The sequence below is a fragment of the Polaribacter sp. R2A056_3_33 genome (genome assembly GCF_019278485.1).
GTDB lineage: Bacteria > Bacteroidota > Bacteroidia > Flavobacteriales > Flavobacteriaceae > Polaribacter.
The window spans coordinates 2652889-2883574 of the sequence record NZ_CP058984.1; the positions used below are offsets into that span (position 1 = coordinate 2652889).

Consider the following 230686-nt stretch of genomic DNA (forward strand, 5'->3'; position numbering starts at 1 on the left):
AATGGCGTCGTTTTTACTTTTGAAATTTCAACTTTTGGCTTTATTTCATTATATTCTTCTTTATTAAGACCAGATAGGTAAATATCCAAGCATTTCATTTCAGTAAGATTATTTTTCATAGTGTTATTCCTTAGGTTCAATATTATTGCAACGCCTATGTGAAAGCTTTGTTATGTGTTTTGAGTAGTGAATGCCACAAGTTAGCTAAAAGTCAAACGTCATATTTAAAATTACTCCTTTTTATATTTCTTATGTTCTATTTTCTTTTTCTCTAAAATCGCATAAAATTTTCGTGGCGAGATTTTCAAATCTTTTGTTATTTCACTCACTTTTTTCTTTCCTTTTTTATACAGCGTTAAATTTTTGTTTACTTCTTTGTCAAAATAGTGTTTTTCTAGTTTTTTAACAATTTGTAATTCAGTCAGATTTGAATCATTTGCATATTTTTCAATTTCTGATTTTATGTCTTTTAAATTACTCATATTTGTCAATTTTAATGGTTCTTCCCAATGAATTCTAAGGTTGTTTTTTTCATTGTTCTCCCAAATAACATCCTCGATTGTTGCTTTTGAATAGCATATTTTTTTCGATAGTTCTATTAAATTTTCTATTTCGTGCTGATTATCATAAGCCATTAATAATTCGTTCCTTATTGATAAAGAAAAAATCATAATAAGTGTGTGAAAATTTTGGTTTGTCGTTTATCTCGTTTTTTCCTATCTCACTTTTGAAATGAACACAAATTCGCTTATTTGTCTTAAGAATATAGTGTCCTAATATTTTTGACTATTCAATCTATCTATTCTTGTATTTCCTCATTTGCCATTGTGATGATTAGTGTTGGATAACTTATTACCCTTAAAGTTTTATTTTTTCTTTCAAATCAACAATCATCTTATCTTCAACTCCCAAATATCGCTGGCTACCTAAATATCTATTTTTATTAAATTCATCATAATTAGCTTCATCAGCGTTCATAGAACTCAAATGCACATTTCCTGCAGAATGGATAAATTCCATTTTATCATTTCCTAACCAAATTCCTACGTGAGTAACACGTTGTTTGGTATCAGCAGTTGCTTTTTTTCCAAAGAACATTAAATCTCCTTTTTCTAAACCTTCAAATTTTAAATCTTTATCTACCGTTTTACCTGCATTTATTTGTTGAGAAGCATCTCTAGGAATGATAAAACCATTCATTAAATACACCATTTTAGTAAAACCACTACAATCAATTCCTTTGCTAGAAGTTCCTCCCCATAAATAAGGGAAACCAGTCATAGTTTTCGCAGCAGTTTCTATATTCTCTTTTGAAGCAACCACACTTTCTAACCAAGAATTGTATATAACAGCTTCATTTTTTTTAAGAAATGCTATTCTATTATCAGGATATTTTACTTCATAAAAATCATTATCTTCAGAAACATATTGCAATAATGCACCTAAAGTAATATCAGAAACAATTTTAGAATTTTCAGATTTATCAGCATAAGTATATCCATAAGTTTCTGTAAAAATTACTTTTTTAGCATTGTTCCAAGCATTAAATTCACTTTTATTCATTAAATGAATTCCGCCTCTATCTACCCAAGAAATGTATTTATCCGGAGTCTGAATTCTATAGAAATCACCTTTTTTATCCAATACTTTTACAGACATTCCAAGTAAACCTTGCGTGCCTAATTCGGCAGAATGTTTTGGGTTAGAACGAATATTAATAACCGAATTTCTTGCGACTGCATATTGTTGTAAACCAACTACATTATCAGGTAAAATTCTCACATTGTTGGTAAATTTTACATTTCTGTTTTTTAAACTATCTAATAAAATAGAAAAAGCTTCTTTAGAAGTAGTTTCTCCTTCTAAAATAAGTTGGTTGTCTACTTGCTCAAAATTTATATCAAACAATTCTACACGTTTGTCAGGAGCATAGGTTGTTTTTAACGTTGCGTAAATGTTTGTTAATTCGTCTGTAGAGTTGTTCTCCTTTTTACAAGATAAAGAAATAAGAAGTACAATTAAAAATAAGTGCTTTAAGGGTTTCATTCGTGTTGGTTTTGTGTAAAAATACAAAAAATGAGTATTAATTTAGAAGCTTTATAGTTCAATATTATTGAAACTTATTTAGGATTGTTTTATATTTGGAATAAATCAACTTTTATTAGATGCAGTATCAAAATTCGTTAGCGTTTGCCAAACAGCAAGATAAAGAAGATTCACTTTCTTATTTGCGAAATCAATTTCATATTCCGAAAGATAAAAACGGAAACGATTGGTTGTATTTTACAGGGAATTCTTTAGGCTTACAGCCAAAATCTACCAAAGAATACATCAATCAAGAATTAGAAGATTGGGCAAATCTAGGTGTAGAAGGTCATTTTGAAGCAAAAAATCCGTGGTTAAATTACCATGAATTGTTAACCGATAAAATGGCGAAAATTGTTGGAGCAAAACCAATTGAAGTTGTGGTAATGAATACACTAACAACTAATTTGCATTTGTTAATGGTTTCGTTTTACAGACCTACAAAAACCAAGTATAAAATTGTCATAGAAAGTGATGCTTTTCCTTCGGATAGATACGCAGTGCAATCTCAATTAGAATTTCATGGATTTTCTAAAGAAGATGTAATTGAGTGGAAACCAAGAAAAGGAGGGGAATTATTAAATATTGATGATTTAGAAACCATTGTTGAAGAACAAGGTGATGAAATTGCTTTGTTATTAATTGGTGGTGTAAATTATTATACTGGTCAGTTTTTAGACTTAAAGCGAATCGCAGAAATAGGACACTCAAAAGATTGTGTTGTCGGAATCGATTTAGCACATGGAGCAGGAAACATTAAGCCAGATTTACATGAATCAGGAGTCGATTTTGCATCTTGGTGTACCTATAAATACTTAAATTCAGGACCGGGAAGTTTAGCAGGCTTATTTGTTCATGAAAAACACGCAAAAAATAAAGACTTACCTCGTTTTTCTGGTTGGTGGAATCATAATAAAACTACGCGTTTTAATATGAGAATGCCTTTTGATGTGATGGAAGGAGCAGAAGGTTGGCAGTTATCCAATCCGCCAATATTATCTATGGCAGCAATTTTGGCTTCATTAGATATTTTTGAAGAAGTTGGTATGGATGCTTTGCGTCAGAAATCAGAAAAATTAACTGGTTATTTCGAGTTTTTAATCAATGAAATTGGTTCTGATGATATTAAAATTATTACTCCTTCAAATCCAAAAGAACGTGGTTGTCAATTATCCATTCAAGTTAAAAATGCCGATAAAAGTTTGCATACAAAACTAACAGAAAAACATATTATTACAGATTGGAGAGAGCCCGATGTTATCCGTTGCGCACCAACACCAATGTATAACACTTTTGAAGATGTGTACAGAATGGTTTCAATTTTAAAAGGATTGTTATAAAATGAGTGTTTTTAATAAATTGATTAAAGGAGAAGATATTTTAGTGAAATTAAAAACTAAAAGTGATATTGGTTTTTGGCAATATCAAGTATTTGGAATTCTAAGTTTGTTTATGGAAAAAGGAAGCGACTATTTTATAATAACCGATAAAAGAATTTTAATATGTATTAGAGAAGATATAAAAGTTAATTTTATTTATAAAGACTTCATTAAAATAAAATTTAACACAAAAAATGACTTATTAAGTTTTATAAATGAAGATAATGAAATGCAAAAAATATCATTATCTAATCTTAAATTGGAATATGATGATTACCAATTTTTAAAAAATAAGTTACATTAGTTTGAAGAATAAATGATGAATAAAACAGATAAAATATTAGTAATAGGCGCAGGTTTATGTGGTTCTCTTTTAGCTTTAAGATTAGCACAAAGAGGTTATAAAATTGAATTATACGAAAGCAGGCCAGATTTAAGAACTACAGATATTTCTGCAGGTAGATCTATCAATTTAGCATTGTCAGATAGAGGTTTTAAGGCATTACGTTTATGCGGAGTAGAAGAACAAGCAAGAGAATTTTGCATACCAATGTATGGACGATTAATGCACGACAGAGCTGGAAATACTTTTGCTTCTAATTATTCTGGTAGAGAAAATGAGTATATCAACTCCATTTCTCGTGGCGATTTAAATGCATTGTTATTAAACGAAGCAGAAAAGCATATAAACGTTAACATTCATTTTAATAAAAAATGTAAAAATGTTGATATAGAAAATAATACAGCACATTTTAAAGATTACAAAACCAAGCAAGAATTATCTATAAAAGCAGATGTAATTTTCGGAACAGATGGTGCAGGTTCTTCACTAAGAAAAAGCTATTATTTAGAACGTAAATTTCTGTTTAGCTACTCTCAGAATTATCTAAATCACGGTTATAAAGAATTAGAAATCCCTGCGGATAAAAATGGAAAGCATCAAATAAGTAACCAGCATTTACACATTTGGCCTCGTGGTGATTTTATGTTAATTGCCTTACCAAATTTAGACGGAAGTTTTACGGTTACACTTTTCTTAAGTTATAATGAAGGCGAATTTAATTTCGAAAACTTAATATCAGAAGAAAAAATAACACAGTTTTTTGAGCAAGAGTTTCCAGATGCTTTAATAATCATTCCTAATATAAAAGACGAATTTATAAACAACCCAACAGGTGCTTTAGGAACCGTAAAATGTTCGCCATGGTCTTATCAAAATAAAACGGTTTTATTAGGCGATTCTGCGCATGCAATTGTACCGTTTTACGGACAAGGTATGAATGCTTCGTTTGAAGATGTTACTGTTTTCGATGAAATTTTGAATCAAGGTTTAGATTCTTGGAAAACTGTTTTTAAGACTTATGAAAAAGCAAGAAAACAAGACACAGATGCTATTGCAGATTTAGCAATTGATAACTTTCATGAAATGAGAGATCATGTGTCAAATGCTATTTTTAAGGAGAAAAGAAAGATAGAAATGGATTTAGAAAAGACGTTTCCAACGGAGTATTTCTCCAAGTATTCCTTAGTCACTTTTAATGCAAATATAGGGTACAATGAAGCCATGAAAAAAGGTAGAGCGCAAGACAAAGCTTTATTGAATTTAATTGCAGGAGATGAATTTCACACGCATTTAAACATGACAAAAGACGAGTTAAAAGTTATTTTAGAGAAAGTAAAAACAGAAACAAATAACATTTTAGAAGAAGATAAAATTGCAGGGATGTAGTTTTTTTTAGAAGCTATTTCCTGCTTTACGCACTCGCTTTTTTTATTCAAAAAAGAATAAAAAAGAGCTCAAACAAATGCTGCAATCAGGGCTAAACCAATTCATAAGAGCTATTAATTGTAGGTAATAAATAGACCATTTATAAAGTAAATGAAAAAATATATAGTTTTATTAAGAGGAATAAATGTATCAGGAAAAAATATTCTTCCATCGGCAGAACTACGTGATTTATTAAACGATTTAGGTTTTAAAAACGTACAAACATACATTCAGAGTGGAAATATTATTTTAGAATCAGACGAAGGTAAATCTGTAATTTGTAAGAAAATTAATGAAGGAATTCAAACTAAATTTGGTTACGATGTTCCTGTAATTGTAAGAACAATTCCTCAATTTAAAAAAGCATTTGCTAATTACCCTTTTCCAACAGACAACACCAAAATAGTTGCCTTTGTTTTCTTAAACAAAAAAGTATATGAAACAAAAATAGACGTTAAAGGTATTGATAACGATCAATATTTAATCGATAATGATATGGTATTTATTCATTGCGAAACTGGCTTTGCTAAAACAAAACTTTCTAATAAATTATTTGAAAGAAAGTTGAATGTAAGTGCGACAACTAGAAATTATAATACCACATTAAAGTTATTAGAGTTGGCAGAAAGTAATTAAAATCGGTATGAAATATACAATTATTGGCGCAGGAATTGGTGGGTTAACTACAGCTTTGGCTTTTGAACAAAAAGGAATCAACTATCAGATTTTTGAAAAAGCAGCTGTTTTAAATGAAGTCGGAGCTGGAATTTGGTTAGCGCCAAATGCATTACAGGTTTTAGAAAGTTTAGGTACTTTAGAAGACGTAATTGCCAACGGAAATTTTATTGATAGAATTACCATTGGTAAACAAGATTTATCTCCAATTTCAGATAGTAATCAAGATTTTATAAAAGATATTTTTGGCTACACAACTGTTGCAATTCATAGAGCTGCGCTTCAAAAATTACTGTTTGATAAAATTCCGAAAGAGAAAATATTTTTAAACAAAGGATTTGAATCTTTTAAAGAAGTAGCTGCTAATAAAATTGAAATTACTTTTAATGATGCATCTAAAACAATAACCGATTTTTTAATAGCTGCAGATGGCATCAACTCTAAAGTTAGGCAACAATTATTTCCGGAAAGCAAGAAAAGATATTCTGGTCAGACTTGTTGGAGAGGTATTACAAATAGGGTTTTAGATGACGATTTATTGCATAGAGGGTTTGAACTTTGGGGAGACAAAATTAGATTCGGAATTTCTAAAGTAACTAAAGATAAAACCTATTGGTTTGCAGTTGCTTTAGCAACCGAGAATGAGCAAATTGAGGTTAGTTTGGTAAAAGCGAAGTTATTGAAAATGTTTTCTGAATTTGATCCTTTAATAACTGATTTAATTGCTGAAACAGAGGTTCATCAAATTATAAAAAGTGACATTCACGATTTAATGCCGCTTAAAAAATGGCATAAAAATAATATTTGTTTAATTGGAGATGCAGGGCATGCCACCACGCCAAATATGGGACAAGGTGGTACACAAGCTATTGAAGATGCGTATTATTTAAGTAATTTAATTGCTGAAAATAAAGACAAAAATATATTCGAATTGTTTCAACAAAAAAGGCAGAAGAAAGTCAGTTTGGTTGTTAATCAATCTTGGATGACTGGTAAAATGGCACATTGGAAATACGGCCAGGGTTTTCGGAATTTTATCTTAAAAAGTGTACCGAAAGCAATTATAAATAAGAAAATGATAGCATTATATCAGCTAGAAAAATAAAATATGAATACAGAAATAAAAGAAAAAATAATAGCAGTTTGTGATGAAAAAATAGCTAAAAAAGGAACCAATGTTGGTTTGTCTTTTTATGCCTTTTTCAAAAATAAAAATGATAATCCGGTTTTGTTAATGGAAGTTGCAAAATGGTGGATAGAAACGCACAAATTAGATCATTTTGAAAAAGCTATTAAGATTAAACAGATGGTTTTGGATAGTAAATAGAACAAAGAAGGATGAAAAGAGGGAAAGACGCAAAATGCATAGATATTAATTCATAAATTTAGTTTTAGATGAACTTAAACATACAAAATAAAAATGCTTTAGTTTGTGGAAGTACGCAAGGAATAGGAAAAGCAACTGCAATTTTATTAGCGGAAGAAGGAGTAAATGTGACTTTAATTGCTAGAAATGAAGAAAAGTTAAAAGCAGTTTTAGTCGAATTACCAAATAAGAATCAAAAGCATAATTATTTGGTGGCAGATTTTTCTAACCCAGAAGAGTTGCAACAAGTTTTAGAAACTACAGATTTAAAGTTTCATATTTTAGTAAATAATACAGGCGGTCCAAAAAGTGGAGATTTAATTTCTGCAACTTCATCAGATTTAATTAATGCGTTTCAAATGCATGTTATTTGCAATCAGATTTTGGTACAAGTTTTAGTTCCGTTTATGAAAACAGAAAAATTTGGTAGAATTATTAATGTGATTTCTACGTCTGTAAAAGAGCCTATTCCTGGTTTAGGAGTTTCTAATACGATTAGAAATGCAGTTGGTAATTGGGCAAAAACATTGTCTACAGAGTTGGCGGCGTTCCAAATTACAGTAAATAATGTATTGCCTGGTTTTACCAACACTGCTCGTTTAGATGAGATTATTAAAATAAAAGCTAAAAAAGAAAATACAACTGAAGCTGAAATGGTTGCGATTATGAAGAATTACGTGCCAGCAAAACGCTTTGCAAAACCCGAAGAAACTGCTGCAGCTGTTGTTTTTTTAGCAAGTGAACAAGCAAGTTATATTAATGGAATTAACCTTCCTGTTGATGGAGGTAGAACCAAGAGTTTATAAAATTAACGGATTTTGCGTTAGGGATTGAAACGGCATCCTTTTTGCTTTTTTGCAGAAAGATATAGTGTAAAGCCCGACCTTTAGGGAACGCCATAATAGTAATAAGAATTAAGAATAAAGATTTTAAAACGAAGACATTTTAGACTAACTTTATAAAGTATAGATTTTTGTTTTAAACATCTAAATACCTAAACAATATGAGCAATTTAGTACAGCCTTTAAATTTTAAAAAGTGGATTGATGAACATCGTCATTTATTAAAACCGCCAGTTGGTAACAAGCAGGTTTGGGATAATGGCGAGTATATTGTAATGGTTGTTGGTGGGCCAAATAATAGAAAAGATTATCATTATAATGAAACTCCTGAGTTTTTCTATCAGGTAGAAGGAGGCATGATTCTAAAGATCATTGATGATAAAGGCAAGCAAATTGACGTAGAAATTAATGAAGGTGATATTTATTTGTTGCCAGCAAAAGTGCCACATTCTCCGCAAAGAAAAGAAAATACGGTTGGTTTGGTTATAGAATATCCGCGTTCTGAAGGGATGTTAGATGCTCTAGAATGGTATTGTGAAAACTGTGGAAACCAGTTGTATAGAGAAGAATTTGCATTGGGAAATATTGAAACAGATATGCCCGTTATTTTTGATAGATATTATTCTGATAAACAAAAATGTACTTGTGATAATTGTGGTACAGTAATGGAAGCTCCGAAAAAAGTTAAATAAATCGTGTTCGTCATTACGAGGAAGAATGACGAAGTAATCTCTTATTAAAAGATTGCCACGGCTTGTGCCTCGCAATGACAAAAAAATATGGAAAAAAGAAAACTACGCATAAACGGACATTCACATTTATTACCTTATCCAGAAGAAATTCCTGATTTTATGAAGGAAAAGGAGATTTTTTGGGTAGATGATGAGCGTAAACACATGTTACAAAAAGGGTGGAGAAGACCTGTAACGCATTCTAGTTTTTTCTTAGATGAAAAATTACTTTGGATGGAGAAAAACAAGCTAGATCATGCGGTTGTGTTGAATCTTTCTCAGTTATACGGGAATGGTTTGCGTTTAGAAGAAATGAAAAAAGCGTTGCGTTTTCAGAATGATTTTAATGCAAAAGTGCAGCGAGAACATCCGTCTAAATTTACCTGTGGCTTTGTAGTGCATCCTGGTTTTATTTATGGTGCTTTAGATGAAATAAAACGTTGTGTAGAAGAATTAGGCTTAAAAGTTTTGTGTTTACCAACACATTTTATGGATTCGATTGGGCAATGGCGTTGTGTTTTTGACGAAGAAAATGATGCTATTTTTGAATTAGCTGACAAGTATAAACTGGCAATTGAAATTCACCCGTATGATGGTGATAAAATGATAAAATTAGAAAATACCAATTGGCGTTTTCATTTAATTTGGATGTTGGCACAATGTGGCGATGCGTATCATTTTTATACCTTAAACGGAATGCAAGAGCGTTTTAAAAATATTAGAACTTGTTTTGCGCATGGAGGTCAATTGGCACAAATGAATTTAGGAAGAAGGATTCAGGGTTTTGATGGAAGACCTGATTTGTTTGAAGGTAAAACGCATCCTAGAAAATCCGTTGGTCATAAAAATATCTTTTTTGACACGTTGGTGCACGATACAGATTCTTTAAAATTAATGTTTAAAAGACAAGGCACAAGTCAGGTTTTAATGGGCTTAGACGATCCGTATCCGTTAGGAGAAATGGAAAGTGATGCACAGTCTTCTTATCCTGGTAAAATATTAGATTTAGCAATACGTGAGAATATTATTACTGAAACAGAAAAAGGACAAATTTGGGAAGATAATGTGTTGCAGTGGTTGTTTGGTGATGATGAGGTTGCTAAGCAAGAGTTGATAAAAAAGATACTCTCTTAATAAGTTGACAGTTTACAGTTGCAGTATTCTGTTAATAATTAACTGAAAACTGCAACTGAAAACTGAATACTATTTCTCACACTGTTTTAAAAGGTTTTCAGCTCTTTCTAACATAAACTTTGGGTAGAATTCAATATCAATTTTTTCTTTTTTACCTAGCTCAATGGCGCGTTTAATTTCTGCACAATATGGTTTTGTAGATTTTCCGAAGAAACGAGCAGACCCCATATTCCATTCTGCATTTCCTAAAATAACTCTTGGGTTGTTGGGTGCAATTTGTAATGCTTTTGCATATAGTTGACTGGTTTCTCCTGATAAAGTCATCCCGTACTTTTGTCCATCAAAAGCAATATAACCGAGGTTTAATAGTGCTTGGGTAATTATAATTTCTGGATTATTTTCTGAATTTGATTTGGCGACATCTAAAAATTCTTGAGCCTTTGTTAATTTCGATTTTAAAACAGTTTCATCTGTTAAACCGAAGCTACTTAAAATCTCTACCGTTGCGGTATAATAAGCTGGCATCCATTTTTTGGGTTCAGCCTTAGAGATTCTTTCAAATAATTGAGAAGCTTCCGTCATGTTTCCTTTTTGCCAGAGTCCGAATGCTTTTTGCATTCCTTTTTGATATTTTGTTTGCGCAGAAATTCCTGTCGCAATGAAAATTGCGATCATTAAAATAGATTTTTTCATCTTAAAAAGTTTTAGGTAGTTGGGTTATATTTTAATTTCAATTGTTTTGTTTGCTGTTAATTGAAATTTAGCATCATCGTATTTTGGAGGTCCCATAAAGCCTCTTGCGTTGTTTGAGCAACCATAGTCTTCTTTAGGAATTTTAAACATGTTCGTGTCCATTTTTTTGTTATCATTTTCATCATGAACAAATGAAACGGCATATTCACCTTTTGGTAAATTTTTAAAAATGACTATAGATTTTTTATCTTTAATATTTGCGGTATCTGCTTTATATTGCTTTTTTAAGAAATGGTCTTTCTTGTTGTAAAGACCAACTAATAACATTCCTTTATCAGAATTTAAACCAGCAATGTTAATGGTTAAATCTGCGGTTTCTTCTTGGGCATTAGTAGATAAGATTCCACTAAAAACGATGGCTAGTATTAAAAGTAATTTTTTCATAATTGTTTTTCTTTTTTATTGATATTTCAAATATCTGATGTTTCTACGTAAAATACACAAGAATAATACCGAATTGTTCTTTTTTGTTTCTGAGTTGTGGTTTAAGCTTCGTTTCAAAGAAGAGAAGTATGAACGATGGGAAATCTTTTTTTATGAAGGGATTCCTTAATAGCCCAAGAAGCTCATTTCGGAATGACAAATTACTACAAATTATCTAACTGATTTGTCTTTTTATTGTCACTAATTGTCCAGAAGAAACCTACAAAAAAGAAACTATCAGCATTTGGTATAATGGCTTGTCGCTCAAAATTTCCATTCGGTTCTGCACTGGTTTTATAGTTATAACCAAATACATTCTGAGTAGCCAAAACATTGTTAACAGAGAAATATAAAATCTTTTGTTGATCTATTAAATAGGCCCAATTTACACTTAAAGAGTTATAGTTTTTAGTCTGATTATTTAAAAAACCAGTTTCATTTGGGTTGGTGTAATTTCTGCCGGAAGCAAAATTGTAACTAAATCCAACTTGACTTTTCCAATCTGCTATCCAATGTTTAGCCACCACAGATAAATTGTGCTTTGATGCAAAATTAGGAGTTGCAGCAGTTGGATAATTTTTATAATCTCTTTTGGTGTCTAGATAGGAGTAAGAAACCCAATAATCAGTATTTTTTATTTTACCATTTTGTCTCCAGAAAATATCAAATCCTTTTGCGTAACCATTTCCGTTATTGTTAAATTTACTTGTAAATATTGGTCGGTTATCGTCATATTTTACCAAGTCTTTATATTCTTTTAAATAGGCTTCGATTCTAAAAATTTGACCTTGTTTTGTATGTTGATAATTGGCAATTAAATGTGAGGTGTTTTCGGCTTTAAAATCTTGACTAAATTTTAAATATTCATTTTTAGGATTCTGATAAAACTGACCATAAGCCAAGGAAAATTGTGCGTTTTTATTCACTTTATAAGCAATAGAGGTTCTAGGAGAAATTGTAGATTCATTTAATAACTCAGAATGTTCTGCACGGACTCCTATTTTTGTTGCTAAATTTTTAGAGAAGAAAATATCTGTTTCTACAAACGAAGCAAAGATGTTATTTTGAAACCCAAATTCTATTTCCTTGCTATTATTAGCAGTGTAACCTTCGTTAAAATTGGTCATAAAATATTCTGATCCAAAACTTACTTTAAATCGATTAGAAAACTGTTTTTTTAACTTCACTTTTAAGTGCATGGAGTTTTCATTGTCAGTTACTAAATCGTCAATAATTTTAAGGTTAGAATGATCGTTGGTGAAACTAAACCCCGTTTCTATTCTCCAATTATCTCCAAATTTATTCTTGTAAGAAGTATTAAAGTAAAGATTTCTATTTTTTAGCCCGAAACGAAATCCATCCACAAAATTAATATCATCTTGTATGACATCGAAATTTGTATAACTAAATGCGCCGTATAATTTTAATAAAGATTCATTCTTAAATTTATGTCTATATACCATCTCTCCACTTAAGGATTGTACTGGTTTTTTCCATGTATTTCTATTAGGAAAAGCTTCTTGATAGGGTGCTAAATTGATGTAAGAAGTATTTACACTAAATGAATTGTTTTCCCAAATTTGTGTATTACCAACACCCAAGCCTAAAGTCATAAAAGACAAATCTGTTTTTTCTTCTATAGGTTCATCAATGGTATTTAATCGTAAAACGCTCGATAATGCTTGTCCGTATTCTGCAGAATATCCACCGGTGGAAAAAGAAATTCCTTTAAATAAGAAAGGAGAGAAGCGTCCACGAGTAGGAATGTTTCTTGCGGATGGAGTGTAAGGAGTAAAAACACGAATTCCATCAACAAAAATCTGAGTTTCTTCTGCTTCACCACCACGCACAAATAACCGTCCATCTTCATCTACTGTAGAAGTTCCGGGAAGTGTCTGTAAAGCGCCCATAACATCGCCTAAAGCACTTGCTGTAGTTACAATGTCTAGTGGTTTTAGAACGGTAACTTTTGCTTTTTCTCCTGCTTCAAACGTTCCAGCGTTTATAACAACAGCGTCTAAAGAATTTACATCATCTCTTAATTTAATTTTTAAATTTTTGAGAGATGAAACATCCGCTGTTTTTATAAAGGGTTCAAAAGAAATAAAAGAAATGATTAAAGTTTGTGTTCCTTTTTCATCGGTTTTGAAAAAGAATTCTCCTAGTTCATTCGTTGAGGTTCCATCATACGTCCCGTCTAAATAAACATTTGCTCCATTGATAGGTTTGCTTTTAGAATCTGTTACTTTTCCGGAAATGGTAGTTTGTGCAATTGCTGATAATTGGCAGCTTAACAATATTAAAAGTAGAATATGTTTCATCTTGTTTGGTTTGGTGCTACAAAGATGTGGTGTTATTTATGTTAAAAATAAAAACAAATACTGAGTTGTAATTTTTGAATGATGAGTTGTAAAACTTTTATAAAATAAGTATAACTGCTTTTAATTTTCTTAATAAACGCTTTTTAAATGTGATGAATATCTTTTTTCCTAAATTTAGGAAAGCCTTTTAAGGTCTTATTAGTTATGCCGTTTTAGTTTGTTGAAAATGAGTGACCTATCTTAGGTAGGCTTTGTTATGAAAGGATTAGTGCCCATCTTTTCTTTATGTTTACTTAATACTATAGCTTCAATTTCACGTACCCGTTAATATTTAATTAATGTTTTTAACAGTAAGGTTACTCAAGATTAAGGGAACCGTAATGCTTAGTTAATATTTGAGAAGGCTTCAAAAGATATTTTTGTGATCAATTAATTAACCTTTATAAATTAAATGATGAACAAGTACTTTAAATTATTTTTATTCCTTTTTGTTGTAACTTCTGTAAGTACAGTTTTTACGAGTTGTAATCCTGAAGACGGTGTGGATGGTATTGACGGTGTTGATGGCGTTAATGGATCGGACGGTGAAGATGGTGAGGATTTTACACCTTCTCCAGAAATGTTTTCTAACAAATCTTCTTTAGCTCCTTTAGTAACAATAAATTCAGACTTTAGTTCAGTGGAAGCTTTTTCTTTAATAAGTTCTACCGATGTACTTTCTAACGGTTTTCGTTTAGTTGGTGCACAAGACGGTGCAGGGTTTTTAAAAGATGGAGATGAGTACATCTATGTTGTAAATGCAGAAGACGATTACGCAGTTTCTAGAATTCGTTTTGACAAAGACTTAAATCCTATAGAAGGAGATTGGTTATTAAATAGTGGTGTTGCAGATTATGCAAGACAATGTTCTGGAACTATGTGGGAAGCAGCTATACATGGTGGTGATAAAGATATCTTTTTATCGGCTTCAGAGAGTTATGCTTATGATGTAAAGGGTATAGACCCTTGGATTGAAACACCTACACCTACAGCAGATTTTGGTTTAGATGCATTAGGAGAATTCTCTTGGGAAAATGCAGTGCCTTTGCCACAAGGAGCATATGCTGGTAAAACAGTAATTGTTGGTGGTGATGATGATTCTAGTGGTTCTGAAGGACAAGTTATTATGTATGTTTCTGAAAATGGTGATGCTGATTTAGAAAACGGAAAAGTATATGTTTTAAGATTTAAACAAGTATCTGATGGTGCTGGAGGAACAATGGATGTTGCAGCGAATACTGTTTACAACGAAGGAAGTTTAGATTTCTCTAAATCGTATGATGTAGAATTTGTTGAAATTGTTGATGGTGCTAGTTTAACTAAAAACGAAATGGAAACAGCTTGTACAAATGTGTTTGCTTCTCAGTTTATGAGAGTAGAAGATGTAGATTATAGAAAAGGTAGCGATGCTAACGCAAGAGACGTATTTTTTGCCGTAACAGGAAGAGGTCCCGGAAGAGGAACTTATAATGATTGGGGTACCGTTTATAAAATTGAATTAGATGCAACCAACCCATTAGAAGGTAAATTAACGCAAATTATTAGTGGTAATACAGATACTAATAATAAAGACGGTAATGTATCAGAATTACAAAGTCCAGATAATATTTGTGTAACAGAGAACTTTATTTATACGCAAGAAGATCCAAACTCTTTTGCAAGAAATCATGCTGCTCAAATTTATCAAAGTGATTTAAGTGGAAACAATACAAAAGTTGTTTTAGCATTAAAAATTGAAAATAATTTAGCCCCATCTGGTTCATCTGGTTTTTCTGGGGAGTTTGGTGCATTAACAGATATATCTGATAAAGTTGGAGTTCCAGATACTTTTATTTTAAACCTACAACCACATTATTGGCAAAGTGATGATTTCGTTTCAAGCAGTTTACCACATAACCAAGGTGGGCAAATTGTTTTATTAAAAGGATTGGAAAGATAATACACAAACTATATTTTTAATACTAAGAATCTTCATTTTTACAATGAAGATTCTTTCATTTTTTAGAACTTTCAATATGTTTAAATATTTTAAATCGTTATTTTTTTTATTAATGGGTGTTCTTTTTATGTCTTGTAATCAAGATAAAAAAGAAATGATTCCTATCGTTAATTGGTCTTTTGCACAAGAGTACTATGCTCAAAATTTAGATGTTGCTTTGCTGTATATCGATAGTTTAGAGGTTTCAGGAATGCATGGAGAAAAATCAAAAAAGTATTTTGAATTATCTAGAGCTGCATTTAAAAAAGCAGAGCCTTATGCATCTTATTTAAACCCCGAAGTTGGCCACAGAGCTAACGGACCAGCCTTACCAATTTATAAGGAAGATACAGGTAAAATAATAAAACCAGTAGGTTACCAAAAAATAGAAGAAAGTATTTTTGATAATGAGACGTCAGAAGCCGATTTTACACAAGAATTGTATGTGCAAAAAGGCTTACTTTCTAATCTTAAAAAAGGGATTATAAAACGACCATTAAATCCGCAACGTTTTTTTATAGCAACACATCAACAACTTTTAAGAATTATAAGTTTAGCTATTTCAGGTTTCGATACACCCGTGAGTCATTTAGGAATTAAAGAAACGATTATTTCTTTAAAAAGTTTGCAAACTGTTTATGAGCAAACAATACAGAGTGTTGTAAAAGAGAAAAATAAGGAGTTAGATGCTGCTTTTAATAGTAATATTGAAAGCGCTATTTCGTTTATTAAAAAAAATGAAGATTTTGATACTTTTGATCGTTTTACTTTTACAAGAGATTACATGAACTCGATTACTAGAAATTGGGTTGAAATAAGAAAAGTGAGTGCGCTTTGGAAGCCCATAAATACAACTCCTTTTAATTTTGATGCGCCTACCTTTTTTGAAGACAATAGTTTTAGTTTAAATTATTTTACGCCAGCTATCAATCAAAATCCAACCAATAAACAAATAGCTTTAGGTAGAAAATTATTTTCAGACCCTAAACTTTCTAAAAATGGAAAGATGGCTTGTGTAACTTGTCATTTACAAGACAAAGGTTATGCAGATAATGTCGATTTTAATATTGATAATCAAGGGAATCCTTTAGAACGAAATACACCAACACTTATAAATACCGCTTTTCAACAAAGTTTCTTTTTAGATGGAAGATCAAATACATTATTAGATCAAATTTCAGCTGTTTTTACAAATGATAAAGAGTTTAACTCTAATGTGCATAAATTTTCTAATGCTATTTTAAAAGATTCGACGTACACGCCTCTTTTTAAAGATGCTTTTGGCAAAGTGTCATCTAATAATACAGATGTTATAAAAGCAATTTCATCTTATGTTTCAACTTTAAATGGTTTCAATTCTAAATTTGATAAAAATATGAGAGGAGAAGAAAATAATTTTTCTAATGAAGAAAAACTTGGCTACAATTTATTTATGGGAAAAGCTTTATGTGCCACTTGCCATTTTATGCCATTAACAAATGGTACAGTGCCTCCTTTTTTTACAGAAACAGAGAAAGAAGTTATTGGAGTTCCGGAAACAGCAGAAAATAAAAAATTAGATGATGATTTAGGGTTTTATTGGAGCTTTAAAGAAGAACTGCATAAAGGAATGTTTAAAACACCCTCTATTAGGAATATTGAATTAACTGCTCCGTATATGCACAATGGTGTTTACAATACTTTAGAGCAGGTTGTTGAGTTTTATAACCTTGGCGGTGGCGGCGGATTAGGTTTTGATTTAGAGCACCAAACCTTACCTTTTGATGAATTGAACTTAACTGCAGAAGAACAAAACGCCATCGTTGCTTTTATGAAAACGTTGACGGAAACACTTGATGAAAACCATGAAGAGTCTAAATAGTAATTAAATGTATTTTATTTCTTTATATCTTCTTTAGAATACTTTTTTTGATTAGTCAAAAGAACTTTCTAAAGAAGATTTTTTTTGCAATAGCACTTGTATTAAATGCGCATGTTTTATTTCGAAATTTTATCAGTTTTCATCTTTTGAAGGTAGTAGAATAGAAGTCCGCTTGCAAAATAAAGAAGAATATCTACAATATCTGTGGTATATCTTGCTAAGTATTTAGGGAAAATAAACTCGAATAAAAGACTATAAATAAAACAAACGTATAGAATTATAGGGAAACTCAACGTGTAACTTTTATCGTTTTTAGACCATTTTAAAATTTGTAAACTGATGTATAAAACAATCGGAATGATTAAAAAATCATTCACATAAAAACTAATGAATTTAGGTAAAGGAAAGGAAAGATATTGAAGAAGATAGATTGTACTTCCTATCAATAAAGAAATCAAAAAATAGTGAAAGAGTATTTTTTTCATCTTAACCCGCAGCAACCATTGCAATAAACCAAGCCAAACCAGCACCAATAATACTAACAATTGTAAAGGCAGAATACAAAATCCAGCCGGTAATTTTATACAAAATATTAGGATGTTTTTTTAATCTTTCTGTTAAATTGGGGTTTTCTCTTTCATGAATAACCTTGTCAATTTCATTTTGTTTTACAACATTGGCTTTGAGTTCTCTTTTCTTTTGATGAGAAATTAGGGTGTTGCAGTTTGTGCAATATTCTTTATTGGTGTTAAAAACCCCACAGTTCGGACACTTTATGATTCTTTTTTCTGCCATTTATTTTCTAAAACTAAAGCTGTTTTTATTTTTATAAGGTCTAATAATTAAACGAGTTTCTCTATCGAAACGAATATAATTATATACCCAATTTAGAAAAACAATCGCTTTGTTTCTAAATCCGATTAAAGAAAACAAATGAACAAACATCCAAACAAACCAAGCAAAAACTCCTTGAAATTTCCAGTTTTTTAAATCTACAACGGCTTTATTACGTCCAATAGTCGCCATAGCTCCTTTGTCTTTATAAATAAATGCCTTTTGTTCTTTATTGTACAATTTCGCCAATATATTTTTTGAAACTAACCGACCTTGTTGAATAGCAGGTTGTGCCATCATTGGGTGTCCGAAAGGAGTTTTTTCTGAAGACATACAAGCAACATCTCCAATTGCATATACATTTGGGTGCCCTAAAACTTGATTGTATTCATTTACTTTTATTCTAGCAGCTCTTTCAATAATACATTCAGTGTTTAGACCATCAATCATTTGTCCTTTTACGCCAGCAGCCCAAATAACGGTTTCCGCCTTAAAATGATCTTCTCCATTTGTGGTAACTATTTTTTCATTATAATCTAAAACACGTAAGTTTTTCCAAACATTTACACCTAGTTTTATTAGAAAATCTTCTGCTTTTTCAGAAGCCTTAGCACTCATTCCTTTTAACAAACAATCAGAACTTTGAATTAAGTTAATCTGCATTTGACGGATATCTAAATCAGGATAATCTTTAGGCAAGATTCCCTTTTTCATCTCTGCTAAAGCACCAGCTAATTCTACACCTGTTGGTCCACCACCAACAATTACAAAATTCATCAAAGCGTTTCTTTCTTCAATATTAGAGGTTAATAAAGCTTCTTCGAAGTTTTCTAAAATTAGACTTCTAATATTTAAAGACTGCGGAATGGACTTCATTTCCATCGTATGTTTTTGGATGTTTGTATTTCCAAAAAAGTTGGTTGTAGAGCCTGTAGCAATAATTAACTCATCATACTCTAAGTTTCCAATAGCAGTTTCAATAGTATTGTTTTCTGGATTTATTTTTTCTACTTCAGTCAATCTAAAATAGAAATTTTCCACATCGTTAAAACGTTTTCTTAAAGGAAAGGCAATAGAATCTGGCTCTAAACCACCTGTTGCAACCTGATATAATAAAGGTTGAAATGTATGGTAATTGTGTTTGTCAATTAACACAACTTGCAGTTCTTGCTCTTCTAACCCTCTAGCTGCAGCTAAACCAGCAAAACCACCACCAATAATTACAACTCTTGGAAAACTAGTTTGTGGTATGTTCATATAGTATATTTTAACATCAAAAATACAATATGTTTACGTAAAAAAAGAGAACAGCCTAAGACTAATTCTTAAACTGTTCTGTTTTTATTAAACTGTGGTTGCTACTCTTTCTCTCATTAATTTTGCAGAAGCAACTAAATTTTCTAAAGCCAATTTTGTTTCTGGCCAATCTCTTGTTTTTAATCCGCAGTCTGGGTTTACCCAAATGTTTTCTTGAGGTAATAAATTTGTTGCTTTTATGAGTAAACTTTCTATTTCATGTACGTTTGGTACCCTTGGAGAATGAATGTCATAAACTCCAGGACCAATTTCATTGGGATATTTAAAATCGACAAAAGCATCTAATAATTCCATTTCAGAACGAGACGTTTCTATGGTAATTACATCGGCATCCATATCTGCAATATTTGCAATAATATCGTTAAACTCAGAATAACACATGTGTGTGTGAATTTGGGTTTCATCTTTAACAACACTTGCCGATATTTTAAACGCATTTACCGCCCATTTTAAATAGGCTGCCCAGTTATCCTTTCTTAAAGGCAAGCCTTCTCTTATTGCAGGTTCATCAATTTGAATAATTTTTATGCCTGCTTTTTCTAAATCGGCAACTTCGTCTCGTATGGCCAATGCAATTTGATTACACGTTTGTGTTCTTGGTTGATCATCTCTAACAAAAGACCATTGTAAAATTGTTACAGGCCCTGTAAGCATTCCTTTTACGTATTTTTGAGATAAACTCTGCGCATATTCTGTCCATTTTACAGTCATAGGGTTTTCTCTAGACACATCACCAAAAAGAATAGGAGGTTTTACACACCTTGTACCATAACTCTGCACCCAACCAAAACTAGAAAAAGCAAAACCAGCTAATCTTTCTCCGAAATATTCTACCATGTCATTACGCTCAAACTCACCATGAACTAAAACATCTAAGCCAATATTTTCTTGAAATTTGATAGCACTAGTTATTTCTTCTTCTAAAAAGGAGTTGTATTTTTCTTCGGATATTTGCTTTCTTTTATACTGTAACCTTAAATATCTCACTTCTTTAGTTTGTGGAAAAGAACCAATAGTTGTGGTTGGAAAAAGAGGTAACTGTAATTCTTGTTGCTGTTTTTTCTGTCTTTCTGCAAAAACACTTTTCCTTAAACTATCTGCCTCTGTTAATGCATTTATACGTTGTTTAACTTTGTTGTTATGTATAAGTGTAGATTTTTCTTTGTTGATAAAAGCGAGTCTGTTGGCTTCGATTTCTTTAATGTCTGATGCTTGTAAATTATCTTGAGCTATTTTTTTAAGCAAAACAATTTCTTGTAACTTCTGTTTAGCAAAAGCCAACCATTGTGTTACTTCTTCTAGAATGGAACCATCTTTTTCGTTATCTAAATCATACGGACTGTGCAATAAAGAACATGAAGAAGAAATCCAAAGGTTATCACCTTTAATTGCCTTTGCTTTGTTGATGATTTCTATGGATGTATCAAAATTATTTTTCCAAATATTTCTTCCATCAACAATACCTAAAGACAGTATTTGGTTTTTATTTTGATGAACTAAAATGGAATCTAATTCGTCTAAACCTCTCACTAAGTCTACATGTAGAACATCAACTGGTAAAGATAATGTTAGATTTAAATTATCGTTTAGATTTCCAAAATAGTTAGCTAAAATTAATGTAATCTTAGGAAATTTAGCTTTTAAAAGAGTGTAGGTTTTAAAATAAGCCTCTTGTTCTTTAAGTGTTAAATCTAAGGATAAGTAAGGTTCATCAAACTGAATATTCGTTACTCCTTCGTTTTGTAATTCTTCAATTAATTGAATATAAGTAGGTAATAAACGATCTAATAACTCTAATCGATGAAAGCCGTTTTCCTTTTCTTTTCCAACCAATAAATAAGTTAAAGGTCCAATTAATACAGGTTTTGTATTGATGCCTATTTGTAAAGCTTCGCGATATTCGCTAATAATTTTACAAGAATTCAATTCAAATTGTTGCTCTTTTTCAAACTCAGGAACCAAATAATGGTAATTAGTATCAAACCATTTAGTCATTTCCATTGCAACAATATCAAAACTATCTTTTTGAAAACCACGTGCCATTGCAAAGTATAAATCGACAAAAGATACCTTATTTTTTAATTCTTTAAATCTTTTAGGAATACAATTTAAGGTTAACGACATATCTAAAACTTGGTCGTATAAAGAAAAATCATTTGAAGGAATAAGGTCTATTCCTATTTCCTTTTGATTCAACCAGTTTTTCTTTTTAATGTCGCTGGCAACTTTTAATAGCGTTGTTTCATCTATATTTTCTTTCCAGTAACTCTCAATTGCTTTTTTTAGTTCTCTTTTTTCTCCAATTCTTGGATGCCCTAAAATAGTAGTTTTCATTGTTATAAGTTTTAATTACTGTACAAACCTATAACTTATAAATAAAAATAATGTATTTTGATTCATATTCAGAATATAAAACTATTTTTGAGTCAAAGACAGTGTAAAATACTTTTATGTACTGCAGTTGAACTTAAAAAAGAAAAATATTCTATGTATCAAGTTGATGAAATTGATTTACAACTACTTCGTTTATTGCAAAAAGACGCAGATATTACTACAAAAGAACTTGCTCAGCGTGTAAATCTTACAAATACGCCTGTTTTTGATCGCATAAAACGATTAAAAAAAGAAGGTTATATAAAAAAAACAACGGCTATTTTATGTAGTGAGAAGTTAGATGTTTCTTTAATTGTATTCTGTAATGTGAAGTTAAAGGAACATACCAAAGAAATAGGAAATCAGTTTGTAAAAGATATTATGTTTCTTAAAGAGGTAACAGAATGCTATAATACTTCTGGCGATTTTGATTTTTTATTAAAAGTGATGGTAAAAGATATGAAACATTATCAATCTTTTGTTTTACAAAGTTTGGGGTCTGTTAAAGGTATTGGAAGTGCTCATAGTACATTTGTGATGGGAGAAATTAAGAATAACCACGGAATTCCTTTATAGCTCTCGTTTAATTTGTTGTAAAGTTTTATCGATTAATCTAGTTCAAAAATTGATTTAAAGTTTTGTATAAAAATAAGACTTCTCTTTCTTGTTCCGTTATAAGTTGTATGGTAAGGGTGGTTTAATATTAAACTATCATTAACTACAAATGTTTTCGGGTTTCCAATTAGCTTTAAACCTGTTTTTTTATAAAAATTTATAATATCAGTATTAAACCTATCATCATATTCAGACTCTGCAATAGGAGGGAATGTGATAAATAAATGAGCTCCTTTTTTTTCGATTTCTTTTTTTGCTTTTAAAATATTTTTTTTAAATTCTGTGCTTATTACATGATTGTAATTATATTTTTCATACCTACTTATTTGACTAGCATTCCAAGTTCTTTTTTCATTTTTGTGATGAATATAATCACCTCTTGAATTGTATTTTTTTAAATCGTTGTATAAGTTTGGTTTAAAAAAGGATTTTAATTTTCTGTAAGAAAGTAAAACATTCATTTTAGGAATATTGTATATAAACTTTATTTTTTGTTGAAAATTTTGATATTTAAAAAAAGAAGAATTATTGTATACCGAAGCTAATTGTGCTGTTGAGATAGAGTTGTCTTGGTCATAATAATTATCAAATTCAGGTCCATAAACAACAATATCTCCTTTTTTTACTTTGTCTGATATATAATTTAAAATAAAGTTAGATTTATGCGATAAAGTAAAAGAGGTATTAAATACTTCTCTATTTAATTTTTTTGAAACTAACTCGGAGTCAAAAGAATTCCCCATGCTAGAACCAGCAATAACGTAAATAGGTTTTTCTATTGTGTTGTTAAAAAAGCTTGCTTTTTTTGTTTCCATTGGAGTAATCCAACTTCCAAGACTCAATAAAATATAAATTATAAGATTAATACTTATAATTATGCTAGATATTAGGAATATTTTGGTTCTAAATTTTTTCATTAAAATTGAAAATATATAAAATCTACTACTTTGTTAGAGACTGTGTAGAATAAGATTGATTGAACAATTATAAAATAGAAAGCATAACGTAAAACTTTATTTTTAATTTTTAAAGTCTCTGTTTTTCTAGAAAACCATTCTAATAATATAAATAGTAAAATTATAAAGTTAAACTTTTCTATTGAACTATTTGTTTGAACAGTATTATAGAAAATTCTAGTTATATAATCTATTGCTGTAGTAACTGTTTCTGCTCTAAAGAATATCCATGCAAATGTTACTAAAATAAATGTTGTTAGCATTTGTAAGAATTCTTTAATAGATGGTAAGTGTTTTTCTTGAGCAACCATGCCTGTATTTTTTCTATTTTTATTGGTTAATAATAAAGGTAAAAAAAAGAGTGCATTTAGTCCTCCCCAAAATATAAAAGTCCAATTTGCTCCATGCCAGAAACCACTAACTAGAAAAATAATAAATACGTTTCTAATTTGTTTAAATTTATTTCCTTTTGAACCTCCTAACGGAATATAAAGATAATCTCTAAACCAAGTAGAAAGAGAAATATGCCAACGCCTCCAAAACTCAGCAATATCTCTAGAGAAATAAGGGTAATTAAAGTTTCTCATTAAGTTAAAACCAAACAGTCTAGAGGTTCCAATAGCAATATCCGAATAACCAGAAAAATCCCCATAAATTTGAAACGTAAAATAAATGGCTCCGAGTATTAGTGTTAAACTAGATTGGTGTTGATAATCTCCAAAAATTTCATTAGCATACATTGCAGAGTTGTCTGCTATTACTATTTTTTTGAATAGTCCCCACAAAATGAGTTTCATTCCAGAAGCTGCTAAATCATAATTAAATGATCTTTTTTTGTAGAATTGAGGTAACAAATTAGTTGCTCTTTCTATTGGTCCTGCAACTAGTTGGGGAAAAAAAGAAACAAAGCTAGCAAAAGCAATAAAATTTTTTGTTGGTTTTAATTGATTACGATATACATCTATAGAGTAACTTAATGTTTGAAAAGTATAAAAAGAAATCCCGACGGGTAATATAATGTTTAATGAACTTTTATGCATTGTAATACCAATGCTAGACCATGCATCGACCCAATTTTCAATAAAAAAATTAAAGTATTTAAAAAAGCCTAATAAGCCTAAGTTAAAACCTAAACTTAACCATAATAAATATTTTCTTTTATGGCTGTTTTCTGTTTTGTTTAATTGTAGACCAATACTATAATCTACAAGAGTACTTAGTAATATTAACGATAAAAACCTCCAATCCCACCAGCCATAAAAAATATAGCTAGCTACTAATATTAATAAATTTTGTACTTTTAATTTTTTTAAGACAAACCAATATAGTGTAAAAACAGTAGGTAAAAAGAGTAAAAACTCTAATGAATTAAATAGCATAAGATAGCAGACCTTTATTGCAAAAGTACATTTTTATTATTTTTGTTCTCTTTTTATTTGTTGTAATGTTTTATTGGTGTTGATGAATTCTGTGATAATTTTAAAACGGGTAGTTTCTATATCATCTTCAAAATAGTTTGCCCATTTTGTTTCTTTAAATAAAATGGAAATCTGTTTTATTTTTTGTTGCGCTTCATTTAATGTAATAAGAAGATTGTTGGTTTCTTCTTTTTTAGGTTGAATATTGGCTGTTTTTTCTTCAAAATTTACAGCAATAAAAAATATTTTTTCTGTTGAATTGATAGGGTAGAAGTCGCTCCATTTTGAAAATCCAATCACTGTTTGTTGGTTTTTATAATTTTCGTTAGCTATTAACTTCCATCTACAATTAGCAACGCGTCCCCAATGATTAGATTTTCTATACACACCTTCTTTGGTATAAAAATACATACTTTCAGATTTACTTTTATAATTGGTGTCTTCAGGGAATTCAAAGTTTTCTATTTGTTTGAATTCACAAAAAGTATGTTTAAAGAAGTTGGTTTTGTTGTATTGCTTCAAAAGTTTTTTATAATTTAGATCCTTCAGGTTTTTAAAACCTGAAGGATCTCTTTGTTGTTGCAAATTTAACAAAGGAATTTGAATTATCATAGCGATTAAGTAGCCTCACTTGTATATTTTAAAACAAAAAAACGCAATCAAATTAATGATTGCGTTTTAGTATTGTAAGAAAATATGTTTTTCTTTTAGAAGATCCCTCTTTTCATCGGGGTAAGTTCAATAGTGAATTTTGATTTATCAAAATTTTATTTCACTTATTTAACTTCTTCTAATGTAACTGATGCTGATATTCAGTGTGTTGTATGTTTATGGTACAGATATGAGTGCTTTGTCACTGTGGTATTTCTAATGAATACCCCTGTTTTAATAAATGTTATGCACAAAAAACCTCAGATAGTATCTGAGGTTGTTTATTTTTTTTGAGTACAACACTAATGGAAATGACTAATGGTACACTTTTATTCTTTATAATATACTTTTAATCATTTCTTGATGCTAACATTTTCATTGGTGAAACTATTGGCAATATCATTCCTTTAAATTTAGTCTCTTGTAACTGCTGAAAAATTAAGCCTCTTGCAGTAGAAAAACTTATTCCTAATAATGTTGCTATAAATTGACCTGAAAACATTGGTGTATTATTTTCATTTAAATTGTATTGTTCTTTTAAATCTTCTACAGCATAATGAAAGTCTATATGAAATTTAACGCCAATATCTTCATTTGAAATTAGGTTTACAAACAATTCAATTTTAACACGTTCGTCTTTTAAGTTATGTTTTGTATTGTGAGCAACACTAAAACCAAGGTTTAAATTTTCATTAATTGTATCGTCATTAATATATGTATTGACAACATCAATTTGAAATAACTTTATTTTCTCTGGTATTATTGAATTTTCTGACATTACACAGCTTCTTGTGTATAATAACTTTGTTCGTAATCGTCTTTAGCAGAAACCAAATCTTGTGAACCACCCGCTACCATTCCTAAATACACATATTTACGTTCTGGATTCATTAAATCTACACCTAATGCCACTTCCATTTTGGTTATACTTTTTAAAGTTAGATTATGTAAGCCAGAAAGCCATTTTGTAATTTCAGAAGGCTTTTTATTTAACATTTTTGCGAATTCAATTTTTTTGATACCTCTTTGCTTTAAAATAACACATACCTTTTGTGTAATCTCTAAATTACGTTCTATGAATCTATCAATTTCTGCGTTTTGGTTTTCTTCTAACCAAGTATCAAGTATGTTTTCTTTAGGAAATTCCATTTTTGTTTTGTTTTAATAATAAAGTATAAATTCTTCACTACAACTAATTAAAGTACAATTTTCGTTCCAAATAATTTCTTTTTCACGAAAAGCATTATCAATTGCTTTTGTGAGATTATTTGCTAATATAAAATGACTTTTAACATTTGGACAATCTTGTGCTTTTTGTTTTGTTTTAATATCGCCACTGAAAAGAAAAACGACATTTGAATTTGCTCGTAAACAATATAATCTAAGATTATTTGCTTTTTTCTTACCATATTCTACATAATAAGGTTTTCTGTCTGTACCTATTGGTGGTAATGCTGAAGTATCTGCATTTTTTGCTTCATTTCTAAAAAAACGATTTTGTGCGCCATATTTTTCACCTATTATTTTCAACCATTTTTGAATATGATATAATTTATTTTTATTCTCAAAAGTGTGTTTTTCTACAAACTCTTGATATAATGTTTTTTCATTATCACCCAAACAAACAGAATAATACGCAACTGTTTTGTATTTGAATAATGGTTTTATTTGTGCAAAGTTATCCACTTTTAAGTTAATTTACAAATTAATTTCACTTTTAAGTTAATTTTATGATATTAATATTTCTTCTATATTGATAAAATTCACTACAAAGATGATTATTTTATTTAATATGATAACATTTAACCCTCTACATTTGTTGCTTTTCCTGCCATTTATTTCTTATTTCATCGCTTTTAAAAAAATATATAACTCATTCTAATCTTCATTAATATCACTAATCAAATCAATAATTTTCTTATTACTAAATTGAGTTTTAAAAGTAATTTTTACAGCACCATCAAAAAACATTTCAGCATGTTTTATCTTTTGCTTTTCTTCATCTCTTAAACTTTCTTCTTGTGCATTTTTGGTTTCTACAATAAAGTAAAGTTTCTTCTTTCCATCTTCAAAATTTAAAACATAAGCAAAATCGGGAGAATAACTTTTACCGCCTGCAACAGGTATTTTTATTGAATTCTTGGGTATTTTACTAAATATTACAACTTCCTCAATTTTAGTTTTAATATTTTCCTTTTCTAATTCTGAATCATAAAACAATTCACTAAAAAGGTAATTAGAAGCAACATCTTCATCAGAAGATAAAACACCTACATCAGAAGCGTTTATTTCTGTTTTTACTGTACCATCAGGTTTCGTGATTTTTGTAGGATGAATAGAGCTTGAAACGGTTTTATAGTCTACTTCAAACTTACTGAAAGCCTTATACATTAAATAATTATCGAAACTTTGCTTGATAATTCTTATTGTAGAAGCATTTAAAAAATCATTAATTTTAATTTTAGATGCTATAAAACTCTGGTGTAATGTTTTTAAATTAACATTAATCGCTTTAGATAAATCTAATAAAAACACATCGTATTTCATTGTAGAAACCTGTGTTATTTTATTGTCTAAAACAGATATTCCATCAACTGCAATGGCTTTATTATCTTCTATCTTTATTTTTAATTTACGCCCCTTTACACCTTCAATAGAAAAATTATCTTTTTGCTCATTTAGAAAGTCAATTAAAATTGATTTGAATTTAGTTTCATTCTCAAACTTATATTCTAAAACAACTTTTTCATTTAACTTTTCCCACAAGTCTTTTAGTTGTGCATATTTTTCTGTTCTTATGCTAACTTTTTTCTTTTCATCGGTTGCTTTTCTTACTTTATTAGAACCAACACCTTCAAATATTAAAGGATAATTTTTCTTGATATAATCAAAACCATTTTCTTTAAATTCATTTTTTCTATTTATAATATTATTATCATCTAAATCTTCCAATAATTCATCTTCTGTGATAGCGTATTTATCACAAATTTGCTGAATCATAGTATCATGCAATTTGTCTGGAATCTCTTCAATAGATAAAGCGCCAGATTTTTCATTGATTTCATTAACTAACCTATCTACAAAATCACTTTCTGTAAAATCTACAAAGTAGTTCAAATAAAACTGTTCGTCTTTTACTCGGTTATTATATTCATTTACAGGTAATCTTAATCCCCTACCAACTTCTTGAAGTTTAGAAATATCACTACCACTACTACGAAGTTTACATATTTGAAAAACATTTGGATTATCCCAACCCTCACGAAGCGTCCATTTAGAAAAAATAAATCTTCTTGGGTTTTCTAAATCAAGCATTGCTTGTTTATCGTGTAATATTTCATTAATCTCTTTCTCTATAGCTTCATCTTTCTCGCTATTATCTTTAGAGAAATAACCACCATGTGTTTTAGAAATATCAACCAATGTTTTTTCTAAATATGTTTTATAAAACCCTTTTTTCTCTGTTTTTAATAAAGCTTCTACTTCTGCTTTTATATATTTTTCTACAGCTATTTTTATGCTTCCTTTTTCATTTCTATATTCTTCAATATTATCAATAAAAAAGAGAGTAAGCGGTTTTATTTTAACGTCTCTTGTTAAGTATTCTTTTTCTAGTTTAAAATGGCTTTTTATGGCCTTTTTAATCATAATATCTTGTAAAGTAACAGCGTAAGAATATGGGTTTATTTTATCTCCTTTTTTTATGGTTAAACCGTTAGACAATAATACGGTAGTCTTATTTAAGTTTTCAATTAATAAGTCACCCATTGCGGAATGTACTTTCTCTAAACTTTCTTTTTTAGTAATTTTAAAAGTCTTCTTTTTAGTACCTTCATTTAGTTCAAAAGTTACTTCTGTACCATTTGTACTAATTAATTTTACAATACTGTTTTTACCACTTTCAAATTCTGTAATATGCCCAATAACACCTTTTACTAAATTCTGATTAAAAGAATCTACAGCTGTTAGGCTGTAAATAAGATTTTCATAATCTTTAAATGTTGCACCATACCTTAAAATAAATTGAGGTGTCATTTTTTGAATGTTCTGCCAAGTTTTATTAACGGTAGCAAACTTGTGGGGTTCATCTACAATTAAAAAAGGTTTTACCGCTGATAAAGCATCAAACGGAACAGCGTATTTATCAAACAAACTTTTATCGAAACTTTTTTGCATCGTTTCACTATTAATCATACCTGCATTGATGATTAATACTTGAATTTGATTTTTCTCGAAAGTACCTGCATTAACAAAACTATTTACAGCAGGTGGCATATAAAATTTTTTACTTTTATTTCCTTTTTTACTTTCTACAATATGCAATTTTAGAGTTTTACCATATTGTTCTTTAAAATGTTGTCTTGCACTTGGCGACTTTAAAAAGTTAATAGTACCTGCTTTAATAGATAGTGTAGGTACAATAATTACGAATTTAAAAATATCGAAATTTTTATTTAATTCAAAGATAGTTTTGGTGTAGGTATAGGTTTTTCCTGTACCTGTTTCCATCATAATATCTACAATGTTGCTACCTGCTTTTATATCACTTTTAACACCATTAAAACTTTGTAGCTTACCAATGTTATCATAATACTGTTTAAATGTTTTATTTAACTCTATAAATGGATTAACACATTGTTTTTCTGTGCCAATAGGTTGGTTTATGGTTAAATTCTCAAATACAGCAACGGTACTTTCAACTGCTTTAGATTGGTGTTTTAGGTTCTTTTCAAAATTAAATCCTTTCATATTAATATCGTGTTATAAAGTCAATATCAATATTTTTCTTATTGGCATAAGATTTAATATTCTCGCTTATTTCTCGTAAATTTTTACTTTCAAAATGATACCCAAAAGCAATAATACTAGCTGGGTTTATTTTTTTATTAGTATCAATTAACTCTAATAATGTTTTAAGGTTATCGGTTGTAAAACCTTTATCCATTAAATACATTTTATCTTCAAAATAGTAAGCTGTGTATTTGCCTAAATCTATGGTTTCTAAATTATCTGTAAGTGCAATACCATCATTTGTTTTCCAAGTAATTAATAAGGCTTTTATATCTTCTTTTGTCAATTGCAATTCATCAAATAATTGTAATTTTTCATCAAAGCTATCTGACTCTAAATTGTAATCTTCCCAAATTGGGGTTGTTTCAAAAACTTTAAAACCTAAATCAATTTTTGTGTCCTTGTTTTCTTCTTTTATTTTTTTAGCAGCTCTTATTAATCTTTCTTTTGTGATATCAAAAATGGTGGGTTCAGATACTTTCAATTCATTCTTTACAAAATCGTAAGCTATCTTATTAGTTTTTTTATCAATTTTCTCAGGTAATTGTGCTAAAATAAATTTTCTTTTTCCATCATCCTCTGCGTTTAATTGCATAACAGCATCTCCTGTTGTTCCCGAACCTGCAAAGAAATCTAATATTAAATCATTATCCTTAACAGAAATTTTTTGTAATGTTTTTAAAAGTTCTAATGGCTTTGGAAATGAAAAAATCTTAGCTTTAAATAAGGTTTCAACTTCTGATGTTCCATGTCTCCCACTAAATGTTTTGTCAAGTAACATTGACCTTACAATTTTGGTGGTATGTCTCATTTTTCTTACCACTCTGTATTCGCCTGCTTGATTTTGATAACCAATAATTTCAATATTAATATTTTCAGCAGCTTTATCTTTTCCCCACCTCCAAACAAATTGTATTTTATTTTTTGAACTAAGAGGAGGATATACTTCTATAGAGTATTCATTCTTTTTTTCAAGGGAAATTTCCATAAAACCATCCTTATCTTTAGTACTTGTATTTATATAAAAAGGGTAATATAGGTTTGGTCGATTTTTATAATGAAAAGATTCATCACTGTTATATAGTGGATGAGTATTAAAGCCTCCTTGTGTATCTTTATATTCGAATTTTTTATCAACTTCCAACTCAAAAGTAACTGCCAAATCAGAATTCTTAGCATACATCAGAACATATTCATGCATTTTTCCAATGTGACCATAATTTCTAGCATTCGGTGTTGACTTGACAATAAATGAGCCTAGAAAATTTTCCTCTCCAAAAATTTCATCCATCAATAATTTTAATTGTGAAACCTCATTGTCATCAATAGAAATAAAAATAACGCCATCCTCTTTTAAAAGCTGTTTTGCAATATACAGTCTTGGGTACATAAAAGTTAACCAAGCAGAATGAGAGTTACTTTTACTATCAACAAAATTTAATATTTTTTTTGCAGCATCTTCATCAACTCCTGCAAGATGTTTAAACTCGTTTACCGTAAATTTTCTATCATCTTGATATACAAAACCATCACTACCTGTATTGTAGGGAGGGTCTATGTAAATCATTTTTATTTTCTCGTAATAAGCATTTGAAAGGTGTTTTAATACTTCCAAATTATCACCTTTTATTAATAAATTATCTGAGTTTCTGTTTTCTTCTTTTGCGTTAAAAATTGCATCTTCTTTTAAAAGTGTAGTTGCATTATCACTAGCTAAAAGCCGTGCATAAGATTTACCCAACCAATCCATAGCGTAACTTTCTTTGGAGAAATTTACTTCATTTTCTGATAATTCCTTTTTAAATTTATCAAAATCAAAATCTCCATTTTTATCAAAACAATGAGAGAAGTGCTTTTGTAAAACTTCTAAATCTTTATTTGAAGCTGTTATATTTTGGGTTGTATATTGCTCTTTTTCCATTTCTCTATTTTGTTCTGGTTTCATCATCAACTAATAATTCTTTTACATTTACGCCTAATATTTCAGCAATTTTATAAAGAGTTTCTAAACTCGGTTGTTTTCTATTCTGGACGTAACCATTTACAGTATTAAAGCTTTTAGCTAACTGTTCTGCAAGCCAAACTTGCTTGATGCCTTTTTCTTCTAGAACTACCTTAATTCTGTTCATTTTGAGTTTTGTTAGTGGTTATAAATATATGATTTTAGGATGATAAGTACACTGTATTACGTTATGTATTTATAAAGTAACTATTGAGTTTAAAATTGCTTTGTATTAGATGTATTAATCCTCAAGACTTTAAACGTAAGTACTCATTACTTCCGTTAACTGAACGAGGGTAATTTTATTGAAAAATTACCCTCGTTTTTAATTTATGTAAAGAAAATATGTTTCTCCTTATGATTTAATCACAAAGCTTCCAGCCATCGGTAGTTTTTCTAAAAGGTACCGTTTTTATAATTTCCTTGGGATTACCTTTTTCATTACTTTCTTTAAAGAAAGGCGTTTCATTATAACGTTCAAAAGCCACTTTTACTTTGGCTTGGTTACGATCTGAAATCTCTTGTATTTCGATAATCTCCTTAATTTTATATTCACAAGATTTAAATTGAGCAGATAACTTTCCGAAAAAGTTTTCGACTCTCCCTACAAGGTATTCCTCGCCCTGTGGTGTTAATGTTATTTCTACAATACCATTTTTTGATTTACCAAATTGACGATTATCCTTTTTTGTGTCATTGATGCTCACAAACCCTAGTTCTTCCATTTTTTTATGCTTGTCTAAAAAATTAGAGAAGTTGGCATTGCTTGAATCTGGAATATCAATTACTCCATAGGTGTATTTATTCGTTTTGAATATTTCTTTTCCCGACTTCTCTTGACATTGATTAATTATAGATTTAGCTTCATCTTTAGATAATTGCTTTGAACCACATGACAATAAAATAATAGAAAGTAAAAGAGTGATTTTAATACTAATGGTTTTCATAGTTTATATTTATAGATTAATATTTTTAAGAAACAACAACTCCGTCTCTTATAATCATGTAGATTAAACCACTAGAATCGTAGCATTTATGGCACAATTGAAAGTCTGCTCCATGATAGACGTGAAAAGCCTCTCGACTTCCAATGTTTACATCATGGGGGGCAGTACAGTGATAACAATTTATAGTGTAAATTGCATACAGCTTTTGTGAATCCCATTCTTTAAAACAATCAGTGTCTTTATATTTATCACAAATTTCTTTTTCAGTCTTTACAAAACCAGTAATACCATTAACTGTCTGGGTTTGTAAATACTCTTTAATCATTTCTACAGCAACAGTGCTTAACGTTCCTTTGGTTACTATTTCTTTTTGTTTCATAATTGGGTATAAAAAAAGCGTGGGACTGAATCTTAATGAACTAGAGGTATCGCCAAACACCCTTTCCTCCAAATAAGAACAGCCCACGCAAAACGTGGGCGTCTTAGTTTTGAATGTGGAGGGTTTAAAAATTGGCGATTTCCTAGTTCCAAATCAAAAGCTAAACGCTTTATATTTTAATATTTATTTGTTTATTTATCTATACTTTATGTTTTATAATAATTACAAATTTAGGAATTTATATTTCAAGTTATCTTTAATCGCTATTATTCTTTTCTTTATTAAGCATATCGTACAGTTCTTTTTTATTATCTCTTATTGAATTTAAAAGTACATTAATACTCTTGGTTTGATTTTCTCTAATAAGAATGAATTCTTGAAAAAGAATTAAAAATTCATTCTTATTATCATTATGAAGCGACTTATGAATATTTACATGTTTTGCTATTTGATTAATATTATTTTCAACCATAGCATTCCTCGAACGCATTTTATTGATTTGGTTAAAAATTAAAATACTCTCTTTTATACTTAGTCCACTCAAAGAAATTGAATATAAATAATCACTAACACTTTTGTAACCTAACACTTCGGCAAGCCTCTTAATCTCTTTTTTCTCATTTGCAGAAACACGAAAACTGATCCTTTTATTTTTACTCATTTTAAATTTATTATTAAAAAACAACTCCAATTTCGCTAGAAATTGTTTCCCTATTTTAGGGCAAGTCGGTGCGGTGAAAGTACTTTTGTACGTACAAAGCACACTACTTGCATAGCCATTCCCATCAAGGTATTTACAGGAATCTTCTATTCAGAAAAGTTGTTAAGTTTTGTTTAATTTTTACTTTTTTAGATTCTCTTTTTTATTGATTGAAATTAGAAAGTCATTTAAATCGTTATGGTTTTTATAATAACTTGAACAATCTAAAAAGTTGTTGTTGTAATTTATTCTTATAATTTCCATTGCTTTTTTTCCTGAATCATCTGTGTCAAAAAACACCTTCACGTTATTATAGTTTGATAATAATTTAATTGTTTTTCCAACTAGAGCTGTGGAATTTATAATTAAAAAATCTTCATTCTCTTTCTCTGGTGACAAGGTTAAATATGATATGAAATCAAAAAATCCCTCGAATAAATTCAAGGTGTCTGAATTGTTTTTTATCGTTGTCATAGCTTTAATCTTCAAACAACCTTTGAAAAATTTATTTCTAACTTCATAGCCTCCTGAATCATTTGCGAAGCCAATCGAAAAAAATGGCATCTTTTTTTTTTCAATAGCACATTTTTTTTCAGAGGATGACTTGTTTCGATAATTGTAGTAATGAATTTCCTTGCAGTATTTTTTTGCTAAAGAAATATTTATTCTTCTTAAATGTAGATAGTTTATTAATGCAGGATGCTTAATTGGCTTAATACTTAATATTTTTGCTTCTATTTTTTTTTCATCAGCAAAACAATCGTTAGTATGCTGGTGAAAAGAAAAAATAAAATCTTCATTGCTCAATATTTTTAAAGCTTCTCTTATGTTACATTTATAATATAGCATTATAAAATCTAAAACATTGCCACCTTTACCGCTTCCAAAATCAAACCAAATGTTCCTGGTAGTATCAACTTTAAAAGACGCAGTTTTCTCATTACTAAATGGACTTAAATACCATACTTCACGTTCTGTGTTTTTCTTTTTTACTACTCCAATTTTATCTAAAATGGAAACTAAACTAATTTGCTTTACTTTTTTACAATTCATTTTTTTCTTTTTTTCTTTTTGTCTTTTTATCTTACCCATCTTACCTTTTTAATTAAAAAGGTAAGATGGGTAAGATGATTTAGGAAAACTATTATTTTTCTCTAAGCTTAATCATATAACCTTTATACCCTGTATTTTGATTATTGATTCTTCTAAATCCCATTTTATTTAGTTCTTTTCCAATCACTATATGATTGACGTATTTGTGGTCTTTTTTAATAATATTTGTTATTTCGGTTGCTGTCATAAAATGCTCTCGTTTATCAGATTTTTCAAATAGTTGATTAATTAAATCCTCTTCTACAGTAAAAGCTTTGTATTTTTCATTTCTTTTCTCATTTTCAGCAACATCATGATGTGTAAGTTCACTATCGTAACTTTGATCATTGTAAGCAAGATGATAAGCTTGTGCCCAAACTTTATTAATGTCAATGTCTTTAGAATAATTGAAATCAATTTTTTCAATTAATTCAAAACAAAGCCATCGTACGTTTCCTGTTTCGTCTTTTAAAAAATTAATTTGATTAGTAGAGCCTATAAATGAACAAGTTCTTGATAGAGATGAGTTCTTTTTAGCATAGGGCAACCTTATGTTTATATTAGTTCTTGAAAAAAAGGATTTATAAGCGTTAATAGCCTTGCTATCAATTTTATCAATTTCATCTAGGTTAATAATAAAACTTTTAGCGAGTTGAATTAAAGCATCCTTATCATACCCAATATTTTCAGCGATATATTTTGATAAACGACTAGGACAAATAAAACGACAAAATGTAGTCTTACCAGAATTTTGTTCTTTTTGAGCCAACACTAAACATTGTTTATTATATTTTTTTCCTTCCAAAGCACATTCTACACTTCTTACTAGCCATTTTTTAAAATGATATTCAAAAAGAATGTCATCATCTGTTTTAAGATAGCTACATAAATTTTTGATATGGTCTATTCCATCCCAAGATTCATTCTTTTTAAAGTATTCCTTAAAAGGGTTTATTTTAGGTACAAATTCAGAGTTTAGATACGTTTCTAGCTTTGTTATTCTTACTTCTAAATCAGCTTTAGCAAGTTCTATTGTTAAAGAGCTAATATTTAACTCATTCCATTTATTACTGTTTATTAATTTGATTAAAAATTCATGTGAAATCTCATTAAAAACAAGAATGTATTTATTAGTTATATAAGTATGTAGTTTATCATAAATAGTTTCTTTTGTAGAATCCTTATTTACATATAGTTCTTCTTCCATTTTTATAAATAGAGTTTAAACCGTATCTTTACAATACGGTATAGGTTAATACTGTTTTAAAAAAAAATAATAAAGCGTAAAAGAGTAGGAGCTCCTTTACGCTTTTCTTTTGTATTCAAAATAACTTTGTGAATCATCATTGATTTCTTGCAAAGTCTTTCTTCTACCATTTTCTATCCATTCTAAAAGTTCGTCTCTGAAGAAGTATAGTTTTTTACCATTTTTATAAGATGGTAAAATACGCTTACGAACAAGCGTGTAAACTGTAGGTTTAGCTTTACCTATCAATTTACACGCTTCATCTATCCCAATAGGGATTCGTTGTTCTTTTACTTGTGGTCTTTGGTTTTTTTCTACTAAAGACTTAATTGTTTCAAGCTCATTAACTAAATGTGCTACCGCTTGTGGCAGGTTGTCAAAACTAATGTTGTTTTTGTCCATAACTATTGGTTTTTGTTGTTATGGTGCAAATGAAGTAGATGTTTTTAGCTTTTTATGATGCCATCTAAATGCCATCGTAAAAACATTATTAATGCTAATCTGTTATACTCTTTTGTAATTAAAACAAACCTTCTCTTTTAATTTTAATAGAGCCTTGTTTCTCGTCTTTTGTTAAGTTTTTCTTGATTGTTTCAGCTTCTATATCTTGAAATAAGTCTTCAAATACATTTTTAATAAAATCAGCTAGTTTAGTTTGATTAGTAACCTTATTAAAATGTTTCCATATATTCCATCCAAAATGATAGATGTCTAAAGCTTTTAATTCATTTACTTTAACAGGTTTAATATTTTCTAAGTTTCCTTTTTCTGAATATAACTGAATATTTTCACATAAATTATTTAAATCTTCTCTTGTAGCATATGAAGCAAACTCTTCTTTTGTATATTGAATTGCGATTTCTAATTTTTTCTTTTTAAGTGCTAGGTTTTCTTTGTTTTTTTTATCATATATTTTTGAAAATTCTTGCTCTTCATCTGCAATTTTCTCCATCTTTTTATTTTCACCCGCTTCTTTATTTATAATTTTATTTTTGGAAAATAAATTTAAGACTGCTATTAATACTATTTGTATCATTGAATATAAAGCAATACCGAGTATAATAAATACAAAAAATATAACATTTGCTGTAAAGTGATCACTACCAATAGTAATAGAAACATAGCGAGTTAGGGTTGCAAATATTAAGATTGTAACTCCTACAACACCGTAGATGAATATTCTCTCTAAAAGACTCTGATTTTCCATAACTTAATTATCTATATTTATTTGTATTACTTGTGACGCAATGTCTTTTTTGTTATCTATTACTTTTGAATAAATCTGTGTAGTTGATACGTTAGTGTGCCCTAACATTTTAGATACTGTGTAAATATCTGTTCCATTTGCTAATTGAAGTGTTGCATATGTATGTCTAAAGCAATGAAAAGTTATATTTTTTTGAATACCAGATGCTGTAATCCATTTTTTTAAAGGTCTTGAAATCCATGATGAATTAGGTAAATCTTCAAAAACATATTTTTCAGGTAAACTAGGTGTTCCGCATAATTCTAATGCTTGATTTGAAATAGGAGTGTATTCAACTCCTTTAGTTTTCTTTTGTGTAAACAATAGTTTTCCTTTTCCATTTTCAATTACAACTTCTTTCCATCTTAATTTTTGAATATCTGAAAGTCTTAAACCAGTTAATGCAGAAAAAAGTGATGCCCTTCTTAACACTTGCATTTCACAAGGTGTCGATGCTAGTTTATTTAGTTCGTCAATTGTAAGATATGCTCGCTTTGATTGAATTACACGAATACCTTTTATTTTTCCAGATAAATCAATTGTTAAATATCCATCTATAAAAGCTTGTTTTAAACATGCTTTAAATATTGAATAGTATGTGGAAGATGTAGAGTTAGAAATAATCCCTTTTTTACCACCACCACAAGGAGCATTTTTTATAAAATTCTTAAAATCTTCTGCTAAAGATAAATTTAACTTTGAAAACGGTAAATATTCTCCGTAAAATAACCTTAATAATTCAATTGTTCTCTTCCAATTAACTTGAATAGAATTTGAACTGTTTTTATGGCGTTTTCGTAATGTGTCTTTAAAGTATTGTATAAAGTTTTCTTTTAATTTTTCCTTTTGTGCTAAGTATTCTTTTTCAGTATCATTATACAGATTAGCATTATCATATTCTTTTTGTCTTAATTTTCTAACACCATCAGCGTATAAACAATTCTCTTTATCGATATCACTTTTACATTGAATAACTCCATTAATATCTCTTTTTACTTTGTAGGTTTTAGTTCCATCAACCTTTGTTCTAGCCGTTCTTTTTTTATCCCAAATTGGAGTAGTAATTGTCCTGTTTAAATACTCTCTAATTCTTTGTGGTTTTTCTTTATTAGGAATAATAACTGGATAACTTTCTATATATAAGTACCATTCATTATGGTATTCACTTTTTCGAAGCTTAACAGCAACCTTTGTGTTTTTAATATGTTTTTTCATTACTGCTTAAGTTATTTGTAAATATTATCTATTTCTGCTTTAGGAGCATAAACACTTTTTCCTAATTGACGTGTAGGAATCCCGTATTTACGAATGTGTGTGTATACAGAAGTTTCTGAAATCCCATACTTTTTGGTAATATCACCAATACTGTAACAATCTTCTTTTTCTAATCTATATGTTTTTACTTCTTTTTTAGCTGTTATAGTTTCGGTTATAGGTTTTAAATCAAAAAGCTCCGCTAAATCTTTTCGATAAACCTTCGTTAATCTCTTTCCTAAATTATATTTCGTAATTTTTTCACTTCTTATTAATCGGTAAATCGTATCACGGCTAACATCATATAATGCTACAGCATCTGCAACTGATATATATTCTTCTTCGTTTGATATTTTTAAAGCCTTTTCAATTTTTAGTTTTTTAATATTTTCTACTTTTCTCTTTTTTGCATATGCTGATTTAGAACATTTTGGTGAGCAGTATATTGATGTAATGGTTTTAGCAAGAAACAAATTACTACAAAATTTACATTCTCGAGATATTTCAAATTTAGCAGATGGCATATTTTTAAGTTTTTAACATTAAGTTGCACATTATCGCAATTTAAGTCGCGGTACATATATGGTACAAATTTATGATTAAAAACGATAATTATACATTAATAGTAATTAAAGTTTTTAACAAAAAAAAAGCAGTAAACGTTTAGTTTACTGCTTTTTACTATGTATTTAGTAATTGATGTTAATCGTAATTACTTTACTTCTTCGAAATCTACATCTTCAACATTGTCTCCTTGAGCATCTGCTTCTGGTTGACCTTGTTGTTCAGCTCCAGGATTTGCTCCTTCAGCACCACCTTGTGCAGCATACATCTCTTCAGATGCAACTTTCCAAGCTTCATTGATAGTTGCCAATGCAGTATCAATTGATGCTAAATCTTTAGATTCATGTGCAGCTTTTAATTCAACTAAAGCAGCTTCGATTGGTGCTTTTTTATCCGCAGATAATTTATCACCAAATTCTTTTAATTGCTTTTCTGTTTGAAAAATCATAGAATCTGCTTCGTTGATTTTTTCTGCAGTTTCTTTTGCAGCTTTATCAGCATCCGCATTAGCTTCTGCTTCTTCTCTCATTTTCTTGATATCATCTTCAGATAATCCAGAAGACGCTTCAATTCTAATCTCGTGAGATTTGTTTGTTCCTTTGTCTAAAGCAGAAACTTTAATAATACCATTGGCATCAATATCAAAAGTTACTTCTACTTGAGGTACACCTCTCTGTGCTGGTGGTAAACCATCTAAATGGAAACGACCAATTGTGTTGTTATCTGCAGCCATCGCTCTTTCACCTTGTAAAACGTGAATTTCTACTGATGGTTGATTGTCTACAGCTGTAGAGAATACTTGAGATTTTTTTGTAGGAATAGTAGTGTTTGCATCAATTAATTTTGTGAAAACATTCCCCATAGTTTCAATACCTAAAGATAAAGGTGTAACGTCTAATAACAATACATCTTTTACATCTCCAGATAAAACTCCACCTTGAATTGCAGCTCCTAAAGCAACAACTTCATCAGGGTTTACTCCTTTACTTGGTGTTTTTCCGAAGAATTTCTCAACAGCTTCTTGTACCGCAGGTATTCTTGTAGATCCACCAACCAATACGATTTCATCGATATCAGAGATTGTTAAATCTGCATTTCTTAAAGCAGTCTGACAAGGCTCGATAGTTCTTTTTACTAAATCGTCAATTAATTGCTCAAATTTAGATCTAGATAAAGTTCTTACTAAGTGTTTTGGTCCGCTAGCAGTAGCAGTAACATATGGTAAGTTAATTTCTGTAGAAGCAGAAGAAGATAATTCAATCTTCGCTTTTTCTGCAGCTTCTTTTAAACGTTGTAAAGACATTGGATCTTTACGTAAGTCTAAATCTTCATCCGCTTTAAACTCTTCTGCTAACCAGTTAATGATTTTTTCATCAACATCATCACCACCTAAATGTGTATCACCATCTGTAGCTAATACTTCAAAAACTCCGTCTCCTAATTCTAAGATAGAAACATCATGTGTTCCACCACCAAAATCAAAAACAACAATTTTCTTATCATCGTTAGATTTGTCTAAACCATACGCTAAAGCAGCAGCAGTTGGCTCGTTTATAATTCTTTTTACAGCTAAACCTGCAATTTCACCAGCTTCTTTTGTAGCTTGACGTTGTGCATCGTTAAAATATGCTGGTACTGTAATAACTGCTTCAGTAACCTCAGTTCCTAAATAGTCTTCAGCAGTTTTTTTCATTTTTTGTAACACCATTGCAGAAATTTCTTGTGGTGTATATAAACGACCATCAATATCTACTCTAGGTGTATCATTATCTCCTCTTACTACTTTATAAGGAACTCTTCCTGCTTCTTTAGAAGACTCAGAAAATTTGTTACCCATAAAACGTTTAATAGAATAAACAGTTTTTGTTGGGTTTGTTACAGCTTGTCTTTTAGCTGGGTCACCAATTTTACGTTCTCCTCCTTCTACAAAGGCAACGATAGATGGTGTAGTTCTTTTTCCTTCTGCGTTAGGGATTACAACTGGCTCATTTCCTTCCATTACAGAAACACAAGAGTTTGTTGTACCTAAATCAATTCCAATTATTTTACTCATAATATTTATTTTAATAAATTTTAATTCAATTTTACATTTTCTATTAGGCAAATGCTGTGCCAACCCCTTTTTGACTAGCAAATGTCAGTTATTTTAAAAAAATATTTTAAATTGATGTGACATTATGACATAAAGTGTATCTAATATATTGGATAGGAAGAATATTTGAATATAATTTTTAATTCCTTATATTTGGATAGTTCTATTTCAGACAAAGTAAATCTATAAGTTATAAATCTAAAATTCTAAAAAAAATCATGAGTAAATTTGACGAAAAAGTAGCACAGTATTCTAAGTTTATGGACGATAAAGGTCTAAAATATGATTCAGACTTATTAAAAGCTGTAACAAAAGGACTAGGGCCATCTATTTATAAAAAAGATGCCGAAACCGTATCTGGTTCAGATGCAAAAGAATTGTTAACTGTTAAAAATAATTTTTTAATTAAAAAGTTAGGTCTAGCGGATGGTCCAAAATTAGATGAAGCGATTAATAAAGTTGTGGAAACAATTGGTAAATCTGAAAGAAATAAATATAGAGCTGTCGTTTACTATATGTTAGCGGTAGAATTTGGTAAGGAATCGATATATAACTAATATAAAATATATTTTTGATAATAAAATCCAACTCATTGAGTTGGATTTTTTACATTTACCGCTATTCTTAATTAAACCTTACGAATGTCGCAATTTATTAGTGTTTTTGATATGCTCAAAATAGGTGTTGGTCCCTCAAGTTCTCATACACTTGGCCCTTGGCGAGCTGCCGAACAATGGATCCTTCAATTAAAAGAAAATAATAACTTTGATTTGGTTGATGCTATTCAGGTAGATTTATATGGGTCTTTGTCTTTAACAGGAAAAGGACACGCTACCGATTTGGCAATTCAGTTAGGTTTAAGCGGTGCAGATCCAGAATACTTACCTATAGAAAACATTGCTACTATTATTGATAATATTAAAGATAAAAAAGTACTTTCATTAAATGCAGAAAAGGAAGTGCCTTTCTATAAAGAATCAATTGTTTTTAATAGAGCCTTTTTACCTTTTCATGCAAACGGAATTACTTTTAGAGGTTTTTTTAATGGTGATGAAGTTTCTACACAAACGTATTTTTCTATTGGAGGAGGTTTTATTGTGCAAGAAAATGATCATCTAGAAGAAGAAATAGAAATCAATAAAAAGAACTTTCCTTATCCAATCAATAGAGCTATACAGCTTGAAGAATATTGTGAAAAAGAAAATTTATTAATTTCTGATATTGTTCTTTTAAATGAGTTAGAATTAAACTCTGCAGAACATATAGATAAAGAGTTGCACAGAATTTGGGATACGATGTTAGAATGTATGCATACAGGCTGTCATACAGAAGGAAGGCTTCCTGGAGGTTTAAATGTAAAAAGACGTGCTTTTGATACGCATAAAAAATTAATAAAAGATACCAGTTATACAAACCCTAAAGAATGGCTTACTGCCATTAGAAGTACAGAAGTAAAATTTAGAGAGATTTTAAAATGGGTAAGTTGTTTTGCCCTTTCTGTAAATGAAGTAAATGCCGCTTTGGGTAGAGTAGTTACAGCGCCAACAAACGGAAGTGCTGGCGTAATACCTGCTGTTTTAATGTATTATATGGTGATAGAAAATCACGAAGCAGATTTTAGTCACGTTAAAAAGTTCTTATTAACAGCTGGCGAAATAGGGAGTATTTTTAAGAAAAATGCTACAATCTCTGCAGCAATGGGAGGTTGTCAGGCAGAAATAGGAGTGTCTTCTGCAATGGCAGCAGCTGCTTTAACAGAATTATTAGGCGGTACAGCAGCACAGTGTTTGTCGGCTGCAGAAATTGCTATGGAACATCATTTAGGTTTAACCTGCGATCCTATTGCTGGTTTGGTACAAGTGCCTTGTATAGAACGTAATTCTATGGGTGCTATAAAAGCAATTCATGCCGCAGAAATTGCCTTAGAAACAGATCCAAAAGAAGCTTTGGTACATTTAGACAGTGTAATAGATACAATGTGGGAAACTGCAAAAGACATGAACAAAAATTACAAAGAAACGTCGGAAGGTGGTTTGGCAGTTACGGTTAGAATTGTAGATTGTTAATCATTTTGTAGGCAGTTTACAGTCTGTTTGTAACTGTTTACTGAAGACTGTTAACTGCGTACTGAATAACCTAAACTATTTTTACCTCGTAAAAACCAAATCATTTCCAGAAGATAATTCTTCAGAGAAACGGTATTTATCAACATTAAAACCTTTTAAATCTTCTATAGTTTTAACGTTGTTATCTATTATATAGCGCACCATTAGACCACGAGCCTTTTTAGCGTAGGTCATCACAATTTTATATTCTCCATTTTTAAAATCTTTAAAAACAGGTGTAATCATTGGTACTTTTAAAACCTTTTTAGGAATTACTTTAAAGTATTCTGTACTTGCTAAATTTACTAATAATTCACCATCTTCTAATTCGTCATTCAAAGCATTTGCAACAGTATCGTCCCAAAATTTATACAAATTATCTTTGGTACCTACTTTTAAACGAGTTCCCATTTCTAAACGATAAGGCTGAATTAAATCTAAAGGTTTTAATAAGCCATACAAGCCAGATAGAATTCTTAAGTTATTTTGTAATAATGGTATTTTCTCTTCTTCAATAGAATTCACATCAATTCCTTGAAAAACGGCACCTGTAAATGCATAAATAGCTTGTTTTGCATTTTCGGTTGTAAAGGGAGTTGCCCAAGATTGATTTCTATCATAATTTAAAGCAGACAAATCATCAGAAATTTTCATCAATTCAGATAAGTTTTTCTTAGAAAGTGTTTTTAGTTTCTTATTTAATTTTTCAGACTTATCTAAAAAACGAGGTTGCGTATGCAGACTTGTTGGTACTTTACTTTCGAAATCTAAAGATTTTGCTGGGGATATTATGATTTTCATTGTATGCTTTTATTGTAGTGTAAAAATACAATGGATAAGATAAATCGCAAACTTTTTAATAATGTAATAACTGATACTTAAATAATAATTGTTTATATCTATTTTTTAGTTAGTTTTAAGTCTTAAAATCGACCAACATAACATGGGCAAATCTTTACTTTTTTTACCGGATATTTCAGGATTTACAGAATTTGTTCAAACCACAGAAGTGGAACACAGTCAGCATGTAATTTCAGAATTATTAGAAGTTTTAATAGCAGCAAATACAGAAGAGTTACAGTTAGCAGAAGTAGAGGGTGATGCTTTATTTTTTTATAAAGAAAATGATGTGCCGTCTTTAGAACGATTATTGGCTTTGTCAGAACATATATTTACCGCGTTTTATAGTCATTTAAAATTATTAGAAAAAAATAGAATCTGTCCTTGTAGTGCTTGTTCTTCTGCTCCTAAATTACAATTAAAAATTATTGCACATTGTGGCGAATTACAGTTTTTAACGGTTCAGAATAATAGAAAACCCTTTGGTAGTGAAGTTATTGAGGCGCATCGTTTAATGAAAAATTCTGTTGATAGCGATAATTATGTTTTGTTTAGTAAAGAGTTAGCAAATACTATTGGTTTGTCTGGCAATTATCAATCAAAATTATACAAATTTGAAGAAGGGACTGATATTTATGATGGTAAGCGATTAGATTATTTATTTTCTGTTATTGATAATAATAACTTAAAATTGAGATCATTTCTTACTGCTAATAAAGTTGTTTTTAACAAACCACCAAGTTTTATTCTAGAGCAGGAGTTTCCTGTTTCTGCTGCAGAATTGTTAGAAACTTTAACAAATTATGGGTACAGAAGTAAATGGAAGGAAGGTGTTGATGAAATTATATTTAATGTAAATGAAGTAACAAGATTAGGTTCTGAGCATGTGTGTGTGGTTAATGAAAAACATTTAGACTTTGTGGTAATCACTAAAGAAGTGAAACCAGGACAGTTGGTGTATGGAGAAATGACTAAGAGTCCAGTTCCTTTAGATGCATTATATCAATTTTATATTATAACACCATTAAGTGCTGATCGTTGTAAGTTGGTTCTAGAAATGTATTTAGAAGCAAAATCACCTTTAAAAAAGTTGGCTATTTTCTTAATAGTAAAAGCTGTGTTTAAGAAAAATGTAGCAAAAGGAATAGATACATTATTTGAATTATTAAGTTCTAAAAATGCAGTAAGTGAAACGATGTATGTAAAATAGATTTTTAGTATAATTGGTTAAATATAAAAGAATTATAAAATAAAACAGTGATTTGTATCAAAATACAAATCGCTGTTTTATTTTATAAAATGGAAAGTAAAGCTATTTACTCTAAATCTACATCTTTAGAATTCTCAGAGTAGGTTCTCCATTTTTCTAGACATTCTGTAATATCTGTAGGTACTTCAGAATTAAAACGTATAAATTCTCCCGTTTTTGGGTGCGTAAACCCTAATGTTTTAGCATGTAGCGCTTGTCTAGGTAACACTTTAAAACAGTTATTTACAAATTGCTTGTATTTGGTAAATGTTGTTCCTTTTAAAATATCATCTCCACCATAACGCTCATCGTTAAAAAGTGTGTGTCCAATATGTTTAAAGTGTGCTCTAATTTGGTGCGTTCTTCCTGTTTCTAATTTACATTGCACTAATGTTACGTATGTTAAACGCTCTAAAACCTTATAATGTGTAACTGCATGTTTTCCAAAATCACCATCAGGAAAAACAGACATTTGTAAACGATTTTTTAAACTACGTCCTATATTTCCTTCAATAGTACCTTCATCTTCTTCTACATTTCCCCAAACTAAAGCATAATATAAACGCTCTGTAGTTCTGTCGAAAAACTGTTTAGATAAATGAGCTAAGGCAAATTCGGTTTTTGCAACCACTAATAAACCACTAGTGTCTTTATCAATTCTATGCACCAAACCTGGTCTTTCGTTAGAATTTGTTGGTAAGTTTTCTATATGATGAATTAAGCCATTCACCAAGGTACCAGAATAATTTCCGTGACCAGGATGTACTACCATACCTGCAGGTTTGTTCACTACAATTACTGTGTCATCTTCATAAACGATGTCTAAAGGAATGTCTTCTGCCACCAATAAATTTTCTGCTGGTGGATATGCTAAAACAACTCTAACTACATCATTTGGTTTTACTTTATGATTCGATTTTACAATGGCATCATTCACCAAAATATTTCCTGCTTTTGCAGCTTGTTGAATTTTATTTCTGGTGGCGTTTTCTACAAAATTCATCAAAAATTTATCTACTCTTAAAGGTTCTTGCCCTTCACTAGCTGTAAATCTGTGATGTTCGTATAAATCGTCGTTTTCTATATCTTGAGGTTGATTTTCTTGCAAAATTTATTTTTTAAGTCGAAGTGGATATTCATCGAATATCAACCTTTAACAGTTTAATTTTTTATTTTTGAATACTGAATACTAGTTTCCGTTTCCGTCACCTAAAACTAAGTCTACGATAGAGTTTAGAGGTAATTTATCTCCGTGATTTAGAATTTCTCCTTTGTAGCGTAATCCACGTACAACATCTTTACCAATATCTCTTACAGAAATTGGGTTTGTACCAATATTAAAACCAATAGATCGTAAATGAGAAGTAGCTTGTCTTTTTGTTCTTCCGTTTAAATCTGGAACAGTAACATCTCTATATTTAGAAGGATTTAATGTTAAGTAAATTTTACGTTTTTCTTTTACAAAATCTCCTGTTTCTGGAGATTGCTCAATTACAGATTTTTTTGGATAATCTGGATTATAACTCGCGCTATCTATAACAATAAAATCTAGATTTAATTCTTCTAACTTTAGTTTTACATTTTCTAAAGACATTTTATGCAAGTTAGGAACTTGAATTTTTTGATCGTGATTGGTAGAATAACCTAACCAATATTTTAAAGCAAAAATAAAGACCAACAAACCTATACCTGCAATAATAACTTGTATAAAGAAGGACTTACTTTTAATAAATTGAAAAACACTCATTTTTTGATTTTTAGAACGCACAAAGATATAAAAACTAAACGTTGCTATTTCTATAATTATTTTGATAAATTTGTTTTATTATTTTAGAATTTATGAAACAGAATATTGCAATTGTAATGGGTGGTTATTCATCCGAAGTTAATATTTCGCTTACCAGCGGAAATGTAGTGTACAAGCACTTAAATAAAGAGAAATACAATCCGTATAGAGTCCATATTTTAAAAGATAAATGGGTTGCTTTAGATGATGATAATCAAGAATATCCTATAAATAGAAGTGATTTTTCTTTTTCATTGAATGGTACTTCTGTTATTTTCGATTGTGTTTTTAACGCAATACATGGCGCGCCCGGAGAAAACGGAACCTTGTTAGCGTATTTTAATTTGATCAATTTAAAACACACTTCTGCACCTTTTTATCAAATGGCATTAACATTTAATAAGCGAGATACTTTAAGTGTTGTGAAAGAATATGGTATTAAAACGGCCGTTTCTGTGTACTTAAATAAAGGAGATGTTGTAGATTTAGATGCTATAATTAACAAAGTAGGGTTGCCTTGTTTTGTAAAACCTAATAATGCGGGATCTAGTTACGGAATTTCTAAAGCGCACACAAAAGCAGAAATGTTACCTGCTCTAGAAAAAGCATATAAAGAAGATTCAGAGATTTTAATTGAGTCTTTTTTAGACGGACCAGAAGTTTCTGTTGGTGTAATTCATTATAAAGGAGAAACAACAGTATTGCCAATTACAGAGATTGTTACAGAAAACGATTTCTTTGATTATGAGGCTAAATACGAAGGGAAATCTCAAGAGATTACTCCTGCTAGAATTTCTGATGAAGAAAAAATGAAAGTAGAAGAAATAGCAAAAAAGGTATATAAAATTTTAAATATGTCTGGTTTTTCACGTTCAGAATATATTTTAGTCAACGGAGAACCACATTTCTTAGAAATGAATACGGTACCAGGTTTAACCGAAGAAAGTATCTTACCACAACAAGCAAAAGTGGCAGGTATTTCTTTAGAAGAGTTATTTGAAAGTGCGATTGAGTCGGCTTTTGTATAGAAACACGATTTATTTCAAGAGTCTTTGTTCGTGGTTCAAAAACATCATGATTCAAAAAAATCTAAAAACATCAAATAAAAAAAATGAAAAGAGCAATTTTCCCAGGATCATTTGATCCAATAACATTAGGTCATTTTGATATCATTGCAAGAGGTGTAAAATTGTTTGATGAACTAATTATTGCCATTGGTGTAAATGCGGATAAAAAATATATGTTCACTTTAGAAGAACGTAAAAAATTTATTGAAGACTGTTTTGCACACGAACCAAAAATAAAAGTGGTTACCTATAAAGGGTTGACAGTTCATTTTTGTCAAGAAAACAATGTCGATTTTATTTTAAGAGGTTTAAGAAACCCCGCAGATTTTGAGTTCGAGAAAGCAATAGCGCATACCAATAGAGATTTAGCGCCTATAGAAACCGTTTTCTTACTAACCGCAGCAAGCACCTCTTATATTTCTTCATCTATTGTAAGGGATGTAATTAGAAATGATGGAGATTATACAAAATTAGTTCCTAAAACTGTAAGAATTAAATAAATATGTGTAGACCTTTTAGAGCATTTTTTTTAGTTACTATTTTACTGTTGCTATTTTCTTGTGATCAATTATCCAAAGAAAAAAAAGATTTTACAACGCTTTTCGAAAAGTCTAACGGAACAGAAACGCCAGAATACAAAGACATCATTTCATATTACAAAGGTTTAGCTGAAGCGCATTCTTCTATATCTTTATTTTCATTCGGACAAACAGATTCCGGAGAACCTTTGCACCTCGTTGTTTATAATAGAGAAGGAGTTTTTAATGTGGATGAAATTAAAAAATCATCCAAAAATAGAATTCTCATCAACAACGGAATTCATCCCGGAGAATCCGACGGAATTGATGCATCCATGTTGTTGCTTAGAGATATTGTAGAAAATGATTCTTTAATAGAAAAATATAAAAACACTGTAATTTGTGTGATTCCTGTGTATAATGTTGGCGGTTCTTTAAATAGAAATTCGCACACAAGAGCAAATCAAAAGGGACCTATAGAATATGGTTTTAGAGGGAATGCAAGAAATTATGATTTAAATAGAGATTTTATAAAACAAGACTCTAGAAATTCAGCAGCTTTTGCAGCAGTATTTCATACTGTAAATCCAGATGTTTTTATAGATAATCACGTAAGTAATGGAGCTGATTATCAATATGCAATTACACATTTATTTACACAACACAATAAACTAGGAGGAAAGCTAGGTGACTTTTTAGAAACCAAAATGCGTCCGAGTATAGAGAATTCACTAGAGCAAAAAGGAATTTCAATTACACCTTATGTAAATGTTTGGGGTACTACGCCAGAAGCAGGTTTTTCTCAGTTTTTCGATTCTCCTAGATATTCAACAGGATACACAACCTTGTTTAATACTTTAGGATTGATGGTAGAAACACACATGTTAAAACCTTATAAAGTAAGGGTAGAACAAACGTATGAATTGTTGTTTTCTGCGTTAGATTTTACAGAAGATAATGCTGATAAAATTAAAGAATTAAGAGCGAATGCTGTAGATGAGGTATTGGCACAGAAAACCTATCCTATTACTTTTAAGGTTGATACTGAAAACCCTACAGAATTACAATTTAAAGGCTACGAAGCAGAGTATGTCGATAGCAAAGTAACTACAGGAAAACGTTTGTTTTATGATACTACAAAACCATATACAAAACCTGTGAAATATTATAATAATTTTATGGAGACTCAGTCTGTAGAAATTCCGAAAGGGTATATTTTAGAACAAGGTTGGCATAAAGTTTTAGAGCGATTAAAAAACAATCAAATAGAATTTACACGTTTTAAAAACGATACAATAATTACTGTTGAAGTAAATCATATTGATAAGTTTGAAACACGTAAAACGGCGTACGAAGGTCATTATTTACATTATAATACTACGGTAAAAACAGCAACTCAAGATTTTCAATTTAGAAAGGGAGATATTTACATTCCTACAAATCAAAATGGAGTTCGGTATTTGCTAGAAACGTTGGAAGCTGCAGCAACCGATTCGTTTTTTAACTGGAATTTTTTCGACACGGTTTTACAACAAAAAGAAGGGTATTCTGCTTATGTTTTTGAAGATATTGCAGCCTCTTTTTTAGCTGAAAATCCATCAATAGAAAAAGAGTTTTTAGAAAAACGGAATACAGATACTGAGTTTGCAAATAATCCAAGAGCACAACTAGATTTTATTTACAAAAAATCACCTCATTACGAACCAGCACATTTACGTTTGCCAATTTTTAAAATATTTTAAATTATGAAAGCACTACCAATCGTTTTGTTATCCCTATTTTTCTTCGGATGTAAATCTGAAAAAGTTAAAACAGCAAAAGTAAACACAGATGTCAAGACTAATTCCTTTTATGTTGGTACGTATACTAATAAAAATTCTAAAGGAATTTATAAATACCAACTTTCTGAAAAAGGAGAATTACAAAAAATAGGCTTGGTTGCAGAAACGATAAATCCTACTTTTTTAACAAAATCTAACGATGATAAAACTCTTTTTGCAGTGGAAGAAACCAATGTAAACGGAACAGGTTTTATAAAATCTTATAGAATAGAAAAAGATTCTTTACAATTGATAAGTAACGAAAAATCTGGAGGAGCAGGTCCTTGTTTTGTTGCTATAAATGATGATAATTATTTGGTTACGGCAAATTACGGTGGTGGAAGTGTTGGTTTGTTAAAAGCAGATGCTTCTGGTAAATTGTCAGAATTATTAAATGTGCAACAACATATTGGTAAAGGAACAACAGACAGACAAAAAGGGCCTCATGCACATTCTGCTTGGTTTCATCCAGTAAAAAAAGAAGTTATTTCTGTAGATTTAGGAACCAATGAATTGTTGTTTTCTAACATTGATGAAGATAAACTTGTTTATACAAAGCAAAAGTCTTTAAAAATGGCAGAAGGAGCAGGCCCAAGACATGTAACGTTTCATCCAAATAATAAATGGATTTATGTTTTAAATGAATTGGACAATACGGTTTCTTTGGTAAAAGAAAAAGAGGAAGCGTATTTTGTAGATTTTACAATTTCTACCTTGCCAAAAGAGTTTACGGAGTTTAGCAAAGCAGCAGATATTCATATTTCTAAAGGCGGAAAGTTTTTGTATGCTTCCAATCGCGGACATGAATCTATTGTAATTTATGAAGTAAATGCTGAAGATGGAATGTTAACGACAATTGGTTACGAACCTGTTTTAGGAAAAAATCCTCGTAATTTTTCACTTTCTCCGGATGAACAATTTTTATTAGTTGCAAACCAAGATACCGATAATATAGTTTCGTTTAAAAGAGATATTGCTACGGGTAAGTTAATTTTTGTAAGTGAAGTTGCTGCACCTATGCCTGTTTGTATTTTATTTTAGCTTGTAGTAGTTACAATTCAGTTAATGCATTTTCTGACTGATTTTGTCAAAGACTTTTTAGCGTGGTAAAAATCCTTGGACAAGCTCAGGAGTACATTGTGAATTTAAATTGGATTCAGATACATTATAACATACAACTTTTGTTTACTATGTGTCAATTTTTTCAAGAGTTATCGGATTATACGCAATGCTAGTGTGAGCGTCTTGTTCGTACTTTCTGATTTCTATTTACAAAAAAAAATATATAGATTGTTATCCGAGAATTATTGTCGATTGCACGAGCGTGACGCTCGCGTTAGCGGATATTTATATATGAGCCTGTACATTTAAAATGGTTTTAATTTTATAACATAAAAACTATGTTTTCTATGTATTTATGTGGTCAATTTTTTTAATAGTTATCAGTTAAAACTCAATGGAATGCTATTGTGAGCGTCTCGCTCGTACTTTGTCATGTTTACTATGTACCTATGTGTTTAGCTTTTTAAAGTGTTGTTAGTTCAAGTATAGTTGAGAACAATTCGATATTTAACGAAGTAGAAAATTATTTTATTCGTAACTTGTAATCTCTAAAATCAATTTTAAAATAACACATGCTTTTAATTTTAATTAATTGGATTTATATTTTTATATCCTCCTTAAGCTTTGGTTTTTTATTAAAAAAACTATTTAAAATTGACAATCATAATTTTACCATCCACCATATTTTAGGATTATTCTCTATCACGCTATTTAGCTGGTCGTATGCTTTTTTCTTTCCTTTAGATATTGTTTTTTATGCAATAATGAATTGTATAAACATTGCAGGTATGTTGTATTTTAAAAGAGAATTTAAAATGCAATTGAACCAATGTAGGATAAATTGGTTGTCATTTAGTAAAATATATAAATTTGGGTTCCTTTTTATTTTTATCATTGCTTTGGCAATGTCTTCGGTTACACCTTCTATTTTTGATAATGAAAGTTATTATATACAAACCATTAAGTGGTTAAATGAATATGGTTTTGTAAAAGGATTGGGTAATTTACATATCTTTTTTGCCCAAACATCTAGTTGGCATATTTTACAAGCAGCGTTTACTTTTCCGTTTTTAGAAACGAATTTTAACGATTTGAATGGTTTCTTTTTAACTGTCTTTTCTTTTTACTGTTTTCAGCAGTTGTGTCAATTTAAGTCAACCAAAAAAATACATCAATTATATATAGGAAGTGTGTTGATTGGTTTGCCTTTTATGATATTTTTTATCAACGCACCATCGCCAGATTTACCGGTGTTTTTAATCAGTCAATTGTTGTTTTATCTTTTTATGAAATATTTTAATAAGATTGATTACTCTAATTTTATTCTCATTCTATTACTCACAATTTTCTTGTGTGTTATTAAAATCACAACGTGTGTATTGGTTTTATTACCATTAATTTTATTTGTAAAACATTATAAAGTGCTGAAAATTAATTTAGTGAAACCAATTGTGATCTCGCTTTTTGTAGTTGGGTTGTTTTTAATGAAAAACGTTGTTCTAACGGGCTACTTGTTATATCCGTTACAAATTTTAGATGTTCTAAATGCAGATTGGAAAGTCCCCACAGAGCTTATTAAATTGTTTAAGGTAGGTACGTATAATGCTGCTTTTGATTATCAAGATTTAAACAGTCTTTCTACTTATCAGTTATTTATTGCGTGGATAACCTCGTTTAAATTCAATGGAATTATCAATATCATATTTGTGGTTTTATTGGTGTCTTTTCCTTTTTTATGGTATTTAAAAAGCAAAGAAAAATCAGTTTTTATTTTGTATTTAATTGGTGTTTTAAACTTTGTATTGGCTTGGGTTTTCTCTCCTCAATATCGATTCTTCTTTTTTTATATGTTATTCTTTGCCATGCAAATTTGTGTTTGGTTTTTTAGAAAAGAAAAAATAATCATGCTGTTTACCTACTTGAGTTTGTTGCTAAGTTTGGTTCCTTTTTTAACCGAATTAAAATTGAGTAATTATACTACCATTAAAAAAACGAATATCAAAACAAGTCTGTTAAAACCAAAAAACATTTTACAACCAAATGTAAATTCTAGCATGAGTGCCGACTTTGAGCAACATATAGAAAACGGATTTCATTACAATTCACCTACAAAAGAAAGTTATTTCTGGACAGTAGGAGATATTCCTTTACCTGCGGTTAATGTGAAACAAATTTCTTTTATAAAAGAGCACTATAAAATTGTTCCTAGTTTAAGAACAGGGAATATCGAAGACGGTTTTAATAGTGTGGATTGTGAATAGTTGATTGTTTTGGTGGCTTTTAAATGGTTTTAATGTTAATTGTTATATTTAAAAAGAATATTGTATATTAGTTTTTACGATTTTTAATTAAATAAAAAACATAATCAATTGCATTTTAGATGATTATAGGTGAGGAAGGGAAAGTTTATATAGATTTATTTGCTGGTTGTGGAGGTCTATCATTAGGTTTACATAATGCAGGTTGGAAAGGTGCGTTTGCTATTGAAAAAAGTGCAGATGCTTTTAAAACACTTGAACATAATTTAATTAAAAAGAAAAAGCATTTTGATTGGCCAAATTGGTTGTCACAAAAACATCACGATATTAATGAAGTTTTAGATAATAATTCTGAAAATTTAATTTCATTAAGAGGGAAAATAGATTTAGTTGCAGGAGGTCCACCATGTCAAGGTTTTTCTATGGCAGGAAGAAGAGTTGAAAATGATTCTAGAAATGATTTAATAAACTCTTATATCAACTTTATTGATCAAGTGCAACCTAAATTAATCTTTTTCGAAAATGTAAGAGGTTTTACCCAGGGGTTTAAAAGGAATGATAAAAAAGGAAGAGCTTATTCATTGTATGTAATTGATGAGTTAGAAAAGAAAGGATACACTGTTCAGGGACATCTTATAAATTTTGCAGATTATGGAGTTCCACAAAAAAGAACACGCTTTATTTTAGTTGGTATTCAAAATCAATTTATAAAGAGTAATTCTAACTTAACTAAAGAAACTTTTTTTGAAAGAATTGAAAAAAATAAAGAAGAGTTTCTTGTTAGTAAAGATCTTACAGTAAATCCTACTTTAGAAAATGCAATATCTGATTTATTGCAATCTAATGGGCAAATAGAATCTGAAACTCCAAATTTTAAAGCAGGTATTTATGGTGATAAAGCTTCTAGCTATCAAAAGTACCTAAGAAGATATAAAAAACAAGAAAGCAAAGTTGATAGTCATCGATTTGCAAAACATACAGAAATTGTTAGGAATAGATTTCAAATAGCTTTAAATGAAAACTTGACAAGTGCTGCTTATAGAGAGCGATTTAAATTAAAGAAAAGTAGTACTAAAATTTTGGAAGGAAATAAACCAACGCCTACAATTACGACTTTACCTGATGATTATATTCATTATTGTGAACCAAGAATTATGACTGTTCGTGAATATGCTCGTATTCAATCATTTCCTGATACATACCAGTTTAAAGGTAAATATACAACTGGTGGTAAAAGAAGAACTCAAGAAGTTCCTAGGTATTCACAAATTGGAAATGCTATTCCACCATTATTTGGAGAACAAGCAGGTTTAGTTTTAAAACAACTAATTCAATAATGGGAGACGAATTAGAGTTTAAAATTAGTACAGGTTTAAAAGATATTATCGGTAAAGATTTAATAACGGATGAATTTATTGCTGTATTCGAATTGGTGAAAAACTCTTATGATGCTTTTGCTAAAAATGTAATAATTACAATTGAAGATAACAAATTAATTATTTCAGATGATGGAAAAGGAATGTCTCTGGATGATTTAAAAAATAAATGGTTATTTGTTGCATATTCAGCAAAAAAAGATAATTCAGAAGACAATAACCTTAGCGGTAAAAATGAATCTTACAGAGATTTAATTCAAGAAAGAAAACACTATGCAGGGGCCAAAGGTATTGGTCGATTTTCTAGTGATAGATTAGGGAAGTCTCTTACTATTAGAACAAAAAGGAATGACTCCATAAATATTGAAGAACTTATTGTTGATTGGTCAAGGTTTGAAAAAAATCAAAAAAACACATTTGAAACAGTAAAAGTAAATCACAATACTATTACTAAAAATACTGTAAAATTTCCAGAAAACTCTAATTCTGGAACTATTTTAGAAATATCCAATCTATACAATGTTTGGGATAGAACAAGAATATTATCATTAAAACATTCTTTAGAAAAACTTATAAATCCTTTTTCTGAAAAAAACGATTTTAATATACAAATTGTTTGTACAAGAGAATTAGATGAAGACAAGAAAGGTTTTTACACAAAAGGTAAGAAAGAAAAGAAAGGTAAAAAGTATTTCGATAGAGACAAAGTTAATGGTACTGTAAAAAACGCAATACTTGATATTTTAGAATTAAAGACTTCGCAAATTACTTTTGAAATATCTAAAGGTAAAATTGAAACTAAAATAATTGATAGAGGAGAATTAATTTATCATATAAAAGAATCCGCTAAAGAGTTTGAAATTATTGAAAACTTACAAATTGATTTATACTTTTTAAATCGTTCAGCTAAGCATAATTTCTCCTTAAAAATGGGAATTCAGCCAATACAATTTGGCTCTATATTTCTATTTAAAAATGGATTTAGAGTACAGCCTTTTGGTCAAAAAGGAGATGATAGTTGGGGAATTGACTTTAGAGCACAACAAGGATATAATCGGTTTTTAGGAACCAGAAATTTATTTGGTAGAGTTTCGATTTCTACTAATAACACTGAACAATTTAAAGAAGTTTCAAACAGAGAGGGTGGTTTAATAGAAACACCAGGTTATCATGAATTAATTAATGCTTTTGATTTAGCTCATAGAAGACTGGAAAGATATGTTGTTGGAGTACTTTGGGGAGAAGGGTTTAAAAAGCAAAAATATTTTGGTGATGATATTGATAAAGCAAGTCAATATAGACTTGAATTATCAACCGATAAGGATTCTGAAAACCTTGAAATTGCTAAATCGAATTTAGGAAGTAAGCTAGATTTTATTCAAATCATTAAAAGTTTATCTTCAAACAAGGACATTAAAGTAATTGACTTTAATAAGGGGTTTGTTGATTTAGTGAACGAAAAAATTGATGACACACAAATTAAATTTATTTCTGATTTAAAAGATATTGCAGATAAAACAGATGACCCTAAACTTCTTGATAACGTAACTGATATAGAAAAAGCTTTTGAAAGACTAAAAAAAGAAAAGAAAGAAGCTGAAAATAAAGTGCTTCAAGAAGAAAGAAAAAGAAAAGAAGCTGAAGCTAGAGCTTTGAAAGAGGAAAATGCTCGTAAAGAAGCTGAAAACAATGCAAAAAAAGAAGAGGAGAAAAGAAGAAAAGCGGAACTAGGTGCTTTAAAAAAAGAAAAAGAAAGGGCTCTTGAAGAATTAGCAAAATTAAAGGCTGAAAAAAAATCAAAAGAAGAGAAAGAAAAAAGAATAACCACAGAAAATTCTTTAAAATTTGAAAAAGACAAAAACTCTTATTTAAGCGCTACTAGAAGAACTTTAAGTGAAGATGCTGAAGATTTAATCCATAGTATAAAAGTTTCTGTTATTGGTATTGATTCTAGTTTAGAAAAAATCCTTGAAAACCTAGATGTTTCTAGTAATAGCAAACAAAAAGAGTTATTTACAGAAATAAGTGACATTAAATTCATTACGGAAAAAGTTATGAAGTTAAGCATGTTAATTACCAAATCAAACTTTAAAGCTGATTCTGATTTTCAAAAAGTTAACGTTGCTAAATATTTTAAAGAATATATAGAAACTTACAGTTATGCTTATAAAGATAAAGTTAAAATAACTTTTAAAGGTCAATCTAATTTTATTACTAGATTAAGTCTATTAGATTTATCAATTGTAATTGACAACCTTATTTCTAATTCAATTAAAGCGAAAGCAAATAAAATATTAATTGAGGCAATTGATGAAGGAAAGAAATTATCTATTGTATTCGCGGACAATGGTGTTGGTTTAAATGATGAATTTATTAAAAGCCCTTTATCTATTTTTGAATTAGGTGTAAAATCTAATATAGAAGGCTCTGGAATTGGTCTTTACTCGGTAAAAAAGAAAATGAATGAAATGTATGGAGATATTGAGTTTAAAGGCAATAACATCGATTTTAAAGGAGCTTGCTTTAAATTAATTTTCAAATAAATATGGAAAAAGCTTTACTTTTAATTGATGATACCAAAGAATATATTGGAGTCTTAGGTAATATTTCTAATCACTTATCTAAACGGGAATCTGTAAATGTGACTACAAAATACCTAAACCCCAATTCAAGAGATTACTTTGACGAAAACAAAGACCCTAGTTTGCCTAAAGTTCTTTCTGGTGTTTCTAAAAAGTTATCTTCCCTTAAACCAAGCCTAATTATAGTTGATCAATACTATAGTGGTAATGATAATTTTGATGGTCTTAAAATAATTGAAGAATTAAGGAAAATATCAAAATTTAAAAATTGTCCTATTTTTTTAATATCTGGTAAAAGAGATAAAATAGTACGTGATATTTTCTCCATCGATGGAGTCAAGGATAAAGAAAAAGTAAAACAATTATCAAAAATAATTAGTTTTAAAATAGATCAATTTTTAGATAAGAATTTTAAAGATGAGGCAATTGCATTATTAAAAAACAATAGTATTTCTGATATTTTACCTTCAAAATTAAGAGAATTCGAAAATGTAAATGCACAAATAAATGTTTTTTCACCAAAACATAAAGTCTATTCCTTTTCAGAGCTTTCGGATTTAATTGAAAATAATCATCCTGATTCAGTAATAATTTTAGATGAAATTTTCGATATGACATTATCTCATTATATAGAGTTAAATGAAAAGTTATAAAAAAGTAGTTATAATCTTTCCTAAAGATACAAGTATAGATTTTTTGAATCCAATTTTTGAATTTGCTAAAAATATTTTCAAAAATGCTACTGTAGATAGACCAGAGCCTAACTCTAACTGTAATTCTATTGATGATGAAACTGACCTAATTATTTTTCTTGGACACGGTACAAGTCGTGTGCTTTTTGGCAGTACAGATGAGAATAATCAAAAGACTAGCTTTATAAGTATAAATAATGGCTCAAGATTATTTGATGAATGCACAACGATACTTTTTTCTTGTAACTCAATAGATTTTTTAAAAAATATAAAAGCAAATCCTGTTATTATAAATTCTTTTGTTGTTTTTGGTGATATGCCTACAGATGAGCCTCACGTGTATCATAACAAAGCTAATAATAAAAATTATTGGACAGAATATGATGAATCACAATTAATATTTTACAAACAAACTCTTGTTGAGTCATTTATAAATGGATTACGTTTTGGATATAATTCAGATTCAATTAAAGGATTTTACAAAGGAGTAAGTTTTATTATTAATAAAAGAATAAATTATATTATATTAAATTCAACATGGAAGCGAAATCAAAAACTTCAGTTGATAGAAAGACTCATTGAATTTAAGAATGAAATAAAATATTCGGAATCAATCTAAAAAACATTCTTTAAGTGCATAAATTAAAAAGCTCAACTTTTAAAAGTTGAGCTTTTTTTATGATGTATTTATATTCTTTAAAACTTATACTCACCCAAAGGTTTTGGGAAATCTTCTGGATTGGCTGCTAAATGATAACGAGGATCATCAATATCTTCTAAAATAACTTCAGAAAAAACAGGGCTCGATTTGTATAGTAATAATTTACAATCTTCACTTAAGTGTTTTAGCGTTACTTTTTTACCAGCTGCTTGGTATTTTTCAACCAAATTAAAAATTGCTTCTATGGCAGAATGATCGGTAACACGTGCTTCTACAAAATCTATTTCTACAACATCTGGGTCATTTTTGATATCAAACTTCCCGTTAAACTCCGTAATACTTCCAAAGAAAAGAGGTCCCCAAATTTCGTAAATTTTTGTTCCGTCTTCTTTAAAACGTTTTCTAGCTCTAATTTTCTTAGCACTTGTCCAAGCAAAAGATAAAGCAGAAATAATAACCCCTACAAATACTGCAATGGCTAAATCAAAAAATACAGTTACTGCAGATACTATGATTAATACAGCTGCATCAGACATTGGTATTTTCTTTAAAATTCTAAAACTAGACCAAGCAAATGTTTCTATTACCATCATAAACATAACACCAACAAGCGCTGCAATAGGCACTTGTTCTATATATTTATCAGCAAATAAAATAAAAGTCAATAACGTTAAAGCCATCATTATACCAGATAAACGTCCACGTCCGCCAGCATTAATATTAATTACGGTTTGCCCAATCATACCACATCCACCAGTACCTCCAAAAGCACCACTTACAATGTTTCCTGCACCTTGTGCAATACATTCTTGATTTCCGTTTCCTCTAGTTTCTGTTAATTCATCTACTAGATTCATGGTCATTAAGGTTTCTATTAAACCAACCGATGCTGCTAAAAATGCATACGGAGCAATAAACTTTAAAGTATCTAAGTTAAAAGGAAGGTTGCTCCATAATTCTAAAACATTTAAGTTTTTAGAAAGTTCTGCAATACCATTTAAACCAGCTCCACCACCGTCTCTAATAAAATCTCCAACATTAATAGAGTTTAATCCGCTAAAAATAGAAACTAAAGTAACAATTAAAATAGCTGTTAAGGCTGCTGGTATTTTTGTTGTAATTTTAGGTAAACCCCAAACAATTAACATGGTTAATAGTACCAAACCAATCATTACATATAAGGTGTTGCCTTGCATACTGTATTTTACAACTCCAGAATCTTTTACAGAATAAAAGCCTTCGTCAGAAACATTAAAAACAACTTTTTTAGTATTGATATCAAAAACTTGACCTTCAGAAATTAAAAATAACTCTTCGTTTGTAGTACTGTTTTTAACGATATTATCATCAATAGTAAATATTACTGTGTTAGAAACTAGATCTTTAACTTGGTTGTCAGATACATTGTAAACCAATTCTTTAGATTCTGTTTTACGCATATTTTGTCCGTAGAAATCTTTTTTGTTTTCTTTAAACATTCCTAATTGTGCCATAAAAATAACAATCGCCAATCCGTTTACAAACCCCATCATTACTGGATGCGGAATTAGACGTACAAATTTCCCTAACTTAAATAGGCCTGCAAAAACTTGTATCACACCCATTAGCACTACAGCAGCTAAGAGATAAAAATAACCCATGTTTTCAACAGGGGTGTCAAATAGTAAGCCTTTTGCATGTCCTTCTTGTATCATGTGTACAAAAATTACAGCTACAGCACCTGCTGCACCAGAAATTAAACCTGGTCTTCCACCAAAACTTGCTGAAATAATTCCTACTACAAAAGCACCGAATAATGCCACAATAGGACTTATTTGTGCTACAAAGGCAAAAGCTACAACTTCTGGTATCATTGCTAAAGAAACGGTTATTCCTGCAAGTACATCATCTTTTGCGTTTGGTAATATTTTTCTAATAAATTCAGTCATAATTTGGTGATTTTTAAAGTCGGCAAAGATAGACGGTTTTTTTAAAAAACTATCTTTCTTATGAGTATTGTTAATCCATACAAATGTATTTATCAGATAAGTACGCTACCAATTTATGAATACGAACTAGTTAAAAAAGAAATGTTTAACGGAGTTAACGTGAAAAATAATAAAAAAAGGCAGTTTAACCTTCAGGTTTAGTCTAGAATAAATGTTAGTACTTTATTAATTAGTGGTTTCTAAATAGGTGTTATACACTAATTGAATATTTGCATAGGTGTTTTTTAAAGCAGTCTTAATTGTTGTTTTATTTTTAAAAACAACTTCGGTAATACCTTCTTCTAATTGAGGGGTTAGTTTTTCTGAATAATTAGAAGTCATTAAGTACCAATAAGTTTGTTTTAATTTAACTCCTTTATGAAAATAAATATGATAGGTAGTAATTAATGGCTTGATAAGTTGTAGGTTAGAAATGCCACATTCTTCTTCTACCTCTCTAATTGCAGCCGTTTCTATGGTTTCTCCTTTTTCAATCCATCCTTTTGGTAAATCCCAAACACCGTTTCTAAAAATAAATAAAACTTCTTTTTTAGGGTTCAGCACTAATCCGCCAGCGGCGGGAATAAGCTTCATATTTGTTAAAAAAGATTTCCAATCATTCTCTAAGTCAGTAGAGTATAAATTAACACCTTGTAATTCTTTATTGTTCAGTTTATGAAGGATTTCATCAATAAGAACATTCTTAAAATTGTAAACAGGAAAAATATTTTCTTTTTTTGAAGAAGAAGTGATAATTATTGGCGTATCATTTACAAAAACTTTATACATTTGCGGTATGATTTTAAACAAAGATACGGCAAAAAAAACAGCTGAACTTTTGTTGCAAATAAAAGCAATAAAGTTAAGCCCAAATGATCCCTTTAACTGGGCGTCAGGTTGGAAGTCTCCAATATATTGTGATAATAGAGTTACGCTATCTTATCCTCCAGTTCGTGTTTTTTTAAAAGAAGAAATATCAAGAATTGTAGAATTAGAATATGGTAAACCAGATGTAATTGCTGGTGTTGCTACAGGTGCAATCGCTATTGGGGTTTTAGTTGCGCAACAATTAGGGGTTCCTTTTATTTATGTTAGGCCAGAGCCAAAAAAACATGGTAGAAAAAACCAAATTGAAGGGCACTTAGAAAGCGGACAAAATGTTGTTGTAATTGAAGATTTAATAAGTACTGGTAATAGTAGCTTAAATGCAGTAGAAGCTTTAAAAGAAGCGGGTGCTGTTGTAAAAGGTATGGTTGCTATTTTTTCTTATGGATTTGATATTGCAAACAAGAATTTTGAAGAAAAAAATGTAGGATTAACTACTTTAAGTAATTACGAAAACTTGTTAGAACAAGCTTTGGATAGTAATTATATTACAGATAAAGAGTTAATTACATTAAATGATTGGAGAAAGAATCCAAGTGAGTGGAAACAATAAAGTTTAAAAAATGAATATAAACGGAAATACAGTTACTATTGACAAATCTGCTGAAGAAGTGTTTGCATTTTTTTCTGATTTAAAGAACTTTGAGCAATTAATGCCAGAAAATATTCAAAAATTTGAAGTTGATGGTGAATCTTTTATATTCGGTTTACCTGGTATGCCAGAAATTAGACTCGTTTTAAAAGAAAAAACACCGTTTACTAATATTACATTAGGTGCTGCAAGTAGTAAATTGCCTTTTACTTTAGCTGCAGATCTTAATGAGATTGCAGAAAACAAAACCGAAGTAAGCTTAAAATTTGATGGTGAATTTAATGCAATGATGGCAATGATGATTAAAAAACCATTGACAAAATTTGTAGATACACTTACCGAAAATATAGGGAAACTTTAAAGGAAAGAAATTTCTTTAAGTCCAAATTCTTTGATGACATCGTCTTCTAACTGAACTTGTAGCTTTCCGAAATCTGAAATTCCAGAAATCATTCCCATAAAAATTTCATCCTTACTATTTTTAAACATAGTAGGGATATTTTTTTTATACAATACGTCTAAATATTTTTCTTCTAAAAGGTTAAAACTTTTTGAAGTTAAGCGTTTTATATTTTTTTTAATTTCTTCTAAAATAGCTTTTAGTAAAAGATCTAAATCATATTCTAGACCGGTTTCTAATTTTAAAGAAGTAGCGTTGTTTAAGTATGCTGGAAAAGTTTCTTGATTTATATTTAACCCAATTCCTACAAAAGAATTTTTAATACGGTCGCCAGAAAACGTGTTTTCTATTAAAATGCCACAAATTTTCTTGTTTGCTGACAGAATGTCGTTAGGCCATTTTATAGACGGTTTTGGTAAATTATTAGCAAATAAAACATCATAAATAGCTAAAGAGATTGCAAAGTTTAAATATTTTTTTTGAACTACTTTTAAATCTTTAAAGCTAATAAAGACACTGAATGTAAGGTTTTTGTAAGGTTCGGATACCCACTTGTTTTGTTGCTGACCTCTCCCTTTTATTTGGTTTTGAGTAACAACAGTTGTAAAATTCTCTAGTGTAGAATTTTGAGCTAAATCCTTTAAAAAAGAATTCGTAGAATCGGTGGCACTAAGTTTGATTGTTTTCAAGTGTTAAATAAAGTGTAAACTACTGTAATAATACACAAAATACTCGCAAAAAAATAATAACTTTGCGTTAAATATAGAAAAAAGTTAATGACAAATAAAAAAGTAAGTACAGATGATTTAATTGCTTTAATTATTAAAGGGATTGATGAGGTAAAAGGAGAAAATATTCAATTATTAGACTTACGAGATATAGAGAATACTGTATGCGATTATTTTATAATCTGCTCGGGGAACTCAAATACACAAGTAAATGCAATTTCTGGTTCTATTCAAAAAATAGTAAGCAAAGAACTTAAAGACAAACCTTGGCATATAGAAGGTCAAACAAATTCTGAATGGGTTTTAATGGATTATGTAAACGTAGTGGTGCACATTTTTCAAAAACAAGTTCGTGACTATTATGATATTGAAAGTCTTTGGGGTGATGCAAAAATTACAGAGATAAAATCAGTTTAATCTTTTTATTTTTTAAATAAATGAGTGATTCAAAAAAAGATAGTAATTCTAATATGCCTAAATTTAAGTTTAACGCGTATTGGATATATGGTGCAATATTTGTAGTAATAATGGCATTCCAGTTTTTTAGTAGTGGAGATTTAGCTACTAAAAGTATTTCTAAAAATGAGTTTAATGACATTTTAAAAGACAATGATATTTCTAGAATTGTTGTTTTAAATAATAATTTAGCTCAGATTTATATTAAAGAAGAAGCACAAAAAAAACAGCGTTATAGTAAGATTATAAATTCTGCTTTTTATACACAAGGCTCTTCTTTTTATGACTACAATTTTGGGGATTTACAAAATTTCGAAAATAATATTGAAAAAGCGAGACAAGCGAACGAGTTAGACTTTGATATAAAAAATGAAAACAAAACAAGTATTTTTGATACTATTTTAGGTTTTTTACCTTTTATAATATTAATTGCTGTTTGGTTGTTTTTTATGAAAAGAATGTCTGGTGGCGGCGCTGGATCTGGTGGTGGAGGTCAAATTTTTAGCATTGGTAAGTCTAAAGCTAAGTTATTTGACAAAGACACAAAGGTAAAAACTACATTTGAAAATGTTGCCGGATTAGAAGGTGCTAAAGAAGAAGTACAAGAAATTGTAGACTTTTTAAAGAACCCAGAGAAATATACTTCTTTAGGAGGTAAAATTCCAAAAGGAGCTTTATTAGTAGGACCTCCTGGAACAGGAAAAACATTATTAGCCAAAGCAGTTGCAGGGGAAGCTGATGTTCCTTTTTTCTCATTATCTGGTTCAGATTTTGTTGAAATGTTTGTAGGTGTAGGTGCTTCTCGTGTAAGAGATTTATTTAAAAAAGCTGCAGAGAAATCGCCTTCTATTATTTTTATTGATGAGATAGATGCTATTGGTAGAGCTCGTGGAAAAAATAGTATGACTGGTGGTAATGATGAGCGTGAAAATACGTTGAATCAATTATTAACAGAAATGGATGGTTTTGGTACAGATGTAAATGTTATTGTGTTAGCAGCAACAAACAGAGCAGACGTTTTAGATAGTGCATTAATGCGTGCTGGTCGTTTTGATAGACAGATCTATGTAGATTTACCAAACATCAACGAAAGAAAAGAAATTTTTGAAGTACATATTAAACCTTTAAAATTAGCGGAGGATGTTAAGATTGAGTTCTTAGCACAACAAACACCTGGTTTTTCTGGAGCTGATATTGCAAACATGTGTAACGAATCTGCATTAATTGCTGCCAGAAATGGTAAAAAAGCAATTCATCATCAAGATTTCTTAGATGCTGTAGATAGAATTGTAGGTGGTTTAGAAAAGAAAAATAAAGTAATTACACCAAAGGAGAAAAAAGTAATTGCTTTTCATGAAGCAGGTCACGCAACTATTAGTTGGATGTTAGAGCATGCTGCACCATTGGTAAAAGTTACTATTGTACCAAGAGGACAATCTTTAGGAGCTGCTTGGTATTTACCAGCAGAAAGAATGATTGTGCAGACAGAGCAGATGTTAGATGAAATGTGTGCTACCATGGGAGGTAGAGCTGCAGAAAAAGTAATGTTTGATAAAATATCTACAGGAGCTTTAAGCGATTTAGAAAAAGTGACTAAGCAAGCAAAAGCAATGGTTACTGTTTATGGTTTAAATGAAGCGGTTGGTAATGTAACGTATTATGATTCTTCTGGAAATGATGGATTTGTAAAACCTTATAGTGAAGAAACTGGGAAAACAATTGATCAAGAAATCTCTAAAATTATTGAAGCTCAGTATCTAAGAGCTATTCATATATTAGATGAAAATAAAGATAAATTAACGACTCTTGCAGAATTATTATTGGAAAAAGAAGTTATTTTTAAAGACGATTTAGAAAAGATATTCGGTAAAAGACCTTTTGAAGAGCCTCTTGAAGTAGAAATCGTTGATGATAAAAAAGACATTCCTCCAGTAGAATTAAAAACTGAAGAATAATAAATGAATTTTTTTAAAAAGCTATTCAATATACCCAATAAAGAAGAAAATGACATCCAAAGACAAGAAGTAGATCTTTCTTTGGATGATCTTTTTGTACATAATTTCCTTGAAAAAGGAGGTAAGTTTTTATATTGTTTAAAAGAAAGTGAAGTTGTAGAGAATTTAAAGAACATTTTAAAAGAGAATAATTGGAATCAATTAACACTTTTAGATGACAAGTTATCTTCCTTTTTAAACAGACATGAGGTGGCAATGAATAGAAATTTCAATTCAAATTTTCCTGTTTTCTTGAATTGTGAGCATTTGATTGCAGATAATGGAGATATTTTATTTTCATCGAAACAATTAAAAAGTATTAAGTTGTCAGAAATGCCTCAAAATTTTATAGTTTACGCAACTACGAGTCAGTTGGTTAAAGATATGGGACAAGGGTTAACTGGTATTAAAATTCATCATAAAAATGATTTGCCTACCAACATTTCTGCCATAAAAAATTATAACATTCATAAAAATGATGATAATTTCTTAAACTACGGAAACAGTAACTCAAAAAACTTATATTTGCTGCTATTAGAAGATTTATAATATGAGTAACCTTTTAAAAAGGAGTCTTTCAGGCATAATTTACGTTTTAATTTTTATATCAGCGATTCTTTTTTCTAAAGAATCGTATGTTGTTCTAACAACTATTTTTGGATTGTTGTGTGTTTGGGAATTTTCTAAACTCATCAACTTTAAAGGAATGATAGGGTATATTTTCTTTTGCTTAACGTTATTTTTAATGTTAAAAAGACCAGAAAGTTATGCCGTAATTATTATTTTAGGAATTACCATTATTTCCTCGTTATCTTTAATTTATTACTTATTTACTAAAAAAGAAATCTCATTTTCTAATGATAGGTCTAAATCTGGTTTACTAATTAGGTATCCTATTTTTTCAATGATCTTTTTAATCCTTCTACCTATTTATAAAGATGGTTATAACCCTCATTTAATTATTTCTATTTTAATTATGATTTGGGTAAATGATAGTTTTGCTTTTTTAGTGGGTAAAAATTTCGGAAAAAGAAAGTTGTTTATTTCGGTTTCACCCAAAAAGACACAAGAAGGTTTTTTAGGTGGTTTGGCTTTTGCTTTAATAGCTGCCTTTATAATTAGTAAATTTAACACCGATTTTACAGTAGTAAATTGGTTAGTGATAGCTGTTATTGTTAGTGTAATTGGTACGATTGGAGATTTAGTAGAGTCTAAATTTAAAAGACAAGCCAATATTAAAGATAGTGGTACTATTATGCCTGGGCATGGTGGTATTTTAGATAGATTGGATAGCTTGTTATTTGCAGCACCATTTGTATATTTGTATATTAATTTTATAATTTAAGTATGATTCGTTTTCACAAAGAAGGGTATAAAATAATTGTTATTACCTTTATAATAACAATTGTAGGTGTATTACTAGCCGATAATTTAATAAATATACCTTGGCTTGTTAAAGTAATTCAAGTTGTATTACTTGCTTTTTTAGTAATTGTGCTACAATTTTTTAGAAATCCTAAAAGAGTTGCTGCTTTAAATGATAACATAATAGTTGCGCCGGTAGATGGTAAAGTGGTTGTTATAGAAGAAGTAGAAGAACCAGAATACTTTAAAGGAAAAAGATTACAAGTGTCTATTTTTATGTCTCCTATTAACGTACATGTTACTAGATATGCCATGAGTGGAGTTGTAAAATATAGTAAATACCATCCTGGTAAATACTTGGTTGCATGGCACCCGAAAGCATCTACAGAAAACGAAAGAACTACGGTAGTGGTTAATAATGCAGTTTTTGGTGATGTTTTATATAGACAAATTGCTGGAGCTTTGGCAAAGAGAATTGTTAATTATGCAAAAGTTGGCGATACAGCAGTACAAGGCGCAGATGCAGGTTTTATAAAATTTGGTTCTAGAGTAGACCTTTTTCTTCCATTAGGTACAAAACTAAATGTATCTTTAAATGATACAGTAAAAGGTGGAGTTCAGATAATTGCAGAAAAATAATAACGTATGGAATCTGATTTAGATAAAGAGTTTAATGAAGCTTTCTATAGGATTTCTATGTTAGAAGAATCGATTGCTCCAGACATTATGCTAAAATTTTATGCTTATAACAAGCAAGCAAATTTTGGAAATAAGTTTTCATTTAATGATGAGCATAACGTTAGAAGTGCATTTAAGTTAAATGCATGGATGCAATTAAACGGCATGAAATCTGACGTAGCAAAACAAGAATATATTAATTTAGCAAAAACAGTTTTAAATACTAAACAATAACATTATGAAAAGAGTCGTAGTTTTATCATTATTAATGATTGTAGCATTTAATTTTTCATCTTGTAAATCAGATAAAAAATCTGAAGAGAAAAAAGAAGATACAATTAAAACTAAAACAAGTGCAGTAGCTTTTTCTTTAGAGAAGGCACAAAATGAAATAAACTTTGTAGCTTATAAGACTACAGAGAAAATACCTGTAGGAGGTCAGTTTAATAAAGTAGACATAATTTCTGGAGGAGAAGGTAGTTCTATTAAAGAAGCTATTAATAATACTGAGTTTTCAATTCCTGTAAGTAGCATTTTTACGAAAGATACTAGTAGAGATTTTAAAATTCAAAAATTCTTCTTTGGTATGATGGACAATACAAAATTACTTTCTGGTAAATTATTAATAACTGATGAAACCAATGGTGTTGCAGAAATTAAAATGAACGGAGTTACAGAGAATGTAGCTTTTACCTATTCTATAGAAGGGAAGGTTTTTAAGATGAAGGCTACTATGGATATTATCAAATGGAATGCATCTGAGGCTTTAGCATCATTAAATACAGCTTGTTTAGAATTACACAAAGGAGCTGATGGAGTTTCTAAGACATGGAGTGATGTGGCTTTAAATATCACTTCTACTTTCTAAGAAGCATTATAAATTATTCAACGCTTTTTTAAGTGTTTCAAATCGAAAAGAATATCCGTTCTTTTCGATTTTTTTTGCAGAAATTTTACTTCCTTCGAGTAATATTTTTGCCATATCACCAAATACAAGTTTTAAAAGAAAACCTGGAACACCAATTCCTATGTAAGGTCTTTTTATGATTTTAGCTAACTCTTTAGTAAAGGTTTTACTAGTGTGATGTTCTGGAGCAACTGCATTAAAAACACCTTCTAAATTATCTTCAACTGCTTTAACGTATATGGCACATAAATCATCTAAATGGATCCAAGGCAAAAATTGTTTTCCAGAACCTAAAGGAGTTATAATAGCTGTTTTCATTTTATCTAATGCACCACCTTTATCCGTTAAAACAACACCGGTTCTTAAGATTGTTACCGGAATGTTTTTTGTTGAAAATTGATGTGCTGCTTTTTCCCATTTTTGACATACATCACCTAAAAAATCATTAGCTGCTTTATCGCTTTCCTCGTATATTTTATCATTAGTGATCGCTCCGTAATAACCAACTCCAGATGCAGAAATAAAACCTTTTAATTCGATTTTTAATTCGGTTATTTTATCAAAAAGTAAATTTGCAGTTTTTACTCTACTATCAATTATTATCTGTTTTCTTTCTTCTGTCCAACGTTTGTCGGCAATTCCTGCTCCGGCTAAATGAATGATATAATCGGAGTTTACAAGCGCTTTTTCATCAACATAATTAGAAGAGATATCCCATTTAAATTCATTTTCATTTTTGGGATTTCTACTTAAAATTACAACTTCATGATTTTTATCAATTAGTAATTTTGATAATCTTTTGCCGACTAAACCTGTACCACCTGTTATAATTATTTTTGCCATAATGTAAAGATAATTATTTTTTGTTTAATGTTTTTAAAATATTATAAAACAAATTTATGCATACATATAATAAAGCAATGTTAATGTTTATTTTTCATCCGTATAAAACTGTACTTTTATAGTGATGAAAAATAATAACAAAAGAAAAGGTTTTGTTTTTAAAACCTACGAAGCGGAACATCAATCTCCTTTCGAAAAATTATTTGAAATTTTTAAGGAACTGATAACGCATACCTCTGGCGATTTTGATGAAGCCATAGATTGGCTACGTTCTTTAGATAAAGAATACAAGCTGACTGATGAAAATTATACCATTGATGATTTTATTGAAGATTTAAAGAAGAAAGGCTATATAAAAGAGGAGGTAAAAGGTGACGGGACTGGAGGTACTAAAATTACTCCGAAAACTGAACGTGCTATTCGTCAGCAAGCGTTGAATCATATTTTTGGAAAAATAAAAAGGAGTGGTGCTGGTAATCATAAAAGTAAATCTCCAGGAATAGGAGATGAGCATACCGGAGATTTAAGGGCGTATCAGTTTGGGGATGCATTGGATAAGGTTTCAGTTACAGAAAGCATCAGAAATGCTCAAATTAATAACGGAATTGATAATTTCAACTTAACCGAAAACGATTTGGTGGTGGAAGAAACCATGCACAAAAGTCAAATGAGTACGGTTTTAATGATTGATATTAGTCACTCTATGATTTTGTATGGAGAAGATAGGATTACTCCTGCCAAAAAAGTAGCTATGGCTTTGGCAGAATTAATTACCACTCGTTATCCTAAAGATACCTTAGATATTATTGTTTTTGGAAATGATGCGTGGGCAATTAAAATTAAAGATTTGCCATATTTACAAGTAGGTCCATATCATACAAATACGGTTGCAGGTTTACAATTAGCCATGGATTTATTGCGAAGAAAACGAAATACCAACAAACAAATTTTTATGATTACCGATGGAAAGCCAAGTTGTTTGCGTTTGCCAGATGGTCAATATTATAAGAATAGTAATGGTTTAGACAAATACATTGTAAACAAGTGTTATGCAATGGCGCAACAAGCAAGAAAATTACATATTCCGATTACTACTTTTATGATTGCACAAGATCCATACTTAATGCAATTTATAAGAGCTTTTACAAAAGCGAATCAAGGAAAAGCATTTTATACAGGTTTAAAAGGATTAGGAGAAATGATTTTTGAAGATTACGAAACCAATAGGAAAAAGAGAATTAGAGGATAATAATAAGTGACAAAATTGCAAAGTAAAATTGCAAAATTTGTTTCAAATAAAAATATATATGAGCGTAAATACGATAAATTCATTAGGAGAATTAAAAGCATCAGGATACAAATCAAAATCAATTAAAGATGAGTTGAGAGAAAATTTGATTGTGAAAATAAAAAATAAAGAAACTGCTTTTAAAGGAGTTCACGGGTATGAGAATACCGTAATTCCAGAGTTAGAAAGAGCTATTTTAAGTAAGCATAACATTAATTTATTAGGATTAAGAGGACAGGCAAAAACACGTTTGGCTAGATTGATGGTAGATTTATTGGATGAATATATTCCGGTTGTTGCTGGTTCTGAGATTAATGACGATCCTTTAAATCCTATTTCTAGGTTTGCTATTGAGTTGATTAAGGAAAAAGGAGATGATACACCTATATTTTGGTTGCATAGAAATGAGCGTTTTGCAGAGAAATTAGCAACGCCAGATGTTACTGTAGCAGATATTATTGGAGATGTAGATCCTATAAAAGCAGCAAACTTAAAATTGAGTTATGCAGATGATAGGGTCATTCATTACGGAATGATTCCGCGTGCTAACAGATGTATTTTTGTGATTAATGAATTACCAGATTTACAAGCTAGAATTCAGGTGGCACTTTTTAATATTTTACAAGAAGGTGATATTCAAATTAGAGGTTTTAAATTGCGATTGCCTTTAGATATGCAATTTGTGTTTACGGCAAATCCAGAGGATTATACGAATAGAGGAAGTATTGTAACTCCTTTAAAAGATAGAATTGGCTCGCAGATTTTAACGCATTATCCAGAGGATATTGAAACAGCCAAAACAATTACACAACAAGAAGCAAACAAGGTAGGTTCTCAAAAAGATTTTATAGCAGTACCAGAGCTGGCAAAAGACTTGTTAGAGCAGATTGTTTTTGAAGCTAGAGAAAGTGAGTATATAGATGCTAAAAGTGGTGTAAGTGCACGTTTAAGTATTTCTGCTTTCGAAAACTTATTAAGTACTGCAGAAAGAAGAGCATTACTTTCTGGGGATGATAAAACAATGATTCGTTTAAATGATTTCGACGGAATTATTCCTGCAATTACAGGAAAAGTGGAGTTGGTGTATGAAGGTGAACAAGAAGGGGCACAAGTAGTGGCAGAGACATTAATTAAGAATGCGATTAAAACATTATTTCCAAGTTATTTTCCGGAGATAAAAAAGTTAGAAAAGCAAGAAGAAGAATCTCCTTATGACGATATTATTTCTTGGTTTTTTAATGCTGATGAAGATTTCGAACTGTTAGATGAACACACAGAAGCGCAATACAAAGCAGAGTTAGATAAGGTAAAACCTTTAGATACTTTTCTTAAAAAACACCAACCGAATATGAATGAAACAGATGGGTATTTTGTAAAAGAGTTTATTCTTTGGGCATTGGTAGAGTTTAAAAAACTAAGTAAGTATCGTTTTGCAGAAGGAACACAATTTAAAGATCCATATGGAAATTTTATAAGTGGACTATAATTAATTACCTCGTTCCACGAGATTTAATATTTTTACTACACAACCGAATTATTTCTATAATTCGGTTTTTTCTTGTGGTTTCTCTTTTTGCTTGATGTATCCAATATAAATACTGCTTTCTATAACTAGGAGCAAAATTTCTAAAATTGGTAAAAGCTATTTCATTTTTATCAAAGGCAAGTTGTAGGTCATCAGGAATAATTCCTTTTTCGACGGCATCTAAAGCTGTCCAAGATCCATTTTGTTTTGCAATCTCAATAATATCTAATCCACTTTGGTGCATTAAATTATCAGTAATTAAATTTTGAATATAATTTTTATTAACGGCACTCCAAATACTTTTCTGTTTTCTTGGGCAGAAATATTGCCTACGCTTACCATCACCTAAACTTTTTACAGTGGCGTCTATCCAACCAAAACATAAAGCTACTTTTACGGCTTCTTCCCAACGCATAGATTCCTCTATATTTTCTACTTTATAAAATATAAGGTAAACACCTTTAGACAAATTATAATTTTTTGACAGCCAATTGCGCCATTCAATATCATTCTTAAAGTAAAATTCGTCTATTTCTTTCATGATTTTTAGATACTAAAATTACCTTTTGTATTTTTTATGTGATTGTTAGTAATTGAAATTTACAATTAAAGAGTGTTGTTTACAAAGGGAGGTAAATTAAGTAAATAATCTTTATCATTCTCTATTTAGTATTTTTTGATAGTCATAATTATCACAATCATAAAAATGGCAGAACAAATAACGATAGATAGCTCAAGTTTTGGTTGTCCTTAATTTTTTAATTAAATTCAGTGTTATTAATGATTATCTCATAAAAACACAATGAAATGACTGTAAAAAGCTTAAAAAATGAAAATAAAATAAAATTATTGTCCTTTGATATTGACAATACTTTAATTGACTTTCATACCTATAAAAGTAACTTTAGAAAAATATGGGAAAAGTATCATGATCAAAACGATGTGCTTTTAACATATAATACAGGTAGATTAATAGATGACGTCTTAGATTTAATAGATAAAGAGGTGCTTCCAGAACCAGATTATATTATTTCTGGAGTAGGTACACATATTTATAATTTTAAAAAAGGTGCTGTAGAAAAAGAATTTAATGATGTTTTAGATGATGGGTGGAATTTGGAATCTGTAGAAAATATCATTCAAAAAATAAAACACCCTATTAGTGATCAACCAACAAAATTTCAGCATTCTTATAAAAGAAGTTATTTCTTTCATGATGCTAGTAACGATCTTATAGAAAGTATAGAACAAGATTTTGCAGATGCAGATATGGATGTAAATATTGTGTATTCTGGCAATAAGTTTTTAGATGTTTTGCCTAAATGGGCAAATAAAGGAAATGCTTTACGTTGGCTACTAAGAAGATTAAAATTTAAATCTGATCAGGTTTTGGTTGCTGGAGATAGTGGTAATGATTCTGCAATGTTCGATTTAAAAGATGTGTCTGGTATAGTGGTAGCAAATGCACATGACGAATTGTATCTGTATACAAAACATAAAAAGGTTTATCATACAGAAAAAGAAAAAGGTGATGGTATTATAGAAGGACTTATTTTCTATGAAATACTACCAAAAGAAGCGCTTGAAGATACAAATATTGATCACTCAGATGATTTTTTTATTAAAAAAGAGAAAGAAAATATTGCGCAAGAAGATACCGATGAAAAAGTAGCTTTAATTAAAGAAGGATATGTAAAAGCAATTGAAGCTTTAAAGAAAAATATTACACCACTTGGCTTTTCAGCATGTTCAATAAAAGATAATATTCCGAATGGTACAGATGAAAATTATCATAGTGTTTGGGCAAGAGATGGAGCAATTACTGTTATAGGTTCTCTGTCTTTAATTGATGATGAAGAAATTCATACTTGCCAAAGACAAACTTTAGTTACTTTAATAGATAATATTTCTAGAAACGGACAAATACCTGCAAATGTTCGGTTAAAAGATCAAGAACCAGATTATTCTGGAGTTGGTGGAATTTGTTCTATTGATAGTGGTATTTGGGTGGTAATTGCTTTCTACGAATATGTAAATGTTACCAAAGATATTCAGTTTTTAAGAAAATATATTGGAGATATTAAAGAAACCATGCGATGGTTAGGAGCGCATGATAGTAATAATGATGCCCTTTTAGAAATTCCGGAAGCAGGAGATTGGACAGATTTATTTGGTAGAAGTTATAACATTCTATATGACGAAATACTTTGGTATAGATCTAATGTTTGTTTCGGACGTATGTTAGAAATGTTAGGAAATCATGAAGATGCAGGAGAATATATTAGATGGTCTCAGGTAATTAAAAAAGAGATTGTACAAAACTTCTGGCCTTCTACACAGCAAAAATTATTTCAATCGGTTTCATTTGCCGAAAAGCAGTTTACTTTAGGAGATACGTCTTACTTAATTGCACAAACAACACCTTTCGATTTTAGCTGGCGTTGCGATACCCTTGGAAATATTTTAGCCTTTTTACACGGAACCATAGATGCTGAAAAAGCACATCAAACTTTTAAGTTTATGTTGGGGGTTGGAGTTAATGATCCTTTTCCAGTTGCAAATGTATATCCGGTTGTAAGTCCTGGAGATCCTGATTGGAAACCTTATTACACCGTAAATCTCCTGAATTTACCCAACCATTATCATAACGGAGGTATTTGGCCTTTTGTGGGTGGATTCTGGGTGAAATTCGTCAATAAATTAGGGTTTAAAGACATCGCAATAGAAGAACTACATAAATTAGCTTTAATCAATAAAGAAGGAATTAATGAAGAGTGGGAGTTTACAGAGTGGGCACATGGAACTACAGGGAAACCAATGGGGAAAGCCTATCAAGCTTGGTCTGCAGCGCAGTATATATCAGCTTGTAACGATTTAAAAATAATTAAAACTAAAACTAAAAAATAGAAATATGAAATCGATATTAATGATTTCTTTACATGGATATGTAGGGGCACATGCAGAATTAGGAAAACCAGATACAGGAGGTCAAGTAGTATATGTATTAGAATTAGCAGATAGATTTAGTAGATTAGGTAAACGTGTAGATTTGGTAACGCGGCAATTTGAAGATCAACCAGAGTATGATGTTGTAGATGATAATTTTAGTGTTTGGAGAATTCCTTTTGGTGGAAAAAAATTCATCAGAAAAGAAGACATGCACGACCATTTAAAAAAGTTTGTGACCAATACGTTGGCCGCCATAAAAAAAGAAAATAAAAAATACGATGTTGTGTATTCTCATTATTGGGATGCAGGTTGGGCAGGACAAAAAATTGCAGAAGAATTAGGCATTTGTCATGTACATACACCACATTCTTTAGGGTGGTGGAAACAACACTCTATGGGAAGTGATATGGATGAGAAAGAGATGGAGAAAACCTATCGCTTTAAAGAACGTATTAGAAAGGAATATTTTGTGTATCAGATGTGTAATTTTGTGATTGCAACAACACTTCCTCAAGTAGATTTATTGGTACAACAGTATGATGTTTTGTCTAGAAATTGTAGCATGATTCCTCCAGGAATTGACGAAAATAGATTTTTTCCTGTTCCGTCTAAAGAGAATGATAAAATTCGATTGAAATATGATATCAAACCAACCGATATTTTGGCGTTGGGTAGAATGGCGCATAATAAAGGCTACGATTTATTAATACGTTCGTTACCTACGGTTTTTGAACTGTGTCCGGAAGCTAGATTAGTCGCTGCAATTGGAGGAGATTCTCAGCAAGATAGAGACGGAATTGATACTTTAAAAGTATTGGCGAAGGAACTAGGTGTTATGGATAAGATTAAATGGAAAAACTACATTGCTGATGAAGACTTAGCAAACGTCTACAGATCTGCAAGTATTTTTGTAATGCCTTCTAGATATGAACCTTTTGGTATGGTTGCTATTGAAGCTATGGCTTGTGGAACACCAAGTGTAATAACGGTTCATGGAGGTTTGTGTGATTTAATTGATTTTGGAAATCAGGCTTTATTTGCAGATCCACACAGACCAAAAGAATTTGGAGCAATGATGGCAATGCCTTTGTTATACCCTAAATTAAGAAACGAAATGTCTGTTGAAGGGGCACGTTTTGCACGTAGAAATTTTGGATGGACAGGGATAGCAAAAAGGATGTTATCAATTTTTGCAAGTTCAATTAATCAAAGAACATCAGAAACTAATATTTATTAAAGTATGTCTAAAATTGTATGTTTTGGTGAAGTTTTGTGGGATGTTTTTCCTACACATAAAAAAATAGGAGGAGCGCCTTTAAATGTTTCAGTGCGGTTAAAGTCTTTAAATAATGAAGTTGCTATGGTAAGTGCCATTGGTAATGATGACTTAGGAAAGTTGATTTTAAATTACATAAACGATTTAAAAATAAATGCTGATGCTGTTGTAATTTTAGAAGATTATACAACAGGAGAAGTGGCTGTAACGTTAAATGAAAAAGGAGCTGCTACCTATGAAATTGTACATCCGAAGGCTTGGGATAAAATTCCATTTACATCAACAGCGGCAACATTGGTAAAACAAGCAGATGCTTTTGTTTTTGGAAGTTTAATTACAAGAGACGATGTTTCTAAAAATACACTTTACCAACTTTTAGAATTGGCTAAATATACTGTTTTTGATGTGAATTTAAGAGCACCTTTTTATAACAAAGAAATTCTTATTGATTTAATGTGTAAAGCTGATTTTATAAAATTTAATGATGAAGAATTGTATGAAATAAGTGCTTTTTTAGGTTCTCCTTTTCATAATTTAGAACAAAACATACGTTTTATTGCAAAAAAAACTAAAACAGCACATATTTGCGTTACAAAAGGCGAACATGGTGCTGTTTTATTATATAACAATACATTGTTTTACAATAGTGGTTATAAAATTAAAGTAGTAGACACCGTTGGTTCTGGAGATTCTTTTTTGGCCACATTAATTCATCATTTATTAGACAATCATAATCCGCAGAAATCATTGGATATTGCTTGTGCAGTTGGAGCTTTAGTTGCTCAAAATGAAGGAGCAAACCCTATTATTTCTGAAAATGAAATTTTAGATTTTAGCAGATTATAATTTATTCAATTATTTTAATTTATCTAAAAAAGGCTTTAATTCTAATAGCGTTATATCATCACGTTTTCTTAATTCTTTTAGAAACCAAGCTTTGTGTCCGGCACCATAAGTAATTAAAATACGTTTATTTTGAGACTTATATTTCTGTAAAGTTTTCTCAATATTCCAATAATGTGCAATATTAATATTGTCCCAACCACCAAGACCTAATTCTTCATTAAAAAGTCTGTTATAAGCTCCTAATCCAATATTGGAAATACTATCGTAAGTATTGGTGTGTATAAAATAAGGGTCATTTCTGTTACCTGTAATAGCCATAATAGAATCAGATTTTCTATTAGCTTCTCTGTATTGTTTCCAATCAGATTTCCGTAAAGTATCTCTGCTAATGGCTCTTAATTTTTGTTGACGTTCTCTTGCCATAGAAGCAGACCAACCTGCAGTTGGTATAATTTCAAAATCCATAGTTTTTGATAGCGGAAAAATGACTTCTGTATATTCTGGAAAACGAGAAACCCTAGGTTCTGAAATAGAATCATCTCTTTTAAAACCTTTCATCGCTTCTTCAAATCTATTTGGCGGAATTTCAGTTAAAATAAGATCAGGTTTAATTTCTTGAATCAGTTTTGTTAGTTTTTCTATAGAATATTCGTCTGAAGTTAAATGACTACCATGTATCGTTCCTAAAACTAAAACTTCATTCTTTTTATCTTTAGTACAACTAAAAAGTAAAAAGATAAAACTAAGGGCAAAAAGACTTTTAATTATTGTTTTCATATTTATTATCTTAAAATTTTATTAGGAAAAACAACAACACTTTCGTGTCCATTCTCTCCAACAGCTGCCACACCAAAAAAGAAATTATCTATTACAATTCCGTTTAAAGTAAACTCTGTAGATTCTACATATCTAAAATTGTCCCAAGTAGGAGAGGTAGTGTCTCTCCAATAAATTTTATACCCTTTGGCTCCGTCAACTTTATTCCATTTTAACTTTACAGAAGCTTCTACAATACCGCCAATAGCTACTTCTTTTGGCGCTTCTGGAGCCCATGCTAAATTGGCCATTGTAATTGCATTAACAGCGGTTAATTTCTTTGCATACTCAAAATTTACATGCTCAAAAGTATCTCCGTATTTTATACTGTTTTCGGTTCTAATGTCTTGATGTTGTTGTGTGTAGTTTTCATGTGCTTCCATAATTCTAATTCCAGCAAAACCTAAATCGTTAAAAGGTCTGTGATGTCCTCCACGGCCAAATCTATCCAATCTATAAATCATCATCGGATTCATTTCTGGCATATATGTTTTTACATTTTTGTGAATATATCTTGCCAATTGTCTCGAAATTCCATCGACTTCACCACCATAAAACCTACGCATCTTACGTTGGGTTTCTGTTTCGTTTACAGGTACAGGTTCCGAGAAAATTCTAAAACTACGATTGTCAATTACACCATCTACACCTTTTATATTCCCAATCATATCGTTGTTTAAAACACCAATAATATCCCAACCTTTATCTTTAGCGTACTTGGCTAAACCAGCGCCACCAAACAATCCTTGTTCTTCACCGGAAAGACCTACGTAAATAATACTACTTTCAAATTGATACTTGCTTAATACTCTTGCAGCTTCTATGGTTCCTGCCATTCCAGAGGCATTGTCGTTCGCGCCAGGTGCATCTGTGGTAAAATCCATCGTATCGCTTGCACGAGAATCAATATCACCACTCATAATAATGTATTTGTTTGGGTATTTGGTTCCTTTTTGAACTGCCACAACATTTACAATCCACGCATCATGAGGAACTCTTCTATTACCTTTTTTAGTAACAAAATCCTTTTGATAAAAAGTGTTGATGCAATTGTTACAATTGCTAGATATTTTATCGAATTCGGCTTTTATCCAGCGTCTAGCTGCACCAATACCTCGAGTTGTGGAAATGGTATCTGAAAAAGTATTTCTTGTACCGAATTCTGTTAAGGTTTTTATATCAGCTTTAATATTGTCTGCTGAAACAGAGTTTATAATATCATAAATTTTAAGATCTGTTTGTGCAGAAATAGAAATTGACATCAATAAAAATAATAGTGTAATTTTTTTCATCCGAAGGAAAGTTTAGGCTACTAAATTACAAAACAAAAAAGAGAACAGATTAAAAATCCGTTCTCTTTTATTATTTTATTTAAAATGCTATAAGCTGTTTGAGATCTATCTTCAACCTTTAGGTTAAAATAGAGCTTGCAGCATGTACACTATTCATCAATACTAACATGAAATAAAGCATCTCCTTTATTTACGATTGGTGTTTTATTAATACAGAAAATATGACAATCAAACGGCGCATAAATTTTCTTTTTAAACTCACCAAAAGGATCTTGTATTACGCCTAAAACTTCTTTCTTTTTTACAAAGCTTCCGTTTGCTACTCTAATTTTAAACATCCCAGAATCAGATGATCTTATCCACTTTGCCTTATGCACAAAAACAGGAGTTTCTCTAACCGTAATGTCTCCTTCAATAAGACCTAAACGAATTAATACATTTTTAGTTCCGTTAACACCTTCGTTAATAATTGTAGGGTTTAGTTCTTTAGATTTTCCTCCTTCGAAAAGTAAAACGGTTTTACCCATTTTATGTAATGTATCTCTAAGTGATTTTGTAATGTTTTCAGAAAAAACAATCATTGGAGGGTTAAAAACCTTAGCCAATTCTAATGCTTTTTCATCTTCTTTACTACATCTTATTTGTGCAATATTATCGCGATCTCCACCCCCAGTATGAAAATCGATAACATAGTCTACAATCGGAGCAATTTCTTTTGTAAATTGATAGGCAAATTGGCTCGCTAACGATCCACCTGCAGAACCAGGAAACATTCTATTTAAATCACGTCCGTCAGGAAATTCTCTAGTCTGAATTAAATACCCAAAAATATTAAAAACAGGAATGCAAATAATGGTTCCAGTTTTTGGTTTATTAATTTTTAAATTAATGATTTCTCTAATAATTCCTACTCCATTTGTTTCATCACCATGAATACCTGCAAGTAATAAAACAACAGGTCCAGGATTTTGAGAGCGTTCTATAATTATTGGAACCTTAACAGTAGTTCTTGTATGTAATTTTGCTACTTCTAAATCTAAAACGGTACGTTTTCCTAAAGGAATTACTTTCCCTAAAAGGATAAAAGGTTTACTCGACATGAATTTCTAAATAACGAATTATTTCTTTCGCGATATTTTTACCAGTTGCTACCTCAATTCCCTCTAAACCTGGAGAAGAATTTACTTCTAATACCAAAGGTCCTTTAGATGATTGTAACATATCTACTCCGGCAACACCCAAACCTAAAGCTTTGGTTGCTTTTAAGGCAGTTTTTTCTTCTTCGTCTGTCAATTCTATGACAGTTGCATTACCACCTCTGTGTAAATTAGAACGGAATTCTCCTTCTTTTCCTTGGCGTTTCATAGCACCAATTACTTTACCATCAACTACAAAAGCTCTAATATCTGCACCACCAGCTTCTTTAATAAATTCTTGCGCAATTACTCTTGCACCCAATCCATTAAAAGCTTCTAAAACGGAAGTTGCAGCGTTTTTGGTTTCAGCCAAAACAACACCTAAACCTTGTGTTCCTTCCAATAATTTTAAAATTAAAGGGGCTCCACCAACAGATTCTACTACGTGTTCTACATCTTTTGTGTAGTTGGTGAAAACTGTTTTTGGCAACCCAACACCAGCTCTTGCTAAAATTTGTAAACTGCTTAATTTATCTCTAGATTTTACTAAAGCTTGAGAAGAAACTGCAGAAAATACTTTCATCATTTCAAATTGACGAATAACAGCAGTTCCATAAAAAGTTACAGAAGCACCAATTCTTGGTATAATAGCATCAATGTTTTCTAAATATTCACCTTTATAAAATATTTTTGGCGATCTTTTTTCAATTTCAATGTTACATTTTAAATGGTCTACAACCATTACTTCATGACCTCTTTTTTCGGCGGATTCTACCAATCTTCTAGTTGAATACAATTTAGGATTTCTAGACAGAATTACAATTCTCATTATATTTTATTTTTTAATTTGTGTGATAAGTTTGTCTTTGTAGTGTCTATCACGAATTTTTTATTTAAAAATTTTCTTCCAAGCAAGATCGGAAACTTCATGTCTTTACGTTCACTTAATGTTAAATGAATAGGGAATATTTCGTTGAAAATTACAATTTCAGTTTCAACTAAAAACCTTTTTTCTGAAATTCCATTCGAGCTTTTCACCAATTTAGAAGCATAATTTTTTGTAGTAAACTCCTTATTATTGTAAAATGGATGCTCTGGATCTAATAGCTTAAACCTGATGAAATTTTTTCCGTCTATGGTTATTTCTTCAATATTAGAACAATGTATTGATGATGTATAAGCGCCAGAGTCAATTTTTAAATCGATGTCTTCTAAATGGAGTTCCGGGAAATCTGCTTTATCAACACGACCAATGGTTATTTTCATATATTATTTTAAACTGCTGTAAAATTAGTGATACTTATTCGAAATCTTGATAAAATGAAAAAAATTATAAAGAATTATTAAATAACTAATCTAACGATAAGGTTTTTAAAAATTAGATAAATTTTTGATGTTTTAAAACCGATATAAATATCAATTATATTTGAATCTTAAATTTAGATAAATATAGAAAAAAATATAAAACTTTTTTCTTGTTAAGGCTATTCTATTTTAGAAAATGGACTATTCGTTTACAACTTGATTAAAATAGCTATTTATATTTTTTTTATTTTTATTAATGAATTACAAGTCAGAGTATTAAAAATATAAGTTAAACAAATTAAAGAACTAAGGATACTTCTGTTAAATGTTTTTTAAATGCCTATAGATGTATATATTTGCACCCTAATTATAAATTAAAAGAATAAATATGAAAAAACCTACTATCGGATTTATCGGACTTGGCCTTATGGGTGGTAACATGGTTGAAAATTTGCAAAAAAGAGGTTATGAGTTAACAGTAATGGACCTTAACAAAGATGAGGTTGCAACTGTAATAGCTCGTGGTAATGCTACCGAAGCTAGCTCTCCTAAGGAATTAGCAGAAAAAAGTGATATTATAATGTTTTGTTTAACTACATCTGCTGTAGTTGAAAAGATTGTTTACGGTGAAGATGGAATTTTAGCCGGTATTAAAGAAGGTACTGTTTTAATTGATTTTGGAACTTCAATTCCTGCATCTACGATTAAGATTGGTAAAGATTTAGCAGCTAAAGGAGCTGGTATGATTGATGCACCTTTAGGTCGTACACCTGCACATGCAAAAGACGGATTATTAAATATCATGGCAGCTGGAGATAAAGCTACTTTTGATAAAGTAAAACCAGTTTTAGATGAGCAAGGAGAGAATGTGTTTTATTTAGGAGCTTTAGGAGCAGGTCATACAACTAAGTTAATTAATAACTTTATGGGAATGACTACTGTTGTTGCAATGTCTCAGGCTTTTGCTGCTGCAAAACTTGCAGGAGTAGATACACAACAATTGTTTGATATTATGTCTTCTGGACCGTCAAACTCTCCATTCATGAAATTTTGTAAACATTACGCAGTAGATAACGTAAGTGATTTAGGTTTTTCTATTAACAATGCAAATAAAGATTTAGGTTATTTTGTTCAGATGATGAACGATTTAGGTACTACTTCTAAAATAGCAGAAGCTACTTCAGCAAACCTTCAAGCAGCTGTAGCGGCTGATATGGGAAGTGGAAATGTTCCTGAAATTTTCGATTACTTTACAAGTTTAAAGAAATAATTATTTCCGCAATAGCGGAAGTATAAAATAAGTTTTGATTTTAATATCAAAATGAAATGTATAAAAATACCTCGAGGCTTTGCTTCGAGGTATTTTTTGTTTTTATAATGATTTACAAAATGTCAGTCCGAGTAAAATTTCTTTTTTAGAAATTTTGTATCGAGAACTAATTTAGAACTACTATTATATTGTCTAAAGAGAAGATATTTAAAGTCTATAACTTTGCAATTGCAGCTTCTGCACAACGTTCTCCATCCATGGCAGCAGAAACAATTCCACCAGCATAACCACCACCTTCACCACAAGGATATAAACCTTCTATTTCTGTATGTTCTAAACTTTCTTTTCTAGGGATGTTTACCGGTGATGAAGTTCTAGATTCTACTCCAATAATATTTGCTTCGTTGGTATAATAACCGTGCATTTTTTGTCCGAATGCTGCAAAACCTTTTCTTAATCTACCTCCAATAATTTTTGGTAATAAGGAATGTAAAGGAGCTGATTTTAATCCTGGTTGATATGAACAATCATTTAAATCGTTAGAAAGTCTTCCGTCTACAAAATCCACCAATCTTTGTGCAGGTGCTGTTTGTGTTCTTCCTCCAGCAAAAAAGGCTATTTTTTCTAAATCTTTTTGAAATTCTAATCCTTTTAAAGGTCCAAACTGTTCGTATTTCTTAAAATCTTTATCAATATCTAATTCAACTACAATACCAGAGTTTGCAAAGCGGTTATTTCTACGAGAAGGCGACATTCCGTTTACAACAACTTCACCGTTTGCAGTAGCTGCAGGAACAATAAATCCACCAGGACACATACAAAAAGAATATACACCTCTATTATTTACTTGGTGTACCAAGCTATAAGCTGCTGCTGGTAACAATTCGTCTCTTTCTCCTGAACAATGATATTGAATTTGATCTATAATTTCTTGCGGATGTTCTACACGAACGCCCATCGCAAAAGACTTTGCTTTTAAAGCAATCTCTTTCTTGTGTAGTAATTCGTATATATCTCTGGCCGAATGTCCGGTTGCTAAAATAACTGAATTCACAGCCATTTCTTTTCCGTTTTTAAGATGGATAGCTTGTAGTTTATTGTTTTTTACAGTAAAATCGGTAACACGAGTTTCAAAATGAATTTCACCACCGTACTTTAAAATATTCTCACGAACATTCTCGATGATTTTTGGTAATTTATTGGTTCCAATATGAGGGTGTGCATCTACCAAAATTTGTTCTGTTGCTCCATGAAAAACTAAATTTTCAAAAATTCTTCTAACATCACCACGTTTTAATGAGCGTGTGTAGAGTTTTCCATCAGAATAGGTTCCGGCTCCACCTTCACCAAAACAATAATTAGAATCTTCGTTTACAAAATGATCTTGATTGATGGCTTTTAAATCACGCCTTCTATCTTGTACATTTTTTCCACGTTCTAAAACAATTGGTTTGTAACCTAATTCTATACAACGCAAAGCGGCGTACATTCCTGCGGGTCCAAAACCAATAATATGTACTTCTTTGGCATTAGAAACATCTTTATATTCAAAAATATAATCAGATTTCTCTGGTACTTTTTCATTGATATAAACGGCTACTTTGTAGTTAAATATGATGTCTTTTTTACGTGCATCTATAGATTTACGCAATACTTTAACAGCAGAAATTTCACTTTTATCAAGGCTTAATTGCTTAGAAGCTTTGTATAATAAGATGTTTTCTTTACGTTCTTCTATTAAATTTACTCGAAGTTGAATTTCTTTTACCATGTGGCAAAAATAATGAATTTTAAAGTCTAAAAAAGCTACGAATTCATGAATTTATCTTGAATATGATATAATGATAATTTTTAGCGTTAAAAATATTTAAGTTGAGTAGGTGAATTGATGTATCCTGTTTTTTAAGTTTATGGTTGTAAAAGGCCTTTTTTTGTGCTTTTATTTTCTGTTTGAGCGTAGTTGAGATTTAATTACCGACTAAAATAGGTCTTGATTACATGCAAGGAGACATTTATTTCATTTTTTTAATTAGATAAATTTTGTACTGTTTTTGTACCTGAATAAAATGAAACACGTTAACTTTATGCTAAAATTAAGAATTAGATATTTTATTTTTTTTTAATTTTAAATGATGACTATATTGTGAATATAATTATTATAAAATGCTATGAAAATCACGGGTAAAAATCACGATTTTATCTATCTTTAAAAAATATTTGAAAGGATGCTAGACAAGGAAAAATATAAGGTAAAAGGGACTATTCAATTGACTGATTTTAATACAAAAGAAGTAATAGAAAAGTCTAAGAAGAAGCTAAAGAAAATCAGAAAAAAACTGAGTGATATTCAGGATACAATGTATGCAGAAGGCAAATATAGCATGCTTATTTGCTTACAAGGAATGGATACTTCTGGCAAAGACAGTTTAATTAGAGAGGTTTTTAAAGATGTAAATGCACGTGGAGTAGAAGTGCATAGTTTTAAAGTACCAACAGAGTTGGAATTAAAGCACGATTTTTTATGGCGTCATTATATTGCACTTCCTGCAAAAGGTAAAATAGGTGTTTTTAATAGAACACATTATGAAAACGTGTTGGTGACAAGAGTGCATCCTGAGTATGTTTTTGGAGAAAATATTCCGACCATAAATACGTTAGAAGATATCAATGATGCTTTTTTTCATGAAAGAATGGAAAGAATCAATAATTTTGAAAAGCATATTACAGATAGTGGAACCATTGTGTTAAAGTTCTTTTTAAATTTGTCTAAAGACGAACAAAAGAATAGATTATTACGCAGGTTGAATTTACCTGAAAAGAATTGGAAATTTTCTGCAGGAGATTTAAAAGAACGTAAACTGTGGGATAAATACCAGTTCTGTTATGAAGATTTATTAAACAGAACTTCTAAAGAAAATGCACCTTGGTTTATAATTCCTGCGGATGACAAACCAACGGCAAGATTTATTTTAGCAGATATTGTATTAGAAGAATTAGAAAAATATAATTTTAAAGAGCCAACTTTACCTGCAAAAATTCAGGATCAAGTAGCTGCATTTAAAACACAATTAAATAACGAATAGTTCTTGCTTGCGATTTAATAGGTAATTATTTTTACCTGAGCGAAGTAGAGAAATTAAAATATTAAAATGAATTTAGATTTAAAGAAGCCAATCGTATTTTTCGATTTAGAAACAACAGGAGTAAACATTGCAACAGATAAAGTTGTTGAAATTGCCATATTAAAAGTATTCCCAAACGGAAATAAAGAAAGTAAAACTTGGTTGGTAAATCCGGAAATGGAAATTCCACAAGGATCTATAGATGTACATGGAATTACAAATGAAAAAGTAGCTTCAGAGCCAACTTTTAAAGAATTAGCACCACAAATTAATGAGATGATTGCAGATTCTGATTTGGCAGGTTTTAACTCTAATCGTTTTGACATCCCGCTTTTAGCGGAAGAATTAATGAGAGCTGGTATCGACTTTGATATGAAAAATAGAAAAGCAATTGATGTGCAAGTAATTTTTCATAAAAAAGAACAAAGAACATTAAGTGCTGGATATCAGTTTTACTGCGGAAAAGAATTAGAAGGAGCACACGGAGCAGAAGCAGATACTAATGCAACGTACGAAATTTTGTTAGCTCAGTTAGATAAATATGATGACATACAAAATACTGTAGATGCTTTAAGTGAATATTCTACACACGGAGAAAGAGCAGATTTTGCTGGTTTTATTCTGATGAATGATAAAAAGCAAGAAATTTTCTCTTTCGGAAAATACAAAGGTAGAACGGTAGAAGAGGTGTTTAAAGAAAACCCTGGTTATAATAACTGGATGCAGAATGCAGATTTTCCTTTGTACACTAAAAAGGTTTTAAAAGAAATTAAAGAAAGAATGACGGCGCCAAAAAAGCAAATGTCTGACAAAGAAAAATTAGAAGCTTTACAACAGAAGTTTAATTTAAGATAGTTCTTTTTTGTCATTTGGAATGAGTCTTTTTAGGCGATTGAGAAATCTAATAATTAAGATGTATTAAACTAAACTGTCAATTAAACAGTTAAAAAATTACACAACAAACAATGTTTACAGAATATAAAAATTTACCAAATAATTCTCGCGTTTGGATTTACCAATCCAATAGAGAATTTACAGAGAATGAAATAAACTTTATTTCAGAAAAAGCAGAAGACTTTATTAACCAATGGACGCGTCATGGTGACGATTTAAAAGGTTCTTTTACTATAAAATACAACCAGTTTTTGGTGTTGGCAGTAGATGAAAGCTTTAACAATGTTTCTGGTTGTTCTATAGATAGTTCTGTTCGTTTTATTAAAGAATTAGAAAACGAATTACAATTAGATTTAATGGATAAATTGAATGTTACTTTTAAAGATAATGACAATATTAACTTAGTAAAATTGTTCGATTTTCAGAAGTTTGCAGAAGAAAATAAAGTAACTGCCGATACGATTGTTTTTAATAATATGGTAGCTACCAAAGAAGATTTTGAAAACAATTGGGAAATTCCCGCAAAAGATAGTTGGCACAAACGTTTTTTGGTGTAAAAATTGTATTAAAATTATTGAATTCAGTTAGCAAATTGTTGCGTTAAGGATAGAGCGGTCTGTTTGAGCTCTTTTTTAGGTTTCAGTTCGAATGGTTACGCTTTTTAGCGTAATTGTATAGAGAACAACCTAAAAAAAGCGAGTAGCGAAAGCCTGTTAAAACGCCCTAAGAATATGTCCCATAATAATATGAAGAAAGAGTTATTAATAGTCGTTTTTATAAGTTTTGTTTTTAATTTATCTGCACAAAGTGTAGATCCTTTAATAGCGAAAGATGCAGAGGCGCAAGATATTTGGGTAGATAGTATTTTAAAAAATATGTCGATTGATGAGAAGATTGGTCAGCTTTTTATGATACAAGCCTATTCTAATAAAGACAAAAAGCACGAAGCTTATATTACCAATATGATTCAAAAATATCATGTGGGTAATTTAATTTTTATGCAAGGAACACCTGAAAAACAAGCGGTACTTACTAATAAATTTCAAGATTCGGCAAAAGTACCTTTGTTAATTGGTTTTGATGGAGAATGGGGCTTGGACATGCGTTTAAAAGATACCTATAGATTTCCTTGGAACATGACTTTGGGTGCTATTGAAAAAGATTCTTTAATTACTGAATTCGGTAAGCATTTGGGGATGCATTGTAAGCGATTGGGAATTCATGTAAACTTTGCGCCAGTTGTAGATATTAATACAAATCCAGAAAACCCAATTATTGGAAACAGATCTTTTGGTGAAGATAAAGAAAACGTAACCCAGAAAGCGATTGCGTTTACAAAAGGGATGCAAAGTCAAGGGGTTTTGGCAAATGCAAAACATTTTCCGGGGCATGGAGATACCGAAACAGATTCTCACCATACATTACCCGTTTTAAATTTTGATTTAGCGCGCTTAGATTCTGTTGAATTGTACCCATACAAAAGAGTTTTTGATGCTGGTATGGCAAGTGTTATGACGGCACATTTAAGTATTGCTAGTTTAGAACCAGATAGTAGATTGCCTACTTCTTTGTCTAAAAATGTAGTGACTAATTTATTGCAGCAAAAATTAGGCTTCTTAGGCTTGGTAATTACCGATGGTTTAAATATGAAGGGTGCTGCTAATTATGCTACTTCGGCAGAAATTAATTTGGCAGCTATACAAGCAGGGAATGATTTACTGTTAATTCCGCAAGAGATTCCTGCTACGGTAAATATGATTAAAAAGGCTATTGAGTTAAAGACATTAACAGAAGAAAGAATCAATTTTTCTGTTCGTAAAATATTAAAAGCGAAATATTGGGCAGGTTTAAATGAATATAAACCAGTAGTCTTAAATAATTTGCATGAAGACTTAAATTCAATTGAAGATGAATTATTGCATAGAGAATTGGTGAAGAATTCTTTAACTGTTCTCAAAAATAAAAACTATAATATACCTATTACAAATTTAGAAGAAAGAAAAATTGCATATGTAAAATTAGGCGACGATTCTGGATATCCTTTTATTGATATGCTTCAAAATTATGGACAAGTAGATGAGATTTATAGTGAAAATTTAGACGGACTTATAACAAAATTGAAACCTTATAACATGGTAATCGTTGGTTTTCATAAATCGAATGCTAACCCATGGAAAAGTTATAAGTTTACAAATAAAGAATTGGTTTGGTTGCAAGAAATATCTAGAGAGAATAATGTAATTTTAGATGTTTTTGCAAGTCCTTATAGTTTATTACAGGTAAAATCTTTTACAAATATAGAAGGCATTATTGTGTCTTACCAAAATAGTAAATTGGCCCAAGAACTCTCTGCTCAATTAATTTTTGGAGCTTTTGGAGCAAAAGGGAAGTTGCCTGTTTCTATTAAAAGTGATTTTTTAGAAGGTAGTGGTTTCTTTACCTCAAACCTAAGTAGATTTGAATATACCATACCAGAAGCAGCCCAATTATCTTCTATAAAATTAAAAAAGATAGATTCTTTAGCTACCATTATTTTAAAGGAAAAAATGGCACCAGGTTTTCAGGTTGTAGTGGCAAGACATGGTAAAATTGTCTTAGAGAAAAGTTACGGTCATCACACAGATGATACGTCTAGAAAAGTAAAAAATTCTGACGTGTATGATTTGGCTTCCCTTACTAAAATTTTAGCATCTTTACCTTTAGTGATGAAAGCAGAAGAAGAGAAGAAAATTTCTTTAAATGAAAAACTTCAAGATCTTTTACCAGGTTTTAAAGGCTCTAATAAAGCTGCGGTTTCTGTTAGAGAAATCCTTTCACATTACGGACGTTTAAAAGCGTGGATTCCTTTTTACGTGGCAACTCAAGATAGTATAACGCATAAAAATTTACCTGCTTTTTATAGTAATAAACAATCGGAAAGATTTTCACTAAACGTGGCAAAAAACTTATATATAAACAAGAGTTATAAAGACAGTATTTATAAATATATTAAAGATGCAGACCAAAGAACAACTGCAGGTTATAAATACAGCGATTTAGGATATTATTTATTGCAAGAAGCGATAGAAAATACTTATGAAAAACCTTTAAATACCTTGGTAGATGAAGAGTTTTACCAATCTTTAGGTGCTAATAGAACTACTTATTTACCACTTCAAAAGTTTCCTGCAAACGAAATTATACCTACCGAAAAAGACAACTATTACCGTAACCAATTAGTACAAGGTTATGTGCATGATATGGGAGCTGCGATGTTAGGTGGAGTAGGTGGGCATGCAGGTTTATTTGCCAATGCAAACGATGTTGCAAAAATTATGCAGATGTATTTACAGAAAGGATATTATGGTGGTAAAAGGTATTTAAAAACAGAAACCTTAGACAAATTTAACCATCGTTATTTTTCAGATATGCAGGTGCGTAGAGGTTTAGGTTTCGATAAACCGCAGTTAAACCCTAAGGTAAAAGCAACTTGTGGCTGTGTATCCGACGAGAGTTTTGGGCATTCTGGTTTTACAGGTACTTACACTTGGGCAGATCCACAAAGTGGAATTGTATATGTATTTTTGTCTAATAGAGTGTACCCTACAGCAGCAAACATGAGTTTGGTAAGGAGTAATATGCGTACAGAAATTCAGCAAGTTATTCAGGATGCTATTATAAATTAAGAAGTATAAAATATTCTTTTTCAGAAGCTATTTCCTGCTTTTCGCACTCGCTTTTTTTATTCAGAAAAAGAATAAAAAAGAGCTCAAACAATTGCTGCAATCAGGGCTAAACTTGGTTGCTAGCTTTATTGTATTATAGAAAGTCAGATGTTTATGTTATTAATTTTAGATGCGTTGTAGTTGTTTTTTTAATTAATTAACTTCCCGTTTTCATAATTTTCTTGTTTTGTTAATTTACCATTTTCATTAAAATATTTCCATTCTCCTATTTTTTTCATTTTTTTATAAGTACCAATTTTCATAGGTTTTCCATTAGCATAAAATTTTTGAAAATATCCATCAACAATTCCGTTATCATAGTTTGCTATTAAAATAATATTTCCATTTGGGTGATATTTAGTCAAGCTTTTATTTTTAAGGTTTTCTAATGGAAAGGTTGTTAATTTATACAAGTCGCCATTTTCTGTATATTCTTGAATAGTGAATTTTTCTAAACTCCTAAATTTTATTTTTTTAAGTATTTTAGTTGAATTGTATTCTCTTATAGTATCTCCAATATTTGGGATTACTTCTTTTTCAGCCCCATAAGTAATCGTTATTGCTTTTTGTTCTTGGCCAAAAGAGAATGCAGAACATAAGATTATCATTATTAATGCAATCGTTTTTCTCATTTTTTTTTATTTTAAGAGTTAGCTTCTGTATTTGTTGGTGACAACTTGCTATATATAAATATTATAAAACAGCTAAAAGTAAAATAAAAGAGTCCTATTTTGTTGTCAAAGAAATACGAAACTATAAAAGCTTGGAGTGCATAAAAAACAGGTAAAATAAACAAGTTATAGGTAAACCTAAAAGTATCTACAAAATCGATATCCGGATTTTTTTTCGCTTGCTTTTTATAAATTATATAATGAATCAAACTATTTAGGAGAATTAAATAGTACAACGGTTTTAAATAGTTTTTAGAGCCTTCTTTTTTAGGTGGAAATGTATTTGTCTTAATCATCTCTTGTACTTTTTTTACTTCTGTAAAATCTACTTGCGCATCATTTAGCTTCGTTAAAATAGTATCATAATTTTCATCTTTTTCTATATGAACAGAGAGTCCTTTTAATTGATTTACAACTTCGTTTTTTAAAATGTTAATAGATTTACTAGGGATATTGTTTGCGTAAATTTCACTAGCATTAATAGGTGCTCCATAATGCAGCGCTACTTTACAAGGAAAGTGAGATGCATTTTGATACGTAAGTCCAACAGGTACTACTTGTATCTGTAAATCAGGATATTTTTCAATAGCTCCATATACAATTCTAGTAAAACCTTTACTTAAAGGTCTTACGGTTCTGTCTCTACAATCGCTACCTTCTGGGAAAATCATTAAAGATTTTCCTCTATTAAAAATGTCATAACATTTATTAAAAACTTCCTCGTTTTTTGCCAATTGATCGATGCCGTCTCGCATTCTATAAATGGCTATTAGATTTAAAGAATTTAGAATTTTTTCTATAATTGGGTTTTTAAAAGCAGCCGCTTTTACTAAAAAATAACTAGCTCTTGGGTTATTAGTAGTTACAATTAAAGGATCTATCAATCCGTTTGGGTGGTTTATAGCAAAAAGTACAGCTCCTTTTTTTGGTACGTTTTTTAAACCCACTACTTTTATTTCTTTTGTGTAAAAAAAGAGTCCGAGTTTAACGTACAAACGCACTAAACGAAACCATATTTGTGAAATTTCCATATAATTTTAATAATTATTTTAAAGATGATTTTCTGCCCCAATAAGTCGCTAATGCCATGCCAGAAAAGACATCCCAAACTCCCCAAAAAGCAGCCAATAAAGCCATTCCTCCTAAACCTTCAAAGAAACCAAAAATTAGTAACAAACCTAAGCCTCCATTTTGGATACCAGTTTCCATAGCGATTGTTTTACAATCTTTTTTATTCAATTTAAAACTTTTTGCGGTATAAAACCCTAAAATGTAGGCAAAAATATTATGAAAAATAACTAAGAATAACACATGGTGAATATGGTGTATAAAGACGTCTAAATTCTGAGAAAAAGCAATAAAAATTAAAGCGATAAAAACCAACATAGATAATGGTTTTAGAACTTTTTCAATTTTTTGAGCCATTTCAGAGTGGTAGTATTTAATAACCATTCCAAGAATTAAAGGGATTCCTAAAATTATAGAAACGAGTTTAAATAAATCATACGGATTTAAAGAAACTGTTTTTAAAATTATATTGGTTGGTTCATATAAACTTCCCCAAAACTGTAAATTAAGAGGCGTCATTATAATACAAATTAAGGTTGCAAAAGCTGTTAAACTTACAGATAAAGCTGCATTTCCTCCAGCCATTTTACTGAAAAAGTTTGAAACATTTCCACCAGGACACGCGGCAATCATCATCATCCCTAATGCAAAACTAGGATGCGGTTTTAGTATTAAAATAATTAAAAATGTTGCTGCAGGTAATAAAATAAATTGCGATAAAACACCTACAAAAACGATTTTAGGATTTTTAAAAAGCCTTTTAAAGTCTTTTACTGAAATACCCAAAGCAACGCCAAACATAATAATGGCAATGGCTATGTTTAAAACCCATAAACCACTCTCATCAAAGTTTATTTTAATATCGTCTATATCTATGTTGTTTTGCATTTATTTAAATTAGTTTCAAATTTTCTTGTTTTCTTGGTTCTTGGTTCAAAAAAATCTTGTTTTAAATTTTATTTTTTTCTAGCAAAGTTGCAAAGCTAAAAGTTTTTTATTTTTGCTAACTGCTAACTGCTAACTGCTAACTGCTAACTGCTAACTGCTAACTGCTAACTGCTAACTGCTAACTGCTAACTGCTAACTGCTAACTGCTAACTGCTAATTGCTAACTGCTAACTGCTAACTTAATTCTTAAAAGCAAACTCAATAATGTTCGCCCCCATTTTTAAAGCAGTTTCTCTTACACTTTTTGGGTTATTGTGTATAATTTCATCTTCCCAACCATCGCTTAAATCTGTTTCATAATCGTAAAAAACAACCAACCTTCCTTCGTAAAACAAACCAAAACCTTGGGCAGGTTTTTTATTGTGTTCATGAATTTTTGGAATCCCGTTAGGGAATTTAAAAGTCTGATTAAAAATTGGATGATTGGTCGGGATTTCTTTAAACTCTAAATTCGGAAAAACTTTCTTTAATTCTCTTCGTATAAATTCATCTAATCCGTAATTGTCTGAAATATGTAAAAAGCCCCCAGAAATTAAGTAATTTCTTAAGTTATTTGTATCGTCTTCAGAAAATAATACATTTCCATGTCCCGTCATAAATATGATAGGGTAGTTAAAAAGATCTTCACTATCAATATTTACGGCTTGTGGATCTTTAGAAATATTGGTTCCAATATTTTTGTTTGCAAAGTGTACTAAATTAGGAATTGCTGTTGGGTTTGCGTACCAATCTCCACCTCCATTGTATTTTAAAATGGCAACATCCTGTGCATTTGTAGAGAAGATAAGGAAAATTAATACTAGAACTAAAGTTTGCTTCATCAATTATTTTAGTGAGAATTGAAAGCAATATAGTAAAAATTACTGATTGATAAACGAAATGGTATTTACAGCTACTAATGCAGCAGTTTCTGTACGCAATCTACTTTCTCCTAAAGATATAGGAATCATATTTTTTGCCAAACATTTTTTAATTTCATCACTAGAAAAATCGCCTTCAGGACCAATTAAAATGGTCGTTTTTTCTGAAGGTTTTATTACGGATTGTAATAAGTTTTTTTCTTTTTGATCTTCGCAGTGTGCAATACAAACGTTACCTTTAAAATCTTGTTTTATAAAATCATTCAATTTTACTGGTTCATTCAATTTAGGAAGCGTGAATTTTAAAGATTGCTTCATGGCAGACTGAATAATTTTTTCGAAACGTTCTAGCTTTACAACTCTACGTTCTGAATTAGAACAAATAATTGGTGTAATCTCATCGATACCAATTTCTGTTGCTTTTTCTAAAAACCATTCAATTCTGTCATTTAATTTGGTAGGAGCAATGGCAATATGGAGGTAATAATTCCATGGTTTAGGTTTTTCTTCAAAACCAATAACTTCTGCCAAACATTTTTTGTCGCTTGCAAGTATAATTTTTACATCAAACAAAAAGCCTTTACCGTTTGTAATTTTAAGAATGTCATTTTCTTTTTTACGTAAAACACGTACAATATGTTTACTCTCAATTTTATCGAATGTGAGTTGCGTGGTTTCTGTAGAAATTTCAGAATTATAAAATAATTGCATTTTTTAAATTAGTTTCAAGGTTCTTTTTTCTCGCAAAGACGCAAAGTTTTTTAATTTTGCTTTTGCTTTACTGAATACTCTTTCGATATGTTTTTCGTCTTTTATGCGTTACAGGATCAAAGTTTTCCCATAATTTTTTAATAGCTTCATTGTCTTCTAACTCGGGAGTTCTAATACAATTTTCGATGCCTAGAGGCGCAAAAGTTTTTGTGTATTGATCAAATATAATGGCGTGTACACCTTTATTTTGATAATCTGGATGCACACCAATTAAATAAAATGTAACATCTTTAGAGTGCTTTCTTGCTTTTAACAAGTGAAACAATCCGAATGGAAATAACTTTCCGTTTGCTTTTTGTAAAGCTTCCGAGAAAGAGGGCATTACAATGGCAAAAGCTACTAATTTATTATTTTCATCAACCACAAATTTTATATATTCTGGATTGATAAAGCTGATGTATTTCTTCTTGAAAAAAGCAATTTGAGAATCAGAAATTGGCACAAAAGAAGACAGTTTAGAGTAGGAAGCACTAAAAACCTCAAACATTTCATCTACGTAAGGTAAAATGTCTTTTGTCTTTGTAAAATCTAAGGCTTTTAATTTAAAACGTCTTTTTAAAATGTTACTTATTCTATCAAAATAAACACCATCAACATTTTTAAATTTGAATTTATTTTCTAAATATTCTTTCTCTTTTACAAAACCTAATTGCTCTAAATGGTCTTTATAGTAAGGATGATTGTACCAGGTAATCATGGTACCAATATGGTCGAAACCTTCTGTTAAAACACCCGTTTTATCTAGGTTGTTAAAACCTATTGGTCCTTCTATATATTCTAAGTTGTTTTCTAATCCTATTTCTCTAACTTTCTCCAATAGAGCCTTACTTACTTCAATATCATCAATAACATCAAACCAGCCAAAACGCATTTTTTTAATTTGTTGTTTTTCAACCTCAAACCAATTGATTATTGCAATAACTCTTCCTACAATTTTGCCATCTCTTAAAGCAACAAAGAACTGCGCATCTGCATTTTCAAAAACAGGGTTTTTTGCTGGATCAAAATTGTCTATTTCATCTTTAATAATAGGAGGAACCCAATATTTATGGTCTTTATATAACGAAAAAGGAAATGTTACAAATTGTTTCATTTCCTTTTTGGTGGTCATTTTTTTAATTGTAATCATATTACAAAAATAGTATTTCTAATGGTTATTTTAATCTTCTTCTACTTCTTTCTCAAGCTCTTTAATTTCTCTTTCTAATTTTTCTATATCTGTTTCTTCTTTTGCTTTTTTCTTACCAAACAAACCTAAGAAACCTCCTTTTTTCTCTTTTGTAGAAGTCCTTTTTCTACTTCTTTTTCTAACTGATTTTTTCTTGTCTTTTTTCTTGAAAACACTAAATATTCTAGAGAAAAAACCGTTTTGTTTTTTATTGTACCTACTAATTGGCGTGTCTTTAATCACTTGACCGCTATCGTCTAAATCTGTATAAGAATCAGAATGAGTATCTATTCTATAAGAGATACCAAAACCTCCGTAAAAACCTTGTGATTCTCCTTCTTTTAGAAATCTTGCTGAGGTATTTAGTTGAAAATCTTCATTAATAAGATAGGCTAATCCTGCTCCTATGTTTAAATTATTTTGTTCTTTTTTAAAAATTGCTTGGTGTTCTATAAAACCAGACCAATTGTAGTTTAGATTCTGTGTTGCAGTAATGATATATGAAAGTTCAAAGAAGTCGGTTCCTATTTTATCGTAATATCCATTGTAAACGATATTAAATCGATCTGTAATATTTTGCTGTAATAAAACGCCTAATTTGGGTGAAATGCTTTCTGTTTTATATAGATCATCTACAACATCTGTATTTACACCCAAGTAAAAAGCAACAGAAGGAATTAATCGCTTTTTATCAAAAGCATGCCTTTTTCTCCAACTTCTAACTTCTTTTGTTTTATCAGTATATTCTGGTTGAAATAACAAGTATTTTGCACCGATTGTAAATTTACTTAACCCAGAATTTGAATATTGCGATGTGAAAACATTATGAAATGTTACTTCGTCTTTTTGATAGGTTAACTGCGCATTTAATTCTAGTTTTTCAAGAAAAAAACTTGTTCTAAAAAGTAAATCTGCTCCAAAAGATTCTGGTATAGAAAAAGTAGGCTCTATACTGGTGTTTTTGTAGAAAACATTTGTCTCAAATTGATATACGCCAGTACCAACACTGTAAGGACTTTCTGAAAAACCAGGTTTGTTAGAGTTTATTACATCGGTGTATTGTGCTTGTGTAGAGCTGCTTATAAATACGATGAGGGTAATAAAAAATTTCAGGAAAAGGTTTTTCATAAATTAAGATAATATATTATTGGCAGTAACTACCTATTACACAAACATAGTATAAAAATGCTATTTTATAAAAGCAAACGATACTTTTTTGAGTTTAAGAAAGTTTTATAGTTTGTAAACGCTCCAATTGTATTCAAATTGTTATTTTTGATTGATTTTTTTATAAATAAATATTTGAATGGGATTATTAAGAACCATAGCTATTATTGTTTTTTGCTATTATGCGTTTAAGTTTTTAGCAAAATTATTCGCACCTTTTTTAATTAAAAAGGCTGCTGAAACAATTAAGAAGAAAGCAGAACAGCAATACGGTGGCGGACAACAACAAGAACCGCAAAAAAATACTGTGCCAGAAGGGAAAACAGTAATCGATAAAACTCCAGGGAATCAACAGCAAAGTAAAAATTCTGTTGGTGAATATGTGGATTTTGAGGAAATAGATTAATTTATGAAGTTTACTAAAATTTTACCATACATCGGTGCTGTTGCAATTTTTGCTTTGGTATCAATTATCTATTTTCATCCTGTTTTAAAAGGTGAGAAGCTAAACCAATCTGATATTACTCAGTTTACCGGAATGGTAAAAGAGATTAATGATTTTAGAGCAGATAAAAACACAGAGCCTTATTGGACAGGTGCTTCTTTTAGTGGAATGCCGGCGTACCAAGTAAGTGCTTATTATCCGAATGATTTTGTAAGGGTATTAGACAGAACTTTACGCTTTTTGCCAAGACCTGCAGATTATACTTTCTTATATTTTTTAAGCTTCTTTGTTTTAATGATGGCTTTGAAAGTAAATTGGAGGTTGGCTATTTTTGGGGCGCTCGCCTTTGGGTTTTCAACCTATTTAATCATTATTTTTGGAGCAGGACATAATGCAAAAGCACATGCAATTGCTTATATGCCATTGATATTAGCTGGATTGTTATGGGTTTTTCAGAAACGATATATTCTTGGTTTTATGGTAACTGGAGTCGCAATGGCTTTAGAAATTTATACAAACCATCCTCAGATGACGTATTACCTAGGTTTTGCTTTAATTATTCTAGGAATTGTAGAGTTTATCCATGCTATTAAAGAAAAAATTATTCCGACTTTTATAAAACAAGTAGCTATAATTTTTGCAGCAGTTTTATTAGGTATTGGAGCAAATGCACCTCGTTTAATGGCTATGAAAGAATATGCAGATCATAGTACAAGAGGGAAATCTGAATTGACTATTACACCAGATGGGAGTAAAAAAGAAGCTACAAAAGGCTTAGATAAAGCCTATATTACAGAATATAGTTACGCAAAATTAGAGACTTTTAATTTATTCATTCCTCGTTTTATGGGCGGAGGAACCATAGAAAAATTAGGTAAAGATTCTAATTTTTATCAAATTTTAGAAGAAAAAGCAGGAAGAAGTGCTGCAAAAGAATATTCTGAACAAGCGCTTACCTATTGGGGAGATCAAAATATTGTAGAAGCACCTGCTTATATTGGTGCTGTAATTTTCTTTCTATTTTTCTTAGGGATATTTTTGGTAAAAGGACGCTTGAAACAATGGTTGGTTACTGCAACCGTTTTTTCAATTTTAATGAGTTGGGGGAGAAACTTTGATGTTTTAACCAATTTCTTTATTGATTATTTTCCGTTGTACAATAAATTTAGAGCTGTTTCCTCGATACAAGTAATTGCAGAACTATGTGTGCCTATTTTAGGGATACTAGGATTAAAAGAATTCTTTTCGTCTAAGATTTCTTCGGATGAAAAACTAGATGGATTAAAAAAAGCAGTCTATGCTTTTGGAGGATTAATTATCTTAGGTTTTTTATTAGCACACGGATTTTCAACTTTTGAAGGAATAAGAGATGCACAATACAATCAGTTACCGGGTTTAGCAGATGCAATTATTTCTGATAGAAAATCGATGTTATTAGCAGATACATTACGTTCTTTATTTTTAATGATACTTTCTGCGGGTGTTTTATGGTTGTTGTTAAAGGATAAATTAAAACAAGGTGTTGCTATTTTATCGTTAACTGTTTTTTTATTATTCGATTTAATTTCTGTGGATAAAAAGTATGTAAATGAAGATGATTTTGAATCTGCAAGAAAAATTGAGAAACCATTTATAGCATCAACAGCAGATAAAATTATTTTACAAGATAAAAGTCATTATAGAGTTGGTAACTTCACTGTAAACCCAATGAATGATGGTAGTACATCTTACTTTCATCAATCTATTGGAGGGTATCATGCAGCAAAATTAGGTCGTTATCAAGAGTTATTTGATTTTCAAATTGCCAAAAATAACATGCAAGTTTTAAACATGTTAAATACTAAATATTTTATTATTGGTAATGATAAAGGAGAGAAGCAATCGCAATTAAACCCAGATGCTAACGGAAATGCTTGGTTTGTAGAACGTGTAAAAATTGTAGATTCAGCGAATGAAGAAATTCAAGCTTTAGATTCTTTAAATACAAAGAAGGTGGCTGTTTTCTATAACGATGAAGACAATCAATCTACTTTTCCTAGAGAAATTGATAGTACTGCCAAAATAGAACTTTTAAATTACGATGTAACAACGTTAACATATCAAGCTAAAACATTGAAAGATCAGTTTGCTGTTTTTTCTGAAATCTATTATAAAGATGGTTGGAACGCTTATGTTGATGGAAAATTAACGCTGCATGTGCGTGTTAATTATGTGTTACGTGGAATGACAATTCCTGCAGGAGAGCATACGATCGAATTTAAGTTTGAACCTAAAGTAATTCAGCAAGGAAAAATTATTTCATTAGCTTCTTATGCATTGTTAATTTTAATAACAGCTGGTTGGTTTTTTTACAAAAAGAAGAAAGAAAAATAATGAAAATAGGGATGATTTTAGATGCTCCTTTTCCGCCTGATCCAAGGGTAGAAAACGAAGCCGTTTCTTTGGTGAAAGCAGGTCATGATGTTTTTCTGTTCTGCTTAAAATATGCTGAAGAAAAATCGTCTGAAGTTATAAACGGAATTCAGGTTAAAAGATTTACATCAAATAAACTAGAATATAAATTATCAGCTTTAGCGTATACCGTTCCTCTTTATGGCATTTTGATGAAAAAAAAGATTCATCAATTTATAGAAGAAACAAAAATTGATGCGTTACATATACATGACATTAGAATTGCAGAAGCTGTTTTTAATGCAAATAAATCTTTCAATTTACCGGTAGTTTTAGACTTGCATGATAATATGCCAGAAGTGATGAAATTATATCCGCACCTGCAGAAATTTCCAGGAAAGTATATTATTTCACCATCAAAATGGAAAAAGAAAGAAAAAGAATTTATAAAAAAAGCAGATAAAGTAATTTCGGTTTCTCCTGAATTTTTAGAGAATCTAGTAGAAAGAATCCCCTCTGTTAAAGAAAAGTTAGTTTTAGTTCCGAATACCATTAGAGAATCGTTTTATACAGATTATAAAGTTGATAAAACGATTGTAGCTAGGTACAAAGACAATTTTGTACTCTTGTATTTAGGAGATACTCATTTAAGAAGAGGCCTGCAAACGGCTATTGAGTCTCTAACTTCATTAAAAGAAACCATCCCAAATATTAAGTTGGTTATTGTAGGCAGAAATACTACAGATGTTGTTTTAAAACAACAAGTAGCTGACTTAAAATTAGAAGAATTTGTTGATTTTGAAGGTTGGCAAAATGTAGCTTTATTTCAATCTTATATTTTGTCTAGTGCCATTTGTATTTCGCCTTTGCATAGAAATCTACAACATGATGTTGCTTATGCAAATAAGATTTTTCAATATATGAGTTTGGCAAAACCACTTTTAGTGAGTGATGCTACGGCTCAAAAAAGAGTTGTAGAGAATAATAAAACAGGTTTAATTCATAAAGACAGAGATGTTAAAGATTTTTCTGATAAAATTATAACGCTCTATAAGGATGAGAAGTTAAGAAATGAGTTAGGACAAAACGGAAAAGAGTTTATAGAAAATGAATTCTCTTGGGAGCAGACTTCTAAAAAACTGCTACATTTATACAATAATCTACCATCTTGAAAGTATTAATAATTACATATTATTGGCCGCCTGCAGGAGGTTCTGGAGTGCAACGTTGGTTGAAATTTGTAAAATATTTACAAGAATTTGGCATTGAACCTGTTGTATATACAGTCGATGATGTGAATTATCCGAAGGAAGATAACACCTTAATTAATGAAGTCCCGAAAAATATAGAAGTTTTAAAAAAAGCTATTTGGGAACCTACAGATATCCTTTTTTGGAAAAAGAATACACCTCAGAAAAGTGGAATTTCCAATGCAAGTACCGGAGGCGTTTTATCATTCATAAGAGGGAATTTTTTTATTCCGGATCCTAAAGTGTTTTGGGTAAACTCTTCTGTAAAATACTTGCAAAAGTATTTAGACGCTAACAAGATTGATGCAATTATTTCTACTGGTCCGCCACATAGCATGCATTTAATTGCTCAGAAATTACACGAACAAAATAATGTTAAATGGCTTGCAGATTTTAGAGACCCTTGGTCAGATTTGTATTACAATAAAGATTTTAAGCAATTGTCTTTTGCGAAAAATCGAAATAAAAAATTAGAAGAAAAAGTTTTAAAAAATGCAGATTGCGTATTAACGGTTAGTAATGCTTTAAAAACCGAATTTGCTAAAAAAGCAGGTAGGGTAGAAGTGATTACCAATGGTTTTGATGATGAAGTTTTAACCAATAGCATAAGTGCTTTGGATACAGAGTTTTCTATTTCTTATATAGGATTGTTGCCAAAACAAAGCAATCCTAAGGTGTTATTTAACGTTTTAAAAGAACTTTGCTTACGAGATGAAGGTTTTAAGGAGGATTTAAAATTAAATTTTATTGGAGATATTTCTAATGAAGTAAAAGAAGATATTTCTCAAAATAACTTAACTGAGAATTCTAATTTTGTTGGATATGTTGCGCATGAAAAAGCAATAGCATACCAGCAGAAAGCTCAGGTTTTGTTGTTATTAATTCCGAATGTAGAAAAGTCAAAAGGAATTTTAACAGGGAAGTTATTTGAATATCTAACTGCTAAAAGACCTATTTTAGCGATTGGACCAGAAGATGGAGATTTATCTGAAATAGTGAAAGAAACCAATGCTGGTGTTGTGGTTGATTTTGATAATGGAAAAAAATTATCATTAGAAATATTAAAATTATATCATCAATATAAAAAAGGTTCTTTAGAAGTGAATTCTAAAAATATTGAGAGATTTCATAGAAAAGAACTGACCAAAGACCTTGCATTGCTTCTTAAAAGTTTACATTCGTAGCCATGGGAGTTGTATTTAAACAGTCTTTAAAAAACACACTTTTTATTTATCTTGGTTTCGCCTTTGGCGGAATAAATACGTTGTTTTTATATACTCGTTTTTTAGAAGATGAATATTATGGTTTGGTAACTTTTCTATTATCTACTTCTAATTTGTTAATGCCTTTAATTGCGTTAGGAATCCATCATACAATTGTAAAGTTTTATTCTAGCTATTTTACAAAAGAAGAGAGGGATAGTTTCTTATCGTCGGTACTTTTTTTACCACTATTCATTGCAATTCCTATAGCTTATTTTGGAAACTTATTCTATCAAGAAATAGGGGATTATTTATCCGTTGAAAATCCTATTATAAAAGATTATACTGTTGTTATTTACCTAGTAGCAGTTGCTTGTTCTTATTTTGAGATTTTTTATTCTTGGGCTAAAGTTCAATTTCAATCTGTTTTTGGTAATATTTTAAAGGAGCTGTATAACCGTGTAATGGTAATGATTTTGTTATTTGCAGTTTACTTTGAGTTGATAACAAAGCACGAGTTTATTTACTTCTTAACAGGGGCTTATTTTCTAAGAACGCTTATCATGATGTTTTATGCATTTAATTTATATACGCCAAAATTCACCTTTTCTAGACCAGATAATTTTAAGGAAGTAATTCGTTTTTCTGGGTATATTATTTTAGCAGGAAGTGCAGGAGCCATTATTTTAGATATTGATAAATTTATGATACCTGGTAAGGAGTCTTTGGTAATTGCAGCTTATTATTCTGTTGCCGTTTTTATTGGTTCTTTTATAGAAGCACCAAGTAGGGCAATGTTAAACATTTTACAGCCTTTAACATCTAAAACATTAAATGAAGAGAACCATAAAGAAGTTGCTTCATTATATAAAAAGAGTTCTATTAACCTTTTATTAATTAGCGGCCTTTTCTTTGTTTTAATAAATGCAAACGTTGGTCAATTATTTAATTTACTTCCTAAAGAATATGGAGGTGGTGCATTGGTGGTTCTTATGATTTCTGTACTGAAGCTATATAATGGTTTCTTAGGGAACAATGGAGCTATCATAAACAATTCTAAGTTTTATAAAATAACATTACCCATTAGTATTTCTATGGCATTATCGGTTTATCTTTTAAATAAACTTTTTTATTATGAATTAGATATGGGAACAGATGGCTTAGCGTTGGCAACTTTAATAGTAATCTTTTTAGCAAATACGTTTAAGTTATTTTTTGTAAAAAGTAAGTTTTCTATGACACCTTTTACAGACAAGTCGTTAAAAATGATTGTAATAATTACTGTTCTTTATTTAGCTTTTAATTTTTGGGATTTTACTATAAGTGACATTTATTTATGGAAGTTTCCTGTGCACCCTATTATAAATATTGCTTTAAAAAGTATTTTAATTACGGTTGTATATATACTTTTAGTACTTAAACTTAATATTTCTAATGAGTTTGATATACTCTTAAAAAAATACTACAAATAACAATCTATATAATCTGTTATCATATGAAATAAGAGTGCTATACAGAGTATTCTCGTTTTCTTAAAAACCAAACCTACTGCATAAAAGCCAATAGCTATGTAAGAATGCAATGGATGAAAGTTGATACTGCATCTATTCTCTTTAAAAATAGGAGTGGCTAATAAATGATCTAAATCGACCAACATAGAACACAAAAAGATTAAGTAAACCTTTTTCCAATTATCTTTAAAAAATAAATAGGCTATAAGTGCAGGTATTATAAAATGTAGTGAATAGTGTATTATAAATTTTGACATAAAAAAAGGTTTACTCTTTTTACAAAATAAACCTTTTTTTTAGGGGTAGTAATTCTTTGGGGGAGCTTAGAATTCTTACACTGCTAAATTAGATATAATTTGTTTATTAATTCTTTACCTATGTTAATAGATTTATTTTGAATATATTTTTTTTCTAATTCGACTTAATTGCACAGCAGAAATATTTAAATATGATGCTATGTGGTATTGTGGTATAATGTTTTCTATATTAGGTATCTCTTTTTTTAATGCTTTATACCTTTCTGTTGCATCTAAAACGGATAAATTATATATTTTTTTTTCAAATAATAAAAAAATGCTTTCCAAAGCGTTTGCATACATAACAGCAATGTCATTATCAACTAAAGCAAGTTCTTTCAATTTTTTATAATTTATAACAAATAATTCACAATCAGTTAAACATTGATAGGTTAACAAAGAGTTTTTATTAGAAACTAAAGCTCCAAATGAACCTGTAGAACTAAAAGGTACAAATAGACTTCTTATGTATTCTTTTCCGTTTTTATCCTCATAGTAAGATCTAACAATTCCTTTTTTTAAAATATATAAATCCGTAGGTTTATCTCCAGTTTTAGTTAAAACATCTTTATTATTAAATTTTTTCAACTCTGTAAGCTCTAAAAATTTTTGATAAGATTCAGGAGGTAATTTGTGGAAATTATTAATAAAAAAGGATAAAACATTCATTAAAGAAGCGTTTTAGTTAATAAGTTTAAATTTAATGCAATTAATTATAAATAGCTAATGGCATTTGGTCCTTCCATGAAGATTAAGTCTAAAATTGATAAATTAGGAATAAATCCATGTTTATCATCAAACATTTGAATGTAAGAATCGGGTGTTTTTTTTGGTTGATTTTTTACATTTACAAGTTCTCTAAAATCAGGTTCTGTAGTTTCTACAAGGTATTCTTTTGTTTTAGAATATTGTTGAGAAATTTGTAATGCATCTGTAATAAACAAATGTGTGTCTATATTTACGTCTTGTAAAAATGTATATTTTTTATGAAATATTTTTAATAAATCATCTTCATAAAACTCGTAAAAAGGAGAGGTTCTATATGCTGTCTGTAAAGATTTTAAATGATGGTCTTGCCAAAGAGCATCATTATCTACCAGTAAATCTTTTGTTTTTTTACGCTGAGAAGTACCTTTATTTTTATCCTTAACAGGGATGTTTAATAACTGTTTTCCGTTAGAGTTAAAGATGTAACATCTGTTTCTATAGCTTTGTTTTTGGAAGTTGTCTTCCATTTCAAAAACAACAGCATCAGATTTTACAATCTCTGTATACTGAGAAATTGGGCCAAAATATGTAGGTATAAATAGAGACATTTTCTATTGGTTTTTAGATGCTTTTTTTTGTCGAAATCTGTTGTTATTACAAACAGCTATTTAAAACTGAATACTATTTCTTAGCTTTTTTTCCTCTGTAAAAACTATATCCAAAATATAAACCAATTAATGCAAATACAAAATATCTATAAGAAACAGGCTCTCCGTCTCCATGCACAGTTGTAAACATTCTATCCCAACGAATAGATTTTATTTTCTCACCAAAAGATGCCGCATTTGCATCCCAACTAAACCAAACCATTACGGGTTTCCCTAATACATGATCGAAAGGAGTGTAGCCATAATAACGTGCATCTAAAGAGTTGTGTCTGTTATCTCCCATCATCCAATAATAATCTTGTTTAAAGGTATAGGAATCTGCTTTTTTACCATTAATAAAAATATTATCTCCAACAATTTGTAAATCGTTGTTTTCATAATTTTTAATAATTTGCTCGTAATATGGTAAAGATTTGGCATTAATTTTTACAGTTGCTCCAGCTTTAGGAATGTAAATTGGTCCCATATTATCTTGACTCCATTGGTTTTCTTTTATATGAGGAAAAATACCAACATCAGCTCTATAATTAACCTTTTTTACAGATACTGTAGAGGGGTGTTTTTTAAGTTGATTAAATTCGTCTTCGGTTAAATTAATATTTATCTTGTTAGCTACATTCGTCATTTTTAAACGACTTGCTAAATCTTGAGAAACACCACCTGCAACTTCTGTATATAAAGAATCTGAACCTATTTTAGATAAGTTAGCACTCTTTTCAAAAGCTTCTTGAACCTTTGGATTGTTCCAATATTCATTTAAAATTTTATAAACTCCTGTTCTTTCTTTATTGATTAAAAACTGCGGAAAATTGTTTCTATCTATTGCAGACTTCGCTTCGTAAGTATAATAAAATTGAATTTTTGCTCTGTACGGTAATTTGTTTTTTTGTCCGTTTATATAAACGTAACCATCTTTAATTTCTAAAGAATCTCCTGCTATACCAACACTTCGTTTTACGTAGTTGGTTTTTTTATCTACCGGTTTGTAGGTGAATTTTCCAGAAGTATCTCCCCACATAGTTGCCAATGTATCTGCAGGCCAATTGAAACAAACAATATCGTTGTTTTTAATTTTCTGTAAACCAGGTAAACGTGTATATGGTAATTGTGGACTTTTTAAGTAAGAAGCAGTTCCTGTAAATGGTAAAGAATCATGTACCATTGGTGCTGCAATTACTGTAGATGGAACTCTAGCTCCGTAATGAAATTTACTTACAAAAAGATAATCTCCTACCAATAAAGATTTTTCTAAAGAAGAAGTTGGTATGGTAAAAGGTTGCATAAAATAGGTATGTACCAAAGTTGCCGCAATAATTGCAAAAGCAATAGAACTAACCCATTCACCTAGTTCAGAGCGTGGTTTTAAGCTTCTTTCTGCATTGTACTTTGCATCTGTTGCATAATTGATGTAAAAAATATACAAACCTAAAGTAACAATAACTAAAAACGAATCTAATTTTTTATAGAAACCAAAAGTTCTAATAGTTTCAATCCAAATAACAGGAAACATTAATAAGTTTACAATCGGAATAAATAATAAAATGATCCACCATTTAGGTCTCTTTATAATTTGCATTAAAATAATTCCGTTATAGATAGGCACTGCAGCTTTCCAAGCTTTTCTACCAGCTTTAACATATAATTTCCAAGTACCTAAAAAATGAATTACTTGTATTGCTAAAAAAAATATAAACCACTCTAAATAAGTCATAATTGTACTATTTGATTTCTGTTCGAGCGCAGTCGAGAACTTAATGTTTTATACTAAAAATATAAACCTCTCAACTGCGCTCGAGAGGATAAATGATACGTTTATTAGTAGCTTTATTATTAGTTTGTTACAGGGTTTAACCTATGTTTAACACATCTTTCATAGAGAAAACTCCTTGTTTCCCTACAATCCATTCAGCTGCAACAACGGCACCTAAAGCAAAACCTTTTCTACTGTGTGCTGTGTGTTTTATTTCTATAGAATCTACTTCAGAATCGTACCAAACGGTGTGTGTTCCTGGAACTTCAGGAATTCTTTTTGCAACAATAGGAATATTTTCTTCGGATGTTTTTTCATCCAACTCCCAATTGTTTTTAGAAGAATTTTCTATAATTCCCTCTGCCAACGTAATGGCTGTTCCACTTGGAGCATCTAATTTTTTTGTATGATGAATTTCTTCCATAGAGATATTGTAATCCTCTAAAGAACTCATCATTTTTGCCAATTGCTTATTCAATTCAAAGAAGATATTTACTCCTAAACTAAAATTGGAAGCATAAATAAACGCGCTGTTTTTTTCTTTACAAAGAGCTACTGCATCCTCATATTTGTCTAACCATCCTGTTGTTCCAGAAATTACAGGAACGTTGTTATTAATACAGTTGGTAATATTATTATAAGCAGAAGAAGGTACGCTAAAATCAATGGCAACGTCAGCTAACGTAATGTCAATAACGTCATCTACGTCTTTTTTTATTACGATTTCATGTCCACGAGATAAAGCAATTTTTTCAATTTCTTTCCCCATTCTTCCATATCCTAATAGTGCAATCTTCATTTTAAAAATTATATTTAATTGTTAGACCTACTTTTGGAGCTTCAAAATAAGTAGGATCGTTAATAAAAGTAGGTTTAAATGATAAATCATCATCGGTATTAAATTGTAATAAATGTGCATTTACACTTGCTTCTACAATCTGTAAAACGTACAAAATAGCAGTGGTTAATAGAGACATGTCTCTATTTTCGCTTAACTGTTCTTGTGCTCTTTCTAGTGTTTCAAGAGAAAGAATCTCCACACCATCTACCGTAAATTCGTCTACTAAATTATTCTTTCTAAGTTTGTAGGCAGTTCTGTATCTATGGTATTCTTTATTATTGTCTAAATAATAGTAAATACTAGTACCCATAGCACCCCAAACAATGGGTGCTTTCCAATATTTCTTATTGTAAATTTGTCCCATTCCAGGAAATATAGCAGAATAAAATGCTGCTTTAGAAGGAGCTAAAGGATCGTAAACACCACCTTTTTCAATTTTAATATCTCCTTTTATTTTTAAATCTTTCACATTCACAGAATCTTTCTGCCCAAAAATAGATGCAGAAAAGAATGCAAGGAATAAAACAAATATGGTATTTTTAATAAACACTTATTTTAATAAGTTTTTTATTCGATTAAAATCTTCTTCAGAATGAAAAGGAATCGAAATTTTTCCTTTACCATTGTTACCAACAGTAACGTCTATTTTATGACCAAAGTATTCACTAATATCTTTAACACTACTTTTAATGAAACTTGGTACTGGTTTTTTCTTTGGTTTTGCAATGGTACCAGATTTTAAGCTTTTTACTAAATCTTCTGTTTGTCTTACAGATAATTTATCTCTTAAAATTTTCTCGTAAATAGCTAATTGATCTTCTGTATTTTCTACATTAATCATAGCACGACCATGCCCCATAGAAATAAAACCGTCTCGCATACCTGTTTGTAAAATTGGATCTAACTTTAACAAACGTAAGTAATTGGTTACTGTAGATCGTTTTTTACCAACTCTTGTACTTAATTCTTCTTGCGTTAATTGAATTTCATCTATTAAACGTTGGTAAGATAAAGCAACTTCTATTGGGTCTAAATTTTTACGCTGAATATTTTCTACCAAGGCCATTTCTAGCATTTCTTGGTCGTTGGCAAGTCTTATATATGCCGGTACTGTTTTGTTTCCAATTAATTTTGATGCTCTAAAACGACGCTCACCAGAAACCAATTGAAACTTATTTCCTTCTAGTTTTCTAACTGTGATTGGCTGAATTACACCTAATTCTTTTATAGAACTTGCTAATTCTCTTAATGCTTCTTCATCAAAATAAGTTCTAGGTTGAAAAGGATTTACATCAATTAAATCTAATTCTATTTCAATAATACTTCCAACAAGTTTGTCTGCATTTTTATCTGATGCAGAAATTACATTAGAAGATTCTTGCAATAAAGCTGATAATCCTCGTCCTAAAGCTTGTTTTTTGGTTGCTTTTGCCATTTTACGAATTCTTTTTTAATAATTCTTGCGCCAAATTTAAGTAATTTACAGCACCTTTACTGGTTGCATCGTATGCAATAATGCTTTCTCCGTAACTTGGTGCTTCTCCTAAACGTGTATTTCTTCTAATTATAGTATCAAAAACCATACTAGAAAAATGTTTTCTAACTTCATCAACTACTTGATTAGAAAGGCGTAAACGAGAATCGAACATGGTTAAAAGTAAGCCTTCTATATCTAAGTCAGAATTATGAATATTCTGTACACTTTTAATGGTATTTAATAATTTCCCTAGCCCTTCTAAGGCAAAATATTCACACTGAATAGGAATTATTACAGAATCTGCAGCTACTAAAGAGTTTAACGTAATTAAACCTAATGACGGAGCACAATCTATTAAAATATAATCGTAATCGTCTTTTAGATCGACTAACGCTTTTTTTAACATATACTCTCTATCTTCCTTATCTACCAATTCTATTTCAATAGCTACTAAATCTATATGTGCAGGTATAATATCTACATTTGGAGACTCGGTTTTAACAATCGCATCTTTTGCATCAATGGAATGTTCTAAAACTTGATAGGTTCCATATTCTACAGTTTCAACATCAATACCTAAACCAGACGAAGCGTTTGCTTGCGGATCTGCATCAATCAACAAAACTTTTTTCTCTAAAACACCTAAAGAAGCAGCTAAATTTATGCTTGTAGTTGTTTTACCAACACCACCTTTTTGATTTGCAATAGCAATTATTTTACCCATTATAAAAGTTTAGTTTATAGGTAGTAAAATTACGTTTTTTTCTGTCTTTAGAAAATGAAAGATGTTAACAAAAAGATAAAAATGTAATCTACTGTATTTTAGTGTTTTGAGTTTGTTTTTGTTGACTTTTTAAACAAATTTAAGTAAAAAAAAACCGAAGCATAAACTTCGGTTTCTAACAGGTAATATTGTACTATTTCTTTGGAATGTTCTTTAAAATTTCAATTAAAAATTTCCAGAATTTTTGTGTTGATGAAATAGATGCTTTTTCGTCTGGAGAGTGCGCTCCTCTAATAGTTGGTCCAAAAGAAACCATATCCATTTCTGGGTAATTCTGACCTAAGATTCCACATTCTAAACCAGCGTGACAAGCTGCTACATCTGCTTTCTCACCATGTAAAGTTTCATATAAATTAGAAACTACGTCTAAAATTGCTGAGTTTACATTCGGTTGCCATCCTGGGTATTCACCAGATAAATCTACATCAAAACCAGATAATTCAAAAGCAGATTTTAAAGAATTTGCTAAATCTAATTTATTACTTTCTGATGAAGATCGTGTTAAACATCCAATTTTTATGCTTCCATCTTTTACAATTACTCGAGCAATATTATTAGAGGTTTCTACCAATCCTTTAATATCCGGACTCATTCTATAGACTCCGTTATGAGCAGCGTAAATAGACTTTAATAAACCTTCCTGAACGCCTAATTCCATGACTTTATTTGGAAGTGTAGATTCTTGAATATCAACTGTTAAGTTGGGTTCTATTGTTGAAAACTCTTCTTTTATATTGTTGATAAGTAAATTGGTTTCTAAAAGAAAAGCTTCTTTAGAAATGATGTCTACAGTTACAATTGCAGTACTTTCTCTAGGAATTGCGTTACGTAAACTACCTCCATTTATTTCAGAAATTTGTAAACCAAAATTGGTGAAACCATCGAATAATAAACGGTTCATAATTTTGTTTGCGTTTCCTAATTCTTTAATAATATCCATTCCAGAATGTCCACCATTTAAACCTTTTACAGTAATTGAATAAGCGGTAGCATTTTCAGAAACATCTTCTTCAGCATAACTTCTTGTAGCAGTAACATCTACGCCACCGGCGCAGCCCATGCCAATTTCATCATCTTCTTCTGTGTCTAAATTTAAAAGAATTTCTCCTTCTAAAATCCCGCCTTCAAGTCCCATTGCACCAGTCATACCAGTTTCTTCATCAATCGTAAAAAGTGCTTCTAGGTTTGGGTGTTCAATATCATCAGAAGAAAAAATAGCCATAATAGCGGCAACTCCTAAACCGTTATCTGCACCTAATGTTGTTCCGTCTGCAGTAACCCAATCACCTTCAATTAGCATTTTAATACCTTCCTTATCAAAATCGAAAACAGTAGCTGAGTTTTTTTGATGAACCATATCTAAATGGCTCTGTAAAACAACAGTTTTTCTATCTTCTAAACCTTTTGTAGCTGGTTTTTTAATAATGACATTTCCAACTTTATCTACAAAAGTTTCTAAGTTTAATTTTTTACCAAAATCTACCATGAACTGAATTACACGTTCTTCTTTTTTAGAAGGACGAGGCACTGCATTTAAATCTGCAAAGTGATTCCAAACAATTTTAGGTTCTAAATTTCTTACTGCTTTACTCATTTTCTTGATTTTTATTATGAATTTTTAAAGGCATTTAAAGTCTTTAAAAAGTTTAATTCTAGCTAGTAAATTTACAATATTTCTACTACAGTTTCTGTTAAGTCTTTTCTAACTTTTGTTAAATCTTTCATGTAGCAATCGTCGGCTCTAAAACCAACAGGAAGTACTAATACTGATTGTAAATTTTGAGCAGTTAAATTAAGAATTTCGTCGTATTTATTAGGGATAAAGCCTTCCATTGGGCAGGCATCTATTCTTTCTACGGCACAAACTGTCATTAGATTACCAAGTGCAATATATGCTTGGTTTTTATTCCATACGGTTAATTCTTCTTGTGTTTTTTTTTCAATATCTGCAGTTAGAAATTCTTTAAAAGGTTTTATAATTTCATTAGGAGTCTTTCTAATTTTTTGGACCAATGTAAAGTAGTTTTCTACTTCTACACTTGTATAGTTTTTAGGAATGCAAATAACCAAAACATGAGAAGCATCTAATATTTGTGCTTGGTTCCAAGAATGTGAAACTAGTTCTTTTTGAACTTCTTTATTTTTAATTACAATCAACTTTAAAGGCTGCAGTCCGTATGAACTTGCTGTTAAGTTAAAAGCTTCTTTTAAGGTGTTTATTTGAACTTCTGAAAGTTGCTTTTCTGAATCAAACTTTTTAACGGCATAACGCCATTTTAAACTATCTATAATATTCATTTATCTTAATTAGGCTGCAAAAATAAGTCATTATTTTTGATGAATTCTGTTCATGTGATTATAAATATTGATAAAGGTATAAATGATTTTTTGTATCTTGATAGCAAAAAAAAAGACTATGAATGAGGATTTTCTTCATTATGTATGGAAATATCAATTGTTTTCTGTTCACGATTTAAAAACAACTACTAACGAAGACGTTTCTATTTTAAAAGTTGGAATCCATAATTATAACTCAGGTCCTGATTTTTTAAATGCGCAACTTAAAATTGATGACCAATTGTGGGCGGGCAATGTAGAAATTCATTTAAAATCGTCTGATTGGTATGTACATCATCATGAAATTGATGAAAATTATGATGCCGTTATTTTACATGTTGTTTGGGAAGATGATGCAACTGTTTTTATGAAAAATAACAAGCCTTTACCTGTTTTGGTTTTAAAAGATTTTGTGCTTGCTTCTGCTATACATAATTATCGGAATTTATTTTCGACTAAACAAAATTGGGTTTCTTGTGAAAAAGAAATTAGTACTGTAGATGATTTTACTTTGGATAATTGGAAAGAACGATTATTTTTTGAGCGTTTAGAACGAAAATCGATTGAAATGAATAAAGTTTTGTTGGACAATCAAAACGATTTTGAAGCAGTTCTATTTCAGTTATTAGCCAAAAACTTTGGATTGAAAGTAAATGGTGATGTCTTTTTTAATTTGGCAACTTCTTTCGATTTTTCAACTCTTAGAAAAGTAAGGTTTGATGAAACTCAATTAGCTGCTTTGTTATTTGGACAAGCAGGGTTTTTAGAGGAGGTTGTTGATAGCGAATATCATCAGCAATTAAAAACAAGCTACAATTATTTGCAGCATAAATATAACTTAGAACCGATAGGAAAAGTGCAGTTTTCATTTTTTAGAATGCGACCACCTAATTTCCCAACCATTCGTATTGCTCAATTAATTGCTTTATATCATTGCCATCAAAATTTATTTTCTAAAATGATGCAAATTGAAACCTTAAAAGAATTTTATAATTTGTTTGAGATTGATGTACATCCGTTTTGGAAAACACATTATACATTTGAAACCGCTTCAAAATTATCTCCTAAAAAGTTGACAAAATCCTTTGTAGATTTATTATTGATCAACACCATTATTCCACTAAAGTTTTCATATCAAAAAAATAGGGGAGAAGTGAATGAAATGGAATTTTTAAAGATTCTAAAAAAAATAAAACCAGAAAAAAATAGTATTATTTCTAAGTTTGATGAAATTGGAGTTCAATCTAAAAATGCTTATGAAACACAGTCTTTATTAGAGCTTAAAAACAACTATTGCGCAAAGAAACGATGTTTACAGTGCGCAATAGGGGTTCGGTTGTTAAGCGAAAAATAATGTTATTTCTTAGGATTTAAGATTTCATTAATTTTAGCATAACAATCTTTATAATGATATTTTGTAATTGTGTTAACAGCTCTTTTACTTGCTGTGTTTACTTGGTATTTTAAAGCTTCTAATTCTCCTCTTACAATAGAAGAGATGTCGTTATTTTTAGACTCTTCATTATCCATTAAATTCTTCATTTTATCAATATATGATTTTTGAAGAGTTCTTCTTTGTAAGTCAACGTTTTTAGTTGCATTGGTTTCAGAAAAAACACCTTTTCTTAAATCTTTAATCATGTCTGATGCTGCATAAAATTCATCTTGAATTACTTCTGCTTCTATCATTCTATTTAAAGTTTGGTAATTTAATAAAGTGCTTAAAAACCTATTTTGATAACCTGCAAGTTTGTCTGTATAACCAGTTTCTTCAATCTTGTTTAAAATATTTTTATCTAGTAACCAATTTTGCGTTTTAAAAACATTTGCTTGTAACCAAGCCATTGATTCTTTTTGCTTTGCTTTTGTAACAGGAACATAAATATCACCAGTTTGAGATGGTTTTTTATTAAACTCGTAAACACCACCAATATTACCAACAACATGTCCAGAATATCTTCCCCAAACGCTTAATAACTCTCCGTATAATTCACCTAAATCTTCGTAATTGTTTGTTTGATCTGATGTCCAACTTGGAAGATTTTTAGCTACAATTTTTAAGTTTTTAACTCCATAAGTACTTGCTTTTACCTGGTCATTTCCAATTCCTTCAGTTTGTGCAGAAGGATCAAAACGTTGTCCACCAAATCTATAAATTGGGTTATCTGCTTTATCTTCAATCCATTTATCTAAAGTTTTTACTTCGTCTTCAGGAGTATTTGCATTTGGCACAACTCTATATCCCCAATTAATTGCATAATGATCATAAGGGCCTAATTGTCTAACAAATCTTACATCCTTATCACCAGGTTGTGCTACGTAATTGTAACGAGCATAATCCATAATGGTTGCTGCAATTCCGTTTTTCTGAGTAAAACTTCCAGAACGTAAAGAATCTACAGGATAGGCATAACTTGCAGCCATATTATGTGGTAAACCTAAAGCATGACCAACTTCGTGAGAAATTACCATACGCATCATTTCTCCAATATCTTCTGCAGGCGTGTCTAAGGTTCTTGCAGACGGATTTGCTGCTCCGGTTTCTAATAAATATCTATTTCTGTAAGAACGTAAATGGTTGTGATACCAAATAATATCACTTTCTAGTATCTCTCCAGAACGAGGGTCTGAAACACTTGGTCCTGTTGCGTTTCTTGTGGTACTTGCTACATATCTAATAGAAGAATAACGAACATCTTCCATACTAAAGTCTGGGTCTTCTTCTTTTGTAGGTGGCATTTTTGCCATAATTGCATTTTTAAAACCAGCAGTTTCAAAAACTTTAGCCCAATCATCAACACCTTGTTTTATGTCTTTTCTTAGTTTTTCTGGCGTTGCAGGATCTAAGTAATACACAATTGGTTTAATTGGCTCAACTAATTCTCCGCGATTATACGCTTCAACATCTTTTGGTTCTAGTCTCCAACGTCTAATATATCTTTTGCTATCAGCTTTTAAAGCTTCTGAACTATAATCTACATTTCCAATAGAAAAATAACCAACTCTTTTGTCAGATATTCTTGGCATCATTGGTTCTTCTGGTAATAAAATCATAGATTGATTAACATGTAAAGTAATTGTGTTTGTACTTCTGTTACTTGGTGGTTCATCTGCTTCAAAAGTAAAATTTTGTACTACTTCTATGTTTTCTGGAAAACTCTTAATACTATTGATAAAGCTTCTACTAGCATCTAACCTTTTTACTTTGTAGGTTTTTCTAAATCTTGATGATAAACCAGAGATAGCTTTTACATCCGAAGAAAAGAATTTTGTAACATCAACTAACACAGTTGTTGAATCTGTGTTTTGTGTTTTAATATCGAAAGAATAAATAATAGGTTCTAAGTTGTTCGATTTTACAGATTTAAAAATTGGTAAAGAATCATTTGCTATGGCATCATAAGATTTTACTTTTAATAAAATTTTATTTTTATAATGTTCCCAAACCACTACTTGGGTGTTAATTTTAGAACCAGCATTTACGTAACCACCGCCTAAACCAGCAGGTATGTCTTTTAGTCTAGTAACTAATAACATTTCTTTACCTAAGTAAGATTTGGGAATTTCGTAAATAAATTCATCTTTATTAGTATGTACTTTAAATAATCCATCATCAGTTTTTGTGTCTTTGTTTACAAAATCTGAATATTTTGGGAGTTTTGCTTTGCTCGTTTTAGCTTCTGAATTTTCTTTCTTTTTATCTTTTGATTTTCGTTGAGCTTCAAGAGAATTAGAAATTGTAAAAATAGAAAGTAATAATAAGAGTAGTGTTTTTTTCATATTAGAGTTTAATGATGTGTAAGGCACTAAATTACTTAAATGTGCTTGTTATTTTCTTAACGTTTTCTTATAATTATGTTAAAAAAAAAGCTCAAAAAAATAGTTTTTTTGAGCTTAATAGAATTTATGTATTGTGTTTTTTAATACAAACTTTTATGTTTATTAGGATTTGCTTCATTCATAATTTCATAGATTTTCTCGTAAATATCCTCTGCAGATGGTTTTGAAAAATAATCTCCGTCTGTACCGTATGCTGTTCTGTGTTCTTTAGCAGTTAAAGTTGCAGGTTTGCTATCTAAAAACATATAACCATTTTGTTTTTCTACGATTTCTTGTAGAAGATAAGCAGAAGCTCCACCAGGTAAATCTTCATCAACGATTAATAATTTATTCGTTTTCTCTAAGCTTTTTACACAATCATGATGCAAGTCGAAAGGTAGTAAGCTTTGTGCATCTATAATTTCTATGTTAATATCTGCTTGCAGTAATTCTTTAGCTACTTCTTCTACAATTCTTAAGGTAGATCCGTAAGAAACAACCGTTAAATCTGTTCCTTCTTTCACTATTTCTACAACACCTATTTGTGTTTTGTATTCACCTAAATTTACAGGCAATTCTTCTTTTAATCGGTAACCGTTTAAACATTCTATTACTAATGCAGGCTCATCACCTTCTAGTAAAGTATTGTAAAAACCAGCTGCTTTTGTCATGTTTCTAGGCACTAAAACATGAATTCCTCTAACATTATTTATAATTCCGCCCATTGGAGAGCCTGCATGCCAAATACCTTCTAGTCTGTGACCACGAGTTCTAATAATTAAGGGGGCTTTTTGTTTGCCGAAAGTTCTGTAATGTAGTGTTGCTAAATCGTCGCTCATTATTTGTAAAGCGTACAATAAATAATCTAGATATTGTATTTCTGCAATAGGGCGCAGGCCACGCATTGCTAAACCAATACCTTGTCCTATAATTGTTGCTTCTCTAATACCTGTATCTGCAACTCTTATTTCACCATATTTTTCTTGAAGCCCTTCCAATCCTTGGTTTACATCACCAATAAAACCAGCATCTTCTCCAAAAATAATTACTTCTGGATGTTTTTTTAGAATAGCATCAAAATTATCTCTCATTATTATCCGTGCATCTACTAATGTTTTACTATCAGAATATACAGGTTTCTTTTCGGGAACGTTTAATGCACTAAGGTTTGATTCACTATATAAATATGAAGAAAATTTTTCAGAGGCACTTTTTAAAGCGTTTTTTATAAAATTTTGAAGTAATATTTTTTCTGCAAAATTTTCATCACTTAAATATCGTAGTGTTTTTCTAGTAGCAGATAAAACATCTTTTCTACTAGGTTCTACAATAGAAATTAAATCTTTTTTATGTTTGTTGATAAAGCTACTGTTTTTACTTTTTTCAGCAACTTTGTCTAATAATTGACAGGCAGTGTTTACTTCTGTTTTTATTTCATTAATAAAAGTATTCCAAGCATTTCTTTTAGCGCTTAAAACTTCTTTTTTTGCTTGCTTTTCTAAAATAATAATATCTTCTTCAGATTCTACAAAGCGTAAAGTTTCTCCTGATTCAGTTTCTAATTCGAAGTCTAAAATCCAGTTTCGCATTTTTGTAATGCAATCGTGTTCTTTCTCCCAATTTAGTCTTTTCTTACCTTTATATCTTTCGTGAGATCCAGAAGTAGAATGACCTTGTGGTTGCGTTAATTCTTTTACGTGAATTAAAACAGGTACGTGTTCTTCTCTGGCAATTTTTGCTGCTTTATTATATGTGTCTACTAATTGTACATAATCCCAACCGTTTACCACAAATATTTCGTAACCAGCTTTGTCATGTTCTCTCTGAAATCCTTTTAAAATTTCTGATATGCTTTCTTTTGTAGTTTGATGTTTCGCGTGTACAGAAATTCCGTATTCATCATCCCAAACACTCATTAGCATAGGTACTTGTAAAACACCAGCTGCGTTTATGGTTTCAAAAAATAAACCTTCACTAGTACTAGCATTACCAATAGTACCCCAAGCAACTTCATTTCCGTTTGTAGAAAATTTAGATTTATGTTGTACGCTTTTTTCTGTTCTGTATATTTTAGAAGCTTGTGCTAAACCTAGTAAACGAGGCATTTGACCTGCTGTAGGTGAAATATCTGCACTAGAGTTGTATTGTTTTGTTAGGTCTTTCCAGCTGCCATCTTCATTTAAACTGTGTGTTGTAAAATGACCACCCATTTGTCTACCAGCGGACATAGGTTCTGCTTTTATATCTGTGTGTGCGTATAAACCTGCAAAGAATTGTTGTGGAGTTAACTCTCCGATAGCCATCATAAAAGTTTGGTCTCTGTAGTAACCAGATCTAAAATCTCCTAACTTAAATGCTTTAGCCATTGCTAGTTGCGGAACTTCTTTTCCGTCACCAAAAATACCGAATTTAGCCTTACCTGTTAAAACTTCTCTACGACCTAATAAACTGCACTCTCTACTAATTTTAGCTATTTTATAATCATTTAAAACTTCTGTTTTAAAGTCTTGAAAAGATAGTTTTTGTTTATTATCTATAGGTGTTTCTTGCAACATTTTTATGAGCTTTTTAATGTATCACAAAGATAGTTTTTTTAGTTGATAATTAAAAACTTATATATTTATTAAGAATATGGTAATTTTTTTGCTGATTTTTAGTTTTTATTGGGTTTTGTTTAATAAAAAAGAGATATTGTTTTCACAATACCCCTTTTTTTGTATAAACTGTTATTTGGTTAGAATAATCTGCTGCATAAATCTCCGGGAGCTTCAAAGTCACCAATAATAATGTTGTCTGAGTTAAATGTATAATCATATTCATAAGAATTACCTCCAAAATATACTTTGTATTTTTGGGACACTCCTATATGTGCGTTATAGATGTAGCCTTTTCCAGTATAAGTGTATCCAACCCATCTCCAGTATGTATAAGTTCTACCATAGTAAGTGTAGCTTTCTTGTCTGTATAAGTATAAAAAAGGATTTAATACTTTGTCTCCACATTTAGCTTGAAATTGTATGTTGATATTTCTTACGTCCGGCTTCGGAGGAATGGAATTAGAAAATGTAGAACCATCTATATTTATAGTGTTATTACTACAACCATCAAAAGTATCTGAAGTATATAATAAAACTCTATTGCTGTCATATCTACTACCAGAATATAATTTAATTTTTAGGTTTTGGTTAGGTGTTCTGTAATATCCATTAGAATTATCTTTAGTTTTAGATATCTGTATATCCCTATTAGCGATAACTTGACCATTATGTGCATAAACTAGGTCGTAGCTTAAGTTATTGAAATTATCAGAAAGACTTGGTGTTTTCGGGATTGATACTGTTAGTTTTCTGTAATAATCACATCCTCTATAATAGTAGTCTAAGTTATACCAAGATAAATGAGTTGTTGTAAAAGCTACGTTGTAGTTCCCGGAAGTATTCATGGTTACAGTTCCTGTTTTGTGAAAGCCCCATTGACCATCTTCTCCGTATGACCAAATTGGAATTAAATCACCTTCACTTATATTATCTCCAGTTTCAGGATTTATGTAATTATTTGGAATCTCAATACCTACGCTAATTGGCTTAGAAAAGTTTTTAACTTCTTTACCATCTACAAACATATCAATAGAGGTAAAACCTGCTGTGATAAAAGCAACATCTTCAGTTTCTTCTCCGGTTTCGTCAATAACACTTAGTGGAGTTAAACCTCCAGGGAAAGAGGCTATAGCTTCGGGTGTATCTAAACTAAAGTGAGCAATTTCACTTTTTAAGTTAGCTCCAGAGATGTTGTTTCCATTTGCATCTTGAAAAATAGTACCAGATTCAATTGTGATTTCTGTATTTGTTGTTGCTTTTGTTTTTGGTGTTGTAATGATGTAGTTTTCAGAAATTGAGTTGTTAGAAAGTGTTTTAGTGGTTTCAATGAAATCAACTCCTTGTACAGTATTTAATTTGTTTACTATGTTTATAGATTTAGTAACTAAAGTGTCATTTGCAGCTATAATAACAGGTATAGTGGTTGTTAGATAGTTATCGCCTTTAATTTTTAGTAAAACTTTTAAATCTTCAGAACTAGAAAAGTTAGGGTTTACTGCTAAAGATATATTTCCGTCAATTACTTTTAAGTTAGAAATTTTTTCTCCAGAATTTGTTACAAATTTATCAGCATCATCTCCAATAAGTTCTACAGTTAATTTATTTGGGCCCTCAATACTTTCAGGGTTTACAATATCTAAAACACTAATAAGTGCTTCTTGTTTTAATATATTGTTGGATATTTGAATATCAACATCGTCTGTTATTCCTTTAAAATCACAACTTATAACAAGTAGCGTCATAAATGCGAGCGCAATTAATGCATGTAGTTTCTTTAATTTTTTCATTTTTCTTTTTTTTTAAAATTTATAAGCTAATCTTATTTGTATTCTTGGTATAAATTTAAAAGTATCAAGAGCTTCTTTTAAATTTTCTTTTTGGTTTGAAGTCGGTGAAAGTAAATTTGTTGCAGTTAATTCTACATCTGGAGATGAAGTGAAATAAGTACCAAATTCAACACCAAAACCAATTTTTTTCTTAGGTATAGCTCTACCAAAACCAAGCCCTAGATAAGGAGCTACTCCGCTCCAAGTAATATCTGCGTTTATTTCACCAATATTTTCTTTGGTAATTGTAATATCTCCATATTTTACATCTTCTGTATATGTAATTAGGGCATTTGCATTTATTTTAGATAAAATACCTAGACCGGTTGTTAATTTAAATGAAGAGTTTTTAAATGGTAAATATTCAATACCTAAATCTATTATTGAAGATTCTATCGTTGCAAGTAGGTCTACAACGTCATCTTTAATCTCTAGGTCTTCTTTTTCGAAATCTTCTAATTTAAAAGTGTGCCAGACTACTTTTGCATTAAGTTTTGGGCTAATCTTTCTTGCATATTCTAATCCAAGACCAGGTGATCCAACAGAAATTGCAAATGCATTTTTCTTTTCAATTTCTTGTGATTGCCCTAGGAGACTAAAGCTAATAAGAAAAATAAATAATAGTTGTTTTTTTTTCATTTTCATCAATTTTTAATTTGTTAGACAAAATTAATATTTAATGAGAATGTTAAAATACCTACTTATAGGTATATTGACTCTTTAGTAGGTTTTTTGTGAATATTACAAAAATCCTCTCTTAAAAAAGTTGTAAATAGATTTTACATCAGCAGATAATGAGAATCTTATTTTTTCTGGATAAGCATTCTGAGATATTTCCCAACCGTTGTTGGAGTATAGAGGGAAATAAATTTCGAAGATCTCGTGTACAAAGTTGAAACGGATTCCGTTTTCATAGGCAAAATACAGAGGCTGATTTTTATTTTTTAAGAAAGCGACATCATTATAAACCTCTATCCATCTCCATAAACCAATGCTAGAATTATTAGAAACCATAAATTGATTAGCAAATCTAGTAGGTAATACAGATTTAAAACCACCTTCGTTAATAATGTATTGTTGGCTAAAGAAACCAGAGCTTTCAGATCTTCCTAAATAATTTAATTGAAATAGGTAGTCATTACTTCTATCTAAGCCAAAACTAAAATAATCTCCTTCTGTTTTATTATTAAAAAACACACCCGCAAAAAACCTAAAGTCTAATTGAGTATCTGTTGTTGTTAAGGTTCTAAATCTAAGATCTAATGTGGCTTTAGAAAACTTTTTAGCAAACTCTGTGCTAAAGCTGTACCTAAACTCTTTAATAATATCTGGGTTAGAGTAATTGTAACTTAAGCTAAGAACACTGTAGTTATCTTGGTCTGTTCTTATAGCGTCAGGTGCAATTTCTTTATCTATATGAATTAATTTTGCTCTTAAATATTCTGATGAAATGTCTCTTAATGTTTTTCTTTTAAAAGTGATGTCTACATAAGGGGTAAGAGATTTATATGATAAGTTAGGTGCGTAATCAGAAGTGCCTCCAGCCAAACCGTAAGCTACTTTGTATATTTTTGTTTTTTCAAAAAATTGATTATAAAGTAAAGAGAAGCTTCCAATTACTGTATTACTTTTTGTAGCATAATATGGAGCTATTTTAAATTCAAAATTTCTTTTTATCAGCGGTTTGTTGTGTAATTTTACCCCAAGAATTAAACCATTGTAAAAATTATAATTTATATCGGGTTGGTAAAAAACTTGATTAAAATTTGGGCTGCTTATGTCTTTTAAAAATGAAAACTTTAGAGGTTTGTTCAAGATTTTTTTATCAACTGTTTTCCAGTTATTCAAAGTGTTTAATTCTGGATATAGGTTTTCATAATTTAATACAAAAGTATCGTAGTCTCCTTTTTTAAACTTTATTGTCTTAGTACTGTCAACGTCTGCTACCCATTTTTTTAATTTAATTTCTTCGTCTTTTATGGCGTAAAGAGCTAAAGGAGTCGTAATATTTCTTTTATTTTTAATGGTTACAGAAATACTGTCTTTTTCTTTTTTTACGCTTTCAATCTTATGATCTATTTTTTTATTGGTCTTTACAAAATCATTAAAAAACCAATCTAAATCTTTAGTAGTCTTAGAGGAGAGTAATTTGTTAAAATGAGTACTTGAAGTAATTTTTAATTGGTTATTCTGATAAAATTCTTGAATTGTTTGGTTTAAAATACTATCACCTAAATATCCTTTTAAAAAACGAAAACCTAAGCCAGCTTTGTATTTACTAACAATTTTTCTATTAAAATTTGAAAGAGAATCTGCAGAAGTATTTAATGCTTGATCTAAAAATTTACGAGCTGTAAATTGGTATACAAAAGGGTATTTATCATTAAAATCTAATTTAGAAATATTAAATCCTTTGACAAGCCAAGAGTTAGAAACTTTACCTAGAAGTTTTACTTCTGGATAATATTCCTCTACATATTCGATCATTAAATAGTTTTGTATACCGTCTATTAGCCAGTAATCTTTTCTTTTGTTTAAGAGTAAAGTATTTTCTATATACCTTTTTGTAAGTGCTTTAAACATAGTAACGTCCCATTTAAAAGTATCGGAAAATGGACGTAAGAAATTAGGTAATTGATTTAAACCATAGATTGGATTTTTATTTTGAGTAGCTTTGTCAATAAAAATTTCTAAATGAGGATATTTTCCTAAGTATTTTTGAATAAAAAGGATTTCTCTATTTAAGATACTTGTTGTTAAATTGTAATCTAATTCTTTAGAGAAAACATCTGTATGTACAGTAACTGTTTTTGTATTATAGGTTTTTAGTTGTTTTGTTTTGTTGATTCCAAGAATAACATCGGTTTTATTTTTTCCAACTAAATAGTAACTGTTTGTATTTTCTTTTTTTGTTTTATATTGATATAAGTTAGATTCTACTATTAAATCTTTGGGTACATCTATTTCTATTTTAAAATCAGTCCCTTTTTCGTATAAATCATCTAAATTTAAATTACTCATTAATTGCCAGCCATTGTCGTAAATAGCAGGTGTTAAATACCAATTTCTAAGATGATAACCTGTTTTTGTTTTTCCATATTTTGTAAAACGAGCACTGGGTGTTTTTACAATATATGTTATAGATATAGTGATTTTTGAATTTGGATGTAATGGTTTGTCAAGATCTATTTCTATGATGTCTGCTTGTTTGTCTAATTCTTTAAAATAGACATTTTCAAAATCGACAGAAAGACTTTTTATAGTAGATGAACCTAATTCTTGTGGTTTTGCAAAGTATAAATCTTTTCTAAAATCCTTGATAAAACGTTTAGATAATGGCGTTTTTCTGTCTCTGTAACTATTTGCCCAATTATGAAGGTAGACTTTAGTTAATATAGAGTCTGATGGGTTATGAAAAACAATTTCTTGTTGAATTTTAAGCTCGTCTTTTTCGGTATCTAATTTAGATTTTATGCTGATAGAGTTCTGCTGTGAAAACACAAAACTGGATGCTAAGAAGCATATTAGTACTATGTAATAACGATTTTTCAATTAAATCTTTATTGTGTTAAATAGGGTTTATATTATAATAGCCTATCTTACTATAAAAAGACAGGCTATATAAAAGTGTAAATTAATATAATATTTTAGAAATTAGGCTTAAAATGATATTTATCGTAAAAATTATTAAGATGTTCGATAGCTTCCTCTGCAGTATCCACCAATCTAAAAAGGTCTAAATCCTTTTCACTAATATTTCCTTCTTCTAAAAGAGTATTTTTTATCCAATCTAATAAACCACCCCAGAATTTTGTTCCTACTAAAATAATAGGAAAACGACCAATTTTATGGGTTTGTATTAGTGTAATAGCTTCAAAAAGCTCATCCATAGTACCAAAACCACCAGGCATTACTACAAAACCTTGCGAGTATTTTACAAACATTACTTTACGTACAAAAAAGTAATCGAAGTCTAAGCTTTTCCCTTGGTCAATCCATGGGTTGTCATGCTGTTCAAAAGGCAATTCAATATTTAAACCTACAGAACTTCCTTTTCCTCTATGGGCTCCTTTATTTCCTGCTTCCATAATTCCTGGTCCACCACCAGTAATTACACCGTAACCATTGCGGGTTAATTGAAAAGCAACTTCTTCTGCTAATTTATAATATGGATGATCTGGTTTTGTTCTCGCTGAACCAAAAATAGATACTGATGGACCAATTTTACTTAAACGCTCATAACCATCTACAAACTCTGCCATTATTTTAAAAATAGCCCAAGAATCGTTTGTTTTTATCTCGTTCCAGGTTTTTGTTTGTAATTTTTCTTTTATTTTTCTATCATCACTTGTCATTATCTGTAATTTTTTAAAATTTATTTTTCTTTTTTCAAAAAAAAAGAAAGCTTGCTAAAATAGCTCTTTTTTAACATTACACGATGTTAAATGATTAAAATTTAATTCAATTCCTTTTTCAAAAATTTAGCAGTATAACTCGTTTTATGTTTTGCAATTTCTTCCGGAGTTCCGGTGCAAAGTATTTTTCCTCCTTTTTTTCCGCCTTCCATACCAACATCAATAATATAGTCGGCTAGTTTTACAACATCTAAATTGTGCTCTATAATTAGTACGGTATTTCCTTTATTGGCAAGTTTATTTAAAACGTCCATTAAAACCCTAATATCTTCAAAATGAAGTCCGGTTGTAGGTTCATCTAAAATATAGAAAGTATTTCCTGTATCTCTTTTAGATAGCTCTGATGCTAATTTAATTCGTTGTGCTTCCCCTCCAGAAAGTGTGGTAGATTGTTGCCCTAATGTTATGTACCCAAGCCCAACATCTTTAATTGTTTTTAATTTTCTGTGTATTTTTGGTATGAGTTCAAAGAAATCAGTAGCATCTTCAATCGTCATATTTAAAACATCAGAAATAGATTTTCCTTTGTATCTAATTTCTAAAGTTTCTCTATTAAATCGTTTTCCTTGGCAAGTTTCACATTCTACTTGTACGTCTGGTAAAAAGTTCATTTCTATCACACGAACTCCTCCACCTTGGCAAGTTTCACATCGTCCTCCTTTTACATTAAAAGAAAAGCGACCAGGTTTGTAACCACGAATTGCCGCTTCTGGTGTTTTTGCAAATAAACTTCTAATTTCACCAAAAGTACCTGTATAGGTTGCTGGGTTAGATCTTGGAGTTCTTCCAATAGGAGATTGATCGATGTCGATTACTTTATCTACATGCTCTAAACCTTCAATTTTTTTGTAAGGCATCGGTTTTTTGACGCCTCTATATATATGAGCGTTTAAAATAGGGTATAATGTTTCATTTATTAAGGTAGATTTTCCACTTCCAGAAACTCCAGTTACACAAATCATTTTTCCAAGTGGAAATTCTACAGAAACATTTTTTAGATTGTTTCCGGTTGCACCTTTTAGTTTGATGAAATTTCCATTTCCTTCTCTACGTTTTTTAGGAACCGCAATTTCTTTTCTTCCTGTTAGATAATCTGCTGTTAAAGTATTTTGTTTTTTTAAATCTTCAAAAGTTCCAGAGCTTACTATTTCACCTCCGTGTCTTCCTGCACCAGGACCAATATCGAACACAAAATCCGCATGTTCCATCATGTCTTTATCGTGTTCCACGACTAAAACAGAATTACCAATTTCTCGTAATTTTACAAGGGAATCAATTAATTTTTGATTGTCTCGTTGGTGCAATCCAATACTTGGTTCATCTAAAATGTACAAAACACCTACTAATTGAGAACCAATTTGAGTTGCCAATCGAATTCTTTGTGCTTCTCCTCCAGAAAGTGATTTAGAGGTTCTGTCTAACGTTAAGTAATCTAAACCAACATCTAATAAAAACTGAATTCTAGTTCTAATTTCCTTTAAAATTTCAGCTGCAATAATTAGTTGTTTTTTTGATAAACTTTTTTCAATGTTTTTAAACCATTTTGCTAGTTCAGTAGCATCCATTTGTGCTAAATCGCTAATGTTTTTATCGATAATTTTAAAATGAAGCGCTTCTTTTTTTAATCTTTTTCCACCGCAGGTAGAACAAGAAACTTCATCCATAAAACCTTTAGCCCAACGTTTTATTGTGGTGCTTTCTGCACTGTCATATTGGTTTTCTATAAAAGAAATAATTCCTTCAAAATCTATTTTATAATTTCTAGTAACGCCGGCTGCTTTAGACTCAATTTCAAAAGACTCATTTCCTCCATTCAAAATTACGTCTAACGCTTCTTTAGGAATATTTTTTATAGGATCTGTTAATTTGAACTGATAACGTTCAGCAATATTTTCTATCTGTTTAAAAATCCAACTACTTTTTTGTTCTCCAAGTGGAGTAATTCCTCCTTTTTGTATGGAGATAGAATTGTCTGGAATTACTTTTTCTAGGTTAATTTCATTTGTAATTCCTAATCCACTACATTTATTACATGCGCCTTTTGGCGAGTTAAATGAAAAAGTATTCGGTTCTGGATTTGGATATGCAATTCCAGATGTTGGACACATTAATTCTCTACTAAAATAACGAGGTTCATTGTTATCAATGTCAATAACCATCATAATGTTATTTCCAGAATACAATGCTGTTTTTATCGTTTCTTCTAAGCGTTTCTCTATAGAATCATTTATCAAAAGTCTGTCTATTACAACCTCAATATCATGCGTTTTATATCTGTCTAAACGCATTCCTTTTTCTATTTCTTTTATTTCTCCATCAACCCGAACACGTAAAAAACCTTGTTTAGAAATTTGTTCAAAAAGTTCACGATAATGTCCTTTTCTAGATTTTACTAAAGGTGCTAAAACAGCAATTTTTTTATCAGCAAAATCCTTTAAAATAAGTTGTCTAATTTGTTCATCAGAATAACTTACCATTTTTTCTCCAGTATTATAGGAGTACGCATCTGCGGCTCTTGCAAACAATAGTCTTAAAAAATCATAAATCTCAGTAATAGTACCAACGGTAGAACGCGGACTTTTATTAGTTGTCTTCTGTTCAATAGAAATTACTGGCGAAAGGCCATCAATTTTATCAACATCGGGTCTTTCTAATCCGCCTAAAAACTGACGTGCATATGCCGAAAAAGTTTCAATATATCGCCTTTGTCCTTCTGCATAAATAGTGTCAAAAGCTAAAGAGGATTTTCCACTTCCGCTTAACCCAGTTATTACAACTAGTTTTTCACGAGGGATTTTTACATCAATATTTTTTAAGTTATGGACTCTTGCTCCGTATACTTCTATATATTCTTGGTCTTTCAAATGAGATCTTTTTGGAAAAACGCAAAGTTAAAGAAACCAATTTTAATTTAAGGATGATTGTTTAACGCTTTTGATGTTAAACTTTTATAGAAATATTCCATAATAAGAACAGTAATTTAAAAAATGTTGTTATCAATTGATAAAATACTATATTGCATTTAAATTATTTGAACTTAAATGATAGATAGTATTCGACATTTTTTTGAAAGAAATGGATTTCATGTTTCGTCAAGATTAGCAGACAGAATAGGGATGAGAGCCTTAAATGTGCGCTTATTTTTTATCTATGTCACTTTTTTTACGGTAGGTTTGTCTTTTGGTTTTTACTTAACATTAGCATTTTTATTAAAGTTAAAAGATACGGTGTACACTAAAAGAAGTTCTGTCTTTGATCTATAATATATGAAGATAGCCGTATTAGAATCTAAAATTAATAAAACTTTATTTTTAGTTATTGCTATATTATCTTTAGGCACAATAGGGTATATGGTGCTTTCTAATTACTCTTTTATAGATGCATTGTATATGACGGTTATTACCGTTACTACTGTTGGTTTTGGTGAGTTAAGACCATTTTCTCCAGAAGAAAAAGTTTTTACAATATTTTTAATTTTAACAAGTATTACTATTTTTGGATATGCTGTTTCAGCTTTTTCAGAATATTTAGTAAGTGGTAGATTATTTGAACATTTTAAGCATAGAAAAGTGGAAAAAAAAATAGCAAGTTTAAAAGGGCATACCATTGTTTGTGGATATGGAAGAAATGGAAAACAAGCAATTTTAAAGTTAAAAAATTATAATAAAGACTTTGTCGTTATTGAAAAAAGTAAAGAAAGAATAGAAATATTAGATGCAGCTGGGGTTTTAAATATAAGCGGAGATGCAACTTTAGATGAAACCTTATTGAGAGCAGGTATAGAAAAAGCGTCCTATTTAATTACTGCTTTACCCTCGGATGCTAATAATTTGTTTGTAGTTTTAACGGTGAGTCAATTAAATAAAGAGTGCAAAGTAATAAGTAGGGCATCTAATGAGTCTTCTTATAGTAAACTAAAAATTGCAGGAGCAAGCAATGTAATTATGCCGGATAAATTAGGAGGAGATCATATGGCTTCCTTGGTAACTACACCAGATGTTATTGAGTTTGTAGACCGTTTAACTATAGAAGGAGAGACTACAGCTAACTTAGAAGAAATAGCTGTAGACGATTTGCCCGAAAAATATATCAATAAAACGCTCTTAGATTTAGATTTAAGAAAAAAAACAGGGTGTACAGTTATCGGTTTTATAGGTCCTAATAAAGAATACATTATAAATCCAGAAGCCGATTGTCTACTTATTAAAGGATCTCATTTAATTGTCTTGGGGAGACCAAATCAAATAATTAAATTAAGAGCGTTGTTTTAGTTTGATAAAATATGAAAAGAATCTTTGAGGTTATTGATTTTTTTTTTACCTAAAATAAAACGCTAAAAAATATAAAATAAGAAATCTATCTATGATTAAAGTTGTGATTACGGGAAGTAACGGGTTGTTAGGTCAATCTTTATTAGGTTTATTGCTTAAAGAAAAAGAAACTTACCAAGTTTTTGGATTTTCAAGAGGAGATAATAGAAGTGGGAGAAATGATTTTTCTTATGTTTCTATTGATATTACTGAAGAAGAAAATCTTAAAAAAGTATTATTAGAGATTCAGCCAGATTTTATTATCAATACGGCAGCAATGACACAGGTTGATGACTGTGAAAACCAGAAGGCAGCATGTGATTTGTTAAATATAACGGTTGTAAAATGGTTGTCAGAAATATCAGCAGAACTAAATGCTCATTTAATTCATATTTCTACGGATTTTATTTTTGATGGAATAAAAGGAAACTATAAAGAGACGGATATTGCAAATCCATTAAGTTATTATGGAGCTTCGAAATTAAAATCTGAAGCACTTTTATTAGAGTCAAGCATAAATTACACGATATTAAGAACTATTTTAGTTTACGGAAAAGTGTTTGATATGAGCCGAAGTAATATTGTACTATGGGTTAGAGAGATGTTGGAGAAAGGAAAAGAAATTACTATTGTAGACGATCAATTTAGAACACCAACCTATGTAGAGGACCTAGCCTTAGCTTGTAAGATCTCTATGGATAAAAAAGCAACAGGTATTTTTAATATCTCATCAAATGAATTATTAAGTGTTTATGAAATTGCGCAACAAATAGCAGTTACTTTTAATTTAGATAAAAACTTAATTAAACCAATATCAACATCCACTTTAAATCAGACGGCACCAAGACCTGCAAAAACAGGTTTTGATTTATCTAAAACCAATAAAATACTAGAATTTTATCCAAAGTCATTTAAAGAAGATTTACAAAGATTTAAAGAAATCTTAATATAAAATTTGGATTTATCTGCTAAAAGTTGTGAAAAGAGCAAATTTTTAGGATATTGCGAGTTACTAATTGAAAAAACAATAATTTATATATTATGAAGAAACGAATTCTGTCAATGTTTTTATTGGCAATCCCCATGTTAACATTTGCACAAGAAAAAGGACTAGATCAACAAATCGATAAAGCTTTCGGAGATGCAACAGGTTGGTTTGTGAACCTTATTTTCTACCAAATTCCATTTACAGATACAATTAGAATATACTGGGTGTTGTTTCCACTTATTTTAGGAGCACTTTATTTTACGTTTTACTTCAATTTTATAAATTTTAGAGGTTTTTTTACATCAATAAATATTGTTAGAGGTAAGTATGACGATTTAGAAGAAAGAGAAAATCATAAAGTAGAAATATCTAAATCTACATTTACAGATGAAGAAGATAATCCAGATACTATAAGAGTAGAGGGACATGAAGGTGAGGTTTCTCACTTTCAAGCTTTAACGGCAGCATTGTCTGCAACCGTTGGTTTAGGAAATATTGCAGGTGTTGCAATTGCTGTTTCCATTGGTGGTGCAGGTGCTACTTTTTGGATGATTGTTGCTGGGTTTCTAGGAATGGCTTCTAAATTTGTAGAGTGTACACTAGGTGTTAAATATAGAGATATTGAATCGGACGGAACCGTTTATGGTGGTCCGATGTATTATTTAACAAAAGGATTAAAAAATAAAACTTTAGGTAAAATATTAGCAGGTTTATTTGCTGTATTTGTTATTGGAGGTTCTTTTGGAGGAGGAAACATGTTTCAAGTAAATCAAGCTTTCCAATTAGTACAAAACATAACAGGAGGGTCAGAGTCATTTTTAGCCGGTAAAGGTTGGTTATTTGGTCTTGTAATGGCAATCTTAGTAGGTATTGTAATTATTGGAGGAATCAAAAAAATAGCAAAAGTAACAGATAAAATTGTTCCTTTTATGGTAGCAATTTATGTTGCAGCAGCGTTGTTTGTAATCTTTGCAAACTATACTATGATTGGCGATGCATTTTTACAAATATTTAATGGTGCATTTAGTCCAGAAGGTATTGCTGGTGGTGCAGTAGGGGTATTGGTACAAGGATTTAGAAGAGCAGCTTTTTCAAATGAAGCAGGTATTGGTTCTGCATCTATTGCGCATTCTGCTGTAAAAACTAAATATGCAGCAAGTGAAGGTATGGTTGCTTTATTAGAGCCATTTATAGATACTGTTGTAGTTTGTACAATGACAGCATTGGTATTAATTATCACAGGTAATGTTGCAGCAGAAAATGCTTCTTTAAATGATGCGCAAGCAATATTATTAACATCAGGTGCATTCGAATCTGCAATTTCTTGGTTTCCGTATGTGTTAACGGTTGCAGTTGTTTTATTTGCATTTAGTTCTATGATCTCTTGGTCTTACTATGGTTTTCAAGGTTGGGTGTTTTTATTCGGAAGGTCTAAGAAAATGGAATATACATATAAAATAATTTTCTGTATATTCGTAGTAATCGGAGCGGCAGCAAGTTTAGGTTCTGTAATTGGTTTCTCTGATGCAATGGTTTTTGCAATGATGGTTCCAAACATGATTGGTTTAATAATTCTTGCACCTAAAGTAAAAGAAGAACTAAATAAATATATGGCTGCTATAAAGTCTAGGACAAAAGCGTAAATCACTTTTTATGAAAATATTAAAATCCCATTTCTGGTATCACAAAAGCCAAAGAAATGGGATTTTCTTTTTAATACTACTTATCCTTATCATGCAATCTGTAATTGTCTTTGGTAATTTTTCTTCGGATGACAAAATAGACCTTAATTCTAAACAGGTTTTAGCATTTCATGAACAAATAGATAGTATACGAACGATTGAAATAGAAAATAGAAAGCCTAAAATTTATCCATTTAATCCTAATTATATTACAGACAGTAAAGGGGAACAATTAGGGATGTCTATAGAGGAGATAGATCGGTTATTGGCTTTTAGAAAAACAAATAAATTTGTCAACTCAAAAAGTGAGTTTCAAAGAGTAACCCAAATTTCTGATTCTTTACTACATAAAATTGCACCGTATTTTAAGTTTCCAGATTGGGTTGTCAAACAAAATTCTAGCCCATCATCTTCAGGCAGAAAGCAAACTTATTATAAAAAGAATGAAAAAATTGTATCTACTACAGATATCAATAAAGCAACTGCCCAAGATTTTAGAACGATAAGTGGAGTCGGAGCCGCTTTTTCCGAACGAATTATAAACTATCGAACAAAGCTACAAGGCTTTTCTATTGAAGATCAACTAAAGGAAGTTTGGGGATTAGATGTAGAAGTTGCAAATAAAGTATTATCAAAATTTAAAATAGTTGATAAACCAATTATCAATAAAATAAATGTAAATACAGCTTCATTTAAAGCACTTTTAAAGAATCCTTATATTGATTATTCGTTGTGTAAAAAGATTTTTGAATACAGAGATGAAGTAGCCGAACTTCAAAATATTTCTGAATTAAAAAACATCATAGATTTTCCGTTAGATAAATATGATAGAATAGTCTTATATTTGATGGCTGAATAACAAACCACAAACACATTTATTGGCTTATGAGCAGTATGTATTTTACTGAAGAGCACGAAGCTTTCCGTGCAAGTTTTAAAGAGTTTTTGAAAAAAGAAGTAATTCCTCATATAGATAAATGGGAAAAAGAAGGTAGTATAGAACGTTTTATTTGGAAGAAATTTGGAGAAATGGGCTATTTCGGTTTAAACACTCCAGAAGAGTTCGGAGGCTTAAATTTAGATTTATTTTATACAGTTATCTTTTTAGAAGAATTGCAGAAAGTTAATTCAGGTGGTTTTGCTGCTGCAATGTGGGCGCACGAATATTTAGCCATGACGCACTTAACTAAAGAAGGTAATGATTTTATAAAAAATAAATATTTAACACCAAGTATAGAGGGAGATATGATTGGTTGCATGTGTATCACTGAACCATTTGGTGGGTCTGATGTTGCAGGTATGCGTTCTACAGCAATTAAGCAAGGAGATACCTATATTTTAAACGGTTCAAAAACTTTTATTACAAATGGCGTTTATTCAGATTATTTAATTGTAGCAGCAAAAACAGATCCTTCAGATAGATATAAAGGAATTAGCATCTTTGTGGTAGATAGAGCTTCAAAAGGACTTACAGCTACAAAGTTAGATAAGTTAGGTTGGAAAGCATCAGACACCGGAGAAATAGCATTTGATAATGTAGAAATTCCTGCAGAAAATTTATTAGGAGAAGAAGGAAAAGGATTCCCTTATATTATGCAACATTTTGCCTTAGAAAGATTGGTAATGGGTGTAAATGCACATGCTAGAGCAGAATTTGCGCTAGAATATGCTTTAAATTATATGCAAGAACGAATTGCTTTTGGTAAATCTTTAGATAAATTTCAAGTATTAAGGCATAAAATAGCAGAAATGGCAAGTAGAGTAGATATGTGTAAAGAATACAACTACTCAATTACAAAACGTCTCGACGATGGTCAATATGTAGTAAAGGAGGCAAGTATGTCTAAATTACTCTCTACAAAAATGGCAGATGAAGTTATTTACGACGCTTTGCAAATGTTAGGCGGTTATGGTTATATGGAAGATTACCCGATGGCGCGTTTATTAAGAGATAGTAGATTAGGACCCATAGGAGGTGGGACTTCAGAAATCTTAAAAGAGATTATCGCAAAGATTGTAATTGATAAGAAAGAATATAAACCAGCAACATAAGGTTTCCAAAACATTGTAAGTATCAATTAAAAAAAATAATTTTTGAATACACTGGACACTCTTTTTTAGGGCGTTTCCTAAAGGTCGGGCTTTCACTACTCGCTTTTTTCGTGCCTCAAAAGAGCTCAAACAAGTCGTTCAATCCCTAACGCATATGGCTTTTTTAAAATATATTGTAATAACTAATTGTCAATTCATAATTTGTAATTACATTTGCAGTCCAAAAAATAAAAATAATAGTTTAAATACTATTCTAAAATATAAAGAGACTATGAAGGGAGGTGCCAACTTATGTTAATTATACCAATTAAAGAAGGAGAGAATATCGATAGAGCTTTAAAGCGTTACAAGAGAAAATTCGATCGTACAAAAACGATGAAAAACTTGCGTGCTAGAAAGAACTTCACAAAACCTTCTGTAGCAAACAGAGCTCAAAGAATTAAAGCTTCTTACGTTCAGAGATTAAGAACACAAGAAGAAGTAGGTTAGAAATAACTTAATTCTAAGAAATAAAACCCGTATTGAATTTTCAATACGGGTTTTTTGTGTTCAATTTTTTGTAAATTTACTAACACTTAATATCTAACAATTTGATTGATCCTTTTTTAGAATATTTGTCTTTTGAGAAAAAATACTCTTTACATACTATTACTGCTTATAAAAACGATTTAACCTCATTTAGAGATTTTTTAGAGACGGAGTATGGTGAAGAAAGTTTATTAGAAGTGCATTATCCACATATTAGAAGTTGGATTGTTTTTTTAGTAGATACTCAAATATCAAATAGAACCATTAATAGAAAGGTAAGTTCTTTAAAGTCTTTTTATAAATTTTTACAAAAAACCAAACAGGTAGAAGTAAATCCGTTTTCTAAGCATAAAGCCTTAAAAACAGAAAAAAGAGTTCAGGTGCCTTTTACATCAAAAGAAATTAATGAGGTTATCAGTCAAATAGAAAAAGAGGTCGATGTTACTTTTACATCCATTAGAAACAAATTAATTGTTGAATTGTTTTATTCCACAGGTATTAGAAGAGCAGAGTTAATTAATATAAAAGAAAGAGACGTTAGTTTGTCAGATAAAACTATAAAAGTATTGGGGAAAAGAAATAAAGAACGCTTTGTGCCTTTATTAGATACTGTTATTCAAACTTTAAAACAATATTTAAAACTTAAACAAGAATTTACAATTGGTTTAGAGGAGCTTTTTATTACCGAAAAAGGAAATAAAATTTATGAAACTCTTGTTTACAGAATTATTAATACCTACTTTAGTCAAGTCTCTTCAAAGCAGAAAAAAAGCCCACATATTTTAAGGCACTCTTTTGCAACACATCTTTTAAATGAAGGGGCAGATATAAATTCAGTTAAGGAGTTGTTAGGGCATTCATCTTTAGCTTCAACACAAGTCTATACGCAAAATAGTCTTGCTGTTATTAAAAAAGTATATAATCAGGCTCACCCTAAGAGTCATAAAACACAATAAAATATGAAAGTATTCACGCAATCAGTTAATTTTAATGCAGATAAAGAACTTATAGCATATGTAGATGAAAAGGTTTTATCATTAACTAAATTTCACGATAAGATAGTTGACGCAGAAGTTTTTTTAAAAGTGATTAATACGAGCGATAAAGAAAATAAAGTTACAGAAGTTAAGATAAATATACCAGGAAGTGAGTTAATCATAAAAAGAGAGGCAAAAACCTTTGAAGAGGGCGTTAATGCTGCGGTTGATAATTTAAAAAGACAGTTAAAAAGGTCTAAAGAAAAGCTTCGAGGCTCTGTTAATTCATAAAAATGAAAAAAAAAATGAAAAAACTTTAAAAAAAGTTTTGAAAACTGAAATAACTTCGTACATTTGCAATCCGTTAGAAATAGCGGATTGTTTTTTACATCAAAAGCCGATGTAGCTCAGCTGGCTAGAGCAGCTGATTTGTAATCAGCAGGTCGTGGGTTCGAGTCCCTCCATCGGCTCAAAAACAATAAAAATTGCGAAAGCAATTAAGTTCATTGAAATAGTAAATTAAAGGGGAGATACTCAAGCGGCCAACGAGGACGGACTGTAACTCCGTTGACTACGTCTTCGCAGGTTCGAATCCTGCTCTCCCCACAATTTACATATTATTGCGAAAGTAGCTCAGTTGGTAGAGCGTCAGCCTTCCAAGCTGAATGTCGCCGGTTCGAACCCGGTCTTTCGCTCAATTTTATCAGCAAGCCGGTGTAGCTCAGTTGGTAGAGCGCATCCTTGGTAGGGATGAGGTCGTGGGTTCAAATCCCATCGCTGGCTCATATAATATTTATCATTACACACTAAATATAATAAACTAAAGAATTAAAATTAATAATTATGGCAAAAGGAACTTTTGACCGTTCGAAACCACACTTAAACATTGGTACTATCGGACACGTAGATCACGGTAAAACAACTTTAACTGCGGCTATTACTAAAGTATTAGCTGATGCAGGATTTTCTGAAGCTAGGTCTTTTGATCAGATTGATAATGCACCAGAAGAAAAAGAAAGAGGTATTACGATTAATACTTCTCACGTAGAGTATCAAACTGCTAATCGTCACTATGCGCACGTTGACTGTCCTGGTCACGCGGATTATGTGAAGAACATGGTTACAGGTGCTGCTCAAATGGACGGTGCTATTTTAGTTGTTGCTGCTACAGATGGGCCAATGCCTCAAACTAGAGAGCATATCTTATTAGGTCGTCAGGTTGGTATTCCTCGTATGGTTGTATTCATGAATAAAGTGGATATGGTTGATGATGAAGAATTAATCGAATTAGTAGATATGGAAGTAAGAGAATTACTTTCTTTTTATGAGTATGATGGTGATAACGGACCGGTAATTGCTGGATCTGCATTAGGTGCACTTAATGGTGAGCAAAAATGGGTTGATACTGTTTTAGAATTAATGGAAGCAGTTGATGCTTGGATTGAGGAGCCTTTAAGAGAAGTTGATAAAGATTTCTTAATGCCAGTTGAGGATGTATTCTCTATTACTGGACGTGGTACTGTTGCAACTGGTCGTATTGAGACTGGTATTGCTAATACAGGTGATGTTGTAGATATTATTGGTATGGGAGCTGAAAAAATGACTTCTACTATTACTGGTATTGAAATGTTCCGTCAAATCTTAGATAGAGGTGAGGCAGGAGATAATGCAGGTATCTTATTAAGAGGTATTGCAAAAGAAGACATAAAAAGAGGAATGGTAATCTGTAAGCCAGGTTCTGTAACTCCACATGCTAAGTTTAAAGCAGAAGTTTATGTTCTTAAGAAAGAAGAAGGTGGTCGTCACACTCCATTCCATAACAACTATCGTCCACAGTTCTATGTAAGAACTACAGATGTAACAGGTACTATTAATTTACCTGAAGGAGTTGAAATGGTTATGCCAGGAGATAACTTAACAATTACAGTAGATTTAATTCAGCCAATCGCATTAAATGTTGGTTTACGTTTCGCAATCCGTGAGGGTGGTAGAACAGTTGGAGCAGGTCAGGTTACTGAATTATTAGACTAAGATTATTAGTTTTTAATAAATAAATTCTAAGGGTGTTCCGTTTCTAACGGAACGCCTTTAATATTGAATTAAAATACGGGCGTAGTTCAGCGGTAGAGCACTGGTCTCCAAAACCAGCTGTCGGGAGTTCGAATCTCTCCGCCCGTGCAATTAAATATAAGAAAAATGAACTTTATACAATACATCAAAGATTCTTTTGACGAATTAAGCAATCACATGACGTGGGTAACTAAAGAAGAAGCTCAAAAAACTACAGTAACTGTTGCTGTTTTTACGATTGTATTTGCTTTAGCTGTAGCTGGTATAGATTATGTTTTTCAAACAGGATTAGATAACTTTTTTGGAATGTTTAAATCTAACTAATTATGGCAGCTGATTCAGTAATGAAGTGGTATGTTGTTAGAGCCATTGGAGGACAAGAAAATAAAGTAAAAGCTTACATAGAAACAGAAATTTCTAGAGTAGGATTATCAGATTATGTTAGTCAGGTAATTGTACCAACTGAAAAAGTTATTCAGATTAGAAATGGGAAAAAAGTAAACAGAGAAAGAGTATACTTTCCTGGTTATATTATGGTTGAAGCTAATCTTTCTGGAGAAGTTCCTCACGTAATTAAAGGTATAACAGGTGTTATTGGGTTTTTAGGAGAAGTTAAAGGTGGTGAGCCTGTTCCTATGCGTAAATCTGAAGTTAACAGAATGTTAGGTAAAGTTGATGAACTATCAATCCAAGATGAAAATATTGCAATTCCTTTTAATATCGGTGAAACTGTAAAAGTTGTAGATGGTCCTTTTAATGGATTTGACGGAACTATTGAGAAAGTGAATGAAGAAAAGCGTAAGCTTGAGGTAATGGTGAAAATATTCGGAAGAAAAACACCATTAGAATTAAGTTATATGCAAGTAGAAAAAATATAATTGTTACACAAATATATATTGATATCGATTTATTTTTTGGCTTCCAACTTAAAATAAATCATTAAACATTTTTAAAATGGCAAAAGAAGTTAGTAAAGTAGTTAAGTTACAAGTAAAGGGAGGCTCAGCGAATCCATCGCCGCCGGTTGGACCTGCTTTAGGAGCTGCTGGTGTTAACATTATGGAGTTCTGTAAACAGTTTAATGCAAGAACGCAAGACAAACAAGGTAAAGTTTTACCTGTTGTTATTACTGTTTTCAAAGATAAATCATTCGATTTTCTTGTTAAAACTCCTCCTGCAGCAGTTCAGTTACTAGAAGCAGCCAAAATTAAAAAAGGTTCAGGAGAACCAAACAGAAAGAAAGTAGCATCAGTTACTTGGGATCAAATTCAAATTATTGCAGAAGACAAAATGGTAGATTTAAATGCCTTTGAAATTTCTTCAGCAATGCGAATGATTGCAGGTACGGCTCGTTCTATGGGATTAACAGTAAAAGGTAATGCACCAGCATAAACTTTATAAAAAGTAGTAAAATGGCAAAATTAACAAAAAAGCAAAAAGAAGCTCACGCAAAGTTAGATAGCTCTAAATCTTATGATTTAGCAGCGGCTTCAGCGCTAGTCAAAGACATTACTAATGTAAAGTTTGATGCATCAGTAGATTTAGCAATACGTTTAGGAGTAGATCCTCGTAAAGCTAATCAAATGGTTCGTGGTGTAGTAACATTACCTCACGGAACAGGAAAAGATGTAAAAGTTTTAGCATTAGTAACTCCAGATAAAGAAGCAGAAGCTACAGCAGCAGGTGCAGATTATGTTGGATTAGATGAATACCTTCAGAAAATTAAAGGAGGTTGGACAGATGTAGACGTAATTATTACCATGCCAAGTGTAATGGGGAAATTAGGTCCTTTAGGAAGAATTTTAGGTCCTAGAGGTTTAATGCCAAACCCAAAGACTGGTACAGTAACAATGGATGTTGCAAAAGCTGTTACAGATGTAAAAGCTGGTAAAATCGATTTTAAAGTTGATAAAACTGGTATCGTTCATGCTGCAATTGGAAAAGTATCTTTTGATGCGAAGAAAATTGAGGAAAATGCAAACGAATTAATACAAACTATTATTAAATTGAAACCAACAACTGCAAAAGGAACGTATGTAAAAAGCGTTTTTATATCTAGTACTATGAGTCCTAGTATTGCTGTTGAGGTGAAAGCTGTTTAATACGTTAAAACTTATAATTATGACTAGAGAAGAGAAATCACAAGTAATACAAGATTTAACAGCAGTATTAGCAGATACAAATACGTTATATTTAGCAGATATTTCTGGGTTAAATGCACAAACTACCTCTAACTTACGTAGAGCTTGTTTTAAAGCAGGAATTCAGTTATCAGTTGTTAAAAACACATTACTTGCAAAAGCAATGGAAGCTTCAGATAAAGAATTTGGAGACTTACCAACAGTATTAAAAGGTAATACATCAATGATGATTTCTGAAGCAGCTAATGCTCCAGCTAAATTAATCAAAGAATTCAGAAAGAAAACTAAAGATAAGCCTGTTTTAAAAGGTGCATTTGCAGAAGAATCTGTTTACATTGGTGATGATCAATTAGATGCTTTAGTAGATATTAAATCTAGAGAAGAGCTTATTGGTGAAATCATTGGATTATTACAGTCTCCAGCTAAAAATGTTATTTCAGCATTACAATCTGGTGGACAAACAATTTCAGGTATTCTTAAGACTTTATCTGAAAAATAAGTACGCGCACAAATAAACTATAAATAAACAAAATTTTTAAAAACAATTAAAATGGCAGAATTAAAAGATTTCGCAGAGCAATTAGTTAACTTAACAGTAAAAGAAGTTAATGAATTAGCTACTATTTTAAAAGATGAATATGGTATTGAGCCAGCAGCAGCAGCAGTAGCAGTAGCAGGTCCAGCAGCAGGAGGAGAAGAAGCAGCAGATGAGCAAACTGAATTTGATGTTATCTTAACAGCAGCAGGTTCTTCTAAATTAGCAGTTGTAAAATTAGTTAAAGAATTAACTGGTTTAGGATTAAAAGAAGCTAAAGGTATCGTAGATAGCGCACCAGCAGCAGTAAAAGAAGGTGTTTCTAAAGATGAGGCTGAAGGTCTTAAAAAATCTTTAGAAGAAGCTGGAGCTGAGGTAGAGCTTAAGTAAGCATTTTGTCCCGAGTTCGAGTAATCGAAACGGGAAAACAAATTTAGGTTTAGGTACTAAGAACTAACGTTTTTAGACCTAAACCATTTTGTGTATATATTCGTTTTTTATTTTTATTTCAGATTTTAATCAAAAAAATATTCTCTTTTGGCAACGAAAAACACTACTGAAAGAATCAACTTCGCTACTTCTCAAATGATAAAGGAATATCCAGACTTTTTGGATATTCAGGTAAAATCTTTTCAAGATTTTTTCCAACTTCAAACTAAGGCAGAAGAAAGAGGTGAAGAAGGTTTGTACAAAACCTTCATGGATAACTTTCCAATTACAGATACAAGAAATCAATTCGTTTTAGAATTTTTAGATTACTTCGTAGACCCACCAAGATACTCTATACAAGAGTGTATTGAAAGAGGTTTAACGCACAGTGTGCCTTTAAAAGCACGTCTAAAATTGTACTGTACAGATCCAGAACATGAAGATTTCGAAACTATTGTGCAAGATGTATATCTTGGTACAATACCTTATATGACTAACTCTGGTACCTTTGTTATTAATGGTGCAGAGCGTGTTGTCGTTTCACAATTACACAGGTCTCCTGGTGTATTCTTCGGACAATCTTTCCATGCAAATGGTACAAAATTATATTCAGCAAGGGTAATTCCTTTTAAAGGTTCTTGGATAGAATTTGCTACCGATATCAATCAAGTAATGTATGCTTACATTGATAGAAAGAAAAAATTACCAGTAACAACATTATTCAGAGCAATCGGTTTTGAAAGAGATAAAGATATTTTAGAGATATTTGACCTTGCGGAAGAGGTGAAGGTTTCTAAAGCTGGATTAAAAAAAGTATTAGGTCGCAAATTAGCTGCTAGAGTTTTAAAAACTTGGCATGAAGATTTTGTGGATGAAGATACTGGTGAAGTTGTATCTATCGAAAGAAATGAAATAATTTTTGATCGTGATACCATTTTAGATAAAGAACATATTGATGAAATAATAGACGCAGGTGCTAAAACCGTTTTACTTCATAAAGAAGATAACGATATGGCAGATTATGCTATTATTCATAATACTTTACAGAAAGATCCTACGAATTCCGAAAAAGAAGCAGTAGAGCATATCTATAGACAATTACGTAATGCAGAACCGCCAGATGAGGAGACAGCAAGAGGTATTATAGATAAGTTATTCTTTTCTGAACAAAGATATAATTTAGGTGAAGTTGGTCGTTTTAGAATGAACACTAAACTTCAGTTAAATGAACCTATTGATCAAAAAGTATTAACAAAATTAGATATTATAACGATTATTAAATATTTAATTGAGTTAATCAACTCTAAAGCAGAGGTAGATGATATTGATCACTTATCTAACAGACGTGTAAGAACTGTTGGTGAGCAATTAGCAGGTCAGTTTGGTGTTGGTTTAGCTCGTATGGCTAGAACAATTCGTGAGCGTATGAATGTGCGTGATAACGAGGTGTTTACACCTATCGATTTAATTAATGCTAAAACATTATCATCTGTAATTAACTCATTCTTTGGTACCAACCAATTGTCTCAGTTTATGGATCAAACCAATCCTTTAGCAGAGATTACTCACAAGCGTAGATTATCTGCACTAGGACCGGGTGGTTTATCTAGAGAAAGAGCTGGTTTTGAGGTACGTGATGTTCATTATACTCACTATGGTCGTTTATGTCCAATTGAAACTCCTGAGGGACCAAATATTGGTTTAATTTCTTCACTTTCTGTTTTTGCAAAAGTGAATAATTTAGGATTTATTGAGACGCCATACAGAAAAGTTGTAGAAGGTGTTGTTGGAACTGAAGAGCCAACATATTTAAGTGCTGAGGAAGAAGAGGGAATGAAATTTGCTCAATCTAACTTAGAATTAGATTCTGATGGTCGCTTTGTAGCTGAAAGAATGATTTCACGTGAAGGTGGTGATTTCCCGGTTGTTGGTCCTGAAGACATTAACTTTATGGATGTTGCTCCTAATCAGATTGCTTCAATTTCTGCATCTTTAATTCCTTTCTTGGAACATGATGATGCGAATAGAGCGTTGATGGGATCTAACATGATGCGTCAGGCAGTACCATTATTAAGACCAGAATCTCCAATTGTAGGTACAGGTTTAGAGCGTAGAGTTGCAAAAGATTCTCGTATCTTAATTAATGCTGAAGGAGCTGGAGAAGTTACTTATGTAGATGCTAATAAAATTACAATTAAGTATGATAGAACAGAAGAGGAAAAACTTGTTAGTTTTGAATCTGATGAAGTTTCTTATAACTTAATTAAATTTAGAAAAACGAATCAAGGAACAAACATCAACCTAAAACCGATTGTTGAAAAAGGAGATAGAGTTGAAGAAGGACAAGTTCTTTGTGAAGGTTATGCAACACAAAAAGGAGAATTAGCTTTAGGTAGAAACATGAAAGTAGCCTTTATGCCTTGGAAAGGGTATAACTTTGAGGATGCGATTGTAATTTCTGAAAAAGTTGTTCGTGAAGATATATTTACATCTATTCATATTGATGAGTATTCTTTAGACGTAAGAGATACAAAATTAGGAACTGAAGAGTTAACTAATGATATCCCTAACGTTTCTGAAGAAGCTACCAAAGATTTAGATGAAAATGGAATGATTAGAATAGGAGCAGAAGTGAATCCTGGTGATATCTTAATTGGTAAAATTACACCAAAAGGAGAATCTGATCCTACTCCAGAAGAAAAATTATTACGTGCTATTTTTGGTGATAAAGCAGGTGATGTAAAAGATGCATCGTTAAAAGCTTCTCCATCATTAAGAGGTGTAGTAATTGATAAAAAATTATTTAGAAGAGCTGTTAAAGATAAAAACAAGAGATTAAGAGATAAAGAAGCAGTAGCTAAGTTAGAAGCTTCTTTTGTATCTAAATTCGAAGGTTTAAAAGATGTTTTAATAGACAAGTTGTTTTTACTTATCAGTGGAAAAACTTCTCAAGGAGTTTACAATGATTTAGGTGAAGAAGTTTTACCAAAAGGTAAAAAATACACACTTAAAATGTTAAATTCTGTTGATGATTATATTCACTTAACAGGTTCTTGGACAACGGATAAAGACTTAAATAGTTTTGTAGGTGAATTAGTTCATAATTACAAAATTAAAGTAAATGATTTACAAGGTTCTTTACGTCGTCAAAAATTTACTATCTCTGTTGGAGATGAATTGCCAGCAGGAATTTTAAAGCTTGCTAAAGTTTATATCGCTAAGAAACGTAAGTTAAAAGTAGGTGATAAAATGGCGGGACGTCACGGAAATAAAGGTATTGTTGCTCGTATTGTACGTGCAGAAGATATGCCTTTCTTAGAGGACGGAACTCCCGTTGATATCGTATTAAATCCATTAGGGGTACCTTCTCGTATGAACATTGGTCAGATTTATGAAACTGTTCTTGGTTGGGCAGGTCAAAAATTAAACACTAAATATGCAACACCAATTTTTGATGGAGCATCTTTAGACCAGATTAATGAGATTACCGATACAGCAGGTGTACCAAGATTTGGACATACTTATTTATATGATGGTGGAACAGGAAAACGTTTCGATCAACCAGCAACAGTTGGTATCATTTATATGATTAAGTTAGGTCACATGATTGAAGATAAAATGCATGCGCGTTCTATTGGACCATATTCATTAATTACACAACAACCTTTAGGTGGTAAAGCACAATTTGGGGGGCAGCGTTTTGGAGAGATGGAAGTTTGGGCACTTGAGGCTTATGGTGCATCAAGTATCTTAAGAGAAATCTTAACTGTGAAATCGGATGATGTTATGGGAAGAGCTAAAACATACGAAAGTATCGTGAAAGGTGAAGCTATGCCAGAACCAGGTTTACCAGAGTCGTTTAACGTATTAATGCATGAACTTAAAGGTTTAGGTTTAGACGTTAGATTAGAAGAATAAATTTTTTCAGTAACCAATTACCAGTTACAATTTTGTAACTGGTAATTGAATACTGCCAACTGAATACTTATCAAAAGACATGGCAAGAAAACAAGAGAAATACACTGTAAAAAAGTTTAACAAAATCTCAATTGGTTTATCATCACCAGAAGCTATTTTAGAAATTTCTAAAGGTGAAGTTTTAAAACCAGAAACTATAAATTACCGTACGCACAAGCCAGAAAGAGATGGTTTATTTTGTGAGCGTATTTTTGGTCCTGTAAAGGATTATGAATGTGCTTGTGGAAAGTACAAAAGAATTCGCTACAAGGGTATCGTTTGTGATAGATGTGGTGTAGAAGTAACTGAAAAGAAAGTACGTAGAGAAAGAGTAGGGCATATCAACTTAGTTGTGCCTGTTGCTCATATTTGGTATTTTAGATCATTACCTAACAAAATGGGTTACCTTTTAGGTTTGCCATCTAAGAAGTTAGATATGATTATTTACTACGAACGTTATGTAGTAATTCAACCAGGTATTGCAAAGAATGTGGAAGGAGAGCCATTACAAAAAATGGATTTCTTAACTGAAGAAGAATATTTAGATATTGCTGATGAGTTACCACAAGACAACCAATACTTAGATGATTCTGACCCAAACAAGTTTATCGCTAAAATGGGTGCTGAATGTTTAATTGATTTATTAGCACGCATCGATTTAGATGGGTTGTCTTTTGAATTAAGACACAAAGCAAATACAGAAACGTCTAAACAACGTAAAACTGAAGCATTAAAACGTTTAAATGTTGTTGAAGCATTTAGAGATTCTCAGAAAAATAGAGAGAATCATCCAGAATGGATGATTATGAAAGCTGTACCAGTTATTCCACCAGAATTAAGACCTTTAGTTCCTTTAGATGGTGGACGTTTTGCAACTTCAGATTTAAATGATCTTTATAGAAGAGTTATTATTAGAAACAATCGTTTAAAAAGATTGGTTGAAATAAAAGCTCCAGAAGTTATTTTACGTAATGAGAAGCGTATGTTACAAGAGTCTGTAGATTCTTTATTTGACAACACACGTAAATCATCTGCAGTAAAAACTGAATCTAACAGACCTTTAAAATCTTTATCAGATTCATTAAAAGGTAAACAAGGACGTTTCCGTCAGAATTTATTAGGAAAGCGTGTTGATTATTCTGCACGTTCTGTAATTGTTGTTGGACCAGAAATGAAATTATCTGAGTGTGGATTGCCAAAAGACATGGCAGCTGAACTTTACAAACCTTTTGTAATTAGAAAACTAATTGAAAGAGGAATTGTAAAAACAGTAAAATCTGCAAAGAAAATAATAGATAGAAAAGAACCAGTTGTTTGGGATATTTTAGAAAATGTAATTAAAGGACATCCAGTTTTATTAAACAGGGCTCCTACTTTACACAGACTAGGTATACAAGCTTTTCAACCAAAATTAATTGAAGGAAAAGCAATCCAGTTACACCCATTAGCATGTTCTGCATTTAATGCGGATTTTGATGGGGATCAAATGGCGGTTCACTTACCATTAGGACCAGAAGCTATTTTAGAAGCACAATTATTAATGTTGGCTTCTCATAATATCTTAAATCCTGCAAATGGTGCACCAGTAACAGTTCCTTCTCAGGATATGGTACTTGGTTTATACTATATGACTAAAGAGAGAATCTCTACTCCAGAAGTGAAAATTAAAGGAGAAGGATTAACTTTTTATTCACCAGAAGAAGTAACGATTGCTTTTAACGAAGAAATGGTAGACTTAAATGCTGGAATTAAAGTAAGAACTTACGATGTTGATGAGAACGGAGAACAAGTTAGAAAAATAATTAAAACTACTGTTGGTAGAGTATTATTTAACGAGGTTGTTCCTGCGAAAGCTGGTTACATTAATGAGGTATTAACTAAGAAAAACTTACGTGGAATTATTGGTGGTATTTTAAAAGCTACTGATATCCCTACAACAGGAGAATTCTTAGACAATATAAAAAATATGGGATATAAATTTGCCTTCCAAGGTGGTTTATCATTCTCATTAGGGGATATTATTATTCCTAAAGAAAAACAATCTATGATTGATGAAGCCAACAAAGAGGTGGATATCATTGTAGGGAATTATAACATGGGTATGTTAACGCAAAAAGAGCGTTATAATCAGGTAATTGATATTTGGGGTAGAACCAATAACGATTTAACTGAATTATCTATGAAACGTTTACGTGAAGATCAACAAGGTTTCAACTCGGTATACATGATGCTTGATTCTGGTGCAAGGGGTTCTAAGGAGCAGATTCGCCAGTTAACAGGTATGCGTGGATTAATGGCAAAACCTAAGAAATCTACTGCAGGTGGTGGAGAAATTATTGAGAATCCGATTCTTTCTAACTTTAAGGAAGGTTTATCAATTCTAGAATACTTTATCTCTACTCACGGTGCTCGTAAGGGACTTGCGGATACGGCGTTAAAAACGGCAGATGCTGGTTACTTAACTCGTAGATTAGTAGATGTTTCTCAAGATGTTATTATTAACGAAGAAGATTGTGGTACATTAAGAGGTTTAGAAGTAGCTCCTTTAAAGAAAAATGATGAGATTGTAGAATCTTTATCAGAGAGAATTGAAGGTAGAGTTTCATTAAACGACGTATATCACCCGTTAACAGACGAAGTTCTTTTAAAAGCGAATCAACCAATTTCTTATCAATTAGCTGTTGCTGTTGAAAAGTCTGGAATTGATGCTGTAGAAGTAAGATCTGCTTTAACTTGTGAATCTACAAAAGGTATTTGTGCAAAATGTTACGGACAGAGTTTATCTACCCTTAACAAAGTACAAATTGGTGAGGCAGTTGGTGTAATTGCTGCACAATCTATTGGAGAGCCAGGTACACAGTTAACATTACGTACATTCCACGTTGGTGGGGTTGCAGGTAATATTTCTGAAGAGAATAAATTAATTGCTAAGTTTGACGGTAAAGTTGTTATCGATGATTTACGTACAGTTGTTGGTAAAGACAATGAAGGTAAAGATATTGACATCGTAATATCTAGAACCGCTGAGATTAAAATTATAGATAAGAAAACAGGAATTACTCAAAGTACAAATATCCTTCCTTATGGATCTATTATTTTTGATAAAGAAATAAAATCCATTAAAAAAGGAGATGCTATTGTACAATGGGATCCATTTAACGGGGTTATTGTTTCTGAATTTGGAGGAAAAGTTAAGTTTGATAATTTAATACAAGGTATCAATTACTCTGTAGAAGTAGATGAACAAACAGGTTTCCAAGAGATTGTAATGATCGATTCGAAAAACAAAAAAATCATTCCATCTTTAATTATTGAAGATAATGACGGTAATGCTTTACGTTCTTATAGTTTACCTTTAGGTGCACACTTAATGGTTACTGATGGAGATAAAGTAGAAAGTGGTCATACTTTAGTTAAAATACCAAGAAAATCTGGTAAAGCTGGGGATATTACAGGAGGTTTACCACGTGTAACAGAATTATTCGAAGCACGTAATCCTTCTAATCCATCTGTTGTTTCTGAGATTGATGGTGTTGTTTCTTTCGGTAAAATTAAACGTGGAAATAGAGAAATTATCGTTGAATCTAAAACTGGAGATATTAGTAAGTATTTAGTTAAACTTTCTAATCAGATCTTAGTTCAAGAAAATGACTTTATTAAAGCTGGTATGCCATTATCAGACGGAGCTACAACTCCTTCAGATATTTTAAGAATTCAAGGTCCATCTGCAGTACAAATGTACTTGGTAAACGAAATTCAAGAAGTATATCGTTTACAAGGTGTAAAAATTAATGACAAGCATTTTGAGGTTGTTGTTCGTCAAATGATGCGTAAAGTTAAAATTATAGATTCTGGTGATACTTTATTATTAGAGAATCAATTAGTTCATAAAATTGACTTTATCAAAGACAACGATGATATTTTTGGAATGAAGGTTGTTGAAGACGCTGGAGATTCAGAAAACTTAAGTGCAGGTCAAATTATTACTGCTCGTCAATTAAGAGATGAAAATTCCTTATTAAGAAGAAATGATCAGAACTTAGTAACAGCAAGAGAGGCTAAACCGGCTACGGCAGAGCAAGTTTTACAAGGTATTACAAGAGCATCACTTCAAACAAAATCGTTTATTTCTGCAGCTTCTTTCCAGGAAACTACAAAAGTATTAAACGAGGCTGCTGTTAGTGGTAAAATAGATACATTAGAAGGCTTAAAAGAAAATGTAATTGTTGGTAAGAGAATTCCAGCAGGTACAGGTATGAGAGCTTATGAAAACATTCTAGTTGGTCCTAAAGACGAAATAGAAAAAAGTTTCTAAATAAACGAAACGTGTAAACGTTTAAAAGTTTAATTATTAAAAAGTTGAATTGTTTAGGGTATCTCAGGTGCACTATTCAATTCAACTTTTTTCTTTTTATACCTTTTGATAAATATAAAGGTGAAATTTTACGGGTGTAATTCATTTTTTTTTACGATTTTACATGTACTAGAATTAACAAATACACAATTTTAATTATGGAAGAAAATCAAAACAAAGACGGACAAATAAATATTGAGTTAGATCAAGAAATTGCAGAAGGAACGTATTCTAACTTAGCAATTATTAATCATTCTATGTCAGAATTTATTGTAGATTTTATTAATATTATGCCAGGTGTACCAAAGGCAAAAGTAAAATCTAGAATTATTTTAACTCCGCAACATGCTAAGAGGTTAACACAAGCTTTAGCAGACAATGTTAGAAAATTTGAAGAACAACATGGTGAAATTAAAGATTACGAGCAACCTCCAATTCCAATGAATTTTGGTCCTACAGGACAGGCTTAATAAATAGGAAAAAGACTGCTTTTAAAGTGGTCTTTTTTTTTGCTTATATTTCTATAGTAAGTGAATTGATCTTTTTTGTTTTATTGTTTAAAATTTAGATTAATTCATTTTAAAGTTAACGTTAATTCAGGTTAAAACTAAGTATAAAATTAGCTTTTTGTTTTTAATTAGTTAATAATGTTAAGTAAATCAAAATTTACTTTTGCGTTATAAAAAAACTAAATAATGAAACAATTTTATAATTTTAATTTATTTTTATTAACGATGTTTCTGTCGTTAAGTGCGTTTAATTCATTTGCACAAACCAGTAAAATACAAGGTCTTATTACTGATAAAGATGGACTTTATGTACCTGGTGCAAATGTTTTAATAGAATCGTTAAAAAAAGGTGATATTTCTAATTTTGATGGAAAGTTCACCATAGTTGGTGTACCGGCTGGTACGCACACTATAAGAATAACTTATTTAGGATTTAAAGATATTTTAAAAGAAGTTGTTGTAAAAGAAAATGAAACTACTTCGGTAAAAATAGCACTTGTTTCAGAAAGTATTCTATTAGATGATGTTTTAATTACATCTTATAGCTTAGGTAGCCAATCTAAAGCATTAAACACTCAGAAAAATAATTTAAATATTACCAATGTAGTTGCTACAGATCAGATTGGTAAATTTCCGGATGCAAATATTGGGGATGCAGTTAAAAGAATTCCAGGTATTACGATGCAAGTAGATCAAGGAGAAGCTAGAAATATTATTATTAGAGGTCTTTCTCCACAATTAAACTCTGTAACTCTAAACGGAAGTAGAATTCCGTCTGCAGAAGGAGATAACAGAAATGTACAGATGGATTTAATTCCGTCTGACATGATACAGTCTATACAGGTTAACAAAGCGGTAACGCCAGATATGGATGCAGATGCTTTAGGTGGTTCTGTTAATTTAATTACAAGAACTTCTCCGCAAGGTTTTAGGTTATCTGCTACAGCAGGTTCTGGTGTAAATACAATTACAAACAAAAGAATTTTAAATGGTTCTTTTTTAGTAGGAGATCGTTCTAAAAACAAAAAATTTGGTTGGATGATTTCTGCAACTATTAATGATAATGATTTTGGTTCTCATGATGTGGAAGCAGAATGGACTGATGAATTTGCCTATACAAATGATGCAGGAGAAGAAGTTGAAATGGAAGTAAATCCGTATGCAAATGTTTTTGAAGAACGTACCTATTTAGTACAAAGAGTTCGTAGAAGTTTTTCTGCAAATTTTGATTATCAAATTAATGATGACAATAACATCTATTTTAAATCGATGTATAACTGGAGAGACGATAGAGAAAATCGTTTTAGATTAGAACATGGTATTTTAGACGCAGAAGATATAGAACTTGGAGATTTTACCATTACAGATAATACCCCAACAATGTTTCCTGTAGAAGTTAAAAGACAATCTAAAGGTGGTATTGATAACGATCGAAATAAAAATAGACGTTTAGAAGATCAAAAAATGCAAAATTACACACTTGGTGGTAATCATGCTGCAGGTAAATTAAAAATTGACTGGATGACTTCTTTTGCTAAAGCATCTGAAGAAAGATTAAATGAGCGATACGCGGAGTTTGAAACTGAATATAGTATTAATAATGATATTTCTGATACTAGATTCCCTTTGTTTACTGCTGTAAACTCATCAGATTTTAATGATCTTTCTAGTTTTGAGTTCGGTGAAATCACAGAAGAAAATCAATATACAGAGGAAAAAGACTTTAATACTTTTGTTAATTTCGAATTACCATCTGATTTCTTTGGTCATGGAGAAGGATTTATAAAATTTGGATTTAGAGGTCGCTTTAAAACAAAATTAAGAGATAATGATTTTTTTGAATATGATTTAGAAGATGATTATCCTACGTTATCATCTATACCAACCAAAGATTATTCGAATTCAGATTATTTGGCAGGTAGTCAATACCAAGCAGGTTTATTTGCAGATGAGGAGTGGTTAGGTAGCTTAGATTTAACCAACGGAGAAACTATAAGTGATGAGTTTTTAAGAGCAAATTATAATGTAAAGGAAAATGTATTTGCTGGTTACCTTATGACCAATCAAAGATTGTCTGACAAGCTAAGTGTATTGGTTGGTTTAAGATTAGAGTACACAAAATTAACGGCAACAGGAAATAATATTTTAGATGAAGATACTTTAGACGGTACTTTAACCGAAGAAAGTTCTTATTCTAATTTAATGCCAGGTGTACATTTTAAATATGATGTTTCTGATAAAACGGTAGTAAGGTTTGCTTGGACCAATACGTTGGCAAGACCAAATTACGTAGATATTACACCAACTTTGGATGTTGTAACCGGTGACGAAGAAGTCTTCTTAGGAAATCCAGATTTAAAGCCAACAACTTCTATGAATTTTGATGTGATGGCAGAAACTTATTTTGAGAACGTAGGTATTTTATCAGGAGGTTTATTCTACAAAAACATTAAAGACTTTACCTATACTTTTCAATCGGAAACTACTACAGATGCTTTTGGACCAGGAACTACTGGTTTTGAAGTTTATCAACCTTTAAATGGAGATAAAGCAACTATTTTTGGAGCAGAATTAGCAATTCAAAGAAAATTAGATTTCTTACCAGGCTTTCTTAAAAACTTTAGTGTGTATGCAAATTATACTTTTTTAACTTCGGATGCAAACGGAATTCGTAATGAAGACGGTGAAGAAAGAGAAGATATAGATTTACCAAATACAACACCAAATATGGTGAATGCTTCTTTAGGATATGCAGATCAAAAATTTAATGCAAGACTTTCTGGTAATTTTTCTGATGCTTATGTAGATGAAATAGGAGGGAATGCATTTGAGGATCGTTATTACGACAAACAATTTTTCTTAGATTTTAGTACAGGTTATACCATTAATAAGAATTTAAGTATTTATGCGAGTGTAAATAACCTTACCAACCAACCATTACGTTATTACCAAGGAGAAAGTGGTAGAACAATGCAAATGGAATACTATGGTAGAAGAATTACATTTGGTTTAAAATATGATTTATTTAAAAAATAGTAAATAATGAAATTATCAATAAAAAATAGCATCCTATTTTTAGGTACATTAACATTGTTATCGTGTACTACTGGTAGTAAATTACCTGCAATAGCACCAGATGTAATTACAGAAAAATCTATAAATGATACAGATGATCCTGCCATTTGGATTCATCCAACAGATGCAACAAAAAGTATTGTTTTTGGAACAGATAAAGAAACCAATGGAGCAATTTATGCGTATGATTTACAAGGTAAAATTATAGAAGATAAAACCATCAGAAATATAAAAAGACCTAACAATGTAGATTTAGAATATGGTTTTCAGGTAAATGATTCTGTAAAAGTAGATATTTTGATCTTTACAGAAAGAGAAGAACAGCAAATTAGAATGTTTTCTGTACCAGATATGAAGCCTTTAGATGAAGGAGGATTTCCAGTTTTTAAAGATGAAACTATTTCAGAAAACAAATTACCAATGGGAATTGCAATATATAAGAGTCCGATTGATGGTAGTTTTTATGCAATAGTTGGTAGAAAAACAGGACCTAAAGAAGGCTATTTATATCAATATAAATTGGTTTCAGAAAATAGTAAAGTAACCGCTACTTTGGTTAGAAAGTTCGGGGATTTTAGTGGTGAAAAAGAAATTGAAGCCATTGCTGTTGATGCAGAAATGGGTTATGTTTATTATTCTGATGAAGGACATTGTATTCGTAAATATTATGCAGAACCTTCTAAAGGAAATAAAGAAATTGCTTGTTTTGGAAGTGAACTTTTTGAAAGAGATATAGAAGGTATTGCAATTGCTAAATTTGAGAATGAGAAAGGGTATATTATTGTTTCGGATCAACAAAAGGGACAATTTAATTTGTTTGATAGGCAAACAAATGAGTTTGTAAAAGCAGTTAATCTATCAACTACTGAAACAGATGGATGTGATGTGGTTACCGTACCTTTAAACGACACTTTTAAAAGTGGACTATTTGTAGCAATGAATGACGCTAAAGATTTTTATTTTTATGATTTGGATAAATTATTAAAGTAAAAAAATAAAAATTATAAATTAAAAGCGAAACTTAATAGTTTCGCTTTTTTTATATCAAATTAAAAAGTAGTTTCAATTTGCCGGTTATTTCTTTTTAAAACATCATAATATAGAAAATCTATAATTTCTTTTGTACACTCATATATGGGCTTAGAATTCCAGTTATGGCTTCCTTCCTTTATACTATATAAGTAATATGGCTTATTAATAGCCTTTAATTTATTTGCAATTGCTCTAGAACCAAACAAGTTTAAATAACCAGGAGATGCTAACTTACAATAATGGTGAGAAGCGATATAATAAGGAACTAAATTATCTTTTACTCCATGAAATAATTGAGTAGGAATTGCATTATCTGAAGTTATATTATCAATAGAAGTTATTGCTCCAGCCATTGCAATGATACCAGCAAATTTAAAATTCTTGTTTAAAATTTTGTTATCATAAACATAGGCTAAATTTAAAATAGCTTCTGCACCAGCACTAGAACCCACCAAAATAATATTATCTATATCTATTTTAAACTTGTTTTTATGTGCTATTAAATACTTTACAGCATAACTTATATCCTTAGAGACCTCATTAAAAGCAGCTATTTTTAATGATGAGTTTGTAGCGCATCCAAAACCTTTACCTTTCATGGTTAACCTATAAGATATGGATGCTACAGAATAACCATATTGAACCATTTCTTCCGCAAAATCTCTAGACTTTTTATCATTTCTACTTCCTCCTGAAAATCCACCTCCATGAACATAAACTAATAATGGAGTTTTCCCTTTTGCTTTTTTAGGTTTATAAAAATTTAACTTTAAACTTTCCTCATCTTTTAATTGATGATAAGTGTATGTTTTCTCTTTATATTTTGAAAACTTTTCTAAATATCTTTCTTGAGAAAAACCATCGAAAAATACTAATAACAGAATTAAAGAAAGTAGCATTTTCATTTTAGGTTATTTTTTAATTTTATTAAAAACTTTTCTCAATTTTAAATATAAAAAAGTATTTGTTTTCGCGTAATAAAAAGACAATAAGCAAACTACAATTAAGAATAGTATAGCTCCAATAATTGCTTCTGTTGGATTTAGACTTTTACCGATAATTTTTTTTAATCCTAATCCCGTAAAGCTTCCATAAATAATAATGAAATGAATTACATAAATGGATAATGTTTTTTGACCTATTTTTAAAATTAGGGAAGACTTTAAATATTTCTCTAAACTAAAGAAGAAAGCAAAAATTAATAATACATTTCCAAATCTAGTAAACAGATAATTATAACTAGCAGCATCCATTAATAGTTGAGAGTCTGTTAACTTTGAAAAATATACAAGTATTTTTGAAGAACAAAATATTAGAATAAAACCAAAACATATAAAAAAAGTAATGATTATTTTTTTAAAACTTTTTTTGAATACATTTTTATGAAAAATTGTTGCTAAAAATGCACCAAAACAGACAAAACCAGACCAGGGAATAATTGTAAATATAGATCCATTACTTTTAGAAATATAATTATTTATAAAAAGTGGAATAGCCGTTATGTTTAAACTTCTATACAGAGGTTCTGTTATAAATATAGTAATACCAAAGATGAATGTAATTATAGAAAAAAGTATTGTTTTTTTGTTACTGATAAAATAAAAACTAATAATTAATATTAAGCTTAGGCCTATTATTTGTAGCACATCAATAGCTAAAAAAGAAGTATTAAATGTACCTGTTAACCAACTAAAAAGCGGAACTCTTAGTAAGTAACCAATAGCTATTAAAAAGCCCCCTCTGGTAATTCCTTTTATCATTCTTTCTTTTTCTAATCCTTTTTCTTTTGAATTTAACAAAAGATAGGTGAAAATTAATCCCGAAATAGTAAAAAAAGTTGGGGCAGTAATGCCTCTAAAATAAGACCATAGCCTAAAAGTAGGATCATTTAAATCTCTATACGAGTTAGCTAGTAACGTATCTATAAAGTGCCCTTGTAGCATCATTAAGATAGCAAAAGCCCTAATAATATCAATAAAATATAATCGTTTAATATCCACAGAAAAAAAAGTTTTTCCGTTAAAGGTAAATAAATTTACAAGTATTCTATTTCAATCCTTTAAATAGTACGTAAATTATATCTGTCTCGTTTTATTTAACAACCAAAAATCAGCTAATACTAAAGCAGTCATTGCTTCTACAATTGGTACAGCTCTAGGTACAACACAAGGATCATGACGTCCTTTACCTGTAATCTCTGTAACTTCATATTCTGAGTTAATAGTTTGTTGAGAGCTCATAATAGTTGCAACAGGTTTAAAAGCAACTCTAAAATAGATATCCATACCATTGCTTATTCCACCTTGTATACCACCAGATAAATTAGATTGTGTAGAACCGTCTGCATTAAAAACATCGTTATGATCTGAACCTTTCATTTTTGCGCCACAAAATCCACTACCAAATTCAAAACCTTTTACGGCATTTATAGATAACATTGCGCTACCTAATTGTGCGTGTAATTTCTGAAATATTGGTTCACCTAAACCTACAGGTACATTTTGAGCAACACAAGTTACGGTACCACCAATTGTATCACCAGCTTTTCTAATTTCTTGTATTCTGTTGATCATTTTCTCAGCAGAAACTTCATCCGGACAACGAACAATATTACTTTCTGTTTTAGAAAAATCTAAATCTTGATACGGTTTGTCTATAAAAATATCGCCAACAGAAGATGTAAAGGCATTTATATTCATGCTAGCAATTAACTGTTTTGCTAAAGCACCAGCAACTACCCAATTTGCAGTTTCGCGGGCAGAACTTCTTCCGCCACCTCTATAATCTCTGTTTCCAAATTTCTTATCATACGTAAAATCTGCATGAGAAGGTCTATATATATTGGTATTGTGGTTGTAATCTTTAGATTTTTGATTGGTGTTTCTAATAATAAAACCAATAGAAGTACCTGTAGTTTTACCTTCAAAAATACCTGAATGAAATTCCACAGTATCTGGTTCTTTACGCTGGGTAACAATTTTAGATTGCCCAGGTTTACGTCTATCTAACTCATTTTGAATAGCTTCAAAATCTACCTCTAATCCTGCAGGGAATCCATCTATGACGCCACCAATAGCAGTTCCGTGAGATTCTCCATACGTTGTTACTTTTAATAAATTTCCAAAGGAATTAAATGACATAATTATATAATTAGAATAATAAGGGCAAATATAATGAACTACTATACAAGAATTCTTTATTTAGACTTTTTTGTGACGATTTCTAAAAAAAAAATAATAATTTAAAAGACTTGATTTATAGGATGATATGATGTTTTATGTATGATATTCAAAAAAAAAATAAAAATAAATCGTTTTTTGTTTTTGTAAACTAAAAAACCTTTCTATATTTGCAGCCGCAATCAGGTAATACTTGATGAGACGCACTGGAGAAATGGCAGAGCGGTCGAATGCGGCAGTCTTGAAAACTGTTGACTGTAACAGGTCCGGGGGTTCGAATCCCTCTTTCTCCGCCAAAAGCCCCGTAAACGTAATGTTTACGGGGCTTTGTTTTTTTAGGTGTTGTATTGGGTGTTGTTTGTGTGGTTTTTAAGGGGGCAAATCAAAAAGTTGTGGGATTTAGGAATTATGCATAAATATTTGTTATTTAGGCTTCCTGCTTTCTATATTTTGAAATACTTTGCAATTTAAATTATTAAGTATCTTATTTAACAACCTTTCTGAAAGTAATAGACACTCTACGACCTCTTTTAATTACATGATCATTATACTTATCTGATTTTCTCGAAGGAATGCCGTGAAACCAATCATATCTACTCTCCTTTGTCATTATTGTCAATACACGAGGCTCCAATAAAACAGATACCTTGTCTTTACTCTTTATATTTTGTGAAAAGTTCATCACACAACTAGAACCTAGTGACAATGATACAATTGTATCTCCGAAACAAGGTTCACAATCAATATGAGGGGAAATTCCTTGACCAGGTTCATATTCATTTATTATTGCTTGGTCTGGTATAAAATTAATTGCCTTTTTATTATATAATTCTAATGCCAAAAGATTTAACCAAGCAGGTAGTTCTCCTAAATAAGTTGATTCATCAATTTTTCTTGCTCTATAGTCATATTTATAACCATAATGCTGCACTCTTCTTGATAAATCATTTAGCCACAAATTATCATCAATATTTTTCAATAATAACTTCTCTTCTTCTTTTGAAATAATATCAAAATATAATTTCAACCCATTAATCGAAGATGCAGCTTCAAGTGATACCTCTTTATTGTTTTTTTTGTTATTATTAAATAAATCTATTTGCATTAGTTTGTGATTATTTCATAAGTAAATGTTTCGGATGTGTCGTACCAACTATTTTCAGTATTTCTATAACTGACTGTTTCTGATTTTCTAACTATGACGTTATTTAAATTAGTTATAATATTTTTAAATTTTGAAAAATTATGAAACTTATTTACAGGGTTTTGGTATATTAATATGTATTTATTAAGCGGGTGTTTTTCAATCAACTCACTAATGTCATTTGCTAAAGTTATTGTTTGTTCTAAATTAAGGTTTGCAAATAAATATGAAAAGTTTAAGACGACAACATTTGACAATTCAAATAACTCATCAAAAACACCTTGTTCTATTTCTTTAATATTGTGATAAAAATTAAAAGTTGAGTTAGAATTGAAAATTAAAGATTGACTAAACTCAGTTGCCATATCTATCATACCATTAGAAATGTCAATGCCAACATAGTTCATTTTGAAATTTTTATCAATTTTTTTAGCAAATTGATTAAATGCTATTCCAGCTGTTAACGGACCACATCCAAAATCTAAAAAAGTAATTCTGTTTGATACTTGTTTTAATTCTATCTTAAAGAAATCATTAAATGTTTCAAATACTGCTTTATTAGAAAAATAATGTTTTCTCATATTATAATAACAATATAACATCACTTTATCTTTTACACTAAACTCTTGAGTAAACAAATTGGTTTGGTAGGCAAAAACAATATCAAAATCTGCTCTACCATATTCAATGATATTATTTCTAATAAAATTATTAGTTTGCCCTAAAATTAAGTTGGGATATTCAATTGTTCTTTCGTCTGTTTTTAAAGGATTTATTATTAAATCATCAAAAGTATTTTTAAATTCATCGTCTGGCTGATACGTCCTACCTTCAACTGTATTAATTTTATTGAAATAATTAAAATGTAAATTTCCCAAAATTACATCTTCGATCTTATCCCAAACATAACCTCCCTGAGATTTTACAAATTCGATAAGTTTATAGTAAATTAAACTAGATGATAAGATGTCGTCATTCCCAATAATTATTAGTTGCTCCTTAGCCCTGGTTAAAGCAACGTTAAGTTTTCTATCGACAGTACCTTCATCGTTTAGATTTACTAATCCGTTTAATTGATAATGATTATTTATTGCAAATGAAACAATAATGATATCTCTTTGACTTCCTTGAAACCTTTCAACAGTGTCTACAGTAATATCCTCATAGTCCGGAATATTTGCTTCTTCAAGTTTTTGTTTTATAATTGCAATTTGATTTCGATAAGTTGCTATTACACCGATAGATTTCTTATTTGAAAATACTTTATTATTGTAATTATAAATTTTAATAACTTCTTCGATAATTTTTGTTACTAGGTTAGCTTCATGTTCATTAGATTTAGAAAAATGATTTTTTTCATCTGTTTTGCTAGGAAAGAACAATATTCTTTTTTTTGTTAAAAGATCTTCTAATGTATTTTTTGTAGTAGACTTTAATTTCAATTTAGCAACCTGTCTTTCTAGTGTTTTTTTGATATCCTCATCTAAGTTAGGAATGTTATAAGCTTCTTTTAAAATAGAATTATAAAAACTATGGTTAGGAAATAACGCAATTTCTTTATGCATTCTTCCTTGATAAGTTAATGTGTCAAAAGCATGTTTAATATTATTTTTTTCGCAATACTTAAATAAGCGCTCAAATAAAGAGTTTTTACGATTAACTAAACCAATTTGCTCTAATTGTTTTTCATTGGTTAAAGTACTCACTGAGTCTTGTAGTACAATTGCGGGTAGCTGTTTATGGTCGCCTATCATAATAAAGCTTTTTCCCTTAGGAAGAATGCCTATAATTTGAGGTTCTAAAATTTGAGAAGCCTCATCAATTATTATTTTGTCAAAGTTTACTAATTTAAATAAATGAGTTTTACTTGAGATAGAAGCAACTGTTGAAATGTATATTCGTTTACTTGACAGGAATTGTTTTAAATCAGAACGATTACCAATATTTTTACAAGCAACAGATAATAGGTTGTTTTTGTATTTATCATTACACGATAATTCACTACCTATTCTAATGAAATTATAATAACCTTTGTTTTCATTTGTAATATCAGAATTATTAATGATTTCATTTACAGCATCAGTAACGGCTTCACACAACTCATCTACAGCTCTATTTGTATAAGCTAATAATAAAATTTTAGAATCGGAGTTTAATAAAATTTCCTTTACTAATTCTTTTATTATAATTGATGTTTTTCCTGTTCCTGGTGGACCATTTAGTAAGAAATAATCGTTGGCAGATAAAGCTTTACTAATTATTCTATTTTGTTCTACAGAGAGGTGTTTTTTATTAAAACTATATTCTTCAAGGATTTTAGGGAAATCAATAGCCAATAATAATTTTCTTTTTACTTTGTTCGCAGTAATAAAACTATATAGATTTTTATACATGGAATTAAATGAAGCATCCATAAAATCTCTCTCTATAGCCCAATGATGATATCTTTCAAAAAATATAAGATTATTTTGTTTGTATCTAAAGCCAACAACTACTTTGTTGGTGGTAATACTTTTAATATTACATTTAAAAATTTGATTGTCTGTTGCTATGTTATTGGTGTTATTTCTAGGGTACAACACACAAATGTCACCTTTCCTAAAATTCACAAACTTATTATCTGAATTGGTTCTGCTGAAAATAATCTCTAAATCTTTTGTATCAGCTTTGTTTTCTTCGATGACTAAGTCGTAGATTATTTCAAATTTTTCAATTTTTTCATTAAATTGATTTAACCACAAATTAGCTAATCCATTACTTGTTTCATATTGACCATTTCCTAATTTTGATAAATATTGCTCCCTTGATATAAAGCTTATGAATGAATAAAAATATTTTTGCTCTAATTCACTAGAAGCGATAATTTTTTCATTTAATTGAAGTATTTGAGGTTCTAATAATTTTCTAAAATTTGGGTTTATACTATTTTTAATTATGTTGTCTGGAACAATACTGTTTATTAATTCTTTTATTATAACTAAATTATCAGATCCTAAACGAAATTCATTAATAACAATTGCATTTCTTAAGTTCAATATTTCTTGAACCTTTTTTAAATAAATTTCATCATTTCTAAGGTTGTTAGTGTTTACCTTAGAATACAAAATAAATCCTTTTGTTTTTTTAGATATTTCGCTAAAATTTAAATTATTTATTGAACCAACTAGTTGGTAATATAAAAATAACTGAGCTTGATGATTTGGTTTTATACTAGTACCATTATCGGGAAAAGGAGTTCCTCCAGATTTTAATTCGATAATTTTAGACACACCTTTTTCTTTCGGAATACTTTGAAAAATATCTAAACGTCCTTGAATACCATATCTTTTATTTAAAAAAGTTGGTTCTAAAGTTGCTGTTTTAACATTAATATTAACCGCCTCAGAAACAAAATTATTTTCTACAACATTTTTAATATTATTAAATTGAACTCTAGCATTATCAATATATTGTTGAAAATTATCAGTAGAATTTAAATCATTACATGCTGCGTATTCTATTGGATATTGCTTAAAATCTTCTTTTAAAACATTTATAAATTCTATTATTTCATTATTTTCTCTTGAAAATAATTTATCCATTACTAAATTTGCAAAATTTCCTAAACGAATGTATTTTGAATTAGGAATTTCTTCAAATTTTGATTTAATATAATTAAGTTCAGAAGAACCAAAATCTTGAAAGCATTCTGCTATAGCTGAAACATCTACTAAGTAATCTGGCTCGAGTATTATAAAAGTAGGATAAAATATTCCCTTTTCATCAACTTCTATATTAACTAAGTTTATTTGAGCATTTTTCCAAAAAGAGTCTACGTTGTTAAATTCGTTGTTAAATTTTTCGTTATTAATACTAACTTTTATAAAGTCTTCGTCTTTGTTTTCTTCATAATCACAGATTAAAAAATTATTTTGTATTTCAACAATTTCTACTCTTAGCTCCGTAATATTTTTATCTGTTCTTTTTTTATATGAGTTAATGAACTCTTCTTTAGGAAACCCTTGAAGTATTTTTTTTGGAATATTACAATTAAATATATTTTCTATAAAAAGTACAAAATACATGATGTGTGTTTTGTATTCATTGTCTATCACCTCCTTTTTATTGAAAATTACTTCATTTGAAGCAATTCTAAATCGATGAATTTTCCGGCTTGTTTGGTATTTGTCTATAATGAATGTTACTCTTGAAAATAAATTAGAGAAGTTAACTAATTCGTTTTTAGATAGTTCTTTACATATTTTATCTAATAGATTTCTTAATCGACTATATTTTGAAATAATAGATAATGTGTCATCGAAATATATTTCAGATAATTCATCCAAATAATATATTCCTAGATTGTTATGTTCCATTCTAATTTTATTTGGCTATTTTACTTCAATAAAAGATTGTTTTTCATCAAATTGTTTACACTTAACCCATTCTGCTGTTATAGGAAATAACGTTTCGTTAAAATAATATTCATTATTTTCAGGAAATAATTCGTCAATTACAATACAATCCATTTTTATTTTATTCATACAATTTACTATATCCGAAGAAACCAATTTTTCATTTGGAGAAGGTAAAATATATAAAACTGCATATTGATTTTCAAATAAATCAAATTCTAAAATACCAAAAGGGTAGGTAATTAAAAGTTCATCTACTTTTTCTTTAAAAACTAAATAATGTTCACCTTCTGTGTTTTTAAGATTTACAATAAATGTTATGTGTTTGATATTAATTTTTGTAGTGTGTATTTCGTTTTTCATAACGTATTTTTTAAATCATGCTTATCCAATTCTTCTATATCCGTATTTTTATCTATACAGGTACAAAACTTTATTTTTTCAGATATTTTGCACATAATTATCGTGTTAACTTAAATGGGTTTTCTTTTTAAATTGTATAAATAACTATTATAAAAATTTAAAGGTTACGAACTATAGGATAAAACATCAATTATGACTTACCCTAAACTCACCAAATCTTCTTAAAGCATTTATAAAAGCGTTATTACTTCTTTTACCAAAATCACTATCATTGCCAGTTGGTCCATATTTCTCAATATAAAATTCTATGTTTTCAGCTAAATACTCTACAGATATCGCTTCTCTTAAACAAATTTTATTTACTCTTTTTGAATAATCATAAGCAGTTGAAGGATTCCCTGATGGAGTAAACTCACTATACCCTTTATTTATTAAATATGTCTTGAAGTTTTCTAACATAGTTATACGATTTTAATTATTAATACTAAACACTACCACCAACACCTTTAAACTTCTCTACGAACGCAGCAATCTTTTGAAAAACACTTTGCTTTTTAGTTAAGTACTGTGGATTTAAAGGACTCATTTTAGGTAAAATTGAATTTAACTCCGTACCGTTTTCACTGGCATACTCACGTTTTAAAGAAGATGTAATATAGCGTTCTGCTTCTTCCTTATTAAGGTTTTCACCTTCTATTAATACTTTAGCTTCTCTTTTTTGTTTTTCTTGTGCGTATCCAAAGAAAGCGTCTATGATGGTTGCTTTTTCTTGTATTTCATCTAAATCTGTTTCATTGATAAAATCTACAACTAAGCTTTCTTTTGCTCTGTTGCCTATACTTGCACGAATTACACGTCTTATTTCTTCTACTAATTCTTCTTTATTCTTCGTTTGCTTATTGTGATCAAAAATTAATTCCAGAATATAATCTAAATTAATCTCTTGTGATTTTAACAAGTCTATTTCAAAAACTACATCATCCCAATCGATACCAGATTCTTCTGCTTCGTTTCCTTGTTTTTCTCTTCGCAACCAATCTCGAATATCATTATAAGTAGAACGATAATCTTGAATGGTTCTTTCAGCAGGCAACTCTATGCCTTTCATTACTGATATATCTTCATCTGAAACAAAGTGCGTGTCTTTAAACGTTTCGACAGCTATAGGATCGTTTATGTCTACAGATTGAAAAGCTTTCAGGTTTGTAAATTCATCGTAATTTTGAAGTATATTTTCTACACGCAAATATTCTCCAAACAGTTTAGAAAATTCTTTTTTATCCTTTTCTGTTACAATTTCATCAGGATTAGGGAATTTTTCATTTAATTCTTCTATCACTTCAACATAACCACGACGTGCTTTTCCTGTTGCAATATCTGTAAAGCCTTCTAAGTATTCTTTATAGCTTTTTTCTAGTACCACATCTCTTGTGTTGCTATCGCCAAAAAGTGTAATAGCATCAATTGTGGCTTGTTCCAAATCTCTAAAAGTTACAATATTTCCAAACGTTTTAGTAGCATCGTAAATACGGTTGGTACGTGAAAATGCTTGCATTAAACCGTGATAACGTAAATTTTTATCTACAAATAAGGTGTTTAAAGTTGGTGCATCAAAACCTGTTAAGAACATCCCTACTACAATTAATAAATCGACTTCTTTATTTTTAACTTTTTTTGCAAGATCACGGTAATAGTCTTGAAAGCCATTGCTATCAATACCATAATTCATTTTAAAAGCTGCGTTATAATCATCAATAGCTTTTGATAAAAACTCTTTAGCACTGGTATCCATTGCTGTAGGCTCAAAGGTTTCATCTTGTATTTCTCCAATGGCACCTTGTGCTTCATTAGCTGCAAAAGAAAAAATGGTTGCTATCTTTAAAGGCTTCTCACTATCTTTTTGAAGCTTGTTTAACTCTTCATAATAACATTTTGCTGCATCTACACTACTTACGGCAAACATGGCGTTAAAACCGTTGTTAGTTCCTTTTGTTCGATGTGTTTTTTGTCTGAAATGTTTTAAAACGTATTGCGAAATTTCTGTAATACGCACAGGATGCAATAAGGCTCTTTTATTTTCTGCTCCTGATAATTTTTTTAAGTCTTGCTCTGTTTCAACCCCTTTAAACTTAGGGCGCACATTATTATAATCTACTTTAAACTTTAGTACTTTTTCATCTCTAATAGCATCTGTAATAACGTAAGAATGTAGTTCTGTACCAAATACACTTTGGGTAGTTTCTGAACCTAAAGCATTTTCAGGAAAAATAGGTGTTCCTGTAAAACCAAACTGATAGAACTTTTTAAACTTCTTTTTTAAGTTTTTTTGTGCTTCACCAAATTGCGAGCGGTGTGCTTCATCAAAAATAAAGACGACTTGTTTTTTATAAATCGCTAAATCATTTTCACCTTTCATTAAATTATTCAATTTCTGAATGGTGGTAACAATAATCTTATTATCGGTTTTATCTATATTTCTTTTTAAACCTGCTGTACTATCTGAACCGTTTACACTATCTGGTGAAAAGCGTTGGTATTCTTTCATGGTTTGAAAATCTAAATCTTTTCTATCGACCACAAAAAATACTTTATCTACAAAATCTAGTTTGGTTGCTAAACGTGCTGCCTTAAAACTGGTTAGTGTTTTTCCAGAACCTGTGGTATGCCAAATAAAACCACCACTTTCTGTTGTTGCCCAGTTTTTTGCATTAAATGAACTTTGTATTTTCCATAAAATTCGTTCTGTTGCTGCAATTTGATACGGTCGCATTACCAACAATACATCACTAACATCAAACACAGAATAGGTAAGTAATACGTTTAAAAGTGTGCGTTTATCAAAAAAAGTGGTTGTAAAGTCTTTTAAATCTTTAATTAATGAATTATCTGCCTTTGCCCAATTCATTGTAAAATCGAAACTATTTTTATTACGTTCTACGGTGTTGGCAAAATAACGGCTGTCTGTACCGTTAGAAATTACAAATATTTGCAAGAATTTAAACAATGAGTTTGACGTATTAAAACTCTCTTTGGTGTAGCGGTGTACTTGATTAAATGCTTCACGAATAGCAACACCACGTTTTTTAAGCTCTATTTGCACTAAAGGCAAACCGTTTACTAATATAGTAACATCATACCGATTGGCTTGTGTGCCTGTTTGCTCGAACTGAGAAATAACCTGTAATTTATTACGAACCACATTCTTTTTATCTACTAAATAGATGTTTTGAATATGCCCATCATCAAATACAAAATCATGAATATAATTATCGTGTAATTTTCTTGTTTTATCTACTAAATTATCACTTGGTTTATCTAAATACTCTACTACAAAACGCTCCCATTCTTTATCTGTAAACTGCATAGCATTTAGATTTTGCAGTTGTACACGCACATTTGCCAACATAGCGGTTGGTGTGGTTAAATGTTTTACATATTCATAGCCTTGATTTATTAAATCTTTTACGAGTTCTTTCTCTAAATCTGCCTCTGTTTGATAACTTGCAGGTGCTTCATTTAGTTCTGAAAACTTAGTGTACTTGTCTAAGACAATAAAATTATTGGATTCTGCTATGGTTTTGTAGGTGCTCATTATTATTCTGGTTTTGGAAACGTTAACAACATTTCACGGTAATACTCGTATTGTTTTTTACGTAAATCTATTTCTTTTGGTAAACCTTCGCTTATGGATGTTGTAAGGGTGTCGAATTTATCTAGGATAGTTACGATGCGTTCTTGTTCTTCTATTGGAGGGATTGGTATAAGATATTCCATTATCTTGCTTTTATTACCACGAGGCATTTTCGCTCCTTTAGCATGTTGCATATTGTATTCAAAAAAACTATCATCTGCCAAAATTTGATATAAGTATTTTGGAGTTATTTTTGAATCAGTTATACGAATTACTAAAACATCTCCATTGGTACCTCCAATACAATCAGAAAACCATATTTTTTTTAAATATGGTCTGATATTTCCTATTAAAATATCATTTACAATATACTGAGTAGAATTCCCTTTAGTTGGAACTCTAGAAGATACTTTTTTTCCTAATCTATTTTGTAACAAATTGTCAACACCAACATAATTATCCTCATTTAGATTTTCAAAACTAATTCGTGTTTTAGAATATTCTGCAACCTCTCCCAAAGTTTTCCATTCCACTTCACTATCTTCAAAAGTTAGTAATTGCTCACGGTGATAGCTGTACTGTTTTTTACGTGCAGTAAGTTCGGTAGTAAGTTTGGTAGTAAGTTTGGTAGTAAGTTCGGTAAAGGTATCTAAAATACGAACTATTTCTTTTTGGATTTTTAGTGATTTCTCTGGATTATTAGGGCAAGGGATTGGGAATGGAATATTAATTAATTGACCTTTTGTCAGTTTCGCTCTGCCTCCTCCAGATAAAAACGGAATAAAATTTACTATCTGTAAATAGTGATACAAAAATTTTGTTGTTATTTCATTATTACCTCTGATAACGTGGATATGATTATTAGCCCAAAACTTACCAACTGCATATTGTATTGAGTAATTCTCAAGACTTTTAGAACCATCTTCGGCAATTAGTATAAATTTACCTTCATGTGTATACCCCTCAACATAATCTTGAATATTATTAGCTCCATAATACGGTATTTCTCCGGCTATTCTCAATGATGCTTTTACAGGTTTCCTACCGCTATTTGCAATCTCTACAAAATTTTTATTCCCAAGAGTTGACCATTCTACTTCAACACCTTCCAATAATTTATCTAACTCGCTCATCCTTCAATCTCCTTTACAATGTTATCAATATCGGCACGTAGTTGGTCTATTTTTTTTACTGTTTTAGCTACTTCTTTGTTTAACTCAGTAATATCTATTTTTTCACGTGTATCTTCAGCTTCCACATAAGAACTTACAGAAAGGTTGTAATCGTTTTCAGCTATTTTAGAATTATCAATAGTAGTGGCTACGTGTGCTACTTCTTCTTTCCTATCGAATAGGTGCATAATGTTTTCGATATGGGTATCTACTAAAACATTGTTGTTGGTTTCTTTTTTAAAGAAATCTTTACCCGTAGCATCTATAAACTGTGTTTTGGTGTCGGTTTTACTTTTAGAAAGGACTAAGATGTTTACCGCTATAGAAGTGCCAAAAAACAGATTAGGCGCAAGAGAAATCACCGTTTCTACAAAATTATTATCTACTAAATACTTTCTAATTTTTTGCTCTGCACCACCACGGTAAAAAATACCAGGAAAACATACCAAAGCCGCTCTACCTTTACTAGACAAGTAGCTTAAAGCGTGTAATACAAATGCAAAATCTGCTTTAGATTTTGGTGCTAATACACCTGCAGGAGCAAAACGGTCGTCATTAATAAGCGTTGGGTCGTCACTACCTTTCCATTTTATAGAATAAGGTGGATTAGATACAATGGCATCAAAAGGTTTATCATCTCCTAATTGTGGGTTTTCTAGGGTGTTCCCTAACACGATATGAAACTTATCATAATTAACGTTATGCAAAAACATATTCATACGCGCTAAGTTGTAGGTGGTATGGTTTATTTCTTGCCCATAAAAACCTTCTTCAATAATATGGTTATCAAAGTGTTTTTTTGCTTGTAAGAGTAAAGAACCAGAACCCGCTGCAGGATCATAAATTTTATTTACTTTTTCTTGCTTGTGCATGGCTAATTGTGCAATTAACTTAGATACCGTTTGCGGTGTAAAAAACTCACCACCAGATTTCCCTGCATTGGCTGCATAATTAGAGATTAGAAACTCGTAAGCATCACCGAACAAGTCAATTTGATTGTCTTCAAAATTACCAAATTTTAAGGCATCTACACCTTTTAAAACTGCTGCCAAACGGCTGTTTTTATTTTCAACGGTATTCCCTAGTCGGTTGCTTGTGGTGTCAAAATCTGCGAATAAGCCTTTTATATCTTGTTCTGATGGATAGCCATTTGCTGAACTTTCTATAGCAGAAAATATAGCAGCTAAATCGGTGTTTAGATTTTCGTTATCGTTAGCACCTTTAGCAATATTTATAAATAACTGACTAGGATAGATGAAGTATCCTTTTGTTTTTATGGCATCTTCTTTTATTTCAGGAGTTATAACCGAATCTGGTAGTTCTGCATAATTTATGCTTTCATCACCCGCTTCAATGTAATTACTGAAATTCTCACTAATGAAACGGTAGAAAAGTGTACCTAATACAAAATGTTTAAAATCCCATCCATCTACAGAACCACGCACATCGTTGGCTATTTTCCATATTTGATTTTGTAATTCGGCTCTTTGGTTGTTGCTTGTCATTTATTTTTTTAATTATTAAATTTTTATTAGTTTAAAATTAAGCCTGTTCTAAAACAGCCATTAATCTATGATTGAGATATAATTTTTCTTTACCTACTTTTTCGGAAGTTAAAAAGCCTGCATCTTCCAAGGCTATTAAATAATTTCCTACTGTTTTTGGAGTCCCTAGTTTTTCATCAATTAAAAATTGTCGTTTGGTGTATGGTAGTCTGAATAATATTTCAACCAATTCTTTAGAATATGCATTAGGTAATTTTTCTTTAATTTCAGCAGTCATTTGTTCCATTAACTCGGTTACATCTTTTAAACGCTTTAAACCTTTGTTAGCGGTATATTCTACCATTTCTAACATGTATAATATCCATGACTCCCAATCATTATTTTCGGTAACTTCACGTAATTTATTATAATAATCCGCTTTGTTTTTTATAATATACTCGCTTAAATAAATAGCAGGAGTGTCTAATAGTTTTTCTAGTTTTAGGTAGAGTAATAGTAAAATGCGTCCTGTTCTACCGTTACCATCACTAAAAGGGTGTATGGCTTCAAACTGATAATGCATTAACGCCATTTTTATTAATGGGTCTATAGTATCATTTTCATTAATAAACGTTTCTAAATTGGCTAATTTCTCCCTTATAACGGTTTCTCCTGTTGGTGGTGTGTAAATAGTTTCTCCTTTGGCATTTTTTAGAGCAGTACCAGGAGTGGTTCTAATACTTGCTGTGTTTTTTTTGATGCTTTGTACAATTTCAATACACAAATTTGTACTTATAAAAGGGCGTTTTTCTATATCGTGCAAGCCATTGTAAAGTGCTTCTTTATAACTTAGTACTTCCTTTGTTGCTGGGTTATCAAACTTTTTATCGGCGACTAAAGATTTATATAAATCATCGTTAGTTGTAATAATATTTTCAATTTCAGAACTTGCTTTTGCTTCTTGTAGATGGATTGTATCTAAAAATAACGTTGGATTCGGTAAATTAGTTAACATACCATTAAGCTGTGCTAACGCTCTACTGGCATCAATAGTTTTACGTAAAACTGTAGTTGTCTCTAGTGTTTTTTTCGGAGGCAATAGCGGTAAGCTATTGTAGGGTATGTTTCTATCGAAATTTGGCATATTTAACAAGGGTAATATTTACTCACGTTTTATTAACGAGAGTAAATATACTTAAAAATTACCTTTGTTATATGTATAAGTGTAAAATTTACTTCTTAATTTTATTAATTAATCACAAAGTTTCCAACCATCAGTGGTTTTTCTAAAAGTGATTGTTTTTATAAGGTTTTTGGGTTTACCTTTTTCATTGCTTTCTTCAAAGAAAGGTGTTTCATTATAGCGTTCAAAATCTACTTTTACTTTGGCTTCGTTACGATCTGTAATCTCTTGTATTTCGATAACCTCCTTAATTTTATATTCACAAGATTTAAATTGAGCAGATAACTTTCCGAAAAAGTTTTCGACTCTCCCTACAAGGTATTCCTCGCCCTGTGGTGTTAATGTTATTTCTACAATACCATTTTTTGATTTACCAAATTGACGATTATCCTTTTTTGTGTCATTGATGCTCACAAACCCTAGTTCTTCCATTTTTTTATGCTTGTCTAAAAAATTAGAGAAGTTGGCATTGCTTGAATCTGGAATATCAATTATTCCATAGGTGTATTTATTCGTTTTGAATATTTCTTTTCCCGACTTCTTTTGACATTGATTAATTATAGATTTAGCTTCATCTTTAGATAGTTGCTTTGAACCACATGACAATAAAATAATAGAAAGTAAAAGAGTGATTTTAAGACTAATAGTTTTCATAGTTTATATTTATAGATTAATATTTTTAAGAAACGACAACTCCGTCCCTTATAACCGAGTAGATTATACCACTAGAATCGTAGCATTTATGGCACAATTGAAAGTCTGCTCCATGATAGATGTGAAAAGCCTCTCTACTTCCAATTTTCACATCATGGGGTTCAGTACAGTGATAACAGTTTATAGTGTAAATTGCATACAGCTTTTGTGAATCCCATTCCTTAAAACAGTCAGTGTCTTTATATTTATCACAAATTTCTTTTTCAGTCTTTACAAAACCTGTAATACCGTAAACTGAATGGGTTTGTAAATATTCTTTAATCATTTCTACGGCAACATTGTTTGCCGTTCCATTGGTTACTATTTCTTTTTGTTTCATAATTGGGTATAAAAAAAGCGTGGGACTGAATCTTAATGAACTAGAGGTATCGCCAAACACCTTTTCCTCCAAATAAGAACAGCCCACGCAAAACGTGGGCGTCTTAGTTTTGAATGTGGAGGGTTTAAAAATTGGCGATTTCCTAGTTCCAAATCAAAAGCTAAACGCTTTATATTTTAATATTTATTTGTTTATTTATCTATACTTTATGTTTTATAATAATTACAAATTTAGGAATTTATATTTCAAGTTATCTTTAATCGCTATTATTCTTTTCTTTATTAAGCATATCGTACAGTTCTTTTTTATTATCTCTTATTGAATTTAAAAGTACATTAATACTCTTGGTTTGATTTTCTCTAATAAGAATGAATTCTTGAAAAAGAATTAAAAATTCATTCTTTTTATCATTATGAAGCGACTTATGAATATTTACATATTTTGCTATTTGATTAATATTATTTTCAACCATAGCATTCCTCGAACGCATTTTATTGATTTGGTTAAAAATTAAAATACTCTCTTTCATACTTAGTCCACTCAATGAAATTGAATATAAATAATCACTAACACTTTTGTAACCTAACACTTCGGCAAGTCTCATGATCTCTTTTTTATCATTTGCAGTAACACGAAAACTGATCCTTTTATTTTTACTCATTTTAAATTTATTATTAAAAAACAACTCCAATTTCGCTAGAAATTGTTTCCCTATTTTAGGGCAAGTCGGTGCGGTGAAAGTACTTTTGTACGTACAAAGCACACTACTTGCATAGCCATTCCCATCAAGGTATTTACAGGAATCTTCTATTCAGAAAAGTTGTTAAGTTTTGTTTGATTTTTACTTTTTTAGATTCTCTTTTTTATTGATTGAAATTAGAAAGTCATTTAAATCGTTATGGTTTTTATAATAATTTGAACAATCTAAAAAGTTGTTTTTGTAATTTATTCTTATAATTTCCATTGCTTTAATTTTCAAACAACCTTTAAAAAAATATTTCTGATTTCATAGCCCCTAGATTATTTTTGAATTTAATAGCTAAAAAAAAATGACGTTTTTTTATCGCTAAAAGAATCTTTAAAATGCCGCTGAAAAAAAAATAAACTAACTTCATTACTCAATATTTTAAAAATTATTTTATAATGCATTTGTAATATAAGCGTTATAAAATCTAAAACATTCCCACTTTAACTCGATCCAAAATCGTATCATTTTTTTTTTTAAAGTTTCAATGATTATAAAAAACGTGGTATCTTTTTCTAAATAGACTTAAATAGCAAATTTTATTTTGCGTTTTTTTCTGAAAAGCTCCAATTTTATCGAAAACGGAAACTAGATTAATTAGTTTTGTTTGATTAGAATTCATGCTTTTTTTTTCTTTTCAAAAGCTTTTTTTTTGTTTTTAAGCTAACTTATATATTTATTATAGGTTAACCTTATTGTAAACAACAGGAAACCCTTTCCTCATAAGGGTTTGGGGAGTTTTATCACACAGAATGACGAAGTTTATATTATTGAATCACACAAAATGACGTTTTTAATCACACAAAATAACGAAGTTCATCTTCTACATCACACACTTCTTTAATTAAGTGTGATATGTGGTTTCACTTATTAAGCACCCAATTCTTTCAAGATTACTGCCTTTAATAAATTCTTAATATCATCTTTGGTTTTTCTACCCATTGTAAAGTCATCATCTAATCTTAAAAATCGATAATAGGCATCATCAGTCTTACCTGATTCGGCAATTGATTCAGAATAATGCAATGCTTTTGAATCCATTTGATTTGAAAAAAAACGATTTAAAAAGTTATAAATGAAAATATATTGCTCACTTTTAACACCATTGTATTTGTCTTTAATTTCTGTATTTCTATGAAATTTGAAAGAAATGGAATGATACGATTTGCCTTTCTTTTTCAATGAGTAATCAAAAAATATGTCTGCTTTATTTTTAAGTTCTTGTTTTGAATCCTCTAAAAGACGAGCTCTCAAATGTGAAATTTGTTTATACTTACTTCCTGTATTCATTAATAGTCTAAATTCTTCAATTGAGCATTGGTAACCACCTTTATCAATCCAACGACAACAAAACTCATACATACACTTAGATGCATTTTTCGTAAGACTTAAAGCAATAGTTTTCTGAAACCTAGTATAACCGCCACCTATATAACAAAAGAAGCGGCAAGCAGAAGAAGGAACCCAAAAATAAACATATTCAGAATTCCGTTCGTAGGTTAAGCCACTAACTAACGATGTTACACAGTCTTGTATTTTATCTGCTTTATTGCCATTTGGAATATTCATTTCAAATTCTACCTGTTTTGAGCTTAATGATTTTATTGCTTTTTTAATTCGAGAATAATTACGGTTATTATCCAAAAGCTTTAATTTAATAACTATTTTTTGTTCTTTGAAGTCTTGATTCATATCCTTTGTCATTACCTTTTGAAGTTGGCCTAAAACAACATAAATGATGTTCTTTTCCAGCGCAGATAATGTGAATCTAGAGGTCAAGATATGATTAGGTTGCTTTATGGTATCAGAAGTTGTCAATTTGAATTAAATTAAATTAATAATAAGTGATCAGAAGATGTGCTTATCTTTGATATTTAATTGATTTAACTTCATTTAAGGCGTCATATAGCTCATTATGGGGGATGAGTATTCTTCTCCCTATAAAAGTAGCGTTTATTGTTCCTCTGCTTATATGATTGCGTACAGTTTGCCTATCAACTTTAAGTAGATTAGCGGCTTCATTTAAAGTATAAAGCTTGTTAGAGAGGTCGTCTTCTTCTGGTTTACAAAGTAATTTAAGCAGCAAACCCTTTACTTCCGCAATTTCTTTGTGAAGTGGTTCTAGCGAGAATGTGTAATTTGATGTGTTTTCAGTGTTTGTCATAATTGCAGTTTTATATGTTGTTTCTGCAATTTTACGTCTGATAATGTGTTGATTAACTTTATTAAGTTAACGTTTAGTATTTATTATAAATTAATATTACTTAAAATATATATCAAGCTTTTCATAAATAGGAAAATGTTGCATATGTTTAGAAATTCCCGATGAATCATTAAAACCTTTTTTGACCTGGCTATATCTTGCAGAGGAAAGTTTTACATTAAAGAATTTACTTATTTCTGGGATTTGTTTATTTTGATTTTGTAATTTTAATATTCCATTATCTTCAAGTAAGTAAACAAATACAGCTAATTGAGTAGGTGGCTTACTTAGATTAGCTCCTAATGTAATCCATTCATTTTTATTATTAATGACATTATCTTTAATAAGCGAGTTAACTATGAGCTCCCATTTGTCGTTATCAAGAATTATACTTTTATCAAAAGTATTTATTGTTTCAGTATCTTCTTTTTTTGTTGAGATATTAATATCCTCTTGTTGTTTACTTGAAGCTTTAATCGACTCAAGAAAAAATGCTTCTTTTAAGATAAAACTCAAATCTTTTAATATTTTCTTTTTTTCAACGTCATAGGTTTTCTTAGAAATACTTCTAAAGCTACCTTTTTCTACAAGAATATTTCCATTTTCATATACAACTTCGAGATATGAAATAATTAAATGAATAATATTTGTTTTCAATATTTTTTTATCTCGTTCTGTTATAATAAAATCAATTAAATTCTGATAAAATGGATATTTTGTTTTTAACTGATTTACTTGTGTCTTATTTTCAGCTATTAATTCATCACTAAGTTCTAAAGAAATTTTCAAATTCTTAATAGCTGAATCATACTGTTTAGACCAATAAATAACTTCCTTATCTTTTCTAGGAAGCATAATGTTTTTTAATATTTTATTTACTTCCATACGCTTTTCATAAAGTTAATTCTATGTTCCTGATTTGGTCTGTAATAATTATTAAATACCTCAATACTTTTATGCCCTGTATAACTCATAATCACTTTATCTGGCACACCTTCATTTTTCATAATCGTAATAAAAGACCTTCTTGCAGTATGTGAACTTATTCTCTCAGAAAAGGCAGATTCAGTTTCTATAATTTCATTGCCATATCTCATTGTTTTCTTTACAATGTGGTTGTATTCCATTTCTTGAAAAAGTTCTTTTAAATAATCATTGAATTTTTGATTGGAAATTTTTGGAAGCTTATAGTCATACTTTTTTAATATTTCCATCGAGTATCTATTAATAGGAATTGATAATGATTTTGATTTATCCTTTTCGTCTATGACATTGATAAATCCATCAATAATATCATTTTTTTTGACCTTAGAATAGTTAGAATAGCGCATACCTGTGCTACATCCAAAAACAAATAAATCGCGAACACGTTCTAATTTTTCAGCTCCCTTAAGATCGAACTCATAGATTTCATCTACTTGTTCTTTTGTTAATGCTATTTCATCAGTCTTAAATCTCTTTATATTTTTAAAATTTTTGAATTCATCGTTATACGTAAACTTTTTAGCAATTGCCCAATTCATAAATGTCTTGAACAATCCTATATTTCTACTTAGTGTATTTGCTGAATGTTTCTTGGTTTCTACGCAGTAACTAATAAAAGCATTGTAAAAAGTTCTATTAATTGTATTAAATCTTAGGTTATAAGACTTATGCTTTTGAAAGTCCTCTAATAGCTTTTTATTGTACTCATATCTACTAATAGTACTAGTTGTATTTGCTTGATCAGAATTATCATCTCTTTTATCTTGTAAAAAAAGCTCATAGACCTTAAAAAAATCACTTACATTCTTGCTGACTTTCTTAAACTCCACATTGAATTCATCTTTAGTTGTTTCAATCGTTAACTTTTCATTGATTGTTTTGTAACGACTAATAAGCTCTATAAAAAAGTTTGAATATCTAGACAACTGAGTGTCGATTACCCTCCGCAATTCTGCATCCTTTTTTCTCCCAGATAAGTTAGCAGGTCTTTTATTATCAAAATCCCAATCCTTAGGATGGATTTTTTCTCCTGTTGAATAAACAAATGTTTTTCCTTCATCTTTAAAAGAAGCAGTGAAATAAATAAGAGACTCCTTATCTAAATTTGGGTATTTTAGCCTAAATGAATAATTCATTGTAAAATATTGGGTGTCGAATTAGGTGTTGTAAATGATGTGTTTTATCACTAATACAAATATATAATTAAATATAACATTTTCCTAAATCCTTGTAAAATAGGATTTATATATATAATAATCCAAATAATACATACTAGGTTCAAAACCCTCTTTCTCCGCCAAAAGCCTTACATTTATGTAAGGCTTTTTTTATACACCACATTCTTGGATGGTAAAAACCCTTAAACTTTTATAAACACTTATTTCACCTGATAATTTATTAGGGGTAAGAATTTTTAGATTAAATAGATAATATCTTATACATGTACTTAAAAACGCATGTGATAGTTACCTTATGAGTTACCCTAGTTATTTTGAGACACAATAGAGTCTCGGAAATATTGTTAAAGCATAAGATTGTGGAGTAAGCTTAAAAGGATCAATTTTAAATATAGAGAAACTTATTGGTAAGTAAAAATTGACGTTTACCAATACATAAAGAAGTACACTTCGTTATAATTCTGAAATAAATTTTAAAAATGCAATTGATATAGTTATCGAAGTGTTACTTTATAGGATTAAAAAAAAACAGGTTAAATGTAAAAACTATTGTTAGTCTCTGTTCAAAATACTTTTTATCCGTTTAGAAGGGGGGATAATTTGAACTGTTTTTGTATAAAATTTTAGTTCTTCTAAATTTATATTATTTCTTTAACATGTTCTGTATTTGATATTTCCTTTTGCTAATTTTTTAACCTATGTTAGTGTGAGTTTTTAATGGTTGTAAATATATTGGGCTTGTTTTGTTGCTTTCTAAGCAATGTAATTGTTTTCCTTGCGTTAAATTCTCTAAATGAATGATGTCTGATTTTAAATAAAATATAGGGATTCATTTATGAAAGTCAGTTGCCTTGTTTTTCAGTTAAACTTTTCTAAAGTAAAAATTTATTATCAAATTTTGTATACCTTTGCCATTAATATGAAGCAAATTTCACATAAAATAATGTCAATTGTAATGGCTGTTGTAGTTCTATTTTCTACGATGTCATTCACTGCTAGTATGCATTATTGTGGTGATACTTTAGTGGAAACTGCTATGCTTCAAAAGGCAGAAGGTTGTGGCATGGATATGCAAAAACCTGCCACCAAAGATTGTTCAATTACAAAAAAAGATTGCTGTAATGATGAACAAATAGTTGTAGATGGTCAAGACGAATTACAACTACAAGTAGATACTATTTCTTTTGAACAACAACTTTTTATAGCTTCATTTGTTTACACGTATATCAATCTTTTTGAAGGTTTAGAAAATAATGTATCTTCATACGAAGCGTATCAACCACCTCTCATAGACAAAGAACTCTTTAAGCTAGACGAGACTTATTTAATCTGATTTTTTTAACAATAGACTGTATTATCCTATGATTTATTTCATTAGGATGATTTCTTGTATTCGATGTTTTTTCTAACATCACTTTCTAATTGTTTTAAATATCAGGCTTTATGCTAAATAAGATTATTAAATATTTAATAGAAAATAAAATCGTATCGGTTTTATTATTGGTCCTTTTTATTGGATGGGGAACTGTAAACGCTCCTTTTAATTGGGATACTGGCTTTTTACCAAGCAATCCTGTGGCTGTAGATGCCATTCCGGATATTGGCGAAAATCAACAAATTGTCTTCACAAAGTGGGGTGGTCGTTCTCCACAAGATATAGAAGATCAAATTACCTATCCTTTAACAACCACTTTACTTGGTATTCCAGGAGTAAAAACCATTCGTAGTTCATCAATGTTTGGCTTCTCTAGTATTTATATCATTTTTGAAGAAGACATTGAGTTTTATTGGAGTAGAAGTCGAATTTTAGAAAAACTAAACTCCTTACCGAGTAATCTATTACCAGAAGGGATAAATCCTGCTTTAGGACCAGATGCTACAGGTTTAGGACAGATTTATTGGTATACTTTAGAAGGACGTGATTCCGACGGAAACGTAACCGGTGGTTGGGATTTACAAGAATTACGCAGCATACAAGATTACTATGTAAAATATGGTTTATCTTCTGCTAGTGGGGTTTCTGAAGTGGCCTCTATTGGTGGTTATGTACAAGAATATCAAATTGATGTCAACCCAGAATTGATGCGCCAATACAACATTGGATTGAATCAAGTTGTAAAAGCGGTTAAAGAAAGCAATAAAGATATTGGTGCACAGACTTTAGAAATTAATAAAGTTGAATATCTAGTTCGTGGTTTAGGCTATGTAAAATCGATTGAAGATATTGAAAATGCAGTCGTAACTTCTAAAGATTTTACGGCTATTAAAATTAAAGACATTGCTAAAGTTTCTTTAGGTCCTGCCGCTAGACGCGGGATATTAGACAATGAAGGAGCAGAAGTTGTTGGAGGTGTTGTCGTAGCAAGATATGGCGCAAACCCAATGGAAGTCATCACGAATGTAAAAGCCCAAATAGAAGAATTAAAAGGTGGTTTACCTTCTAAAGTTTTAGCAGACGGACGTACATCTCAATTAACAATCGTTCCTTTTTATGATCGATCAGAACTGATTGTAGAAACCTTAGACACCCTTAGTGAAGCTTTAACCTTAGAAATATTAATTACTATTTTGGTGATTATTGTAATGGTCTTTAATTTAAGAGCTTCTCTTTTAATTTCGGGCTTGTTACCTGTAGCTATTTTAATGGTATTTGTTACCATGAAACTCTTTAATGTGGATGCCAATATTGTGGCATTATCTGGTATAGCCATCGCTATTGGTACCATGGTTGATGTTGGCGTCATACTCGCCGAAAACATGATTCGCCATCTCGATGAACAGGAAAATGTCATTCCGACAGAACGAGGCACGAGCGACGAGGAATCTCATAACAAGAAACTATCCATAAACGAAGTTATTTACAACGCTACTGCAGAAGTTTCTGGCGCTATTTTAACTGCTGTTTTAACGACTATTATCAGTTTTGTGCCTGTATTCACAATGATTGGTGCCGAGGGTAAATTGTTTAGACCTTTAGCGTTTACAAAAACAATGGCATTATCAGCTTCTTTAGTGATTGCTTTGTTTATCATTCCGCCTTTAGCAGCTTTTTTATTCCGTAAAACAACCCTAAAAAACGGATTTAAATACATTGTAAGTGGTACTTTAGTTCTTGCAGGAATTGTAATTGTGATCAGCGGATTTTGGTTAGGAACTATTTTAATCGCCTTCGGAATTTTGTCTTTATGGAGTTTGTATTTTAATAAAACTGAAATTAAATTTTCCTTTTTCACTTTTCATTTTTCGCTTTCTAAAAACTTTGTAAATATCATTATCTCATCAATTGCCATTGTATTTCTATTGGCAGAATATTGGAGACCTTTAGGTTTTAATCGCAGCATCTTTATCAACCTTATTTTTGTGTCTATTATTTGCTTCGGAATTTTAGGAATATTCTCTGTTTTCAGAAAATATTACGGCCGAATATTACAATGGGCTTTAGCGAATAAGATGTTGTTTTTAATGGTTCCGATAATGGTTCTTATTTCTGGAATATACATTATGAAAAACACAGGAAAAGAATTTATGCCTTCATTAAATGAAGGTTCTTTTCTACTCATGCCTACTTCTCTTCCGCATGCTGGAGTTGAAGAAAATAAACGTGTGTTGCAGCAATTAGATATGGCGGTTGCGACCATTCCAGAAATTGAAACAGTGGTTGGAAAAGCGGGTAGAACAGAATCGCCTTTAGATCCTGCGCCTTTATCGATGTACGAAAACATGATTCAGTATAAATCGGAATATATGCGTAATTCCGAAGGAAAAAGACAACGTTATAGAGTAAATGCTGATGGTTTGTTTGAGTTGAAAAACGGAATGTCATTGCGAGCAGAACAAAATGAAGCGTGGCAATCTCTTAATGCAAAAGAACAACTTATCGAAGATAACAACGGTGAATATTACAGAAACTGGCGACCAGAAATTAAAAGTCCAGATGATATCTGGAAAGAAATTATTAAAGTTACCAAGTTACCAGGTGTTACTTCTGCTCCGAAATTACAGCCCATAGAAACACGATTGATCATGTTACAAACTGGTATGCGAGCGCCCATGGGAATTAAAGTAAAGGGACAAGATTTAAAACAAATTGAAGCTTTTGGTTTAGAGTTAGAACGCTTTTTAAAACAAGCGGAAGGTGTTAAGGTAGAAGCTGTTTTTGCGGATAGAATTGTTGGGAAACCTTATTTATTAATTGATATTGACAGAGAAAAAATAGCACGCTATGGCATTTCTATAGAGGATGTACAAAGTGTACTAAAAGTTGCTATTGGTGGTATGGCTTTAACCCAAACGGTTGAAGGTAGAGAACGTTACGGCGTTCGCGTACGTTACCCAAGAGAATTACGTGGCAATCCAGAAGACATTAAAGATATTTATATTCCTGTAGAAAAAGGAAGTCCTGTGCCTTTAAGTGAATTAGCGACGATTAAATATGAACAAGGTCCGCAAGTGATAAAAAGTGAAGATACTTTTTTAGTGGGCTATGTTTTGTTTGATAAAATAGATGGTTTTGCAGAAGTAGATGTGGTAGAAAATGCGCAAGCTTTGTTTCAACAAAAAATAGATTCCGGAGCATTAACGGTTCCTAAAGGCATCAGCTATAAATTTACGGGTACTTATGAGAACCAATTGCGAGCAGAAAAAACACTAGCAGTTGTGGTGCCTTTAGCATTGGCTATTATTTTCTTGATACTGTATTTTCAGTTTAAATCGGTAACCACTTCGTTAATGGTATTTACGGGAATTGCGGTTGCATTTGCAGGTGGTTTTATTATGATTTGGTTATACGGACAAGATTGGTTTTTCAATTTTAGCTTCTTTGGCGAGAATATGCGAGACCTTTTCAATATGAAAACCATCAATTTAAGTGTGGCCGTTTGGGTTGGTTTTATTGCCTTATTTGGTATTGCAACAGACGACGGAGTTGTCATGGCAACCTATTTAACGCAAACTTTTGATCGTGAAAAACCTGCGGATAAAATGAGCATTAGAGTTGCTGCTTTAGAGGCAGCTAAGAAACGTATTCGTCCGTGTTTAATGACAACTGTAACTACTATTTTGGCATTATTACCTGTTTTAACATCCACAGGAAAAGGAAGCGATATTATGATTCCGATGGCAATACCGATTTTTGGAGGAATGGTTATTGACATTACCTCCTACTTTATCGTGCCGGTTTTATATAGTTGGAGAGAAGAGTTTAAGTTGAAAAGATTAGATAGAAAAGAGCTTAGAAAATAGATATAAAAATATACAATGAAAAACTATAAATATCATATAACACATAAAGTCGTCTTACTTCTTGGTTCTTTATTCTTTGTTCTACAAGGAAATTCTCAAGAACTAGAAACTTACATTAATAAGGCTTTAGATAATAATCCTGAAATTCAGAAATTTGAGTTACAGTATCGAATTGCTTCTGAAAAAGTAAATGAAGTAAATACCTTACCAAACACCGAATTTAGTGCAGGTTATTTTGTGTTAGAGCCAGAAACACGAACAGGAACGCAGCGCTTTAAAGTATCGGCAAAACAAATGTTGCCTTGGTTTGGAACCATTACTTCTCGTGAAAATTATGCGAGTTCTTTGGCCGATACAAAGTACGAAGATATTGTAATAGCCAAACGAAAACTGATGGTTTCCGTATCTCAATCGTATTATAAATTATATGTAAACAAAGGCAAGCAAGCTATTTTAGTTGAAAACAGCAAACTGCTTAAAACTTATGAAATATTGGCATTAAAATCGATTGAAGTCGGTAAAGCTTCTGCAGTAGATGTTTTAAGATTGCAAATGCGTCAGAATGAATTAGAACAACTCAAATTGGTTTTAGAACAACAGTATTTAGCAGAACAAACCGCTTTTAATAAGCTTTTAAATAGAGAAAATACGATTAAAATTGATGTTGTTGATGCATTAATAATGCCTTCCGAAGATTTTGAAATCAATACTAAAAACCTTGCTTTGCATCCTGAATTGCTGAAATACGACAAACTGTTTCAATCTGTAGCACAATCCGAATTGATGAATCAAAAAGAAAGTCAGCCTTCCTTTGGTTTCGGATTCGATTACATCAATATTAATGCAGGACCTGACATTACTTTTAGTGAAAAAGGAAAAGATATTTTGATGCCAACTGTGTCGTTATCTATTCCGCTTTTTAATAAGAAATATAAATCGAAAACGAAGCAAAATGAGTTGCAACAACAAGAAATTGAAGCACAAAAACAAGAACGTTTAAATACTTTAGAAACGCTATTAGACAAAGCTGTAACTGATAGAATTTCTGCAAGCATCACGTATAAAACACAAGTTAAAAATATACAGCAAGCCAAAGATGCAGAAGATATTTTAATTAGAAGTTATGAAACCGGAACGATCGATTTTAATGACGTTTTAGACATTCAGGAATTACAATTAAAGTTTCAAATGAATCAAATTGAAGCTGTAAAGAACTATTATGTTCAAACCACAATCATCAATTATTTAATCAATTAAATTATGAAAAAATATATCATTTATATAGCTGTGTTAACTGTTGGTTTCCTTTTAGGCTGGATACTTTTTGGAGGTAATACTACATCTACAGAGGCAGTGCACAAACATAATGAAGCTACAGAAACTAATCAAATGTGGACTTGCTCCATGCATCCTCAAATTATGCAACCAGAGGCTGGAGACTGCCCTATTTGCGGAATGGATTTAATTCCTGCTGCAAGCAGTGCAAAAGGATTATTAGCAGATCAATTTAAGCTTTCTAAAAACGCGATGGCTTTGGCCAATATTCAAACATCAATAGTAGGAAAAAGTGTTTCTAATGAAAATTCAGGTTTTATTTTATCAGGAAAAATTACTGAGAATGAGAATGAAACAGCAACAATGCCTGCCCATTTTAACGGTAGAGTTGAAAAACTGTTTGTAAATTCTTTAGGAGAACGTGTTAAAAAAGGACAAGCAGTTGCTCAAATTTATTCTCCAGCATTAATTGCAGCACAGCAAGAATTAATTACAGCTTATAAATTAAAAGCATCGCAACCACAATTGTATAATGCCGTTAAAAACAAGTTTAAAAATTGGATGATTCATGGTAAGCAATTAGAGGAGGTAGAACAAACCGGACAAGTAAAAAATAGCTTCACCATTTATTCGCATGTTTCTGGTGTAGTTACCGAAATCGCTATAAATGTAGGTTCTCATATTATGGACGGAAAACCTATTTTTAAAGTATCAAATTTAAACAGCGTTTGGGCAAATTTTGATGTCTATGAAAATCAAATTAGTCAATTTAAAAAAGGGCAGAATATTGTAATCACAACAAATGCTTATTCTAATAAAGAATTTAAAGGCAAAGTAGATTTTATAGATCCTATTTTAGATAGTAAAACAAGAACAGTAAAATTAAGAGTCGTATTAAATAATAAAAACGAACTTTTTAAACCAGGCATGTTTGTAGAAGGTAAAATTAAAGGAGTTGATTCTTCAATTAAAAAGCAAGTTTTATCCATACCTGCTTCTGCAATTTTATGGACAGGAAAACGCTCTGTTGTGTATCTAAAATCGAATGCAAATGAACCTGTTTTTCAAATGCAAAAAATTACATTAGGAAACCAATTTGGAGATAATTATCAGGTTTTAGAAGGTCTAAATAATGGAGATGAAATTGTAACCAACGGTACCTTTACTGTAGATGCTGCTGCTCAATTACAAGGCAAAAAATCGATGATGAATAAAAAAGGAGGCAAAGTAATGACGGGGCATGAAGGTCATTTAGGTATGAATAATAACTCTTCCGAGGTTAAAAAACCTTTAAATAAAAATGAAAGAATTGCCGTTTCTAAAGAGTTTCAAAATCAATTAAACATCGTTTTTAATACTTATATTGAATTGAAAAATGCGCTTGCAATAGATAATACTCAAAACCTTAAAAAGCAATCGAAACAATTAATAGCTAATTTAGGGAAGGTGGATATGAAATTATTAAAGAGTAAAAATGCACATCAGCATTGGATGCCTTTAGAAAAAGAACTAAAAGCAACTGCTAATTTAATTTCTAATACAGACGATATTAAAGTTCAAAGAACCTATTTTAAGAATTTATCATCAAATATGGCCACTGTGTTAGAAGTGTTTGGTATCCATGAAAAAGTATATCATTTGTACTGCCCAATGTCTGATAATAACAAAGGTGCTTATTGGTTAAGTAAAGAAGAAAAAGTAGTAAACCCTTATTTTGGAGGTGCTATGTTAACTTGCGGAGAAGTAAAACAAGTAATAGAATAATAAAAAATTAAATACTAATAATTAAATCTAAATCAATGAAAAAAGTAATTTTAAGTTTAGCTATTATAGCTACAGTAAGTTTTACAAGCTGTAAAAACGAAACCAAACAAAAAACAAATACTACAGAAGTTTCTAAAGAAGTAGCAAACGCTACACTAACTTTTGGAGTTAGAGGAAACTGTGGAATGTGTAAAAGCACCATTGAAAAAGCTGCTAATGCTCTTGATGGTGTTATAAATGCAAATTGGGATGTAAATAAAAAGAAAATAGAAGTATCTTTTGATGATACAAAAACAGATGCTACTGCCATTCATAAAGCTATTGCAGCTTCTGGTTATGATACAGAAAAAGAATCTGGAAGCGAAGACGCATACAAAGGTTTGCCTGCTTGTTGCAAATATGATCACGAAATGGCTATGAATCAATCTGGAGAAGAAACAGCAGAAGGTCATGCTAATCACAATTAATCTAAAAGAGTACTTTTAGATTTTACTTCTAATATCGTCAGTTTTATATTAAACAAATTACACTCGTACTTTACTGTGTAACTTAAAATTACAGGATTAGACTTTTATCGTTTAATCCTGTTTTGATGTAAAAAAGTAGAGCTAATGTTTGTATATATTTAATTAGCTATTTTTATTCAATAAACAGTTTTTTTTGCATGGGAAAGCCATTGTAAATTAAATTTTAATCTTTTAAAAATACAGTAAGACTTAAGGCGCCGTGGGCACCAATTACTAAAGATTGTTCTATATCTGCCGTTTTAGAAGGGCCTGCAATAAATACACCAAAAGCGGCATTTATGTTGGTTAACTTTTCATACGCTTGATGCATATATGGCACAATGTCTTTTTGTGAAATAACGAGTATTAAATGCTTTGTAATAAATGGTAATACACGCACAGGAATCTCTGAACCTGAGATCCAAATAGCACCATTTTCTGCAACCGCTAATTTACTTTCTAAAATTAAAATATCTAAATCTTCTAAATCGTGTGGCTTCTGTAAAGTTGCTAGTTTTATAGTGTTAAAAGAAGTGGTATCTGCTAAATTAGAATATTTTACTTTTGCATCTGTAAATGTTTTATCTATTTGCTCTATAATTTCTTGATTAGAGTTTATAGAAACAACGTTACCACCAACGATTTCTACTTTTTTAGTAAATTCTTTAAGAAGATCTAAGCCTTCGTCAAAAAGAGAAATATTGATGTTTGGTAAATTGATAAGTGCCGGTTTATTGGCTTTAATTCGGTCTAATATTTGATTTCTGCTACTCATAATTTAACTTTTTTTCTCGTTTTCTCTATCTTTAAACCATTGATCGAAACTTTTCTCTGGGCCCAAAGGTAAATCTCTGGTATGTCCCCAAACATTTGGTTTGGAGTTAATCATTGCTTTTGGTAAGTTTCTTAAAGACCAACGTGCAATTTTACCGACAGTTTCAAAACGATTAGGGTGTGCAAAAATATTTCCCATTGCCTTCATAGCTTGCTTTTTAACAAACGGTTGAGGTGTTTCTTTGGTGATTATTTGTCGCCATTTATACAACTGCGAATGAATATCTATTTTTACAGGGCACACATCGGAACAAGAACCACATAAGGTGGATGCAAACGGAAGTGTACTGTGTTTTGTTAAATCTTTTCCTGGTGATAAAATAGAACCAATTGGTCCTGGAATGGTAGCATCATAACTATGTCCTCCACTTCTTCTGTAAATAGGGCAGGTGTTCATACAAGCACCACAACGAATACAGTGTAAAGAGGCTCTAAAATCAGGTCTACTTAATTGTTTAGATCGTCCGTTGTCTACAATTACAATATGCATTTTTGCACCTTTTCTTGGTTTTTTAAAGTGAGATGAATAGGTAGTTATTGGTTGTCCGGTTGCAGATCTTGCCAATAATCTTAAAAATACACCTAAGTGTTCTTGCTTTGGTATTATTTTTTCTACACCCATACAAGCAATATGTACAGGAGCTAAATGTGCGCCCATATCAGCATTTCCCTCGTTGGTACAAACTACAAAGCCACCAGTTTCTGCAACAGCAAAGTTAACACCTGTAAGAGCTGCATCTGCTTGAATAAATTTGGTTCTTAAGTGTTTTCTTGCTTCACCAGTTAAATATTGTGGATCTCCGTCGCAAGGTTTTGTGCCTAAATGTTCTTGAAACAATTCATCTACCTCATGCCTGTTTTTATGTATGGCAGGCAATACAATATGACTTGGTGTTTCTTTTGCTAATTGTACTATGCGTTCTCCTAAATCGGTATCTATTACCTCAATTCCATCTGCCTCCAAAGCTGGATTTAAATGACATTCTTCGGTTAACATCGATTTACTTTTCACAATTTTTTTAGCATTATTGTCTTTAAGAATTTGAAGTACAATTTTATTGTGTTCTTCTGCATTTGCAGCCCAATGAACTTCTACACCGTTCTTTTTGGCATTTTCTTCGAACTGAATTAAATAGTTGTCTAAGTTAGACAGCATGTGAGCTTTAATTCCATGGCCTAGGTTTCTTAGTTCTTCCCAACCTTTTACATTATGAACAGATAGATCTCTTTTATGACGGACAAACCACAGGGCTTTGTCGTGCCAATCAACCCTTTTTTCGTCTTTATTAAAAATACTTGCTAATTTAGAATGACTCATTTTATAGTATTTTATAGGTTGCTATTTAAAATTTCTGCGATGTGCAAAACTTTTAAAGGTTGTTTGTTTCTATTAATTAATCCTTCTAAATGCATTAAGCAAGAAGTGTCTGTAGCAGTAATTACTTCTGCACCACTTTCTAAATGGTCTTTAATTTTGTCTTTTCCCATTTTAACAGAAACGGCCTCTTCTGTAACTGCAAAGGTGCCTCCAAAACCACAACATTCGTCGCTTCTTTTTAAGGTGACTAATTCTGCTCCTTTTACTTCTTGTAACAATTCTTCTATATAAGAATATTTTTTACCAACCACTTCCGAGCAAGAACCTAAACGCAAACCTCTTAATCCATGGCAACTTTTATGAATGCCAATTTTGTGAGAAAAAGTAGCACCTACGTCTTTAATTTTTAAGATATTTAAAATAAAATCGCACAATTCATATACATTGTCTCTTACTTTTGTAACTTCAGTTGTTTGAGGAATAATGTTGTAATGTTTTTTTACATGATATGCACAACTTCCAGAGGGAGTAACAATATAATCGAACTCTTTAAAATTGTCTACAAAGTTATTACATGCACCAACAGATTCATATTCGTAACCTGAATTTGCCATGGGTTGACCACAACAGGTTTGCCCTGACGGATAGCCAACATCAACATTTAATTTTTCTAAAAGTTCTATAGTTGCAATTCCAACTTGTGGGTATAACTGATTGATGTAACAGGGGATAAATAGACCTACTTTCATGTGGAAATGATATTAATATTTATAGATACAATAGTACAAAAACTGATTATTGGAGTCTTCCTAAATTTTGACCATTAATGATACTTATTTTGCCTTATTATTTAGATTGATATTAGATAAAGCAAATTAAAGCATAGGTATTTGAGTTTTTATCTAGGATTAACTAGATAAAAAGAGAGGGTTTTTCCTTTTAAATTTAATGTTTAACACTATATATTGTAAAAGCTAATGAAATAACGTTAGCACTAATTAATTACTGCCCGGAAATTTTGGATCTATACTTTTTTAAATAGTTAGAAGGAGTAGCATTCATCACTATTTTAAATTGACGATTAAAATTAGATATATTTTTAAAGCCAGATTCATAACAAACTCTGGTAATATTAAATTTGTCTTCCATTAACATTTTGCAAGCGTATCCTATTCTTATTTCAGTAACGTATCTAGAGAACGTTTTTTTATTTATACGTTTAAAATAGCGACTAAAAGCAGCTGTATTCATGTTGGCAATAGAAGCAGCTGTTTCTAAATTAATTTCTTTATTGAAGTTTTTAAATATGTAAGCTTGTACTTTATCTTGTATATCACTTTTAGTAGATTTAAAAGAATTAACAGACCCATCACTGGCTAATTTTTTTGTAGATGTGTGTTTTGCTAGTTTATCTAATATAATTAAAAATGAGATTGTTTTATTAAATCCTTCTAAATCAAGCATTTTTTTAATATCGGTGATAAGGCTAGTATCTACATTTAAGAACTTTATACCATACTTAGCTCTTTCAAAAAGGGCTAATATATGCTTCATTTCTGAAGCTTCAAAAAATGAATCTCCCAAATAGTTTTGCTTAAAATGAATCGCAATAGCTTTTACTAATTTGGTGGCGTTTTGATTAAAATAATCATCACTATTCACCCACATGTGAGGTAGGTTTTTACCAATTAGGATTACATCTCCAACATTAAACTTTTCAATACTATCACCAATGAAACAAGTACCTTCACTTTTTAAGATCACCACTAATTCTAATTCGGCATGATAATGCCATATTTTTAAAAAATAAGGGTATTCATTTACTTTGGTAGTTAAAGAGCTATTACTAATACTGCTTCTATCTAAGCGGTGTAATTTCATGAAAAAAATATTTTGTATAAAAAAAACAGAAATTTAATACCTTAATAAAGGTACTAAATTTCTGTTATAATTAAAAAAATAAAATATTAGTATAAGAAAAATGTAGTCATTATTGTTTGCTATTTTATTAAATGGTTCGGCAAGTTTTTAACATGTTCGCAGCATAATTGCTCCATAACTTGCTGAAATTCTCGTTTCATTAAAGAAATGGTATGGTTACCACCTTCTTTTCCTAATGCACCAACACCATACATAAAACTACGTCCCATAAATGTAAATTCTGCTCCGTTAGCCATCGCTCTTGCAATATCTGGACCTCCACGCAGGCCTGAATCGACCATTATTTTTATTTCATTCTTAAACTTTTTAGCCAAATGCGTCATTGGTACAATAGAAGATTGACCAGCGTCTAATTGTCTTCCTCCGTGATTAGATACAATTAATCCATCTACACCTAAGTTAATGGCTTTTTGTGCATCCATTTCATTTACAACACCTTTTATTACTAATTTACCTTTCCATTGGTCTCTTATAGAAGCAATTCGGTCTTCATTTAATCGACCTGAAAAAGTTACATCCATAAATTCACCTAATTTTTTTAAATTTAAACCTTTAGGCATATACTTTTCCATGGTTTTAAAAGCAGGTTGTCCATGAATTAAAGTTTGGATGGCCCAATCTGGCTTTTTAAATACTTCAAGAATATTTTTTACACTCATAGATGGAGGCATTGCTAAGCCGTTTCTAACATCTCTTGGTCTATAACCAAATGTAGGTACATCTGCTAAAATAACTAAGACATCTGTTCCTGCATTTGCAGCTCTATCTAACAAATCTCTTTTAACACTTTCTTCTGCAGGATGGTATAATTGAAACCAAGATTTTCCTTCTGTTAATTCTGCTACGCGCTCAATACTAGAAGTAGTAACAGTACTTAAGATAAAAGGAACATTATGATCAAAGGCTGCTTTTGCTAAAATTTCTGGAGAATTTGGCCACATTAGCCCTTGAAGTCCAACTGGTGAAATTCCAAAAGGTGCATCATATTCATGACCAAATAATTCTGTTTTTAAATTAGATTTATCAAACTTTGATAAATATTGAGGCATTAACTCTATTTTCTGAAGGTCAGTACGATTTTTATCTAAATTAATATCTTCGTTACATCCACCATCTAAATACTCAAAAGCAAATTTTGGCATTTTAACCATTGCTCTTTTTCTTAAATCTGTTACAGAAGGATATTTAGGGTTTATTTTTATTTCCATTTTTTTATTTATAAATTTTCATTGTTCTGTATCCATAAAGTGCTATAAAACAGAAACAGATAAAAGGTAAAATAAATGAAAAGTTGACTCCCGTAAATGGACCAATTTTTTCCATATCTATCATTGAACCTTGTAATATTGGCATTAAAGCGCCACCTACAATTGCCATAACCAAACCTGCAGCTCCTAGAGCCGAATCCTCTTCACTTAATCCGTCTAAAGCAATTCCGTAAATTGTAGGGAACATTAAAGACATAAATGCTGAGGTTGCAACTAGCATATATAAACCAGCCATTCCTTCAATTAAAATAACTCCGGCAGTGGTAACCATTGCACCAAGTGCGAAAATCATTAGTAGTTTTTTTGCGTTGATATATTTCATCATAAAAGTACTGATAAACCTACTTCCTAAGAAAATAGACATGGCAACAATATTAAAGTTTTGTGCTGTAGATTTAGGGATTCCTAAGTTTCCGGCATATTGGATAATAAATGTCCAACACATAATTTGTGCTGCTACATAAAACATTTGTGCTAAAACACCTTCTTTGTATTTTCCGTTTGCAAATAACCTTTTAAAAGAATCTGCTGCACTAGAGTAGGTTGTAGTTGTGCTTCTTTTTGGCATTTTAGTTACTGCAATTAAAACCAACATTGCTATAACAACAAATCCAAGAATTACATACGGGTTTCTGATAATAGCTAAATCATGTGTTCTAATAATTGCTTTTTGAGCTTCATCTAGCGTACTAAAAATCAATTCACCAGCTTCATTTCTTTTGTCAGAATCTAAAGCGACCAAAATGAACTTAGATGCTACAAACATCCCGAATAAAGACCCAATAGGATTAAAAGCTTGTGCTAAATTTAAACGTTGTGTAGCCGTTCTTTCATCACCCATAGAAAGGATATACGGATTTGCTGTGGTTTCTAAAAACGCCAATCCGAATGTTAAAATATAAAGTGATCCTAAAAAGAAACCGAAGACTTCAAATTGCGCTGCCGGAAAAAACAATAAAGCTCCAATTGCGTATAATGTTAATCCTAAAAGAATTCCTTTTTTATAGCTGTATTTTCTTACAAATAAAGCAGCAGGAATTGCCATTGTTGCGTACCCACCATAAAAGGCAAGTTGTACTAAAGCAGCTTTTGCAGTAGATATTTCCATAACGGTACCAAACGCAGCAACCATGGGATTTGTAATATCATTGGCAAAACCCCAGAGTGAAAATAAAGAGGTAATGATGATGAAAGGAATTAAAACTTCCTTGGAAACTACGGGGATTTTTTTTGACTCAGCCATAAATAAAGTTTTGTTGTGTGTATAAAAAAAGCACTTTTAAAAGATCTATATTGGGGGGAGATCTTTAAATTAAAAGTGCTTTTGTAATATTATGAAATACTACCTATATTGAGCATAGATAACTTTTGTTTGTAAATATTCTTCCATTCCATGTTTACCATCTGCACCACCTAAACCAGATTTTTTCCAACCAGCGTGGAAACCTTGAATTGCTTCAAAATGCTCTCTGTTAATGTACGTTTCTCCGTATTGTAATTCTTCTGCAGCATGCATTACTTTGTTAAAGTTTTCTGAGAATATAGATGATGTTAATCCAAATTCACAGTCATTTGCTAAAGCAATTGCTTCGTCAAGAGTACTAAATTTCATCACAGGTAAAACTGGTCCGAAAACTTCTTCTTGAATAATTTGCATGTTTTGAGTTACGTTGGTTAATAAAGTTGGTTGGTAAAAATAACCTTTATCAAATCCAGGAGTTCTAGTTCCTCCTACAACAACTTCTGCACCTTCTTTTTTAGCATATTCTACCATTTCAGAAACTTTATCCAATTGCGCTTTAGAAACCAAAGCACTCATATCTGGGTTATTCTCAGAAAAAGCATCTTCTACTTTTAAAATTTTCATTTTTGCTGCAACCATATCTAAAAATTGATCATGTATAGACTCTTCTACATATAAACGTTCTGCACAGTTACATACTTGTCCGCTAAACGTAATTCTAGAAGTAACAACAGCATTAACAGCCAATTCTAAATTAGCATCTGCACATACAATCGCTGGCGCTTTACCACCTAACTCTAAAGAAACTTTAGTAATGTTTTTAGATGCAGCTTCCATAACCATTTGACCAGCACCAACACTACCTGTTAAGCTAATAATACCAGTAATAGGACTTTTAGAAAGTGCATTACCAACAATACTACCTTTACCACAAACATAGTTTAATACACCTGCAGGAATTTTTATAGCTTCTATTAATTTAGCAAATGCCATTACCGTATTTGGTGCAATAGAACTTGGGTTTATTACACATGTATTTCCTGTAATTAAAGAACCAGCAACTTTTCTAGCCATTACAAAGAACGGAAAGTTCCAAGGCAAAATACCTACAGCAACACCAATAGGTGCTTTGTGTAAAAAGATATGCTCTTTAGCACGGTCACTTTGTATAATTTCTCCTTCTATTCTTCTTGCAAAACCTGCATAATAGTCAAAGTAATCTGCGGTAACATCAATTTCTACTTGTGCTAAACCCATTACTTTTGCTTGCTCTGCTGCTAACGTTTTTGCCAAGAAAATTCTATTCTCACGAATTACATTAGCCATTTTATTTAAATAGTTAGCTCTTTGAATTGCAGGAAGAGATTTCCATGCATGTTGAGAAGCTTGTGCTGCTTCTAAAGCTAATTGAGCATCCTTTACACTTCCAATAGGCATTAAAGCTAACACCTCTTCGGTACAAGGATTTAAAATTTCAATTACTTCTGTAGAGGTAGATTTTACAAATTTTCCGTTGATATACTGTTCAAATTGCTGCATAAAATATTTTTTAGTTAATTGTTTTTATATTAAATGAAGTCAAAAAAATAAGATAATTTTTAAGCTTCTTCTGCTACTAACATATTGGTCATAAAAGACATTAAGCAAACTTATAAATATAACTGAGTAAAATTTTATCCATAATATGCAATAATATGTATAATTTAAACATAAGTATATTTAAAAAGGTGTAATAACCCTCTAATAATTACTTGTAGAGATGTTTTTTTGTGAATATTATAAAGTTGATTTTGTGTATGTTCTATGAATGTTTTTGTCTGAATTGTGTTTTTAGTTTAAATTAATATGTTACAATGTAATTCCAATTATTTATAGATAATAAAATGTGTCGAGATCATTTTTTTTTTCTATTTTATTGATGATACTTATTCTAATTGAGAACCTTCTTTTAAAATGTTTAATTGTTTAGTAACTATCAATTTTCTTATATAGAAGTCCAATCTAAGGTAGCATAATGGTTTTTTAGATATGCTTTTACAATCGCAATATCATCTTTAGAAGATAAATCTGGTACGTGTTCCGAAAGCGGAATTCCTACAACTTTATTTATAGTTTTTGTAATGTAATTTAAAAGAGAGCTTTGCATTTCCTTTTCATTTCTAATAGGGTGAACGGGACAATTTTTTAAAAATGGATAAAATTCTTTGCCATCAAATTTAAAAATATTCATACTCACTCTTAGCTTTCCGTCTCTGTCATAAAAATTAGGCACCTCTTCTTTCGAAGGTTTTTCAAGAATGTTGATGAGGTTATTTTTAGCATCTAATTTTGTCAATGCAAATTTAGAAATTCGTTCTAACGGAAATTCTAAAGCATCTCTATTATAACTTATAAAAGCATTTTTGTGTTCAGTTTTTCTTAATGTATAAAGTGCTTCTGTAGAGTATAAATTATCGCTATTACAAACCGTATAAAATTGATTATTCAATTCAGGAAATTGTTCTACAGCTTGTAAAAGTGCGTCTGCAGTACCAAAAGGTTTTTCTCTGTTTTTAGGAATATACTGTATTGGAAAAGAAATGTTTAATCCGTTAAAATCGTTATTTTTATCTTTACTACCGTAGAACTCTTTAAACAAACCTCCTTTTTCATTGATAACAATATAGATGTTTTTGTAACCCGCTTTTTTTGCATTATATAACAGATAATCTAACACCGGTCTCCCTGTTTTATCTAAGCTAATTAAACTTTTACTTCTGTTGTTAGCTTGTGCAGTTTCATTAGAATCTATGGTTTTAGAAGTTGCTGGTTTCTTCATTCTAGAAGAGGCTCCGCCAGCTAATATTATCAAGTTATTGTGCATGTAAAATATTGGTTTTTTTTTTGACTTTTTAAAAGTAATCAATTCAAGTTAAAATTGTATTTTTATTTCATGGATTTATTTTCTTCAGAAACAATACAAAATATTTTACCTTATGATGGAGTTACAAATTATCACGGAATAATTCTGGATAAAAAACAATGTGCGTTTTATTATCAGAAATTAATGGAAACCATTAACTTTAAAAATGATGAAGCAATTATTTTTGGTAAAAAGATATTGACCAAAAGAAAAGTAGCTTGGTACGGAGAGTCTGAATATTCGTATACCTATTCTAAGATAACAAAAACCGCCAATATTTTTACAAAAGAATTGTTAGCTCTTAAAGAAATCGTAGAGCAGGAGAGTGGTGAAACGTATAATTCTTGCTTGTTAAATTTATACCATTCTGGTGATGAAGGAATGGCGTATCATTCCGATGGAGAAAAAATGCTAAAGGAAAACGGAGCTATTGCTTCTTTATCTTTAGGAGCAGATCGTAAGTTTTCTTTTAAACACAAAGAGAACAAACAAAGAATAGATATTATTCTAGAAAAAGGGAGTTTATTGGTTATGAAAAAAGGAACACAAACCAATTGGCTACACAGATTACCACCAACCAAAAAGGTAAATTCACCTAGAATTAATTTAACTTTTAGAACAATAGAATTGTAATATTAATTATCAATTTTTTTGATAAAATCGTCTCTATAATTTAATCCAATAGGTATCCAATTATTATCAATAATAATTCTATTTCTTTGCACAGAATAAATGTGTTTTATAGAAACAATGTAGGATTTATGAACACGGATAAAATTCACTTTACCTAATTTTTCTTCAAAATTCTTAAGACTGCTAAGTGTTAAAATAGGTTTTTCTCTATGTGTATGAATTTTAATATAATCTTTTAACGACTCTATATATTTTATGTCTGCTAAGTTTATTTTTAAATTCTCATATTCAGATTTTACAAAAATAAACTCAGGAGTTGTTTCTAAGGTTGTAACAGGTGTTTCTTCTTCCGTTTTAGACTTCAATAAACTTTGTGCTCTTGTTGCCGCTTTTAAAAAACGATGAAAAGGAATCGGTTTTACTAGGTAATCGATGGCATTTAAGTTAAAACCTTCCACGGCATAGTGCGAGTATGCAGTTGTAAAAATAAATAGTGGTTTGTTGTCTAAAGATTTTATAAAATCGATACCAGAAAAATCTGGCATTTCTATATCAGTAAAAATTAAATCTATTTTTTGTGATTGTAAAATAGTTGTTGCTTCAAATCCACTAGAGCAAGAACCTATTAATTCTAAAAACGGAACTTTAGAAATAAAGTCTTCTAATAATTCTAATGCTAGCGGTTCATCATCAATAATTATACACTTCATTTTTTATTTTTTTAAGTTGATTTTTAGATTTACTTCAAATGATTTTTTAGTATTCGTAATCTCTAAAGTATGCGCGTCTGGGTACAATAAATTCAATCTGTTTTGTATGTTTTCTAAACCAATACCAGAGTCTTTGTTTAAGGTGTTTTGTAGTGATGATAAATTGTAAACATTTAAATGTAATTGATCATCATTGGTAGAAATTTTAATAGTAATATCTGTTTTTCCTTTATAATCTGTTCCGTATTTAAATGCGTTTTCTATAAAAGAAATAAGTAGTAGAGGTTCTATTTTGTAGTTTAAATTTCCATGCACGTTTATTTTTACACCACTAGAATCTTTTAATCGTAATAACTGTAAAGAAATATAGTTTTTTATGTATTCTATTTCTTTTTCTAGGCATATATAGTCTTCATTGGCCTCATAAATCATATATCGCATGAGTTCCGAAAGAGTTACAATGGCAACGGTAGTATCATCAGATTTCTTATTAGCTAAAGAATAAATACTATTTAATGTATTGAATAAAAAATGAGGATTTAACTGTGCTTTTAAAAATGATAATTCAGAATTTACTTTTTGAGAAGCGGCAATAGTTCGTTCTTTTTCAGATTTATACCATTCTGCAACTAGCTTTACACAAGTACTTAAAGCAAAAAATATCAGCAGTAAAATAGGTGGTCTTAAATTGAAATTACTTTCTCTAGGTCCTCTAAATTTAGGATTAAATTGGCCTTCCGGAAAAGGTGGTCTTAAAGAAAATTTTAAACAGAATTTTATTATAAAAGTTATAGAAAATATAATTCCTAATGAAATTAGAAGGTATAAAATAATTTTTTTATTCAGTAAAAATTTAGGGATTAACACTAAATAATTCAAATAAAAAACAGCAATAAAAGTGAAGTTTAAAATATAAAACTCATTCGGAATTGTGCTTAATCTAGCATAAGACTGAATGGCGGTTATCACCAAAAAGAAAATCCATATAAGACAATGGACAATTATTATGGTGTTATTTTTTTTTAATAAAGGACTCAATGTTTTCATTATTTAACAAATGCAAAATTATATGAGACGTTTCTTAAAACTCTCCCAATAAACTGTTGTTTTTATCACAAAAAAGGTTGAAAATTAAGTTACTAGGAATAAGTAGCTTAATTTTCAACCTTAAATATATCTTTAAAAGTAAGAAGTGTTAATCATCTTCATTTTCTAATTCATAAGGTCTAAACTCCCAAACATCATCAAAATAATAACTACCGCTTCTACCCATTAATACAAATGCTTTTGTATCAAAAGTAAAAGTAGATGCGTTTTGTCTTGCAGATCCTTCAAATACAGGTAATTCTTCCCAAGTATCTGTTGCAGGGCTATATTCCCAAGCATTGGTGTTGATAGAACCAGCAATACCAGTAGTTACATATCCTTTTCCGTCTAAAGAAAATGCTGCACCACTGCTTAAAAGAATGCTATAATCGTCATCATCATCTTCGTCATCATCTAAATCTGTTAAACGTGTCCAGGTAGTTCCGTTAAAAGCATAAAAATCTTCTTCGTAACCACCATTATGAATTCCTAAACCAATATAAGCAACATCATCTATAGTAAAAACAGAGGCATTCTGACGCTTTTGTCCACCAAAACCTACAGATTGTTCCCAAGTATTAGAAGCAACATCGTATTTCCAAAAATCTTTTTGCTCACTACCATCATACCCGGTTCCAATATACCCATCATTACCAATAGCAAAACCAATAGCACCATATCTTGCAGTACCTTCAAAATCTGCTTTTTGAGTCCAAGTGTCAGACGTTGGGTCATATTCCCAAAAATCATTTAATTTATCTACACCGTCATAACCAGTACCTAAATATCCTTTACCGTTTATAGTAAAACCAACAGCACCACTTCTTGCAGTACCAGGAAATGCAGCTTTCTTTACCCAGTAATCACTATCAGAATTATACTCCCAAGTATCAGCTAAATAATCATCACCATCATAACCAGTTACTAAATACCCTTTAGAACCAATGGTAAAACTTACAGAATTCGCTCTAGAATCACCATCAAAAGTAGAACTCTCCACCCAGTTTCCGTACTCATCATCATCGTCATCATCACTACACCCTATAAAAAATAGAGACATTATTAATGTTGCTAAAAAGAGCATACTACTCCTTTGTATTAAATTTGTTTTTCTCATTAGATTTAATTTATTCATTTGCTTAATTATTAGGCAAACTTAAAAGCTAATAAATAGCTAACATTACAAAATAGACAAACAAGGGTATTTTATAGATAAACATGTAAACCAAATGTTAATTTTCTTAAAAGGTGTTAATTATAGGGTTTAACGATGTTTTTTAGTGGTAAGTCTATAAAAAAAGACTGTTTATATATTTTATGATTTCTGATGACGGCTCTCCTAATATTTTTGCTTGAAAAAGTAAAATGAGGTATTTAATTTTTAGTATTATAGGTATGGTCTTTTTAGCGTCTTGCGCTACCGACGATACTACTTATGAAGTAGGAGGTGATTTTATTGAAAACACTATTCAGGTTAGAGTTTTAGATACATTTTCTATAAAAACAGGAACTTTTAAATTAGATTCTATAATTACTTCTAGCACTAATAGAATTTTAGTAGGTAATGTGGTAGATGAAAACTTGGGTACTTTATCTGCAAAATCTTATCTAGAATTAATAACCTCTAATTTTTCTATAAGTACAGATGCGGTGTATGATTCTATAGGGATGATTTTAAATTATGATAATTACTATTATGGAGATACTACAAAAGTACAAACCTATACATTACATAGAATTACAGAAACAGTAGAGCCAGAAGACGATGCTATTAGTTTTTACAATACATCTTCCTTAGAATACGATGCTGCTATTTTAGGACAACTTTCATTTACGCCAAGACCTAATAAATCTACAGATTCTTTATTTGTTAAAATGGATGATGTTTTAGGAAAAGAAATTTTTGATAAAATTGTAGACAATGATATTAATAATACAGACGATTTTCTACAATATTTTAAAGGATTGGTAATTGCACCAGATACTTCTGTAAGTAGCCATGTTTTAGGTTTTAATGCACAAACTACAACAGGTACAGGGAATTCTATGATGCGATTATATTATTCTATAAATGATGATGACAGTGAAGATAATGATTATTACATAGATTTTGTAATTTCTTCATCAGGACAGCAGTTTAATGAAATACAATCAGATTTGTCTAGTACGGTTTTAGGTGATTTTGAAGATGGTGAAGAAATAAAACTGAGTACAACTACAGATAATTTATTGTTTGCACAATCTGGAACAGGAATTACAGCGAGAATAGAGATGCCGTCTATTAAAAAACTTTCTGAATTGTATGAAAATGCTGCTACTTTAAGTGCCGAATTAACCTTTAACCCGTTAAAAGGAAGTTATAGTGATGACAATCCGTTACCAGAATACTTGTCGGTTTATATTGTAGATCATAAAAATAGAATTATACAACAACTTACGGATATAGATGGTAATATAGCTTCTGCAATTTTAATAGAAGATACAGATGAATTTAATGAAGACACTTATTACTACGTTAATTTAAGTGGATTTGTAGAGCAAATTTTATATTCAGACACCGATTTAAATTATGCCTTAATGATTCAGTCGGAAAACTATTCTAAAGAAGTAAATAACATTGTTATAGAAAATAACGCAAGTACTAATAGAGAAGTAAAGTTATCAGTAAAATATTTAAACTATTAAGATGAGAAAAAAGATATTATTACTAGTATTAGTAGTTTCAGGACACGCTTTGTTTGCCCAAAGTAATACAAATACACCCTATTCATTATTTGGTTTAGGTGTAGAAAATAAAACAGCTACAGGAGGTTTAACCGGTTTAGGAAACACAGGTATTGCACAAGCTAATCCGTTTGAAATAAATTTATTTAACCCAGCGAGTTTAAGTAGTATTTTACCAAAATCTTTTTTATATGAATTTGGTTTAAATGGTACATATTCTACCTTACAAACAAATAGTGTTAGTGAAAGTAGTACCAATGGAAACATCTCTCACCTTGCTATTGCGTTTCCTATAAAACAAGGTTGGGGTATGAGTATTGGTTTGCTTCCGTATACAAAAACAGGGTATAATATAGATGTAGAAAATGCTATTGAAGGTTCTGCAGATACTTATATTACTAGAATTACAGGAGAAGGAGGTTTAAATAAATTTTATTTATCTACGGGTTTTAAAGTGATTAAAAATTTATCTTTAGGTGTAGATGTAGCTTTTCTTTTTGGGTCTATCAATCAAGAAAGTATAGCGTATACAGGTTCTTTAGTTTCTATCAGTGATCAAAATCATTACGGCGGAGTAAAATTAAAAACCGGACTTCAATATAAACTACCATCAATTAAAGGTTTAAAAAACACTATTGGAGCTACGTTAGAATTGCCTTCATCTTTAGGAGGAACACAAACAAGAACTTCTTATAAAACATCTTCTAACGGAACCTCAATAAGTATCGAAGAAGATGTAGAAAATGATTTAGAGAATTTTGAACTGCCGTTTTCCTACGGAGTAGGACTTACTTCTGTGATCAATAAAAAAATTACAACAAGTTTAGATTACCGAAAATTACTTTGGAGCGATACTTCTCAACCGCAAAATAACGAAAGTTATGCAGACCAATCTATTTATGCTTTTGGAGTAGAATACGTGTCTACATCAACAAAATATAATTATTGGTCTAACGTAAAATATAGAGCAGGTATTAATTATAATACAGGTTTTTTAAAAATTTCTAACCAACAAATAGACAGTTATTTTGTGTCTTTCGGACTAGGTTTACCAATGAAAAAATATAGTAATGATAATTTTAATATTTCTTATTCTTACGGTAGAGAAGGTACTTTAGATAGCAATTTAATTCAAGAAAACTTTCATAAAATTACTTTAAACCTAAACTTTGTTGGTCAATGGTTTAATAAAAAGAAAATAGATTAAACAAATAGCTTTGTAATTTAAAATAAGTGCGGTAATCCCTTTAAATAATTTGTATTTTTGCACAAAATTATTTTCTTTTGGATACTACAAATCAAAAATCGACAAACCTTAATAAATATATCAGTTCTTCTGGTATGTGCTCTCGTAGAGAGGCAGAAAAATTTATAAATGAAGGTAGAGTTACCATCAACGGTAAACCAACTCAATTAGGAAATCGAGTTGCTAAAAAAGATGTTGTAAAGTTAGACGGACGATTAGTAGAGCCTAAAAATGTTACGCTATATATTGCTTTAAATAAGCCGGTAGGTATTGTTTCTACTACCGATGATAGAGAACCAAATAATATTGTAAAACACGTTAATTACCCAGAAAGATTATTTCCTATTGGCCGTTTAGATAAACCGTCTGAAGGATTAATTTTTTTAACAAATGATGGAGACATCGTTAATAAGATTCTACGTGCAGGTAACAATCACGAGAAGGAGTACTTTGTTTCTGTAGATAAATCTATCACAGATGATTTTATTGATAAAATGGGGAGTGGAATTCCTATTTTAGGTACTATGACCAAAAAATGTTTGGTAGAAAAAGTAAGCGATAAAATTTTTAAAATCATTTTAACGCAAGGGTTAAACCGTCAAATTCGTAGAATGTGCGAATACTTAGATTACGAAGTAACTAAGTTAAAACGTACTAGAATAATGAATGTTGAACTTGGTTATCTACAATCTGGAGATTGGCGAGAATTAACAGATGAAGAAATGAAAGAAATTAATAAAATGATTTCTAGTTCATCAAAAACACAAGAAGCATCTATAGTAAAAGAGAAGCCTAAAAAGCAAGTTTCTAAGAAAAAAGCAGCGCCAACTAAAAACGATTTCAATAAAAAAAGTGCTTCTTTTAGAAAATCATCACCAAAAAGTAAAAGAAATAATGCTGGTGCTTCCTCTAAAAAGAAACGCTGGTAATCTTTTTTGGGCGTTACCTTGTAGGTCAGGCTTTACGCTATATCTTTTTTAATAGCATGTATGCAAAAAGCATAAATACTATTAAAAAAGGATGCCGCTGCAATCCTTAACGCACGTTTTAGCCAACAAAAATAAACCCTTAACTTTTTGCCTTTTTTATAACAGTTCATTTTATTTATCAATTCTTAAATAATAGTATCTTTGCAGGCAATGAAATGGAATTTATTTTAGAAAATAAATAAATGAAAGAACCAGATAGTTATATAGGTTCTAAAGTTTTGTAATTAATTATAGTTACAAAAATCATCAAAAATTAAACGATTGAAATTCGACTTAAAAATTACCGACCCAAAAAGTAAGGCAAGAGCAGGAGTAATAACTACTGATCACGGAGTAATAGAAACTCCTATTTTTATGCCTGTGGGAACTGTTGGAACCGTAAAAGGAGTACATCAAACAGAATTAAAAAACGACATAAATCCTGATATTATTTTAGGAAATACATATCACTTATACTTACGTCCTGGTTTAGATATTTTAGAAAAAGCAGGTGGTTTGCACAAGTTTATGAATTGGGATAGAAATATTCTTACAGATTCTGGTGGTTACCAAGTATATTCTCTTTCTGGAAGAAGAAAAATAAACGAAGAAGGAGTAAAGTTTAAAAGTCATATAGATGGTTCTACGCATCATTTTACACCAGAAAATGTAATGGAAACGCAAAGAACTATTGGTGCAGACATTATTATGGCATTTGATGAGTGTACTCCATATCCTTGTGATTATAATTACGCAAAACGATCTATGCATATGACACATAGATGGTTAACGAGATGTATCAACCACTTAGATAAATTACCTTATAAATACGGTTTCGAGCAAACTTTTATGCCAATTGTACAAGGTAGTACGTATAAAGATTTACGTAGACAATCTGCAGAATATATTGCAAATTCAGGACAACAAGCAAATGCAATTGGAGGTCTTTCAGTAGGTGAGCCTGCAGAAGAAATGTATGCAATGACAGAGGTTGTTACAGAAATTTTACCAGAAGACAAACCAAGATATTTAATGGGGGTTGGTACACCAATTAACATTTTAGAAAACATTGCTCTAGGTATAGATATGTTCGATTGTGTTATGCCAACAAGAAATGCAAGAAACGGAATGTTGTTTACAGCACACGGTTCTATCAATATTAAAAATAAAAAATGGGCAGAAGATTTTAGTCCGATAGACGATATGGGAATTACAGGAGTAGACACCATGTATTCTAAAGCCTATTTACGCCATTTATTTGCAGCAAAAGAAATGTTAGGAAAACAGATTGCCTCAATTCATAATTTAGGTTTCTATGTTTGGTTAACACGCGAAGCAAGAAAACATATCTTAGCAGGAGATTTTAGAGAGTGGAAAGATATGATGGTAAAACAAATGGATAAACGTTTGTAATTATTTACATATTCTAAATTACAAAATAAAGCTACGCTTTTGAAAATAATAGACTGGTACATATTAAAACGATTTTTGGTAACTTTCTTGTTCACCTTATTAATCTTGATTCCTATTGCTATTGCCATAGATATATCAGAAAAGATTGATAACTTTTTAGAGCATGCAGATTTAGGATTGTACCAAATTATAGATGAATATTACAAGAATTTTATCATCTATTATGCCAATACATTTATGCCTTTGGCATTATTTATTGCTGTAATTTTATTTACTTCTAAACTATCTAATAATACAGAAATTATTGCCATTACAAATGCAAGAGTTTCATTTACACGTTTTTTATATCCTTATTTTGTTGGAGCTAGTTTAGTAACAATTATTTCTTTAGGAATGAATCATTTTGTGGTTCCTAATAGTAGTAAGGAAAGAAAAAAGTTTGAAAGAGAGTATATTAAAAGTAACAGGCAAAAGCACGAGTTAAAATATGTAAGAGAATTTAGTTTGCAACTTACAGATAGCACCTACATTTTTATACGTAGTTTTGATACAGAATCTAATTCAGGTTATGATTTTACATCAGAAGTATATGATGGTATAGAAATGAAATCGAAACTAGTTGCTGATAGAATAAGTTATAAAAAAACCGATTCTACTTCTACTTTTACCTTATCTAATTGGAAATTACGTAAAATTTTTAAAGACAGAGATAGTATATTTTCAGGGAGTAAAATAGATACTGTTTTTAACTTTACACCAAGAGATTTAATTTATAAATCTGCCTTAGCACAAGAAATGCCTTCTGGAGAATTACAAGAATTTATTGGTGTTTCTAAAAAGAGAGGTGTTAAAAACTTAAATGCATATCTAGTAGAGTTTTATAAAAGAACAAGCTTACCAATAGCTTCTTATATTTTAACAATTATTGCTGTTGCTTTGGCTTTTAGAAAAAGAAGAGGTGGTACTGGAGTCAATTTGGCTATAGGAATTGGGCTCATGTTTATGTATGTTTTCTTAATGAAAATAGCTGAGGTTTTAGGTGCTGTTGCTGGTGTTAACTCGCTACTTTATGTTTGGCTTCCGAATATTGTTTTTGGCTGCGTAGCTATTTATCTCTACTATAATGCAAGAAAATAAGTTAAACAATTATTTACAGTTACACCTTATCGTTTTTATTTGGGGGTTTACTGCAATTTTAGGCGCATTAATTAGCTTAGATGCCATACCGTTAGTTTGGTACAGAATGTCTTTAGCGGTACTTTTTATTGTACTTTATTTTATTATCAAAAAAAAATCATTTAAAGTTGACAAAAAAGGACTTTTAAAGTTCTTTGTAACAGGAGTTATCATTGCCCTACATTGGATTTTTTTCTTTAAAGCCATAAAGGTTTCTAATGTTTCTGTTGCGCTAGTAACTATAAGTACTGGGGCATTTTTTGCCGCTTTAATAGAACCTATTTTCTATAAAAGAAGAATTAATCCATTAGAAATGGTGTTGGGCTTAATTGTTATTTTGGGGCTTTATATCATCTTTAATTTTGAGAGTCAATATAAATTAGGAATTATCTATGCGTTAATTGCATCTTTTTTAAGTGCATTGTTCTCTGTGTTTAATGGTCTTTTTATTAAAGAATATGCTGCAAATACAATATCATTATATCAATTAGTTTTTGGGGTACTTTTTATAACTGTTTATCTTTTAGTTACAAATGGTTTCTCGGTCTCTTTTTTTATAATTCCAAATTCAGATTGGATATACCTTTTAATTTTAAGTAGTATCTGTACGGCGTATGCATTTATAGCTTCTGTTAAAATAATGAAATATATATCGCCATATACGGTAATGCTAACCATTAATTTAGAACCTATTTATGCAATTGTTTTAGCATTATTTATATTTGGTGAAAAAGAAAAAATGAATCCAGAATTTTATTTTGGAGCATTTATAGTACTCTTTGTAGTTTTATTAAACGGAATTATAAAGAATAAAACGGTGATAAGAAATAAAATTAAAGCAAAGACTGTTAGAAAAAAGTAACTTCTTTTTAAAAAAAACAACTAATTTTATAGTATGTTTGTCTATTCAAACAACTAAAATCAAATAATTACAATATGGAATATTTAGATTTTGAAATGCCTATTAAAGAGCTTTTAGATCAACTAGATAAATGCCAAATAATTGGTAAAGAAAGTGATGTAGATGTAAGTGCTACTTGTAAGAAAATCGAAAAGAAATTAGACAAAGCTAAGAAAGATATATATAAGAACTTAACACCTTGGCAAAGAGTTCAATTATCTAGACACCCTAATAGACCTTATACTTTAGATTATATTAAAGCTATTTGCGGAAACACCTTTATGGAGCTTCATGGAGATAGAAATGTAAAGGATGATAAAGCCATGATTGGTGGTTTGGGTAAAATTGGAGATCAGTCTTTTATGTTTATTGGTCAACAAAAAGGGTACAATACAAAAACGCGTCAGTATAGAAACTTTGGGATGGCAAACCCTGAAGGTTACAGAAAAGCGTTGCGTTTAATGAAAATGGCAGAGAAGTTTGGTATTCCTGTGGTTACTTTATTAGATACACCTGGTGCATATCCTGGTTTAGAAGCAGAAGAGCGTGGACAAGGAGAAGCTATTGCTAGAAATATTTTAGAAATGACTCGTTTAAAAACACCAATTATTACAGTTGTTATTGGAGAAGGAGCTTCTGGTGGTGCTGTAGGTATTGGAGTAGGTGATAGAGTTTATATGATGGAAAATACTTGGTATACTGTTATTTCTCCAGAATCTTGTTCTTCTATTTTATGGAGAAGTTGGGAATATAAAGAACAAGCTGCTGCTGCATTAAAGTTAACAGGTACAGATATGAAGAAGTTAAAATTAATTGACGGAATTATAGCTGAACCAATAGGTGGAGCGCATACTGATAGAGAAGGAGCTTTTAAAGCGGTACAAGAACAAATTCTTACTGCATTTGATGAGTTAAAAGATTTAAATGATACGGATTTAGTTTCTCAAAGAATGGATAAATATGCTGCAATGGGAGTTTACAAAGAGTAATCTCTTATTACTAAGCACAAAAAAAGGCGAAATCTACATGTAGATTTCGCCTTTTTTAGGAATTTATATTTAATTATATATTATCTAAAGACTCTAATAAAGATTTTAATCTAGGATCTGAAGGTCTTGGTGCATTTGCTTCTACAATATTTCCTTGTGGATCAATTAAAATAAATCTTGGAATACCAGAAATTTGATACGCTTGCTGAAAACTAAAGTCTTGTCCTGCCCAAAGTTGAACACCACTTAATTCTTTGTCTTTTACAAAGTCTCTCCATTTTTTTTCTGCAGCTTCCCAAGAACCACCACTTCTTCTAGACTCGTCAGTAGAAATACTAACAAATTCTATATTTTTATTATGAAATTCTTTTTCTATACTTTTTAAAGAAGGTATTTCTCTAATACAAGGTCCGCACCAAGTAGCCCAAACATCTATATATACATATTTTCCTTTAAAAGAATCTAAAGATTTTTTACCACCTTTAACATCTACATAATTTTCAAATTTAGGAGAAACGTTTCCTTTTCCCATACTTTTATTTGATACATACGTTTTTTCAAAGTACTCAAACATTTGTGTGTTTTGTTTAGAAGCCATATCTACTAAAGAACTATCTAAATCATCATAAGACGATAAAATACTATCAAAATCTTTTTTTAATGAGGTCATTTTAGCTTCGAAAGCTTCTTGGTCTAAAGCAAAAAGATCTGCAGGGTTTCCTATATTCTCACTTTGTTCTAATTGTGCAATGATAAAATTAGAGTTAGAAGATCCAGCTCCTGAATACTTGAAACTTTTCATGAATTCTTCAGAATCACCTTTTACCGTAATGTCAAACCCATTTTTTAAATATAATGGAGCTCTTTTTTGAGCACTAGTTTGAAATGTATAAACATCTACTTTTGGCACTTTTAAGGTGTCTTTAAAAGAACCATCTTTATTAATTGTAATTGTTTTAAGGATACCTGTTCTACTAGAAATTGTTAGAATAGAATCTGTGTTATTTTCTAATTTACCAGATAAAGAAACGTATTCTTTAGAATGTTCTTTTGTACAAGAAGCAATTGCTAATAGTGTAAAAAGTGCAAGTGTTAATTTTTTCATTTTTTTTATGCTTAAATTTAATTACAAATATATGGTATATGTGTAAATAAAATAGTTAAATAATTTACAAGAATGCAATCGAAATTACTTTTAGAATAGCAATTAAAAAAATTAGCAACCTTTTTATTTAAATTCTCTTCTATTAGATTTTACTAAAATTAAAGAATTTTTTCTTCGGATAAAAAAGTTGGCACTTTTGAATACTGAAATGAAAAGAATAAAAAAAAACTCTAGTTCTTATTTAGTTGATAAGATCTAGAGTTTTATAGTAGAAGAAAAGGTGCTTTATAATATGATATTATTGCAATTTCTTAATTTGTTGCTTTTTTAATTATTGGTTTAAGGCAATTGCTTAAGTAAAACCTTAAACTATTTATTTTTTACAAAAATTAATTTGTGTCTGCTCTTGGAGTTTTCTCTTTGGTCTAAGTCAAATTTACCAATAGACTTAATAAGCGGAGTTAATTTGTCAAAACCATAATTTCTTGAATCGAAATTAGGTTGTTTTTTCTGAAGTAAACTCCCTACATCACCAAGAAATGCCCAACCTTCTTCATCAGATAAATCTGAAATAGTAGAAGAGATTAGTTTAATTACTTTTGACGTTATTTTGTCAACGCTATCTTTTTCATTTTCTTTTGTGCTAACACTTTCTTTCTTTTCGGTTTGCTTTCTAAGAATTTCTATATAGATAAATTTATCACAAGCAACAATAAAGGGCGTTGGAGTTTTTTTCTCTCCAATACCAATAACTTGCTGACCTGCTTCTCTTAATCGAGTTGCTAGTTTTGTAAAATCGCTATCACTAGAAACTAAGCAAAAACCATTTACTTTTTCTGAATATAGAATATCCATCGCATCAATGATCATGGCAGAGTCGGTGGCATTTTTTCCGGTAGTATATGCGTATTGTTGTATAGGAGTAATCGCATTTTGTAACAGTAAATTTTTCCACTTAGACAAATGCGGACTCGTCCAATCTCCATAAATTCTTTTAATAGTTGGGTTGCCATACTTTGCAATTTCTTCCATCATTTCCTTAACGTGAGCAGACGGTATGTTGTCTCCGTCTATAAGTACTGCTAAATTTATATTGTTTTGGGCCATTTTTTTGTTTTGTAATTGCATCGAACAGAAGTATGTTCGGCGTCTTCAATTCTATTAATTATAATTTAAAAAGTAAAGTTAGTTTTTTGGTTTCATAAAATCAACAAGTACTAAATATTTGTTTTTTATCAAAATTGAATAATCAAACTAATTTAATGCTTTCATTTTTACTTTAAACATTTTTGCTGCAGATGTGTAGCCTCCTTCTGTACCATCTACAAAGTGTGCATGTTTTGTTTTTCTATCTAACACGTAGCAAGACATTACGGAGGCGTGTGTTACATGGATGCCATAAATAATTTTATTTTCTTTTTCTAGTTGATTTAGGTACGTTGTAAAAAGATCTATTTTAGGTTGTTCTGCTGTAAATATTGTATTAATCATGCCGTCTAACATAAAAGTATGTGATAATTGACCAATTTGATTTAAGTATTGCTTTCCATCTTCAGACATGTTAAAGTACCATTTACCAATCAAAGTTTTAAACCAATTTTTTAATAAATATTTTAAGTTATTATTGGCAAGTGTAACTTTCATTTCTTCCCATATTTTAGAAATGCTAAAATTTAATTTTAAATTTTTCGATTTTATAGGTTGCCTATTGTTGAAGGTGCCAAAAATAGTATCCATTTTTATAAGTACATCTCTATAAATAGCTCTTTGATCATTTTCGTTTACCGTATCTAACAATAAACAAATCACTTTCTTTTGGGTTTGTCTTGGGTTTATTTCTTTCCACCTACATTCCATCCCTTCTAAGTTTAAAAGGTCTTTTTTAAAATCAATATCTTCTATTTTTGTAAAAGTACTTTTAATGATTTCTTCTGCTTTTTTTAAACCGTTTCCTAAAATAATAGGAATTGCTAATTGATCTGTTAGTTGGTGTTTTACTATTTTTAGATTAGCTTTTTTTTCTGATAATTCTTGTATAGAAATATGTCCAACCCTAAGTATTAAATCGATGTTTTTTTTAATATGAAGACTGTAATTTTCTAAAACCAAGGTAATTTTATTTAGAAGTAATGCTGGTATAATAAAAGTAGCGCCATCTCCTCCAAAAAAATATGGAATTTCTATGTTTTTCTTCTCTTTTCTAATGGTGTTTAATACAGAAATTATTGCTCCGGTTGCTGTTAGGTTTATTTGATGATGTTTTCCTTCATCAACAGCTTTGGTAGAATTTTTAATATCAACAACTACTACATGCCAAGTATTTGGTAATTCTGAGAAATCAGATTCATCTGCTAATAAATCAACGAGTGTTTTACTAGAACTTTTTAATTGGGTGTAATATTTTATATTTTCCATTATTGTAAATACAGATTAATGAGATATATGTGTCGTTTGCTAAGTTAGTTTTTTTTAAAATAAATAAGAAGTTAAATAAGATGTGGGTTTGTTAGTATAATGAAAAGGTTGAAACAAAAAAAACTCAAAATGTATATTTTGAGTTTTTTTGAAACTAATTTTATGTTTTAAAAAAGGAACGTTTTTATTCTTTAATTATTTTCTTAGAAATATGTAATCCGTTTGCAAACGTAAAGTTGATAAAATATACTCCAGAAGGTAGTGTGCCTATTCGAATATTTTGATTTTCAACTACGTTATTTATTTTTTTCTGAATCAATTGCTTTCCAGAAATATCACTAATAAACACGTTATAGTCTTCATTATTGTTGGTAACATCAAAATATAAAATATCCTGAGTTGGGTTTGGAAATAGTTTGATGTCAAAATTGTTTGTAGAGATATCATCGATACTTAAAGTACTAGAATTGATATTCCAAAGTGTCGTAGAAAAATGTACGGTTTCATGATTGTCAACTTTAAGTAATGTAGTTTTATCTTCAATAGTTGCTAGTAGTTGATTATTTCCACTCGTTAAATCTTCTTTTGAAATAGAGACCGTATAGTCTTCACTATTTATTACTGTTCCGTTTAAAGTCCATGAAATGTCTAAGGTGTTTGGAAGTGGATTTATAGTGTTTATTGTAAAATCTATAGGTGTAGATAAATCTATAGAACCTGTATTTTGTGGTGAATAGTTTTCTATTACCGAAGTTAAAGAGTGTATTTGCTCTATAGTTCCCTCTGTACAAACTGAACAAAAAGGACTATTTAAAGATTCCATTTTACAATTTTGATGAGGCTTATACCAGCTTGCAGCCGTTCCGGATGTGCCATGCGGATAAATGCCAACTCCATTTAGGTTCATCCAATTTTTCCATTTTACATTTGTAGGGTTCGTCTCTTGGGTCATGTTTATGCCTTCTCTTACATAAATATCTCCGGGGTAATATTCATCAATAAGATTTGCAAAAGAGTGTCCTAGTTCATGTATAGCAATTTGGTTAGCTGACGCATGTAAGGATGCTACTGCAATTTCACCACCACTACCACCATAATACGGACTGTTTACTAACACTAAAACAATGTCGTAATTAGGGAAATTATTAGCTAAAACAGTGTTTACTTTAGCGTTGTTAGCAACCAAAAGTCGATGAACGCCATACGCATCAAAAGTCGATTCAAAATAATTGTCTACAGTAGCTGCAGGTTGATTGTTAGAAGTAGCTTCATCTGATGCTGTACGAGGATGTTTTGCGCCACTTTCATTAGACGGTACTTTTATTGCGTGCACATTAAAATAATTTTTATACTCTTTATAAGGTGTTTCTGCAAACAGAGCATTTGAAAAATTAGTGGCATCTGTTATAAATTGATTCAGTTCTGTACTTTGATATCCGTCTGATAGAATTACAACATTAATTCTACTATCATTAGAGCCAGATTGTGTAATTGTTGTTACATCAAAAGTTTGTGCGGTAACAGATGCGCACAAAAATAGAATAGATAAGAGTAGTGTTTTTTTCATAATTGTATTTTTAAAAGACTGTTATTGGTTTCTCTTAGTAATTTAAGTGTTATAAATTTTGTTTGTGGTTTTAAATCCATTCGAATAGATAGGGTAGTGCTGTCTAATTCGATTGTTTTTCGACTTAATTTACCAGAATCATCTGCGTACTCGAAGTTTTTTATTAATGGATTTTCTATCTGAATACTATCAATAGCTACAGAATTTACATCTTGTTGAATACAGATTAAATCTCCAGGACTACTACTAGTTCTTTTTTTGAAATTCTTTTTAAGACTTCCTACTGTAATTATTTTATCAATAAAAGTAAGTTCTATATTTTTATCCTTAGAAACTTTATAAGTTAAGAAAATAATTTGAGAGTCTATAGGTTTAGTTTCCTTAATGGTAGAATTGTTCGTAGTATTCTTTTTTATAGAAGTACAACTTGCTAAAACTAGAAATAAAAGTAAGTAAATAGATTTCATTTTAATTATAAATAAGCAAAGTTAGCCTATTTCAATTAAAAGACAATATAGAGTAAAATGTTCTTTTATAGAAAAAAGAAATCCCAAACTTTCGTTTGGGATTTTTATAGTTTTTAAGATTCCTTTTCGGTCTCTGTCCTTGTTTCAGGTTTCTTTTCACCTTTTTCAATGGTAATGGTGAGTTTGTTTTCCTTCTCATCCAAATCCATATTTATAGTGTCACCTTCATAGAGTTTAGAGTTTACAATTTCTTCTGCTAAAGCATCTTCAATGTATTTCTGTATTGCTCTTTTAAGTGGTCTTGCTCCATATTTTTTATCAAAACCTTTGTCTGCAATGTAATCTTTTGCTTTTTCGCTTAAGTTTAAAGTGTAGCCTAAATCTGATATTCTATGTAATAATTTATCTAACTCGATATCTATAATTTTATGAATATCATCTCTTTCTAAAGCGTTAAATACAATTACGTCGTCTATTCTGTTTAAAAACTCCGGAGCAAAAGACTTCTTTAAAGCACCTTCTAGTACGGATTTTGCGTGTTCATCTGCTTGTGCTGCTTTAGTAGCTGTACCAAAACCTACACCACCACCAAAGTCTTTTAATTGACGTGCACCAATGTTAGAAGTCATAATAATTATGGTATTTCTAAAATCGATTTTTCTACCTAAGCTATCGGTAATGTGACCGTCATCTAAAATTTGTAGCAACATATTAAACACATCTGGATGCGCTTTTTCTATCTCGTCTAACAAAACTACAGAATATGGTTTTCTTCTCACTTTTTCAGTTAACTGTCCGCCTTCTTCATAACCAACATATCCTGGAGGCGCTCCAATTAAACGAGAGATAGCAAACTTCTCCATGTATTCACTCATGTCAATTCTAATTAAAGAATCGTCAGAATCAAATAATTCACGAGCTAAAACTTTAGCTAATTGTGTTTTACCAACACCAGTTTGTCCTAAGAAAATAAAAGAACCAATTGGTTTGTTAGGATCTTTTAACCCAACTCTATTACGCTGTATTGCTTTTACTACTTTGGTAACCGCTTCATTTTGTCCAATTACTTTTCCTTTAATTAAGGCAGGTAATTCGTGTAATCTATTAGTTTCTGCTTCTGCAACTCTATTTACAGGAATTCCTGTCATCATAGAAACAACTTCTGCAACATTATCTTCAGTTACTATTTCTCTATTTAATTTAGAATCTTCTTCCCATTGGTTTTGAGCAGAATTTAAAGCAGCTTCCATGTTTTTTTCATCGTCACGTAACTTAGCAGCTTCTTCATATTTCTGTCCGTTTACAGCTTTGGTTTTTTGATCTCTAATAATTTCTAACTTAGATTCTAACTCTAAAACTTGTTGCGGAACAACGATGTTTGTAATATGAATTCTAGATCCGGCCTCATCTAAAGCATCAATAGCTTTGTCTGGTAGGTATCTATCGGTCATGTATCTGTTTGTTAATTTTACACAAGCTTCAATAGCATCATCTGTATAATTTACATGGTGATGTTCTTCGTATTTATTTTTTATATTTTGTAAAATCTGTATCGTTTCTTCTACTGAAGTTGGATCTACAATTACCTTTTGAAAACGACGTTCTAACGCGCCATCTTTTTCGATATTCGTTCTAAATTCATCCAACGTAGTTGCACCAATACATTGTATTTCTCCTCTAGCTAAAGCAGGTTTTAGCATATTAGATGCATCTAAAGAACCGGTTGCTCCACCAGCACCAACAATGGTGTGAATTTCATCTATAAAAAGAATGATATCATCATTTTTTTCAAGTTCATTCATTAAGGCTTTCATGCGTTCTTCAAACTGACCACGGTATTTTGTGCCAGCAACTAAGCTTGCTAAATCTAAAGAAACAATACGTTTGTCGAATAAAATTCTTGACACTTTTCTTTCAATAATTCGCAAAGCTAAACCTTCTGCAATGGCAGATTTACCAACACCTGGTTCTCCAATTAACATTGGATTGTTTTTCTTTCTACGACTTAAAATTTGAGAAACTCGTTCTATTTCTTTTTGTCTACCAACTACCGGATCTAATTTTCCTTTTTCTGCTAAATCTGTTAAATCTCTACCGAAATTATCTAATACCGGAGTCTTCGATTTTTTTACAGTTTTTCCCTTTTGAGGTTGGTCAAAAGGATTCGATCTTTCTGAAGCAAATTCATCATCAGAAGGCGTTTCTGCAATAGGGTTTGTCGGTAAATCTATATCATCTACATGTAGTTGTTTGTAAAGCGTTTTAGCTTCATCATAATTTACATGGTATTTGTGAATTAACTTTGTAGTTGGGTCGTTTTCATTTCTTAAAATACAAAGTAATAAATGTGCCGTATCTATAGATTCGCTCTGATATAATTTAGCTTCTAAAAAAGTTGTTTTTAAGGCTTTTTCAGCTTGTCTTGTTAATCGTAAACTCGGCTTATCTGTGCTTTCTGTAAACGTTGGGGTTACAGGGTTTAATTGTTCTAATTTTTTACGCAATAAAACAAAATCAACATCAAATGCTGTTAATATTTCTATTGCTTTTCCTTCTCCTTGTCTTATTAAACCTAGTAAAAGATGTTCTGTTCCAATAAATTCTTGCCCTAAACGTAGCGCTTCTTCTTTACTGAAAGTAATTACATCTCTAACCTTTGGTGAAAAATTATCGTCCATATTTCTATCTGTCTATTATTGATGTGTTGTAAATTTAGTCCTTTTTTTTGTAGATAATTACAAAAAAGATGCCAATGCTAAAAAAACTGACAGTTTGACTAAGATACCAAGGTAGAAAACTCTTGTAAATCAAGCAAATAAATTCTTGTTAAAAATTATGAAATAATGTTGATAACTCTACTGAATTACAAGTGCTAAAACCTTTGTAAAAACAAGTAAAAATAGTAACTTGCCTTGTTTTAAAAAAATGACGTAAAATTAATCAAATATAAATATGGCAGACGGAGAAAAGTTAATTCCGATTAACATTGAAGAACAGATGAAAGCTGCGTACATCGATTACTCGATGTCAGTAATTGTTTCAAGAGCATTACCAGATGTAAGAGATGGTTTAAAGCCAGTTCATAGAAGGGTTTTGTTTGGTATGCACGAGTTAGGGATTAAAGCTACAGGTTCATATAAGAAATCCGCAAGAATTGTTGGGGAAGTTTTAGGTAAGTATCACCCACATGGAGATACTTCTGTATATGATTCTATGGTACGTATGGCACAAAGTTGGAGTGTACGTTATATGATGGTAGATGGTCAAGGGAACTTTGGTTCTGTAGATGGAGATTCGCCAGCAGCAATGCGTTATACTGAGGTTCGAATGCAAAAAATATCAGAAGACATGTTGGCTGATATTGAAAAAGAAACTGTAGATCATCGATTAAATTTTGATGATACTTTGCAAGAACCAACCGTTTTACCAACTCGTATTCCTAATTTATTAGTAAACGGAGCTTCTGGTATTGCAGTAGGTATGGCAACAAATATGGCACCACATAACTTAACAGAAGTTATAAATGGTACCATGGCATATATTGATAATAGAGATATTGAGATCGATGAATTAATGCAGCACATTACCGCACCAGATTTTCCTACAGGAGGAATTATCTATGGTTATGATGGTGTAAGAGATGCATTTCATACAGGTCGTGGACGTATTGTAATGCGTGCTAAAGCTATTATTGAAGAGGTTAAAGGACGTGAGTGCATTGTTGTTACAGAAATCCCTTACCAAGTGAATAAAGCAGAAATGATTAAAAAAACTGCTGATCTTGTAAATGAAAAAAAATTAGAAGGAATTGCGAATATTCGTGATGAGTCTGATAGAAACGGAATGCGTATTGTGTACATTTTAAAACGTGATGCAATACCTAACATCGTTTTAAATAAATTATTTAAGTACACACAATTACAAACTTCTTTTAGTGTAAATAATATTGCTTTGGTTAATGGTAGACCAGAACAATTAAACTTAAAAGAGTTAATTCATTATTTTGTAGAACATAGACATGAAGTAATTGTTCGTAGAACTGAGTTTTTACTTAAAAAAGCAGAAGCTAGAGCACATATCTTAGAAGGATTAATTATTGCTTCGGATAATATAGATGAAGTAATTAAAATTATTAGAGCTTCTAATAATGCAGATGAAGCTAGAGAAAGTTTAATTGAGCGTTTTGAGTTGTCTGAAATTCAAGCGAAAGCAATTGTAGAAATGCGTTTGCGTCAATTAACAGGACTAGAGCAAGATAAATTACGTGCTGAGTATGATGAAATTATGTTAACCATCACTGATTTAAAAGATATTTTAGCAAACGAACCAAGACGATACGATATTATAAAAGAAGAATTAGCACTTATTAAAGATAAATATGGTGATGAGCGTAGATCTGTAATAGAGTTTGCTGGTGGAGATATGCGTATAGAAGATATGATACCTGATACGAAAGTTGTGGTTACTATTTCTAACGCAGGATATTTAAAACGTACAAACTTAGAAGAATATAAGGTTCAGAATAGAGGAGGTAGAGGTCAAAAAGGAGCAACTACAAGAAATGAAGATTTCTTAGAGCATTTATTTGTTGGTACAAACCACCAATATATGATGTTCTTTACTCAAAAAGGAAAAGTATTCTGGATGCGAGTATATGAAATTCCAGAAGGTGGTAAAAACACCAAAGGTAGAGCAATGCAAAACCTTATTAATATAGAGCAAGATGATAGTGTAAAGGCATTTTTAGTAACTCAAGATTTAAAAGATGAAGAGTATGTAAATAACCATTATGTTATTATGGCAACAAAGAAAGGTCAGGTTAAAAAGACTTCTTTAGAGCAGTATTCTAGACCTAGAACAAATGGTATTAATGCAATTACTATTAAGGAAGGAGATGAATTATTAGAAGCGAAGTTAACTACTGGAGACAGTCAAGTAATGTTAGCATTAGCGTCTGGTAAATCTATTCGTTTCGAAGAAGCAAAAACGCGCCCAATGGGAAGAACTGCTTCTGGAGTAAGAGGTATTACTTTACAGCATGAAAATGATGAAGTAATAGGTATGGTTGCTGTAAATGATATGGAGAGCAATATACTTGTAGTTTCTGAAAAAGGGTACGGTAAACGTTCTAAATTAGAAGATTATAGAATTACCAATAGAGGTGGTAAAGGTGTTAAAACTTTAAATATTTCTGAAAAAACAGGTAATTTAGTAGCTATTAAAAATGTAGATGATTCTAACGATTTAATGATTATCAATAAATCTGGATTAACGATTAGAATGGCTGTAGAAGATTTAAGAGTAATGGGACGTGCAACGCAAGGAGTTCGTTTAATTAATATTAAAGATTCAGATAGTATTGCTGCAGTTGCTAAAGTTGCTCATGAAGAAGAGGTCGTAGAAGAGCTTGAAGGAGATGAGCTTGAAGGCGAAACAGAGAATGGCACGGAAATTGAAAATGATTCAAATGAAAATCAAGAATAACAATAAATTAATAATTAGTAAAATGAAAAATCAAATATTAGCGTTAACAGTTGGTTTCTTATCAATAGCTTCTTTTGCGCAAAAAGATGAAATTAAAGCTGCTGAAAAGGCAATAAAAAAAGGTCAATTTAAAGAAGCAAAAGCAGCATTGGCTGGTTTAGAGGCTACAGAAGATTCAATGGATTCAAAATATAAAGCAAAATATTTCTTTTTAAAGGGATCTGCTTATGGTAAATCGAATGCAGAGAAAGCGGCGGCAGCTTATAATAAATTAATTGCTTACGAAAAGGAAATAGGGAAGCAGAAATACACTAAGGAAGCAGAGCCTAAGTTAAATGAATTGGTACAGTTTGTTTCTAAAAATGCAATTAAAGCATACAACGAGCAAGACTATAAAAATGCAACAAGTGATTTTTATTTAACATACAAATTAAGCCCTAAAGATACTTCTTTCTTATATAATGCGGCTTTAAGTTCTTCTTTAGCTAAGGATTATGATGGGGCTTTAAAGTATTATAAAGAGTTACAAGATATTAACTATACAGGTATTTCAACTCAATATATTGCTGTTAATAAAGAAACAGGTGAAGAGGAAGATTTAGGAACTAAGGCTAATAGAGATGCAATGATTAAGTTTGGGAAATATACAAACCCAAGTGATAAAAATACCGAGTCTAAGCAAGCAGAAATCATTAAAAATATTGGTTACATATACGTAAATCAAGGTAAACCAGAATTGGCTGTTGAAGCTTTAGAAGAAGCTAGAAAATCTAATCCTAAAGACATCAATTTATTATTAAACCAAGCTCAAATGTACATTGAACTTGAAAAAATGGATAAATTTGGAGAGTTAATGAAAGAGGCTGTAGAAATTGATCCTACAAACCCAACGTTGTTTTTTAACTTAGGTGTTGTAAATGCTCAGGAAGATCATATTGAAGAAGCAATTGGATTTTATGAAAAAGCGATTGAATTAGATCCAGAATACGGAGATGCTTATTTAAATTTAGGAGTTACTATTTTAAATAAAAGAATAGCTGTTATTAATGAGATGAATGAGAATTTATCGAATGAAAAGAAATATACAGAATTAGAAGGTGAGTTAAAAGTTATTTGTAAAGAAGCTTTACCTTACATTATTAAAGCAGATAAGCTTGATAGAACAGAAGGAACTGTAAGTTCTTTATTAAATATTTATGATACTTTAGAGATGACTGCTGAAGCAGATGCTTTAAGACCAGTTTATAAAGAGATGAGAGGTCAATAATTAAGACTTTTAATTTTATATAAAAAAAACCGAAACTAATTTTAGTTTCGGTTTTTTTTTATATCATTTTTTTTATGATTCTTAACTTGTGTGTATGTTTTTGAAGTTCGGCATTAAAAATACCACTATGATCTAAAGTATCTATTCTTACTTTGCCATGGGCGTGTATAATATGGTAGTCACTTAAAATAATGCCAACATGAATAATTTCTCCTTCTTCATTATCAAAAAAAGCCAAATCACCAGCTTCACTTTCTTCTATAAAACTTAAAACTTCACCTTGTGTAGCTTGTTGATTAGCATCTCTTAAAAGTCGGTATCCACAAAGCTTATATACCATTTGTGTAAAACCAGAACAATCAATACCAAAAGGTGTTTTTCCTCCCCATAAAAAAGGGGTGTTTAAATAATTAAAAGCAGTTTGTGCAATTTTATGTTTAGATTCTTCTTCTGATAAAATAGCACCTTCATATGTGTATAATTCTGAGTTTATTTGAAGCTTACCTGCATTGTAGAAAGGCAAATTAGATCCTAAAGGAATGGTGGTTAACTCATTTTTACTATTGGTGATAAAATCAATCATTTCACCTGAAAAATATTGTTTCTCAGTTTTTAGTTTTGAATAGAAATCAGCAGAGATTTCTGTATACTGTTTATTATCTATAAATCCTTCATAGTTGTCAAAAGTCAAACGAATTTTACTCCATTCTTTCTGTTTTTCAGTCACTTCAAAAACTTCACCAAATAAAACTTGGCTAGTCATTTCTGATTGGTTTGATTCTTCTGCTCTTAAAGGAACAATGCTTAAATTACAAATGCCGTATAACAAGTTCTGGGTTTTGGTTTTTAATGTTAAATTAAATTTTTTACGAAATTCGCTCTATAACGAATGCACTTGCTCCACCACCACCATTACAAATAGCTGCAGCGCCAATTTTAGCATTATTTTGTTTTAATATAGAAGTTAAAGCAATTACTATTCTAGCTCCAGAAACTCCTAACGGATGTCCTAAGGAAACAGCACCACCATTTACATTTACTTTATCATCTGTAATACCTAAAATTTTCATATTTGCTAAACCAACAATAGAAAAAGCTTCGTTTAATTCAAAATAATCTACATCACCTATAGAAATATTTGCTTTTGCTAAGGCTTTTGGTAGTGCTTTGGCTGGTGCAGTTGTAAACCACTCTGGCTCATGTGCCGCATCTGCATAACTAATTACTTTAGCTAGAGGTGTAATGTTTAATTCTTTTGCTTTTTCTGCAGACATTAATACTAGTGCAGCGCCACCATCATTAATTGTAGAGGCATTGGCTGCAGTAACAGTTCCGTCTTTTGTAAAAGCAGCTCTTAAGGTTGGAATTTTATCCATTCTTACATTGCTGTATTCTTCATCCTCAGAAAAAATAATTGGTTCTCCTCGTCTTTGAGGAATTTCAACAGATACAATTTCATCAGCATATTTTCCATCACTCCAAGCTTTTGCAGAACGGTTATAAGATTGTATCGCAAATGCATCTTGATCTTCTCTAGAGAAACTATATTCAGTAGCACAAGTATCTGCGCAAACACCCATTGCAACATTGTTATAAGCATCTACTAAACCATCTTTTTGAAGTCCATCCTCCATTGTTATAGCTCCAAACTTAGATCCTCTTCTTGCATGTTGGTAGTGCGGAATAGAACTCATGTTTTCCATACCACCTGCAACAACAATATCAGCATCACCTAAAGCAATGGTTTGTGCTGCTAACATAATAGATTTCATACCAGAAGCACATACTTTATTTACGGTAGTACAAGGCACTGTATTAGGTATTCCTGCAAAAATGGCCGCTTGTCTTGCCGGCGCCTGACCTAAGCCAGCAGAAACAACATTACCCATAAAAACTTCTTCAACCAAATTAGGGTTTAAGTTTATTTTCTCTAAAGCTCCTTTTATAGCAATTGCCCCTAATTTAGGAGCAGGAATGGTAGATAAACTTCCCATAAAGCTTCCTATTGGAGTTCTAGCTACAGATACAATTACGACTTCTTTCATAAATATAGTGTTTATTTTGAGTAAGATTTGTTGTGCTAAATTAACTATTTTTAATCAATTTAGGTTTTATTATTCAACTTGAATTTTTGAGCTTAACTTTTTTATGGTAAGTTTGTAGTAAGAAGATATGTTCTATGAGTAATATAGTTAATAAACTGTACCAAAACAATGCCATTATTTATAAGGTAATTTTGTTTTTAGTTGCCACTATTGCAATTGTTTATTTGTTTCCAAAAGGAGGACAATTTAAATACGATTTTAATAATGGGCAACTTTGGAAATATGATAATTTATATGCGCCTTTTGATTTTTCTATTCAAAAAACTGCAGAAGAAATTGCATTAGAAAAGAAACAAATTTCAGAGAACTCAAAAGTTTATTTTTTACAAGATTTTGATGTTGAAAAGAGTGTAAAATCAAATTATAAAAGAAGGATTTCGCTATTAAAACAATCCGATTCTTTAAGTTCAGATGAAATTGTAAACATATCTAAAATTGGTCAAAATGTTATAGACAATATCTATAAACGAGGTTTTTTAGAGGTAGTAAGTCAAGAAAAGGTATCAAATAAAAACGAAATAGTTGCGCTTAGAAAAGGGAATGAGGTAGAAGATATATTGTTTAAAAACTTGTTAACGTCTAAAGAGGTTTTAGAAATAATTAGGAGTAATTTAGAAGCAGAAAGATCTTTTTATGGTAAAAAAATATTATTAGATTTATTATCAGAAATTATAAAACCCAACATCTATTTAGATACAATTTATACCGATAAAGTAAATGAAAATGCCATAAAAAATATTTCTTATACGAAAGGAATTGTAGAAGCTGGTAAATTAATTATCTTAAAAGGAGATATTGTAGAGGGAAAAAAATTAGCCATCCTAAATTCTTTAAAAACTGAATCAGAATCTCAGGTTTGGACGGACTCAAATTATAATTGGATTATTTTAGGGTATACAATCTTGGTTTCTCTTGCTTTATTGATGCTTTTATTATTCTTAAAAAAGTATAGAGTAGAAATATATGACAATAATAACCAGGTAACCTTTATCTTTTTCAATGTTTTTTTAATGATTTTTATACAAACGTTGGTTATTAAATATAATGCAGATTATTTGTATGTTGTTCCTTTAAGTGTACTTCCTATAGTTTTAAAAGCTTTTTTTGATGCGCGTTTAGGCTTGTTTACACACGTTTTAACAGTATTACTTTTAGGGTATATTGTACCAAATAGTTTTGAGTTTATATATTTACATATCATTGCAGGTATGGTTACGATACTTACGGTTTCTGAGTTATATAAAAGAGGTAATTTGTTTATTTCTGTGGCGCAAATTACACTTATCTATATGGTAACTTATTTTGCTTTTTCTATTATTAAAGAAGGGAATGCTTCTCAAATAAACTGGAATTACTTTATGCTTTTTGCTGCCAATGGTTTGTTGTCCTTTTTGTCAATAATTATTATATATATGTATGAAAAGGTTTTTGGTTTGGTGTCTGATATTACTTTACTAGAGCTTTCTAATACAAATGCAAAGCTTTTAAGAGAGTTAAATGAAAAAGCCCCAGGTACGTTTCAGCATTCCATGCAAGTAGCTAATTTAGCAGAAGCAGCAGCTAATGAAATAGGAGCGAACTCTATGTTGGTTAGAACAGGTGCTTTGTATCATGATATTGGTAAAATATTAAACCCAATGTATTTTACAGAGAATCAATCTACAGGAGTTAATCCTCACAACGATTTATCTGCAAGAGATAGTTCTAAAATAATTACAGATCACGTTATTAAAGGAGTAGAGCTTGCTAAAAAGTATAAGTTACCAGATCGAATAATCGATTTTATAAGAACGCATCATGGTACAAGTTCTACCTATTACTTTTATAAGAAGGAACAAGAATTGAATCCAGATACAAAAGTAGATATAAAGAAGTTTCAATACCAAGGACCTATTCCTTTTTCAAAAGAGACAGCGATCTTAATGATGTGTGATGCATCGGAAGCAGCGTCTAAAAGTTTAACAAAACCAACAGCTTTGTCTATTAGTAATTTGATAGATAAAATTATAAGTAAACAAATGGCTGATAATCAGTTTTTGAACTCTAATATAACCTTTAGGGAGATAGAGATTATAAAGAAAGTGATCAAGAAAAAGCTGATGAATATCTATCATTTAAGGGTAGAATATCCAGAATAAAAAAAATAATTTAAAAAAAAATCAAAAAAGGCTTGTGTAATCCTTTTAATGTCTTAAATTTGCACTCGCAATTTCAAGGTTATGTTTTTAACGTAACGCCGAAAGGAGAGATGGCAGAGTGGTAATGCAGCAGATTGCTAATCTGTCGACCTTAGGGTCGCCAGGGTTCGAGTCCCTGTCTCTCCGCTAAGAAATTGCACTCGGGGTGTAGCGTAGCCCGGTCATCGCGCCTCGTTTGGGACGAGGAGGTCGCAGGTTCGAATCCTGCCACCCCGACACAGTTGGTCGTAACAACTTAAAAATTACGGGCTCTTAGCTCAGCTGGATAGAGCACCTCCCTTCTAAGGAGGCGGTCGAAGGTTCGAATCCTTCAGGGCTCACTTAAACCTTACTAGAAATAGTAAGGTTTTTTGTTTTATTTAGGTTTTGTAAGGGTTTGTGTTATACTTTTATCTCTTTATCTTTTATTATAACGTTTCTCAATTAAAGAAATATGCCTTTTTGGGGTACACTTCTGGGTATCAATTTTTCACTTTGGGTATCAATTTTCAAAAACAAAATTAACATTATGAATAACCATAAAATTAGAGTGTTATTTGTAATAGCACTCAACAGGATAAAGAAGAATAATAAAGCTCCTATTTACTGTAGGATTACATATAATAAAAAGAGGAAGAAATTTTCAACAGGTCTTTTTATTAATCCTATTCATTGGGATAGTAGACAACAAATGGTAAAGCCAAAAACCAAAGAAAATAATTTAATAAACATTCAATTAAGCCTCATTAATCAAAAGATTAGTGAGGCTTTTTTAATGCTTCAAGTTTTACCTGATACATTTGATGTTGATGATATTTATAGGAAGTATAAAGGGGAGGATGTAAAGACGGAAATAACTATACTTGGAGCTTATGATTTGCATAATAGCAAAACCAAAAAGCTTATTGGAGTAGATTTTAATCAACTTTCATGGAGTAGGTATGTAGAAAGTAGAAGGAAGATTGCTGAGTTTATAAAGAGCAAGTACAATAAGTCTGATATGAAGTTGAAGCAATTGGATTTAAAGTTTATAAAGGATTTGGAATATTATTGGAAAACTGTAAAGAAATTAAAACAAGCTACTATTTATAGAAGTATGCAGAGGTTTAAAAAGATAATTCAGTTTGCAATTGATGAAAATTATTTACAGACTAACCCTTTTAATCTATATAAAAATAAGAAACATAAAAGTAAAATTATCTATTTAACAGAACAAGAATTAAAGGATTTGATGCAGTATAAATTTTCTCAAAAGAGATTAGAACAAATAAGAGATATGTTTGTTTTTTGCTGTTATACTGGCTTAGCTTACAAAGAAATGGTTAATTTAAGAACTTATCATATTAGTAAAGGATTTGATGGCAATTTATGGATAAATATGATTAGGCAGAAGACAGAACAATCTATATCTATTCCTTTATTACCAAAGGCGAAAATTATCATTGAAAAGTACCAACAAGCAGATTCTGATGTTGTATTACCAACTATTTCAAATCAAAAATTTAACTCCTATATAAAAGAAATTGGATTATTGGTTGGGATTAATAAAAATATGTCACACCACCTTGCTAGAAGAACTTTTGCTACCACTATTTTGCTTTATAATGATATTCCAATGGAAATTGTTTCAGAGCTTTTAGGACACTCCAAAATGAGTGTAACTCAAGATAGCTATGCTAAAGTGGTGCAGCTAAAGGTAAGTGAGAAAATGCAAATATTGAGTAAAAAACTTGAAAAAAGTAATTGAAGTTGCCATTATTTTGTATCTTTGACGGCAATCAATAAAAGGTAATTACACTTCTAGTTTATTGATTATTACATAGGTATACTTTCCTATTGAGTTTTATTATTTTATTGAGTTTTATATATAGGTTAAGCAAACAGCTTTAATCTATAAATTAATTTAAATTCATATAAAGATGAAACGAGATTACAATACAATTAATGATGATGACATTATTGAAGAGTTCAACAATGTTAAAGAAGAAAACTTATTAGTCCAGACTTCAAAAGACCTTAAAGAGGAAATTCACAAAAGAAGCTCTTGGGAGGCTGAAGAAGAAATATCAAATTCTAATGAAGAAGTTTTTTTACATGAGATTTCTCTTTATGACCCATGTAAATCTAGAGATGAAAATTTTGAAGATGGAATTTCTTCAAAGTATTTATTAGTAAGAGTAGAAAATACAGGTTCTTTAAGTATAGATACCATTATTCCTGACCAATTTAGTAAAGTTGTAACTGATTTAAATAAAATGGAAGAATATGGTACTCCTGAATTTATGGTTGTTGATTATGATACTATCTTTGGTATAAGGTTGATTACTTTTATAAATTATAATAGTGATTTTTTTACATGTGATGAGAGAGTTTTTTTTGAATCATTACTTATAAAATATAAGGCATTTGGTTATAAGCCTTTTTATTGGTCAAAAGAGGTTATTTGGAGAGAATTAGGTATTAAAAAAGACAGAGCAAATAGGATTATTAAAAGGTTTATTGAACTAGATATTCTTTCTACAGAAGTAAAAAAGAGTGTTTTGGATGGAAGACCACAGCAAATAACTTATTTCAATTTACAATCAAAAAAAATTTGTGAATTACTCCCGAAAATTTATAATGAAAGAGAAAGTAATGTATCACAAATTACAGAAGTCAAAAAATATCTAAATTTTAAGATAGCCTAAAAGGCTAATTTAAGCATTCAAAAAATGACAGGCTATCCATAGGGGTAGCCTTTTTTGGTATGCGGTTTTCAGCTTACTATAATATTTGTATTAAAGCGTTTAAGTATTATCTTTTATTTGAAGATTTCCTCCAAAGGGAAATAGATAATTATACTTCTCCTTTGTCAGAAATCCTTCAATTGAGTATTGCTTTCATTTAAAAATTAAACAATTCAAAAAAATATTAACAACTTAAACATAAAATTATGCAATTAAGAAAATCAGAAAGAAAACAAGCAAAAATTAAAATGGCATTACAAGGTAGTTCAGGTTCTGGAAAGAGTTTGAGTTCACTTTTATTAGCTAAAGGATTATCTGATGATAATTTAGAGAAAGTAGCTGTAATTGATACCGAAAATGGTTCTGCAGACCTATATGCTCATATAGGGAACTATAATGTATTACAACTACAGCCACCTTTTACTCCAGAAAAATATATAGAAGCTATAGAAGTCTGTGAGAAAGCAGGAATGGAAGTAATTATCTTAGATTCCATATCTCAAGTTTGGGATGAGTTGATAGATTATCACTCTAAATTACCTGGCAATTCTTTTGCTAATTGGAACAAAGTAACTCCACGACAAAAAGCGTTTATCAATAAAATTTTACAATGTGATGCTCATATTATAGCAACTATGAGGACTAAACAAGACTATGTTTTACAACAAAAAGATGGAAAATATGTTCCTGAAAAAGTAGGATTAAAAGCAGTTCAGAGGGATGATGTATCTTATGAGTTTACCATCGTTTTTGATATAGATATTAAACATTTTGCTAAAGCTAGTAAAGACAGAACCAATCTATTTTCAGGTAGACCAGAGTTTATACTAAATACCTCAACAGGAAAAAGAATATTAGATTGGTGTACTTCTCCTGTTAAAGAGGGAGATGTTAAACAGAAAATTGCAGAATGTTTATCAGTTAGTCAGTTAATGACGTTGTATAAAGAATATCCAAGTTTCCAGTTGCCATTAAAAGCTTTATATCAATCTAAAAAAGACCAGTTAGAACAATTAGTTAAACCTCAAAATTATAGTAGCAATGGAGTTAGTACAAATTAATCAAGAACGTAAAATAGAAAGCAATATACTTTTACCTATAAAATCTCTAAACAATAGTAATGAGATTAAATTATTAAAAGTACCTACAGAGAATAACAATCCCTTTATAGAGGCTAACACTAAAAATGTTAGCCTTTTTAATTTAAAGAATGATTGTATTATACCTGTTTTTAGTAAGGATAATGAAAAAACTTTAGCACATCAGGAATTTATTGAAATAGCACAAAATTGTGTAACTAAAGTATTTCCAAATCATATAATATTAGAACCAGAAATAAGGGTTTCTCATCAAATTAAGGGAAGAACAGCTAATGCTATTTACAAACCTGTAAAAGAATTATTGGAGCATGAAAAAACTCAATATTTTGAAAGAATGGCTTTTATCATTAGAATACCATCTATAACAGAAAATATCAATGGAAATAATATCTCACTAACTGTAGGGGGGGTTAGAGCCTATAATCAAGAAAACCTCTACAATAGAAAAACTTATGAAAAGTTTAAATTCTTTATTGGTTTTCAGAATATGGTATGCTGTAATTTATGTATTTCTACAGATGGCTACCAAGATGAAATGAGAGTGGGTAATTATCAAGAATTAGAGTCTAAAATTATAGAACTAATTCAAGGTTACAATGCTCAAAATCATTTACAAGAAATGATGAGGTTATCTGAGCAGAATATTTCAGAAAAACAATTTGCTCAACTTATTGGTAGAGCAAGACTATATAATTATTTGCCAAAGCAAGAGAAATCTCAAATTCCAGAATTGTTACTCAATGATGGACAAATTTCTACAGTAGCTAAGGACTATTATTTAGACAATAGCTTTTGTAGAAATGATAATGGATATATTAACTTGTGGAATGTGTATAATCTCTTCACAGGAGCTAATAAGAGCTCTTATATAGACTCTTTTCTATCAAGAAATGTCAATGCCTTTGATTTTACAGAAGGCTTGGCTAATGCTATCAATGGAGATTCTAACGACCATTGGTTTTTGAGTTGAGTGTTGGCCAACTCCTAATTAGTTTAGGGGTTGGTTTTTTTCAAATCATTATTATAATGAAACATAAATTGAGCTAAAAACATTAAATCATCTTTATCTTCATTAATTTTCCATATTTCATCACTATTATATTTAGGATTTTTCAAATCTTCAGAAAACTCTTTTGAAATAATATTAGCAGCAATTTTTGGATTAAAAAGTAGTTTTAAAAATTTATAATTTTCAAGGACAAAATCATCCAAATAACTACCATTAGAACCATTATTCCATATAGTTGGAAAACATTTAATTAAACTTGCTATAGTATTTTTATTTATATGTTTTGACATATATTTCTGAAATTCTTTAGGATTCAATTCACTCCATATGCTAAATATAGCCCTTGTTTCATGATTTTCAAATTGACTAAAGAAAGGTTCTTGTGTATATTTTTCCTTTATTTTTTTAATTATTTCGGAATCAATCTTTTTCTGTAAGCTTGAATTTTTAAACTCTTCATTATAAAGAGCTCTTCTTGAGTACATGATATCAACTATATCTGCTGTACCAATAAAATTAATTGTAATATCTTCTAATTGATTTTTATCTAAAATAGATGCATTACTAAACAAATCCTCAACAATTTGATTTCTACTAGTCTTGTTGAATATATTAGTTCCTTCAATTTCATAGACAAGACTATCTAGATGCTTTAAGAAAAAATAAATTAGATTATATCTTTTATCATTTTTTTGTGTCTGTTTTATTCTATTTATTACTTCATAAAAAAACTTGCCT

General features: G+C 30.5%; 194 protein-coding genes and 9 tRNA genes (2 of these 203 running past the window's edge). 99 read left to right on the forward strand and 104 right to left on the reverse strand.

What is annotated here, in order from left to right; genetic code table 11:
* From H0I29_RS11085 to H0I29_RS11095, 3 genes are all read right to left on the reverse strand, one after another.
* A protein-coding gene (locus tag H0I29_RS11085; RefSeq protein ID WP_254712751.1) for a PAS domain-containing protein crosses the window boundary here: on the reverse strand, positions 1-98 show its beginning. The gene continues 448 nt to the left of window position 1, outside the view; the window shows 98 of its 546 coding nt (coding positions 1-98); its start codon is at positions 96-98; the stop codon falls past the left edge of the window.
* A gap of 132 nt (positions 99-230) precedes the next feature.
* Positions 231-671, reverse strand: a complete 441-nt coding sequence (locus H0I29_RS18370) for a hypothetical protein (protein WP_254712616.1) — start codon at positions 669-671, stop codon at positions 231-233.
* A gap of 187 nt (positions 672-858) precedes the next feature.
* Complete coding sequence (locus H0I29_RS11095; RefSeq protein WP_218752359.1) at positions 859-2046, reverse strand: C40 family peptidase; 1188 nt, start codon at positions 2044-2046, stop codon at positions 859-861.
* A 119-nt stretch (positions 2047-2165) separates the two neighbouring features.
* Between H0I29_RS11095 and kynU the strand changes: the two genes are divergently transcribed.
* The 9 genes from kynU (at position 2166) to H0I29_RS11140 (ending at position 9980) form a co-directional block, all read left to right on the forward strand.
* Positions 2166-3425 (forward strand): kynureninase, encoded by a 1260-nt coding sequence (gene kynU / locus H0I29_RS11100; protein ID WP_218752360.1) that lies wholly within the window; start codon positions 2166-2168, stop codon positions 3423-3425.
* 1 nt (position 3426) lies between these two features.
* Positions 3427-3768: a hypothetical protein gene (locus tag H0I29_RS11105; protein WP_218752361.1), complete on the forward strand. Its 342-nt coding sequence runs from the start codon at positions 3427-3429 to the stop codon at positions 3766-3768.
* 15 nt (positions 3769-3783) lie between these two features.
* Positions 3784-5193 carry an NAD(P)/FAD-dependent oxidoreductase gene (locus H0I29_RS11110; RefSeq protein WP_218755233.1) on the forward strand — a complete coding sequence of 470 codons (1410 nt, stop codon included), beginning with the start codon at positions 3784-3786 and terminating at the stop codon, positions 5191-5193.
* A gap of 150 nt (positions 5194-5343) precedes the next feature.
* Positions 5344-5868 (forward strand): DUF1697 domain-containing protein, encoded by a 525-nt coding sequence (locus H0I29_RS11115; protein WP_218752362.1) that lies wholly within the window; start codon positions 5344-5346, stop codon positions 5866-5868.
* Positions 5869-5875: 7 nt separating this feature from the next.
* A complete protein-coding gene (locus tag H0I29_RS11120; RefSeq protein ID WP_218752363.1) occupies positions 5876-7012 on the forward strand; it encodes an FAD-dependent monooxygenase in 1137 nt (378 codons plus the stop codon).
* 3 nt (positions 7013-7015) lie between these two features.
* Positions 7016-7234: a DUF6500 family protein gene (locus H0I29_RS11125; protein ID WP_218732818.1), complete on the forward strand. Its 219-nt coding sequence runs from the start codon at positions 7016-7018 to the stop codon at positions 7232-7234.
* A 68-nt stretch (positions 7235-7302) separates the two neighbouring features.
* Complete coding sequence (locus H0I29_RS11130) at positions 7303-8079, forward strand: SDR family oxidoreductase (protein WP_218752364.1); 777 nt, start codon at positions 7303-7305, stop codon at positions 8077-8079.
* Between the two features lie 197 nt (positions 8080-8276).
* Complete coding sequence (locus H0I29_RS11135) at positions 8277-8807, forward strand: 3-hydroxyanthranilate 3,4-dioxygenase (RefSeq protein WP_218752365.1); 531 nt, start codon at positions 8277-8279, stop codon at positions 8805-8807.
* Positions 8808-8894: 87 nt separating this feature from the next.
* Positions 8895-9980, forward strand: coding sequence for an amidohydrolase family protein (locus H0I29_RS11140; RefSeq protein WP_218752366.1), 1086 nt, complete (start codon positions 8895-8897; stop codon positions 9978-9980).
* A 69-nt stretch (positions 9981-10049) separates the two neighbouring features.
* Here H0I29_RS11140 and H0I29_RS11145 read toward each other — a convergent pair whose 3' ends face one another.
* From H0I29_RS11145 to H0I29_RS11155, 3 genes are all read right to left on the reverse strand, one after another.
* Positions 10050-10673, reverse strand: a complete 624-nt coding sequence (locus H0I29_RS11145) for a M48 family metallopeptidase (protein ID WP_218752367.1) — start codon at positions 10671-10673, stop codon at positions 10050-10052.
* A 24-nt stretch (positions 10674-10697) separates the two neighbouring features.
* A complete protein-coding gene (locus H0I29_RS11150; protein ID WP_218752368.1) occupies positions 10698-11117 on the reverse strand; it encodes a DUF2141 domain-containing protein in 420 nt (139 codons plus the stop codon).
* Between the two features lie 203 nt (positions 11118-11320).
* Positions 11321-13477 (reverse strand): TonB-dependent receptor, encoded by a 2157-nt coding sequence (locus tag H0I29_RS11155; RefSeq protein ID WP_218752369.1) that lies wholly within the window; start codon positions 13475-13477, stop codon positions 11321-11323.
* A gap of 451 nt (positions 13478-13928) precedes the next feature.
* Between H0I29_RS11155 and H0I29_RS11160 the strand changes: the two genes are divergently transcribed.
* Both H0I29_RS11160 and H0I29_RS11165 read left to right on the forward strand, forming a co-directional pair.
* Entirely contained in the window at positions 13929-15455 is a 1527-nt protein-coding gene (locus H0I29_RS11160; protein ID WP_218752370.1) for a PhoX family protein, read from the forward strand.
* A gap of 76 nt (positions 15456-15531) precedes the next feature.
* The gene (locus tag H0I29_RS11165) at positions 15532-17355 is read left to right on the forward strand and encodes a cytochrome-c peroxidase (RefSeq protein WP_218752371.1); all 1824 of its coding nucleotides are present in this window, start codon (positions 15532-15534) and stop codon (positions 17353-17355) included.
* 486 nt (positions 17356-17841) lie between these two features.
* Here the strand turns inward: H0I29_RS11165 and H0I29_RS11170 are convergent, their stop codons facing one another.
* From H0I29_RS11170 to metE, 3 genes are all read right to left on the reverse strand, one after another.
* Positions 17842-18150 carry a hypothetical protein gene (locus H0I29_RS11170; protein WP_218732828.1) on the reverse strand — a complete coding sequence of 103 codons (309 nt, stop codon included), beginning with the start codon at positions 18148-18150 and terminating at the stop codon, positions 17842-17844.
* Entirely contained in the window at positions 18151-19446 is a 1296-nt protein-coding gene (locus tag H0I29_RS11175) for an NAD(P)/FAD-dependent oxidoreductase (protein ID WP_218752372.1), read from the reverse strand.
* 87 nt (positions 19447-19533) lie between these two features.
* The gene (gene metE / locus H0I29_RS11180; protein WP_218752373.1) at positions 19534-21840 is read right to left on the reverse strand and encodes a 5-methyltetrahydropteroyltriglutamate--homocysteine S-methyltransferase; all 2307 of its coding nucleotides are present in this window, start codon (positions 21838-21840) and stop codon (positions 19534-19536) included.
* Between the two features lie 153 nt (positions 21841-21993).
* Here metE and H0I29_RS11185 point away from each other — a divergent pair, with 153 nt between their 5' ends.
* Positions 21994-22455: an Lrp/AsnC family transcriptional regulator gene (locus H0I29_RS11185; RefSeq protein WP_218755234.1), complete on the forward strand. Its 462-nt coding sequence runs from the start codon at positions 21994-21996 to the stop codon at positions 22453-22455.
* A 32-nt stretch (positions 22456-22487) separates the two neighbouring features.
* On the opposite strand, the gene H0I29_RS11190 is transcribed toward H0I29_RS11185, so the two are convergent.
* The 19 genes from H0I29_RS11190 to dnaK all read right to left on the reverse strand — a co-directional run bounded on the left by H0I29_RS11190 (position 22488) and on the right by dnaK (position 41793).
* Complete coding sequence (locus H0I29_RS11190) at positions 22488-23309, reverse strand: hypothetical protein (RefSeq protein ID WP_218752374.1); 822 nt, start codon at positions 23307-23309, stop codon at positions 22488-22490.
* Between the two features lie 101 nt (positions 23310-23410).
* Complete coding sequence (locus tag H0I29_RS11195) at positions 23411-24829, reverse strand: MBOAT family protein (RefSeq protein WP_218752375.1); 1419 nt, start codon at positions 24827-24829, stop codon at positions 23411-23413.
* 36 nt (positions 24830-24865) lie between these two features.
* A complete protein-coding gene (locus H0I29_RS11200) occupies positions 24866-25390 on the reverse strand; it encodes a hypothetical protein (RefSeq protein WP_218752376.1) in 525 nt (174 codons plus the stop codon).
* 478 nt (positions 25391-25868) lie between these two features.
* Entirely contained in the window at positions 25869-26297 is a 429-nt protein-coding gene (locus tag H0I29_RS11205; protein ID WP_218752377.1) for a hypothetical protein, read from the reverse strand.
* On the reverse strand, positions 26297-26668 hold the full coding sequence (locus H0I29_RS11210; RefSeq protein WP_218752378.1) for a helix-turn-helix transcriptional regulator: 372 nt from the start codon (positions 26666-26668) through the stop codon (positions 26297-26299). The genes H0I29_RS11205 and H0I29_RS11210 overlap by 1 nt, the downstream gene beginning before the upstream one ends.
* Before the next feature lie 12 nt (positions 26669-26680).
* Positions 26681-27205: a hypothetical protein gene (locus H0I29_RS11215; protein WP_218752379.1), complete on the reverse strand. Its 525-nt coding sequence runs from the start codon at positions 27203-27205 to the stop codon at positions 26681-26683.
* 192 nt (positions 27206-27397) lie between these two features.
* A complete protein-coding gene (locus tag H0I29_RS11220) occupies positions 27398-30268 on the reverse strand; it encodes a type III restriction-modification system endonuclease (protein ID WP_218752380.1) in 2871 nt (956 codons plus the stop codon).
* A gap of 1 nt (position 30269) precedes the next feature.
* The gene (locus tag H0I29_RS11225; RefSeq protein WP_218752381.1) at positions 30270-32258 is read right to left on the reverse strand and encodes a site-specific DNA-methyltransferase; all 1989 of its coding nucleotides are present in this window, start codon (positions 32256-32258) and stop codon (positions 30270-30272) included.
* Positions 32236-32439 (reverse strand): helix-turn-helix domain-containing protein, encoded by a 204-nt coding sequence (locus H0I29_RS11230; RefSeq protein WP_218752382.1) that lies wholly within the window; start codon positions 32437-32439, stop codon positions 32236-32238. The genes H0I29_RS11225 and H0I29_RS11230 overlap by 23 nt, the downstream gene beginning before the upstream one ends.
* A 235-nt stretch (positions 32440-32674) precedes the next feature.
* Positions 32675-33259: a hypothetical protein gene (locus tag H0I29_RS11235; protein WP_218752383.1), complete on the reverse strand. Its 585-nt coding sequence runs from the start codon at positions 33257-33259 to the stop codon at positions 32675-32677.
* A 25-nt stretch (positions 33260-33284) separates the two neighbouring features.
* Positions 33285-33638: a hypothetical protein gene (locus H0I29_RS11240; RefSeq protein ID WP_218752385.1), complete on the reverse strand. Its 354-nt coding sequence runs from the start codon at positions 33636-33638 to the stop codon at positions 33285-33287.
* Positions 33639-33894: 256 nt separating this feature from the next.
* The gene (locus tag H0I29_RS11245) at positions 33895-34299 is read right to left on the reverse strand and encodes a hypothetical protein (RefSeq protein ID WP_218752387.1); all 405 of its coding nucleotides are present in this window, start codon (positions 34297-34299) and stop codon (positions 33895-33897) included.
* A gap of 180 nt (positions 34300-34479) precedes the next feature.
* The gene (locus H0I29_RS11250; RefSeq protein ID WP_218752389.1) at positions 34480-35430 is read right to left on the reverse strand and encodes a toprim domain-containing protein; all 951 of its coding nucleotides are present in this window, start codon (positions 35428-35430) and stop codon (positions 34480-34482) included.
* Positions 35431-35482: 52 nt separating this feature from the next.
* Positions 35483-36637: a virulence-associated E family protein gene (locus H0I29_RS11255; protein WP_218752391.1), complete on the reverse strand. Its 1155-nt coding sequence runs from the start codon at positions 36635-36637 to the stop codon at positions 35483-35485.
* Between the two features lie 96 nt (positions 36638-36733).
* Entirely contained in the window at positions 36734-37078 is a 345-nt protein-coding gene (locus tag H0I29_RS11260) for a helix-turn-helix domain-containing protein (RefSeq protein WP_218752392.1), read from the reverse strand.
* Positions 37079-37196: 118 nt separating this feature from the next.
* Positions 37197-37883, reverse strand: a complete 687-nt coding sequence (locus tag H0I29_RS11265; protein WP_218752394.1) for a hypothetical protein — start codon at positions 37881-37883, stop codon at positions 37197-37199.
* Between the two features lie 3 nt (positions 37884-37886).
* A complete protein-coding gene (locus tag H0I29_RS11270) occupies positions 37887-39137 on the reverse strand; it encodes a site-specific integrase (protein ID WP_218752396.1) in 1251 nt (416 codons plus the stop codon).
* Between the two features lie 11 nt (positions 39138-39148).
* A complete protein-coding gene (locus H0I29_RS11275) occupies positions 39149-39700 on the reverse strand; it encodes a helix-turn-helix domain-containing protein (RefSeq protein WP_218752398.1) in 552 nt (183 codons plus the stop codon).
* A 188-nt stretch (positions 39701-39888) separates the two neighbouring features.
* On the reverse strand, positions 39889-41793 hold the full coding sequence (gene dnaK, locus H0I29_RS11280) for a molecular chaperone DnaK (RefSeq protein ID WP_218732834.1): 1905 nt from the start codon (positions 41791-41793) through the stop codon (positions 39889-39891).
* 257 nt (positions 41794-42050) lie between these two features.
* Here dnaK and H0I29_RS11285 point away from each other — a divergent pair, with 257 nt between their 5' ends.
* Positions 42051-42389 (forward strand): DUF2853 family protein, encoded by a 339-nt coding sequence (locus H0I29_RS11285; protein WP_218732835.1) that lies wholly within the window; start codon positions 42051-42053, stop codon positions 42387-42389.
* Positions 42390-42473: 84 nt separating this feature from the next.
* Entirely contained in the window at positions 42474-43898 is a 1425-nt protein-coding gene (locus H0I29_RS11290; RefSeq protein WP_218752399.1) for an L-serine ammonia-lyase, read from the forward strand.
* Positions 43899-43979: 81 nt separating this feature from the next.
* Here H0I29_RS11290 and yaaA read toward each other — a convergent pair whose 3' ends face one another.
* Positions 43980-44738 carry a peroxide stress protein YaaA gene (gene yaaA, locus H0I29_RS11295; protein ID WP_218752401.1) on the reverse strand — a complete coding sequence of 253 codons (759 nt, stop codon included), beginning with the start codon at positions 44736-44738 and terminating at the stop codon, positions 43980-43982.
* 142 nt (positions 44739-44880) lie between these two features.
* On the opposite strand from yaaA, the gene H0I29_RS11300 reads away from it, so the two are divergent.
* Positions 44881-45987, forward strand: coding sequence for a DUF2652 domain-containing protein (locus H0I29_RS11300; protein ID WP_218752403.1), 1107 nt, complete (start codon positions 44881-44883; stop codon positions 45985-45987).
* Between the two features lie 106 nt (positions 45988-46093).
* On the opposite strand, the gene H0I29_RS11305 is transcribed toward H0I29_RS11300, so the two are convergent.
* Positions 46094-47134 carry an RluA family pseudouridine synthase gene (locus tag H0I29_RS11305; protein WP_218752405.1) on the reverse strand — a complete coding sequence of 347 codons (1041 nt, stop codon included), beginning with the start codon at positions 47132-47134 and terminating at the stop codon, positions 46094-46096.
* 81 nt (positions 47135-47215) lie between these two features.
* Positions 47216-47773 carry a PASTA domain-containing protein gene (locus H0I29_RS11310; RefSeq protein ID WP_218732840.1) on the reverse strand — a complete coding sequence of 186 codons (558 nt, stop codon included), beginning with the start codon at positions 47771-47773 and terminating at the stop codon, positions 47216-47218.
* Positions 47774-47865: 92 nt separating this feature from the next.
* Here H0I29_RS11310 and H0I29_RS11315 point away from each other — a divergent pair, with 92 nt between their 5' ends.
* The 9 genes from H0I29_RS11315 (at position 47866) to H0I29_RS11355 (ending at position 59806) form a co-directional block, all read left to right on the forward strand.
* Positions 47866-48840 (forward strand): D-alanine--D-alanine ligase, encoded by a 975-nt coding sequence (locus H0I29_RS11315; RefSeq protein ID WP_218752407.1) that lies wholly within the window; start codon positions 47866-47868, stop codon positions 48838-48840.
* Between the two features lie 83 nt (positions 48841-48923).
* Entirely contained in the window at positions 48924-49379 is a 456-nt protein-coding gene (gene coaD, locus H0I29_RS11320) for a pantetheine-phosphate adenylyltransferase (protein WP_165732860.1), read from the forward strand.
* A 2-nt stretch (positions 49380-49381) separates the two neighbouring features.
* Complete coding sequence (locus H0I29_RS11325) at positions 49382-51139, forward strand: M14 family metallopeptidase (protein WP_218752409.1); 1758 nt, start codon at positions 49382-49384, stop codon at positions 51137-51139.
* Positions 51140-51142: 3 nt separating this feature from the next.
* On the forward strand, positions 51143-52258 hold the full coding sequence (locus H0I29_RS11330; protein WP_218752411.1) for a lactonase family protein: 1116 nt from the start codon (positions 51143-51145) through the stop codon (positions 52256-52258).
* Positions 52259-52851: 593 nt separating this feature from the next.
* Positions 52852-54540, forward strand: coding sequence for a hypothetical protein (locus H0I29_RS11335; protein ID WP_218752413.1), 1689 nt, complete (start codon positions 52852-52854; stop codon positions 54538-54540).
* A 119-nt stretch (positions 54541-54659) separates the two neighbouring features.
* Complete coding sequence (locus H0I29_RS11340) at positions 54660-55874, forward strand: DNA cytosine methyltransferase (protein WP_218752415.1); 1215 nt, start codon at positions 54660-54662, stop codon at positions 55872-55874.
* Complete coding sequence (locus H0I29_RS11345; RefSeq protein ID WP_218752416.1) at positions 55874-58456, forward strand: ATP-binding protein; 2583 nt, start codon at positions 55874-55876, stop codon at positions 58454-58456. The genes H0I29_RS11340 and H0I29_RS11345 overlap by 1 nt, the downstream gene beginning before the upstream one ends.
* Positions 58457-58458: 2 nt before the next feature.
* Positions 58459-59148, forward strand: a complete 690-nt coding sequence (locus H0I29_RS11350; RefSeq protein ID WP_218752417.1) for a hypothetical protein — start codon at positions 58459-58461, stop codon at positions 59146-59148.
* Positions 59135-59806 (forward strand): hypothetical protein, encoded by a 672-nt coding sequence (locus H0I29_RS11355; RefSeq protein WP_218752418.1) that lies wholly within the window; start codon positions 59135-59137, stop codon positions 59804-59806. Before H0I29_RS11350 ends, H0I29_RS11355 begins: the two co-directional genes overlap by 14 nt.
* Before the next feature lie 77 nt (positions 59807-59883).
* Here H0I29_RS11355 and H0I29_RS11360 read toward each other — a convergent pair whose 3' ends face one another.
* Entirely contained in the window at positions 59884-61776 is a 1893-nt protein-coding gene (locus tag H0I29_RS11360; RefSeq protein ID WP_218752419.1) for a SulP family inorganic anion transporter, read from the reverse strand.
* A gap of 225 nt (positions 61777-62001) precedes the next feature.
* Positions 62002-62604: an NUDIX hydrolase gene (locus H0I29_RS11365; RefSeq protein ID WP_218752420.1), complete on the reverse strand. Its 603-nt coding sequence runs from the start codon at positions 62602-62604 to the stop codon at positions 62002-62004.
* Between the two features lie 7 nt (positions 62605-62611).
* Here H0I29_RS11365 and pyrE point away from each other — a divergent pair, with 7 nt between their 5' ends.
* Both pyrE and H0I29_RS11375 read left to right on the forward strand, forming a co-directional pair.
* Positions 62612-63253: an orotate phosphoribosyltransferase gene (pyrE, locus tag H0I29_RS11370; RefSeq protein ID WP_218732849.1), complete on the forward strand. Its 642-nt coding sequence runs from the start codon at positions 62612-62614 to the stop codon at positions 63251-63253.
* 10 nt (positions 63254-63263) lie between these two features.
* Entirely contained in the window at positions 63264-63653 is a 390-nt protein-coding gene (locus H0I29_RS11375) for an SRPBCC family protein (protein WP_218732850.1), read from the forward strand.
* On the opposite strand, the gene H0I29_RS11380 is transcribed toward H0I29_RS11375, so the two are convergent.
* Entirely contained in the window at positions 63650-64381 is a 732-nt protein-coding gene (locus H0I29_RS11380; protein ID WP_218752421.1) for a biotin--[acetyl-CoA-carboxylase] ligase, read from the reverse strand. The genes H0I29_RS11375 and H0I29_RS11380 overlap by 4 nt on opposite strands.
* 87 nt (positions 64382-64468) lie before the next feature.
* Here H0I29_RS11380 and rsfS point away from each other — a divergent pair, with 87 nt between their 5' ends.
* Genes rsfS through H0I29_RS11415 form a run of 7 tightly spaced genes read left to right on the forward strand, consistent with a single transcriptional unit; the run spans position 64469 to position 69781 of the window.
* The gene (gene rsfS, locus H0I29_RS11385; RefSeq protein WP_165732849.1) at positions 64469-64837 is read left to right on the forward strand and encodes a ribosome silencing factor; all 369 of its coding nucleotides are present in this window, start codon (positions 64469-64471) and stop codon (positions 64835-64837) included.
* A gap of 20 nt (positions 64838-64857) precedes the next feature.
* Positions 64858-66831 (forward strand): ATP-dependent zinc metalloprotease FtsH, encoded by a 1974-nt coding sequence (gene ftsH / locus H0I29_RS11390; protein ID WP_218732852.1) that lies wholly within the window; start codon positions 64858-64860, stop codon positions 66829-66831.
* A gap of 3 nt (positions 66832-66834) precedes the next feature.
* On the forward strand, positions 66835-67419 hold the full coding sequence (locus H0I29_RS11395; RefSeq protein WP_218732853.1) for a hypothetical protein: 585 nt from the start codon (positions 66835-66837) through the stop codon (positions 67417-67419).
* A 1-nt stretch (position 67420) separates the two neighbouring features.
* Positions 67421-68215 carry a phosphatidate cytidylyltransferase gene (locus tag H0I29_RS11400; RefSeq protein WP_218732854.1) on the forward strand — a complete coding sequence of 265 codons (795 nt, stop codon included), beginning with the start codon at positions 67421-67423 and terminating at the stop codon, positions 68213-68215.
* A gap of 2 nt (positions 68216-68217) precedes the next feature.
* The gene (locus H0I29_RS11405; RefSeq protein WP_218752422.1) at positions 68218-68874 is read left to right on the forward strand and encodes a phosphatidylserine decarboxylase family protein; all 657 of its coding nucleotides are present in this window, start codon (positions 68218-68220) and stop codon (positions 68872-68874) included.
* 6 nt (positions 68875-68880) lie between these two features.
* Entirely contained in the window at positions 68881-69147 is a 267-nt protein-coding gene (locus tag H0I29_RS11410; protein WP_165732844.1) for an acyl-CoA-binding protein, read from the forward strand.
* A 4-nt stretch (positions 69148-69151) separates the two neighbouring features.
* Positions 69152-69781, forward strand: coding sequence for a YceI family protein (locus tag H0I29_RS11415; protein WP_218752423.1), 630 nt, complete (start codon positions 69152-69154; stop codon positions 69779-69781).
* Between the two features lie 6 nt (positions 69782-69787).
* Here H0I29_RS11415 and H0I29_RS11420 read toward each other — a convergent pair whose 3' ends face one another.
* Positions 69788-70663 (reverse strand): TIGR01777 family oxidoreductase, encoded by an 876-nt coding sequence (locus tag H0I29_RS11420; RefSeq protein WP_218752424.1) that lies wholly within the window; start codon positions 70661-70663, stop codon positions 69788-69790.
* Positions 70664-70787: 124 nt separating this feature from the next.
* Between H0I29_RS11420 and H0I29_RS11425 the strand changes: the two genes are divergently transcribed.
* Positions 70788-71912 carry a VWA domain-containing protein gene (locus H0I29_RS11425; protein WP_218732858.1) on the forward strand — a complete coding sequence of 375 codons (1125 nt, stop codon included), beginning with the start codon at positions 70788-70790 and terminating at the stop codon, positions 71910-71912.
* Between the two features lie 58 nt (positions 71913-71970).
* A complete protein-coding gene (locus tag H0I29_RS11430; RefSeq protein WP_218752425.1) occupies positions 71971-73437 on the forward strand; it encodes a magnesium chelatase in 1467 nt (488 codons plus the stop codon).
* Positions 73438-73441: 4 nt separating this feature from the next.
* On the opposite strand, the gene H0I29_RS11435 is transcribed toward H0I29_RS11430, so the two are convergent.
* A complete protein-coding gene (locus H0I29_RS11435) occupies positions 73442-74017 on the reverse strand; it encodes a YdeI family protein (RefSeq protein ID WP_218752427.1) in 576 nt (191 codons plus the stop codon).
* Between the two features lie 266 nt (positions 74018-74283).
* Here H0I29_RS11435 and H0I29_RS11440 point away from each other — a divergent pair, with 266 nt between their 5' ends.
* The 3 genes from H0I29_RS11440 to H0I29_RS11450 are packed head-to-tail and all read left to right on the forward strand — an operon-like array spanning position 74284 to position 78547.
* Positions 74284-76383, forward strand: coding sequence for an HAD-IIB family hydrolase (locus H0I29_RS11440; protein WP_218752429.1), 2100 nt, complete (start codon positions 74284-74286; stop codon positions 76381-76383).
* A gap of 4 nt (positions 76384-76387) precedes the next feature.
* On the forward strand, positions 76388-77662 hold the full coding sequence (locus H0I29_RS11445; RefSeq protein WP_218732862.1) for a glycosyltransferase: 1275 nt from the start codon (positions 76388-76390) through the stop codon (positions 77660-77662).
* 3 nt (positions 77663-77665) lie between these two features.
* The gene (locus tag H0I29_RS11450) at positions 77666-78547 is read left to right on the forward strand and encodes a carbohydrate kinase family protein (RefSeq protein WP_218752430.1); all 882 of its coding nucleotides are present in this window, start codon (positions 77666-77668) and stop codon (positions 78545-78547) included.
* 9 nt (positions 78548-78556) lie between these two features.
* Here the strand turns inward: H0I29_RS11450 and H0I29_RS11455 are convergent, their stop codons facing one another.
* From H0I29_RS11455 to H0I29_RS11475, 5 genes are all read right to left on the reverse strand, one after another.
* Positions 78557-79324 carry a hypothetical protein gene (locus H0I29_RS11455; protein ID WP_218752432.1) on the reverse strand — a complete coding sequence of 256 codons (768 nt, stop codon included), beginning with the start codon at positions 79322-79324 and terminating at the stop codon, positions 78557-78559.
* 5 nt (positions 79325-79329) lie between these two features.
* The gene (locus H0I29_RS11460) at positions 79330-80655 is read right to left on the reverse strand and encodes a M28 family peptidase (protein WP_218752434.1); all 1326 of its coding nucleotides are present in this window, start codon (positions 80653-80655) and stop codon (positions 79330-79332) included.
* Between the two features lie 149 nt (positions 80656-80804).
* The gene (locus tag H0I29_RS11465) at positions 80805-81755 is read right to left on the reverse strand and encodes a succinylglutamate desuccinylase/aspartoacylase family protein (protein WP_218752436.1); all 951 of its coding nucleotides are present in this window, start codon (positions 81753-81755) and stop codon (positions 80805-80807) included.
* The gene (gene rimK, locus H0I29_RS11470; RefSeq protein WP_165732831.1) at positions 81745-82620 is read right to left on the reverse strand and encodes a 30S ribosomal protein S6--L-glutamate ligase; all 876 of its coding nucleotides are present in this window, start codon (positions 82618-82620) and stop codon (positions 81745-81747) included. The genes H0I29_RS11465 and rimK overlap by 11 nt, the downstream gene beginning before the upstream one ends.
* Positions 82620-83057, reverse strand: coding sequence for a RimK/LysX family protein (locus tag H0I29_RS11475; RefSeq protein ID WP_218732867.1), 438 nt, complete (start codon positions 83055-83057; stop codon positions 82620-82622). The genes rimK and H0I29_RS11475 overlap by 1 nt, the downstream gene beginning before the upstream one ends.
* A 427-nt stretch (positions 83058-83484) precedes the next feature.
* Between H0I29_RS11475 and H0I29_RS11480 the strand changes: the two genes are divergently transcribed.
* Entirely contained in the window at positions 83485-84366 is an 882-nt protein-coding gene (locus H0I29_RS11480) for an NAD(P)-dependent oxidoreductase (protein ID WP_218732868.1), read from the forward strand.
* Between the two features lie 214 nt (positions 84367-84580).
* On the opposite strand, the gene H0I29_RS11485 is transcribed toward H0I29_RS11480, so the two are convergent.
* Positions 84581-86137 carry an NAD(P)/FAD-dependent oxidoreductase gene (locus H0I29_RS11485; RefSeq protein ID WP_218752437.1) on the reverse strand — a complete coding sequence of 519 codons (1557 nt, stop codon included), beginning with the start codon at positions 86135-86137 and terminating at the stop codon, positions 84581-84583.
* A gap of 454 nt (positions 86138-86591) precedes the next feature.
* Here H0I29_RS11485 and H0I29_RS11490 point away from each other — a divergent pair, with 454 nt between their 5' ends.
* From H0I29_RS11490 to H0I29_RS11505, 4 genes are all read left to right on the forward strand, one after another.
* Positions 86592-87449, forward strand: coding sequence for a PPK2 family polyphosphate kinase (locus H0I29_RS11490; RefSeq protein WP_218752438.1), 858 nt, complete (start codon positions 86592-86594; stop codon positions 87447-87449).
* 66 nt (positions 87450-87515) lie between these two features.
* Complete coding sequence (locus tag H0I29_RS11495) at positions 87516-88343, forward strand: 3'-5' exonuclease (protein ID WP_218732871.1); 828 nt, start codon at positions 87516-87518, stop codon at positions 88341-88343.
* A 110-nt stretch (positions 88344-88453) separates the two neighbouring features.
* The gene (locus H0I29_RS11500; protein WP_218752439.1) at positions 88454-88939 is read left to right on the forward strand and encodes an ABC transporter ATPase; all 486 of its coding nucleotides are present in this window, start codon (positions 88454-88456) and stop codon (positions 88937-88939) included.
* A 189-nt stretch (positions 88940-89128) separates the two neighbouring features.
* Positions 89129-92047, forward strand: a complete 2919-nt coding sequence (locus H0I29_RS11505; protein WP_218755235.1) for a glycoside hydrolase family 3 N-terminal domain-containing protein — start codon at positions 89129-89131, stop codon at positions 92045-92047.
* 188 nt (positions 92048-92235) lie between these two features.
* Here the strand turns inward: H0I29_RS11505 and H0I29_RS11510 are convergent, their stop codons facing one another.
* From H0I29_RS11510 to H0I29_RS11540, 7 genes are all read right to left on the reverse strand, one after another.
* On the reverse strand, positions 92236-92718 hold the full coding sequence (locus H0I29_RS11510; protein WP_218732874.1) for a toxin-antitoxin system YwqK family antitoxin: 483 nt from the start codon (positions 92716-92718) through the stop codon (positions 92236-92238).
* A gap of 11 nt (positions 92719-92729) precedes the next feature.
* Positions 92730-93788 (reverse strand): 1-acyl-sn-glycerol-3-phosphate acyltransferase, encoded by a 1059-nt coding sequence (locus H0I29_RS11515; protein ID WP_218752440.1) that lies wholly within the window; start codon positions 93786-93788, stop codon positions 92730-92732.
* A 13-nt stretch (positions 93789-93801) separates the two neighbouring features.
* The gene (locus H0I29_RS11520) at positions 93802-94713 is read right to left on the reverse strand and encodes a bile acid:sodium symporter family protein (protein ID WP_218752441.1); all 912 of its coding nucleotides are present in this window, start codon (positions 94711-94713) and stop codon (positions 93802-93804) included.
* A 239-nt stretch (positions 94714-94952) separates the two neighbouring features.
* Entirely contained in the window at positions 94953-95594 is a 642-nt protein-coding gene (locus tag H0I29_RS11525; RefSeq protein ID WP_218752442.1) for a DUF4159 domain-containing protein, read from the reverse strand.
* 39 nt (positions 95595-95633) lie between these two features.
* A complete protein-coding gene (locus H0I29_RS11530) occupies positions 95634-96344 on the reverse strand; it encodes a 16S rRNA (uracil(1498)-N(3))-methyltransferase (RefSeq protein WP_218752443.1) in 711 nt (236 codons plus the stop codon).
* 67 nt (positions 96345-96411) lie between these two features.
* Positions 96412-97533, reverse strand: a complete 1122-nt coding sequence (locus tag H0I29_RS11535; RefSeq protein ID WP_218752444.1) for a GTP cyclohydrolase — start codon at positions 97531-97533, stop codon at positions 96412-96414.
* A gap of 30 nt (positions 97534-97563) precedes the next feature.
* Entirely contained in the window at positions 97564-98700 is a 1137-nt protein-coding gene (locus tag H0I29_RS11540) for a transporter (RefSeq protein ID WP_218752445.1), read from the reverse strand.
* A gap of 178 nt (positions 98701-98878) precedes the next feature.
* Between H0I29_RS11540 and H0I29_RS11545 the strand changes: the two genes are divergently transcribed.
* Genes H0I29_RS11545 through H0I29_RS11565 form a run of 5 tightly spaced genes read left to right on the forward strand, consistent with a single transcriptional unit; the run spans position 98879 to position 105499 of the window.
* Positions 98879-99145, forward strand: a complete 267-nt coding sequence (locus H0I29_RS11545) for a DUF4834 family protein (RefSeq protein ID WP_165732817.1) — start codon at positions 98879-98881, stop codon at positions 99143-99145.
* A gap of 3 nt (positions 99146-99148) precedes the next feature.
* A complete protein-coding gene (locus H0I29_RS11550) occupies positions 99149-101557 on the forward strand; it encodes a YfhO family protein (RefSeq protein ID WP_218752446.1) in 2409 nt (802 codons plus the stop codon).
* Positions 101557-102747, forward strand: coding sequence for a glycosyltransferase family 4 protein (locus H0I29_RS11555; protein WP_218752448.1), 1191 nt, complete (start codon positions 101557-101559; stop codon positions 102745-102747). Before H0I29_RS11550 ends, H0I29_RS11555 begins: the two co-directional genes overlap by 1 nt.
* Positions 102744-104009: a glycosyltransferase family 4 protein gene (locus H0I29_RS11560; RefSeq protein WP_218752450.1), complete on the forward strand. Its 1266-nt coding sequence runs from the start codon at positions 102744-102746 to the stop codon at positions 104007-104009. The genes H0I29_RS11555 and H0I29_RS11560 overlap by 4 nt, the downstream gene beginning before the upstream one ends.
* 2 nt (positions 104010-104011) lie before the next feature.
* Positions 104012-105499, forward strand: coding sequence for a lipopolysaccharide biosynthesis protein (locus H0I29_RS11565; protein WP_218752452.1), 1488 nt, complete (start codon positions 104012-104014; stop codon positions 105497-105499).
* Here H0I29_RS11565 and H0I29_RS11570 read toward each other — a convergent pair.
* From H0I29_RS11570 to H0I29_RS11615, 10 genes are all read right to left on the reverse strand, one after another.
* Positions 105490-105795, reverse strand: coding sequence for a DUF6122 family protein (locus H0I29_RS11570; protein WP_218752453.1), 306 nt, complete (start codon positions 105793-105795; stop codon positions 105490-105492). The genes H0I29_RS11565 and H0I29_RS11570 overlap by 10 nt on opposite strands.
* 132 nt (positions 105796-105927) lie before the next feature.
* On the reverse strand, positions 105928-106503 hold the full coding sequence (locus H0I29_RS11575) for a Crp/Fnr family transcriptional regulator (protein ID WP_218752454.1): 576 nt from the start codon (positions 106501-106503) through the stop codon (positions 105928-105930).
* A gap of 44 nt (positions 106504-106547) precedes the next feature.
* Positions 106548-107150, reverse strand: a complete 603-nt coding sequence (locus tag H0I29_RS11580; protein WP_218752455.1) for a WbqC family protein — start codon at positions 107148-107150, stop codon at positions 106548-106550.
* A 73-nt stretch (positions 107151-107223) separates the two neighbouring features.
* Positions 107224-108921, reverse strand: coding sequence for a signal peptidase I (lepB, locus tag H0I29_RS11585; protein ID WP_218752456.1), 1698 nt, complete (start codon positions 108919-108921; stop codon positions 107224-107226).
* Between the two features lie 136 nt (positions 108922-109057).
* Complete coding sequence (gene dapB, locus H0I29_RS11590) at positions 109058-109759, reverse strand: 4-hydroxy-tetrahydrodipicolinate reductase (protein ID WP_218732887.1); 702 nt, start codon at positions 109757-109759, stop codon at positions 109058-109060.
* A 1-nt stretch (position 109760) separates the two neighbouring features.
* The gene (locus H0I29_RS11595; RefSeq protein WP_218732888.1) at positions 109761-110351 is read right to left on the reverse strand and encodes a DUF5683 domain-containing protein; all 591 of its coding nucleotides are present in this window, start codon (positions 110349-110351) and stop codon (positions 109761-109763) included.
* Complete coding sequence (locus H0I29_RS11600) at positions 110352-111236, reverse strand: ParB/RepB/Spo0J family partition protein (protein ID WP_208888696.1); 885 nt, start codon at positions 111234-111236, stop codon at positions 110352-110354. It abuts the gene before it with no gap.
* Position 111237: 1 nt separating this feature from the next.
* Positions 111238-112002 (reverse strand): ParA family protein, encoded by a 765-nt coding sequence (locus tag H0I29_RS11605; protein ID WP_165732805.1) that lies wholly within the window; start codon positions 112000-112002, stop codon positions 111238-111240.
* 193 nt (positions 112003-112195) lie between these two features.
* A complete protein-coding gene (locus H0I29_RS11610; RefSeq protein WP_218752457.1) occupies positions 112196-113656 on the reverse strand; it encodes an aminoacyl-histidine dipeptidase in 1461 nt (486 codons plus the stop codon).
* 71 nt (positions 113657-113727) lie between these two features.
* Positions 113728-114360 (reverse strand): NAD(P)H-dependent oxidoreductase, encoded by a 633-nt coding sequence (locus H0I29_RS11615; protein ID WP_218732890.1) that lies wholly within the window; start codon positions 114358-114360, stop codon positions 113728-113730.
* Positions 114361-114478: 118 nt separating this feature from the next.
* Between H0I29_RS11615 and H0I29_RS11620 the strand changes: the two genes are divergently transcribed.
* On the forward strand, positions 114479-115753 hold the full coding sequence (locus tag H0I29_RS11620; protein ID WP_218752458.1) for a DUF2851 family protein: 1275 nt from the start codon (positions 114479-114481) through the stop codon (positions 115751-115753).
* Between the two features lie 2 nt (positions 115754-115755).
* Here H0I29_RS11620 and H0I29_RS11625 read toward each other — a convergent pair whose 3' ends face one another.
* The 7 genes from H0I29_RS11625 to uvrA all read right to left on the reverse strand — a co-directional run bounded on the left by H0I29_RS11625 (position 115756) and on the right by uvrA (position 129920).
* Positions 115756-118179: a zinc-dependent metalloprotease gene (locus H0I29_RS11625; RefSeq protein ID WP_218752459.1), complete on the reverse strand. Its 2424-nt coding sequence runs from the start codon at positions 118177-118179 to the stop codon at positions 115756-115758.
* A gap of 140 nt (positions 118180-118319) precedes the next feature.
* Complete coding sequence (locus H0I29_RS11630) at positions 118320-120773, reverse strand: thiamine pyrophosphate-dependent enzyme (RefSeq protein WP_218752461.1); 2454 nt, start codon at positions 120771-120773, stop codon at positions 118320-118322.
* 179 nt (positions 120774-120952) lie between these two features.
* On the reverse strand, positions 120953-122602 hold the full coding sequence (locus H0I29_RS11635; RefSeq protein WP_218752463.1) for a hypothetical protein: 1650 nt from the start codon (positions 122600-122602) through the stop codon (positions 120953-120955).
* A gap of 12 nt (positions 122603-122614) precedes the next feature.
* On the reverse strand, positions 122615-123280 hold the full coding sequence (locus H0I29_RS11640) for a hypothetical protein (RefSeq protein WP_218752465.1): 666 nt from the start codon (positions 123278-123280) through the stop codon (positions 122615-122617).
* A gap of 102 nt (positions 123281-123382) precedes the next feature.
* Entirely contained in the window at positions 123383-126142 is a 2760-nt protein-coding gene (locus H0I29_RS11645) for an aminopeptidase (RefSeq protein WP_254712617.1), read from the reverse strand.
* Positions 126143-126288: 146 nt separating this feature from the next.
* Positions 126289-126996 carry a TIGR00730 family Rossman fold protein gene (locus H0I29_RS11650; protein ID WP_208888706.1) on the reverse strand — a complete coding sequence of 236 codons (708 nt, stop codon included), beginning with the start codon at positions 126994-126996 and terminating at the stop codon, positions 126289-126291.
* Between the two features lie 101 nt (positions 126997-127097).
* Positions 127098-129920, reverse strand: a complete 2823-nt coding sequence (gene uvrA, locus H0I29_RS11655) for an excinuclease ABC subunit UvrA (RefSeq protein ID WP_218752469.1) — start codon at positions 129918-129920, stop codon at positions 127098-127100.
* Positions 129921-130097: 177 nt separating this feature from the next.
* Here uvrA and H0I29_RS11660 point away from each other — a divergent pair, with 177 nt between their 5' ends.
* The 26 genes from H0I29_RS11660 to H0I29_RS11785 all read left to right on the forward strand — a co-directional run bounded on the left by H0I29_RS11660 (position 130098) and on the right by H0I29_RS11785 (position 155653).
* Positions 130098-130319: a PspC domain-containing protein gene (locus H0I29_RS11660; protein WP_218732898.1), complete on the forward strand. Its 222-nt coding sequence runs from the start codon at positions 130098-130100 to the stop codon at positions 130317-130319.
* A 3-nt stretch (positions 130320-130322) separates the two neighbouring features.
* Positions 130323-131327, forward strand: a complete 1005-nt coding sequence (locus tag H0I29_RS11665; RefSeq protein ID WP_218752470.1) for a TrkA family potassium uptake protein — start codon at positions 130323-130325, stop codon at positions 131325-131327.
* Between the two features lie 91 nt (positions 131328-131418).
* Positions 131419-132318, forward strand: coding sequence for an NAD(P)-dependent oxidoreductase (locus H0I29_RS11670; RefSeq protein ID WP_218752471.1), 900 nt, complete (start codon positions 131419-131421; stop codon positions 132316-132318).
* Between the two features lie 89 nt (positions 132319-132407).
* A complete protein-coding gene (locus H0I29_RS11675) occupies positions 132408-133997 on the forward strand; it encodes a sodium:alanine symporter family protein (RefSeq protein ID WP_218732901.1) in 1590 nt (529 codons plus the stop codon).
* A gap of 10 nt (positions 133998-134007) precedes the next feature.
* On the forward strand, positions 134008-134895 hold the full coding sequence (locus H0I29_RS11680; protein ID WP_218752472.1) for a helix-hairpin-helix domain-containing protein: 888 nt from the start codon (positions 134008-134010) through the stop codon (positions 134893-134895).
* Positions 134896-134921: 26 nt separating this feature from the next.
* Complete coding sequence (locus tag H0I29_RS11685) at positions 134922-136088, forward strand: acyl-CoA dehydrogenase family protein (protein WP_218732903.1); 1167 nt, start codon at positions 134922-134924, stop codon at positions 136086-136088.
* 291 nt (positions 136089-136379) lie between these two features.
* Positions 136380-136577, forward strand: coding sequence for a 30S ribosomal protein S21 (gene rpsU / locus H0I29_RS11690; protein WP_036822200.1), 198 nt, complete (start codon positions 136380-136382; stop codon positions 136575-136577).
* Between the two features lie 101 nt (positions 136578-136678).
* Entirely contained in the window at positions 136679-137572 is an 894-nt protein-coding gene (locus H0I29_RS11695) for a tyrosine-type recombinase/integrase (protein ID WP_218752473.1), read from the forward strand.
* 3 nt (positions 137573-137575) lie between these two features.
* On the forward strand, positions 137576-137884 hold the full coding sequence (gene raiA, locus H0I29_RS11700; RefSeq protein ID WP_218752474.1) for a ribosome-associated translation inhibitor RaiA: 309 nt from the start codon (positions 137576-137578) through the stop codon (positions 137882-137884).
* A 105-nt stretch (positions 137885-137989) separates the two neighbouring features.
* Positions 137990-138063, forward strand: a tRNA-Thr gene (locus H0I29_RS11705).
* A 54-nt stretch (positions 138064-138117) separates the two neighbouring features.
* A tRNA-Tyr gene (locus tag H0I29_RS11710) sits at positions 138118-138199 on the forward strand.
* Positions 138200-138215: 16 nt separating this feature from the next.
* Positions 138216-138288: transfer RNA gene (locus H0I29_RS11715), tRNA-Gly, on the forward strand.
* A 15-nt stretch (positions 138289-138303) separates the two neighbouring features.
* Positions 138304-138376: transfer RNA gene (locus H0I29_RS11720), tRNA-Thr, on the forward strand.
* Between the two features lie 60 nt (positions 138377-138436).
* Positions 138437-139624, forward strand: a complete 1188-nt coding sequence (tuf, locus tag H0I29_RS11725; RefSeq protein ID WP_218732905.1) for an elongation factor Tu — start codon at positions 138437-138439, stop codon at positions 139622-139624.
* A 75-nt stretch (positions 139625-139699) separates the two neighbouring features.
* Positions 139700-139771: transfer RNA gene (locus H0I29_RS11730), tRNA-Trp, on the forward strand.
* Positions 139772-139789: 18 nt separating this feature from the next.
* On the forward strand, positions 139790-139987 hold the full coding sequence (gene secE, locus H0I29_RS11735; protein ID WP_068450831.1) for a preprotein translocase subunit SecE: 198 nt from the start codon (positions 139790-139792) through the stop codon (positions 139985-139987).
* Positions 139988-139989: 2 nt separating this feature from the next.
* Positions 139990-140541, forward strand: a complete 552-nt coding sequence (gene nusG / locus H0I29_RS11740; protein ID WP_068450834.1) for a transcription termination/antitermination protein NusG — start codon at positions 139990-139992, stop codon at positions 140539-140541.
* A 76-nt stretch (positions 140542-140617) separates the two neighbouring features.
* Positions 140618-141055 carry a 50S ribosomal protein L11 gene (gene rplK / locus H0I29_RS11745; protein WP_218732906.1) on the forward strand — a complete coding sequence of 146 codons (438 nt, stop codon included), beginning with the start codon at positions 140618-140620 and terminating at the stop codon, positions 141053-141055.
* Positions 141056-141075: 20 nt separating this feature from the next.
* A complete protein-coding gene (gene rplA / locus H0I29_RS11750) occupies positions 141076-141765 on the forward strand; it encodes a 50S ribosomal protein L1 (RefSeq protein ID WP_218752475.1) in 690 nt (229 codons plus the stop codon).
* Positions 141766-141784: 19 nt separating this feature from the next.
* Positions 141785-142303 (forward strand): 50S ribosomal protein L10, encoded by a 519-nt coding sequence (gene rplJ / locus H0I29_RS11755; RefSeq protein ID WP_218732907.1) that lies wholly within the window; start codon positions 141785-141787, stop codon positions 142301-142303.
* Between the two features lie 51 nt (positions 142304-142354).
* Entirely contained in the window at positions 142355-142729 is a 375-nt protein-coding gene (gene rplL / locus H0I29_RS11760; protein ID WP_218732908.1) for a 50S ribosomal protein L7/L12, read from the forward strand.
* 195 nt (positions 142730-142924) lie between these two features.
* The gene (gene rpoB / locus H0I29_RS11765; RefSeq protein WP_254712752.1) at positions 142925-146686 is read left to right on the forward strand and encodes a DNA-directed RNA polymerase subunit beta; all 3762 of its coding nucleotides are present in this window, start codon (positions 142925-142927) and stop codon (positions 146684-146686) included.
* A 79-nt stretch (positions 146687-146765) separates the two neighbouring features.
* Positions 146766-151040, forward strand: coding sequence for a DNA-directed RNA polymerase subunit beta' (gene rpoC / locus H0I29_RS11770; RefSeq protein WP_218752476.1), 4275 nt, complete (start codon positions 146766-146768; stop codon positions 151038-151040).
* Positions 151041-151237: 197 nt separating this feature from the next.
* On the forward strand, positions 151238-151549 hold the full coding sequence (locus H0I29_RS11775; RefSeq protein ID WP_208888713.1) for a DUF3467 domain-containing protein: 312 nt from the start codon (positions 151238-151240) through the stop codon (positions 151547-151549).
* A gap of 225 nt (positions 151550-151774) precedes the next feature.
* Positions 151775-154624, forward strand: coding sequence for a TonB-dependent receptor (locus H0I29_RS11780; protein WP_218752478.1), 2850 nt, complete (start codon positions 151775-151777; stop codon positions 154622-154624).
* Positions 154625-154630: 6 nt separating this feature from the next.
* Positions 154631-155653, forward strand: coding sequence for a phytase (locus tag H0I29_RS11785; protein WP_218752480.1), 1023 nt, complete (start codon positions 154631-154633; stop codon positions 155651-155653).
* Positions 155654-155712: 59 nt separating this feature from the next.
* Here H0I29_RS11785 and H0I29_RS11790 read toward each other — a convergent pair whose 3' ends face one another.
* From H0I29_RS11790 to aroC, 3 genes are all read right to left on the reverse strand, one after another.
* Positions 155713-156600, reverse strand: coding sequence for a carboxylesterase family protein (locus tag H0I29_RS11790; protein WP_218752481.1), 888 nt, complete (start codon positions 156598-156600; stop codon positions 155713-155715).
* Positions 156601-156606: 6 nt separating this feature from the next.
* Positions 156607-157695: a heparan-alpha-glucosaminide N-acetyltransferase domain-containing protein gene (locus tag H0I29_RS11795; RefSeq protein WP_218752482.1), complete on the reverse strand. Its 1089-nt coding sequence runs from the start codon at positions 157693-157695 to the stop codon at positions 156607-156609.
* A gap of 75 nt (positions 157696-157770) precedes the next feature.
* Entirely contained in the window at positions 157771-158835 is a 1065-nt protein-coding gene (gene aroC / locus H0I29_RS11800) for a chorismate synthase (protein ID WP_218752483.1), read from the reverse strand.
* A 247-nt stretch (positions 158836-159082) separates the two neighbouring features.
* Between aroC and H0I29_RS11805 the strand changes: the two genes are divergently transcribed.
* Positions 159083-159170 (forward strand) — tRNA-Ser (locus H0I29_RS11805).
* Positions 159171-159358: 188 nt separating this feature from the next.
* On the opposite strand, the gene H0I29_RS11810 is transcribed toward H0I29_RS11805, so the two are convergent.
* The 15 genes from H0I29_RS11810 to H0I29_RS11880 form a co-directional block, all read right to left on the reverse strand.
* On the reverse strand, positions 159359-159979 hold the full coding sequence (locus H0I29_RS11810) for an alpha-ketoglutarate-dependent dioxygenase AlkB (RefSeq protein ID WP_218752484.1): 621 nt from the start codon (positions 159977-159979) through the stop codon (positions 159359-159361).
* Positions 159979-164373 (reverse strand): AAA domain-containing protein, encoded by a 4395-nt coding sequence (locus H0I29_RS11815; protein ID WP_218752485.1) that lies wholly within the window; start codon positions 164371-164373, stop codon positions 159979-159981. The genes H0I29_RS11810 and H0I29_RS11815 overlap by 1 nt, the downstream gene beginning before the upstream one ends.
* 15 nt (positions 164374-164388) lie before the next feature.
* A complete protein-coding gene (locus H0I29_RS11820) occupies positions 164389-164775 on the reverse strand; it encodes a hypothetical protein (protein WP_218752486.1) in 387 nt (128 codons plus the stop codon).
* A gap of 186 nt (positions 164776-164961) precedes the next feature.
* On the reverse strand, positions 164962-165234 hold the full coding sequence (locus tag H0I29_RS11825; protein ID WP_218752487.1) for a hypothetical protein: 273 nt from the start codon (positions 165232-165234) through the stop codon (positions 164962-164964).
* Between the two features lie 25 nt (positions 165235-165259).
* Positions 165260-168367 (reverse strand): type I restriction endonuclease subunit R, encoded by a 3108-nt coding sequence (locus tag H0I29_RS11830; protein ID WP_218752488.1) that lies wholly within the window; start codon positions 168365-168367, stop codon positions 165260-165262.
* 2 nt (positions 168368-168369) lie between these two features.
* Entirely contained in the window at positions 168370-169539 is a 1170-nt protein-coding gene (locus H0I29_RS11835; RefSeq protein ID WP_218752489.1) for a restriction endonuclease subunit S, read from the reverse strand.
* The gene (locus tag H0I29_RS11840) at positions 169536-171083 is read right to left on the reverse strand and encodes a type I restriction-modification system subunit M (protein WP_218752490.1); all 1548 of its coding nucleotides are present in this window, start codon (positions 171081-171083) and stop codon (positions 169536-169538) included. Before H0I29_RS11840 ends, H0I29_RS11835 begins: the two co-directional genes overlap by 4 nt.
* Before the next feature lie 37 nt (positions 171084-171120).
* Entirely contained in the window at positions 171121-172206 is a 1086-nt protein-coding gene (locus H0I29_RS11845) for a Fic family protein (RefSeq protein ID WP_218752491.1), read from the reverse strand.
* 108 nt (positions 172207-172314) lie between these two features.
* The gene (locus H0I29_RS11850) at positions 172315-172899 is read right to left on the reverse strand and encodes a hypothetical protein (protein WP_218752492.1); all 585 of its coding nucleotides are present in this window, start codon (positions 172897-172899) and stop codon (positions 172315-172317) included.
* A 25-nt stretch (positions 172900-172924) separates the two neighbouring features.
* Positions 172925-173278, reverse strand: coding sequence for a hypothetical protein (locus H0I29_RS11855; RefSeq protein WP_218752493.1), 354 nt, complete (start codon positions 173276-173278; stop codon positions 172925-172927).
* A gap of 256 nt (positions 173279-173534) precedes the next feature.
* The gene (locus H0I29_RS11860; RefSeq protein WP_218752494.1) at positions 173535-173939 is read right to left on the reverse strand and encodes a hypothetical protein; all 405 of its coding nucleotides are present in this window, start codon (positions 173937-173939) and stop codon (positions 173535-173537) included.
* A 954-nt stretch (positions 173940-174893) separates the two neighbouring features.
* Complete coding sequence (locus H0I29_RS11865; protein ID WP_218752495.1) at positions 174894-175841, reverse strand: replication initiation protein; 948 nt, start codon at positions 175839-175841, stop codon at positions 174894-174896.
* Between the two features lie 43 nt (positions 175842-175884).
* Positions 175885-176187, reverse strand: a complete 303-nt coding sequence (locus H0I29_RS11870) for a helix-turn-helix domain-containing protein (protein WP_218752497.1) — start codon at positions 176185-176187, stop codon at positions 175885-175887.
* A 96-nt stretch (positions 176188-176283) separates the two neighbouring features.
* Positions 176284-177111 (reverse strand): hypothetical protein, encoded by an 828-nt coding sequence (locus H0I29_RS11875; protein ID WP_218752499.1) that lies wholly within the window; start codon positions 177109-177111, stop codon positions 176284-176286.
* Entirely contained in the window at positions 177102-178346 is a 1245-nt protein-coding gene (locus H0I29_RS11880; protein WP_218752501.1) for a tyrosine-type recombinase/integrase, read from the reverse strand. The genes H0I29_RS11875 and H0I29_RS11880 overlap by 10 nt, the downstream gene beginning before the upstream one ends.
* 961 nt (positions 178347-179307) lie before the next feature.
* Here H0I29_RS11880 and H0I29_RS11885 point away from each other — a divergent pair.
* The 5 genes from H0I29_RS11885 (at position 179308) to H0I29_RS11905 (ending at position 187135) form a co-directional block, all read left to right on the forward strand.
* Positions 179308-179721 carry a hypothetical protein gene (locus H0I29_RS11885; RefSeq protein ID WP_254712618.1) on the forward strand — a complete coding sequence of 138 codons (414 nt, stop codon included), beginning with the start codon at positions 179308-179310 and terminating at the stop codon, positions 179719-179721.
* 110 nt (positions 179722-179831) lie between these two features.
* Positions 179832-183629 (forward strand): efflux RND transporter permease subunit, encoded by a 3798-nt coding sequence (locus tag H0I29_RS11890; protein WP_218752503.1) that lies wholly within the window; start codon positions 179832-179834, stop codon positions 183627-183629.
* 15 nt (positions 183630-183644) lie between these two features.
* Positions 183645-184886, forward strand: a complete 1242-nt coding sequence (locus tag H0I29_RS11895; protein WP_218752505.1) for a TolC family protein — start codon at positions 183645-183647, stop codon at positions 184884-184886.
* Between the two features lie 3 nt (positions 184887-184889).
* Positions 184890-186668 carry an efflux RND transporter periplasmic adaptor subunit gene (locus tag H0I29_RS11900; RefSeq protein WP_218752507.1) on the forward strand — a complete coding sequence of 593 codons (1779 nt, stop codon included), beginning with the start codon at positions 184890-184892 and terminating at the stop codon, positions 186666-186668.
* A gap of 35 nt (positions 186669-186703) precedes the next feature.
* Entirely contained in the window at positions 186704-187135 is a 432-nt protein-coding gene (locus H0I29_RS11905) for a heavy-metal-associated domain-containing protein (protein ID WP_218752509.1), read from the forward strand.
* Positions 187136-187358: 223 nt separating this feature from the next.
* Here H0I29_RS11905 and H0I29_RS11910 read toward each other — a convergent pair whose 3' ends face one another.
* The 8 genes from H0I29_RS11910 to H0I29_RS11945 form a co-directional block, all read right to left on the reverse strand.
* Complete coding sequence (locus H0I29_RS11910; RefSeq protein WP_218752511.1) at positions 187359-187949, reverse strand: LUD domain-containing protein; 591 nt, start codon at positions 187947-187949, stop codon at positions 187359-187361.
* Between the two features lie 3 nt (positions 187950-187952).
* Entirely contained in the window at positions 187953-189326 is a 1374-nt protein-coding gene (locus H0I29_RS11915; protein WP_218752512.1) for a lactate utilization protein B, read from the reverse strand.
* An 11-nt stretch (positions 189327-189337) separates the two neighbouring features.
* Positions 189338-190075 (reverse strand): (Fe-S)-binding protein, encoded by a 738-nt coding sequence (locus H0I29_RS11920; RefSeq protein WP_218752513.1) that lies wholly within the window; start codon positions 190073-190075, stop codon positions 189338-189340.
* A gap of 253 nt (positions 190076-190328) precedes the next feature.
* On the reverse strand, positions 190329-191207 hold the full coding sequence (locus H0I29_RS11925) for an AraC family transcriptional regulator (RefSeq protein ID WP_218752514.1): 879 nt from the start codon (positions 191205-191207) through the stop codon (positions 190329-190331).
* A 119-nt stretch (positions 191208-191326) separates the two neighbouring features.
* Positions 191327-192475, reverse strand: a complete 1149-nt coding sequence (locus H0I29_RS11930; protein WP_218732924.1) for an alpha-hydroxy acid oxidase — start codon at positions 192473-192475, stop codon at positions 191327-191329.
* A gap of 4 nt (positions 192476-192479) precedes the next feature.
* On the reverse strand, positions 192480-193778 hold the full coding sequence (gene fucP / locus H0I29_RS11935; RefSeq protein WP_218752515.1) for an L-fucose:H+ symporter permease: 1299 nt from the start codon (positions 193776-193778) through the stop codon (positions 192480-192482).
* Positions 193779-193877: 99 nt separating this feature from the next.
* Complete coding sequence (aldA, locus tag H0I29_RS11940) at positions 193878-195317, reverse strand: aldehyde dehydrogenase (RefSeq protein ID WP_218752516.1); 1440 nt, start codon at positions 195315-195317, stop codon at positions 193878-193880.
* Positions 195318-195762: 445 nt separating this feature from the next.
* Positions 195763-196641, reverse strand: coding sequence for a sugar phosphate nucleotidyltransferase (locus H0I29_RS11945; protein WP_218752517.1), 879 nt, complete (start codon positions 196639-196641; stop codon positions 195763-195765).
* 69 nt (positions 196642-196710) lie between these two features.
* On the opposite strand from H0I29_RS11945, the gene H0I29_RS11950 reads away from it, so the two are divergent.
* The gene (locus H0I29_RS11950; protein WP_218732928.1) at positions 196711-197313 is read left to right on the forward strand and encodes an alpha-ketoglutarate-dependent dioxygenase AlkB; all 603 of its coding nucleotides are present in this window, start codon (positions 196711-196713) and stop codon (positions 197311-197313) included.
* A 2-nt stretch (positions 197314-197315) separates the two neighbouring features.
* On the opposite strand, the gene H0I29_RS11955 is transcribed toward H0I29_RS11950, so the two are convergent.
* The 3 genes from H0I29_RS11955 to H0I29_RS11965 all read right to left on the reverse strand — a co-directional run bounded on the left by H0I29_RS11955 (position 197316) and on the right by H0I29_RS11965 (position 200226).
* Entirely contained in the window at positions 197316-198023 is a 708-nt protein-coding gene (locus tag H0I29_RS11955) for a LytTR family DNA-binding domain-containing protein (RefSeq protein WP_218752518.1), read from the reverse strand.
* A 3-nt stretch (positions 198024-198026) separates the two neighbouring features.
* Positions 198027-199070, reverse strand: a complete 1044-nt coding sequence (locus tag H0I29_RS11960; protein WP_218752519.1) for a sensor histidine kinase — start codon at positions 199068-199070, stop codon at positions 198027-198029.
* A 148-nt stretch (positions 199071-199218) separates the two neighbouring features.
* Positions 199219-200226 (reverse strand): kelch repeat-containing protein, encoded by a 1008-nt coding sequence (locus tag H0I29_RS11965; RefSeq protein ID WP_254712619.1) that lies wholly within the window; start codon positions 200224-200226, stop codon positions 199219-199221.
* A 248-nt stretch (positions 200227-200474) separates the two neighbouring features.
* On the opposite strand from H0I29_RS11965, the gene H0I29_RS11970 reads away from it, so the two are divergent.
* The 7 genes from H0I29_RS11970 (at position 200475) to H0I29_RS12000 (ending at position 208526) form a co-directional block, all read left to right on the forward strand.
* Entirely contained in the window at positions 200475-201794 is a 1320-nt protein-coding gene (locus tag H0I29_RS11970; RefSeq protein ID WP_218752520.1) for a DUF4270 family protein, read from the forward strand.
* Between the two features lies 1 nt (position 201795).
* Entirely contained in the window at positions 201796-203040 is a 1245-nt protein-coding gene (locus H0I29_RS11975) for an outer membrane protein transport protein (RefSeq protein WP_218752521.1), read from the forward strand.
* A 77-nt stretch (positions 203041-203117) separates the two neighbouring features.
* Positions 203118-204008 carry a 23S rRNA pseudouridine(2604) synthase RluF gene (gene rluF, locus H0I29_RS11980; protein ID WP_218752522.1) on the forward strand — a complete coding sequence of 297 codons (891 nt, stop codon included), beginning with the start codon at positions 203118-203120 and terminating at the stop codon, positions 204006-204008.
* A 321-nt stretch (positions 204009-204329) separates the two neighbouring features.
* Positions 204330-205460 (forward strand): tRNA guanosine(34) transglycosylase Tgt, encoded by a 1131-nt coding sequence (gene tgt, locus H0I29_RS11985; RefSeq protein ID WP_218732934.1) that lies wholly within the window; start codon positions 204330-204332, stop codon positions 205458-205460.
* Positions 205461-205499: 39 nt separating this feature from the next.
* On the forward strand, positions 205500-206597 hold the full coding sequence (locus tag H0I29_RS11990) for an LptF/LptG family permease (RefSeq protein WP_218732935.1): 1098 nt from the start codon (positions 205500-205502) through the stop codon (positions 206595-206597).
* A complete protein-coding gene (locus tag H0I29_RS11995) occupies positions 206584-207498 on the forward strand; it encodes a DMT family transporter (RefSeq protein WP_218752523.1) in 915 nt (304 codons plus the stop codon). The genes H0I29_RS11990 and H0I29_RS11995 overlap by 14 nt, the downstream gene beginning before the upstream one ends.
* A gap of 74 nt (positions 207499-207572) precedes the next feature.
* Positions 207573-208526 carry an acetyl-CoA carboxylase carboxyltransferase subunit alpha gene (locus tag H0I29_RS12000; RefSeq protein WP_218732937.1) on the forward strand — a complete coding sequence of 318 codons (954 nt, stop codon included), beginning with the start codon at positions 207573-207575 and terminating at the stop codon, positions 208524-208526.
* 73 nt (positions 208527-208599) lie between these two features.
* Here the strand turns inward: H0I29_RS12000 and H0I29_RS12005 are convergent, their stop codons facing one another.
* The 6 genes from H0I29_RS12005 to H0I29_RS12030 form a co-directional block, all read right to left on the reverse strand.
* Positions 208600-209631 carry a TlpA disulfide reductase family protein gene (locus H0I29_RS12005; protein WP_218732938.1) on the reverse strand — a complete coding sequence of 344 codons (1032 nt, stop codon included), beginning with the start codon at positions 209629-209631 and terminating at the stop codon, positions 208600-208602.
* A gap of 369 nt (positions 209632-210000) precedes the next feature.
* Positions 210001-210738, reverse strand: coding sequence for an NYN domain-containing protein (locus H0I29_RS12010; RefSeq protein ID WP_218732939.1), 738 nt, complete (start codon positions 210736-210738; stop codon positions 210001-210003).
* A 147-nt stretch (positions 210739-210885) separates the two neighbouring features.
* Complete coding sequence (locus H0I29_RS12015; RefSeq protein ID WP_218752524.1) at positions 210886-212046, reverse strand: DUF3095 family protein; 1161 nt, start codon at positions 212044-212046, stop codon at positions 210886-210888.
* Between the two features lie 184 nt (positions 212047-212230).
* Positions 212231-213613 carry a M64 family metallopeptidase gene (locus tag H0I29_RS12020; protein ID WP_218752525.1) on the reverse strand — a complete coding sequence of 461 codons (1383 nt, stop codon included), beginning with the start codon at positions 213611-213613 and terminating at the stop codon, positions 212231-212233.
* Positions 213610-214080, reverse strand: a complete 471-nt coding sequence (locus tag H0I29_RS12025; protein WP_218752526.1) for a hypothetical protein — start codon at positions 214078-214080, stop codon at positions 213610-213612. The genes H0I29_RS12020 and H0I29_RS12025 overlap by 4 nt, the downstream gene beginning before the upstream one ends.
* Before the next feature lie 113 nt (positions 214081-214193).
* Positions 214194-216758, reverse strand: coding sequence for an ATP-dependent Clp protease ATP-binding subunit (locus H0I29_RS12030; protein ID WP_218732943.1), 2565 nt, complete (start codon positions 216756-216758; stop codon positions 214194-214196).
* 274 nt (positions 216759-217032) lie between these two features.
* Between H0I29_RS12030 and gyrA the strand changes: the two genes are divergently transcribed.
* Together gyrA and H0I29_RS12040 are read left to right on the forward strand one after the other, a co-directional pair.
* On the forward strand, positions 217033-219564 hold the full coding sequence (gyrA, locus tag H0I29_RS12035; protein WP_218752527.1) for a DNA gyrase subunit A: 2532 nt from the start codon (positions 217033-217035) through the stop codon (positions 219562-219564).
* 22 nt (positions 219565-219586) lie between these two features.
* Entirely contained in the window at positions 219587-220831 is a 1245-nt protein-coding gene (locus H0I29_RS12040) for a lipopolysaccharide assembly protein LapB (RefSeq protein ID WP_218732945.1), read from the forward strand.
* 58 nt (positions 220832-220889) lie between these two features.
* Here the strand turns inward: H0I29_RS12040 and H0I29_RS12045 are convergent, their stop codons facing one another.
* Positions 220890-221660, reverse strand: a complete 771-nt coding sequence (locus H0I29_RS12045; RefSeq protein ID WP_218752528.1) for a C40 family peptidase — start codon at positions 221658-221660, stop codon at positions 220890-220892.
* Positions 221661-221697: 37 nt separating this feature from the next.
* Positions 221698-222876, reverse strand: a complete 1179-nt coding sequence (locus H0I29_RS12050) for an acetyl-CoA C-acyltransferase (protein ID WP_218752529.1) — start codon at positions 222874-222876, stop codon at positions 221698-221700.
* A gap of 134 nt (positions 222877-223010) precedes the next feature.
* On the opposite strand from H0I29_RS12050, the gene H0I29_RS12055 reads away from it, so the two are divergent.
* From H0I29_RS12055 to H0I29_RS12090, 8 genes are all read left to right on the forward strand, one after another.
* A complete protein-coding gene (locus H0I29_RS12055; protein ID WP_218732948.1) occupies positions 223011-225074 on the forward strand; it encodes an HD family phosphohydrolase in 2064 nt (687 codons plus the stop codon).
* A 104-nt stretch (positions 225075-225178) separates the two neighbouring features.
* A tRNA-Ser gene (locus H0I29_RS12060) sits at positions 225179-225260 on the forward strand.
* A 15-nt stretch (positions 225261-225275) separates the two neighbouring features.
* Positions 225276-225350: transfer RNA gene (locus tag H0I29_RS12065), tRNA-Pro, on the forward strand.
* Between the two features lie 30 nt (positions 225351-225380).
* A tRNA-Arg gene (locus tag H0I29_RS12070) sits at positions 225381-225454 on the forward strand.
* A 188-nt stretch (positions 225455-225642) separates the two neighbouring features.
* Positions 225643-226860 (forward strand): site-specific integrase, encoded by a 1218-nt coding sequence (locus tag H0I29_RS12075; protein WP_218752530.1) that lies wholly within the window; start codon positions 225643-225645, stop codon positions 226858-226860.
* Positions 226861-227032: 172 nt separating this feature from the next.
* Entirely contained in the window at positions 227033-227800 is a 768-nt protein-coding gene (locus tag H0I29_RS12080) for a hypothetical protein (protein WP_218752531.1), read from the forward strand.
* 245 nt (positions 227801-228045) lie between these two features.
* Positions 228046-228900: an AAA family ATPase gene (locus tag H0I29_RS12085; RefSeq protein WP_218752532.1), complete on the forward strand. Its 855-nt coding sequence runs from the start codon at positions 228046-228048 to the stop codon at positions 228898-228900.
* Positions 228881-229909, forward strand: a complete 1029-nt coding sequence (locus tag H0I29_RS12090; protein ID WP_218752533.1) for a DUF3871 family protein — start codon at positions 228881-228883, stop codon at positions 229907-229909. The genes H0I29_RS12085 and H0I29_RS12090 overlap by 20 nt, the downstream gene beginning before the upstream one ends.
* Positions 229910-229932: 23 nt before the next feature.
* Here the strand turns inward: H0I29_RS12090 and H0I29_RS12095 are convergent, their stop codons facing one another.
* Positions 229933-230686 carry the end of a P-loop NTPase fold protein gene (locus tag H0I29_RS12095; protein ID WP_218752534.1) on the reverse strand. 1499 nt of this gene lie beyond the right edge of the window, so only the last 754 of its 2253 coding nucleotides appear in the window; its start codon lies beyond the right edge, outside the window; it ends in the stop codon at positions 229933-229935.

Excerpts from the sequence above, each read along its gene's own strand:
- H0I29_RS18370 (WP_254712616.1), bottom strand. The coding sequence starts at position 671 with ATGATTTTTTCTTTATCAATAAGGAACGAATTATTAATGGCTTATGAT.
- H0I29_RS11095 (WP_218752359.1), bottom strand. The coding sequence starts at position 2,046 with ATGAAACCCTTAAAGCACTTATTTTTAATTGTACTTCTTATTTCTTTA.
- kynU (WP_218752360.1), top strand. The coding sequence starts at position 2,166 with ATGCAGTATCAAAATTCGTTAGCGTTTGCCAAACAGCAAGATAAAGAA.
- H0I29_RS11105 (WP_218752361.1), top strand. The coding sequence starts at position 3,427 with ATGAGTGTTTTTAATAAATTGATTAAAGGAGAAGATATTTTAGTGAAA.
- H0I29_RS11110 (WP_218755233.1), top strand. The coding sequence starts at position 3,784 with ATGAATAAAACAGATAAAATATTAGTAATAGGCGCAGGTTTATGTGGT.
- H0I29_RS11115 (WP_218752362.1), top strand. The coding sequence starts at position 5,344 with ATGAAAAAATATATAGTTTTATTAAGAGGAATAAATGTATCAGGAAAA.
- H0I29_RS11120 (WP_218752363.1), top strand. The coding sequence starts at position 5,876 with ATGAAATATACAATTATTGGCGCAGGAATTGGTGGGTTAACTACAGCT.
- H0I29_RS11125 (WP_218732818.1), top strand. The coding sequence starts at position 7,016 with ATGAATACAGAAATAAAAGAAAAAATAATAGCAGTTTGTGATGAAAAA.
- H0I29_RS11130 (WP_218752364.1), top strand. The coding sequence starts at position 7,303 with ATGAACTTAAACATACAAAATAAAAATGCTTTAGTTTGTGGAAGTACG.
- H0I29_RS11135 (WP_218752365.1), top strand. The coding sequence starts at position 8,277 with ATGAGCAATTTAGTACAGCCTTTAAATTTTAAAAAGTGGATTGATGAA.
- H0I29_RS11140 (WP_218752366.1), top strand. The coding sequence starts at position 8,895 with ATGGAAAAAAGAAAACTACGCATAAACGGACATTCACATTTATTACCT.
- H0I29_RS11145 (WP_218752367.1), bottom strand. The coding sequence starts at position 10,673 with ATGAAAAAATCTATTTTAATGATCGCAATTTTCATTGCGACAGGAATT.
- H0I29_RS11150 (WP_218752368.1), bottom strand. The coding sequence starts at position 11,117 with ATGAAAAAATTACTTTTAATACTAGCCATCGTTTTTAGTGGAATCTTA.
- H0I29_RS11155 (WP_218752369.1), bottom strand. The coding sequence starts at position 13,477 with ATGAAACATATTCTACTTTTAATATTGTTAAGCTGCCAATTATCAGCA.
- H0I29_RS11160 (WP_218752370.1), top strand. The coding sequence starts at position 13,929 with ATGATGAACAAGTACTTTAAATTATTTTTATTCCTTTTTGTTGTAACT.
- H0I29_RS11165 (WP_218752371.1), top strand. The coding sequence starts at position 15,532 with ATGTTTAAATATTTTAAATCGTTATTTTTTTTATTAATGGGTGTTCTT.
- H0I29_RS11170 (WP_218732828.1), bottom strand. The coding sequence starts at position 18,150 with ATGGCAGAAAAAAGAATCATAAAGTGTCCGAACTGTGGGGTTTTTAAC.
- H0I29_RS11175 (WP_218752372.1), bottom strand. The coding sequence starts at position 19,446 with ATGAACATACCACAAACTAGTTTTCCAAGAGTTGTAATTATTGGTGGT.
- metE (WP_218752373.1), bottom strand. The coding sequence starts at position 21,840 with ATGAAAACTACTATTTTAGGGCATCCAAGAATTGGAGAAAAAAGAGAA.
- H0I29_RS11185 (WP_218755234.1), top strand. The coding sequence starts at position 21,994 with ATGTATCAAGTTGATGAAATTGATTTACAACTACTTCGTTTATTGCAA.
- H0I29_RS11190 (WP_218752374.1), bottom strand. The coding sequence starts at position 23,309 with ATGGAAACAAAAAAAGCAAGCTTTTTTAACAACACAATAGAAAAACCT.
- H0I29_RS11195 (WP_218752375.1), bottom strand. The coding sequence starts at position 24,829 with ATGCTATTTAATTCATTAGAGTTTTTACTCTTTTTACCTACTGTTTTT.
- H0I29_RS11205 (WP_218752377.1), bottom strand. The coding sequence starts at position 26,297 with ATGTCAGAAAATTCAATAATACCAGAGAAAATAAAGTTATTTCAAATT.
- H0I29_RS11210 (WP_218752378.1), bottom strand. The coding sequence starts at position 26,668 with ATGGAATTTCCTAAAGAAAACATACTTGATACTTGGTTAGAAGAAAAC.
- H0I29_RS11220 (WP_218752380.1), bottom strand. The coding sequence starts at position 30,268 with ATGAAAGGATTTAATTTTGAAAAGAACCTAAAACACCAATCTAAAGCA.
- H0I29_RS11225 (WP_218752381.1), bottom strand. The coding sequence starts at position 32,258 with ATGATGAAACCAGAACAAAATAGAGAAATGGAAAAAGAGCAATATACA.
- H0I29_RS11230 (WP_218752382.1), bottom strand. The coding sequence starts at position 32,439 with ATGAACAGAATTAAGGTAGTTCTAGAAGAAAAAGGCATCAAGCAAGTT.
- H0I29_RS11235 (WP_218752383.1), bottom strand. The coding sequence starts at position 33,259 with ATGAAAACCATTAGTATTAAAATCACTCTTTTACTTTCTATTATTTTA.
- H0I29_RS11240 (WP_218752385.1), bottom strand. The coding sequence starts at position 33,638 with ATGAAACAAAAAGAAATAGTAACCAAAGGAACGTTAAGCACTGTTGCT.
- H0I29_RS11245 (WP_218752387.1), bottom strand. The coding sequence starts at position 34,299 with ATGAGTAAAAATAAAAGGATCAGTTTTCGTGTTTCTGCAAATGAGAAA.
- H0I29_RS11250 (WP_218752389.1), bottom strand. The coding sequence starts at position 35,430 with ATGGGTAAGATAAAAAGACAAAAAGAAAAAAAGAAAAAAATGAATTGT.
- H0I29_RS11255 (WP_218752391.1), bottom strand. The coding sequence starts at position 36,637 with ATGGAAGAAGAACTATATGTAAATAAGGATTCTACAAAAGAAACTATT.
- H0I29_RS11260 (WP_218752392.1), bottom strand. The coding sequence starts at position 37,078 with ATGGACAAAAACAACATTAGTTTTGACAACCTGCCACAAGCGGTAGCA.
- H0I29_RS11265 (WP_218752394.1), bottom strand. The coding sequence starts at position 37,883 with ATGGAAAATCAGAGTCTTTTAGAGAGAATATTCATCTACGGTGTTGTA.
- H0I29_RS11270 (WP_218752396.1), bottom strand. The coding sequence starts at position 39,137 with ATGAAAAAACATATTAAAAACACAAAGGTTGCTGTTAAGCTTCGAAAA.
- H0I29_RS11275 (WP_218752398.1), bottom strand. The coding sequence starts at position 39,700 with ATGCCATCTGCTAAATTTGAAATATCTCGAGAATGTAAATTTTGTAGT.
- dnaK (WP_218732834.1), bottom strand. The coding sequence starts at position 41,793 with ATGAGTAAAATAATTGGAATTGATTTAGGTACAACAAACTCTTGTGTT.
- H0I29_RS11285 (WP_218732835.1), top strand. The coding sequence starts at position 42,051 with ATGAGTAAATTTGACGAAAAAGTAGCACAGTATTCTAAGTTTATGGAC.
- H0I29_RS11290 (WP_218752399.1), top strand. The coding sequence starts at position 42,474 with ATGTCGCAATTTATTAGTGTTTTTGATATGCTCAAAATAGGTGTTGGT.
- yaaA (WP_218752401.1), bottom strand. The coding sequence starts at position 44,738 with ATGAAAATCATAATATCCCCAGCAAAATCTTTAGATTTCGAAAGTAAA.
- H0I29_RS11300 (WP_218752403.1), top strand. The coding sequence starts at position 44,881 with ATGGGCAAATCTTTACTTTTTTTACCGGATATTTCAGGATTTACAGAA.
- H0I29_RS11310 (WP_218732840.1), bottom strand. The coding sequence starts at position 47,773 with ATGAGTGTTTTTCAATTTATTAAAAGTAAGTCCTTCTTTATACAAGTT.
- H0I29_RS11315 (WP_218752407.1), top strand. The coding sequence starts at position 47,866 with ATGAAACAGAATATTGCAATTGTAATGGGTGGTTATTCATCCGAAGTT.
- coaD (WP_165732860.1), top strand. The coding sequence starts at position 48,924 with ATGAAAAGAGCAATTTTCCCAGGATCATTTGATCCAATAACATTAGGT.
- H0I29_RS11325 (WP_218752409.1), top strand. The coding sequence starts at position 49,382 with ATGTGTAGACCTTTTAGAGCATTTTTTTTAGTTACTATTTTACTGTTG.
- H0I29_RS11330 (WP_218752411.1), top strand. The coding sequence starts at position 51,143 with ATGAAAGCACTACCAATCGTTTTGTTATCCCTATTTTTCTTCGGATGT.
- H0I29_RS11335 (WP_218752413.1), top strand. The coding sequence starts at position 52,852 with ATGCTTTTAATTTTAATTAATTGGATTTATATTTTTATATCCTCCTTA.
- H0I29_RS11340 (WP_218752415.1), top strand. The coding sequence starts at position 54,660 with ATGATTATAGGTGAGGAAGGGAAAGTTTATATAGATTTATTTGCTGGT.
- H0I29_RS11345 (WP_218752416.1), top strand. The coding sequence starts at position 55,874 with ATGGGAGACGAATTAGAGTTTAAAATTAGTACAGGTTTAAAAGATATT.
- H0I29_RS11350 (WP_218752417.1), top strand. The coding sequence starts at position 58,459 with ATGGAAAAAGCTTTACTTTTAATTGATGATACCAAAGAATATATTGGA.
- H0I29_RS11355 (WP_218752418.1), top strand. The coding sequence starts at position 59,135 with ATGAAAAGTTATAAAAAAGTAGTTATAATCTTTCCTAAAGATACAAGT.
- H0I29_RS11360 (WP_218752419.1), bottom strand. The coding sequence starts at position 61,776 with ATGACTGAATTTATTAGAAAAATATTACCAAACGCAAAAGATGATGTA.
- H0I29_RS11365 (WP_218752420.1), bottom strand. The coding sequence starts at position 62,604 with ATGTATAAAGTTTTTGTAAATGATACGCCAATAATTATCACTTCTTCT.
- pyrE (WP_218732849.1), top strand. The coding sequence starts at position 62,612 with ATGATTTTAAACAAAGATACGGCAAAAAAAACAGCTGAACTTTTGTTG.
- H0I29_RS11375 (WP_218732850.1), top strand. The coding sequence starts at position 63,264 with ATGAATATAAACGGAAATACAGTTACTATTGACAAATCTGCTGAAGAA.
- rsfS (WP_165732849.1), top strand. The coding sequence starts at position 64,469 with ATGACAAATAAAAAAGTAAGTACAGATGATTTAATTGCTTTAATTATT.
- ftsH (WP_218732852.1), top strand. The coding sequence starts at position 64,858 with ATGAGTGATTCAAAAAAAGATAGTAATTCTAATATGCCTAAATTTAAG.
- H0I29_RS11395 (WP_218732853.1), top strand. The coding sequence starts at position 66,835 with ATGAATTTTTTTAAAAAGCTATTCAATATACCCAATAAAGAAGAAAAT.
- H0I29_RS11400 (WP_218732854.1), top strand. The coding sequence starts at position 67,421 with ATGAGTAACCTTTTAAAAAGGAGTCTTTCAGGCATAATTTACGTTTTA.
- H0I29_RS11405 (WP_218752422.1), top strand. The coding sequence starts at position 68,218 with ATGATTCGTTTTCACAAAGAAGGGTATAAAATAATTGTTATTACCTTT.
- H0I29_RS11410 (WP_165732844.1), top strand. The coding sequence starts at position 68,881 with ATGGAATCTGATTTAGATAAAGAGTTTAATGAAGCTTTCTATAGGATT.
- H0I29_RS11415 (WP_218752423.1), top strand. The coding sequence starts at position 69,152 with ATGAAAAGAGTCGTAGTTTTATCATTATTAATGATTGTAGCATTTAAT.
- H0I29_RS11420 (WP_218752424.1), bottom strand. The coding sequence starts at position 70,663 with ATGGCAAAAATAATTATAACAGGTGGTACAGGTTTAGTCGGCAAAAGA.
- H0I29_RS11425 (WP_218732858.1), top strand. The coding sequence starts at position 70,788 with ATGAAAAATAATAACAAAAGAAAAGGTTTTGTTTTTAAAACCTACGAA.
- H0I29_RS11430 (WP_218752425.1), top strand. The coding sequence starts at position 71,971 with ATGAGCGTAAATACGATAAATTCATTAGGAGAATTAAAAGCATCAGGA.
- H0I29_RS11435 (WP_218752427.1), bottom strand. The coding sequence starts at position 74,017 with ATGAAAGAAATAGACGAATTTTACTTTAAGAATGATATTGAATGGCGC.
- H0I29_RS11440 (WP_218752429.1), top strand. The coding sequence starts at position 74,284 with ATGACTGTAAAAAGCTTAAAAAATGAAAATAAAATAAAATTATTGTCC.
- H0I29_RS11445 (WP_218732862.1), top strand. The coding sequence starts at position 76,388 with ATGAAATCGATATTAATGATTTCTTTACATGGATATGTAGGGGCACAT.
- H0I29_RS11450 (WP_218752430.1), top strand. The coding sequence starts at position 77,666 with ATGTCTAAAATTGTATGTTTTGGTGAAGTTTTGTGGGATGTTTTTCCT.
- H0I29_RS11455 (WP_218752432.1), bottom strand. The coding sequence starts at position 79,324 with ATGAAAACAATAATTAAAAGTCTTTTTGCCCTTAGTTTTATCTTTTTA.
- H0I29_RS11460 (WP_218752434.1), bottom strand. The coding sequence starts at position 80,655 with ATGAAAAAAATTACACTATTATTTTTATTGATGTCAATTTCTATTTCT.
- H0I29_RS11465 (WP_218752436.1), bottom strand. The coding sequence starts at position 81,755 with ATGTCGAGTAAACCTTTTATCCTTTTAGGGAAAGTAATTCCTTTAGGA.
- rimK (WP_165732831.1), bottom strand. The coding sequence starts at position 82,620 with ATGAGAATTGTAATTCTGTCTAGAAATCCTAAATTGTATTCAACTAGA.
- H0I29_RS11475 (WP_218732867.1), bottom strand. The coding sequence starts at position 83,057 with ATGAAAATAACCATTGGTCGTGTTGATAAAGCAGATTTCCCGGAACTC.
- H0I29_RS11480 (WP_218732868.1), top strand. The coding sequence starts at position 83,485 with ATGAAAAAACCTACTATCGGATTTATCGGACTTGGCCTTATGGGTGGT.
- H0I29_RS11485 (WP_218752437.1), bottom strand. The coding sequence starts at position 86,137 with ATGGTAAAAGAAATTCAACTTCGAGTAAATTTAATAGAAGAACGTAAA.
- H0I29_RS11490 (WP_218752438.1), top strand. The coding sequence starts at position 86,592 with ATGCTAGACAAGGAAAAATATAAGGTAAAAGGGACTATTCAATTGACT.
- H0I29_RS11495 (WP_218732871.1), top strand. The coding sequence starts at position 87,516 with ATGAATTTAGATTTAAAGAAGCCAATCGTATTTTTCGATTTAGAAACA.
- H0I29_RS11500 (WP_218752439.1), top strand. The coding sequence starts at position 88,454 with ATGTTTACAGAATATAAAAATTTACCAAATAATTCTCGCGTTTGGATT.
- H0I29_RS11505 (WP_218755235.1), top strand. The coding sequence starts at position 89,129 with ATGAAGAAAGAGTTATTAATAGTCGTTTTTATAAGTTTTGTTTTTAAT.
- H0I29_RS11510 (WP_218732874.1), bottom strand. The coding sequence starts at position 92,718 with ATGAGAAAAACGATTGCATTAATAATGATAATCTTATGTTCTGCATTC.
- H0I29_RS11515 (WP_218752440.1), bottom strand. The coding sequence starts at position 93,788 with ATGGAAATTTCACAAATATGGTTTCGTTTAGTGCGTTTGTACGTTAAA.
- H0I29_RS11520 (WP_218752441.1), bottom strand. The coding sequence starts at position 94,713 with ATGCAAAACAACATAGATATAGACGATATTAAAATAAACTTTGATGAG.
- H0I29_RS11525 (WP_218752442.1), bottom strand. The coding sequence starts at position 95,594 with ATGAAGCAAACTTTAGTTCTAGTATTAATTTTCCTTATCTTCTCTACA.
- H0I29_RS11530 (WP_218752443.1), bottom strand. The coding sequence starts at position 96,344 with ATGCAATTATTTTATAATTCTGAAATTTCTACAGAAACCACGCAACTC.
- H0I29_RS11535 (WP_218752444.1), bottom strand. The coding sequence starts at position 97,533 with ATGATTACAATTAAAAAAATGACCACCAAAAAGGAAATGAAACAATTT.
- H0I29_RS11540 (WP_218752445.1), bottom strand. The coding sequence starts at position 98,700 with ATGAAAAACCTTTTCCTGAAATTTTTTATTACCCTCATCGTATTTATA.
- H0I29_RS11545 (WP_165732817.1), top strand. The coding sequence starts at position 98,879 with ATGGGATTATTAAGAACCATAGCTATTATTGTTTTTTGCTATTATGCG.
- H0I29_RS11550 (WP_218752446.1), top strand. The coding sequence starts at position 99,149 with ATGAAGTTTACTAAAATTTTACCATACATCGGTGCTGTTGCAATTTTT.
- H0I29_RS11555 (WP_218752448.1), top strand. The coding sequence starts at position 101,557 with ATGAAAATAGGGATGATTTTAGATGCTCCTTTTCCGCCTGATCCAAGG.
- H0I29_RS11565 (WP_218752452.1), top strand. The coding sequence starts at position 104,012 with ATGGGAGTTGTATTTAAACAGTCTTTAAAAAACACACTTTTTATTTAT.
- H0I29_RS11570 (WP_218752453.1), bottom strand. The coding sequence starts at position 105,795 with ATGTCAAAATTTATAATACACTATTCACTACATTTTATAATACCTGCA.
- H0I29_RS11575 (WP_218752454.1), bottom strand. The coding sequence starts at position 106,503 with ATGAATGTTTTATCCTTTTTTATTAATAATTTCCACAAATTACCTCCT.
- H0I29_RS11580 (WP_218752455.1), bottom strand. The coding sequence starts at position 107,150 with ATGTCTCTATTTATACCTACATATTTTGGCCCAATTTCTCAGTATACA.
- lepB (WP_218752456.1), bottom strand. The coding sequence starts at position 108,921 with ATGACTTATTTAGAGTGGTTTATATTTTTTTTAGCAATACAAGTAATT.
- dapB (WP_218732887.1), bottom strand. The coding sequence starts at position 109,759 with ATGAAGATTGCACTATTAGGATATGGAAGAATGGGGAAAGAAATTGAA.
- H0I29_RS11600 (WP_208888696.1), bottom strand. The coding sequence starts at position 111,236 with ATGGCAAAAGCAACCAAAAAACAAGCTTTAGGACGAGGATTATCAGCT.
- H0I29_RS11605 (WP_165732805.1), bottom strand. The coding sequence starts at position 112,002 with ATGGGTAAAATAATTGCTATTGCAAATCAAAAAGGTGGTGTTGGTAAA.
- H0I29_RS11610 (WP_218752457.1), bottom strand. The coding sequence starts at position 113,656 with ATGAGTAAAGCAGTAAGAAATTTAGAACCTAAAATTGTTTGGAATCAC.
- H0I29_RS11615 (WP_218732890.1), bottom strand. The coding sequence starts at position 114,360 with ATGAATATTATAGATAGTTTAAAATGGCGTTATGCCGTTAAAAAGTTT.
- H0I29_RS11620 (WP_218752458.1), top strand. The coding sequence starts at position 114,479 with ATGAATGAGGATTTTCTTCATTATGTATGGAAATATCAATTGTTTTCT.
- H0I29_RS11625 (WP_218752459.1), bottom strand. The coding sequence starts at position 118,179 with ATGAAAAAAACACTACTCTTATTATTACTTTCTATTTTTACAATTTCT.
- H0I29_RS11630 (WP_218752461.1), bottom strand. The coding sequence starts at position 120,773 with ATGTTGCAAGAAACACCTATAGATAATAAACAAAAACTATCTTTTCAA.
- H0I29_RS11635 (WP_218752463.1), bottom strand. The coding sequence starts at position 122,602 with ATGAAAAAATTAAAGAAACTACATGCATTAATTGCGCTCGCATTTATG.
- H0I29_RS11640 (WP_218752465.1), bottom strand. The coding sequence starts at position 123,280 with ATGAAAAAAAAACAACTATTATTTATTTTTCTTATTAGCTTTAGTCTC.
- H0I29_RS11650 (WP_208888706.1), bottom strand. The coding sequence starts at position 126,996 with ATGACAAGTGATGATAGAAAAATAAAAGAAAAATTACAAACAAAAACC.
- H0I29_RS11660 (WP_218732898.1), top strand. The coding sequence starts at position 130,098 with ATGATAGATAGTATTCGACATTTTTTTGAAAGAAATGGATTTCATGTT.
- H0I29_RS11665 (WP_218752470.1), top strand. The coding sequence starts at position 130,323 with ATGAAGATAGCCGTATTAGAATCTAAAATTAATAAAACTTTATTTTTA.
- H0I29_RS11670 (WP_218752471.1), top strand. The coding sequence starts at position 131,419 with ATGATTAAAGTTGTGATTACGGGAAGTAACGGGTTGTTAGGTCAATCT.
- H0I29_RS11675 (WP_218732901.1), top strand. The coding sequence starts at position 132,408 with ATGAAGAAACGAATTCTGTCAATGTTTTTATTGGCAATCCCCATGTTA.
- H0I29_RS11680 (WP_218752472.1), top strand. The coding sequence starts at position 134,008 with ATGAAAATATTAAAATCCCATTTCTGGTATCACAAAAGCCAAAGAAAT.
- H0I29_RS11685 (WP_218732903.1), top strand. The coding sequence starts at position 134,922 with ATGAGCAGTATGTATTTTACTGAAGAGCACGAAGCTTTCCGTGCAAGT.
- rpsU (WP_036822200.1), top strand. The coding sequence starts at position 136,380 with ATGTTAATTATACCAATTAAAGAAGGAGAGAATATCGATAGAGCTTTA.
- raiA (WP_218752474.1), top strand. The coding sequence starts at position 137,576 with ATGAAAGTATTCACGCAATCAGTTAATTTTAATGCAGATAAAGAACTT.
- tuf (WP_218732905.1), top strand. The coding sequence starts at position 138,437 with ATGGCAAAAGGAACTTTTGACCGTTCGAAACCACACTTAAACATTGGT.
- secE (WP_068450831.1), top strand. The coding sequence starts at position 139,790 with ATGAACTTTATACAATACATCAAAGATTCTTTTGACGAATTAAGCAAT.
- nusG (WP_068450834.1), top strand. The coding sequence starts at position 139,990 with ATGGCAGCTGATTCAGTAATGAAGTGGTATGTTGTTAGAGCCATTGGA.
- rplK (WP_218732906.1), top strand. The coding sequence starts at position 140,618 with ATGGCAAAAGAAGTTAGTAAAGTAGTTAAGTTACAAGTAAAGGGAGGC.
- rplA (WP_218752475.1), top strand. The coding sequence starts at position 141,076 with ATGGCAAAATTAACAAAAAAGCAAAAAGAAGCTCACGCAAAGTTAGAT.
- rplJ (WP_218732907.1), top strand. The coding sequence starts at position 141,785 with ATGACTAGAGAAGAGAAATCACAAGTAATACAAGATTTAACAGCAGTA.
- rplL (WP_218732908.1), top strand. The coding sequence starts at position 142,355 with ATGGCAGAATTAAAAGATTTCGCAGAGCAATTAGTTAACTTAACAGTA.
- rpoB (WP_254712752.1), top strand. The coding sequence starts at position 142,925 with ATGATAAAGGAATATCCAGACTTTTTGGATATTCAGGTAAAATCTTTT.
- rpoC (WP_218752476.1), top strand. The coding sequence starts at position 146,766 with ATGGCAAGAAAACAAGAGAAATACACTGTAAAAAAGTTTAACAAAATC.
- H0I29_RS11775 (WP_208888713.1), top strand. The coding sequence starts at position 151,238 with ATGGAAGAAAATCAAAACAAAGACGGACAAATAAATATTGAGTTAGAT.
- H0I29_RS11780 (WP_218752478.1), top strand. The coding sequence starts at position 151,775 with ATGAAACAATTTTATAATTTTAATTTATTTTTATTAACGATGTTTCTG.
- H0I29_RS11785 (WP_218752480.1), top strand. The coding sequence starts at position 154,631 with ATGAAATTATCAATAAAAAATAGCATCCTATTTTTAGGTACATTAACA.
- H0I29_RS11790 (WP_218752481.1), bottom strand. The coding sequence starts at position 156,600 with ATGAAAATGCTACTTTCTTTAATTCTGTTATTAGTATTTTTCGATGGT.
- aroC (WP_218752483.1), bottom strand. The coding sequence starts at position 158,835 with ATGTCATTTAATTCCTTTGGAAATTTATTAAAAGTAACAACGTATGGA.
- H0I29_RS11810 (WP_218752484.1), bottom strand. The coding sequence starts at position 159,979 with ATGCAAATAGATTTATTTAATAATAACAAAAAAAACAATAAAGAGGTA.
- H0I29_RS11815 (WP_218752485.1), bottom strand. The coding sequence starts at position 164,373 with ATGGAACATAACAATCTAGGAATATATTATTTGGATGAATTATCTGAA.
- H0I29_RS11820 (WP_218752486.1), bottom strand. The coding sequence starts at position 164,775 with ATGAAAAACGAAATACACACTACAAAAATTAATATCAAACACATAACA.
- H0I29_RS11825 (WP_218752487.1), bottom strand. The coding sequence starts at position 165,234 with ATGTTAGAAAACTTCAAGACATATTTAATAAATAAAGGGTATAGTGAG.
- H0I29_RS11830 (WP_218752488.1), bottom strand. The coding sequence starts at position 168,367 with ATGAGCACCTACAAAACCATAGCAGAATCCAATAATTTTATTGTCTTA.
- H0I29_RS11835 (WP_218752489.1), bottom strand. The coding sequence starts at position 169,539 with ATGAGCGAGTTAGATAAATTATTGGAAGGTGTTGAAGTAGAATGGTCA.
- H0I29_RS11840 (WP_218752490.1), bottom strand. The coding sequence starts at position 171,083 with ATGACAAGCAACAACCAAAGAGCCGAATTACAAAATCAAATATGGAAA.
- H0I29_RS11845 (WP_218752491.1), bottom strand. The coding sequence starts at position 172,206 with ATGCCAAATTTCGATAGAAACATACCCTACAATAGCTTACCGCTATTG.
- H0I29_RS11850 (WP_218752492.1), bottom strand. The coding sequence starts at position 172,899 with ATGAAAACTATTAGTCTTAAAATCACTCTTTTACTTTCTATTATTTTA.
- H0I29_RS11855 (WP_218752493.1), bottom strand. The coding sequence starts at position 173,278 with ATGAAACAAAAAGAAATAGTAACCAATGGAACGGCAAACAATGTTGCC.
- H0I29_RS11860 (WP_218752494.1), bottom strand. The coding sequence starts at position 173,939 with ATGAGTAAAAATAAAAGGATCAGTTTTCGTGTTACTGCAAATGATAAA.
- H0I29_RS11870 (WP_218752497.1), bottom strand. The coding sequence starts at position 176,187 with ATGACAAACACTGAAAACACATCAAATTACACATTCTCGCTAGAACCA.
- H0I29_RS11875 (WP_218752499.1), bottom strand. The coding sequence starts at position 177,111 with ATGGAAGTAAATAAAATATTAAAAAACATTATGCTTCCTAGAAAAGAT.
- H0I29_RS11880 (WP_218752501.1), bottom strand. The coding sequence starts at position 178,346 with ATGAATTATTCATTTAGGCTAAAATACCCAAATTTAGATAAGGAGTCT.
- H0I29_RS11885 (WP_254712618.1), top strand. The coding sequence starts at position 179,308 with ATGAAGCAAATTTCACATAAAATAATGTCAATTGTAATGGCTGTTGTA.
- H0I29_RS11890 (WP_218752503.1), top strand. The coding sequence starts at position 179,832 with ATGCTAAATAAGATTATTAAATATTTAATAGAAAATAAAATCGTATCG.
- H0I29_RS11895 (WP_218752505.1), top strand. The coding sequence starts at position 183,645 with ATGAAAAACTATAAATATCATATAACACATAAAGTCGTCTTACTTCTT.
- H0I29_RS11900 (WP_218752507.1), top strand. The coding sequence starts at position 184,890 with ATGAAAAAATATATCATTTATATAGCTGTGTTAACTGTTGGTTTCCTT.
- H0I29_RS11905 (WP_218752509.1), top strand. The coding sequence starts at position 186,704 with ATGAAAAAAGTAATTTTAAGTTTAGCTATTATAGCTACAGTAAGTTTT.
- H0I29_RS11910 (WP_218752511.1), bottom strand. The coding sequence starts at position 187,949 with ATGAGTAGCAGAAATCAAATATTAGACCGAATTAAAGCCAATAAACCG.
- H0I29_RS11915 (WP_218752512.1), bottom strand. The coding sequence starts at position 189,326 with ATGAGTCATTCTAAATTAGCAAGTATTTTTAATAAAGACGAAAAAAGG.
- H0I29_RS11920 (WP_218752513.1), bottom strand. The coding sequence starts at position 190,075 with ATGAAAGTAGGTCTATTTATCCCCTGTTACATCAATCAGTTATACCCA.
- H0I29_RS11925 (WP_218752514.1), bottom strand. The coding sequence starts at position 191,207 with ATGAAATTACACCGCTTAGATAGAAGCAGTATTAGTAATAGCTCTTTA.
- H0I29_RS11930 (WP_218732924.1), bottom strand. The coding sequence starts at position 192,475 with ATGGAAATAAAAATAAACCCTAAATATCCTTCTGTAACAGATTTAAGA.
- fucP (WP_218752515.1), bottom strand. The coding sequence starts at position 193,778 with ATGGCTGAGTCAAAAAAAATCCCCGTAGTTTCCAAGGAAGTTTTAATT.
- aldA (WP_218752516.1), bottom strand. The coding sequence starts at position 195,317 with ATGCAGCAATTTGAACAGTATATCAACGGAAAATTTGTAAAATCTACC.
- H0I29_RS11945 (WP_218752517.1), bottom strand. The coding sequence starts at position 196,641 with ATGCACAATAACTTGATAATATTAGCTGGCGGAGCCTCTTCTAGAATG.
- H0I29_RS11950 (WP_218732928.1), top strand. The coding sequence starts at position 196,711 with ATGGATTTATTTTCTTCAGAAACAATACAAAATATTTTACCTTATGAT.
- H0I29_RS11955 (WP_218752518.1), bottom strand. The coding sequence starts at position 198,023 with ATGAAGTGTATAATTATTGATGATGAACCGCTAGCATTAGAATTATTA.
- H0I29_RS11960 (WP_218752519.1), bottom strand. The coding sequence starts at position 199,070 with ATGAAAACATTGAGTCCTTTATTAAAAAAAAATAACACCATAATAATT.
- H0I29_RS11965 (WP_254712619.1), bottom strand. The coding sequence starts at position 200,226 with ATGAGAAAAACAAATTTAATACAAAGGAGTAGTATGCTCTTTTTAGCA.
- H0I29_RS11970 (WP_218752520.1), top strand. The coding sequence starts at position 200,475 with ATGAGGTATTTAATTTTTAGTATTATAGGTATGGTCTTTTTAGCGTCT.
- H0I29_RS11975 (WP_218752521.1), top strand. The coding sequence starts at position 201,796 with ATGAGAAAAAAGATATTATTACTAGTATTAGTAGTTTCAGGACACGCT.
- H0I29_RS11995 (WP_218752523.1), top strand. The coding sequence starts at position 206,584 with ATGCAAGAAAATAAGTTAAACAATTATTTACAGTTACACCTTATCGTT.
- H0I29_RS12000 (WP_218732937.1), top strand. The coding sequence starts at position 207,573 with ATGGAATATTTAGATTTTGAAATGCCTATTAAAGAGCTTTTAGATCAA.
- H0I29_RS12005 (WP_218732938.1), bottom strand. The coding sequence starts at position 209,631 with ATGAAAAAATTAACACTTGCACTTTTTACACTATTAGCAATTGCTTCT.
- H0I29_RS12010 (WP_218732939.1), bottom strand. The coding sequence starts at position 210,738 with ATGGCCCAAAACAATATAAATTTAGCAGTACTTATAGACGGAGACAAC.
- H0I29_RS12015 (WP_218752524.1), bottom strand. The coding sequence starts at position 212,046 with ATGGAAAATATAAAATATTACACCCAATTAAAAAGTTCTAGTAAAACA.
- H0I29_RS12020 (WP_218752525.1), bottom strand. The coding sequence starts at position 213,613 with ATGAAAAAAACACTACTCTTATCTATTCTATTTTTGTGCGCATCTGTT.
- H0I29_RS12025 (WP_218752526.1), bottom strand. The coding sequence starts at position 214,080 with ATGAAATCTATTTACTTACTTTTATTTCTAGTTTTAGCAAGTTGTACT.
- H0I29_RS12030 (WP_218732943.1), bottom strand. The coding sequence starts at position 216,758 with ATGGACGATAATTTTTCACCAAAGGTTAGAGATGTAATTACTTTCAGT.
- gyrA (WP_218752527.1), top strand. The coding sequence starts at position 217,033 with ATGGCAGACGGAGAAAAGTTAATTCCGATTAACATTGAAGAACAGATG.
- H0I29_RS12040 (WP_218732945.1), top strand. The coding sequence starts at position 219,587 with ATGAAAAATCAAATATTAGCGTTAACAGTTGGTTTCTTATCAATAGCT.
- H0I29_RS12050 (WP_218752529.1), bottom strand. The coding sequence starts at position 222,876 with ATGAAAGAAGTCGTAATTGTATCTGTAGCTAGAACTCCAATAGGAAGC.
- H0I29_RS12055 (WP_218732948.1), top strand. The coding sequence starts at position 223,011 with ATGAGTAATATAGTTAATAAACTGTACCAAAACAATGCCATTATTTAT.
- H0I29_RS12075 (WP_218752530.1), top strand. The coding sequence starts at position 225,643 with ATGAATAACCATAAAATTAGAGTGTTATTTGTAATAGCACTCAACAGG.
- H0I29_RS12080 (WP_218752531.1), top strand. The coding sequence starts at position 227,033 with ATGAAACGAGATTACAATACAATTAATGATGATGACATTATTGAAGAG.
- H0I29_RS12085 (WP_218752532.1), top strand. The coding sequence starts at position 228,046 with ATGCAATTAAGAAAATCAGAAAGAAAACAAGCAAAAATTAAAATGGCA.
- H0I29_RS12090 (WP_218752533.1), top strand. The coding sequence starts at position 228,881 with ATGGAGTTAGTACAAATTAATCAAGAACGTAAAATAGAAAGCAATATA.